The organism is Tolumonas lignilytica (assembly GCF_000527035.1).
Classification (GTDB): Bacteria; Pseudomonadota; Gammaproteobacteria; order Enterobacterales; family Aeromonadaceae; genus Tolumonas; species Tolumonas lignilytica.
The window spans coordinates 2,152,372-2,383,057 of record NZ_AZUK01000001.1; the positions used below are offsets into that span (position 1 = coordinate 2,152,372).

Genomic DNA, 230,686 nt, shown 5'->3' on the forward strand with positions numbered 1-230,686 from the left:
TTACGAAAAGAGATGACTCAGCGAAAAGCCTCCTCTAGCTATGATGTTCAGGTGAAGTCAGACCTTATCGGGGCACTCTTTGATGGTTTGTTAAACCAAAGTATCAATAACCCCGAACTTGATAAGGCTGCCCTGACCCAGCTCATGCGTCAGGTTGTGCAATTTGTCTTAACTTTGTGAGTCCGTTTGCGTTTAAAACTGGCCTGAACTACCGGATGATTTTGTTGTTTCAAGAGTTGCGCAAATTCATCGGGTGGTAGCGGCGGGCTCACCAGATAACCTTGGTAGTAATCACATCCCTGACGTTTCAGGAACTCAAGCTGGGCTTCGGTTTCGACCCCTTCGGCAAGGACGGTCAGCCTCAAGGAATGTCCCATGGCAACAATGGTGGACGCGATTTCCATGTCGTCACGCTCCAAGGGGATATCTTCTACAAAACGCTTATCGATCTTGAGCACATCCAGTGGAAATTGCTTCAAATAGGCTAATGACGAATAGCCGGTGCCAAAATCATCGATGGCAATACGGATCCCCTGTTTGCGTAATCCTTGTAAAATTTTCACTGCCTCTTCCTGCTGTTCCATCAGCGCACTTTCCGTGAGCTCCAGTTCCAGCTGATGTGCCGGGAAGCAGGTATTCTGCAAAATTGTGCCGATTAACTGGTGTACATCGCCATGATGCAGTTGCAGAGGTGATAAATTTACCGCCAGATTGATCGCTGGCAAATTCTGATCCAGCCAGAGCCGCCCTTGGCGGCAGGTTTCATACAAGACCCATTCGCCGATGTTCTGGATCAGGCCTGTCTCTTCTGCGACTGAGATAAATTCCGTGGGTTTAATCAGGCCATATTCTGGATCATCCCAGCGTAATAAGGCTTCGGCACCAATGATCTGGTTGGTCTCGATGGAGATTTGTGGTTGGTAAAATACTTTAAATTCGTTGCTGGTGATGGCCCGGTGCAGGCGTTGTTCTAATTCCAGTCTCGCTTTGGCCTTGAGGAACAGTTCTTCAGAGAAGTAACGGTAGCCATCCCGGCCGTCATGTTTCGCCCGATACATGGCGGTATCGGCTTGCTGCATGAGATCTTCGGCGGAATGCCCATGTTCAGGATAAAGACTGATCCCGATGCTGGTGCCAATGACCACATCGCGGTCATTAGACAGCGAGAACGGTTGATGCAGGGCATGAATGATTTTTTCGGCGAGATGGGACACATCATCCAGCGAGGGGTTGTTCTGGAGCAGGATTGTAAATTCATCTCCACCTAAACGGCAGACGATATCTGTTGTTCTTAACTGGTTTTTCAGTCTGGCGGAAACCTGATGTAATAACTCATCGCCGTAATGATGACCGAAGCTGTCATTTACGTTCTTGAAATGATCCAGATCCAGCATAAGCAGGGCCACCCGAGTGTTGGTGTGGATGGCATTTTGCAAGGCACAACCTAATTGTCTTCCCAGCATGGCACGGTTAGGTAAACCCGTGAGCGGATCGTGCAATGCCATGTGTTCCAAACGTGCTTCTGAGTCTTTTAACTGACTAATATCAGTATAAATACTGATGTAATAAAGAATTTCACCATTGTTGTCGCAGACCGGGTTGATACTGGTCATCATTGGCAACAGCTCACCATTTTGCTTGCGATTCCACAATTCGCCGCGCCAGAACCCGTGGTTATCCAGCGCATGTCGCATCTGATGATAAAAAATATCGTCGTGTTTGCCTGAGCGGAAAATACGCGGTCGCTGGCCTAACAGTTCTGTTTCTTTATAACCGAACAGATCAATCAGCGCGCTATTCACTTTGATTATATTGCGGTTGGCATCGGTGATGACAATGCCTTCTCGCGTACTTTCAAAGACGATTGCCGCTTGTTGCAGTTGTAGTTCGTTGGTTTTTTGTTGGGTAATGTCCGTCATGACACCGGTAAAGCGCTGCGGCTTACCTTTTCGGTCAAAAGCTGTGGTGACATGGTTTTCAACCCAAAGGTATTCTCCATCTGCCGTTCTGACCCGACATTCCAGAATATATTCCCGATGTCGGGATTCAATATGATGAATGACTTCAGCCCATACCCGTTGCAAATCTTCCGGATGTAACAAATCACTCATCGTGAGTTGGCCGTTAATAAAATCATCGGCCTTATATCCCCAGCGTTGTACGTTGCTGGAGACATATTCCAGTTTCCAACTGGAATTGGGTTGCCAGCGGAACAGGATGGTCGGGCTGGCATCGATTACCTCGCTGGCGTATTGCAGCGCGGTCAGGGCAGTAGCTCGTTCTTTCGCTTGCTGTAACATATCTAAGGCATAAGTGACATCCATCATCATGTCATTCAGCGTGGCAAGTACTTCTGACGAAAAGAAATCAGGTTCATCGGCATAAAGATTCAGTGCACCAATGACGCGACCATTTTCCCGGATCACAAAATAACCGGCGGACTGAAAACCAGCGCGCATGGCGGCATCATGAAAAGGCCGTACAGACTCATCACTCTGGAAGTGGTTCAGGATCAGATGGGTGTTGCTGACAATGGCGCGATCGGTTGGCACCAGAAGCCGCGGTGCGCTTCCCGTATCTTGAATGACCTGTTGTCGATACTGTTCAATAAATTGCAAAAAGCCATTATCGTGACCATAACTGGCGATGTTGCTTGTGGGCGTATGTTCCGACAAGCTGACCCAAGCAAAAACAAAACCGCCATGCTGTACCGCAATACGACAGATATTCTGCAGCAATATTTGGCGATCCTGGCTGCGCACAATGGCCTGGTTGGTCTGGGACAGCATGTCATAAAGATTGTTCTGCCTGATGAGTCTCAGCTCACTGTTTTTGCGGGCGGATATATCCTCAATGACGTTGATCACGCAATCGATACTGCCATCCGGACGGCGGATGCAACGAGTGTCAATTAGTGCATGCAAAATAGAACCGTCTGGACGTACAAAGCGTTTTTCTCGGCGATATCCTTGAGAGTCTCCCCGCTGCATGCGATCCCATTCCAGCAAATCATTTTGACGATCATCGGGATGAGTCAATGCCAGCAAGTTGAGCGCAGCCAGTTCTTCATGGGAGACTTTGAATAAGGTGAGCAGATGATCATTGAAACGCAACCAGCAACCGTGAGCATTGCTGGTGATTGCCATGCCAAGCAACGGTAAATCAAAAAAATGATGCAGGAGTTTGTCTCTTTCGGCGACGCACTGCGCCATATCCTGCTGATGCTGTAAATATTGCTGTCGCCAGACCAACAGGAAAAAACTGCTGACCGTGATCCCGGTAATAAAGGTGGTCAGCGTGACCCAGAATGTCAGACTGCTAAAAGGGGATGCATTTTCTGCATGGGTCGGGGCGAAGCTGTGACTGGAGAAATAAAACCATGCCAGTGACAATACTGTGTAAAACAGCATGATCCGCGTTGCTGAACGCAGCGGGATCTTTGCGGCGGCACTATTCATGATAACGACACCATCCTTGCTCTTTGTTCTTTATAATATTTATGTGGTTGTGACAGGCGATATAATACGCGTTTTTCCTCCGGTTAAACGCGAGCTAACCCTATTTTTATGTGTGATAGTTCGAATATTAGAAATTAGTCAGTTGCCCCTGTTGCTTAATATGAAAGGTTCCTTTCGTATCAGGGGTGCCCAGTAACGTCAGCGATGAACGTAATGCTTCGGGTAACGCATTGCCAGCAGTCAGTGTGGCTTGCAACTGATAACGACCTGACAGTGCAAGTTGAAGGGTAGTCTGACTACGGATGGCTGCCGACGATTGTTCTGCATTCAATACAAAAGATCGGTTATGGCATGTCAGGGTAAATTGCGGTGAATCCAATGCGACCGCTCCGAGCGGTGTGGCAATGCTTGCCTGAGACCAGCGGGCCTGACCTTCCAGCGAGAGACATTGGTGCGGGTTGATTTGCAATTGAGATATGTTCAATGACAAGTTTCCAGACAGTTCTGCCGGGAGTGGTGTGGGGGTATAAGTTTGTAACACATTGACGGGGGCCTGCAGCTGCACGTCGTTGACAAACCAGTCACCACGCCAGCCAATACGCAGATGACCCTCTATATTCTCTTTATCGTGCAATACGACTTCAACCGTCGGCATTCCCAGCCATAAACGTCGCCATAGTACATCCCAAGTGATGTGACGAAAGACATGTTGTTGCCACTGTAATTCACCAATTTGACCCTGCCAGAGCGTACCCTGAATGTCATAGAGCTTAAGCCCTGCAGGCAGGGGAAGACGCGGAACAATGTAGACCGCCGGTAAGGTAGCCAGTAAAAACAGCAGATAACTGAAAACGGCCAAAACGCCCGGCAATAGTCGGGGAAGTCTAAGTTTGATACGCATTATGAATTTTTATTCCGTCCAAGTAGCAATCGTTTCACCAAGACATAACCGGGTTTTCCTGCCGGTTGCAGTTCAATCTGCTGCACTACAATGCCATATTGTTGTTCCAGCATATCCAGCCAGTTGAGTAACTGTTCAAATGGCAGTGCATCCGTCTCAATCAGTGCACCATTTTCTCCCTGTGGTTGAATACGGCGGGGGATGATCTGATACGTGTGGCTGGTGGCACTCAGGACACTGGCAATATCATCGGTTCGTTTGCTGGACGGTGTGCTCTGTTTCAGTTGCCGAATCAGCGGAGCTTGCTGACGCATCCACTGTAATTGTTGCTGTAACTGCACCACCTGATGCTGCTGGTGTTGCAGCTGTTGCTGTAAAGGGACCCAACCCTGACGATACAGTAAAAATACCAGCAGAACAGCCGTTCCTGTCAGCACCAGCCAACGCTCGCGCGGCATTAATCGTTGCCACCACTGCTTCATGATTTGCTCCTTAGTATCAGGGTGCCACTGGCCTGTCCGTTTTGTTCCTGCAGATCCGACATTTCGGCTTTGAATGAGGCAGATGCTTGAGTTTTCAGTTGCTGCAACATGCGTAAATCTTTCGCACTCACTTGTACACGGAATTCCTGCTTATCTGCATCAAAACGAAGCTGCTGTAACACGCAATCGGGAGTCTGATGTAATAACGGTGCCAGTATGCTTAGCTGGTTTAAGAAGCTGCTACTGAGCGGTGTTTGCTGCAATGCGGCCAGATGCTGGCGAAATTGAACGGTAGGATTCACCACGCGCTTTTCTTCCGGGAACAGTTGCCGATAGACAGTCGTTATCTGTTGTTGCAGTTGCTGTTGTTGTTGGCGTGTTTGCAGATAAAGCACGCTCTGATTTCCGATAACCAGAACCAACCAGAAGCTGGCTAATAATGCCGGCCACCGCCAACGTGACCACTGTTTCTGCCATGGGGCCACCTGACGGTAGGCTCCCTGCAATAAGTTACATTGTCTGGATGGCAGATGTTCCGCTAGCAGCTGTAACGGTAATTCGCACAACGATACCTGCCATTTTCCACTTTCTGCTGCTGATGGCGCTGGGGTATAACTGTGTAAATTCGGTTGATGCGGTTGAGTTTCCAGCCAGGTAGAGAGCCAACTGCCATCCACCACACTGCCGTCATGGGTGGATTGACGGATAAGCCATTGTTCGCCCAGTTGCAACAGCGGCCATTCATTATCTGTTGGTTGAGGTAAAGCCAGTACGTCTGGCAACAGTTGTTGAGCTGTCAAGCCGGCATCGGCCAGCCAAGACAGCCACTGAGCCATTTGGCTTTGCTCTACGGCCGCAATATGGGCCTGTTGACCTTGCTGTTCTAAAACCACCAGATGCAGTTGTTCGACATCACTGGCAATCTGTTCTTCCAACATAAAGCGCAGCGCCCGCAAGGTCTGGTGATTCAGACGGCCCGGTAGTGTCAGCTCGCGAAAGATCACATCGCAGCCCGGGACCAATACAATCACCTGACGATGCCCGGCGCGTTCGGTCAGTTCCGATAATTGTGCGGCGCTATTGAGTTGGCCACTGGAAATGACGGCTTGCTGGGTAACTGACCACACCAGCCAGTACACGCAATCCTGATGACGAGAACCCAGCCGTACTAATAAAAATTCGTTCACTCAAATCCTCCGAAATGACGACGGATAACAGTCACCTGATTGTTGCTCTGGCGCTGAAATAGACTGATAAGCCGGGTTTTGGTCCCATCGTTATCGGCCTGCAGGGTGGCCAGAAAATAGAAGCTTTTGACCGCCAGTGCCGATGAAACCTGATTACCAGCAGCGGCTGTATTGCTCAAGGCGCCCAATTCCATAAACTGAGCAACACTGTCCCAACCCTCACGGGGTCGTTGTTCCAACAGCGTGCGGGCATCATCTACATTCAGCGTATCAAGAAACAGGGAGGCCAGTAAGGGGGCCTGTACGGGGCGCAGTGTATTGATGTCGATGCTGAGCGTTTTTACCGGAATGACACAAATGAGTGGTAGCAACTGGCGATACAGTTTGGCATCGACCCCTTTCACAGCGCGAAGTTCGCTGACATCCTGCATCAGCCCATTGGCCGGTAAATAGGGCGGTGTGAGTGACTCGTAATCACTGTCTTCGGCGCCAAACTGTCGCACATTCGTATCGCTATCTAACCAGTCTTGCAAGGCGGCCGTGATCTGTTGGGCTCGATAGTCATCCACCTTCAGGTTGAGTAGCAAATGATAAAATACATTAGCCCGATAGGTCGAACTGGCACTAGGTGATTCGGCATCACTTCCACTGAGGGAATTCAGGTTGAAACAGGCTTGGGCATCACGAACAACCCCCTGCAATGTGGCGTTTTCTACCGGAAAAACCTGGCCTTCGGTTGCCCAATATTGTGCCAGCGAGTTTTTATCCGGGTCATCTTTAAAATCCTGATTAAGTGCTTTGCTTATCAGTGTTTCTGTTCCCAGCAAATACCAGTAATTTTGCATTTGTAATTGCTGTTGATCGGTGCGCAGCCATTCCATCCGGTAGCGTTGGGTCATATTACTGGCCAGCGTCACCATGACGGCTAACAGCAACAATACTACCAGCAGTGCCATGCCGCGTTGTTTTTGCATCAGTTGCTCCCACTGGTTGTGGCGAGCAAAAAACGTCGCTGGATGGTGCCATAGTCTTCCAGTGTTAAGGTGATTTCTACCGCGGCTGGCAGTTCGGCTGGCGTCGACCATTGGGTTTGCCAGTCGTTATTTTTGTAGAAACGCAGGCTGAAGGCGGTCACCTTGGTCAACAACGGTGTGATGTCTGGTGCCGTTCCGGTCACGGTATCCGGATACAGCCAGGTTAATCGTTCCAATTTCTGTTTTGAGAGACGATAACCCACTTTTTGCAGCTCTGAGCGGCGTAACAGGCTACCGGGGTTAAACCAACCTGCCCGGACAAACAACACAGAGCCATCTTCACTTTCTAACTGGAAGGGTTCCGCCTGAAAAACCGTTGAACTGGTTTCACCATCAAGTCGGGTGGTGCGAGGAACGGCTTGCGTGAAATCACGTTCCAGGGTGGCCATGGCGCGTTGCAACTCGGCTAGCCGGGCGATTTTCGCCTGAGAAACTTCATCATTGCGTACCACCCCCTGCAGCACCGCGTAGGCGCTGAGACTTAAGATTGCAAAAATCACCAACGCCAACAGGACTTCCAATAAGGTAAATCCGCGGGGATAGGCTTTTCTTGGCATTCGTGTCAGCATCATGTTTCAGTACTTGGACACGTAGCTGCGCAGTGAAGCGCGAGGATCGGCGGCTTTTTCTGTATCGCGCACTTCGACATCAATTGCGCGAAATTGCGGGTCAGCCGTTTCAACACCGTGCCAGCGCCAGTAATAGGTTCTGCCAGCCATCTCTTCTGTGCCGGTACTCCAGCTCAAATTAGGCCATTTATCCGATACACGAATGGTGACCATTTGATTATCGGCAACCCAGTTGGCAAAGGTTTTGTCTTCCAGTGCAGCGAGTGCAACCACCTGACCGGTGACGGTTTGCATTAATGTCAGCCCGGCAATGGCAAAGATGGCCATGGCAACCATGACTTCCAGTAATGTCATCCCGCGACATCTCAAGAGTTGCCTCCGGAAACGGTGTCTGCCGGGTTATTCAGCACTGTAATTTGGCCATTTTCGTGCCCTTTAATCTGCCGAAACTGAGTGCTGTTACTCTTTTGTTCCTCAAGCGTCAACGAGAAAGGGGTGATTTCACCACTAGGTAAGAGCAGGATTTGTGGTGTTGTTTCGTTGAGCTGGTTTTCGGTGTCAAACCATTGTGGTTCCGAACGGACTAAAAGGTTGTCTTCATCCTGTAATTGCAACCCTTCCAGTGTTAGCTTCAATGAGATCTTTTCATCAAACTCACCTGCGGTGCGTAATTTATCACTCTTATAGGGCTGCCATACCTGATGTTCCCAGTCCGGCAGGGTATCTAGGGCCTGGCTTGCTGTTTGCGTGACGGTATTGCTATTGGCCTCAGCCTTAGGTTGCATCACCATAAATTGATAACCGTGTTTGGTGATATGTAACCCAATAGTACGGCCTTGCTGTGTGGCCTGTTCGCTCATGACCTGAACTGTGGCTGCAAACTGCTGACTTTCTTCAGCCAGACCATTTCCGAGCTTCGGATTGGGCCCGCCCGGGATCGACAAAATCACAATCCCGGCAGCACATCCGATAATGATCATGACCAACATAATTTCAATCAGCGTGAAACCACGCATCGAGTTACGCATCACTGTTTCGTATCCCGCTTATCCAAATTCCAGTTACCAACATCATCATCTGTTCCGGCCTGACCATCAGGCCCCATTGAGAACACATCAATGGTTCCATGTTCGCCTGGGCTCAGCAGTTGATAGTCATTTTGCCACGGGTCGGCAGGCAGACGTTTAATATAGCCGCCGTCTTTGTAATTCTTGGGTACAGGGTCACTGTCCGGTTTGGTGAGCAACGCTTGTAACCCCTGATCTGTCGTTGGGTAACGGCCATTATCCAGTTTGTACATATCCAGTGCATTTTCCAGCGCCACAATATCGCTGACGGCTTTTTGATGGTCGGCCTGATCTTTGTTGCCCATCAGATTCGGGACAATCAAACTGGCCAAAATCCCCAGGATCACGATCACCACCATGATTTCCAACAATGTAAAACCGCGCTGTTGTTTATGTTGCATCTGTACCCCCATTAAAATTATCGGCCTACCATATTATTCAGTTGCAGGATCGGTTGCAGGATCGCCAGTACAATGAACAGCACCACGACAGCCATACTGACCACCAGTGCGGGTTCAAAAATACTGAGTGCTATATTGACCTGACTTTCAAATTCGCGATCCTGATTGTCGGCCGCCCGTTCCAACATATTATCCAGTTCACCGCTTCGTTCACCGGACGCAATCATATGCAGCATCATCGGTGGAAACAATTTGGTTTGTTCTAATGCAGCCCGCAGGCTGGAGCCTTCTCTGACCCGTTCGGTGGCTTCAGAGACCTTTATTTTGGCTTCATCATTACTCAATACGTCTCCGCTGATGTGCATCCCCTCCAGTAATGGCACCGCACTGGAGTTCAGAATGCTGAGTGTGCGGGCAAAGCGGGCAGTATTGAGCCCTCTGCTCACCCGACCGATGATCGGTAAACGCAGGATAGCCGCGTGATAGCGACGACGGTTAGCTGGTTTGGCGACCCAAGAGCGCCATATGATCAGCGCCAGAGCCGTGAGCAACAGGAACCATAGACCATAACCGCGGACGACATCGCTGGCCCCCATCAGAAAGCGGGTGCTGAAAGGCAGTTCTTGTTTCATATGCACAAACTGCTCAACGACCTTCGGTACCACTGTGGCCAGCAAAATCGCGATGACGCTGATAGCGACGAGGGTCAGGATGACCGGATAAATCATGGCCTGCAGCAGCTTGTTTTTCATCTGCTGGCGTTGTTCGGTGTAATCAGCCAACCGGTTGAGCACCGTTTCGAGATGACCGGATTTCTCCCCGGCAGCCACCATGGCGCGATAAAGCGGATCAAACACTGAGGGAAAGGTAGACATGCCTTCAGCCAGCGAATGACCCTCCAGCACCTTGGTCCGGACGGCCGCAATGAGGGTGCTCAGCCGGGCTTTTTCCGTTTGTTGGGCAACCGCTTTTAAGGCTTCTTCTATCGGCAAGGCGGCAGCAACCAGCGTTGCTAGTTGACGGGTAAACAGCGCCAGTTCACCGGTGCTGATGCGGGGCTGAAACCAGCGCCGATGCTGTGTCTGCTGTGTGACTCGCTCTACGGCTTCGGTCAGTTCAACCGGTGTTAATCCCTGTTCACGCAGAAATTGTCGGGCCTGACGCGGGGAATCCGCCTCGATCATTCCCTCTTTGCGCCGACCTTTCGCATCCAGCGCTTCATAGGCAAACGCTGGCATGGTTAATCCTCCCGAGTGACGCGCAACACTTCTTCCAGCGTGGTATCACCCTGTAAGACACGTTGTAAACCGTCGGTGCGGATGCTCGGTGTGTGGGACCGAATCAAACGCTCAATTTCCTGTTCACCTGCGCCGGCATGAATGGCTTCACGGATGTGTTCATCGACAATCAGCAATTCATAAATACCGGTTCGACCCTTATAACCGGTGAAGTTGCACGCTTCACAGCCGACAGCTTTAAAGAGATGAGTCACCGTTGCCGGAAACTCATAGAGCTGTCGATCACTTTCACTGAGTGGGTGAGGCTCTTTACAGTGTGGGCATAACGTACGCACCAAGCGTTGCGCCAGTACCCCCAGCAGTGAGGTGGAGAGCAAAAAGGGTTCAATTCCCATATCACGTAAACGGGTGATCGCACCAATGGCGGTATTGGTATGCAAGGTTGACAACACCAGATGGCCGGTGAGCGAGGCTTGTACGGCAATTTGAGCGGTTTCCAAATCGCGAATTTCGCCGACCATTACCACATCCGGGTCTTGACGCAGAATGGCCCGCAAGCCCCGAGCGAAGGTCATGTCTACTTTCGGATTTACTTGCGTCTGACCCACACCTTCTAGGTCGTATTCGATAGGGTCTTCAACCGTCAGGATATTACGATCTTTGGTATTGATTTCCGATAAGGCCGCATACAAGGTGGTGGATTTACCAGAACCGGTTGGTCCGGTCACCAGAATGATGCCATGCGGTTTGCGGATCAGATCCGCAATATGTGCACGGTTGCTATCGGTCATGCCGAGCTGTTTCAGTTCCAGTCGGACATTGTTTTTATCCAGTAAACGCAACACGACACGTTCACCGTAACTGGATGGCATCGTGGACACACGGACATCCACCGCGCGACCGCCAATTCGCAGGCCGATGCGGCCATCTTGCGGCACGCGTTTTTCTGCAATATCCAGTTTGGCCATGACCTTGATACGAGAAACCAGCAAGGAGGCCAGTTTACGTTGCGGACGCAGGATCTCGCGCAGCACCCCATCGATCCGGAAACGGATCACCAGATGTTTTTCAAAGGTTTCGATATGAATATCAGATGCTTCCGCCTTGATGGCCTCACTGAGCATGGCATTTATCAAGCGAATGATCGGCGCGTCATCATCGGCATCCAGCAGATCTTCGTTATTAGGCAATTCTTCGGCCAAGGTGAAGAAATCGGCCTCATTCCCTATATTTTCCATCAATTGACGCGCTTCAGACGAATCGCGCTGATAATCTTCAGTCAACTGCTGTTCAAACGCATCGGCATCTAGCCAGTGTAACTGAAAAGGCTGACGCAACAGGCGACGAACCTCTTGCAACGTCTGGGCGCTGACGCCGGTGCGGCAGTACAACAGGGGTTCGGCATGTTGCCACTGCAGCAATACCCCATGGTCACGGGCATAGGCAAAATTCAGTCGTAACAGCGGTGGCGGAATGGCAGAACCTTCAGGCATAACGGCCGACATTACTGCACTCCTGCCTCATGGCGTTGCTGTTCCAGCATGGCTTTCATTTTCGGCGATAAAGTCGGTTGCTCGCCGTAAGCCGGTAAAATCGGACGCTCTACCGGCAGTGCCAGTCGATCGGTGTCTTCCTCTTGGGAAAGCTGTTCAGCTCGGAACAAATCATACTTACTGCTGGATACACCGGTGTAGGTGATCGGATCGCGTAAAATGGTCGGATGGATAAAGACCATCAGATTCTGTTTGCTCTTGGTGGTGCCGTTATAACGGAACAGGTAACCCAACACCGGGATGTCGCCCAGTAACGGCACCTTATAGACCGACTCGGTCGTGGTATTACTCAGCAAGCCTCCGAGCACGACCGTTTCGCCGCTTTTCACCAACACCGCATTTTTAACGGTACGTGTGTTGAAGGTAGAGCCCAGGCTGCTGCTACTGGAAGAAGAGGAATCAGACGAGGTTGATGAGGCAACACTGGAGACTTCCTGTTCGATTTCCAGTAATACGGAATCCCCTTCGTTGATTTGTGGGGTGACTTTGAGTTTGGTGCCGACCGTTTTCCGTTCCACAGTGTTATACACACTGCCGGTGGTGCTGGATTGGCTGCCGGTCACGACAGGCACTTCCTGCCCGACATTAAAGGCGGCTTCTTTATTATCCAGTGTGACAATACTCGGCGTGGCCAGAATATTACTCTTGGTGTTACTGGATAGCGCAGTGACCAGTCCGGCCCAGTCGCCGGAATAGAAGCCGGCAGCCATTCCGTTAAAGCTGCTCAAAGCGTTTGTTGTGTTGCTGGACAGCGTGCCATTTTTTTTGTAATCGAGCGCGGCTTGCGCAACGGTCGTAGATGGAAGCCCGGTTCCTACGAATTGTGTTCCGCCGCCGTTCCTGTTAGCCCACTGTACGCCAAAATTCAGGGCGTCACCGTCTTGAACTTCGACGATGACGGCTTCGACTAAGACTTGTGCCCGACGGATATCCAGCTTGGCAATAATACGCTCCAGTTCCTGCATGATATCCGGCTGCGCGGTGATGACCAGGGCATTGGTTTGTTCATCGGCGACAATGCTGAGATCTTTGCCATTAAACGCAGCACTGCCAGAACTGCCTCCGGTAGATGAACCGGCTGTACTGGTGTTCATGGCTGAGGAACTGCCATTTTTTTCACTTTGAATGGTTTTACTGGTTCCACTTAATACATCAACCAGATTTTTGGCCTTGGCATATTTTAAATAAAACACGCGTGTATTGCCCTGATTCTGCTGCTCGCGGTCCAGTTGACGGATGATGTTGACGATACGTTGTCGGCTCTGGGTTTCACCGCTGATGATAACCGAATTGGTACGCTCATCGGCGACAACTTTGGGGGTCAGGACATTGGTCAGGTTATTTTTATCGTTCTTATTCAATGCGGTAATTAATCGCACCATTTCACTGGCTGAAGCATATTTCAGTTTGATCACATCGACTTTTTCATCACCGACTTTGTCGACGCGATGCACGATATCTACCAAGCGGTTAACGACAGCGGCGCGACCGGTCAATAACAAGACGTTGGAGGGTTCGTAATGTACGACATTACCACTGCCTGCATTGTCATTGAGCTGACGCAGTAGTGGTGCCAGTTCTCGAACAGACACGTTGTGAACCGGGACGACTCGGGTCACCATTTCATCACCGCTGCCTGGTTTACTGTCGTCAGCGACGGGAATAGCTGCGGTTTTGGCCGTGGCGGATTTTACGACTTTCAGGATGCCATCTGGCATGGGAACGACCGCAAAACCGTAGACATCCAGTACGCTCAGGAAGAACTGATAATACTGCTCATCATTGAGTAAATCATAACTGCGGACGTTGACCGTGCCCCGCACTGCCGGATCGACAATAATAGTTTTATTGAGATTTTTGCCGACGGTATTAATAAATTCCTGAATATCGGTGCCTTTAAAGCTCGCTGTATATTCAGCAGCACTAACTGACGGGAGTGTGAGCTGGGTGCAGAGACAGCTAATCACCAAGCTTCGTTTGATAAATTGCTTCATTTAAATCATTCACTCCACGTGCTTATGGTTGCGCCAGATTAATATAAACATCCTGATCAATGCCGTTGCGTTCGACAGTGATATTCATTTCGCTCATATGTGTTAATTGCTGCATCGCCTGAGCGGCTTCACTGCTATTTCGCAGATCTAATCCGTTGATACTGATGGCTAAATCATTCGGCTGCAAGCCAGATTGGTTAAATATGTCTGAATGATGCCCAGGATTTAAACGATAACCTTTCAATTGATTGTTTTCTCTGACTGGCGTGATACTCAGATAGTCGAGGAGCTGTCCTGGATTTTTTAAAAGTTGCTGGCGGACATCTGATATTGATGCAGGCGCAGATACGGCAGATGAGGAAGCGGTTGTGGCTGAGGCATTTTCATCCAACAGTAACGCTTCTTGCTGTTGCTGACGTGTAATAATCACCCGGTCTGGCAAGATCTGATCAATACGAGCGTCAGTTCCCTGGATCACATCACCAATCTGATAACTTTGTTGCTGGTTGTTGCGGGCGATGATCGCAATGGAACGGCTGGGAATACTGCTGGCCATGATCCCGGTCAGTTGTGCATTTAAACGACTCTTGGGGGCATCGGTCTGAACAGCTTTGTTGCTGGTTAACTGAGCTACACCAAACAATGCTGCATTGCGAATGGCAACCAATCGCTGTTGGTTATCTTGCGGTTCATTGCGCGAGTTGACCGATGACGAGGCAGGCGAAAGTGGTGTGGTGGTTTGCGGGAGCGGCAGTAAATGCCACGTCAGTTGTGCCAATTGGTAACTGCAGCCTAATAAGAAAAACAAGACTGCCATACGCTGGATCGTATTTAGCCCGTTTTCACTTAAAAACCAGTCTCGGATAGTCAGTAACCGCATTGCCATTCTCTTTTTTTATAATAGTTTTCCCTAAGGGAATAACATTCTGCTATGTGATACCGACTGATACAACTATTAGTAAGAATACATCTGCAAATCATTACACAATTCACGGAATCTTGACAAAGACAGTGTTAACCGAGACAGATATACTGTTGTTACTATTTGTTAACATTGTGTGGTTTTCATGTCAGAAAAGCCAATTAATGCCGAACGAGCTTTACCGGAAATCATACAACGGGATGTTGTGGCGCAAAGTCGTCTGTTCCGCGTCGAGGCTTTGCAACTACGCTTCAGTAACGGGGAAGAGCGGGTTTATGAGCGCATTCCGGGTGGTAACCGCCATGCCGTGATGATCGTGCCGATATTGAATAACGACACTCTGCTGCTAATTCGTGAGTATGCTGCCGGTACGCACTCTTATGAAATCGGATTTCCTAAAGGACTGGTGGATGCCGGTGAGACAGATGCGGATGCGGCCAACCGGGAATTGCAGGAAGAGATTGGTATGGCATCCCGGCAATTAACGTTTCTGAAGCAAGTATCATTGGCACCAGGCTTTATGAATGCCCGCATGGCTATCTTTCTTGCCAAGGATTTGTATCCGCAACAACTGGTGGGTGATGAACCGGAGCCGTTGGAGGTGATCCCTTGGCCATTGCAAGAGGCGGACGCGTTATTGGAACACCCGCAATTTCATGAGGCGCGCAGTGTGGCGGCGTTGTTGCTGTTACTTCGTCATCTTAAAGAAGACACGGCTTTGCGGTCTGAGACATCATTGATTAAGTAAAAAAACAACGTAACCGCGAAAATAGCGGGTTTTCGCCAGAGAGTCCGGGGCCTGCCACTCACCGTGCTGCACTAACCCGATCTTAAAGGGGATTTGTAACCGAGCCAGACGTGGCAGATAGTCGGTGTAATTCCTGATGGTATGTCGGCCCTGGTAGGTTTGTATCACGACCTCATCAACCACCTGACGTAGCTGGTTGACCTGTTCGGGAGAGGTGTGATTACTCCAGTCGAGTAACCCGGTAATACTCAGTGCATATTCAGAAGGCAGATGCTGGCGTAATTGCTGAAGAAACGCGGTGTATTCCGCCAAGCGTAAGGTGCGGGCATCGAAGTCAATCTGAATGCCGACTACCGCGTTACCGGCCCGCTTCCAGCGGTGTATCTGCTGTATGACCTGCTGATAGATGGCATCAGGCCAGTTTAATGTTTCTACCCGGTAAGTGAGCCAGACCCGGCCATGACGTAACCGGGGCACCGGAATACCTTGGGGAATAAACTGACTTTCTCTTCGCCCCGAACTGATTTGCCCCTGCAGAATATAAAGCGTATCGGCTTGCGCCAACACGGGCTGTGGCCGCACCGCACTCCATAACCAGAATGCGTGATAGTCTGAGGCATCGACGTTGGCAGAGGCTGGCATCGATGTGATGCCAGCAATGAGGCTAATCCAAAAAAGGATCTGGCGCATTACCAGTAGTATTTCAGTTGCTTAGCCCAGCGGGTATCGCCAAATTGCGATTTCAACGTATGGAACCACTGTTTTCGCTGATCGACGGCGATCTCTTGCGCACCGCAACTGTTATAGCCACTGGGTGCAAAGCAATTGATGGCACGATAAAGGGCATACGCTTTATCTTCGTGTAACGGCTGTTTTTGGGCGATGATTTGCAGATAACCATCCAGTCGTGAAAATGGTTTCCCGGGGAAGAAACTTTCGGTGCCACCGAGTTCATGGCTGTCGGGCTGGGTATTCAGCGGGAAATCATCTAAACCCTGACGGAGAATAAATTCGCCCAAACAGTTCAGGGCCCGAGGATTGGTTTTGTCATCCTGCAGGGTTTGCACCACGGCAGTTAAGGCCGGACATTGATAGTCCGTCGCATTTTTGCCATCCCACTGGAAGAGCGCCAAGGCTTGATCTGTACTATAGGTGACGCCCATGAACAAAGGTTCAGAACTGGCTTTCTCCGGTAGTGATTTGACGTCTTGCAGAAAATCAGCATACAGGCCATGCGTCAGATCTTTATACAGTAACGTGAACAGAGCAATGTCATGTTCCTGTGACGAGAGCGGATGGACGATCTGTTGGCGCAGCAACTTGGGTGCCGCAATATTCCGTAACAAGATCTCACGGATCATCGCCGTTTTGATCGGCGAATTATGAGCAAAAACTTGTTCCAGTTTTTGATTCCGTTCGTAGTTCATGGCTAAAGCCAGTTCCAACTGCTGATGCTGGAGTGGCTCTTTTACCTGCGCTAACAATTTCAGCCATAACTGCTCGGCTTGGGTCCATTGTTCTTTGTTTTCCAGTGCTAAACCGCGCAGGGTCTGCTGGCTGAAGTGCAGATAATCCAGCGGTTGTCCGGCTTTGAGCTCTGGCAGTATGTTGAGGGTTTTGTCGGCATCTTTTTCCACATACAGGGAATAGGCACCGAGCAGATAAGTGTACAGTTCTGGTTGCTTGGCAAATTTGTTTTGCTGCGATTGCAGTTCCGATAACGTAAATGGTGGCCGACTGTCGTTATCGCTGCGACGGCGCATCAGCATGAGATCAATAATGGACAGCAATTGGGGATCGTCGATGTTGCTGGTGTCGCTGTAAGAGAGCAGCAGCTTATTGTCAATTTCCTGAATCAACTGGTTATTGCTGATATTGCTGTCACTCATCGGATGCTCAAACCAATAGGCATAGGCTTGAGCCAGACGTTTTTGATCGTTGGTGAGCCAGTAAATGCGTCGTAACAACCCCTGCGCAGAGGCTTTATATTGTCCGTGAGGATATTCTGTCAGATAGCTGTTGAACGCGGATTCTGCGGCCTGCAAAGTAGCAAGATCGACCTTTTCATTGTTGGGAAAACCCATATCATCAAACGCGTTTTGTTGGGCGTCATTCAGGAACACACGACCCTTCATGTAGAGTGCCGTTTCTTTTAACCAAGGCTGGGAAGCAACGCTGAGAGCATTGAAAGTGGCGATAGCCTGGGTAAAGTCACCGTTATAAAACGCCAGTGCGCCTTGCAGATAATCTGAAAACAGCTGACCAGAGGCAGATTGGATATTGTCAGGCAACAGGGCTGACTGTTGGGTTGCGTCGCCATCGCAGCTTTGCAGGATAGCCAGACGGCTTTGCGCCAGCGTTTGCTTTTCTGCAGCGGGGATATCGCTGGTATGCGCTAACTGTTGCAGATAAGTGAGCGCTGTTTGCGGATTATTGGATGCACAGCGACTGCCATCCCAGGTTGATTCTTGCGCTAATAAACTCTGGGCAGTGGTTTTGTTGACCCCCAACTGGATTGCCTGTGTCAGCAGTGGTGTGTTTTCGGCGGCCGATTCCGTTGCGTTGGTGTCGTCATTCTGGTCAGCATCGTCTTCCAGATCGACGGGAAAGGGGATGAGTGCGTAGCCCTGTTCTTTATAGTAATTGTCGCGGGTGGGAACGGAAATTTGACTATGATGTTGATCTGCAAGCAATAATTGTAAGTTGATCCGGCTGTCATTGGCTGGTGAAAGGAACGGAGTATTGTTGCAGGTGTCCAACTGATCTCGGGTCAGATTCCAGGTGGGATAACAACTGTCATCGCTGCAGGCGAATGCCGGAAGTTGTAATAATGCATAGAAAATGAAGCTGCCGGTTATCGAGAAGCGTAAAGACATATCCCATCCTTCTTTATTGTTGTGTCGGCATGATTGTTTGATTATCAAACAATTGAATCAGGGATGCTACTAAGTTGATACGTAATGCCATGGGAATTTGCCCCTCGTTTTTATTGCTGGGGCAAACTTTGATTGCTCCAGGTTAACAAGCGTTGCGATATCTGGCGATACATTCCTCGCTCTAAAGCCCAGCGTTGCCAATAAAGACCGCGTTCGCGTAACGGTGTTTCCGGCATCAGTTCGATGAGTTCGCCACTTTCCAGTTCCCGGCTGATTTGCAGTTTCGGGATCAGGCAATAAGCCGCACCGGCCTTGGCCAAAGCCACAAAGGCTTCTGAGGAACGCACGGTATGGCAGGGATAACTGCCCGGTGGTAAGCCAAAATGCTGTTCGATAAAACTGATATGCATGTCATCGCGCTGATCAAAGGCCACCCCAGGTGCTTTACGCAGAGCCTGCTCCGTCAGACCATCCGGGAAGTATTGCCGGATAAAACCAGATGATGCCGTTAATACATAATCCATATAGCCCAGCAATTCAGACTGACAACCCGGCAGCGCCTCCGCTTGTGTCGTAATAGCGCCAAAGGCTTCGCCGTGGCGCAGACGTTCGATGGTTCGGTTCTCATCTTCAATCAGTAGATTCAGCTCGATCAGGCCCGGTTGCAGCAGGGGCGTGAGTGCCGGAATCAGCCAGGTGGCCAGACTGTCGGCATTAGTTGCGATAGTCACTGGCAGGGGTTTGGCTGGCATATTGGGGGAGAGGTGCGGCAACAACTCCCGCTCCAGTTGTTGCACTTGCTGATAATGCGTCAGCAACAGTTGTCCCATATCGGTCAGTTGCAGGGGCTGACTGCGGATCAGGACCGGTTGCGCGACCTGCAACTCTAACTGTTTTATTCGTTGCGAGACGGCCGATTGCGTCAAATGAAGTTGATTGGCGGCACGCTCAAAGCTCTGTTCCCGTAGCACCACATCGAGTGCCTGCAATAATTTATAATCGAGATGGTTCATTAATTTTTCTTATCTTATATAAGAATCATGAATTTTACTTAAGTCTAACCTGTTCTTATGCTGCTGCCAGTTTAAAAATAAGGAATGGACGCAGACATGATTAACGGCGCTATTTATCTTCAGGGCATGCTGGTCGGAGCCAGTTTGATTATTCCCATCGGTGCACAGAATGCGTTTGTGTTGGAGCGTGGTATCCGGCGTAATCATGCCATGTTAGTGGCCGGACTCTGTTTTCTGGCCGATGCCGTGCTGATCACGCTGGGCGTCGGAGGGGCAGGCAAGATCATTGCACAATCGCATGGGTTGCAATTGATGCTGTCTCTTGGTGGAGCGGCATTTTTGCTGCGCTATGGCTGGGGCAGTTTATCCCGGGCATGGCGTGGCAGTGCACAAACGCTGGCATGGCAGGGAGGGATGAGCCGCACCAGAGCCGTGGCCATGACGATGGCTGTTACTCTTTTGAATCCACATGTCTATCTGGATACCGTGATGATTCAAGGGGCCGTCTCTGGGCAATATCCCCGCAGTCAGCAGTTCAGTTTTGCTCTGGGCAGTGTGTCTGCCTCCTTGCTCTGGTTTTTTGGTTTGGCACTGTTGGCAAGCTGGCTGGCACCGCAACTGCAGCGAGTCAGAGTGCAACAATGTATTGATGTGGTGGTGGGCAGCATCATGTGGTTGATCGCGGTAGGGTTGCTGCGACACGGGGTCTCGCTGGTATAAAAAACGCGTCATGAGATGCTTGAAATTTACGCAAATAGACCTATATAAATAATAGGCGTGATCGTTGTCTGAGTGATCCACCTGCGCCATAAGGAGGTTTATATGCGTCTCGAAAAATGGAACCCGTTCCGTGACCTTGACGATATTTTCCATAATTATCAGCGCTCTTTCCCTGTTCCTTTCTGGGGCCGGGAATCAATGACTGGCGGCAGTGAATGGGTTCCTGCCGTGGATATTGTGGAAGATGAAAAAGAGTATCAGCTCAAAGTCGAAATTCCTGAAATTCCACGTGAAGCCATTAAGCTGCAGATCAGTCATGGTACGCTGACAATTACCGGCGAACGTAAGATGGAAAAGAGCGATGAAAAACACCATCGTATCGAACGTTACTATGGTAGTTTCAGTCGGAGTTTCACGTTACCGGACGATGTTAAGGCGGAAAATATCACCGCTAATTTCAGTGATGGCATGTTGTATGTGCATATGCTGAAGAGTACACCGGCGGGCGATAAACCACTGGAAATTGAAATCCATTGATTTAACGTGAGGAGAAACGGCATGCCGGTTGATCAGCATGCCGTTTTGTTATCTGTTACTGAGCCTGTGGTTTTTGATATTGCGTGAAGTAGCGCAGTGCCAGTGATTCTGCGTCAGCCTGTTGGGCCGGTGTTAAATGTGCGGCGACCTGTGCTTTATTGACGGCAGCTTGTGGATTGCCGTTGACGGCTGAAACCGCTAACCAGGCATAAGCCTGAACCGCATTGGTCGGTACACCTTCCCCTTTGGCATACATCACACCCAAGTTGCACTGTGCTTCGTAATTTCCTTGCTCTGCCGCTTTCTGCATCCATTTAGCGGCCTGCACCAGATCTTTTTTGACACCAGAACCCGCCTGATACATCAAAGCCAGATTAAATTGTGCGGCCATCAGTCCTTGTGTGGCGGCCTTTTCAAGGTATTCGGCAGATTTTGAAAGATCTTTGCCGACACCGCTGCCTTTCTGATACAGCATGCCTAAGGCAAACTGCGCGTTCATATCATTGACGCTAGCGGCTTTCTGATACCACTTGATAGCTTCCGGGAGATCCTGCGGGCTGCCACGGCCTTGTGCCAGCATTTGGCCTAAGGTGAACTGGGCTGCTGCATGTCCTTGCCGGGCCGCTTTGGTCAGCCAGTCGACCGCCTGCTTGGGATCAGGCGCCACTCCTTGCCCGCTGTCGTACATTAATCCCAGATTATATTGGGCATAAGGATCGCCCTGTCGGGCTGCTTGTGCATACCAATAGGCCGCTTGCTGGAAATTCTGACTGACACCGATGCCATTATCGTAGAGAAAACCGAGATTAAACTGTGCCTTGGCATGGCCTTGTTCTGCGGCTTTGTGGTACCACTCGGCAGCCTGCTGAAAATTTTGCGACACACCCTGTCCATTCTCATACATCAAACCCACATTGTATTGAGAGTTGATATCGCCCTGTTGTGCCGAACGGAAGGTGGCAGCCACGTCTTCCGTTGTCAGCGTGGCAAAGACCATGACAGGACACAGAGACAGCAAGAAAACCAGCCGGCAAAGGGTTTTTTGATAGGCGTTTTTCATGATGTGCTGTCTCGGATTCAGTTTGGGTATCGGTTTATTTTCGCACCAACCAGACACCGGATTCCATGTGATGCGTGAATGGGAATTGATCAAACAAGGCACAGCGTTTGATCGCATGGGTCTGACACAGGGTGTTCAGGTTATCGCACAGGGTTTGTGGATTGCAGGAGATATAGAGAATTTGTTCATATTCCTGAATCATCGCCAGTGTCGCTGGGTCTAATCCGGCGCGTGGTGGATCAACCAGAATCGTATTGCATTGGTAGCTGTGCAGATCGATCCCTTTCAGGCGGTTAAATTCACGCACTCCGTTCATGGCCTGGGTAAATTCCTCGGCGGACATATGCAGAATTTGTACGTTATCAATCTGGTTCACGGCAATGTTATGTTGTGCGGCATTGACCGATGATTTGGCGATCTCGGTGGCCAGCACCCGGTTAAAGTTTTTTGCCAGTGCCAGCGAGAAGTTGCCGTTGCCACAATACAGCTCCAGCAAGTCGCCCTGACAACCAGCGGTGACATCCAAGGCCCAGCCAAGCATATGCTGATTCATTTCGGCATTGGGCTGAGTAAAGCTGTTTTCTACCTGCATGTATTCCAGCGTTTGCTCGCCGACTTGCAGGCGCTCCAGCACATATTCCCGCTCCAGAACGATTTTTTGCTTATGCGCACGCCCCACAATATCGATTTCACCGAATTCGTTGCGTAAGGTCTGGCGTAATTCTCGGGCGGCTGGCTGCCATTCGTCGTTCAGGGTTTTGTGATAAAGCAGGCTAATTAGGGCTTCGCCACTTAACGTCGTCAGAAAATCAACCTGAAACAACTTATGCTTAAGGGTGTGACTGGCTTGCAGCAATGCCTGCAGGCGCGGCATGAGCTGGTTAATCAAAAAGCTACCGGTTGGAAAGCTCTGCACGTAATAGCGTTGCTTGGTCTCGCTGTTGAACATGACATAAAACAGTTCATCCCCTTCATGCCAGATGCGAAATTCCGCACGCATGCGGTAATGGGTAGGGGCAGAGGCAAATACATCGGGCATCGGAGCCTGAAAAGGAGCCAGTAATTGCGTCAGGCGTTGCTGCTTTTCATGCAATTGTTGCTGGTAAAGGGCATCAGAATGCGCCGCATGTGTCATGTTGAACTCCGTCACTACAGGAAGGGCGGAAATTGTATGCAGTTGTGCGTCGATGTCCAGTTTTTCTGCTTAAGTTTTGTTCAGTCAGGCCGATATACAGATAACCGTGCGTGTAATCGGTTTCGGAGATGATCATGAAATTAGATCAGGTAAATAACTCTGCGTTACAAAGTTTGCTGAAGAACATGCAACGTCAGAGCAGTAAAAATAGCGGTTCGTCCACCGCGCCCGGCGATGCCGTTTCGTTAAGCAACCCGGCGCAGCTGGGTAACCGGATCATCCAGTTTTCCCTGTCCCAGTCGCTGACCATCGGTGGCAAGCGCTATAACGTCAGCCAGAAAGACGATAGCAATGCTGCCACGTCCAGCACAGACGGCTCTCTGTTTGATTATAAAAAAGTGGCGGAGAACGTTTTGTCCTTTGTCACCAACACTATCCGTGCGCACCAGCAGGCGGGTGAAAATAATGACAAGCTGAAAAGCATGCTGGATCAGGCCTATAAAGGCATAGACCAAGGCTTCAGCGATGCGCGCAAAGAGCTGGACAAGAATGGATTACTGACCGATCCGCTCAAAGAGGGTATTGATAAAAGCTACAACCTGATCCAGAAAGGGATGACCGATTTCGAGAAGGAATTATTTGGTACGCCTGCCGATGGCAGTAATACGGCGACAACCACTGACGCCACCACGGCGGATGCGGCCACGGCTACCAACACGGCTTCGACCACCACACCAGCGACGACCGATACAACATCTGCTGCGCAGGTGAAAACGCCCAAAGAGATTGGCAATTCGATTCTGGCCGCGTTTATGGGGCAGGAATCTGCGACGCTGGAACTGACCACCAAAGAGGGTGATAAAGTCACCATTCAGTTTGATGATCAGCAGCTATGGCGTCAGCAACAGAGTAGCGGTCTGGCGAAAAAAGCCATTCAGACATATGGTCAACTCTCTGGCAGTAATAGCAGTGCCAAACCAACGGACACGACCAATGCCGGCACTACTTCCGGTTCCGTCTTTTATAGCCACACCGCCCAGTTCAGTTTCAAGGTGGAAGGGGATCTCAACAGCAGTGAGTTGAAATCGATCTCGGATATGGTGAACAAAGTTGGTTCGTTGTCGGACAGCTTCTTTAACGGCAATATCAGTGATGCCTTGCAGCAGGCCAAGCAATTGGATCTCGGCGGTAGTGATCTGTCTAGCTTGTCGCTGAATCTCTATCAGCAACAGGCACTGGGTTGGGCCGGAAATACGGGCACGTCAACCGCGGGCAGCCCGACTGCGGACCAGAGCAGTAGTTCGACCACGCCTGCTGCCAGTAGCTCCACCGACAATAAAACGTCGGCCGATCAGCCGCCGACAGCCACCTCATTGCCGGATGTCTTTGGCAAACTGAACGACTATCTGAAACAGCTGCAGGCCTTGTTTGACCAGATGTCGGGTTCGCTGACACCCGATGCCCAGAGCCAGTTACAGGGTTGGGTGGCCCAAAAGCAACATCCAGAGCAGTCGAATGCACAAATTGGTCAGTTTGTCAGTTTTAACCAATATATGCAGCAGGTCATGACGGGGCTCCAGAGCGGGCAGACGACAACTTCCGAGCCGGATCGTACGGCCACTTGATTTAACAAAGGTTTACTCAGTTTGTGATGGCGGATACGGCAGCGTACCGCCATTTTTTGTTAGGCGTTTGTAAATTCCAACTATACACCCCAAGGCCGGCTCTCTATAATTCGCGCTCTCTGGCGCAATCATCTGCTTAAAAGGGAATCCGGTGTAAATCCGGAGCTGTCGCGCAGCGGTATTGGGGAACGAAAGCGAACGAACATCTGTTCAGGCACTGCCATCCGGTGGGAAGCCTTCGCCGTAGGAATGTTGGCCCCTCAGCCCGAAGACCTGCCAGAGCAAAATCTGGGTCATATCATCCGATATGACAATTAGGGACCACTACGCGAAATTAGGGATTGCCCAAATGTCAAAACAACTGACGGCCTCTGTGCTGTCGGCGCTGGTTATTGCTGCGCCGGCCTATGCCGAAGACTCTACCAGCCTGCCGATCACGGTTACCGCCACCCGCTTTGCTGAACCTACCGCGTCAGTATTAGCGCCGGTCAACATTATTACCCGCAAAGACATTGAACAGTTACATGCCCGTTCACTGGCCGATGTCATTAAAACCTTACCGGGTGCCGAGCTGATCTCCAACGGTGGTCGAGGCCAACAATCTTCGGTCTTGGTGCGAGGCACCACCTCAGCAGAAACGCTGGTGTTGATGGATGGGGTTCGCATTAACAGTGCTACCAATGGCGGTTCGGATTTCAGCACTATTCCGCTGAATCAGGTGGAGCGGATCGAATACGTTCGTGGTGCTCAAGCATCGATTTATGGGGCGGATGCGATTGGTGGCGTCATCAATATTATTACCCGTGGCACCACCGGTCAGAATAAACAGACCATCAATGGCAGTGCCGGTTCCCGCGATTATCAGAATCTGAACGGTAGCAGTTCATTTGATATGACGTCGCAACAGCATCTGAAGCTGGCGGCCGGATATGAAACCGAAGATGGCTATAATTCGCATCCGATCGCGGGTGTGAATGATGGTGACAAGCATGGCTTTCTGGGTAATAACGCCATGCTGGACTATCAGAATCAGGTCACGGATAGCACGAATGTCTATGGTGCGCTGCACTGGGCCCGCAATACTTCTCAGAGTGATGGCTCTTATACCGGCCATCATGAACGGGATGAAACCTGGGATGAAACCACCAACTACCAGCTAGGCAGTAAGTACAAACAAGATCGCTATCAGACGGAGCTCAATACCAGTCTGATCAACGACAATATGTATTACTATCCGGACACCATCTCACGTGAACAGGCGAATTCGGTTTATCAAACCCACCAGTATCAGATCAGCTGGTTAAACAATTATCAGGTGACCGACCCCTGGTCAGTGGGCGGCGGCATTGACTGGCATCGTGATGTGCTGTTGGCGGGTTCTCAGTCATCTGGCAGTGCCTTCTTCGATCAGGATAAAGGCCGGAATAACGTCGGTGTCTATGCCTTATCACAATATCACTGGGCGCAATGGCTGGGGGAACTCAGCGGCCGTACCGATGATAATCAGCAATATGGTCGGCATAACACCTGGCAGGCGGGCTTGGGCTGGAATTTCCTGCCGCAGTATCGTCTGAGTGCACGTCACGGTACTGCGTTCCGGGCACCAACCTTCAACGATCTTTATACGCCGTATTCCGTCTCACCTAATCTGAAACCGGAAACATCAAGAAACAGTGAGATTGCCTTGGATGGCAACACCCATGACGTCTTGTGGCGTGTCACTGCATACCGCAATGACCTTGAGGATATGATCCAGTGGGCCAGTTCTGATCCGTCCGATCCGTATGCGATGTGGTTCCCAGAAAATGTCGGACGTGCCCGCATTAAAGGTGTGGAACTTGAAGCGGAATTTGCAACAGGCTGGCTGACCCATAAACTCAGTGCCGACTTCAAAGATGCCCGTGATTTGAGTACCGATGAACAGTTGATCCGTCGGGCCAGACGCAACTACAAATGGACCGGCTCTGCCAACTGGGACAAATGGGACGCCTCGTTAACCGGCCAGTATCAAAGCGAACGTCTGGATGGATCAACCCGTCTGGCGCCATATGCGCTGTGGGATACTGCGGCTGGTTATCATGTGCTGCCTAAGCTGCGGATCGGTGGCCGGATCGATAACCTGTTTAACAAGGATTATGTGCTGGCCAACGGGTATGCGACCCCAGAACGCAGCTATTACGTCGATTTCAGCTATCAGATGTAATCGTGAGTCTGGTTTCCAGCCAAATAAAAAGGGTTCGCAGTGCGAACCCTTTTGCTTATGAGAGAGACTTATTCATCTTCGAGATAGGCATAGCCCTGCAGACCGGCTTCCAGCTCTTCCAGCAGTTCTTTGCGGGTTTCTTCGCTGAGTGACGGGTGTGCGACCAGCTTCTGGTAATCGCGGCGGATCACTGAAGTATCGATGTTCACATAGCGCAGCAGGTTGTCGACGTTATCCCCTTTGATGATATTGGTGATCACCGGTTCACCATCATCGTTCAGGCACACTTCGGCACTGTGCGTATCGCCAAACAGGTTGTGCAGATCGCCCAGAATTTCCTGATAGGCACCGACCAGGAAGAAGCCCATATAACTGGTTTCATCCGGGCGTACATCTGGCATTGGCAGGGTGTTTTCGATACCCACACCATCGACATACTCTTTGATGGTGCCATCAGAATCACAGGTGATGTCCATGATCACGCCACGGCGGCTTGGCTGTTGATCCAGCCCGCTCAGCGGCATGATTGGGAAGATCTGGTCAATCCCCCAGGCATCCGGCAGTGACTGGAACAGTGAGAAGTTGACGAAGCATTTGTCGGCCAGTTTCTCGTTCAGTTCATCCTGCAGATTGCGGTGCATGCGGTTGACCGGATCGAGCATCGTCTTCAGCTTCAGGCTCAGATTCAGGTGCAAATCTTCCGCCCAGGCCCGCTGTTGCAGCGTCAGCAGGCCCAGCGTGTATTGAGTATGTACATCGGCCAGATCGGAGACCGAGTCATGGAAAATTTCCAACAGGCCCGGATCTTCTTTCTCATGCAGTTCTTTCCAGCTATCCCACATGTTTTGCAGCAACAGGGGGGCATCGCTTTCCGGTGCATCCGGCAGCGAGGTCGGCAACTGGCTTTCCATGCCAACGATATTGGAGATCAGCACGGCGTGATGGGCCGTAATGGCACGACCGGATTCACTGATGATCATCGGATGCGGCAGACCGAACTCTTCACAGACATCACCGATCCCCCAGACCACATTGTTGGCGTATTCACGCAGGTTGTAGTTGGCCGAGCAGTGGCTTTGTGAACGTGAACCTTCGTAATCGACACCCAGACCACCGCCGACGTCAACCACGTCGATGTTGGCACCGAGGCGGCGCAGTTCAGCGTAGAAACGACCACATTCGCGGATCCCGCCCTGAATATCACGGATATTGGCGATCTGCGAACCTAAGTGGAAATGCACCAGTTGCAGGCAGTCGAGTTTACCGGCTTCACGCAGGCGTTCGACCAGACGCAGAATTTGGGCAGCGTTCAGACCAAATTTAGATTTTTCACCACCACTGGATTGCCATTTGCCAGAACCCTGTGAGGCCAGACGCGCGCGCACCCCGATACGAGGGGAAATGTTCAGACGGGCGGCTTCATCCAGGATCAGCTCCAGTTCTGACGGTTTTTCCACCACAATATAGACATGGTGACCGAGCAGGGAACCCAGCAGGGCATGACGCACGTATTCGCGGTCTTTATAGCCGTTACAGACGATCACCGAGCCCTGATCATGATGATGCGACAATACCGCCAGCAATTCCGGCTTGGAACCGGCTTCGAGCCCCAGTGCCGGTTTATCGGCAAAGGCGCGGGTGACGGATTCAATCACCTGATTCTGCTGGTTCACTTTGATTGGGTAGACGCACTGGTAACGGCCTTTATAACCGTAACTCTGAATGGCCTGTTCAAAGGCGCCAAACAGCGCATGGATCCGGGTTTTGATGATATCCGGGAAACGCAGTAACACCGGGGCGGCGTAACCTTGTGCGCGCAACTGTTCGATAATATCGATCAACGCAATTTTGCAGTCCAGACGGGTTTTGTCAGGGGTAACCACCACGCGACCCAGTGCATCGATATTGAAAAAGCCTGCGCCCCAGTATGGGACATTGTACATTTTCAGGGCGTCCTGACAGGACCAGTTTGCCATGGCATTTCCTCAGTAAAAATCAATGATAATCACAGTGCAGTATCAGGCGCGTTCGTGTCAGCAGCATGGCAGTATCCCTGTTGCGCCTGCCTGATCGCGGCGTATTTTATGCGTATTGTTCCCGCGATAAACCTTTTTTTACGGGGTGGAAGATTCTCTATTGAGTACCTTTGACTAGGCAGTAATTCACTGTGAATAAAAACGCGGATCAAGCCGTATAATTCTCATATTCATGCAAAAAAAACTTGATGAGCGGGAGCGGCAACACCAAAAATGCGCTGCCGTGGTACGAGGCTGGAATTTATCGCAATCAGTCTCGTTTAGATGGGAATAAATAATGATTATTCAACAGGTTGCGTAAGGTAATGAATCACCTGATTGCTGCTGCCGCGCCACAATAAAGACGGATCCGCCAGTTCCTGCACAAACTTGCCATCCACCAACACATCAATCAGGGCTACGATCTCTTGCTGGGCTGGGGTGAGTTCGGCCAGCAGATAGCCGGTCCACATCCAGATATCTTTGCCGGGGCATTCCGCTCGAATGCGTTGCACTAAGGCGAGAATGTCGGCCTGATTGGCCGGATGCAACGGATCGCCACCCGAGAGGGTGATGCCGCGACGCTTGATCTTGCTGTCGTTCAAATCGGCGATGATGCGATCGGCCATCTCTTCTGTGAAAAGGTGACCGGAATCTGCACGCCAGGTGGACTGGTTATAGCAGCCCCGGCACTGATGTTCACAACCGGAAACAAACAAGGTACAGCGGGTGCCTGGGCCATTGACGACATCGATGGGATAGTATTGGTGATAGTACATCAGGGCTCCTGATCTGCGGCGAGTGTGCCTACCATACTCGCCGCAACCGGAAAAATCAAAACAGGCTCTTGAGGGAAAACCAGACACCGCCGGAGTCAGCATAGCCTGCTGCGGCAGCATCAGGGGTAGAGTTTCAGCGTTCCTCGCCCGGTTTATATAAAAACTGGGAACCATCCGGGCGGGATTTGAAGCGCCGGTGCATCCACATATATTGCGCTGGGGCTTTGCGCACCGCGGTTTCCAGTACCTGATTGCTGAGTGTGGCATCCTGGATGTCATCACCGGTCGGGTAATTCTGCAGCGGGGCCTCGATGATGAGCTGATAGCCGCCACGGGGCAGACGGATGTTGTAACAAGGCAAGACCACCGTATTTTTTACCCGGGCCAGCGTTGCCGTGCCGGTAATGGTGGCAGCATCACAGACGCCCAGAAACGGCACAAACACGCTGGCATGATGGCCGTAGTCATGATCCGGTGCATACCACAACGCTTCGCCCTGACGCAGGGCCTTGATCATGCCTTTCACATCCAGCCGGTTGACCAGATATTTGTTACTTTTACAGCGGCCATGATACTGCGCGTATTCCAGCACCGGGTTGGTATTCGGACGATAGACACCGACACCGGGCCGCAGCAGCCCGAACATGCGGGCATTGAGTTCCAAGGTCATGAAATGGGCGGATAACAGCAACATGCCCTGTTTCTGAGCGACTGCCTGTTCGACATGCTCGGCACCAACTACCTGCATGATGCTGCGGATCCGGCGATCCGACCAGAACCAGGCCATGCCTGTTTCAAAGATGGCCCGTCCCACATTGGCAAAATTTTCACGGATCTGCTGCTCACGTGTGACCTCATCCCACTCAGGAAACGCCAGTTGCAGGTTTTTGCGCGCAATCGCCACCCGGCGGGGCAGGATCTTCATCGACAGCCAGCCCAGCGCCGCGCCAAGCTGCATCAGCACCGGGTAGGGCAACTGCACGATCAGCCATAACACAGCTTGTCCAAACCATTGCGGCCAGTAACGGGGATGAAACATACCGGTTGTCAGACGAGGTTTTGTATCGGGTAACTGTGTAGCTTGCATGGCAGGAGACCAGAAAATTAGGTTAAAGACAGAAAAAACACCGCCAGTTTAGCAAATGGCTGTCAAGGTGGCGAATCGTCATCCGGGCTGTGATAGACTGCGCGCCATTCCGAGTCAGTATTGAGTGAACATCATGACTATGCGTATTACCTTACCTGATTTTTCGGCGGCCCGCGTACTGGTAGTGGGTGACATTATGCTGGACCGCTACTGGAGTGGCCCGACCCGTCGCATTTCACCGGAAGCGCCGGTCCCGGTCGTCAAGGTCGAAAAGAATGAAGATCGTCCAGGCGGCGCGGCGAACGTGGCGTTAAACGTCGCGGCGCTCGGTGGTAAGACAACCCTGCTGGGCTTTGTCGGACAAGATGAAGCGGCAGATTGTCTGGCGGCGAAACTGGCCAGTCATCGGGTCGGTGCCGATCTGGTGAAAGTGGCCGATCTGCCAACCATCACCAAACTGCGCATTCTCAGTGGTAATCAGCAGTTGATCCGCCTCGATTTTGAAGATTCGTTTGCAACGGCGGATCCGGCGCCTTTGCTGGCCAAGCTGGATGCCGCCTTGCCGGATTATGATGTGCTGATCCTGTCCGATTATGCCAAAGGTGCGCTGACGTGCGTGCGTGACATCATTCAGCTGGCGCGGAAACACAAGGTGCCGGTGCTGATTGATCCCAAAGGCGACAGTTTTGAAAAATACCGCGGGGCGACGCTGATCAAGCCCAACATGCTGGAATTTGAGACGATCGTCGGCAAAGTCAAAAATGAAGACGATCTGATTGAAAAAGCCAAAAGGTTGCTGGATGAACTGGATCTGGAAGCCCTGCTGGTGACCCGTTCCGAAAACGGCATGTTACTGGTACGCCGTGGTGGTGCGGTGTTAGCGCTGCGCACGCAAGCCCGTGAAGTGTTTGACGTCACCGGTGCCGGTGACACCGTGGTTGGGGCACTGGCGACCGCCTTATCGGCTGGTAAATCGCTGGAAGAAGCCTGTGCGATCGCCAACAGTGCGGCCGGCGTGGTGGTGGCGAAACTGGGCACCTCGACGGTGAGCCCGCAGGAGCTGGCGCAGGCCCTGCACGAACACAGCAGTATTGAGCAGGCCTTCGGCGTCATGAGCGAAGCGGAACTGAAAACGGCAGTCATGGCGGCCCGTCGTCGCGGTGAGAAGATCGTCATGACCAACGGCTGTTTCGATATTCTGCATGCCGGCCATGTCTCTTATCTGAAAGCGGCGCACAAGCTGGGCGATCGCCTGATTGTGGCGGTGAACACCGATGATTCGGTGCGTCGTCTGAAAGGCGAGAAGCGTCCGATCGTGCCGGAAGATCAGCGTATGGCCGTACTGGCTGCGCTGGATTCGGTCGACTGGGTGGTACCGTTCAGTGAAGACACACCTCAACGGGTGATCGGCGAGATCCTGCCCGATCTGCTGGTGAAAGGTGGCGATTACCAGCCGGAAGCGATTGCCGGTTATGCGGAAGTGACTGCCAATGGCGGTGAAGTGCGGGTGCTGCACTTTGAAGATGGTTGTTCAACCAGCAATATTGTGAAAACGATCATCGAACGCGAATGTAAGTAATCTCTCCCAACGCCCAGCCGGTTCCACGGTTGGGCGTTGCATTTTGTCACACTTGTGGCACAGCTTTGCCACGTCTTTCCGTTTTACTTAAAGATATCCAAACTAAACGGGATGTCTTTGTATGCGCTATCTTATTTCACTGCTTATTCTTTCCCTTGTCTGCTGGGGGCTGACCTTACCTGCCGATGCACTGCAACAGGGATTTATGTTCTGGCGTAATCAGGGTATTCAGTTGACGGGGATTTTGGCGATAGCCTTGATGGGTGCCTTAATGCTGATGGCCTTGCGTCCGCACTGGCTGGAACAGCGACTAGGCGGATTAGATCATCTCTATCAGCTACATAAATGGAGTGGGATCACGGCAGGCAGCATGGTGTTGTTGCACTGGTTGTTGACCAAATCGCCCCGCTGGCTGGTTGAGGCCGGTCTGCTGGATTTAGGTGCCAGAGCTCCGCATGTACCGGGTGCTGATGCATTAAGAGGGGTTGCGAAAGAGGCGGGAGAATATTGTTTCTATGCCCTGATCCTGTTTTTGATCATCAGTCTGGTCAAGATATTGCCTTACGGGCGTTTTCGTCAGATCCATAAAGTCGGGGCCATTCTGTTCCTGCTGGCCGCCTTTCACAGCATTTATTTGTTACCAGATGTGACACGCTGGGCACCTTTCGGTTTATTGACACTGGCTGCTGGCGGGCTGGGATCACTGGCGGCGTTATGGAGTCTCTTTGGTCAGAGCGGCCGTCTGCAGCGTTATCAGGGCAACATCATGGCGCTCAGACAGCATGCCGGGAATGTGCTGGAGCTGGAAGTGGCATTACCGACTGACTTTCATGATGAGTATCTGCCGGGGCAATTTGCTTTACTCACCTTGCATCAGGAAGAGGGAGCACATCCGTTTACGATTGTGCGAGAAGATATTCAAAATGGCAGCATTATCTTTGCTATCAAGGCGCTGGGTGATTATACCCGCCAGCTGGCTCAACAAGTTCAGGTCGGGGATACGGTCACGGTGGAAGGCCCTTACGGTCGCTTTGTCTTACCGCCTTCCGGTTCGCAGCAGTATTGGATCGCCGGGGGTATTGGGATCACGCCGTTTATGGCCTGGCTGGAAGGGCTGGTAGCGGAAGATGAACGGCGTCCGGGGGCGCATCTGTACTATTGTGTGAACAGCCAGCAGGAAATTTTATTCGCAGAACGGTTACAGCAACTCTCAAAGCTCACCGGGGTTAAAGTGACCATTATTGACCGGCAAATTGATGGTTTTCTGGATGCGTCCCGTCTGGATGTGGATGAAGACACCCAGCTCTGGTTTTGTGGGCCGAAAGGTATGCGGGACATGCTGTTGACCCATGTTCCGTCGTCACAGCTACACTACGAACAGTTCGAGTTTCGCTAACCCTTTTTGCCCCGGCATAACCGGGGCGAATAGTCTATTTTTTCTGGCTAATCAAGCCATTATTGATATCCAGCAGATCCTGCTCAGACAAGACCCCGGCAGTTTGTTTCAGTTGTATGGTATTCAGAATGTAGCTGTATCGTGCATTCGATAACAACTGTTTGGCGGAATAGAGCTTACTGGTCGCATTCAGCACATCCACAATAGTGCGAGTGCCAACCTGATAACCCGCCTGGGTCGCGGTCAGGGCACTGTCTGCCGAAACCACCGATTGCTGATAGGCTTTAATCGTACCTATGCTGGCAAACACATTGTTATAGTTCTTATATAAATCGGCCTGCATGCTGCGGTAGGTTTTTTCCAGATTTTCACTGGCAGCCACATAGTTAAACTGGGCTTGTTTGACCTGTGACTGAGTGGCACCACCGGAATAGAGCGGCAGGTTAAATTGCAGGCCAATGGTGCCTTCATTCACCGTTCCATCTTGTTTGGATACCGAGTTGACCTGGTAATTGGTGTAATTGGAATTGGCACCGAGTTTCAGATCCAGCGTGGGCAGGTGTCCGGTTTTGGCCAGATCGATCTGCTGCCGGGCAATGTCTTTGGCAATCCGTAACTGGTTTAATGCTAGGCTATGATCCTGCGCCTGTTTCAGCCATTGGTCGGCACTCTGTGCCATCGGGCTGGGGCTGAAACGTTCGGTATTCAGCACATCCAGAAACTTGTGCTCGTTACCGGTCAGTTGGCGTAACGCTTCATAACTGTTGGCAAGCGTGTTCTGCGCCGTGATGCTGTCTGCAACGGCCAGATCATGGGCGGCTTTGGCTTCCTGTACATCGGTAATCGCCGTCATGCCAACATTGAAACGCTGCTGGGTTTCGTCCAACTGGCGTTGCAGCGCCTTTTCATTGGCGGTGGTGTATTCCAGCGCATCCTGCGCGGCCAGCACGCTGAAATAGGCTTGTGCGGTACGGAAGATCAGATTTTGCTTTTCTAAACTCAGCGAAACATCACTGGCCATGGCTTGTTTGCTGGTGATGTCGGCGTTCATCCACACCGGTTCGCGAAACAGGGCTTGCGTCAGCGAGATCCCAGCGCCACGCGTGTTCTCGGTATAGGCATCGTTGTCGTTGGATTTCTGATAGCCGGTGGAGGCGTTGAGGTTGATTTGTGGCAGTTTGGCAGCATCAGATTCGTTGATTTTCTCAAAGGCGGCGTTACGCTGCGCCAGGGTTTCCTGTAACTGTGGATCTTTTTCCTGTGCCTGATGATAAATGTCCAGCAGGCTTTCCGCCGAGGCCCAGGGCGAAAGCCCCAGCAGGATCAAAACAGACAATAGCGATTTTTTCATCGGAACATACACTCCAGTTGAGTGACCCGGCATGAGTTGAGTGGACAGGTGATATTGCAGACAAGCCTGAGTCTATTGTTATTATGCCAGCATGTAGAAAAACTAATCGAGTGTTTTACGGAAGCGTAATACCCCCACACACAACATAGTGCATAAAAAGAGCAACAAAGGCCACAGATGCGGCCACATTTCAATCGCGCTATTTCCTTTCAGCATGATCCCGCGGATCAGGCGAATAAAATGCGTCAGCGGTAAAATTTCCCCGATTTTCTGTGCCCAGACCGGCATCCCCCGAAAGGGGAACATGAAACCGGACAACAGCATTGATGGCAGGAAAAAGAAAAAGGTCATCTGCATCGCCTGCGTCTGATTGCGGGCCACGCTGGAGATGGTGATACCGACACTGAGGTTGGCGGCAATAAAGACCAGAATGCCGAGCAATAACCACAGCGCCGAACCGACAAATGGCACGGCAAATAAGAGTTCAGCCGCAATCAGGATCACGGCAACCTGCACAAAACCAATCAAAACATAGGGCAGGATTTTCCCCAGCATCACTTCCAGCGGACGCACCGGTGTGGCCAGCAAATTTTCCATGGTGCCGCGTTCCACTTCACGCGTGACCGCCAGTGCCGTCATCATGATCATCGTCATGGTGAGGATCACGCCCATCAGGCCGGGTACAATATTGTATTGCGTCAATCCTTCCGGGTTGAATCGTCGCTGGATGACCAGATCGTAAGGTTGGGATGTGGCCTGCAGATGGTTTAAGGGGCCGGTTAGTTCATGTTGCAGCCATTGCTGACTCAGTTGTTGCAGGGCACCAATGGCATTGGCGGTCGCCGAGGGATCGGTCGCATCTGCTGCCACCAGTAATTGTGGCCGTTCACCACGTTGCAATTTTTTACTGAATCCTGCCGGAATGATCAGGGCAAATTGGGCATCGCCTTGTTCCAACCAGCGATCCGCCTCGGCATCCCCCAGGTCGGTGGCGACCAGCTCGAAATAGCCGCTGTTTTCCAAACTCTGCACCATTGCCCGCGTAAAGGCCGTCTGTTCATGTGCCACGACCACGGTAGGCAGGTGTTTCGGATCGCCATTGATGGCATAACCGAACAGAATGAGCTGGATCAGCGGGATCCCCAGCATCATGGCAAAGGTGAGGCGGTCACGACGAAGCTGAATAAATTCTTTGGCGATCACAGCCAGCAATCGGTGCCAGCTTAATAACTGATTCATAAGCACCTCTAACGGAAATTATCCTGACTTTGTTGCATCAGGTGGATAAACACATCTTCCAGTTGTGGCGTGATGAGCTGCCAATGCAGATCCGGCTGTTGCTGGAACGGCGCCAAGACGTTCGTCAATGCCCCGGCATCCAAGCCGTTAATATGCAGGCTGTTACCAAAACGGGTGATCAGGGCCACGGCCGGATGATCCTTTAACAGCGGAACGAGCGCATCCACGGCCCCTTCGACTTGCCAGGTGGTAAACTGGCTTTGCTGGATCAACTCTTTGGGTGTCCCACAGGCCAGCAGTTTGCCATAGGCGATATAGCCCAGCCGGTGGCAGCGTTCGGCCTCATCCATGTAATGCGTTGAAACCAGCACGGTCATTCCCTCTTCGGCCAGTTGATGAATTTCATCCCAGAAATCACGGCGCGCTTTGGGATCAACACCCGCCGTGGGTTCATCCAGCAACAGCAACTGCGGGTTATGCAACATGCAGGCAGCCAGAGCCAGACGCTGTTTCCAGCCGCCCGACAAGGTGCCGGCTAACTGATGCTGGCGGGCGACCAATCCCAGCCGTTCCAGCGCCTGTTTCACGCGCGGTTTGCGATCCGGCATACCATAAATCCGGGCGATGAAATCAAGATTTTCCCGCAGGCTCAAATCGTCATACAGCCCGAAGCGTTGCGTCATGTAACCCACATGACGTTTGATCTCTGTTGCCTGCCGGGTGATGTCATAACCGAGGGTATGGCCTGAGCCACTATCCGGTGTCAGCAAACCGCACATCATTCGGATCGATGTGGTTTTGCCACTGCCATTGGGGCCGAGAAAACCATAAATCTCCCCTCGGCGCACCTGCATGGATAAGTTATCGACCACCAACTTAGTGCCGAAGCTTTTATTTAGTCCCTCAACATCGATGATCCAGTTGTCACTGTGCATGTTTCGCTACTCCGTTTATCGCAGCGTGACGGCGACCGGCTGTCCCGGATGCAAAGGGAAGGCGCTGGCATTGAGTGGTTTCGCCTCAATCATAAACACCAGCTTGGCCCGATTTTCCTTGCTGTAAATCACCGGTGGCGTGTATTCCGCACTGCTGGCAATGAAACTGATCCGGGCGGGAAGTGCGCTTTTGCAGCCATCGCAATTGACGGTGATGCTTTGTCCGTATTTCACGGTGGAAAGTAACGCTTCGGGAAGGTAAAAACGGACTTTGACGGCGTCGGGTGGTAACAGCGTGATCACCGGCGAACCGGCTGGGATCCATTCGCCAAGTCGATATAAGGTTTCCTCTACCGTCGCATCGACGGGGCTGACCGGGTGTGTCTGTGCCTGCAGCCAGTCGGCATGTTCGGCCTGCGCGGTGGCGGCAGTGACATCCGCCTGTGCTGCATCCCGTAAGTCATCCCGTGCTGCTTGTGCTGCCAGCGCCAGTTGTGCATTCAGATCATGCACTTTGCCTTCCGCCTGAGATTGGCTGCTGGCCGCCTGATCCAGTGCCGCCTGATTGCTGAAACCCTGCTGCCGTAGGCGTCGTTGCCGGTTCAGCTCCTGTTCACTGAAACGCAGCGCTGCCTGTGCCGAACTCAGTTGTGCTTTCAGGGCCGCAATTTCTTCGCTGCGTTTCCCCTTGCTGAGATCCGCCGCCTGAGCCTGCGTTTTCTTCAAGGTGGCAGCCGCCGCACGCTGATTATTCAGCGTCTCGTCACTTTCCAGCCGGAACAACGGCTGACCTCGACGGATCTGCTGACCCTCAGACACCGCCAATTCGCGCAGATAACCGGCCACGGGGGTGGCAATTCGGACATAGTCGCCTTCGACATAACCGGGTAGCGACTCCGTCGTCGCTTGCTGGCAGGCGCTCAAGCCGATGAGACACAATAGAAATAAAGCGTTACGCATGCGATGTCTCCCGTAAGGCCATCAATCCGGCCCAGCTAAACTGCACAATGTGATTTTCGATCTCTGCCAATCCGTTGGGCTGAGTCAGCAAATGCGGATCGGTGCGGGCAATGACAGGGCGTGCCAGCACATAAATGACACACTGACCCAACAGGCTGAGCGCACAGCGTAATAATGTGCGCGGTTCCGCATTTGGCAGGATCTGCTGCAACAGCGTCAGGATTTGCTGCAGTTGCGGTTGTTGAAACCGCTGATAAATATCATCCAGTGCTGCCGTGGGGTTGGCCATTTCCCGTAAAATCAACTGAGCAATCTGGCTGCTTTGGTGTTCATCCAGCATGCGTAAGAGCATGCTATGGACCATAAACCGGAAACGGTCAGGTAAGGGCAGCGAGGCTTCTATTTGCAGTGGCTGTTGCTGAATGGCCTGTTCACCGTGATGACGTAACACCGCCAGATAGAGCCCTTCCTTACCACCGAAATGATAATTGATGGCCGACAGCCGGACTCCGGCACGCTGCGCGATTTGCTGTACCCGGGCGGCCCGAAAGCCCTGTTCAATAAATTCAGGAGTTGCCGCTTGAATCAGTTTCAGGCGGGTTTCCTCACCATGGCTACTGACCGCCATCGTCTTATCCGCGGCTCTTCTAGTCATCGCGTCTCTCTGATTAGAAAACTTTTTCTAATTGTTGGTGATTAAATGAACATTAGCAAGATAATTAGAAAATCTTTTCTAATCGTTTTGTGAGTGAGAATCACTCTTGCTCCTCTTCGCGCTTCGGAGTAACCTGCATTTTCTTTGGCCTATGGCTTGTAAGGGATTAGTCCGGGAGTCGTTGTGATGACAGATCCAGTGTTAGCTGCCGATCAGTTTTACGATCGGAATGATGTGGAAATCATCAAATGTGAACCTTGCTTTAAAGGCTTTTTCCGCATAAACCGCTACCACCTGCGACATAAACTGTTCGCGGGGGGCTGGGGGCCTGTGCTCCAACGTGAGATGTTTGAACGAGGCCATGCCGCTGCGGTATTACCGTATGATATTGAGCGGGATCAGGTAGTCTTACTGGAGCAGTTCCGTCTGGGTGCTTATGAAACCAAACCGGATCCCTGGTTGCTTGAGTTGGTGGCTGGCATCATCGAACACGGTGAACAACCGGACGACGTGATCCACCGCGAAGCCGAAGAGGAATCAGGGCTGAAGCTGCAACAAGCCGATTTTGCCTTAAGTTTTATGGTCAGCCCTGGCGGTACGACCGAGCGGATCCACCTGTATGTCGGCAAAGTAGACTCGTCCCTGGCAACGGGGTTACACGGTCTGGCACATGAAGGCGAAGATATCCGTGTGCATGTGGTCAGTCGTGAACAAGCCTACCGCTGGGTGGAGGAAGGGCGTATTGATAACGCGACGACGGTGATCGCACTGCAATGGTTACAGTTGCATCATGCTGATCTGCAACGTCGCTGGTTGGGTGGATCGTGACGACGCTCTGTCTTACCCGGCGTCATGTGCCCGATCTGCCGGAGTTGCACCGGGCCTATGAAACCAACTACATGGCGCTGATGAAGTTGTTGCCCTCTACCGCCGAAGGCGGGGCAAGGTTGTATAATGTGGCGCAATCATTACAATTCGCCGTTCGCATTCTGGAAAACACCCGCTACACCACATTGCTGGAAATTTGTCAGCACAATGATGAATTACCTGATTTTCTGAGAAGTCACATGCAAGTCCGGTTGTATCACGATGCGCGTATGGCGGAAGTGTGTGTCAGCCAGCAGATTTCCCGTTTACTCCCCAGCTATGATTATCCCAATCCAGCTATGCATCAGCGGGATGAAAAAGAACAGTGTAATCACTTTCTGGCAGAATGGCTGCGTTTCTGTCTGGCACACGGGTATAGCGCTCAAGCGCTGGCATATTAAAGATAAAGTGATGATGCCATTGCTCCGAATAGCCATGCACACGGTCAGGCAAAGGTATTATCCGCTAATATATAGAGAGAGATTTTGGAAACCTGCACATTAAATCAACCGGATGATGGCATCGTCCGATTATTGCAGATTTCAGATACGCATCTGTTCGCTGATTCAAACCGCGACTTGCTGGGTATTGCTACAGCAGAGAGTTTTCAGGCGGTACTGGATGCCATTACTGAATTGCCACAAGCGTATGATGTGGTGCTCGCAACAGGTGATTTGTCACAAGATCACTCTGCGGGTTCCTATCAGCGTTTCGCCAGTATGGTGACCGCATTACAAAGACCGGTGCATTGGCTACCGGGAAATCATGATCACCGTGTGTTGATGCAAAATGAGCTGCAGGTGGCCGGTATTCACCCGGAAATGCAGTTGGTGGGTGACACGTGGCAGATCATTCTGCTCGATAGTCAGGTGTATGGCACCCCGCATGGCTGGTTGAGCCATCTGCAACTGGAAGAGCTGGAAGCCGCATTACAACAATATCCGGAAAAGCACGCTCTGGTCTGTCTGCATCACCATACCTTTCCGATTGGTTCAATCTGGCTGGATCAGCACGATCTGAAAAATGCGAATGATTTTCTGGCCGTACTGGCGCGTTATCCGCAAGTCAAAGCGGTGCTCTGTGGCCATGTGCACCAGGAATATGATCAGGCGCATCAGGGGATCCGCTTTCTGACTTCGCCGTCAACCTGCATTCAGTTCAAACCCCTGAGCGTGGATTTTTCGCTGGATACTATGTCCCCCGGTTGGCGCTATCTGCAACTGTATCCGGATGGTCGTATCGCGACCCAGGTCTGGCGTCTTGAACCCGGCCAGTTTGCGCCTGATTTACAATCTACAGGTTATTGAAATGTCGCCTACGCTGATTTATTTGCACGGTTTTAATTCCACCCCCGATTCTGTAAAAGCCCGGCAAATGAAAGAGTATCTGACGAAAGAACTGCCGGATATTCAGATCTGCATTCCTGCGTTACCCAACACTCCGGCCGCGACCTGGCAAATGTTACAACAGATTCTGGCTGACCTTGGTGATCGTCCGCTGGGTTTGGTTGGCAGCTCAATGGGTGGTTTCTGGGCGACCAAGATCGCGGAGGTCTATGGCCATAAAGCGGTGGTAGTAAACCCTGCCGTGCAGCCACACCATCTGTTGCAGCAACTGCTCGGACCGCAACAAAATCCGTATACTGGTGAAAAATATCTGCTGGAGCCGCAGCATGTCACGGAACTGCGTGAGCTGGGCGTTCCGGAATTACACCACCCGGAGCGGATATGGTTGTTACAGCAACAGGGCGATGAAGTGTTAGACTATCGCCACGCCTTACAATTTTATCATTTTGCACGAACCACAATCGAGCAAGGTGGCAATCACGCCTTCATAGGGTTTGAACGTTACTGTGCTCAGATTGTAAGATTCCTGCAGTTATAAACCCGTACTCACGGAATACCATGACTCAAGCTTATACCGCTGAATCCATTGAGGTCCTCAATGGTCTGGAGCCGGTGCGTCGTCGCCCCGGCATGTACACCGACACCACCCGTCCGAATCATCTCGGACAGGAAGTCATTGATAACAGCGTCGACGAGGCACTGGCGGGTCATGCCAGTCGCGTGGATGTCATTCTCTATGACGATCAGTCGCTGGAAGTGATCGATGACGGCCGTGGTATGCCGGTCGATATTCACCCGGAAGAGGGGGTGCCGGCGGTTGAGCTGATCCTCTGTAAGCTGCATGCTGGTGGCAAGTTTTCCAGCAAGAACTACCAGTTCTCTGGTGGTCTGCACGGGGTCGGGATTTCGGTGGTGAACGCGCTGTCGCGTCGTGTCGAAGTAACGGTACGCCGTGATGGCAACGTCTATGAAATGGCATTTGAACAGGGTGAGAAAGTCTCGGATCTGACGATCACCGGCACCTGCGGCAAGCGTAATACCGGTACCCGTGTGAAATTCTGGCCGGAAGAAAAGTATTTTGATTCGCCGAAATTTTCGGCGCGCAGTCTGGTGCACATCCTCAAAGCGAAGGCGGTGCTGTGTCCGGGGCTGACCATCCATTTTGAAGATAAGGTCAATCAGCAGACATACGACTGGTGCTATCAGGATGGCCTGCGCGACTATCTGATGGATAATTTAAAAGAGTTTGTCCGTCTGCCGGAACAGCCTTTCACCGGACAGTTCTCGGCCGATAATTCCGCCGTCGATTGGGCGCTGTGCTGGTTGCCGGACGGTGGGGAGCTTATCACCGAATCATACGTCAACCTTATCCCGACGGTGCAGGGCGGTACGCATGTCAACGGTCTGCGTCAGGGCTTGCTGGATGCGATGCGTGAATTCTGTGAGTTTCGCAATCTGCTGCCGCGTGGTGTGAAACTGACCCCGGATGATATCTGGGATCGTTGTGCCTATATCCTCTCGATCAAGATGCAAGATCCGCAATTTGCCGGTCAAACCAAAGAGCGTTTGTCTTCCCGGCAGAGTGCGGCGTTTGTTTCCGGCGTGGTGAAAGATGCCTTCAGCCTGTGGCTGAATGCCAATATCGAACTGGCCGAACAGTTGGCTGAGCTGTGCATCAGCAGCGCGCAGCGTCGTCTGCGTGCCGCAAAAACCGTGGTGCGCAAGAAGATCACGCAGGGTCCGGCGCTGCCGGGCAAGCTGACCGATTGTAACTGCTCTGATCCGCTGCAGGGTGAACTCTTTCTGGTGGAAGGGGACTCCGCGGGTGGTAGTGCCAAGCAGGCGCGCGAGCGGGAGTTTCAGGCGATCATGCCGTTGCGCGGTAAGATCCTCAATACCTGGGAAGTGGATGCCTCGGAAGTGCTGGCTTCACAGGAGGTACACGATATCTCTGTCGCCATCGGGATGGATCCGGATTCTGACGATCTGAGCGGGCTGCGTTATGGTAAGATCTGTATTCTGGCCGATGCCGACTCCGACGGTCTGCATATCGCGACCCTGCTGTGTGCACTGTTTGTGAAACATTTCCGCTCGCTGGTGGCCAACGGCCATGTTTATGTGGCCATGCCGCCGTTGTTCCGCATCGATCTTGGCAAAGAAGTCTATTACGCACTGGATGAAGATGAAAAACAGGGCGTGCTGGAGCGTCTGAAAGCCGAGAAGAAGCGCGGCACGCCACAGGTGACTCGCTTTAAAGGGTTGGGGGAGATGAATCCGAAGCAGTTGCGTGAAACTACCATGGATCCAAACACCCGCCGTTTAGTGCAGCTGACACTGGATGAAACAGAGGAAACTCTGCAACTGATGGACATGCTGCTGGCGAAAAAGCGTTCCGGCGATCGCCGCGAATGGCTGGAAACCAAGGGCAATCTGGCTGATATTGGCTAAAGATCGGAATCATAAATAGACAAGACAGGCTTACGGTTAGTGAGTCTGTCGTTTCTTGCCAGAAAAAATAATCAATAAAGAAAATTTAGCATCTGGATAATTTGCTGTAGTGCAATATTGATTGAGGCAATCCATGGTGAAACAGAAAGCAGATCTCATTTCGGGCTGACATTGAAATCAACCTTTTTCTTTGAAATCAACTCATTGCATGTATTACAGAAAAAATCGACAGAACAACACTTAAACTTTTGTAACTCTGAATGGCAGGTAGGGCAAAATCCAACAATGTTGAATTCTTTTTTACAGTGGATACACGCGGTTGGACTGTAACGCGGATCTAAACCGTCTTGTTGACAGGCTGGGCATTTTATTAAGTAGGTCATTTCATCCTCCTCGCTATCACGATTTGGCTATAACACACGCTACGCTCATATTTTAAGTTTAGTGTTCCGCATTATTTCCATGAGAGTTTATCTTTATGGTCGATAATATTTGGGGCCATCGAGTGGTGCCGCTAAATTCCGATGGGGGTATTGAAAACGGTTGTAGATAGCTTGCGTTAAATTTTGAATGGTTCTGAAAAACAGATCCACAAGCAAAAAAGTGATTGCTCCGATAATTAACAGAGTGATTGATAAAGCAATTTTAATATTCAGTTCCAGTTTCGTCATGAGATAAACCTCAAAGTAGTGTGACCTATTCTTTTGAATATATTGAATGGTCAGATTTGTATCAAAATACCTGTTTTTTAAACTGCGTTAATAAATGCAATATAACGGGTAACACTGAAACAATAACAACACTCAAAGATAAGAGTGAAAAATGGTTTTTTATCCAATTGATATGACAGAGCCAATAACCGGAAAATAATAGAATGCCTGTCCAGGCCGTACCACCTAAAGCATTCAGGAGGGTAAATCGCTGAGGCTGCATTCTCGTTAATCCGGCAACAAATGGAGCAATGGTTCTGACTACCGGAATAAAGCGTCCAATCACAATCGTAATGGCGCCGTATTGGTCGTAAAAATCATGCGTTTTTCTTAAAACGGCGGGTTTGATCCAATCTTTGCGAAGAATATAGTTGCCGATACCGGAAGCCCCCAGTCGGAAATTCAGTTGGTCACCCAATATTGCTGCGAGACAAACCATTGCAAAGGGAACGACAGGTGAGAGGTGAGATAACCCTAAAAACGACCCTGTGGCAAATAACAAGGAATCACCGGGCAAGAAAGGTAACAAAACCAAACCTGTTTCCAGAAAAATAATGACTGAGACGATCAATATGCCAAGCGGCCAATTCTGAGCTATGGCTTGCATTAAACCTTGCTCTGAGGTCAGCCAATGAAGTAATCCAGCAGAAAACATCTATTTATTACCCCCGAGCGTGATAGAAAGAAAACCGGCATCCCGCGGTTTGCGATGTTAAAACCGTTATGTGCTGCTCTCTTCCCTTTGGCGCAGGCATGATTACGTCATTAGAAGATAATTCAGGATACTTAGCTGAAACTGAGGAAAGGATAAAAAACAGCCATATTGAATATGGTTAGTGTTCATCTGGATGAAGTCGAATTGGACGGCAGGCTGGGTGTTGAGGCTACAAATATCTCCAGAGCAATAAAGACACCAACCGAAGCCGGCCCTTTATTACTCTGGAATTTTCATTGTCTAGCCATGCAGACGTGATGCGATGTCAGCAACGCGGACACCATACTGTTTGGCTGTTTCCAGATCGCCTGATGGGATATCGTCGGCAGGACGATCGGACGGTGACTGCACTAAAAGACCCACGGAGCCACCCAGGTTGTTGATATCATTGCGGGTAGCGCTGGCAGTATTCGATGGTGGCAGACCTAAGCTGACCCAGATGCCGCCATGCTGTGATGCCAGCGTTTGCATCCAGATCAAGCTGACTTGCTTGTCACCGTTCAGGCTGGCGCTGTTGGTGAAGCCACCAAATACCTTGTTTTGCCATGCTCGGGTAAACCAGGCTTTTGAGGTGGCGTCGGCAAATTTCTTAAATTGCCAAGGTACGGAGCCCATATAAGTCGGTGCGCCAAAAATGATCGCATCAGCAGCGTTCAGCGTGTTCCAATCGTTCTCAGCCACATCGCCGTTGCTATCAATTTCAATGCATTCTGCTTTTGCACCTTCGGCAACGAGTTCGGCGACACGTTTTGTATGGCCATAACCTGAAAAATAAACCACAGCAATCTTGTTCATTACATTCCTACCTTAATAGCTCATGAGAGATAGCGGTTTTTATGTGCGCTGGTGCGACGTAACACAAATATTAACCAGCTTTTCAGAATAGATAGTATCTTTGGTATACTACTTCGACAAGAAGGCACTTTAACGATACCAGGTTACCTCATGGAAACTATGCGTAATGCGAACTGCACAAAAGCAACAAAGAACTACAGTGTCTATTCGCGACATTGCCCAGCCCGTCAGTTCCTCGATCGTCTGGCGGATAAGTGGACGTTGTTGATCATTGATCGTTTGAAATCAGGTGAGACGCGTTTTAATCAGTTGCGGCGCGACATTGATGGCATTACCCAGAAAGTGCTGTCGCAAACATTGAAAAAATTGGAACGGGACGGTCTCATTGAGCGTCGCGTTTTTGCGACGATGCCGGTGACGGTCGGCTACTCACTGACGCCATTGGCGTTAACTCTGGTCAAAACGATTGAGAGTTTAGCGCATTGGGCGGAAGACAATATGGACGCCATGAGAGAGGCGCAGACGCGTTATGACACGCAATATGGTTTAGTAAAAGAAACAGAACTTTAATCAACAGTTTGGCTGGATGGTTTTGTTTTATCTAAGGCCGTATTGTGTACGGCCAGTAGATTAATGAGGGTGCTGTCATCGGAAACCGTTCCTGTTCATTCAGATACGTTGTATAGCGTTTTTTTCCCCGACGAGATTATCCAGCAACACGAAGAGTGATTTACTCGCATGTTCCACATTCTGAAAGCCACGCAGAATATGATCGTTATTCATCAACTCTCTGTTTTTGAGGGTATCTATGATGCGGTGGATTTCGGTATGTACCGTGGTGTGCGGTTCCAGAATCTTGTTATAGCTTGGGGTGCGATCAAATCGTTCTTTACCAATGCCGGTTTCATACCATTTCCCTAAACGACAATTATGGTGATCACTGAATGTCATCGAGGCTTCGCCTTGTAACATCGAGATGTAACCGTTGGCTTTATAGATTAAGTGATCCAGTTTCACCAAGCTGACAAAATTGCTATCCATAAAAATATCGCTTTTATTGATCAATTCATCAGTATTTGCGGCAAATTGACTGACCGTTTTCTCAAAGTGCTGTATCAGTTGCTTGGAATTGTCTGCAATCTGGCTCATGGAAACAGAAGCCTGTTGAATATCTGTCGATTCGGCTTTCAGAGCGTTGATGGTGTTTTCTACCTCGTTGGTTGCTTTTTGAGTTCGTTCAGCCAGTTTTTTGACTTCATCAGCGACCACCGCAAAACCCCGGCCGTACTCCTGCGCTCTGGCTGCCTCGATTGCGGCATTTAATGCTAATAAATTGGTTTGAGTTGCTATATCGGTAATTAATGCAATGATTCCAGAGACATTTTCGATGCCATTGAGCAGGCGGGTTACCCGTGCATCCGTGATTGCAATCGCGTCAGTCAGTTGTGCCAGATTTTTATCGACGTTTAACAGCGCCGTCATGGTGGCTTCTGAATTGCTATGATTTTCTTGCGATTGGATTTGAATGAAACGATGCAATTCATCAACATTCTTTGCATATTCATTCTGAACCAGGGCTATTTTTTTGATGATATGTTCGGCACATAACTCAATGAGTTCATCTTTTAAGTGCCAGGATCCGGTCTGAATTTTGTTTTGTTCTGCTGCTGTCTGCAGTTGGGTATTTTCATGTTTCAGGCGAACAATTTCCTCTTGCAGCGCGTGGTTTTCTTTTTTTAAGTGCGCGATAAGCTCTTGTTCTTTTTGGTTGAATTTAAACATGTTGTTCTCCCTTTTGCGGACGTATTTTTATAATCACCGGGAATGGGGTTAAGCGTAGCGTAGAAAAATTCATCATGCATGCAGATCACCTATTTTTTATAAGGATACTGTGGCGATTAGGTATGTGAGCGAGCCGCTGGAGCCTTTTGCGGGAGCAGGGTATAATCTATGTTAATTTAATTAACATGCGGAGTGTTCGTGGATGGAAAAAAAGACCGCACGGCTGACTTTACTGATTGATCCGGTGAAGAAAAAAGCCTTTGAAGATCTCTGTACGGCGCAAGATTTGACGCCGTCACAAGTCGTTCGTCAAATGATCCGCGACTATCTGGATGCCCACGGCGTGACCTATGCGACCAAAAGCAAACTGGGAAGCAAAGCAAAGGGTGAGACCGTGTCTTGAGACACGGTCGTTTACGTCGTTATTCGTGCATGATCATCTTGTCACTGTTGGCTGCAAAACGCAGTTCGCAATAGTTCAGCGCCTCGTCAAAGGTGCCGAAACAGTGGCCCTGACCCAACAATTCAATGATGCCAGCCTTTGTTAGTTTCTGATGCACCGTCTTGTTCATTTCACACAGCAAAATAGTCACGTTATGTTTTGCAGAGAGCGTAATGACGTGTTGCAGCGATTGCAGGGCGGTGAAATCCATAAACGGGACATGTGCCAGACGCAGGATCAAGGCTTTGGGTTCGGTATTGGTTTGCGCCAAGGTGCGTTGAAAGGTTTCGGCTGCACCAAAGAACAGTGGTCCATCAATACTGTAAACCAGCACTTGCGGAGGCAGCGTCGTGTGCCCTAGTTGCCGGATCTCATGATTAAGATCATCGCCGGTGTGTTGCTGGATCTCGACTGAACCGGCCATGCGCTGCATGAAACTGAATGAGGCCAGGATCACCCCGATATTGACGGCGACCACGAGATCGGTAAACACAGTCAGCAGGAAGGTGATGAGCAGAATGGCGGTATCTGTTTTCGGTGCCTTTTTGACCATTTCCACAAAATGTGGCAATTCACTCATATTCCATGAAACCACAAACAGGATAGCGGCCAGCGAGCAGAGCGGGATGTTGTTGGCCAGCGGTGCCAGGAACAACAAGATCAGCAATAACACCACCGAGTGAATGATCCCCGCCAGCGGACTGTTGCCGCCGTTACGGATATTGGTGGCGGTACGGGCGATGGCTCCGGTGGCCGCAAACCCGCCGAACAGAGGGGAAATAATGTTGGCCAGCCCTTGTCCAATCAGTTCCTGATTTGAATTATGACGCGTGCCTGCCATGCCGTCGGCAACGACAGCCGATAGCAATGATTCAATAGCGCCCAGCATGGCAATGGTAAAGGCCGGACCAATTAACTGCACCATATGGTTAAATGAGAATTCCGGCAGCGAAAAATCTGGTAATTTCTGTGGAATTCCGCCAAAAGCACTGCCGATGGTGGCAACGCCGGCGGGATGAAAGAGGCTGACGGTCAGTGTGGCAAAAATCATGGCTACCAGCGGCCCCGGGACTTTTCGCAGATAAGGGATCCGTGGCGTCAGGATCACCAAGGCCAGACTGCAAAGGGCCACGGCACTGGTGAAGATACTGGCGTGGGGCAATTGCTGCAGCAGATGCCAGAATTTTTCATGAAAATGTGCACCACTAACTGGAGGAAGACCAAAGAAGTCTTGCCATTGTCCGACCCAGATGATCACGCCAATGCCGCTGGTAAAACCGACGATAACCGGGGCTGGAATGAACTTGATGATGCTGCCCAATTTGCTGAAACCCATGAGCATCAGCATGACCCCGGCCATCAGCGTGGCCAGTTGCAGGCCGCTGATGCCGTATTTGGCGGTGATCCCGGCGAGTATGACAATGAAGGCACCCGTTGGTCCGGCGATTTGTAAACGGCTACCCCCGAAAAGAGAAACGGCCACACCGGCGATCATGGAGGTATAGAGCCCTTGTTCCGGTTTGACACCGGAGGCGATGGCAAACGCCATGGCCAGCGGTAAAGCGACCACACCTACGATGACTCCCGCGATCAGATTGGGAAGCCAGTTTTTGATGCGTAGCAGACCTGCTTGCTGCGCCTCCAGAATTGCAATCATAACCACCTCAAATACTAATAACATTAACATATGGTGATAACCAATGATGCATTCTAGCGCTTTCTGTATCGGTCGCGCATACGGACCAAGAAAAAAAAATGGAGCTCGATATAACGGGCATAAAAAAGCGGGATTTTCTGCAGAATTTGCGGCAAAGCTCCCATATCTTTATCTGCAATGGACTAGAATTAATAGCATATGCTGCTGAAGCGTTCAGCGCATTCCCCTCGCATCACGCTACGAGTCGCGGAGGTATCTATGACTAAGCATTCTCTGGTGCATGCCAAAATACCGCAGTATGCACAACGTCCTGATCGGGACGGTTCAACTCTGTCTCATCTTCAACATATGTTGCTGTTATGGAAGCAAAATTGGTTAACTCGCCGTCAGTTAGCCCAATTGAGTTCAGAAGATTTACGCGATATTGGATTGACGGAAGCACAACGACAAGAAGAGCTGAATAAATCTTTCTGGGAGCCATAAAATTCATTGATAACAACCGATTGCTGTTTTTATGATCCTCCGTGGGAATGCCCCGGAGGATTTTTTTATGTGGTTGGCTTTGAATGCTGTTGTAAGAGTTGCGCAAATTCATCAGCAGGAAGAGGGGGGCTCATTAAGTATCCTTGATAACAGTCGCAGCCCTGTTCTTTCAGAAAGTTGAGCTGTTCCATATTTTCTACCCCTTCAGCCATGACCTTCAGGCGTAATGTATGCGCAATCGCTACGATGGTGGCGGCAATTTCCATATCATCTTTTTTGTGGGGAATATCGTCGACGAAGCTCTTGTCTATTTTCAGGACATCCAGCGGGAAGCATTTCAGATAAGAGAGCGAGGAATAACCGGTTCCAAAATCATCGATCGCCAGTTTGATGCCTTTGGCCTGTAACTGGCTGAGAATGTCGATCGCTTCCTCCTCGCGTGACATCAAGATGCTTTCGGTGAGTTCCAGCTCCAGTTTATTGGCTGGGAAGCCGGTATCAGTGAGAGCACGGCTGACAATGCTGTAGATATCGCTGTAATGAAACTGCACCGGTGAAATGTTGACGGCCAGGGTGAGATCGGGCAGCCCCTCTTCCCGCCAGCGCTGCCCTTGACGGCAGGTTTCTGTCAGTACCCATTCCCCGATCTGCTGGATCAAGCCGGTTTCCTCGGCAATAGGGATAAAGTGCACAGGCGAGATCAGTCCATGTTTCGGATCTTGCCAACGGACCAAGGCTTCGGCCCCGATGATGCGTCCGCTGTTGATTTCAACCTGTGGTTGGAAATAAACCCGCAGTTCATTTCGATCGAGTGCCTGTTTTAAGCGAAATTCCATATCCAGCCGTTGTTCCGCGAGGCCAGTGAGCTCGCTAGAGAAATATTTGAAACAATTCCGGCCGTTTTCTTTGGCGAAATACATGGCCGCATCGGCTTTTTGCAGTAATTCCTGTGGTGCAGTGCCATGGTCGGGATAAAGGCTGATCCCGATGCTGGCGCCGAGCATGACATCGCGGTCATTGGGGAGGCGAAACGCCTTTTTCATCAATAAAATGACGTTGGTCGCAATCGCATTGATGTATTCGGGCGGCGGATTGTCGTCGAGTAAAATGGCGAATTCATCACCGCCTAAACGGCTGATTTTATCGGGCATTTGCAGATGTTGCTGCAGACGGTGGGCTACTTCTTGTAACAGAACATCCCCGATGGGGTGCCCGAAGCTGTCGTTGACGTCTTTGAAGCGATCCAGATCGACAATCAGCAGTGCCACCCGTTTCCGGTTCACACTGCCGGACTGAATCGCATTCTTTAAATTGATATTGAGCAGGATACGGTTTGGCAAGCCGGTCAGTGGATCATAGTGGGCCTGATGTTTTAATCGGGCTTCGGTTTCTTTGATTTTGCGAATATCCGTCAGGGTGCCGATATACCCGATGATCTGATTTTGCTCATTGGTCTCTGAACGGGCATGAATAATCAGCCAGCTGTCTTTATGTTTATGGTTTTTAAGAGGTAGCCGGCATTCCATTTCACTCTCACCGTGGCTGAATAAATGCGGCAACCATTCCTGATATATTTTGCGGTAATCATCGTTGTTGAGGGCATTTAGCCAGAGGGCGGTTTGCGACTGGCTCGGCATTTGTAAAAGCTCAGCCCCGAATTCGTTGATGTAGAGTAAATTGCCGTAAGGGTCGAGGCGGAAAATACCCACATGAACAAAGGTAGCCAGATTATGAAACAGGCGCTCGCTGGCGACTAATTGTTGATCCCGATTAAAATTATCCAGCGCGAAGGAGATATCGCTGGCCACCTCCGTGAGTGTGTTCTGGATAGTCTCGGTAAAAAAGTCTTTTTCTTTGGCGTAGAGCCCCAATACACCAAACAGTTTTCCGCCTTCATAAATCAGATAGTAGCCGGCCGACAGCACTTGAGCGGCTTCAGCAATGGCATGAAAGGGGCTGGTTAGCGTCTCGTGCAGATAATCATTCAGGATGATGTTTTTTTGTTGCGCGATAGCATGCATAGCACCTGTGCGGGAAAGCAGTGTAGGGTCTTTGCGTTTTTGTTCGGTGATCCAGTCGGTGAAGCCACTGTTGTCGCCAAAGGTATGAATAATGTTGACATCGTCTTGTTCTGGCGTGCATTGAGCAATCATGGCTAATGAAAAACCGCCATCTTCAACGGCGATCTGGCAGACGCGTTCGAACAGGATTTCCCTTGAAGGGCAATGTACGATCGCCTGGTTAGTGTGCGACAGCATGTTGTAGAGCAGATTTTTCTTCTTGAGCTCTAACTCGCTGGCTTTGCGGCGGGAGATATCTTCGACGACTCGCACGATAAATGAGATGCGGCGGTTTTCTTCCCGCACACAGTGCGTGTCAATCAGCACATGAAGGAAGGAGCCGTCTTTGTGCTGTATTTGCCGTTCACGCTGAAATCCATCAGAAAGATCCAGTTCCATCTGCCGGATCAGCGGCAGCTCCGATTCTCGATCCTCTGGAGAGAGGAGCGCGGTGAATTCGACCTGGTTCATCTCTTCGCGGCTATAGCCCACCAATTCACATAACTGATTATTGAAACGCAGCCAGCGCCCGGTCTGGGCATGTGTGATGGCCATACCAAACAGTGGGAGTTCAAAGAAATGCCGCAGCAACCGATCTTTTTCTGCGGTTTTTTGTCGCAGCACTAGGGCATTGCGGTATTGCTGCTGCCGCCATTGCATGTAGAGCAACAACATGAGCAGGATGTCGACAAACAGCAAACCCAGCGTGAGCCAAATGAGCTGGTTATAAAGTGGTGCGTAAGCTTCTTTCTGGTCTTTTTGCAGTAACACATGCCAGCCGGTATAGGCGACCGGCTGATAGCTGGCAAATACGTCGTGCTGGCGTTCATCTTTTACTGTCAGGGTCGCCGACTGATCGGAAAGCGCTTTTGCCAGCAGGGAGTTATGTTGCTGCGGATAAGGAATGTCTTTGATGTCAGCGCCCAGAGCGTTATTGGCGGGTACATGAATAGCGAGAACCCGTTCATCGTAGGGTTGCAGTAACAGGGTAAAGCCCGTGGTGCTGCTGGGCCAGGTTTCGATTTTTGGCAATAATGCGGTGGCAACCGCCTGTGTCAGTTGTAAGGCGCCAATCACAAAAAAGGAGTTGGGATCCCGCAGCGGGATACGAATGCCCATATGCAGTGCACCATCGGCATCACGAAACCAGTCGGTCGTAATATTGTGAGCATTGGTCGGTGTGGAGGTCTCATTGAGTTTCTTGACAGGGGCATTGCCTAAAACCAGACGAGGCCGGTTTTTTTGGTCAAACACCGTGAGTGATTCATAAGCCATGCGTCGTTGTAATTGGGCAAAGGTTTCCTCGATTTCGCTGGCCGGGTAATGCGGGTCACGATTCAATTGTACCGCCATGTTGATGAATAACGGGTTATTTTCCAGAACTTGGGCATCACCTACTCGTTCATTCAGCCACGATTCGATCTGGTCGGATTTTTGTTGTGTCAGGATGCGAAGTTGCAACAGCTCATCATGGGCAATTTGCTGTTGTTGGATGTGAAAAAACAGCAGGGGGATCAGCAATACCAGTAATAGCTGTATCAAGAACAACCATTTTAATTTTGAATTTCTGAATGCATTGTCGGTTGAGTGATCCATATCACCTTGATTCCATCATCTTGTTATTTTCTCAGGTAAAACCGATAGTTTTCCGGTGTAACCAGTTGATAGGGAATGAGTTGTTCAGACGGCAGATGGTGTGTTTTTTCAGTCAGCGCCAGTGCGGTTTTCAAGGCCAGCGCCCCCTGTGCATTGGCGTCCTGAAACACGGTGACTGCCAGTTCACCTTTATACATCGAATAAAGGGCATCCGGCGTGGCATCTATACCTGCGACCCGGATCGATTTGGTGGAGACTCCTGCCTTTTTCATCGCAATCAACGCACCCAGCGCCATTTCGTCGTTATTGGCGGCCACAATGTCGAATTGGGTGCCTTGGTGCAGCCAACGGGTCATGACGGCTTCGCCTTCGGTACGGCTGAAATTGGCAATTTGTTCATCAACCAGATGCATTTGCGGGTGTTGCGCGATCACCGCCTTGACGCTTTGTGTCCGCTCCTGTGCGGCACCGGAGTTTTGCTTGCCGACCAAGATGACAACATTGCCTTTGCCGTGCGTCAGTTCGGCAAGGTATTCCATCTGCAGTTTCCCTGCGATCTTGTCATCGGAGCCAACATAATAGACACCTTCATCCAGCGGAACATTTGGTTTCCGGTTAACAAAAACCAGCGGGATGCCGGCTGGTCGGGCGAGTTGGATGAGTTTTTCTACCGGTTCCCGTTCCACGTCCACCGGATTAACGATGATGGCGGCCGCTTTCTGGGCAATAAACTGAGTTAGCTGTGCCTGCTGGCGAGACACGTTTTCTTGTGCATCGACGATACGCAAGGTGACCCCGGGATGTTGCTGGGCTTCGTCGGCAATGGCTTCGCGCAGGATGCTGAGATAATAATCATCAAAATGCGCCATGCTGACACCGATCAGGATCTCAGCGAAGCTGAAAACGGGTATGCAGAGCCACAACATCATCAGCAGTAAAATTTTCAGCATCGGAATGTTCTCCTTTCATCCTCAGTCATGGTTCTGATGATGCGGTTGATGCCAGTTAAGAGTGATTGAGGTACAGGGCGCGGAAGCATAAATTCAGTTTAGCCGCTGACGGGTAAACTGCTTAATGTCATATGAGAAGTAAGGAAAATTCATTCTTACAACGTGATATTTGTCATTTGTAAGAATGAATGGCGGGGAAAGTTTAACGCTCCAGTTGTTGTAGCAGCCAGGTGATGGCCAGTAAATCGGCGCTGCCGCCGGGGCTTAAGTTGCGCTGGATCAGTTGTTGATCCATCGTCTGGAGAGCCTGCAGACGCGCAGTGGAAAGAAAGGCGGTGTCTTGCCGGATCTGACGGGCGTATTGCTGGACATAATCTAAACCGGCCAGACCGCCGCGGGCGACCAGATTGGTATCGTTATTGTGTTCCAACAAGGCCAACATCACTTCCAGCAGGGCGCTGTTGCGATCGGCGCCTTCATCGAGGGCCTGACGATACACCGGCAGGGCATATTTGCGCACAGTCTGAAAGCCCGATTCCACTTCACCCCGGACACCGCTTAATCCGTATTGATGGAAGAAGCGTTCACCCGCCGTGCGGGGATGCCGGTTGGCGGCCAGCTCGCGGGCGACGAGGCCCTCTGTGGCCTGAGCGACCACTTCACACAGAGTCTGTTGATTCAGAATTTTCCCCTGTTGCCACAGGCGTCCTGCTGCGGCACACAATAAAGAGAGCGAAAACAGCATTCCCTTATGGGTATTGATGCCGGCAGTGGCCAGAAACATCGCTTGTTCGCACTGTCGACCCAGCGGGCGCAATGCCGCGAGCAGGCGATCGACCGGTTGATGGGCACTCTGGATGCCGATGTCGGTAAAACGGGCCAGCCAGGGCGCAATGGCATCCGTGCTGCGCTCGAAGGTCTCGACCGTCATATCCTGATGGGCCCCGTTATTGGCGCGATCCACCAGACCGGGTTTGGGGGTGGTATAAACCTCAACCAGCATGGCATTGCGTGCCAGCGCGGCCATGTCCCGCACGATTGCGGGTTTGATGGCGATGGAGGTGCTGCTGTCAGCATCAAAGAGTGCATACATGGTGTTGTTCCTGTGTGGAATAAGTGCGCAGCGTTTGGCGGATGTGGGCGAGCAATGCCTCGCTGCTGTGGCGACGACTGCGTCCGCAAACGGCGGCCAATTCATCGCAGATCAGGCAGCGACGGGGGGCTAAGTCAAATTCGCGGCGTGACAGACTGCGCCCGTTGCTATCCAGCACATCCAGATCGAACAAGCGACCGAGCGGGTGCTGTTGTTCCAGCTGGATCATGGCGCTTTTCAGGCGCTGTGCGGCGATCGGGACACTCCAGAAGGCTTCGAGGCCGGTAATGGCGCGCCAGACCGCATGTGCGGTGACTGGCCAGCCTTGGGCTTTCAATACCTGTTGCACCGCCAGTATCCCTGCAGTCTGTAACTGATGAGCCTCCGCATTGTCTTTGATTTCCCCCGGCATATTGATGCAAAACGAAATCAGACTGCCGCCGTAACGCTGCAACCAGATCCGCTGGCGGGTCACTCGGTCTTCCCGAGCGGCCAACATCTGGGTCAGTCCGATACGAAGGTTGGTCGGGCGTTGGCTCATCAGTTCCATGCTTATTTCCCCTGCTTCGCTATTTCACTTGTTTCACGACATCAATGATGCTGCCATCGCGGTAGCGGATGATCCCGACGATCCGGTCGGTATATTCGATGTCCGCTGGAATGCCCGTCAGCGCATAGGCACGCTCATTCAGCGCTTCAATCGACATCACCGGCAGTTTGGCGGCCAGCAGGCGTTCTTTTACCTCCGGCCGGGCCGGGTTGACCGCGATCCCATGATCGGTGACTAGCACATCAATGCTGCTGCCGGGAGTGATGCAGGTGGTGACCTGCTTGACCACGGTGGGAATGCGGCCTCGCACCAGCGGCGCCACCACGATGGTCAGATTGGCAGCAGCGGCGGTGTCACAATGTCCGCCGGAGGCACCGCGAAATACGCCGTCGGAGCCGGTGATCACGTTGACGTTAAAGCGGGTGTCGATTTCCAGTGCACTCAAGATCACCACATCCAGTTTTTCCACACAGGCCCCTTTCGAGGTCGGGTTGGCATACTGATTGGCGGAGATCTCCTGATGATGTGGGTTTTTGCCCAGCGATTCGGCTGCCACGCTGTCGAAGCACTGCACGTCCAGCAGAGTCTGGATCAGGCCGCGTTCGTGCAGTTCGACCATGCTGGCGGTGATGCCACCGAGACCAAAGCGGGCCTTGATCTTATTGCGTACCATCTTGTCGGCCATAAAACGGGTCACCGCCAGAGAAGCACCCCCGGTGCCGGTTTGCAGCGAAAAGCCATTATTGAAATAACCGGAATGTTCGATGACATCGGCGGCTCGTCGGGCGATCAGCAGTTCACGCGGGTTGCTGGTCATGCGGGTGGCATCGCCACCGATCTTGGTCGGATCACCGACATGTTCCACCTGCACGATGCCGTCGACACAATCCTGTGCAATGCTGGCCGGATAGTTGGGGTAACCGACCAGTTCTTCGGTCAGCAGGATCACATGGCGGGCATATTCGGCATCGACACGGGCGTAACCGAGCGAACCACAACGCGATTTGCCGGAGAAACCATTAGCATTGCCGAATTCATCACTGCAGGGCACGCCAAGGAAAGCCACGTCGATCTGCAATTCGCCGGACTGGATCAGATGCACCCGGCCGCCGTGCGAGTGGATATGCACCGGTTCGTTCATTAAGCCATGTGAGATCGCGTCGGCGAGTTTGCCGCGCAGGCCCGAGGTGTAAATCTTACGGACGACCCCCTGACGAATATGTTCCAGCAGCGGGGCATGGCAGTTGGTCAGCGAACTAGCGGCTAACACCAGATCTTTGAAACCCATCTCTGCCAGCTTATCCATCACCATGTTGACGGTCTTATCGCCATCGCGAAATGCATGGTGGAAGGAGATGGTCATGCCGTTTTGTAGGCCACTGGCGCGGATGGCTTCTTCCAGCGACGCGTGCAATTTGTTCTGGGTGTTGCGCTGAAGGGCGGTTTTATTTTCCACGGCAGCAAACAGCGGGATCTGGGGTGCCACCGAGGTGATCGCGTCGGGAATAGATCGTTCTAATATATTGATAGTCATGGCAAACCTCACTGTCTGATGCCGGATGCTTCTGCGCGTTGGAGCACCCAGCGCGCGCGTTCAATGATCGGGGCATCGATCATCTTGCCGTTCAGCGACACTACGCCTAAGCCCTGACTGGCCGCATTTTCAGCCGCTTCAAGAATCAACCGGGCGTGGCCGACTTCTTTACGGGTCGGGGCAAAGACGTTATGCAGCAGTTCAATCTGACGCGGATTGATCAGTGATTTGCCATCGAAACCCAGTTGTTTGATGTGCTCGGCTTCGTGGATGAACCCTTCTTCATTGTTGGCATTGGAATAGACAGTATCGAATGCCGCGATCCCGGCGGCGCGTGCGGCCTGCAGAATGGAGCAACGGGCAAACAGCAGCTCGATCCCATCCGGCGAGCGTTCGGTGCGGATGTTGCGGACATAATCTTCCGCCCCCAAGGCGATCCCGATCAGACGGGGCGAGGCTTTGGCAATTTCCGGTGCATTGATGACGCCCTGTGCACTTTCAATGGCCGCCATCATGCGGGTACTGCCCTCAGGACGACCGCATTTCCGTTCGACGGCGAGAATGTGACGCTCCATCTCCAGAATATCTTCGGCCGAATCGGTTTTGGGCAAACGCACGACATCGACACCGGCGCGCACCACCGCTTCCACATCCAGCTTGCCGTAGGGTGAATCAATCGGGTTGACCCGCACGACTTTCTCGATGTCTTTATAGAGCGGCATTTGCAGGGCATGGAAGACCAGCAGACGCGCGGTGTCTTTTTCGGTGATGGCGACGGAATCTTCCAGATCGAACATCAGTGCATCTGGCTGATAGATAAAGCTGTTACTGAGCATGGCGGCGTTGGCTCCGGGCACGAACAGCATGCTGCGGCGTAATTTGCTCATAACTCGCTCCAGTTTTGTTCCAGTAGCTGAGTGCCGGTGGCACGGATCAGCGCTGCCTGTACCCGGGCTTTGATGACGCAATCCAGCGCGCCTTTGTCTTCGACGATGACCCGCACCCCGGTGATGTTTAATTTATTCAGGGTGTCGTGGATCAGGCGCTGGATGGCGGTGCCGAACTGCTTTTCGACCACACTTTCCAGTTCGATCTCAATCTCCTGTGTATCGACCGGTTGGATGCGGATCAGCACATCGCCGGATTCGAGCGTCCCGGCATGGGACTGTTGTGTTATTTTCATTTGTCAGACCTTGGTTATGAACGGTATTGCTGCGCTGCGAAGCAACGCAACGGACAATGCTTACACGGCAAGCGAATGCGCCACGGGCGGTGATCCATAGTGTTGCCACAGATAGCGATAGGTGGTTTCCGGCACGAGCGACCTCACCGCATCAGGCCCTTTTCTGGCGAGCAGTTCCCGCACCCGACAGGCGGAAATCGGCTGAGCGGCCTGCTGCCGGCGTTCGATTTCATGTAATTCAATGACGGGAGCGGATAAGGTTTCGGTGGTCAGCCAGTAGGCCATTTCACGGTTATATTGTGCGGTCACGGGACACAGCGGTTCGGTGCCGACATAGCGGCGATTAATGCCCAGTGCCGGCGCAATCTGTTGACGGAAAAGCTGCAGATCGAGCGCCATATGGCAGTGATTGATGATCTTCTGGCTTTTCAGGAAATAACTGGGAAATGTCGCCCGGGAAATCAGATAGTCAGAGCCCGGATGCACCGTCAGATTTTTAAAATCCGCAACCCCGGCCTTGATCAGGGCCAGACGATCTTCGTATGGGAATTCCGACGCATTCTCCTGCACCACAAACAGATGGACCCAGTCACATTCGCGGCAGGCCTGCTGCACCAGATAACGATGCCCCAGCGTAAACGGGTTGGCATTCATCACGATGCCCCCGATGCGCTGGCCGGGTTGGCGTTGCTGTGCCAGTTGACGGCAATAACGATGTATCCGCGTGGCACTGTTTTCCATCAGGATGACCTGATCATCCACACTGGCCAACAGATGAAATCCGCATTCAGCGAACAGGGCTTCATTTTCCGGCTTGGTAAAGAGAAACAACTCATAACGTTGCAGACTGAAGGCCTGATTGATCAGGGTGGTCATCAGGCGCAAGGCCAGACCATGACCGCGCAAGGCCGGTTCAATGGCGATGCATTTCAGCACCCGTCCGGCAATGCCACCACAAGCGACCAACTGCTGCTGTTCATCCAGTGCAACAATAAATTGTTCAATGTCCAGATCGATATTTAAGTTATTGCGTTGCAGAAAATCAGCAATTTGTTGCCAGCGGGATATTTCTGCTTTCAGCACACAACAGAAAATGACTTCATCGTTCATGGTTATACAGCCTTAAGGGGCTAATCAAAATTGCTGTATATATGAAAGGTGATTTCCGGTTATTTTTTTTTGATCACTCTCAAGTGAAAAAGCGGTTTAAATAACGGATATAAATTATATGAATTAAATTATTTGGCTGGAGTTTGTTTGTTGAATTTAAGTGGTTTTGATGAATTTGTATATAAAAATTATAAGATAATTAAACGCATAAAAACGCCGGATTATTTAACCACCGATCAAAAACCATAGCAATTTTTACCGCTAAATTCCCATCATCGTAAAACTAAAAAACATGCCCGCGAGTGCTGACTTCTGGTGTTTACCGGCTGTAGGCCATGTATCCGAGGGAATACTGCGTTATTGTAAATAGGAGACATTACAATGGGAAAAGAGCAGGCCAATGTTGCTGATACGAGTGATCTGTCACTGAGTAACGGCACGGCAGAAAAATTCTGGCCACATGGCTGGTGGAAAATATTCGATATCAAGATTGGAATTATTCCTGTCCCTTTATTTTTAATGGCGGCTGCATTAATAACGGCATTATGTCTGACGGGGGATTTACCCAGTCAAATGACGACCATGGTCGTGGTGCTTGGCTTTTTTGGATTTATTTGCGGTGAAATCGGTAAACGCTTACCGGTATTAGGAAAAATAGGGGCGGCAGCCATTTGTGCCACCTTTATTCCTTCGGCATTGGTTTATTATCATTTATTACCGGCCTCTATTATTGCGCCGACCAAAGTATTTTATAAATCAACCGGGATACTTTATTTATATATCAGCTGCATTATTGTCGGCAGTATTTTCAGCATGGATCGGAAAACGATCATGCAAGGCTTTCTGCGTATTTTTATCCCCATGGTCTGCGGCGAAATCGTTGGTGCGCTGGTGGGTGTCACGGTCGGTAGTCTGCTGGGGCTAGGGGCTTTCCACTCCTTATTCTTCATCGTGTTACCCATTATGGCAGGGGGCGTCGGCGAAGGGGCGATTCCGTTGTCGATCGGTTTCCACGACATCATGCATATCGAACAGGGTGTTGCGTTTGCCCAGATCATCCCGATGGTGATGCTGGGGAGTCTAACCGCGATTTTGACGGCCGGTATTCTGAATCATATTGGTAAACGCAAGCCTCATCTGACAGGGGAAGGCCGTTTGATGCCGGGTTCAGGCGAAGAGCTGGGCAGCGCCACCATCACTGGCGGTTTAAAAGATGCGGTAGATGTCACCGGTTTAGCGGCGGCGGCACTGATGGCGCTGTTGCTCTACATGGCAGGTATTCTGGGGCAACGTCTGGTGGGCTTACCGGCTCCGGTAGGCATGCTGTTCGCCGCCGTGTTGGTCAAGGTCACCCAAACGGTTTCGCCACAAATGGCCAGTAATGCCAACGTGGTTTATCGGTTCTTCCAGACTTCGGTGACCTACCCGATCCTGTTCATGGTCGGTGTCGCGATCACGCCTTGGGAATCGCTGATGGCCGCCTTCACGTTTTCCAATCTGATCGTGATCATTTCCACCGTATTGAGTCTGGTGACCACCGGTTTCTTTGTCGGTAAAAAAATGGGCATGCATCCGATCGATGTTGCCATCGTTTCCTGCTGTCAGAGTGGTCAGGGTGGTACCGGTGATGTGGCGATTCTGTCTGCCGGTAACCGGATGTCACTGATGCCATTTGCCCAAATTGCGACCCGTATCGGGGGTGCCATCAACGTGACGCTGGCATTGGTGGTACTGGCCCATTTCTTCAACTTCTGATCTCAACTTTCAAGGTATCTTCAGCCCGGCATGACTTTCCGGGCTGTCGCTTATGAATAACTACAACGCTGAATAAGTAATATTGGTGAGGTATTTCCATGAAATTACTAAGTTTTGTCCGCGCCGATGGGTCTAAGAGTTATGGCATTTACAATGATGACGGCATCGTCGACCTGGGGTTGCGTCTGGGTGATAAATTCAATGATATCAAAGCGCTGCTGGCGGCTGATGCCTTAGATCTCATTCATCAGTATGTCGGGGCTGCGACTGACTATACCGCCAGCGAAGTGACCTTTCTGCCGATCATCGAATCACCCGGCAAAATCTTGTGCGTGGGGATGAATTACATGGCCAAGCGTCAGGAGTTTGCCGAGACCAATAATGCGCCCACCCTGTTTGTCCGCTTTCCCGAATCACAGACCGGACACGCCTGCCGGGTGGTGAAACCCCAGATCAGTAATGAATTCGATTATGAAGGGGAGCTGGCGGTCATTATCGGTAAAACCGGCAAACACATTAAACGCGAAGAGGCATTGCAGCATGTGGCCGGTTACAGCTGCTACATGGATGGCTCGGTGCGCGATTGGCAGCACAGCTGGTTTACGGCTGGGAAAAACTGGCAGGAAACGGGGGCGTTTGGTCCGTGGATGGTGACGAGTGATGAAATCACCAACCCGCATGAACTCGACATTCGCACCTATCTGAATGGCCAGATGGTCCAGAATGACAATACCGGCAACATGGTGCACACCATTCCTGAACTGATTGAATATATCAGCACCTTCGCGACCTTGTCGGCGGGGGATGTGATCATTACCGGTTCACCCGGCGGGGTGGGTAAAAAACGCACGCCACCGTTGTTCTTGCAAGATGGCTACGTGATCGAGGTGGAAATCCAGAAGATCGGTAAACTGCGTAACCCCATCGTCAGTGAACAGCGATGTAATTAGTTTTCCAACATGAGGGAATCACGCCCGGACTGCATGTTTTTACGCATTCCGTCCGGGCATTTTTTTACATGCAGCGGCGATAAATCCGCTCCGGGCGTCCGACCTTGCCATGCATCACTTCGGCCTGCAGATAAGTCAGCGCCGCGCAGTGTTCCAGATAGCGACGTGCCGTGGTCTTACTGATGCCAATCAGCTCACCCAAGGATTCTGCAGTGTGATAAACCTCGGCCGAGGTGAAGGCTTCTTTCACCTTATCCAGCGTCAATTCATCGATCCCTTTGGGCAAATTACGGTAGGTCATCTCCCGGGCTTGCAGATTAAACATTTCATCGACATGACGTTGATTGACGCTATCACCGGCACTGATCGAGCCCCGGTAGCGCAGATAACGTTGCAACGTATCCTGCAAACGGTCATAGCCGATCGGTTTCAGCAGGTAATCAAACGCGCCGCAACGCACGGCTTCCCGTACCGTTTCAATATCGCTGGCCGCGGTAATGAAAATCACATCAGGCGCATTTTTATCTAACAACATCTGCCGCATCAGGTTAATGCCTAAACCATCCGGCAGGAAATTATCCAAGAGGATCAAATCGGGCTTCAGCACGCGGATCATCCGTTGGGCTTCTGCCTGATTGGCGGCAATCCCAATCGGGTTAAAGCGGGCATGCTGACGGATAAATTGCGCATGTAGCTCAGCAATCCGCAGCTCGTCGTCCACGATAAGCACGTCGAATTTATTCATAAGCGTTACCTTTTAGAGGAATAAACAGGGAGATGATCGTCCCCATTGGCTCGGCGTCATCCAGCGTGATATAGCCACCGGCATGGCTGACATAACGTTGAATCAGATACATCCCGTAGCCGTGACCGGATTCGGTTTTTGTGGTGACTCCGCGTTCAAAGATCCGGTCGACCATCTCGGGGGCGATACCGGTGCCGTTGTCGGCGACCTCAATCACCAGCTCGTTGCTGCGATCGCTAATCAGCAGAGAAATCTGTTTGCTGCTGTCGGGGTTTTTCAGTGTGGCTTCAAAGGCATTATCCAGCAGATTGCCCAGAATACTGGTGAGTTCATCGGCGCCGAGGGCATCGGGTAATGTCTTTTTCAACTGGCAGGCCGGATCAAAGACCAGAGACAACCCCAGCTCCTGAGCCCGGATATACTTACTCAGCAGGTGCCCGGCCACCAGATTGTTGTTGAATGTACTGATAAAGAAATCAACCAGTTGCTGCTTTTGGTTCGACTCCTGACGAATGGTGCGCAGGGCATCTTCATAGGCACCCAGCTGGATCAGGCCGCCAATGGTCGACAGCTTATTGGCATATTCATGGCGCATGACGCGCAGGCTTTCGGCATGTTGCTGCACCTGCGACAACTGGTGGGAGAGGGTGTGGATATCATCCTTGCGGCGGAAACTGACCACCCAACCCAATGCTTTGCCATCCAACTGACAGGGCACCCGGTTCGCGATGACATAATCCCCGTTGAGCGACAGGATCTCATCTTTGACCGCCTCCTGTTGCTGGGCATTGGGCAGAAAGAAATCGCACGGCGAAATAATTTCGCAAATGGGCAACCCATCCAATTGCCGGTTTTCCGGGATGATGCCCAGGATCTGCCGGGCATTCTGGTTGATCGAATAAATCAGGCCATCCTGATTGACGGCAATCACGCCCTCATAGACCGACTGCAAAATTGCCGATGCCATCCGTAACGACAGGGCAATCTCTTTCGGTTCCATATCCAGCATCTGGCGTTTGATATGACGGGCAAAGAAATAAGCTGCGAGGATCGAACTCAGCAGCATCATGCCCATCATGGCAATGATCGGGTTCAGATACAGGCTGCGCCATGACGCAATGCTGTTGAGCAGATAACCGACCGACACGATCCCAATGACCTTACCCTGGTGATCGATGATGGGGGCCTTGCCGCGCATACCGAATCCCATCGTGCCTTCACGCAGCGAGAGATAGGTTTTTTTATGGATCAGTGCCGGCGAATTGTCATCACCCACCATGGGAAACCCGATCTTATCCGGATCGGGGTGGGTAATTCGGATCCCCTTTTCATCACCGACCACGATGTAGTTGGCGTCGGAATAGTACTTCTGGATGCTCTCCACATCACGGCGGACTTCATCGTAGTCACGGTGTTCCATGGCGGCAATGATGGTCGGGCGGGAGGCAATCTGTTCGGCTTGCAAAATGGCGCGATGTCCCACCTCTTTGTCGAGAATATCGGCCAGCCGATGGTGCACGAAAATGCCAATAACCAGCAGTTGCAGGCTAATCACCAGCAAAAGCAGCAAAAACAGACGATTTTTGAATGTCATGCCGGTGGTATAAGGTATCAGCAAAGGGTGCAGCCGCATTTTTTCGACAATATTTTGGGGGATCGGGCGGTCATTATAGGAGGTGATTGCCTGCATTCCGTGATTCTCTTCGCAGGCAATCGTGAAAACAGATTAGCTAATTAAATAAAATAAAAACCATAAAAATCACGAGTGGCTATCCAGCTCCACGGTATCAGCCTGATCCTTGCCGATATTTAGTAACAATGTTCTCAATAAATCAGCCAGTTGCTGTTGTTGAGCATGATCCAAAGACATAAGCAGGTGTTGCTCGTTGGCGACATGCGCGGTCATGGTCTCATTGATGAGCGCCAGTCCGGTCTTGGTCAGCGCAACCAGCATGCTGCGGCGATCTTCCGGTGACGGTTCCCGGTAAATGAAACCACGCGCTTCCAGTTTATCCAACCGGTTGGTCATGGCCCCTGAAGACAGCATCAAGGAGGTATAGAGTGCCGTCGGGCTGAGTTGGTATGGTTCGCCACTGCGGCGTAACGTGGCTAGTACATCAAATTCCGGCTGTGTCAGCCCATATTCCAGATGCACCCGTTCGACGGCCTTACTGGCAATCGCGTTCAGTCGCCACAAACGGCCAAAAATACTCATCGCCAGCGGATCCAGTTCTGGCCGTTCGTGTTGCCATTGGCTGAGAATTCTATCTACATGATCCGTTTGCATAATTCCGTCTCCTTTTTATCTTTGCATAAAGATAGTTGACGAAAAGGGGAAAAACAAATCAAAATATCTTTGTGTTAAGATTCTTTTTGTGAAGACAGTATGCCTCCTTTTCTTGTGGCTTTAACCCCGATACTCTGGGGCACGACCTATTTGATCACCGGAAAATATCTCGCTGACTGGCCCGCGTTATGGTTAGCCGTTATGCGCGCGATCCCACCGGGGTTACTCTTGCTGGCGATTCGTCCGGCCAAAGTGGCCTGGCGGCAGGTGCCTTTTCTGTTGCTGATCAGTTTTCTGTATATCGGGGCTTTTTTCCCGCTCTTGTTTCTCTCAGCCTTGCACTTGCCGGGTTCCGTTGCCGGCACCTTATCGGCGACGCTGCCGTTGATGTTGCTGGGCTTGCAGTGGCTGTTTCTGCATAAAGTGCCGTCGCGACAGGCGTTGCTGTGTGCCTTGCTGGGGTTGGCGGGCATTATTTTACTGCTGGGGCCCGGTGTGGCTCTGGACTGGATTGGGGTCACGGCAGCGCTGACGTCGGTGCTGCTGATCGGCATTTGCAGTTTATTGCTGCAGCAACACCCGTGGCAGGGCGGATTGATCAGCTTCACCGGCTGGCAACTCTTGCTGGGAGGATTGATGATCCTGCCACTGGCTTACTGGCAGGATGGTGCCATGCCCATGCCGGTTGGCGATAACTGGTTCGGACTCTTATGGCTGATCTTGCTTAATTCGGCGTTGGCGTATGTGCTCTGGCTGTGGGGCATGGTGAATTTGCCGCTGAACCGGTTGGGGTTATTGACCTTGTTAAACCCGATCACGGCGGTGCTGGCGGGAAGTGTGCTGATGCATGAAACCCTGAGTGTGTGGCAGTGGTGCGGGGTAGTGACCGTACTGACCTCATTAGTGCTGGAGCTGTTATTTCGCCCCAAACGTCCATCGGCAGTGGCTAAATCGGCGTAAAAAAATCAGGTTGTCATAGCGACAACCTGATTGAGATGACGACATTGGTCAGTAACGGAATTGCTTGATCAGATCTTGTAAAGACCGGCCCGCAGAGGCCATTTCTGCCGTTGTTTGTTCTGATTTTACGGCTGCACTGGAGAGATCCTGCACGATGTGCTGGATGTTCTCCAGATTCCGGCTGATCTCTTCAGTCACCGCATGTTGCTCTTCGGCTGCGGTCGCAATCTGCAGGTTCATATCGTTGATCATGTTGACGGCCTGATTCACGGTGCTTAATGATTCTTCAATCCGTGCCGTTTCACTCACCGTTTCCTGACTGTGCTGCTGGCTACCGTCCATGGCATCAACCGCTTGCCGGACACCCTGTTGCAGCGTCTGCAGCATGGTATTGATCTCTTGCGTGCTTTGCTGAGTACGGGCAGCCAGTGCTCGCACTTCATCGGCCACGACCGCAAATCCACGACCTTGCTCACCGGCTCTGGCCGCTTCAATCGCAGCGTTCAAGGCAAGCAGATTGGTTTGTTCTGCAATGCCACGGATCACATCGACCACCGAACCGATTTTGGCCGTTTCCTGTGCCAGCATACTGATCACGGAAGAGGCAGAATCGACCTCTTGTACCAAGCTATTGATACTGCTGATGGCGGTGCTAACTACTTCACTGGCTTGTTCCGAGTTCTGTGTCGCTTCGCTGGTTGCATTCGCGGCATTAGAGGCGGCACTGGAAACCGACTGTGCCGTTGCACTCATTTCATTTACGGCGCTGGCAACCTGTTCGGTTTCTTTGCGGTGTTCCTGCATCTGGTGTGAATATTGATGAGATATTTGAGCCAGTGATTCCGTTTCGCTGAAAATACGCTGGCTGACATTGGCGACTTGCGCAACCAGCTCCTGAATGCGTTCCACAAAATGATTAAAGGCTTTACTTACGTCACCAATTTCATCCTGACTGCTTATTTTTAAGCGTTGTGTCAGGTCACCCTCACCATTGGCAATATCATGTAAAGCGGCGACGACATCACGCAGTGGTTGTGAAATTTTATTTCCGATCAAAGAGGTAATCAGCAGTGTAATGGCCATGACGCCCAGTGAAATCAGCGAAACATGCCACAGACTAGTACGGGTGTCGGCCTCCAGTTGCTGACGTTGGTTATTCAGCGTTGTTTCAATGTCATCAATATAAAAACCTGTACCTAACACCCACTGATATTTATCAAGTTTTACCGTGTAAGAGAGTTTTGATACGTCACGTCCCAACGAGGGTTTATTCCACAGATATTCGGCGTAACCGTCGCCGCTCAGTGCCGCATTGATGAGAGCCTGAATAAAATACTTACCAGCCGCATCTTTGGCATTAAACATGTTTTTGCCTTCGATTTCCGGCTTGGGGCCTAATACCTGATTTACGCCGTTATAGTCGTAAACAAAGAAGTAACCATCTTTGTTATAGCGTAATTGTCTCAGGATTTTCTTCACCTGTTCCCGGTTTTCAGGTGAATCAGGTAACGCATAAAGATCGGCAATGGATGTTTGGGCAATTTGAATATACGTGTTCAGTTCCGCTTTCTTGTTCTTCATCAGTTCGGCACGTAAAGCGACCTGTTGACTTTCGATCCGGCTGGTATTTAAAAAATAAACAGAGGTATTAACGGCGATGATGGCCAGAACGAGGGGCAGAATGCCTAATAAGAGTATCTTGCTTCTAATCTTCATAGAGAGTCCCTTTCGACGAGGATAACCATATAAAAAGGTTACTAGAAGATTATATGCTGCTGGATCAAATTACTGTGAAATGCGGCCTGAAATTCAGGCCGGATCGGATATTCCGTTAGAAAACATCTGATTAATCTTGATGATCACAACGTCAGCGGCGATTATTGAAACATGTGGTCGCCAGTCTGGTCGATAAATAATTCGGCTTTGCGCACCATCCACTGCGACGCATCTTCTTTGGATGGAAACAGATCCGAGCGAATGAACAGATGCGTTTTTAACTCGCCGTTAATTTCTTTGCAGATCCGTCCGGCCAAGCGGTACTGACTGCCTTCATCCTTTGGCTCGGCATAAATCAGATACCCTTTGTATTCGACGGGTTCGACCTTCATTGCCGGTTTCTCTGCACCGCCAAACAACGACTTCACTAATTTACTGAACATAAGCTCGCTCCTTTTTTCTCATTTTGACGACAACCCCTGTTGACTGCAAGCTGTCGCTATCGGTGCATTGTGGTGGCTTTGTCTGTTTCATTACGCATTGTTAATTAGTAAGTTATTGTTATAAAACTAAAAAATATCGGCATCTTTCTTGATGGTTAGTTTAAAAACAGCCTACAGGAAGATGTATGCGAACCGAATTAGACTGGTCGGAATATCAGGATCGCGGCATGGGTGATGCGTATGCCGACATCCCCAAACAGGGCGGCGATTTCGCCAAAGCCGTTGCGGTGTGTATCCGCAGTGGCGTGTGTGAACAGCATGGACGCGGCGTCATGTGTCCGAGTTATCGAATTACCGGGAAGCCGCTGCTGTCACCGGGTGGTCGGGTGCAGTTGCTGAAACGGGCACTGAACAGTGATGCCAAGGCGATAACCTATGATCGTGAACTGGCAGAAGCGATGGATCTCTGTGTTGCCTGTAAAGGCTGCAAGCGGGAATGCGAAAATAATGTCGATATGGCGCAGATAAAAATTGAATATCTGGCTCAGCAACTGAAAACTCAGCCGTTGTTATGGCGTAGCCGCCTGTTTGCGTATTCGCCGCTTTGGATCAACCGTTTTCCATGGCTGGGTAGGTTGATCCGGCTGCGAAATCGTTCCGCATTGCTCGCTCACTGGGGCGATAAGTGGCTCGGTATTGCCAAACAAGTGGCATTACCGGAAGTCGCGGTTACTCCCTTTGCACCCCTTGATCGGAGCTTTCCGCCACTGTCGGCACATCCTTCCGGAGAGATCCGAGAGGTTGTTTTGTGGCTCGATAGCTTCTCCACCCTGTTTGCTCCGCAGCAGGCCGAAGATGCACTGTATCTGTTACGGCTGGCCGGATTCACCGTGCATGTGGTGCATCCGCGATCTGTCGACGGAGCGATCCTCGATAGTGGACGCTCCTTGCTGACGTTTGGTCTGGTGGAAGAGACCCGCAAGCTGTCCCGGCAATTACTGAAGGTGTTATCGCCTTATGTTGAGCAAGGTCTGGCCATTGTCGGGCTGGAGCCTTCCAGCCTGCTGATGTTGCGTGACGAATACAAAACCCTCGGTTTAGGGCAACCGGCATTGGCTCTGGCAAAACAGGCGATGCTGTTTGAGGAGTTTATCGCCGCCGAACTGACCCGCGGCGGGTTCCAACTGCCATTTCAGGCTGGAAAAATCACCCAACCGGTATTGATTCACGGGCATTGCCATCAGAAAGCAATTGGTGCCATGAAGTCGGTGCGAAGGGTGTTAAAGGCCATCCCGGAACTGGAGTTCAGCTTCATCGAATCCTCCTGCTGTGGCATGGCGGGCACCTTTGGCCTGGAGTCGGAACACGTCGACTATTCACACCAGATGGCACAACAGTCATTGGTTCCGTCGTTACAGGCAGCACCGGAGGCGTTGGTGGTGTGTAACGGTTTCGGCTGTGCTCATCAAATCAAAGTGACCGCACACCGACCCACAAGCCATCTGGCTTCGTTGTTGCGTCATGCGTTAGCAGAACAATGAGAACAGGCCGGACGGAACGCCGTCCGGCACAGAAGATTAAGATTGGCCCAGATACTGATACAGCCGTTCGGTATCTTCCTTGCTGCACAGTTTAGTGCCCTGATTCATGGTGGCGGCGGTGCCTGCGGCTACGCCAAACCGAACCATGTCTGACAGGGAGGCTCCCTCAGCCAGTTTCATGACCATGGCTCCCACCATGCAGTCTCCGGCACCGACCGTGCTGCGTTTGACTACAGGCGGCGGGACAACCTGAATGCATTGTTCGGCATCGACACCCAGTGCCCCTTGTGGACCCAGCGAAACCACAATTCGTTTGGCGGCGCCCTGCGTGATCAGCGAACGTGCTGCCGTCACCACCTGATCCGGCAGATCCAGCGTTTGTCCGGTCAGTTCTGCCAGTTCAGACTGGTTGGGTTTCAGTAACTCCAGCCCGCCAAATTTCACTGCGGCTTTTAAGGCGTCACCGGAGCTGTCGACCACGGTGCGTAACCCATGTTGTTTGGTGAATTGCAGCAATTCGGTCACGGCCTCGGTGGTCATGTTGGGGGGCAAGCTGCCGCTCAACACCAAGACACTGTCTGCCGGTAAGGCTGCAATTTTTTGCAGTAACTGTTGCCATTCGGTGTCATGCAAGGCAGCACCTGGCATGACAAAGCGGAATTGTTCGCCTGTGGCTTCAGACACAACATGCAGGTTTTGCCGGGTCCAGTCATGGGTTTGTAACGCATCGACCGACACGCCCTCTTGCTGTAATAACTCCACCAGATGCGCCCCGGTCGGTCCGCCTGCCGGTAGCAGCGCAGTTGCCTGCCCGCCCAGATGCGTAATGGCGCGAGCCACATTAATGCCACCACCACCGGGTTCAAACACCGGAGTGTGACAACGTAATTTTCCTTCAGGATAGATTTTCGGGGTACTAGTTGCTGTATCCAGCGAGGGGGTGAGAGTCAGCGTCACAATCAGTGGCATAGAGTCGTCCTGCATAGTTGAAGGGTTGAATCAAAAAGCAAACCGCCAGCAAACCGTCATAGAGAGCGGGTGATGCCGTCGCCATGGTGTCTGCGTTATTTATGGTGTGCCTGTGGGTGAGACACAAGTGCTTCCCGCTCTTTTTTTGTCAACTTTGCGACCACCAGTCGATAAGAGTCATCGATCAACCCCTGTAACTGCGCATCGGTGAGTTCGCCATCGAGTGTGACGGTGTTCCAGTGGCGTTTGTTCATGTGATAGCCGGGGCGGATCGAGGCAAACATCGCTCGCTGCAGATCCACCTGTGCCGGATCTGCCTTCAGATTGATCCGTAACGGTGTCTCCTGCCACGCAATCAGCGCAAACATTTTATTGCACACCTTATAGACCAGATATTCCGGGCCAAAGGGGAGTTCCTCTGTCGCTGCCAGCTTGCCGTATAAATAGCTTTTCAGTTCGGTAAGTTGCATAGTTCCTCGCAACCCTAATCGGTGTCTGTTCTTTGTATTAGACATAATATATCTAAAGGATACATTAGATGTTGTCGTTTACTGGTGGCGACGACACGCTTTCAGTGAGTTCACTTGCATACGGAGAGATATGAATTATTTTCAGAAGCGCACCGCGTTCAAAATTGCCGTTGTCAGTGTGGTATTGGCTTCTTTAGCCAGTCCGCTATCTTGGTATGTTGCGCGTGAAAACGCAGAAGAAAGCATTGTTTCATTAGCTATCGAAGAGTCGGGGCGATTAGCCCAGCATTTTGATGCGACTAACTTGACCTCTCCCGATGCGGTGGCACATGCCACGATGGCAGCGCAAACTATTTCGGGGGGGCTGTTTGATATTGCCGAGATCTATAACCGGCAAGGGAATAAACTGGCCGAATCCAGTAATGCGGAAGGCGACAAAATAGAACGGCTGCTACCCAAACATATTTCTCCTAACTACCGGCAGGCCTTTTATGAAAATCTGAGAAATCGAGGCGATCACTGGATCTTACGGGTCTTTGTGCCGCTACGTGCGTCGATCCATGATAGCAACAGCCCGATCACCGGGTATTTTGAGGGGGTGCGCGTCATTCCTGCCTGGCAACAACAACAAGTCCTGAATACCGCCTTAACCGTTGCGCTGATGGTTTGTTTTGCGTCATTGCTCTGCGGTGCCGTGCTGTATCCTGTTGTTGTTCGTTTATCCGCCGATAACGAACGAAAAACACTCGAAGTGCTGGATTCACATATTTCCATGATGGAGTCGCTGGGCCGAGCCATCGCGAAACGGGATTCGGATACCGGCGCACATAATTACCGGGTGGCTTGGATCGCGGCACGTATCGCTGAGCGTATGGGGCTAAGTGGCAGTGAGATGCAAGCGCTGATCGCGGGTAGTTTTTTACATGATGTCGGCAAGATCGGCATTCCCGATGCCATTTTGCTGAAGCCGGGGAAACTCGATGAAGCCGAATTAACCATCATGCGAACCCATGTGGTTCAGGGGGAGGAGATTGTCAAAGGGATGGGCTGGCTGGATGGTGCCCATGCCATCGTGGCCGCGCACCATGAGAAATGGGACGGTTCAGGTTACCCCCGAAAGTTATCCGGTACGGCGATTCCGCTGGCCGCCCGGATATTTGCGGTCGCGGATGTCTTCGATGCGCTGTGCTCTAAGCGCCCTTATAAAGAGCCGATGAGCTTTGAGGCCTCAATGGCCATTCTCGATAAAGACACCGGTTCCCATTTTGATCCGGCCGTGATGAATGAATTTAAAGCAATTGCGACAGAGATATTTAAACAGTTGGAACACAGTACAGAGAATAAGGCCCGTCAATTACTGGAGGAACGGGTTCGTCTGCATTTTGAAACGTAATTTTTTTCACCCATCCAATCGGCAAATGCGGTGAGTGAGATCTGCCTGTGGCTTAGGCACTTTGATCTTCCCGCAAGTTGACCAGTAACTCTTTATAGCCATCGCCCCACTGTTTCAATCCCATCAGGATCGGTTCCAGTGTGCGACCGAATTCGGTCAGGCTGTATTCCACCCGAGGCGGCACTTCGGCATACACTTCCCGGTGCACCACATTATCGGCTTCCAGTTCCCGCAGTTGCAGAGTCAGCATGCGTTGCGTTACGCCCGGCACCATCCGGTGCAATTCATTAAAGCGTTTGGTCCCGTCCAATAACCGAAATAGGATCACGCCTTTCCATTTGCCACCAATCACCGAGAGGGCTGCTTCTACCGAGCAACCAAAGAAACAGGGCTGGCGAGTCGTCATTGATAACCTCCATTAGTATACAAAATGATACTACATCACATTTTTGTGCGTACTTACTTAATTGTAGGTTAAATGATACAACAGTCTCGTATTTAATAAACGGAGCACAACATGACTAAACAAGATATTCTGGCTGCTTATGCCTTTCGTCATGCCTGCAAGGCATTCAACCCGGAAAAGAAAATCAGTGCAGATGATTTCGACACCATTCTGGAGACTGGTCGCTTGTCCCCCAGTTCGTTTGGTTTTGAACCATGGCAGTTTCTGGTGATTCAGGATGAAGTCCTGCGCGATAAAATCCTGCCGATTGCCTGTGGGCAAAAACAGATCCCCACGGCCAGCCATCTGGTGATCACGCTGTCTCGTCGTGGCGAAACCTTGGTTGCCGGCAGCGATTATCTGCTGCGCTTTATGCGCGAAACGCAGCAGTTGCCAGAAGAGGTTGTCAAAATGAGAAGCGACTTCTATGCCTTTTTCCAGAAAGAGTTGTTTAAGCTGGAAGGTGACGAAGCCAGAATTGCGGCATGGGCGGCCAGACAAACCTATCTGCCGATGGCAAATATGATGACGACCGCCGCGTTGCTGGGGATTGATTCCTGCCCGATTGAAGGTTTCAACAAGGCCGAGCTGGAAGCATTACTGGCCAAAGAAGCAGGCGTGGATCTGAACACGTTTGGAGTGGAACACATGACCGCCTATGGCTACCGGGCCGGCGAACCTGCACGTGTGAAAACCCGTCGTACCACGGAAGAAGTTGTCCGCTGGTTGTAAAAGAAAACCGCCGGTGGTTTCCCTGCCGGCGGTGTCATTCATGTGATGCAAAAACGCAGTTATTTGCCAAAACTCGGCAGATGTTTCACGCGGCGTTTCACTTCTTCCTGTTTACCTGCATTGAACGGGCGGGCATCGGGGCTACCGAGATAACCACACACCCGACGGGTTACGGAAACCTTGGTGGAGTCATGATTGCCGCATTTCGGGCAGGTAAAGCCCTTGCTGGTACATTCAAACTCTCCGGTAAAACCGCATTCATAACACTCGTCGATCGGCGTATTGGTGCCGTAATAAGGCACGCGGTCATAGCTGTAATCCCAGACGTTTTCCAGCGCTTCCAGATTATGCTGAATGTTCGGATATTCACCGTAGCAGATGAACCCGCCATTCGCGATTGGAGGATAAGCCATCTCGAAATCGATTTTCGCGTATGGATCGACTTTCTTCTCCACATCCAGGTGGAAGCTGTTGGTGTAATAGCCTTTATCAGTCACACCATCCCGCACACCAAAGGTTTTGGTATCCAGATGGCAGAAGCGATTGCACAGGTTCTCGCTCGGGGTGCTATACAGGCTGAAGCCGTAGCCGGTTTCATGTTTCCATTCATCTACCGCATCACGCAGTTTCTGGACGATAAGAACGGCCTTCTGACGCAGGGTTTCATCATCAAACACATGCTTCTGGTTACCATACAGTGCATTGATGGTCTCATGGACACCGATATAACCCAGCGAAATCGAGGCGCGGCCATTTTTGAAAATCTGAGCAATATCATCATCGGCTTTCAGACGTACACCACAAGCACCTTCCATATACAGGATCGGTGCCACACGCGCTTTCACGCCGTTCAGACGTTCAATGCGTGCCATCAGGGCTTTCTTGCATAAACGCAGACGGCCGTCGAGCAGATCAAAGAAATGTGCTTCGTCGCGGGCTTCCAGCGCAATACGCGGCAGGTTCAGGCTGACCACGCCCAGATTATTCCGCCCTTCGTGGATCAGCTTGCCGTCTTCTTCATACACCCCCAGGAAGCTGCGGCAACCCATCGGGGTCTTGAACGAGCCGGTCACTTTCACGACCTGATCATAGTTCAGAATGTCTGGATACATGCGCTTGCTGGCACATTCCAGCGCCAGACGCTTGATATCGTAATTCGGATCGCTCTGCTTATGGTTGATGCCATCGCGGATCGCAAACACCAGTTTCGGGAACACGGCGGTCTTGTGGTTTTTACCCAGACCGGCGATCCGATTTTGCAGAATCGATTTCTGGATCAGGCGTGACTCCCAGCTTTCACCCAAGCCAAAGCCAAAGGTCACGAAGGGGGTCTGACCATTGGCAGTATGCAGAGTGTTGACCTCATATTCCAGCGACTGGAAGGCGTCATAACACTCTTTTTCGGTACGGGCATGGGCATAACCGTCAGCATCCGGGATCTGCCATTCTTCTGCTACCTGACGATGTTTTTCATAGCTCTTGGTCACATAGGGGGCCAATATTTCATCAATCCGGTTGATGGTCGTGCCGCCATAAATATGGCTAGCTACTTGAGCAATGATTTGAGCGGTTACGGCCGTGGCCGTTGAAATTGATTTTGGCGTATCAATTTCGGCATTTCCCATTTTGAAGCCGTGTGTCAGCATGCCTTCAATATCGATCAGCATACAGTTGAACATCGGGAAGAACGGCGAGTAATCGAGATCGTGAAAGTGGATCTCGCCGCTTTCATGCGCCTGTACCACATCGCGAGGCAGCATATGCTGTTTGGCGTAATGCTTGGCAACGATACCCGCCAGCAGATCGCGTTGCGTCGGGATCACTTTGCTGTCTTTGTTGGCATTCTCATTCAGCAGTTCGGCGTTGGTCTGCTGGATCAAGCCTTGGATCTCTTTATTGAGGCGGCCTTGTTTTTCACGGGCCAAATCACGATCATGACGGTATTCGATGTAGGCACGAGCGAGCGTCTTGTGCGGGCCTTCCATCAACAGGTTTTCGACCAGCGTCTGTACTTCACTGATATCGACTTCATCACGCCCAGCTAACTGAGCGGCGATCTGACCAGCGACTGAGGCGCAATACGCGTCGTCTCTTACATTTACAGCTTCAGCCGCTTTTGCGACTGCGTGCCATATGCGTGAGCCATCAAACGATACGCGGCAGCCGTCGCGTTTGATTACCAGCGGTTTTGCTTGCATTTCTCATAGCCCTCGTGCTAATCCGACATTGTATGTCGTTGTGGTGGTAATACTATATATAGTTCATATTGAGGCGAATTTAACTATATATTGCGATTTTATTCAGGAGGATAGTTATTGTTTTTTTGATCTAAAACAGGGAATTGCCAGATTTGAGCAGCACTTCATCAGTGAAAAAAAGTGCATTTTGTGATGTCAAAAGGCTTGAAAAATCTGTAGCCCTTGCAGAATGCGGGCTGACGTAAAATGTAATTTTTCTGTTAAAAAAAGAGCCACAGACGTGGCTCGTTGATCAAGATTTTGGGGGTATTTCCCTGCCATCCATTACTTAAGGTAATTGCGGCCCGGCGGCCACCAGACGTTTACCCTGTTCATTGTCGGTGTATTGTGCAAAGTTCTTGATGAAGCGTTGCGCCAAATCTTCCGCTTTACGCTGCCATTCAGCCGGATCGGCATACGTATCACGCGGATCCAGGATCTGTGGGTTCACGCCGGGCAGATCAATCGGCATGGCCAGATTGAATATCGGCAAGGTTTTCATCGGTGCCTTGTCAATGGAACCATCCAGAATGGCATCAATGATGGCGCGGGTGTCATGGATCGAGATCCGCTTGCCGGTACCATTCCAGCCAGTGTTGACCAGATAGCAGCTGGCACCCGAGGCTTCCATCCGCTTGACCAAGACTTCACTGTATTGGGTCGGATGCAGTGTCAGGAAGGCCTTACCAAAGCAGGCCGAGAAGGTGGGGGTGGGTTCGGTCACCCCGCGTTCGGTGCCTGCCAGTTTGGCAGTAAAACCAGCCAGGAAATGGTATTGGGTCTGATCATGTGTCAGTTTAGAGACCGGTGGCAACACGCCAAAAGCGTCCGCTGTCAGGAAGATCACTTTCTGAGCCGGCCCGGCTTTGGATACCGGCTTCACAATGTTTTCTATGTGATAGATAGGGTAGGAAACCCGGGTGTTTTCAGTGATGGAGTTATCATCAAAATCGACGTGACCTTCGGCATCGACCGTGACGTTTTCCAGCAGGGCATCACGACGGATCGCATTGTAAATATCCGGCTCTGCCTCTTTGCTCAGCTTAATGGTTTTGGCATAACAGCCGCCTTCAAAGTTGAACACGCCATCATCATCCCAGCCATGCTCGTCATCGCCGATCAACAGACGTTTAGGATCGGCCGACAGGGTGGTTTTCCCTGTTCCCGACAGGCCGAAAAAGATCGCTACATCTCCGTCTTTGCCGACGTTGGCAGAGCAGTGCATAGAAGCAATGCCGCGTAATGGCAGCAGGTAGTTCATGACAGAGAACAACCCTTTTTTCATTTCACCGCCATACCAGGTGCCACCAATGACCTGCATATTTTCGGTCAGATTGAAGGCAACAAAGTTTTCAGAATTCAGTCCCTGTTCTTTCCAGTTGGGGTTGGTCGTTTCAGAACCATTCAGTACCACAAAATCAGGTTCAAAGTTGACCAGTTCTGAATCACTGGGGCGAATGAACATATTTTTGGCAAAATGAGCCTGCCAAGCCACCTCAGTAATGATGCGTACCGCCAGACGACTATCAGGGTTGGCACCACAGAAACCATCAATGACAAACAAACGCTTGCCGGACAGCTCTTCCACGACCAGTTTTTTCAATTCAGACCAAATGGCTGGCGTGATGGGTTTGTTATCGTTCTTTCCCCCTTCTGACCACCAGACGGTATCACGGGTCGTATCATCCAATACCAGATATTTATCTTTGGGTGAACGGCCGGTAAAGACCCCGGTTTTGACATTAATCGCACCGAGCTGGGTCACGACACCACGTTCATAACCCACCAGATTAGGATTGAGCTCCTCTTCATATAACTGATCATAAGAAGGGTTGCGGACAACTTCTTTTACGTTAGAAATACCATAGCGTTCGAGGTCTAAACGGGCAGTAGTCATAAGTTTGCTCCTGTGTGTGACCAAAGGGGGAGTAGGTACAACTGGATTCAGTTTAGGAGCTTCTGGCGTTATTAATGCTGATGACTTCAAATAATGCGGATGAGCTTACAGTTTTTAGGGATTAAATTTATTTTGCGAGCAAGCCAACAGAATGTAGTCATTTGAGGTGTAAGAATACAGCGTTAAGATGGAGAGCGGAAAAGCCGGGTAATGGCAAAAAACCATTACCCGGTGATTCCTTTACGGCCTAGGCCAGATTTGAAATCAGTGTAAAACACCGTGTTCCTCAGCGGGAGGCGTCTGCTGATCGTTAAACAGGTGGGCGACATCATTCGCGGTAAAATGGTATTCCGTGCCGCAATAATCGCAATCCATGCGGATCTCGTCACGTTCTTCCAGAATCGAATCTACCTCATCTTTACCTAACTGTTGCAGTGCCGATTCACAGCGGGCCCGGGAGCAGGTACAGACAAAATTGACCGCTTGCGGTTCAAACAGACGAACCTGTTCCTGATGGTACAAGCGATAGAGGATCTCTTCTGCGGGCAGATTCAGCAGCTCTTCGCTTTTGATCGTATCCGTCAGCGTGATCACGTGTTCATAATCCAACGCCTGCTGCTCGTTGTTACTGTTTGGCATAGACTGAATTAACATGCCTGCAGCAGCCGGGTGTTCTTCGTTCTGTTCGTTTTTCAACCAGATGCGTGTTGGCAACTGTTCAGATTGGGCAAAGTAACTTTCCAGACAAGCGGCTAAGGTATCGCCATCTAGGGCCACAATTCCCTGATAACGTTCGCCTTCATCGGGAGTGATGGTGATCATCATATGACCTTTACCAATCAACTCATGCAACCCTGCGTTTTCGGCAATCACGCCTTCGTAGCGGGCAACACCACGCAGTTGCTGCTGATGATCACCATTAATTACCGCGAAACGAACAGGACCATCGCCTTGAAGTTGCACGGTAATCGAGCCTTCAAATTTCAGGGTCGCCGTCAGCAGACTGGTTGCCACCAGCAGCTCACTGAGCAGACGCTGGATGGCCAGAGGGTAGTGGTGACCACTCAACATATCTCTCGTGGTCTGGTTTAACTGTACCAGCTCACCGCGTATCTCATAATTTTCAAAGATAAAACGATGTAATTGATCCGGAGTTTGATTCATATCAGAGGTTCTCAATGTTGAAGGTAGAATAACGCTGGAGCATCATTCACCTTGTTTAAAACGTACCAGGTCACGTCGCTGTTTTTTATCCGGTTTGCTGTCAGGATGCGGTGCAAATAACGTATTGAGGCGATAGGCTTCCGCATTCCGCTCCCGTTTGGCAATACTTTCTTCACTTTCCACATACAGCGATTGCGCTTGCGGGGCAGAGAGGCGTTGCACACTTAATCCAAGCACCCGGATCTCTTTATCGTCATATCCCTGACGGATCCGAATCACTGCTCCCACCTCAACTTGCTTGCCGGGTTTGGTTCGCTGACCGTTATAGTGAACCTTGCCGCCTTCAATCATGCTACGGGCTAACGCACGGGTTTTATAAAAGCGAGCAGCCCAGAGCCATTTATCAAGACGGACTTCATTGTTCTCAGTTGCTTCCGGCATGAATGCTCCTGAAGGGTTGGGTTAATAAATAGTTTATCAGAAGCAAAGATCAAGGCGAACAACTCACATAGTTCTATCCTCAAACTGCTGAAAATTTGATATACTACCCGGCCTGCTTGTGTTACCCACGTAATACACCCCGGATTGATGATGGCTGTTGCCATCCTATTTTTCTTGTTCTGAATGGAGGGAACAATGGCTTTCGCTGCCAACAAGCGCTCCGTCATGACCCTGTTCTCCGGCAATGACATGTTTAGTCACCAGGTGCGTATTGTCCTGGCCGAGAAAGGCGTGACCTTTGATATCTGCATGGTGGATGTAAACAATCTGCCGGAAGAATTGCTGGAGTTGAATCCGTACAACTCTGTGCCCACTCTGGTTGATCGTGATCTGGTACTCTACACATCACGTATCATCATGGAATATCTGGACGAGCGTTTCCCACATCCGCCTCTCATGCCGGTCTATCCGGTGGCGCGTGGTAACTGTCGCCTGATGATGCACCGTGTGGAACTGGACTGGTACACATTAGCAGACAAGATCCTGAACAATGCTCCGGATGCCGATGCTGCCCGCAAACAATTGCGTGAAAGCCTGCAATCGATGGCGCCACTGTTCCAGGAATATCCTTTCTTCATGAACGAAGAGTTCAGTCAGGTGGATTGCTACATGGCCCCCCTGATGTGGCGCTTGCCAATCATGGGTATTGAATTCACCGGCAAAGGTGCGAAGGAGCTGAAGGCTTATATGACGCGTTTATTTGAACGTGATTCATTCCAGGCTTCCTTGACTGATGTCGAACGTGAAATGCGCAACGGAATAATCTAATGGTACCGAACATGACGCCTACGCGCCCCTATCTGCTACGGGCATTCTATGAATGGCTGTTGGATAACGACATGACACCGCATTTGCTGGTGGATGCCAATGCCAGGATGGTGCAAGTTCCCCAGCAATATGCGCGGGATGGGCAGATTGTTCTGAATATTGCTCCACAGGCGGTCGTGGCGTTTACCATGGATAACGAGGCGGTCAGCTTTAACGCCCGTTTTGGTGGTGTGCCACAACAGGTTTATATTCCGATGGCTGCTGTATTGGCAATTCATTCCCGTGAGAATGGTGCGGGTACCTTTTTCCCGCCAGAGCCAGCTTATGCGGCTTGGCAGGAAGAGAAAGTTGCTGCTTCATCAGAAGACAAATCTGCTGTGGATGATGACGATCCACAGCCACCGCGTCCTGAGGGCAGACCTACATTGCGCGTTATCAAATAACATGAAAAAGGGAATCTGATGATTCCCTTTTTTGTTTCTTATTTTTGTACGTATTCAAAGACACGGATCACTTTCGACACACCGGATACATTCCGTGCGATTTCTACCGCCAGTTCCCCTTCATCATGCGTAACCATACCCATCAGATAAACCTGACTGTCTTCGGTAATAACCTTGATATGGCTGCTATCAAAGTTTTTCTCCGCGATCAGCATGGTACGGACTTTAGACGTGATCCAGCTGTCATTGGTGCGCAAATCATACCCGATAGGGTCTGCTATTTTTATTTCATTATAAACCTTGCGAACACCATCTTGTTTTTCTGCCATGGCTTTTACTTCTTCGCTGTATTTCTGATGCGGGGTTTGCCCTACCAGCAATACGATACCGTTGTTGCTGCTAACAGAAATATGGCTGATACGGGATATGTCAGGGCGGTTCGTCAGATCATGCCGAATATTTAATTCGATTTTTTCATCATCGACCTGTGCCGTAAGTGTGCGGCGATCCTTTGCAGCGACAACACCGGTTGTTGCGCCTCCAGCTAGTAAAACACCAACGCAACCTTGTAGTAGTAATAAACTGGCCAGCGAGATCGGAAGCAGTTTACGCAACATAATAATTCCTCAATGGTTATTGGGGGAACAGAGTTTGATCTATCAGGTCGCTCAGGCAGTTCAGCACGAGCAAATGGATTTCCAGAATGCGCGAGAATCGCGCAGAAGGACAACGAATTTCGACATCACTTGGCCCAAGTAAGCCCGCAAGTTCGCCTCCATGACCGGTATTTAAAATCACCATAGTCATGTCGCGTGACAAGGCGGCTTCTGCTGCATGGATCAGTTCGCGGTTATCTTCTTCGGTTGTGATCAGCAACAGGATGTCACCTTGCAGTCCGAGCGCTCGGATCTGGTGGGCATAGACATCTTCAAATTTGCCATAATGGCTTAGGGAGCTCATCAGATTGCCGTCACAGGTGAGTGCGATCGCAGGCAGAGAAGGTCGTGCTGTTTCAAAACGACTCATCAAATGAGACACAAATAACTGGGCAAGTGCGCCAGAGGCGCCATTACCACAGGTGAGGATCTTATTACCGTTGAGTAGACAGATAGCCAGCATCTGGGCTGCTGTTTGAATACTTTCTGAAAGTATTTCAGCCGCAGCAATTTTTGTCTGAATACTTTCGGTAAAATTTTCTCTGATCCGATCCAAACCTTTCTCCTAAAATGCGTTTTTTAACCAGCTACACTGGTCATTATCGTACGATACTATGTCAAAACGGCAAGCCTGATGTGCTTCATTGATTTTTTGGCTGAGCAAATAATAACGCGCAGTATGCCGTATTTTTCGTTGTTTCGCCGGGGTAACGGAAGATAATGCGCCGCCGTAATCAGATGACGCCCGATAGCGAACTTCGACAAACACCAGCGTTTGTTGTTCCCGCATGATGAGGTCTAATTCACCCTGACGACAGTGATAGTTGGCACAGACAAACAACAGGCCCTGTTGTTCTAGAAAACTGCGGGCCTGTTGTTCGTAATATTGACCTTTATTGCGCCGGTTGAGCGGCTGGGGGCGTTGTGGCTGGTTCTGGTTCATTCGTGGTCAGCTGTCCGCTGGCATAGCGAGTCCACAGAAGGTCGTGCATGATTACGCCATCAGTTGTGATATGCAGGATGCCGGTCAGTCCATTGATGGTCTTTTCCGGATTCTGGCGCAATTCACTTAACTGCGGTATCAAGGTGCCTGCATCGTACCCCATGGCATAAAGACGCAATTGATCGCCGGAAGCCTGAGGTAATACCGTATTGGCTTTGGCTAATTCATCCGGCATTTTGTTCAGCATCCAAGGCATATCGCCCAATTGCATACCATTGAGTGCTAGTGCAACATCGGCTCGCAGACCGCTACTGTTACTTTTTGAACCTAAGTAATAGGCGGGGCGCACAGGTGAAGCACCCAACATGATATCAATGCTGGATTTGATGCTTGAGGCTTCAAAAGGGGATGCGAGCATAAAAATAGCATCGATTCGGTTAGGATCATTGGCGGGATCGGTGGCCAATGATTGCACTTCACCAGCGTGCGCTGATGCAGCAGTGCCGCCCAGTTTCTGCCGTAAAACCGTTTGCAGTTCATCTCGACTACGGAATTTGGCAACCGTGGCATCGCCGATATCCAGCGATTTCCAGTAATTGTTAAAACCCGTCGCGGTCCGTTCGCCTAATGAGTTGGATGGCAGCAACAGCAGCGGGTGTTTCATGCCATCAGCATGAATTTTCTGCGCTATCTGGGCGGCTTCATCCTCCGGCGAGAGGGAGAAATAATAGAGATTATCGGCGGCAGGTTGGGAATCCAGCTGATTTAATGCCAGCACCGGGATGCTGATGTGGCTGGCAAACAGCTGTTCCACTTTATTCTTTTGCAATGGACCAATCACCAACTGAGCCCCGTTTTGCTGAATTTTATTCAACAACTCCGGCATGGGCATGCTGTTTTCATCGTAATAGGTGAAGGTCAGTTTATTTCCTGATGCCAGGTTAGACTGGTCTAACCCCGTTTTCAGCGCATTGGCGGGGAGTGCCAACTTGCCTGACAATGGCAGCAAGACCGCAACTTTCTGGATATCGGATGTTGTCGTGATCCCTTGATTGTTCTGAGCGATAGCGGGTTGTGCTGGTTCTGCCGCAGGCGTAAATAGCGCGGTCGCAGGGTGATTCGGATGACGTTTTTGCCAATCAGCGAAGAGTGGTTGCTGACCCTTGGCTTCTTTGCTGATAGCAGCCAACTCAAACCAGCCCGCAGCTTTTTCGCGTTTCATACGTTCCGCGGCATTGACATAGTTTTTCAGCGTATTGCTATCGCTTTCTTTTAATAGCGACCAGATTTGTTGCTGATTTTTACTGGCCTGTTCGCCATTCAGATAAGGATCCAGAGAAATCAGACTGTTTGCGGCGGCTGTTTTCTGGCCGGTTCTTAGTAACAGTTCTGACTGCAAACGATAGTAAAATTGCACTGTATTATTATCTAACGGCCGCAGGTCGATGCCAGCAATGCGATTTAAGGCTTTACTGGATTGCCCCTGTTTGCCCAATTGCAACGCGTTCAACAAGCGTACAGCAACTTTCTGCCGTGGCGTGGTAGCCTCTCTGGCTAGTTGTTGCTGTATGGCATTGGCCTGCGTACGATCGCCATCCAGAATCAGACGGCGAGCAGCCAGCACTTGCAAAGCAAAGCGATCTTCCGGGCTGGTGGCACTGTCGATCTGTGACAGATACCACTGGCTATTTTTTGTTAACGGACCGAATGCGGATATGGGGGCATTTTCGGCACTACTTTCACTGTGATTTCCAGCGGCACAGCCTGATAACAACAGGACAATGGCAAACAGCCACCAGAAATGTGGTACAGTGCGCAACTTGCTAATCCGGCTCAAGATTTATCTCCAACCTACCAACGTTTGGTGTCTAGTGTAATCGTCACACCGGAACGACACAAATTTTCGACAGGAGTTTTCATGACTATATCACCTTGTCTGTATATTGTACCGACACCCATTGGTAACCTGTCTGATATCACATTAAGAGCCATTGAGGTATTAAAATCAGTCGATTGCATCGCCGCGGAGGATACCCGGCATAGTGGTGTTCTGTTACAGCACCTCGATGTCAAAGTGCCGATGCTGGCACTGCATGATCATAATGAACAGCAACGGGCCGGGCTGCTGATCCAGCGTATTCAGCAAGGCCAAAGCATTGCGTTGATCTCCGATGCCGGAACGCCACTGATTAGTGACCCAGGATATCATCTAGTAAAAGCCTGTCGTGATGCGGGAGTTAAGGTGGTGCCACTGCCTGGTCCGTGTGCGGCGATCACGGCATTGAGTGCCGCTGGCTTGCCCACCGATCGCTTTGTGTTCGAAGGCTTCCTGCCTGCAAAAGAAAAGGGCAAGGAAGATCGCCTACAGGCGCTGGCAGATGAAACGCGTACCATGGTGTTTTATGAATCGCCCCGTCGTGTCATCGATACGCTGACGGCCATGCTTCAGGTATTTGGCGAGCGTCAGATTGTCATTGCCCGTGAATTGACCAAGACATTTGAAACGCTGCACAGCTTGCCGCTTTCGGAAATGCTGGTTTGGTTGCAGGAAGACGATAACCGTACCCGTGGTGAGTTTGTACTGATGCTGGCTGGGAAAGCAGATAACAGTGAAGAGTTGCCAGCCGAGGTTTTGCGTACTTTGACACTGCTGATGGCCGACTTGCCGCTGAAAAAAGCGGCAGCATTAACGGCTGAAATTTATGGTGTGAAAAAGAATGCGCTGTATGCCTGGGGTTTGGAAAAACAGAATTCTGAGAGATAGTTTGCCGCGAAGGGCTAACCCCCCTATAATGCGCGCGGGGTTGGCCGGGCAATCGCCGTTTTGTTGTTGTACCTTCGGGTAGACAAGCAGGAGGGAGGAAAGTCCGGGCTCCACAGGGCAGGGTGCCAGGTAACGCCTGGGAGGCGCAAGCCTACGACCAGTGCAACAGAGAGCAGACCGCCGATGGCCCGTAAAGGGATCAGGTAAGGGTGAAAGGGTGCGGTAAGAGCGCACCGCGCGACTGGTAACAGTTCGTGGCACGGTAAACTCCACCCGGAGCAAGACCAAATAGGCTCCCTTGGCGCGGCCCGCGTCGGGAGCGGGTAGGTTGCTTGAGCCTGCGAGCGATTTCAGGCCTAGAGGAATGATTGCCACCGCGCAAGCGGAACAGAACCCGGCTTACAGGCCAACCCCACTCAATAATCCCGTCCATCAGTGACGGGATTTTTTGTTTTTACTCAGTCTACAGTGGCTATTGGAGTGGAGGTGTGACTTCCAGATAGAGGCCGCTGATGTCTCTGCGATAGTATCGACCGTCTTTAAAATAATAACGGATCCCGTTGATATCAATGATCGTCACGTTCCCGGGTATTTCCGGCGGGTTCTCAATGATGGTCACATTGCTGGGAGCCGGTACTTGTTCATACAGGTCATCGTGCATGACATACCATAAATTATCGAGCACAAAATAGGTAATGCCGGCGGCAATAATGGTTTTGTATCCGAAAGGCATTTCCCGGTAATAACGCGGATGCTCATGATATCTATCAACATAATTCCGATCTCGATCATAAGAACCGCGATGGTCAAATAGGGCGCGGTGGTCTCGGTCATCAAGGGTTTCGAAATGCGTATTTTCGGTCGGCATGACATTGTGAGGGCGGGTATTGCCGGAGGGCTCAATAATTCCTTGCGTATGGTTTTCTGTCGGAAAAGAACGATGAGGCGCCGCCATATTTTCTGAGGGCTGGGCAGTGTTGGGAATGTGTTTGTCGGTCTGAGAGGTATTATTCGGTGCGACATGAGCGCTCGGTGCTATGGTGTTGGGCGTCGGATTACCGACTTGGATAATAGTCGTCGATGCCGGATTGTGAGAAGGCATGTTATTGACGGGAGTTGAGGTCTGGGCCGGTTTTTCGATGCGAACGTTGTTATTGGGTGTCGGATGATTTGATGGCGTTGCCTGATGGGGTTGTGTGTTGACCGGATGAGCTTCATTATCGGCTCGTCTGTCAGGGCCGCCATGAGTGGCCTGGTTGTCATTATTTACCCGATGCTCGTGTTGTTTACGGAGCAAGTCGGTGTCGTTAGTATCAGCATAACTATTTGATATAAAAATAGGAAAGGCGATTACACCACATGCCAGAGTCATTATTTTGATAATACGCACATCAACCTCTGCGGTTTAAGTATCAGCCTGCTGATATAAGCATAATTTACTTTTGTTTGATAGCGATGGATTCCTGTGCAAGCCGTTTAAATTCCGAACGTTGAATCTTGAGTTGCCCGGCCGGTAATTCGGGCCATGCCAGCCATTGTTTAGGCAGCATATAGGCGGGTAAGAACTGACGTAACCAGTGACTTAATTCAGCTACCGGGATCGCCGCATGATGCCAATCGACAAAACAGATGCAACGCATACCCCATTCTTCATCGGCAACAGGAACCACGATGGCCTGCGCCACCGCAGGATGTTGCAATAATTGCTGCTCGATCTGTTCCGGCTGAATATTTTCTCCACCACTGATGAACTGGTTGTCGATCCGGCCATTAATGAGGAGATCATCGCCCTGCCAGGTTCCGGCATCCCCCGTATGAAACCAGCCTTCACTGTCCAGCGGCAGTAGGAGTGAATGATCTGGCTGATAATAACCGGCGAATAAGGTCTGTCCGCGGACACAGATCTCGTCATTTTTTAGGATGACTTCCCGACCGGGTAAGGCTTTCCCGACTACGCCGGTCTGACCGGCCTGACAGGTGCAAACCTGTGATGCCATCTCCGACAGACCATAGCTGACCCACGGTGTTAATTGCTGCTCCCGGCACTGTGCGATCAGGCTGTCTGGCAATGGGGCGCCGCCCAATAACAGATGTTTTACCCGGGTTTTTGCAAAGTGAAATTCAGGCTGTTGCAGTAATCGGTAAAGTTGCGTCGGAACCAAAGAGAGATGAGTAATCGGCGCTGTTTGCAGCAGCTCGGCCAAAGGAGTATCTGCCTCAGGCATCACGACACAGGCCCCGGCGAGGAAGCAACGGAACAGAATGGCTAAACCACCTACGTGAAACAGCGGCAGAGACAATAACCAGCCATCATGGGCGGTGATCGGTACGATGCTGCCTTGTGCGTTGGCGAAATGATGGCACAGACGGTGGGCCACTATCTTGGGCGCCCCGCTGCTGCCGGAAGTGTAAATCAGATTGCTGACTGAGTGATTATCTAACAATGCCGGTGAGAACGGCGCAGATTCTTTGGAAAAATCAAAATCTAATGACGGTGAAGGCCATCGATGCAGCGCATTGGCCCGTTGTTGTAACAGGCGTTGCTGTGCCTCGGCTAAACGTGGATTGACCGGACAACAGACGATCTGATTGCGCCAGCAAGCCCAGAGCAACAGCACCAACTCGATACTGTTCGGCGTGCAGAGAAACAGGTGCTCGCCGGATTTGATGCTGGCGGCTGTGAGTTGTTGTTGCAGCGCATTGAGCCTGGCATCGAGCTGGTGATAGGTGATCAGGGTTCCGGCATACCATAATGCCGGTTGTGTCGGTTGTTGTTGTGCGTGTTGCCGGATCGGGCAAGTTAACTCTGCCATACTACCTGTAGTTTTTTGATGTCGATTTGCTGTTTTTCATCCAGCACGGTGTCGTTGAAATAACGTAACGTATCCAGCCCCGGCGCTTGTTCCGGTGACCATTCGGCGGCCAGCAGCGCCAGCAGGCGGTTCCCCAGTTGTGATTCATGGCTGGATGAAATGACCACCCTGACGCCATTGGCTTTCGCTTTGACGACCAGAACATGACATTTGGCCAGTGAGCCAATCAGGGTGGGTTTTAATATCAATCCCTTGAGTTGTGGAAAGAAATCCCAGTTAGTTTCCAGACTGAGAATTTCGTCCAGAGCTACCCCGATCCCGGTATGCGACGCGACTGCCCGGATATCGGCATAAGAGGGGCAGGGATCTTCAATATATTCGATATGAGCAGGATCAAGATGGTTCATAAAGGCCCAGGCTTCTTCCCGCGTCCACTGCTGGTTGGCATCCAGGATCAGCTTGGTTTTGGGTGCGAGGCGGATCAGTTCACGGATCATTGCTAATTCGTCGCGCATCGGATAACGCGCCACTTTCAGCTTCACCCGGTTCGGGTAGTCATACAACCACTCTTTCCAGCTCCAGATAATATCGTCGGGAGAGCCTTGTAACAGCAGATAGGGCGGGAGTGGGGTGTGCTTTAATACCGGCCAACTACGGCGGGCGCAATCTAAACCAAATTGTACGGAAGGACAGTTGACCGGGATCGTTTTGCCTTGTTTGAACGCAGTCAGAAAATCAATGATCTCCTGTTCTGCTTCAGCCAATGTTTCGCGAGAAAAACCGGGTAAAGGCGCTATTTCGCTCCAACTGCTGCCCCAATGCAGTAGTAACCCTTCGCGCTGTTCGATGGTCTGGTTATGAAACGTGAGGGGTTGCGTCAATGGCAGTTGATAACGGTACAGAGTGATATCCATGATGGGCTGTCCTTATCCGTGGGAAAATCAAGCTCGCTCTATCATCTTATATCAGATCCCGATGCAGTGTGCTGCACTGCATCGGTCTGGTTAATATATGTTATGGATTTCGCGGGAATTTGTTGAAGTCAGGCGCACGTTTTTCGTTAAAAGCATTACGGCCTTCCTGACCTTCCTCGGTCATATAGAACAGCATGGTGGCATTTCCAGCCAACTCCTGCAGTCCGGCCTGGCCATCACAATCGGCATTCAGTGCCGCCTTCAGACAGCGCAGTGCCATCGGGCTGTGTTGCAGGATTTCCCGGCACCAGCGCACTGTTTCTTTTTCCAGTTCAGCCAGAGGAACCACCGTGTTGACTAGGCCCATCTCCAACGCTTGTTGCGCATCATATTGACGGCAGAGGAACCAGATTTCACGGGCTTTTTTCTGGCCGACCAGACGCGCCATGTAAGAGGCGCCCCAGCCACCGTCGAAGGAGCCGACTTTCGGGCCTGTCTGGCCGAAACGGGCATTGTCTGCGGCAATGGTCAGATCACACAGCATATGCAAGACATGACCGCCACCAATGGCATAACCGGCGACCATGGCGACGACCGGTTTCGGGCAGGTACGGATCTGGCGCTGGAAATCGAGCACATTCAGGTGGTGTGTCCCTTCATCATCTTTATATCCGCCGTAATCACCACGCACTTTCTGATCGCCACCGGAGCAGAATGCCAGTTCACCTTCACCGGTCAGAATGATCACGCCGATGTTGGCATCAAAGCGGGCATCCTGCAGGGCTTTCATCATTTCCATGACCGTCAATGGGCGGAATGCATTCCGGACTTGCGGACGATTAATGGTGATTTTAGCTATGCCGTCGGCTGACTTGTGGTAACGAATGTCCTGATAGTCGGCGCTGCAATCCTGCCACGCAATCGGCGCATACCAGCGGACGTCGTCATCATGATGTTGCATATTATTCTCTCATCAAAAGGGAAAGGCGTTCAGCCACTGACGGATGACAGCAGCCATTGAATTCGGGGTAACACGATGCAGGTTGTGACCACCAGCAAGACAGGTTAACTGTACTTGCGGGCAGGCGGCGGCCAGTTGTGTTCCAATCTGCCGGAATTTCCGATCCTGTTCGCCGCAAAGATACAGTATTGGCAGCGTGCTTGTTTTGATCCAGCCCTGATAGTCGGCTTGCCTTGCCAGTGAACAACAGCACAGCATTTTAGCTAAGGCGCGATTGGAGTTCTGACTGCGGGCGGTGATGAGCTGTTCCCGTTCGGTCGGGGACAGATCCTGAAACACCGGTTGTTGATACCAGTCAGCTAAAACCTGAGTCAAGGCTTCCCGGTGAAAGCGACGGGCCCAGCGGGCATCGCTCTGTATTCTGAGTTGACGATCTGCGACCGTACTGAGACCAGGATGGGCATTTTCCAGAATCAGGCTTTGTAATCCCACCGGATGGCTGGCGGCAAACTGCAAGGCCAGGCGGCCACCGAGCGAATAGCCTAACAGGTGATATTGCCGGGTCTGCCGCCGGGCTAATTGCTGGGTTAACCAGCCGGGGAAATCGGCCATCTGGCGCAGGCATTGTGCTGTCGCCTGACCGTGACCGGGTAGATCCAGCGCAATACACTGCACTTTTGGCAATTGTTCCCGCAGGGTTGACCAGTCATCGGCGGCCCCGAGAAAGCCATGCAGTAACACCAGCGTCGGGCGAGTCACGCCGGCAGGCTCCGCACCTGTCCGGCAAACGACTTAAGCCATTCCGCCGCGGCCCCGGTTGCTACATGGCATTCCAGCAGGGTGGCACCAGACCGCGTGAGGGCAGCGGCATAAGCCCGACGGAAGCTCTCTGCATTGTAGGCTGCGGCATAAGCCAGCTTAAATTGTTCGGCACTGGCGCGAAAGTCCAGTCCGTGGGGTAGCTGATAGAAGTGCTCACGGATCTGGTTGTGTTCCGGCACCGGCAGCATGTGAAAAATATTACCGCCGTCATTATTAATGATGATCGCGACAAAGGGCGATGTCAGCTCCCGCAATAAGGCCAGACTGTTCAGATCAAATAACGCCGAGGTATCGCCCAGCAACAGAGTGGTCGGTTGCTCGGGCGTGGCTTTGGCGACACCGGCGGCTGTGGCGATCAGACCATCAATGCCGGAGGCGCCCCGGTTGGTGTAGATCTGTGAGGGGCGAACGCCGCAGCTACCGAGCATATCCAGCAGACGGACTGGCATACTGTTACCAATAAATAATTGGCCGAGCAGTTGTGTATTCAGTTGATGGCACAGGGTTATCTCGCCCCAGGCGGGTAACGCCTGCGTGATCAGCTTGCCGAGCATCTGATCCCACTCCTGCAATGCATGCCAGGCGGGTTGTGGCTCGCCATCGTGTGCCTGACACCATAATGCAGGCGATACCACGAAGCGTTGGTGTACCGCCAAGCCATTGTCCAGCCGTTCAGCATCCGGGGCGATCTGCCAGCAGTGTTGCCAGTCATGTGCATTGATAAACTGTTGCAGGCGTTTGGAAATCAGGCGTCCACCAAACAGCAGCAAGGTATCGGCCTGTGCCAACAGGTGCTGATAAGCCGGATGATGCAGCGCCAGATCGGCGTAGGCGATGGTCTGCGGATGAAAACGCAGTTGCGATTGAATATCGGCTAACAATGGCCAGCCAGTTTGTGCTGCCAGTGCCAGGATGGCATCGGCATCCTGCTGCCGTTGTATCCGCCCTGCAATGATAAGCCCGCGGCCCTGACGGATCGCAGGCCAGTCAGGATGAGGCTGACACTGTGTCTGTGCCGCCTGATAGTGAGTCCAGGGCTCCTTGCGGGCCAGCCACGCGGTTAAGCCGCGAAAGGCGGAGTCGGGCAGTTGTTGCCCGGCGACCGGGTATAGCGGCTCACGAAACGGACAGTTCAGATGCACCGGGCCCGGTGTCTGTTGCTGCTGAAAGGCTGCCTGATCAAGGGTAGCCAGCAACCAGGCGGGGTCAATGTCATGGTCGGGCGCGGGCAGTGCGCGTTGATACACCGGATAATGGGCAAAAATCTGGGTCTGTTCTATGGCCTGATTGGCACCACAATCGATCAGCTCTGCCGGGCGGTCTGCCGTTAAGATCCAAAGCGGGATTGCGGATTGCCGGGCTTCCACGATCGCAGGTAACAGATTGGCGACGGCGCTGCCGGAGGTAACGATCACCGCCACCGCACGCTGACTGCCTTGCGCCAGCCCTAAAGCCAGAAAGCCGAGCCCGCGTTCATCAAAATGCAGATGCGTTTTGACAGCCGGATGGGCTGCTGCGGCCAGTGTCAGCGGGGTCGAGCGGGAACCGGGTGCGATGCAGATATCCCGGACGCCCAGTCGGACCAGCTCTTCAATCAGCAGGCTGCTCCATAAGGCATTCAGGCTACCCAGCGATGACCATGGCTCATTCATGCCAGACACCCAACATACTGTTGAGTTTGGTATCGAGTTCCTGCCATTCGGCATCGGCGTCGGAACCGGTCAGGATGCCGACACCGGTATACAGGTGCAGTTGCTGGTCATGCCACAGGCCACTACGGATGGCGACCGTAAATTCAGATACGTCTTCACTGATAAAACCACAGGCACCGGCGTACCAGCCGCGTTGATGTTGTTCCAGTTCGCGGATCTTGGCCTGCGCTTTGCGGCGTGGCGAACCACCGACCGCCGGGGTCGGATGAATGTTTTTCAGCAATTGCCAGTCAGAGGTCTGCGGGCGCAATGTGGCTTCAATTTCCCGTTTGATATGCTGAATATGCTTCAATGGCAGGATCCGCGCATCAGACACCACGGCTGTTTCAGCCAGACCGTCCAGCCGGGTCAGGATATCGGTATGGACAAAGCGGTTTTCCAGCCGGTTTTTGCCGTCTTGCAACAACAGTGCGGCCAGTTCGGCATCCTGCTCGGCATCACCGGTACGTGGGGTACTTCCCGCCAGCGCTTCACTCCATAAGTGACGCCCTTGCCGACGATAGAGCCGCTCCGGGGAGCTGGCAATAAAACAGCTCTCTTCGGAAAACTGGAAACCGATATGGAAACAGGCCGGAGCCGCACTCTGCCAGTTGGCGAGCAGTGACCAGGGTTCCAAGGGTTCATCAAAGCTGAGTGAAGAGCGACGGGATAACACGATTTTAGGGATCGCATTGAGTGATTCAGGTTGCAACACCTGGGATAGCCACTGCATCCAGCGCGATTTGTCCGGCGTGTCCTGACGTGTGATTTGGGTCGGCAGATATTTTTGCAGTGTCTTTTCCGGTTGTAACTGCATCAAGGCGGCGCGGGCGGCGGCAATCTCCGCGTTCTGATTATTGTTTTCAAACCAGAAATTACAGACAAGCTCGGTCTGATTTCCCTGACGAATCAACTCAATACGTGGCAGCACAAAACGACAGGGGCCAAACGCCTGCCATTCCCCAGAAACCGGCTGTTGATAGTCGAACGCCAACCCGCCGTAATAGCGCGGATAACTGCCCGCGGAAGGACGTGGTTGTCCGGTCAGGGTATCAAGCTGGGCCGGATCGGTCAGTTCTCTGACGGTACCCAATGCGGCAAATTCACGGTCGCGTTCACGAGCATGCCAGTAGATACGCGGATACACCGGCTGTGCTTTTAACCAGCCAATCAGGGAGGTGACGTCCATTGCCGTTCGCAGGCGAACAAAACCCTGTGGTTCGGTTGCTGCCAGTGCGTTCAGTTGTTCCAGTAAATGAGTTTGAGCCAGCATGGGATAATCGCATTCGTCAGGATGCCATCTATCGCGATGGGGGCGGGAAACTGCCAAAAGGCGTTGGCATCCGGTATAGTACGCCCTTTACAGGAGTGGTGTCCGCCCGAAGAATCGCATCAGTATAGGGCTGAGCGCACTAAGGGTAAACCCATCGATGTCAGTTGTGATATTTAGTCGCCGTAGAACGGAAGGAAATGAGTGGTCTGATGAATAAACCACGTTGGAAAATCTGGTTGCAGGCCGCGCGTCTGCGAACCTTGCCGCTGGCTTGTGCGGCGGTATTGCTGGGAAGTGGATTGGCGGCGGGTGTGCACAGTTTCCGCGGGAGTGTCTTTGTACTCTGTCTGCTCACGGCTATCGGATTGCAGATTTTATCGAATCTGGCCAATGATTATGGCGATGCCGTTTCCGGGGCCGACAATGACGATCGGGTCGGACCGCAACGCACGGTGGTGAGCGGCCTGATCACGCGCCAACAGATGCAGCGAGCCATGTCGCTGGTGGCCGGAGTGACGATCATGCTGGGGCTGAGTCTGCTCTGGACGGCATTTTCTGGCAACTGGCCGGCGATTCTGACGTTTATCGGATTTGGTGGTCTGGCGCTGGTGGCTGCGGTTACTTATACCGTCGGGCGGCGACCTTATGGCTACCGGGGGCTCGGCGATCTGTCGGTGTTTCTGTTTTTTGGCCTGCTGGGAGTGTTGGGAACTTACTATCTGTTTACCCAGCAGTTTGACCCCTGGCTGGTGTTACCGGCTGCCGGCTGCGGATTTCTGGCAACCGCCGTGCTGAATGTTAACAATATCCGTGACATCAACACCGATCTGGCCACTGGCAAGCGAACCTTTGTCGTGCGTATCGGGCACCGCTGGGCACGCCGTTATCACTATTTTCTGGTGATTGGCGGTGGGTTAATGGCGATGATTTATATTGTTTTTCGTGCGCACACGCTCTGGCCATGGCTCTGTCTGCCAGCCTGGATCCCGCTGCTGCGCTCGGCGTGGGTGGTAAAACACAGTGACGATCCGTCGCTGCTGGATAAACAGTTAAAGCGCACCGCCATGGGCAGTCTGTTGTTTAACTTATTACTGGCAATCGGTTTTGCACTCCACTAATCTGTTTATCTGGATTTAAGACCAACCAACGCCTGCGGAGGTGAGAATGGATCTTCACGTTTGGCTGACCTATCTGGCAACGACGCTGGTGTTCAGTATTTATCCCGGTTCGGGGGCAGTGAACACGATCAGTAATGCGATCCGGTATGGTGTGCGTGGTTCGGTCCCGGCCATCGCTGGGTTGCAGCTCGGATTGTCAATCCATCTGGTGTTAGTCGGCGTCGGTCTCGGTACTCTGTTGGCCAAATCCGCCACCGCATTTGCGATACTGAAATGGTTTGGGGTCGCCTATCTGGTTTGGCTGGGTTGGACTAAATGGCGCGAAGTGCCCCAACTGATGCGGGAAGGCGTGACGGCCGAAGCGGGTCATCGTCCGGCGCTGTTTTGGCCTGCGGTCTTTGTCAACCTGACCAACCCCAAAAGCATTGTCTTTCTGGTGGCTTTGTTTCCACAATTTCTGCACGCCGACTATCCGCTGTGGTCGCAGGCATTGATTCTGTCGGTGACGTGTGTGGTGGTGGATGTGATCGTCATGCTCGGCTATGCGTCACTGGCGGCACCGCTGACTCATCTGGTACAGAATGAAAAAGGGATGCGGACACAAAATCGCATCTTTGGCTCGTTGTTTATTGCTGCCGGTGCCTTGCTTTCTGCGGCATCGCGCTAATCTTTTCTGACAGCCGGAGATCTTTCCGGCTGTGCTTTCAAATGTGTTATCGAGTTTAATCCTTCTGTAATTTTCCATGTTCCCGTGTTTGCGGCCATTCTGATGACTATCGATTAATTGCCTCGATAGAGTCTTATTTTTGAAAATTAAATTGGATGATAAATAAACCTTTATCTAGACTCGCTAAAAGGCATCTTTAGTCTCTGAAGGTATGATATGCGCAGTTGGATCTTGAATTGCTCCATTCGTCGTTTCATTTTATTTTTCTCCTTCCTACTGATTATTGCTTTGAGTGGTTATCTACTCTGGCGTGAACATGCCCAATCCACCATCGAACAATGGCATCAACAAGAGCAGCAGAATGCAGACAATGCTTTGCTGATGCAGGAATTACGTTATGCGTCCGTGCAGATCCAGCAATATCTGACCGATGCATCTCTCACTGGTGATAAAGATTCAATTGATCAGGCTCATCATTACGCGACCTTAATTCTCGAACAGCAAAAGGCATTGACCCAAACCGGCAGTGCCAACTATCTGCAACAACTCCCGGAATACATTTCTCAGCAGATTCAAATCGGTGAACAGATGACGCAGGCTTATCTGGCGGGAGATAAATCGCAGGGCGACCAGTTGATGAAAAAAGCCCCAGGTGGTTTTGACTGGCTGTCTGATCACATTGGTACCGCGATCGATAACCAAATTAAACAATTGGCACAAGATACCAATCAGGTCAAAACAGAAATTACCCGGCAAGAAGCACAATTACGGTATTTGAATATTGTATTTTCTCTGACGCTAATGGGGCTGGTTTTGGTGGCACTGGCCGCTTTACGCTGGAAAATAAATCATTCTATCAATGAATTACGCCATCATCTGAAAATCATGACAGACAGTGGCAAAAACCTCGCTTATCGGTTGCCAACCACGAACAAGAATGAATTTTCCCAGGTGGCTTCGATGTTGAATGGTCTGACTGAAAGTCTGGATCATGTGATATCGACCATTCAGGAAACCTCTAATGTGGCTGCGCGGCAGGTCGATGAATTGCGAATGTCGTCCAATTCGACGGAAAAAAACATGACGCAGATGTTTGAGCAGGCCGAAATGCTGAATGACTCGGTTGCAGAGATGATGTCTACGTTAACCAACATTACGCAAAGCACCCAGGAAGCCAGAGAGCATACGCTGGGTTCCCGCAATCATGCCGAAGAAGGGTTGTCTAAAGTTGAGCAAACGGTTCAGCTCATTCAACAGGTCGCGTCAAACATTTCCCGGTCAACGCAGGCGATCCAACAATTGCAGCAGGACAGTGCGGCCATTGGCGATATTGTTAACCTGATCCGGAATATCTCTGAGCAGACGAATTTACTGGCGCTTAATGCGGCCATTGAAGCGGCCCGGGCTGGTGAGGCCGGACGCGGATTTGCCGTGGTGGCCGATGAAGTGCGTTCACTGGCCAACCGGACGCAGGCGTCTACACAGGAAATTCAGCACAAGATCGAGCAGGTGCAGCGTCAGACGTCGCTGACAGTCGGATTGATGGAGGAAACACAGCAAGTTGGCGATCAAGCGGTACAACAGGCCGAGCAGGCCGGTCAGACGCTGACCGAAATCGTTCAGATCGTTAACCAGATTGCCGATATGAACACGCAGATTGCCGCAGCAGCGGAACAACAGGCTCAGGTGAACGGCAATACGGCGGCGATGGTTGAAAAGGTCAATGACGTCGTCAGCGGTGTCATGGATGACACCTTGCTTAATGTGCAAGTGACCCGCGAAGTTGCGTTTATCATTGATGAATTGGAACAGCTCAGTGGTAACTTCCAGATTACCTTTGATACCAAAAACTCGCGTCAGAATGACGAACTGGTTCATTGGTCAGATGCCTTTAAAATCAATATTCCCTCTATGGATACGCAGCATGAAGGGATGTTCCATGCGGTCAATGCGGCTTACAGTGCCGTCAAATTCAAAACCGGCAGCCAGAACATTAATGCCAAGATTGAAGATCTGCTGGCGCGGGTGACACAGCATTTCCATACCGAAGAAGCATTAATGAAAAAAGTGAACTATCCGGATCTGGTGCCGCATGCCAAAGTTCATGCCGCCGTACTGGATGAATTGAAGAGCCGGCTGGCAAAGGCAAGAGCCAAAGACGACGATGCGATGATGGATATCGTCTTATTTGTGAAAATCTGGCTGATCGATCATATTTTCCGCGTGGATCGTCGTTATAGTCAGACGGTTATTGCGGCAAAAGTAGAATAGTCACTACGCGCCGCCCCTGCGGTTATGTAGAATAGCCCATCAGATCATCGAGCGAGTTTTGGAGTAACACATGGCGACCAAGCCAGCGAAATCAGTTGGGAATAGCAAACGCCCTGACAGCAAGAAGAAAAAACCGGCATTTACTGAATTAGATGGCCGTGAGCAGAAAAAACAGGCGAAACGCAAGGGCCTGAAACCCGGCGCACGTAACAGCGTCGAAAGCAAAGAACATCAGGCACGGGAAGCCAAGAACAAGGACGCCCGCGTCGGTTCTCGCAAGCCGGTAGCCCTGGTGGTGGAAACGCCGGTAAAAACCGTAAAACCGGCCAAACCGGTTGAGCCGAAATCAGAAAAGAAAGAAGTACCACAAGAGCAACAACTGGCGAAGTGGGAACGTGAACTGGACAAACTGGAAAACGATGATCGTCTGAATGCGCTGCTGGATAAATTGGAATTAGAACAGCCGATAGCCGCAGAAGATCAGGAATGGCTGGATAAAAAACTGGCGCGTCATCAGGAACTCTTAAAGTTATTGGGTTTGAATGACGAAGAGAACGAAGCAAAGGACCCGGATGAATTGCTGCAGCGCTTCATTGACAGCGATTTTGATCCCAGCCAATTCGACAGCCGCTACAAAGAAGATTGATTCCGCCGGGTGCCACACGGTTTTCCCGTGTGGCACTTGACCTCGGTTCAGAAACAGCCTGTGACACCCTGCCACCACGCTGACCAAGTATCTTACTGCCCGATTTTCTGGCTGACTTTATTTTCCTGCTGGTTCAGTTTGATTTGTTCCTGCTTGGTCAGATGGCCGTTGTGTTGTGCTGCCATACGACGTTCTTCGCGGCGGATATGGCGATCGGCTGAATGCAGTTTGGCTGCCTGTGGGTTGGTGAGATCACCTTCTTTGCGTTCTGTGTTGATCCGATGCGCTTGATTGGTCAGACGAGCATTGACCTCAGCTCTGCGCGGATGTGTTTTTAACCATTCCGCTTTCTGCTGTGGTGTCATCTGTGCAGCCGCCGTATTGATAAAAGCAAATGCTGAGAGAGAAACAATAAGCCCTGTGGTGATAAGTTTTTTGATCGACATGATCGCTATTCCTTTCCGGTGAGAGTGGCCTTAGTTAAGCAAAGAGTCGGCAGTAAGGAAATGGTCAATATGTTCGATTATGTGGTGATGTGTTACGAAATGTTCGTCGTCTCTTCGGAGCTAATTTCACGTTACGGGTGATCTTTGCTTTTGGAAGCGGCGTACACCTGCTATAACGCTCAATGAAGTATCGTGACTTTTTTAATTTAGGTTGCCAAACCCATGTCTACACAGCATGTCATCTGGGATGACGCCCTGATCCAGAAATATAATTACAGCGGCCCGCGTTACACCTCTTATCCAACTGCACTGGAATTCTCCGAATCGTTTGGCTACCCGCAGTTTCTGCATGCGACACAACAATATCCGCAGCGGCCGTTATCGCTGTATGTCCATATCCCGTTCTGCCATAAGCTTTGTTATTACTGCGCCTGTAATAAAATCGTGACCCGGCAGCGGCATAAAGCAGAAGAATATCTCGGCTATCTGGAAAAAGAGATCCAGCAGCAGGCCAAACTGTTTGCCGGTCGCACCGTCAGCCAGTTGCACTGGGGCGGCGGTACACCGACTTACCTGTCGCATGAACAGATCGCCCGTCTGATGACCATGCTGAAAACGCATTTTCATTTTGCAGAGGAAGGCGAGTTCAGCATTGAAATTGATCCGCGAGAAATTACGCTGGATACATTGGATGTGCTGAAACAGGTAGGATTTAACCGCATCAGCCTGGGCGTGCAGGATTTTGACAAACGCGTACAGGAAGTGGTGAATCGTGAGCAGGATAATGATTTTATTCGCGCCATGATCCAGCGGGCGAAACAACTGGGCTTCCGCTCGACCAATCTGGATTTGATTTACGGTTTACCGCTGCAAACCCGCGAAAGTTTCCGTCACACACTGGAACAGATCGTGGCATTGCAGCCGGATCGGCTCTCCGTGTTTAACTATGCACACCTGCCGAGCCGCTTTGCCGGTCAGCATAAGATCAAAGAAGAGTTATTACCGTCCCCGGCGGAAAAACTGGCCATGCTGCAGGAAACCATTGAATACCTGACGGCACAGGGTTATCTGTATATCGGCATGGATCACTTTGCCAAACCCGATGACGAACTGGCCCAGGCGCAACGCGACGGTGTGCTGCATCGTAATTTCCAGGGCTACACCACGCAGGGGGATTGTGATCTGCTGGGGTTGGGCGTTTCGGCCATCAGCATGCTGGGCGATGCCTACTCACAGAACCAGAAAGAGCTGCAGGTGTATTACGAACAAGTGACGCAACTTGGTCATGCGCAATGGAAAGGCTGTGCACTGGAACGGGATGATTTGATCCGCCGCGATCTCATTAAGGCGTTGATCTGCAATTTCACACTGGACCCGCAGCAGCTTGAAGCCCAATACGGGATTTCGTTTGCCGACTATTTCGCAGAAGATTTAAAACTGCTGCAACCCTTTGTGAACGATGGTTTGGTGGTTATCGATAATCAGATCCTGCGGGTGACTGCGACCGGGCGCTTGCTAATCCGCAATATCTGTATGTGTTTTGATGTCTATTTGCGGCAAAAAGCACGGCAGCAGCAATTCTCCCGGGTGATTTAATATGAGCGCAGAAAAAGGGCAGACTGCCCTTTTTTTGTGCCTGTTGCTTCCCCATGATCAGGCGTTATAGCCTATCTTTAGAACAATTCTTTATTATCTCAGTGATTTGTAACGCATTATCCTGATTGTTTTGGTTGGCATATTATTTGTTTCTTTCAGGTGCGCTATCTTTAGTGTGTTTATCTGAAGTTAAAATAAAGACAGGATTTGTAATGACGCTTAGCTTGTTTGATCTCTTCAAAATCGGGATCGGCCCTTCCAGTTCGCATACCGTCGGCCCGATGAAGGCCGGTTATCTGTTCAGTCAGTTATTAGCACAACAAGCGTTGTTGTCATCTGTCACCCGGGTTCAGGTTATTTTTTATGGTTCGCTAGCCGCGACCGGAAAAGGTCATGGTACACCACCTGCCCTGTTACTGGGTCTGGAAGGGGCCTTGCCGGATGTTGTCGATCCTGACTGGATCGCCCCCCGCTATGCGGCATTACAGTCGGGAGCAGACTTGTGTCTGGCAGGATCGCATGCCATAGCGTTTGATGAACAGCGCGATGTGATTTTGCGCTGGGAGTGTTTGCCCCGGCATACCAATGGTCTGCAGTTGTTTGCCTTTGATGGCGCAGGGCAAACCGTACTGATGAAAACCTATTATTCGGTGGGCGGCGGTTTTGTGCTGGATGATGATGAGGTGGATCAACCTGCCTCATTGAATGAAGTTCAGGTTCCGTATCCGTTTGCTTCAGCAGCGGAGCTGTTAGCCTTGTGTCATCAACACCAGCTATCCGTTGCTGAACTGATGCTGGCGAATGAGCTGGTCTGGCGCAGTGATGCCGACATCGCGACAGGTATTGAGCAGATCTGGCAGACCATGCAACGCTGTGTTCAGCGCGGCATTCAGCAGCAGGGGGAATTACCCGGCGGTTTGCATGTTCGTCGTCGGGCTGCTCGTTTGCATGACAGTCTGGTGCGGCAGATGGGCTCACCGGGCTGGAATGCGATGGAATGGGTCAACCTGTATGCGTTGGCCGTGAATGAAGAAAATGCGGCCGGCGGTCGGGTAGTGACCGCTCCGACCAATGGTGCTGCCGGGATCATTCCGGCCGTCTTGCATTATTACATGCAGTTTTGTCCACAATTCAGCGCGTCGGCGTCAGCCGCCAAGGTGCAGGAGTTCCTGCTGACGGCTACAGCCATTGGTATTTTGTGCAAGTTGAATGCGTCGATTTCCGGTGCGGAAGTCGGTTGTCAGGGTGAGGTCGGGTCAGCCTGTGCGATGGCGGCGGCAGGGTTGGCGGCGGTCATGGGGGGCACCCCGGATCAGGTCGAGAATGCGGCGGAAATCGGCATGGAGCATAATCTGGGTCTGACCTGCGATCCTGTTGCCGGATTGGTACAAATTCCCTGCATTGAACGCAATGCGATGGCGTCGGTGAAAGCGATTAATGCGGCCAGTATGGCGTTGCGCGGTGATGGTCAGCATTTTATTTCCCTGGATAAGGTCATTGCCACGATGCGGGATACCGGCAAGGATATGCTCGACAAATATAAGGAAACCTCGCGCGGCGGATTGGCGATCAATATTACCGAGTGTTAAACGTGTCCTCAGCGGATCGGTTACGCCAACCGATCCGGTTTTGCTTTTTTATCCTATCTTTAAAGCGATAACGGCGGCTCCTGAAAATGGAAAGCCGATCCCAGTCACAAAGCCTTATTAATGTTACAAAAATCCAGTTGATGAGTGTTTTTTCCAATACCGTCAGCCCTTCAGGCTGGAATAATAAACGGTTTACAAGAATAACAATAATGACGAATGCAAATGGAGCCTTGTATGCGAGAACAGTTACAGCGCTATAAGCAGTATCTGCTGACTGGCGTATCTCACGTGATCCCGTTTATTGCCAGTGGCGGCATACTGATCGCGTTAGCTGTTGCTTTTGCTCCGATGACATCACTCGGCCCCTCATTTACGGGGTCACCCATACTCAAGCTGATTGTCGATATTGGCAATCAGGTCTTTGCACTGCTTCTGCCGGTGCTGGCGGGCTATATTGCCTACGCTCGGGCCGGCAAACCGGCTCTGGTGGCCGGGATGCTGGGCGGGCAAATTTCATCCACCATTCATGCCGGCTTCATTGGTGCGCTGGTGGCCGGTTTACTGGCAGGCTGGGTTGTCGAATTACTGAAAAAAATGCCGATCCCGAAAGCCTTTCGGCCATTAACGCCGATCCTGATTATTCCCATCTGTTCGGCGCTGATCATCGGTACGCTGATGTTTGAAGTGGTCGGTGTTCCGCTGGCCAATTCGATGGTTTTTCTGGCCGGCTGGCTAAAAGGCATGGGCACCGCCAATGCCGTGGTTTTAGGGGCTGTGCTGGGGGCGATGGTGGCGTTTGATATGGGTGGACCAATCAATAAGACGGCGTTTTTCTTTGGCTCCGCAATGATTGCCGAAGGCAATCCAACCATTATGGGGGCGGTGGCAACTGCGATTTGCATTCCGCCGCTGGGGTTGGGACTAGCCACCAAACTGAATAAAAAACTCTGGTCTGAGCAGGAGCAAGAGGCAGGGGCCGCTGCACTGGCCATGGGCTGTATTGGTATTACCGAAGGGGCAATTCCCTTTGCGGCTGCCGACCCATTACGGGTGATCCCGACTATCTGTTTCGGCTCTGCTATCGGCAGTGTGATGGCCATGCTGTCTGGAGTTGCCGACCATGCACCGCATGGCGGTCCGATTGTGTTGCCGGTCATTGATCACCGCCTGATGTATCTGGTTTCAATAGCATCAGGTGTGTTGGTCACTGCGATATTGATGAATTTTCTGAAAGCCCGTTCCGGTTCTCCGGTTGTGGCAAACCATGAATAGTGCAAGAGGAAAGACAGAATGAGAATTGTGGCGGTCACCGCTTGTCCCACCGGCATTGCCCATACCTACATGGCGGCAGAGAAGTTAATCGCAACAGCCAAAGAACTGGGCCATGACATTAAAGTGGAAACCCAGGGCGCCATGGGAATTGAAAATGAATTGTCCGTCCATGACATTCGGGCTGCCGATGCGATCCTGATGGCGATTGATATCGTCATTGAGGGGGAAGAGCGATTTGAGAATATGCGCGTCCTGAAAGTGCCGATTCAGGATGTCTTGAAAGATCCCAAGGCGGTATTTAAACGGTTACAAGCCTGATGATCCTGTTTTGGTTACCTGTGGGTGCACATTATGCCGTGTCATAAACTTGAATATCGCTGTAGTTTGCAACGCGGGTTACATGCCCGTCCGGCCACCCAGCTAGAGGCCGTGACTAAAGGCTTCAAGGCCACTATTGATTGGTGTAACCGCCGGAATGGCCGCTGCGCCAATGCCAAGAGCGTGCTGGCACTGTTAGGCACCGACACGCTGTTTGATGATCTCTGTGACATTACCCTGACGGGGAGTGATGCCCTCGAAGCCGCGCGCGTATTGCAGCATTTTTTGCACTATGAGCTTCAGGAAGATGTCGGCGCCGAAACCGAACTCCCGCCGCAGTTTATGCCACGCAGTTTACTGGCAACGAAAAGCGAATGGATCCACGGTCTGCCGGTCAGCCCGGGGATTGCGCAGGGGCAACTGGTACTCTTTGAATCGTCTTTATCATTGCCGAGCATTGCACTACCGCCGGAGACATGGGACCTGCGTCAGCGGTTGATCACAACGGCATTGATACAACTGCAACAGCAATTGGAGCTGCAACTCACCCAGGCGCAAGACCAGACCGCACAGGTACTGCAAGCCCATCTGGCGTTGGTGACCGACAGTCAGTTCCGCCAGATCTTGCAGGGTGCTTTACCTGATGCAGCTTCGGCAGCGCAAGCCATTTTACAAACGCAGCACTATTTTCAATCCCAGTTTCAACGCGCCGACAGCCACTATTTACGGGAACGGGAACTGGATCTGCGGGATGTCTGCCAGCAATTACTCGCCTTACTGTATCCCACCTGGGTTCAGGAGAGCTGCACTTTAGCGCAAGCCAGTGTTGTGCTGGCGACAGAGCTGACACCGAGCCAGTTTCTGCGCCTGGATAAATCTTATCTGCGGGCTCTGTTGCTGACACACGGTGGGGCGACCTCGCATACCGTCATTTTGGCCCGGGCGGCGGGTATTCCGGTCTTGACCCGTCTGCCTGAAACGCGATTACGTCAGACGGTCGGGTTACCGGTGATCGTAGATGCGGAGCTGGGGATCTGTCTGGTACAGCCCGATCAGATTGCGGAGCGTTATTATCAGTTGCATCAGCAGATACGGCAGCAGCGTCAGCGTGTGCTGGCACAACAAAGTCTGAGTCTGGCATGGAGTGCTGATCGGCAGCGTCTGGAAATTGCGGCCAATATCAATTCACCAAGCGAAATGTCTCAAGCGCTGGCCGCCGGAGCGGAAGGGGTGGGTTTGTTCCGGACAGAAACGCTGTTTCTTGAGCGAGACACGCCACCCGATGAAGAAGAGCAATATCAGGCCTATTGCGCGCTATTAACGGCAGCCAATGGCAAACCGGTGATCATTCGTACCTTTGATTTGGGTGGCGATAAACCATTGAGCTATCTGCCGTTAAGTCAGGAAGCCAATCCATTTCTGGGTATGCGGGGGGTACGCTTATATCCACATTGTGAAGCGCTGTTTCGTACGCAGTTGCGGGCATTATTGCGCGCGGCCCCTCTGGGGGGGCTTAAAGTCATGCTGCCGATGGTGTCCCAATTAGACGAATTGATTTGGGTGCGGCGTTTGGTTGCAGAAGAGCAGTTAGCACTGCACGCGGCGCAAATTCCTCATGCAGCTTTTCCATTGGGCATCATGCTTGAGATCCCGGCTACCGCTTTACAGGTTCCGGTGTTTTGTGCACAGGCCGACTTTTTCAGTATCGGCAGTAACGACCTGACACAATATCTGTTGGCGGTCGATCGAACTAACCCGCAGGTTGCTCATTATTATCACTATGCGCATCCGGCCTTATGGTTGCTGTTACGGCAAATTGCAGAGCAGGCCCGATTACATGGCTGCTGGATTGGACTCTGTGGCGAGCTGGCGCGGGAGCGTCGTTTCCTGCCTTTGCTGCTGGCATTGGGGCTCAATGAGATCAGTCTGGTCACGACACAAATTGTCGAGTGTAAAACGCAGCTGGCACAACTGCATGCCGGACGATGCCGGCAATTGCTGGATCAGGTTTGTGAATGTGACAGCAGTGAACAGGTGCTGGCATTGCTGGTTGACAGCGATGTGTATGAACCACGCCCGATGCTGAGTAGCGACAATATGATCTTGCAGGCAGCGTGGATCAGCAAGGCGGAGGTACTGAAAGGCATGGTGGATCACCTCTGGCTGACGGGAAGAACCGCACAACCGTACTCGTTAGAAGAGGCACTCTGGACAAGAGAAGAGACTTATTCAACCGGTTTAGGTCATGGCATTGCACTGCCGCATGCGATGAGCGATGCGATTGAACACCCTGCCATTTCGATTTGTCGATTGACGCAGGCAGTCGATTGGGGCTCGCTGGATGGACAACCCGTTGATCTGGTGATCATGCTGACCTTGAGTACCCGGCAAGGCAAAGAACAGCATTTGCGGATATTTTCCCGGCTGGCCCGGAAGATCATGTATGAGTCATTCCGCCAGCAATTACGGCAGGCACCAGATGGTTCAGCGTTGTGTGCGCTACTGCAGGCAGAGTTGAAACTGTAAACCGCATGCGGGTTTCGTAGCCGCAGTAATCGGTGATTCGGCTATTTTTCCAGACGGTACTCGGTCGGTGTGCGGCCGGTTTTTTTCTTAAAGACTCGGCAAAAATAGTTGGTATCGCGAAAACCGCAGCGATGGGCGATTTCTTCCAGATGCATCGGATAACGGCGCAGCATGAATTTGGCGCGGTCAATACGCACATACACCATGTAATCGGCAAAATTCATGTGCCCTTGCTGACGAAACAAGCGGGACAAATGATTCGGGCTGATATTAAAGCGTTGTGCGACCGTTTCCCGGCTGATGTTCTTGTGGAAATTTTCCTGCACATAAATGCAGATCCGCTGAAATACGCTTTGCGCGCGCTGGTATTTTTCCGGCAGCGGCTGATGCAGCAATTCCTGTGTGAAGGTCAATACCGTTAACAGTTGCAGTTGCAGGCTGCGCGGGGTTTGCAGTCCGGATGACTGAAGATCGCTCAATGCCTGCAACATGCTGTGTACCGGGCTTTTAGCCGAGAGCGGGTAACTGTATTTCTGCACATCAATAAAATTTTGCTGCTGCTGACTCCAGTTCACCAGGCTCAGGCCCAGTTGTCGCCGACCGAACAGCAGACTGAGTACGCAGACATCTTCCTGCCAGACCGGTTTGTTCCAGCAATTGGCGGGGACATACAGAAACTGGCCGGTTGTCAGTCGCTGTTCAATTTTATCGCCATGATTATTGCAAAGGATGTTCTGATAATTGCCCGATAAAACCCATTCCAGCCGTGGAAAAGTCACCTGAAAAGCATACAGCGGCGGTGGGCAAGTGTCGTAGGCATACAGCAACTGATGCGTATGTTCTGACAGCTCTTCCTCGGTAATGGCACTAAAAATATCCTGAAATACCTGCTGCATGATCTATTCTCACGTAAGGTCGTACATATTGTAACGCAACAGATTTTACGCGGATTGCGTCTTGTTCGAGAAAGTTATATTGTTGCCGCGGATATTAACTGGGTCATGCAAATAACCGCTCAGTTAATTATCGGGGTTTCCGTAATAGCGCACCGTATTTTTATTTTATGAAGTGCGATGACCAAATTGTGTAAGGGAAGGGCTCGTATGAAATTCAAAGCATGTGTGGTTTTGAGCGTTGTTTCTGCAATGTTCGTCGCTTCGGGATGTGCTGACAACTATTCTGGCAATACCTATCAGGCGAATCGCGCAGGCATCGTACAGAACGTGAGTTACGGTACTGTCACTAATATTCGTCAGGTTACTATTCAGGATGACAGCAGCAATATGCCTATTGGCGCTGTTGCCGGTGCTGTTGTCGGTGGTCTGCTGGGTCATACCGTAGGTGGTGGCGCAGGTAAGAAACTGGCTACGGTCGGTGGTGTGGTGGCTGGTGGTCTGGCGGGTAACGCCATTCAGAATCAGACCGGCAAAACAACCGGTATGGAAGTCGAAGTTCGTTTGGATAATGGTCAAACCATCGCGGTCGTTCAGAAAATGGATCCGAACTTCCAGGTTGGTTCCCGTGTTCGCTTAGTGGATGCCGGTGGTCGTACTACCGCTTCTCTGGTCAGCAACGTCAACTCTGGCGCTGCACCGGTTGTGGTTCAACCAGCCTATACGCCAGTACAGTAAGTACAACCGCGTTTACACTAAAACCCGCCCAATGGCGGGTTTTGTTTTATGCGCTCATTCCCGGCAACCAGGCTGCACCACGAACGCCGCTGCTATCGCCGTGTTTTGCCTTCACAAGCTTGGTGTTGCATCGATCGGAAAAAACATAGGGCAGCAGGGCCGCAGGCAGATCATCATACAGCGAATCAATATTGGACAATCCGCCGCCGAGCACAATCACATGCGGATCAATCAGGTTAATCACGCTGCCTAGACTGCGGGCCAGCGCATCAATGAAGTGCTGATAGTGGGTGCTGGCATGATGGTCGCCCTGACCTTTGGCTGCCATAATGTCCGCCGCGCTGAACGCCGTGTCATAACGCTGATTAAAGCGCGTTGCAAAACCAGTCCCTGAGACAAACCGTTCGAGACAATTACTGCGGCCACAGTAACAAGGCTGTGAGGTGCCGTCCTGCTCTGGCGTATAGCCGGGCAGCAGGTTATGGCCCCATTCACCAGCAATAGCATTAGGCCCACTCAGGAGTTGTTTGTTGACCACGACACCGCCACCGCAGCCTGTACCCAAAATGGCACCAAACACGGTTTTTCCGTCTTTGCCGGCACCATCCACGGCTTCTGACAGGGCAAAGCAATCAGCATCATTGGCAAGCGACACTGGCTGTTCCAGCCGTGCTGCCAGATCGGCCTGTAGATCCTGCCCGTTGAGGATCAGAATATTGGAGTTTTTGATCCGGCCATTATCCGGGCTGATAGCACCTGGCAGCCCGATACCGACAGAAAAAGGAGATGGAAATTCAGTTCGGTAGTGATGAATTAAGGTCGTGACAGCATCCAGAAACGTGTCGTACTGCTGATTGGGCGTAGGGATGCGCTGGCGCAGCAGACAAGCCCCCTTATCATCTAACAACTGCGCCTCAATTTTGGTGCCGCCGATATCGAGACCTAATCGCAACATAATGTTCTCCGACGTAAAAATAAAAAAAACGGCATTCCGGCGGAAATAAACCGGAATACCGAAAGACGCATTTAATTAAACTCGGGCTGCGTTTTGTTTATACAGATCTACCAATTCGGTGATCAGTTCTTTGGCCAGAATTGACGTCATCAGGTGATCTTGGGCATGCACCATCACCAAGGTCATCTTGGTTTTGCCTTCGCCTTCATCCGCTTCTATCAGCTGGGTCTGTACCGCATGGGCTTCGCGGGCGTAGGTGTTGGCTTCCTGGAGCAGAGAATCGGCTTCGACGAACTGCCCCTGTTTGGCATGACGCAATGCTTCAAAGCACAAGCTGCGTGACTGACCGGCATTCACAATGATGCCCATGACTGCTTCTTCTAAATCCATCATTTTCTTTCCTCAGAAACCATGATTGCGGGAGACATTGGCGAACCATTCGCCACTCTTTTTAATCGTGCGCTGTTGGGTCGCCAGATCGAGTTGCACAAAACCGTAACGGTTTTTGTAGGCGTTACTCCATGACCAGTTATCGATGAAGGTCCACAGGTGATAACCCTTGCAGGCACAGTTTTCGCTGATCCCTTTGTGCAGCCATTGCAAATGATCGCGGACAAACTGGATGCGGTAGTCATCCTGGATCTGACCATCGACGAGGAATTTTTCCTCTCCCTCAACCCCCATGCCATTTTCAGAAATGTACGAAGGAATGTTGCCGTAGTTATCGCGCAGGTTGATCAGAATGTCGTAAATGCCTTTTTCGTAGATCTCCCAACCGCGGTGCGGGTTCATCTTGCGGCCCGGCATTTCGTAGTAGTCGAAAAACCACTCCGGCATGAATGGGCTGGCCGGATTGATGGCGTTAGCGCGGGCTTTGACCCGACGCGGCTGGTAATAATTCACACCCAGTAAATCGACTTTGCCTTGCACCAGTAATTCCGCATCACCGACCTCACAATGCGGCAATTGATCGTATTGTTTGAGCAGTTCAACCAATTCCGCCGGATATTCGCCTTTCACTGCCGGGTCGAGAAAGCTGCGGTTAAAGAACAGATCGGCAATCTGGGATGTTTTAAATCAGCGGGATGTTGTGAACGCGGATAAGATGGTGTCAGGTTCAGTACTATCCCGATCTGACCTTCCTGCTGCAGTGCGCGGTAGCGTTGTACGGCTTTCGCGTGCGCCAGCATGGTGTGATAAGCCACGGTTGCTGCACGGCGGAAATCGACCACATTCGGATAATGGAAGTCATACAGATAACCGCCTTCCACAGGCACGATCGGTTCATTGAAGGTAAACCAGAATTTCACTTTTCCACCGAACAGGCGGAAACAGGTTTCGGCATAATTTGCATAGGCTTCGACAACCTCGCGGCTTTCCCAGCCACCTTTTTCCTGCATGCATAACGGCATATCGAAATGGAACAGGTTGATGAAGGGCTCAATGCCATTGGCCAGCAGTTCATCAATGACATCGTTATAGAATTTGACCGCCAGCGGATTAACATCACCAGTACCGTCAGGGATCAGCCGGGCCCAGGCAATCGATGTGCGGAACGTATTGTGGTTCAATTGTTTCATCAGCTGAATGTCGCTGCGGAAATTGTCATAAAAGGTGGAGGTATCTTGCGGGCCGACCTGATTGAAAAAGCGGTTGGGTGATTCGTTAAACCACTGATCCCAGATGGTGGCTGATTTACCATCACGCAGGGTTGCTCCTTCAGATTGTGGACCGGACGAGGCGCTGCCCCACCAGAAATTTTCCGGAAAACGATACTGCATCATTATTATCTCGTTCAGAATTTCAGACGGTGTGCAGATGACAGGGGGGCAGCCATCCGCACGTTTTTACTTGGAATTAGGCTGCGACAGGTTCACCGGCCTGTGCTTCAGCGGCGCTTTCTTCTTCCTGTTTCAGTAAGGTCCGTTCGTAAGCTTTCAGGAACGGGTAGTACATCATTGCGGACATGACCATACATACCAGACACATGATCACCGGACTGAATGCCCAGTTGGCAGCCCAGGAGGCACCCAATGGGGCTGGGCTTGTCCACGGTGTCATGGAAACTACCCGAGCGACCAGACCCATGCTGGTTGCAATGTAAGCCAGCGTGGCATTGATCATCGGCACCAGAATGAACGGCAGGAAAAACACCGGATTCATGACGATGGGGGCACCGAACAGGATCGGTTCGTTGATATTAAACAGACCTGGAATGACGCCCATTTTGCCAATAGTACGCAGGTGGATGGCTTTACTGCGCAGTAACAAGAAGGCCAACGGCAGGGTAGAACCCACACCACCAATCAACAGATAGTGATCCCAGAAACCCTGCAGATAGATGTGTGGCAAGGCTTGACCAGCCGCTAATGCCGCCTGGTTGTCAGCCAGATTTGCCATCCAGAATGGGTTCATGATCCCAGTCACGATCAGGGCTCCGTGGATACCGGCAAACCACAGGATCTGGCAGATAAACAGCGAAATCAGAATGGCTGGCAGGCTATCAGATGCGGAAACCAGCGGTTTCACCACAGACATGATTGCTTGTGGCAGGATCATGCCGGTTTCACTTTCAATAAACAGATTCAACGGATGCAGTGTCAGAATGATCGCCAATACGGGGATCAGCACTTCAAATGAACGGGCAACCCCGGTAGGAACCTGTTCCGGCAAGCGGATCGTAATATTCTTCCGCTTCAGGAAGGCGTATAGCTCGGTGGAGTAAATAGCGCAAAGCAACGCAGTAAAGATCCCCTGGCCGGAGAAATACTGGGTAGAGATGGCACCATCTTTGATTGGGGCGGCCACCAACAGGAATGACATCAATGACAGCAGACCGGTCGTGATCGGGTCTAATTTATAGTGCCGTGCCAGACTGGCTGCAACACCGACAGAGATAAAAAATGTCATCACCCCCATACTGAGCTGGAAAGGCAGTAACAATTTATCCTGATAGGCCTTAGAAAAATCCAGCCAGGCGCGAGCAAAGCCCCATTTTGTTTCTGGATCAAACGGTGGGAAAATAAACACCAGCATGAAACTACCGACAATCATAAACGGCAGTGCGGAGATAAATCCGTCACGGATCGACGTGACGTATTTCTGTTGTCCTAATTTTGCAGCCAGTGGTGTGATTGTGTCTTCAATCATCGCCACCATTTTGTTGTATGCACTCATTGCATCATCCTTTGGCGTAGTATTTTACTTGATCAGAGACAGTGCAAAATCCAGCACTTTGTCTCCGCGTTGCATGCCGTAATCCGTCATTGCGATAGCCTCTACCGGAATGCCGTACGGTTTTGCCCGCGCCTGCAAATCTGCGAGCATGTATTTCACCTGAGGGCCAAGCAATACCGCCTGATACTTGGACACCTGCTCATCAAACTCCGCCGCACCGAATGCCTTGATCTCCACCGGTAACTGACGTTTTTCTGCTTCAGCCAGCATCTTTTTCACCAGCAAACTGGTCGACATCCCGGCGGAACAACACAACATGATTTTTTTCACAGCGAACTCCTCAACAACTCCAGTGAGGTCACTATAGCTTTCAGGAAAAAAATGGGAAACCGGTTACCCATTTGATCATTCTGTCTCTGTGAGTCGGATCACTGATCTTGAGAAAGATCCCCTCAAAATTGTGATCAATCTGGAAACTTGGGCTATGTAAGCGGTTGCCAGAGAGCACAATGATTGCATTTGAGAAGGAAGTGGTTAGTCTGCCTGCGGAATAAGCGAAGAAGCGAGGCGGAGATGGGTTCATACTGGATGCAACTGATGGTGTCAGCGATTGAGCAATGGATGACACCCGTCGCGCGTTATCTGACAAGAAGCCGTTATTTAATTGCGCTGCGTGATGGTTTTCAGTTAGCGATGCCGTTTGTCATTGTAGGAAGCCTGTGTGTCCCACTGCTGTATCCTCCGTTTCTGCCGGATAGTAAAAACTGGCTGGCGATCATCTGGAATCACCTGTCGATCGATTTGCGCCCGGTTTGGCTAGCGCCATATCAGATCACGTTGGGGCTCGTTTCGTTGCTGGTTGCATTTGGCATGGCGGCAAGTCTGGCGAAAAGTTATGGCTTACCGGAACGGTTGTCTGGTTTGACGGGCTCCGTCAGTTTTATGTTGCTGGCGGGTTTTTATCAAAATGGTGGCGTTGATGCCCGCTATATGGGTGGCATGGGGCTGTTCACCGCCATCATCGCATCAATTTATTCAATTGAAATAATTCGATTTTTTTATAACAAAAACTGGACCATTCGTGTTCCGGAAGAAGTTCCGCAAATTACGTCCAGCGGCTTTAAACTGATTATTCCACTGTTTTTTATTTTGATGAGTCTGACGCTACTCAATTTGTTTTTGCAGCAACATTTCGGTGCAGTGTTTCCCGTGTTGGTCGAAAAACTATTCCGCCCAATGATCATCGCTTCTGACAGTCTGCCGGCTGTCTGGCTGTCATTATTGGTCTGTAACCTGCTATGGTTTATGGGCATTCATGGCGCATTGCTGATCACCGGTATTATGTATCCGTTTTGGATGTCTAATATTCTGGACAATCAGGCTGCTCTGGCTGCCGGGCGGGTATTGCCACATATCTATCTGCAGGGTTTCTGGGATTTTTATCTGCTGATCGGCGGTGTTGGCTCGACATTACCCTTGGCTTTCATGGCCTTGCGTAGTCGTTCAGAGCAGCTGCGCAGCGCCGGCAAGCTCGGTGTGTTGCCGTCACTGTTTAACATCAACGAACCGATCCTGTTTGGTTTTCCTATCATCATGAACCCCTTATTTCTATTACCCTTTTTGCTGGCGCCATTGGTTAATGCTACATTGGCGTGGTATCTGACGGAATGGGGCTGGCTCGACCGGTTTGTCGCGATTTTGCCTTGGTCTATGCCATCTCCGATTGGTGCGGCCTGGTCTGCCAATGGTAGTTGGCGGACGGCCTTAATGAGCGTGCTGGCATTGGCTAACGCCTGGATCATTTATTATCCCTTCTTCAAAGTCCACGAACGCATGTTACTGGAGAATCGGCGAGCCATGATGCAGAAAAAAGGCTATTAGCTACATTTGTGACTATAATAATGGATATTTAGGAAATCGGTTTCCAGCTTGTGCTTTCATCGAAGTGCCGACTTTGGCATACTGAGTGCAGCACTGTTAGAGGCAAAAACACATGACCACAATTCTCGATGTATGCAGATTGGCCAATGTATCAAAAGCAACCGTATCCCGGGTGCTGAGTGGCAACCGGAAGGTCAAAGAAGATACCCGGGACGTGGTGATGCGTGCTGTGGAACAACTGAATTATCGCCCTAATCAACTCGCCCAGACTCTCGCCACCAAGATCAGCAACACAGTTGGCGTCATCACCAACGGCTTAACCGACAGTCAACTCGGGCAGATATTACGCCAGCTAGATGCGGCATTATGGGGGCAGGGGCGTAGTTTTATACTGGCCAATGGCGTGGATAGCTGCGCCTCTCTGACCGACAAATTGAACTTTCTGGCTTCCCGACATTGTGATGCTATTTTGCTGGTCGGCAAAAATTACGATTCCCGCTGGTTTGATGAGCTGGATGTCAGTGAATTTCCCCCGTTACTTACCATGAACCAGACATTAGATGAAATTGATGGGGTGCAATTTGATCAGGCGTTGACCGCTGAATTGGCCTGCAATTATCTCTATTCTCATGGCCATACCCAGATTGCGGTATTACTGGAGTCTGGACATGGCGGTGAACGGATGCTGCAGGGATATCGTCATGCATTGGAAAATCGCAGTCTGCCATTCAACAAGCAAATGGTGGTACAACGTGCCGATGGTACAGATGCGATCAGTATGCTGATCAATCGCTACATTCCCTTTACGGCCGTACTGGTGCCTGATGATCATCAGGCGATAGAAGTGATCCGGACCTTATCGCAATATAACATCCAAGTTCCGCAGGAAGTCTCGGTGATCAGTTTAATGACCGGAATTGAAGGGGAGCGTTATACCCCGGCAATAACGGGTTTCGAGGTTCCTGAAGAAAAAATGCTGCAATCATTATTACGCCTGCTGGATGATGTCATCAAAGGCGGTGGTGAAGGGGGAACTGATGTTACCCGTGAATTCATGGGAAAATTAGTGATCCGGCAGTCGGTCAGAACGCTTGCATAGCCATCACAGCATTTATTTTTGATCGCATATCATTTATTTAGAAGGCGTGCATGTAATAATAGCGCCTCACCTTTTTACTATGGCGTCAGGGCGTAATGAGACAGTTCTGTCGTATTGGATTCTTGATCCTTGGGCTCACAGCGAGTTCATTTGCATTTGCCAAACCCATTTCTGTACGCGATTTTGTTAGTCAGTTTATGGAATTACAGCTGGAAAAAAACCGTGCTAAGGCCAGTCAGGCTGAAGTTTTCAGTTTTATTTCTCAGCAATTTATTCGCGAAAATAAAATCAATGTGAATACGGTTTATTTAAATTCATATCGGCCTGACCGATATGAAATTCTGGCCAGTACTGAAAATCGGGTTGATGTAAAAATATATAACGATGTCTGCATTCGTCATGGGGGCTGTCCTGGCGATCACATCTTGCGGATAGCCCTTGTTCATGAGGGGGATCATCTTGCTATTCTTCCGTATGGTTATGCCAAGGGAAGCAAGTATCTCGATTTCTGGTGGCAAGACATTCAAGGGAAATATGAATTGCCAGAAAGCCATATCTGCCCAACTGCTCCAGCGCAGCAAAAAAACTAAGACACCGTAGCTTCAAGTTTGAAGTGCGACATAGCTTAACGATACTCACGGATAAATTCCTCCGGGGTTTTAAATCCAAGCACTTTCCTTGGTCTCGTGTTTAATCTTCTGGCTATGTCGCTGCAATGCCGTTGACCTAACAACGCCATGCTTTGCTTTTTGGGGATGTATTGTCTGATCAGACCATTGGTGTTTTCGTTGGTTCCTCGCTCCCACGAATGATACGGCGTCGCAAAGTAAAAGTCACAACCGTGGCTACGTTCTAACTGCTGATATTGGTTAAATTCAGTGCCGTTGTCGGCTGTGATGGTTTTAAATGGTAGGCCCGTTTCTTTGATCAGCCAACCGACTCGTCTGTTCAGGCTTTCTGTTGTCCGATCATCCAGTTGGCCTATGAGGGTATAGCGGCTTTGTCTTTCTACCATCGTGACTAGGCAATGTTTACTGCCGTGTCCAATGACTGTATCGATTTCCCAGTGTCCGAACTCTTCTCGTTCGTTCACTAGTGTAGGGCGTTCGCTGATATGCCGTTTGGCTGCTACTCGCCCTCGGCTGTCTTTGCTTCGATAGCGTTTACGTCTAATTTTCGGCGACTGTCTCAGGTATTGCCAAAGATTGCCGCCTTCATTTTTATCAGCCCAGACATGCTGGTAAATCGTTTCATGGCTCATCACCGGATAGCCTTTGTAACGAAAATAGCCAACGATCTGTTCTGGACTCCAATGCAATTTCAGTAAGGCATCAACCAGCAGAAAGTCCATGTGATCATACCGTTTGTTCCTTCGGGCTTTCTTTGTTCTTACCCTGACTTTTTGCTGGGCTCGCGCTGGTTGGTAACTATAAAGCTGGTCATAATTGCACCATCGGGAGTTTCGTTCCACTTCCCGGTAGACCGTACTTCGGTGACGACCTAAGGCTTTGGCGATGGATGCGACAGTCAGTCCTTGCTTTCTCAAGGCTGACAACATATATCTTTCATTCTCAGTGAGATGTGTGTATTTCATTGGCTTTTCACTTCTTGGCGGGAGTAAAAATCCTGAGTATCACATCTCGCTGTTTTTATGTTTAAAGTTGTCGCACTTCGTAATTGAATCCGCCCACAAACCGAGTGCAATAATCGAGACGTAAACAAAAGGCACTACTCTTGTTCAGACTTTGCGTTTTGAACAGCGTAGTGCCTTGGTCGTGCAACTGAGTGGATAACGATTAATTCATGTCCAGCTCTTTCAGTTTGCGCGTCAGGGTGTTGCGACCCCAGCCCAATAACCGTGCAGCTTCCTGCTTATGACCGTGAGTATGTTGTAATGCGGTATTCAACATGATGCGCTCAAATTCAGGCAATGCTTCAGAAAGAATATCGACCTCACCCCGGGCCAGTTTCTGCGCTATCCATTGCTGTAATTGATCCTGCCAGCGCAGGGAGACCGGTTCTTTACCCGCCGTTGGCCGCTCTTCAACCGGGTTCAATAATTCAGGCGGTAAATCAGAAACCAATACTTCCTGACCCGAAGCCATGACCGTGAGCCAACGACACACGTTTTCCAGTTGCCGCACATTTCCAGGCCAAGGCAGACGGCTGATATAGGATTCGGTATCCGGATGCAGCATCTTGGCTTCAACATTCAGCTCTTTGGCAGCCCGCAACAGGAAGTGCTGCGCCAGTTTCGGAATGTCTTCGCGACGTTCGCGCAGTGATGGAATATGAATGCGGATCACGTTCAGGCGGTGGAATAAGTCTTCACGGAAGTCGCCATCCGCAACGCGCTTTTCCAGATCCTGATGGGTTGCGGCAATGATACGAACGTCTACCTGTATCGACTGATGACCACCAACCCGGTAGAACTGACCATCGGCTAAGACACGCAGCAGGCGAGTCTGTACTTCCAGTGGCATATCCCCAATTTCATCAAGGAACAGTGTTCCCCCGTTGGCCTGTTCAAAGCGGCCCTGTCGAACGTTGTTGGCACCGGTGAACGCCCCTTTCTCATGCCCGAACAGCTCTGATTCGATCAGATCTTTGGGGATCGCGGCCATATTCAGCGCAATAAACGGTTTGGCTGCGCGCGGGCTGTGACGATGTAAGGCATGTGCAACCAGTTCTTTCCCCGTACCGGATTGACCATTGATCAATACAGAAATCGATGAGCGCGCTAAACGGCCAATGGCCCGGAAAACCTCCTGCATTGCAGGAGCCTCGCCGATAATTTCGGGTGCCGTTGTTGCCACCTGCTGACGAGCCCGGCGTTTATTCCGTTGCTCCCGCAGATGACTTTCAGCACGCTGCACCAGCGCGACAGCCTCGTCAATATCAAACGGTTTTGGTAAGTATTCAAATGCACCGCTCTGATAGGCATTAACCGCACTGTCTAGATCAGAATGCGCCGTCATGATAATAACCGGGATATCCGGCTGTTTTTCCTGGATGAGCTGCAATAAGGAAAGCCCATCAATACCAGGCATACGAATATCCGACACAATTACATCTGGAATACTCTGGTTATTATCCAATGCCGCCAGCAGACTTTCGCCATCTTCAAATGACAGACATTCGAAGTGTTCTGCACTCAGGGCTCGCTCCAGAACCCAGCGGATAGAGCTGTCATCATCGACAATCCATACTTTGGCTGCCATGGTGTTTATCCTTATTACTTACGAAGCGGTAGATAGATACAAAATTCAGTATGTCCGGGCCAGCTGACACATTCGATACGGCCTTTGTGTTGGTCAATCAGATTTTGCGCGATGGACAGACCAAGACCTGTTCCACCTTCTTTGCCTGTTACCATAGGGTAAAACAGGGTGTCACGAATATTTTCCGGAATGCCTGGGCCATCATCAATGATGCGAATTTCGGCGGCCAATCGATAACGCTTACCATGGATCGTGATCTGGAATACGGTGCGGGTCTTTAGTTTGATCGTGCCATGACCGTGCATTGCCTCAACCGCATTTCTGACAATATTCAGAAATGCCTGCTGCAACTGCTCTTGTTCCATTTCAAAATCAGGGATACTGGGGTCGTAATCCCGTTCAATGGTGATCCCCGGTGGTAGCTCCATCTCCACCAAGCGGCGAACCTGTTCCAGAACAGAATGCACATTGTGTACCTGGTGTCGTCCTGGCCGTTGCGGTCCTAACAGCCGGTCGACCAGATTACGCAATCGATCTGCTTGGGCAATAATGATGCCGGTATATTCTTTTAATTGCTCATCGGGGAGCGCTTTTTCCAGCAACTGTGCCGCGCCGCGTAAACCACCCAACGGATTTTTTATTTCGTGGGCGAGACCCCGAACCAAATCTCGGGCTGCCAGTTGTTGTGCATGCTGCTGTTGTTCCTGACTGATACGCTTTTGCTGATCAATCTTTCGCATTTCCATTAAAGCAAACTGTTCCTGATGGTCATAAACCGCGAGCACGCTGACTTCCACACTGCGCGGTTCATTTTCAACGACCAGCGTCACTTCATTATCAGTGAAGCCTTGTCCTTGTTGCAGGCAATGCCGTAAACGCTCCAGATCCAGTGAGATATAGTCAACCACCTGTTCCAGCGCGTGATCGAGCAATCGGCGTGCACTGACTCCCATCAGTTGTTCTGCCGCCGGATTGACATATCGGACAATCAGATGTCTATCCAATAAAATGACTGCAGTCAGCAAATTATCCAGCAGTAATTTTGATAAGTCAGGGCGGTTATTCACAGTGTACTCTCCCAGATACAAATTGCACCAATATGGCGCTCTCTGTTGTTTTTACTGGTGCATCCAAACCAGAACAGTGCTTCCATTCTGGGTCCAATTACCTTTTGGCTGTGACCCGGAACAGATAAACAGTAATTGATTCGGATGATGCAAGTATCTTGCCGTCTTTTGAGAGCAATTCGGTTCGCAACTGATGTGCACCACGATCAATGTTGGTGGCCTGACAATGGAGTGTCTTTGCATCACAAGGATAGGATTGCGCATCAATGTAAAGCATCAGTTTGGCTGACTCGACGGCAAGTTCTGGCGTGATCTGGGTTTGCACAGAAATTTTCCCTTCATTGTCTCTAATGGTTTCCCCTGGCAACGGAGAGGAGATACTCAGGCTGTAATTGGGGGCAGTCTCTTTTGGTTCAGGGGTATTTTTATCAACGATGGGATTGGGATTATTGACGGGAGGATTGGCAATTTCCACTTGTTTGCTTTGTGTCTGTTTGCCTGCGACCGGAGTGTCACTGAAATGCGTGACGCCATTGGCATCGGTCCAGTAATAGACGGTTGTGTTCTCATCGGCAGCGTGTACGCCCCAGGATAACCCCAACATCAACCAGATAACGGATATGATTTTCATAGTGCTGCTCCCTGCTTCCTTGTTATTGATAATACAAATGAAACATCAGATTAAATCATAACCAAAAAAAAACCCGCCGGAGCGGGTTTTTTCAGAAACGTGGTGACTTACACAGAGTAGTACAGTTCGTACTCAACTGGGTGTGGAGTCATACGCACGCGATCCACGTCGATAGTCTTCAGCTCGATGTAGGCATCGATGAAATCGTCAGAGAATACGCCGCCACGAGTCAGGAACTCACGGTCTGCATCCAGAGATTTCAGAGCTTCGTCTAAAGAACCACAAACTTGTGGGATCTTAGCCGCTTCTTCTGCTGGCAGGTGGTACAGATCTTTGTCTGCCGCATCGCCTGGGTGGATCTTGTTGATGATACCGTCCAGACCAGCCATCAACTGTGCAGTGAATGCCAGGTATGGGTTAGCTGCTGGATCCGGGAAGCGAACTTCGATACGAGCAGCTTTCGGGCTTGGTACCACTGGGATACGGATAGAAGCTGAACGGTTACGAGCAGAGTAAGCCAGCATAACTGGTGCTTCATAACCAGGAACCAGACGCTTGTAAGAGTTGGTTGATGGGTTAGTGAATGCATTGATGGCTTTAGCGTGCTTGATGATACCGCCGATGTAGAACAGAGCAGTTTCTGACAGACCACCGTACAGGTCGCCAGAGAACAGGTTCTTGCCATCTTTACCCAGAGACTGGTGGCAGTGCATACCTGAACCGTTGTCACCAAACATTGGTTTTGGCATGAAGGTTACAGTTTTGCCGTAAGCATGAGCTACGTTATGGATAACGTATTTCTGAACCTGAACTTCGTCCGCTTTCTTAGTCAGCGTGTTGAAGCGGGTAGCGATTTCGTTCTGACCAGCAGTTGCTACTTCGTGGTGGTGAGCTTCAACTACCTGACCCATTTCTTCCAGGATCAGACACATTGCAGAGCGCAGATCTTGTGATGAGTCAACTGGTGCTACTGGGAAGTAACCACCTTTAACGCCTGGACGGTGACCTTTGTTACCACCTTCGAAAGACTTGCCTGAGTTCCATGCAGCTTCAGGATCGTCGATCTTGAAGAAAGAACCACTCATGGTGTTTTCGAAACGAACGTCTTCAAAAATGAAGAATTCTGGTTCTGGTCCGAACAGCACGGTGTCAGCGATACCGCTTGCTTTCAGGAACTCTTCAGCACGTTTGGCAATAGAACGTGGGTCACGATCGTAGCCTTTCATGGTTGCAGGTTCCAGGATGTCACAACGAATGATCAGAGTAGACTCTTCGGTGAATGGATCCATCAGGGCAGTAGTTGCGTCAGGCATCAGAACCATGTCTGATTCGTTGATACCTTTCCAGCCAGCGATTGAAGAACCATCGAACATTTTACCGTCTTCGAAGAAATCTTCGCTAACCTGGTGGGCAGGAATAGAAACGTGTTGTTCTTTACCTTTAGTATCAGTGAAACGCAGATCAACGAATTTAACTTCGTTTTCTTTGATCATGTTCAGAACATTTGCAGCGGACATGCTAGCTAACCTCCGGTGTCATTAAAATCAGATAGCGATATTAAAAAAATTCTTTTCGCTAAGCAGCAAGAAATGCGCCAACTTAAAAACTCTATAGTTAATAAGGATTAACTGCGAATTACCCTAAAATACAGACATGGAATGTTTGTATTTGGTGCAATATCGCACTAATTTTGTGCATCGCTATGGTGCGAGTGCACATACATATTCTGCCAAGGAATGATTATACAGATATCCTACAAAAATATGCGTTTCCAGCGATGAAAAATATGTACCTCGTTTTTCCTGTAAATTTGCTAGGCAGATCACGCTGGTCTAGGTAAAATGAGCGCCCGATTTTTAGTCATTTTTTATATCTCGAGGCGAGGATGTTAGAGAATCTCCGCAATATTGCCATTATTGCGCACGTTGACCATGGCAAAACCACTCTGGTTGACAAACTGTTACAGCAGTCTGGAACCCTGGACCGTTCTTCGGAAGGTCAGGAGCGCATTATGGACTCCAACGATCTGGAAAGAGAACGCGGGATTACCATTCTTGCCAAAAACACAGCCATTCGCTGGAAAGATTACCGCATCAATATCGTAGATACTCCAGGCCATGCTGATTTTGGCGGTGAAGTAGAACGTGTTATGTCGATGGTTGACTGCGTATTGTTGTTGGTTGATGCCGTTGATGGTCCAATGCCACAAACCCGTTTCGTGACCCAGAAAGCGTTTGCTCGTGGCCTGCGTCCGATCGTGGTCGTCAACAAGATTGACCGTCCTGGTGCGCGTCCTGACTGGGTTATTGATCAGGTATTTGACCTGTTCGACAACCTGGGTGCTACCGACGAACAATTGGATTTCCCAATCGTTTATGCTTCTGCGTTAAACGGTTTTGCAACTATGGATCCATCAATTCCTTCAGACAACATGGATCCGCTGTTCCAGGCGATTGTTGATTTCGTTGAGCCGCCAAAAGCCGATCCTGCTGGCGAGTTCCAGATGCAAATTTCTCAGCTGGATTACTCTTCTTACGTAGGTGTGATCGGTATCGGCCGTATTACCCGTGGTAGCGTGAAGCCAAACATGCAGGTGACTGTGGTTGGTGCTGATGGCAAAACCCGTACCGGTAAAGTGGGTCAGGTAATGGGCTATCTGGGCCTGCAACGTACTGAAGTGACCGAAGCGCAGGCGGGTGACATTATTGCGATCACCGGTCTGGGCGAGCTGAAAATCTCTGACACCATCTGTTCAAACTCTGCTGTGGAAGCTCTGCCGCCACTGTCTGTGGATGAACCAACTGTGACCATGACTTTCCAGGTAAACACCTCTCCGTTTGCCGGTAAAGAAGGTAAGTACGTGACTTCACGTAACATTCTGGAACGTCTGCAGAATGAGCTGCGTCACAACGTTGCTCTGCGTGTTGAAGAAACCGAAGATCCGGATAAATTCCGCGTATCAGGCCGTGGTGAACTGCACTTAGGCATTCTGATCGAAAACATGCGTCGTGAAGGCTTCGAACTGGCGGTGTCTCGTCCTGAAGTTATCATGCGTGTCATTGATGGCGTGAAGATGGAACCAATGGAAACACTGACTGTTGATATCGAAGAACAGAATCAGGGTTCCGTCATGGAAAAACTGGGTGAGCGTAAAGCTGACCTGCGTAACATGGTGCCGGATGGTAAGGGTCGTGTACGTCTGGATTATATGATCCCGGCTCGTGGTCTGATCGGCTTCCAGACTGAATTTATGACTCTGACTTCAGGTACTGGTCTGCTGTACCATACTTTCGAAGAATACGGTGAGTTCAAGGGTGGCGCTATCGGCCAGCGTCAGAACGGTGTGCTGATTTCTAATGCCACCGGTAAAGCGCTGGGCTTTGCGCTGTTCAACCTACAAGACCGTGGCCGTCTGTTCATTGAACATGCGACCGAGGTTTATGAAGGTCAGATCATCGGGATCCACAGCCGTTCTAACGACCTGACTGTAAACTGTCTGAAAGGTAAACAGCTGACCAACATGCGTGCATCTGGTACGGATGAAGCGATTGTGCTGACAACACCGATTAAGATGACACTGGAACAGGCGATGGAATTCATCGACGATGATGAATTGGTTGAAGTCACGCCGCAAAACATTCGTGTTCGTAAGAAATTACTGACCGAAATGGATCGTAAACGTGCTAACCGTGGCAGTGGCAAAGAGGAATAATTCCTGCCTGCCCTGGTTATCAGAAGCCTCGCATTTGCGAGGCTTTTTTTTAGCAGTATGCTAGGCGAATTGTGGGCTGTTTGAGGATAACCATGAAACAAGATCCAAGCCGATTATTGACGTTACGAAATCAACGTGGGGTTTGGTGCCGTCTGTTTTGTTTACGGCTTCGTCGCTTTCTGGCCTTTTTTTGGAAGCGTGTCTGGCATGATCGGTTGCCGGTGCTGGCGGGCCATCTGGCCTACGTCTCCCTGTTATCCATTGTGCCCTTACTGGCAGTGATCTTTTCGTTATTATCTTGGTTACCGCGCTTTTCTCATTTCCGTCGTCAGTTTGAATTGTTTGTTTTCAGTCATTTTGTACCGGAAACAGAAATTGCCTTTCGCTATCATTTTTCCCTGTTTGTGAAAAATGCCTCACGCACTACCTCAATCGGTTTGTGTATGTTGGTATTGCTGGCGTTGTTGTTGATTGCCGCGATTGATGAAAATCTGAACCATATCTGGCGTTGCCGTGGGCAGCGGAAATGGCTTAAAACGGTCACGATGTACAGTACAGTACTGGGTATTGCGCCGTTACTGGTTGGTGGCAGTCTTTTGCTGTCAGCCCAGATCCAGGACTGGGCTGTCTGGGATTATGAACTGGTGTCATTGCTGGGCGGCGGGCTAATGACATTATTCCCGTATTTGCTTTCGCTGGGCGGATTTCTGTTGCTGTATAAAATAGTGCCCAATGTGTATGTGTATTGGCAGCACGCCTTTTTGGGGGCCATGCTGGCGGCACTGCTGTTTGAAGTGGCAAAACATGGCTTTGGTTATTACGTGGCGCATTTTGGTACCTATAAATCGATTTATGGCGCGTTAGCCGGTATTCCCATCATGATGATCTGGCTTTATATGAGCTGGTTAGTGGTGTTGCTGGGGGGCGAGTTGACGGCCACTTTGGGTGAGTGGCAGTCGAGGCGTGCATTGCGTGGTGTCATCGCATTAGGGGTTTGAATGGGGCCAGCGGCAGATAAAGCTGGCGCCTCCTAACGAGCTGGTCTCAACGTGGGCATGACCATGATGTGCCTGCATGATCCCCTGTACAATCGCTAACCCTAAGCCGAATCCGCCGGTGGCCCGGTCCCGGCTGGGATCCAGCCGATAGAAGGCATCAAAGATATGTTCACGTTGATCTGCGGGTATCCCGGGACCATCATCTTCAACCTGAATGATGTTCCAGTCATTATCTTGCGCCAGTGTAATCCGGATATGCTGCTGACTGTAGCGTAAGGCATTGCCGACGAGATTATCGAGTAAGCGATTGAGCAATCGGGTATCCCCATGCCATAACCATTCAGCTGGGATCGGCAATATTTCAATCTTTTTATCGGCATCCGAACGCTGTTCCCAATCGTCCTGACGATGTGCCAACCAATCCGCAGGCGAGAAAGCTTGCGTGTTTAAGGCGACTTTAGGGCGATCCAGTCTGGCGTAGGTGAGCATTTCATCCACCAACGTTTCCAGATGAGTGATATCCCGTTCAATTCCTTGTCGTTCAGCATCTGGAAGCGGTTCTTCCAGCATTTCCAGTCGGTAGCGCAGACGAACCAAGGGGGTACGCAGTTCGTGGGCGACATTATCGGTTAGACGTTTTTTACTGGCGATAAGGTCTTGAATATTGTCGGCCATTTGATCAAACGCTCTGCCCAAACGCTGCAGGCTGGAGTTTTCCGGCAGATTGATCCGGGCAGACAGATCTCCCCGTCCTAAACGCCGGGCAGTTCGCTCCAGTTGGAGTAAATCTCGCCAGTGAGGTCGCATCCATATGAAAACGGGTAGACCGAGCGAGATGCCGAGCAGCCCTAAGAAAAGATAATCTAACTGCTTGATTTGATGTAAAAATGAGAGATAGGGAATAGGCCCGGCGATTAAGACATAGTTCGTTGCGTCTGGGATCAGTTCCATGCAGATCGAACTGTCTTCCAGCATCACGATTTCTCCCCGGTTCAATGCACTAACGGCATCTTCATCCAGGGGCTGATCCTGTACATTACCGATATTGACCGGAAAGGAGAGGTTAAAGTCGAGTTTGGCCAGCTGTTCAGGCCAGGCACTTTGCGGTATATCGGCAAGTTCACCTTCCAGCAGTGTCATGACACTGTCCATCAGGTCGGTGAGTGATTTTTCACTGGTGCGTTCAGCCGTGAATTTGTAAAACCCGCCGACCAGCAGTGTGACCAGCAAAAATGAGGCAATCAATAACAGATAAAATTGAATAAACAGCTTACGCATGGCTAGTTCCAGGCTGCAGGGGCAAGCAGGTATCCTTTGTTGCGTACTGTTTTGATTCGGGTTGGTTCCTGCGCGTTGTCACCCAGTTTGCGACGCAGACGGGAAATGGCGACATCGACGCTGCGGTCTAAACCGTCATATTCTACGCCCCGAAGCACTTTTAACAGTGAATCTCGGCTCATGATATGACCGGCATGACTGGCCAGCTCCCATAGCAAATCAAAATCGCTGGTAGACAGTTGTATGACTTCATCGGCCAGCACCACATCACGACTGACGGGATCAATGGTGAGTTGACCGAAATGCAGCGGATGCCCGGTGGCAGCAGGAGTCGCTTGCGTTGTCTGAACCGGTTGAACGGGTTGCTGTCGGAGTTGCACTCGTAGTCTGGCCAGCAGAACAGCCGGCGGGGTTGTTTTCAGTATGTAGTCACTGGCACCCAGTTCGAGCCCGAGGATCTGGTTCATGTCACTGTCTAATGACGTCAGCATGACGATCGGGCCGCTGTAATGCGGTCGTAAATTCCGGCATAACGTCAGACCGTCAATGCCGGGCAGCATAATGTCGAGCAGCACCAGATCGGGCTTTTCCTGCAGGATAATATCCATCGCGATATCCCCGCGGGGCACCAGCGTCACCTCGAGGTCATGTTTTCCCAGAAAGCCTTTGATTAAGGCGCCAAGCTCGGCATCATCTTCAACAAATACAATACGCTGCATGATTTCCATTTACTCGCGTTATTCCGGTTGCCATAGAATATGGCATTCCTGACTTTCCGGATCTCGGTTGATCAGCATCCGAGCAAACAGATAGTCAAATTCATCGTCGGCATTGAGCAGCCCGACACGCACTTCCAGCCATTCTTCGGGGCGTACTTCCGCCTGAATTTCATCTTCCCAATCTGCTTCCGGCTCGCAATCACCCAACCCGCCGTGATCCGGAAATTCACGATTGAATCGGGCGATCGTGGCTTCATCTAAATTATCGGCGGCCAGTTCCAGAAAAAGTTCATAAGCCTGATCGATCAAGGTATCAAGTTCGGTTTGTTGCTGATCCATGTTATATCCTCTGTTAACAAGGCTATTACAGCATGTTCATTCTGCGCTGGCGAGAGGTTCTGCAGCCGGAGGAATGATCATGTCTTGTCGCAGCAACGGTGTGATCAGACTTTCAGGTAACGGCTTGGAAAACAGGTAGCCTTGCCCTTCATCACAGCCTAATTTTTGTAATAGAGCCATTTGTTCCGGTGTTTCGATGCCTTCCGCAATGATGGATTTATGCAATGAGTGGCCCATATCAATAATGGCACGCACAATGCGGGTGTCTTTGTCATCGTAAGTTGCTTTTTTGACGAAGGATTTATCTATTTTTAATATTTTTACCGGTAAATCACGCAGACTGGCCAGACTGGAATAACCGGTACCAAAATCATCAATCGCGATGCTAAAACCATGGTGTTGTAATTGTTCCAGTTGTTCATTAATGCGTAACAAATTTAACTAATGTTGTTTTCGGTGATTTCCAACTGAATATAACGCGGATCAATTGCCAATTGCCGGGTGAGGGCGGTGAGCCGGTCATAGATGTTACGCCGCAATAATTGTTTCACCGAGATATTGATGGCCACATCGATCAATATATTTTGTCGATGCCATTCCGCAGCCTGTTTTAAGGCATTGACGAGCACCCAATCGCCCAGTTCCACGATCAAACCGCTTTCTTCGGCAATGGGGATAAATTCATCGGGAGATAACATGCCATCTTGAGGATGTTGCCAGCGGATCAGGGCTTCTACCCCGATGATCCGTTGACTGCGTAGATCGATTTGAGGCTGGTAGAAGAGTGATAACTGATTATTGTTGATCGCCAAACGAAGTTCATGTTCCACTTTCATCCGGCGCGACATGCGGGTAGTCATGGCGGCCTGGAAGAAGCGAAAACAGTTTCCACCTTCATTTTTAGCACTGCGCATGGCCTGATTAGCATGCAGCAACAGTTCGCCCGGTTCTGAACCATCTTCGGGGTAGAGCGCAATCCCAAGCGAAGCACTGAGTTGGATGCTGCAATCATAGAGTTCGTAGGGTTGATTGATGCTGCTGTTTAACAGTCGCAACACCCGCATTAATTCGAGTTTAGTGGTAATGTTGTCCAACAGTAATATGAACTCATCGCCACCTATACGGGCCACCGTACAGTTGTATTCTTTCAGTAAGGTGCCAAGCCGCTGGGCTATCTTGATCAGTAAATCATCGCCCTGGTCATGACCGAAAGAGTTATTAATATCTTTGAAACGATCTAAACCAACGGAAATAAGAGCGAGATGCTTTTTTTCCGCCTCTGACTGATGCAGGGCTGCGGTAATACGAGACAGCAGCGATATACGATTGGGTAATTCTGTTAATGGATCGTAAAAGGCCAGAAAATGAATGCGCTCGCTGATTTCCTCTTCCATGTCATGCACGAGTTTTTGATATTGCTGTTCCCGGCGATACAGGTTGAGCAGCAGAGGACGAAAGACAAACAGGGCTTCCAGCAACAGGGTTATAAACATCCCGATCAAAGAGAGCCGGTTGTAATTTTGCAGGCTTTGGATCGCCTGTTCACTTTCGATCTGGTATTGGTGTACCAATGTATCAAGACCGCTCAGAATGTTTTTGTTCGCTGCCGCCCGCAACTGAACCAATGCCTGCTGCTGTTCAGCGGGGCTGATGTTATGGGCTGAAATTAATTCGGCGGTCTTGATAAAACGGGTGACCTGCTCATCCAGTGATATCGGCGGTTGATGAAAAATCTGATCAATGGTGGCTGATTTGGATTGCGGAATTTTCAGCCGTGCAGAACCATTGAGTAAGGCGCGATGAACTTCTGCCATACTCAGAACGGCGTTGGTGTATTCCCGCAGCAAATTGGGCGTCGATTGTCGCTCCGCCGGTAGCAGCAATTCTCCGGCAAAGCGGGTAATGCGCTGAGATAGCATGCGCTGACGTCCGGCCAGATTCACGATGCGAGCGGTGGCGCCTTGTTCATCGATAATGTTCTGGGTCAGATAATGTGAACTCACATACAACAGCGCAATGACCGAAAGTGCCATCAGGTAGGTGAGGGTGCCGCTTCGCCAATGCTGTTTCAGTTTTTCGGGATCTGCATACCATTTCATTTTTATTGTCATACGTGCTCTCTATCAGTGCCGAATCAACGTTTTTAGCGACAAAATAGACACCTGTTTTTGTGCGCATATTTGTACGCATAGAAACGTGTTATCTGATTCGGCTCAGGTGTTTGTTTAAAATATAGACGACATCAGCTCTGAATGGATAAGTTGTATTTAAAATATTCTGCGCGCCGGATGGTCTCTCCACTGCTAAATTCGCGCTGTAAAGCAGTGATTATGGTAGGCTAGCACCCAGTAATCAGAGAGATACCAAGAGAATAACAAACATGAGTGATGCTGAACTGAGTCTGGAAGGCGTCGAGCGTCAACCACTGCGTACCTTCACTGAACAGGCTTATCTCAACTACTCGATGTACGTGATCATGGATCGTGCGTTACCGCATATTGCGGACGGTCTGAAACCTGTACAGCGGCGCATTGTGTATGCCATGAGCGAGCTGGGTTTATCCGCACTGGCAAAACATAAAAAATCAGCCCGTACTGTCGGGGATGTACTCGGTAAATATCATCCGCATGGCGACTCGGCGTGCTATGAGGCAATGGTCTTAATGGCACAACCCTTCTCCTATCGTTATCCGCTGGTGGATGGTCAGGGGAACTGGGGGGCGCCGGATGATCCGAAATCATTTGCAGCGATGCGTTATACGGAAGCGCGTTTATCCCGTTTTTCCGAGCTGCTGCTGAGTGAACTGGAACAAGGCACGGTCGAGTGGCAGCCTAACTTTGACGGCACCATGAAGGAGCCGCAGATCTTGCCTGCCCGGTTGCCCCATATCCTGCTGAACGGTGTGACCGGTATTGCCGTAGGCATGGCAACCGATATTCCACCGCATAATGTGCGAGAAGTCGCGAATGCCTGTGTCGCGCTGTTGGAGCGTCCGGAATGTACGACCGCCGATTTGCTGGAATATGTGCAGGGGCCGGATTATCCAACTAAAGCCGAGATCATCACGCCGCGTTCCGAAATTCGTAAGATCTATGAGCAGGGACGGGGTTCTATTCGTGCCCGCGCTGTCTATCATATTGAAGAAGGCGATATCGTGATCACGGCGTTGCCGCATCAGGCTTCTGGTGCCCGGATCATGGAGCAGGTCGCGGCCCAGATGCAGGCGAAGAAACTGCCGATGGTCAGTGACTTGCGTGATGAATCGGATCATGAAAACCCAACCCGTCTGGTGATTGTGCCGCGTTCTAACCGCATTGATGTGGAACAACTGATGCAGCATCTGTTCGCGAGTACGGATCTGGAAAAAAGTTATCGCGTCAACCTGAACATGCTGGGGATGGATCACCGTCCACAGGTCAAAGATCTGCGAACCATTCTGAGTGAATGGCTATCATTTCGTCGTGAAACCGTTCGCCGCCGTTTGCAATTCCGCTTGGATAAAGTGCTGAATCGCCTGCATATTTTGGATGGTTTACTGATTGCATATCTCAATATCGACGAAGTGATTGCCATCATCCGCTATGAAGATGAACCGAAAGCTGAGTTGATGCGCCGGTTCGGTTTGTCAGATATTCAGGCCGAAGCGATTCTGGATCTGAAACTGCGCCATTTAGCCAAGCTGGAAGAGATCAAGATCCGTGGCGAGCAGGATGAACTGAACAAAGAACGTGAACAGCTGGAAGCATTACTGGGTTCAGAACGTAAACTGAGCAATCTGCTGAAAAAAGAAATCCAGGCCGATGCCGAAAAATATGGCGATGACCGTCGTTCACCGCTCATCGAGCGTCAGGAAGCAAAACAACTGACAGAAAAAGAGCTGACTCCCAGTGAGCCGGTTACGGTAGTGGTCTCGGAAATGGGCTGGGTGCGTGCCGCCAAAGGACATGAGGTCGATGTTCAGGGGCTGAGTTATAAGGCGGGAGATGGTTATCTTGCCAGTGCGCAGGGCCGCAGCAATCAGCAAACCGTGTTCATGACCAACTTGGGTCGAACTTATTCGTTAGAAGCACATACATTGCCGTCGGCGCGCGGGCAGGGTGAACCGCTGACCGGTAAATTAAGTTTCACGGCGGGTGAGCAAACACGTTATGTCTTGTTGGGTAATGACGATGAGCGCTATCTGATCTGTTCTGATGCCGGATACGGTTTCCTGTGTGAATATGCGGATCTCGTGAGTAAAAACAAAAACGGTAAAGCCTTGCTGACATTGCCGGAGGGGGCTCAGGTATTGCCGCCGCAACTGGCCGCCAAGCAGGATGATGCGCTATGTCTGGTGATCAGCAACGAAGGCCGGATGTTACTGTTCCCATTAGATACATTGCCGCAACTGGGTAAAGGTAAGGGCAATAAGTTAATTGGCATTCCTGCCGATAAAGTTGCCAGCCGCGAGGAGTTTGTGGTGCATGTTGCGGTGGTGCGGGCAGATCAGGCCGTCACCTTGTATGCCGGTAAACGTAAACTCACGTTAAAACCGGCTGATATGAGTCTCTATCATGGTGAGCGCGGTCGTCGAGGTGCCAAGTTGCCACGCGGCTTGCAACGGGTTGATCGGGTTGAGATTGAACAGACAACCGTTAATAGCGAAGTATAAAGGTAATTTTGATGTTAAAAATTCTGAGAATCATTGTACTGATATGTCTATTGCTCGTCTGGTTTGTAGTCGGGTTGGTCATTTGTCTGGCTCGGCCACGGCATAAAAACAATGTGTTTATGCTGGGGCGGATGTTGAACATGATGTGTCCGGTGTTTGGGGTGAAAGTAAAATCAATCATCCCGGATTGCAGCCGTAATCTTGGCTCTGTTGTGTATGCCGTAAACCATCAGTCCAATTACGATATTTTCGTCACCACTGGCTGCAACTTGCCGGGTGTAGTGTCGATGGGGAAAAAGAGTCTGGTCTGGGTGCCATTTTTCGGCATTCTCTATTACCTGAGTGGCAATATTCTGGTCGATCGGGCAAACCGGGGGCGTGCGGTTGATTCGATGAAACAGGTGGTTGCCAAGATTAAGCAGAAAGGCATTTCTATCTGGATGTTTCCGGAAGGAACTCGCTCTAAAGGCCGTGGTTTATTACCGTTCAAAACCGGCGCATTTCATACTGCATTGATGGCTAAGGTACCGGTCGTGCCTATCGTATGCTCAAGCTATGTAGGGCAGATTGATTTGAATCGCTGGGATAACGGCGAGATTCTGATCGAGATGCTGCCGCCGATAGATACCAGCCACTGGGGACGGGGAACTGTGAAAGAGCTGACTGAAACCGTACGTAATCAGATGGTGCAGAAACTGGCAGAATTGGATGCACAAGTGAAAAGACCTGTCTGAGACTTTTGTAAAATGACGTAAAAATCTCCTTGTGGGGCGATTGCCGCCCCGCATCGGATCGCTTAGACTCTGCACAACTTTTTGAGTGAGATCTCATTTATGGACTGGTTACACCTGATCGTCGATTTTGTGTTGCATATCGATGTACATCTGCAAGAACTTTTCACGACCTATGGTCTTTGGGTGTATGGCATCCTCTTTCTGATTATTTTCAGTGAGACCGGCTTTGTAGTAACGCCATTCTTACCCGGCGATTCATTATTATTTGCTGCGGGTGCCTTGGTGGCGACCACGCAAGGCTCTCCTGAGTCGATGAATATCAATATGCTGGTGTTGTTACTGATTGCGGCCGCCGTAAGCGGAAATATTCTGAACTATACCATCGGTCATCTCTTTGGCGAGAAGCTCTTTCAGAATCCTAATTCAAAAGTCTTCAGAAAGGACTATCTGGATAAGACACATGCCTTTTTTGAGCGACATGGTGGTAAGACAATCATCATTACCCGTTTCCTTCCGATCATCCGGACGTTTGCTCCCTTTGTGGCCGGCATGGGCGCCATGACCTATAAGCGATTTATGGCATTTAATCTGGTCGGCGGCAGCCTGTGGGTAATGTCTTTTGCCTATGCCGGTTTTGAGTTCGGTCAGCAGGAATTTGTGCGCAAAAACTTTACGATGCTGATGATGGGGATCATCGTGGTTTCATTACTACCGATGATTATTCAGGCCATTCGCGTTAAGTGTACCGCACAACCTAAAGCCTGATAATTTTATTCCTGCACCGAAGACAGCCCGGCTGAATTGTCCGGGCTTTTTTATGTTTCCGCCGCATAAACAGACTGCCGACGAATAATTAAAAATGAGATCGAAACCGGTTTCTTTCGCTATATGTTTCCGGTAACTCTGTGAGCTAAGGCGCAAATATTCTGGCGATGTTTCCTGCCAAAAGTGTGTGCAATTTGTTACTCTCTTCACAATTTCTCTTTCCTTCCGAAGTTTCATGTTACCGTATCCTTGGTTAGCGCTGAATTTATCAGCAATCTATTTAGTCCTGGGTGTTTTTTCACCATTTTGGGGTGTTTGGCTCGAATCCGTTGGATTGCAATCAGAGCAAATCGGTTTGTTGTTAGGGATCGGGTTTGCAATGCGTCTGCTGGGCAGTTTGACCATACTGCGACAGGCCAAACGGGCTGAACGATTGATACCAATTGCTCGTTTTCTGGTATTTGGTGGGATCATCAGTTTTGTCGGTTTCTATCTCTCCTCTCAATTTTGGGTGGTTTTACTCTTCACCCTGTTAGCCAATTTTATTTATCCCACCTTGTTGCCATTGACTGATGCCATTGCGGCCCGCATGGTCATTCAGGTCAATCTCGATTACGGCAATGTCCGGTTATGGGGCTCTGCTGCATTCATTGTCGGTGCCACCTTGATTGGTTTCGTGATCGAGCATCTGGGTAAATCATGGATCCTGCACTGCATCGTGTTGGGATTATTGTTAGCTGGTTTTTGTATTCATATGCCGATGCGACCAGCCCCGCGAACTATTGGGCAGGAAAAAGAAAGTCATGGCTACAGCGTTTTGTTACGCAATAAGGCTTTTTTGAATCTGTTACTCATCGAGGCGCTGATCTTTGGTAGTCATGCCGCATATAACAGTTTCAGTGCCATTTATTGGAATGCACAGGGCTTTTCCGCATCGACTATCAGTATGCTGTGGACGACCGGGGTGATCTTTGAAATCCTGATGTTTGCGGTTAGCCGACGGTTGCTGTCAGACTGGTCGCCGGAACGGCTGTTGTGTTGGGCCTGTATCGGTGCGGTGATCCGCTGGGTAACCCTCGGAACCAGCTTGAACTTATGGTTATTGTTCCCCGCACAGGCTTTGCATTCGTTTTCCTTTGCGCTGGCCCATTTAGGTGCGATGCGCTATCTGTCACAGCGATTACCTCGAGAGGCCATGATCCCTGGGCAGACACTCTATTCTGCAGTCGGGCAGTCGCTGTCTTTGGCTCTGTTTACCGTATTAAGCGGCATCATGTATCACCACATGCATCAATTTGTGTTCCTGGCCATGGCGGTGATTATTTTACCTGCATTTTATTTGATCTGGCGGGGGAAACAGACGATGGTTTCTCCGTCGGCATATTGAGGTCAACATGCAGTCTGCCGACGTTAACCAGCAATTCATGCTCTCCATTTGCATTATTCTGCTGGGGTATCTTGCGAAACGAACCAAATATCTGACAGAAAAAGAAGGCGAGTCGATAGCGCAGATCATCTTTAATATCACCTTACCGGCGTTGGTGATTAATGTTTTTTCTGTCTTACCGCTGCAACCGCAACTGATATTGTTGCCGGTATTGGGTTTCGTTGTGAACGGCCTGCTTTGCCTTTGCATCTTGTTCATCTTCCGTAAACATGAACGGCCGGTCCGCGGCATGATGGGCATGGCATTGCCAGGTGCAAACATCGGCTTATTCGCCTACCCATTGGTGGAAGCCATCTGGGGCAAACACGGACTGACCTATATCGCGATGTATGATTTAGGTAATTCCTATGTGGTGTTTTTAGTCTGTTATACGGTCGGCGCCTATTTTTCAGGCGAAAAACCACTAAGCTGGCAACAATTACTGCATTCGGTAGTGCGGTCTGTGCCGGTGATGACCAGTTTGATTGCACTATCGATAAATCTTATGGGAATTAAATTGCCGGACTTGGTTCTGCAAACCACCCAGGTCATAGCAAAAGCGAATATGCCACTCAGCCTGCTATTGCTGGGCATGTATCTCAATTTTTCTTTCCCGGCAGATCAACGCAAACTGCTGTTGCAGGCACTAGGCAGTAAATATCTGATTGGTGGAGCACTCGGAGCGTTACTTTGTTGGTTATTGCCCTACGATACCTTATTCCGACACTCCTTATTACTGGCCGGGGTCTTGCCATTGCCGACCATGGTGCTGACGTATGCTGTTATTTTTGGCTATGATCGCCGGATGACAGGGGCAATGCTGAATGCCTCGGTGATTTTAAGTATTTTGTTGAGCTGGGTGGTCTTTCATTTTTCGACCATTGGGTAGCTTCAGAGTACAATCAGCAAAACGGATAGCCGGGCTATCTTGACCACCAGATGAATGAGGCAACATGGCGTTACGAATCAGTTACTGTTACAAAGGTCAGCCGCGTGAAATTAATTATGCGAATGACAAATTTCACGATATCTACGAAGCAATCGCTGCGGAAGAAGGGGTCGATTTACGGGCCTATCTGGCAATGGAACGACAACTGGCGTCATTGTCTAAAAAGGTGGGTGCGGTGAAAGATTTTCGCGACAACCAATTCAGGGAATTTGGTTTCAGTGATATCAAGGTGATAAAAGAGTAACTTAATGAACAACGCCGCAATCAGCGGCGTTGTTGTTTTCAGCGATTACAGGATAAACCGGCTCAGATCTTCATCTTCCACCAGTTCACCGAGGTAGCGCTCAACATAGGCGGCATCAATGCTGATCACTTGTCCCGGATTATCGGCGGCATCGTAAGAAATATCTTCCATCAGTTTTTCCAACACGGTATGCAGACGACGTGCACCGATATTTTCCGTACGTTCATTCACCTTCCAAGCGGCTTCCGCGATGCTGCGGATCCCTTCTGCAGTGAACTCGACCGTCACCTGTTCGGTGGCCATCAGTGCACGGTACTGTTCGGTCAGTGAGGCATTCGGTTCAGTCAGAATACGCTCGAAATCATCAACCGTCAGGCTCTTCAGCTCAACGCGAATGGGCAGACGGCCTTGCAGTTCCGGGATCAGGTCGGAAGGCTTGGCGATCTGGAAGGCCCCGGAGGCAATAAACAGAATATGGTCGGTTTTGACCATGCCGTGTTTGGTGTTAACGGTACAACCCTCCACCAAGGGTAACAGGTCACGCTGTACGCCTTCACGGGAAACATCCGGGCCACTGCTTTCACCGCGTTTACAGATTTTGTCGATCTCATCGATGAACACGATGCCATTGTTTTCTACGGCATGAATGGTTTTTTCTTTCAGCTCTTCCGGATTCAACAGGCGTGCGGCTTCTTCTTCCACCAGCTGTTTCAGCGCTTCTTTCACTTTCAGCTTGCGCTTACGCGTATTGCCGGACGACATATTCTGGAACAGGCCCTGCAACTGATTGGTCATTTCTTCCATACCAGGTGGCGCCATGATTTCCACGCCCATTTGCGGGCCGGCCATTTCGACTTCAATTTCTTTGTCATCGAGTTCGCCTTCGCGCAATTTTTTACGGAAGATTTGACGAGTATGGGCACCTGTCTCTGATTTTTCGGCTTCGCCCCAATTGGTGCGGGCAGGCGGCAGTAAGACGTCAAGAACACGCTCTTCAGCGGCTTCCTGAGCACGGAAACGAACCTTTTCCATCTCCTGATTGCGCATCATTTTCAGCGCCATATCCGTCAAATCGCGGATGATGGTATCGACTTCTTTCCCGACATAACCGACTTCGGTGAATTTGGTCGCTTCTACTTTGATGAACGGGGCATTGGCCAGTTTAGCCAAGCGGCGTGCTATCTCGGTTTTACCCACACCAGTGGGGCCAATCATCAGGATGTTTTTAGGTGCCACTTCCTGACGCAGGTCGTCAGACAGTTGCATACGACGCCAGCGGTTACGCAGGGCAATGGCCACGGCACGTTTCGCTTCAGCCTGACCAATGATATGACGATCAAGCTCGTGAACAATTTCTCTCGGAGTCATTTCAGACATCTGGGTATCCTTGGTCTGCAATTAATTAGATAGGGGTGACAGTGGGGTAGTCCAGCACTTCGATCGTCTGGAAACTGTTGGTAAAGACGCAGATGTCACCCGCGATAGTCAGTGCTTTTTTGACGATATCTTCCGCAGAAAGCTCGGTATTTTCCAGCAAAGCGCGTGCGGCTGATTGGGCAAAGGCACCGCCGGAGCCGATGGCGATCAAATCGTGTTCCGGCTGCACCACATCGCCGTTACCGGTAATGATAAACGAGCGTTGTGCATCGGCGACCGCCAGCAAGGCTTCGAGTCGACGCAAGGCACGATCGGTACGCCATTCTTTGGCCAGCGCGACAGCGGCGCGTTCGAGATTACCCTGATGTGCCTGTAATTTGGCTTCAAACCGTTCAAGCAGTGTAAAGGCGTCAGCGGTGCCACCGGCAAATCCGGCCAATACTTTACCGTTGTAGAGACGGTGCACTTTACGGGCGTTGCCTTTCATGACGGTGTTGCCAAGAGAAACCTGACCATCGCCACCAATCACTACTTGGCCATTGCGTCGAACAGAAACGATTGTAGTCACATAAACCTCGATTACGGGTAGTCGGCGATGCCGACGAAGATTCATGAGACAGGAGATAGGGGCAGTCAGCCCCTATTTCAAGGTGTATCCGGGTGGAATTGTGAGGAATACAGCGATTGTGCGCAGAATTTCCTTACTGAGCGTAAACGGTACAGTTCTGGATGGTACCTGCACTTTTCAGACGTGAAAGCGCTTGTTCTGCCACCGCACGGCTGTTATAGGGGCCAAGTACGACACGATGCCAGGCGCCACCATCACGGACTTGAGCATTTTGTCCCTGAACGGCCAGCCGTGAACGTAAGGAGTTCGCCTGATCGGCCGTGTGGAACGCACCGCATTGCATCCAGTAATGTTTATTATCGGTTGTAGCGGATGCAGTGACGGTGGCTGTTTTGCTGGCGTGGTTTTCCTTGTTGCTGTGGTCTGACGAATAGGGTTGCGGCTTGCCAAACATGGCCAGCGCTTCATCCCGTTCCTGCGTTGCACTTTTCGTCAGCGGTTTTGCCGGTTTATTGGTGGTCTTAGTTGATTCATTGGCTATCACCTCTGCAAAGGAGCGAGGTTTGCGTGGATTGGTTGCCTGCGTCTGATTTTCAGCCTCGTGTGCCGTTGATTCGCTGGATTTAGTATTTTTACTGACCTGCGTATTGATCAAGGGCGTTGGTTTGGCAGCCATGCTGGTTTGATCAGGCGCGGGCTGTCCATTTTGTTGTTCCGCCAGTAATTTTGCTCGCTCTTGCTGTGCACGCAATGTTTCCTGCATTTTTTGCTGATGTGCCAACAATTGTGGATCCTGACTTGGATCGGCAATGGTTTCACCATCAGGTAACGTCACCGGGACTTCCTTGTTCTGCAGGATTTGCATGTAATCAAATTGTTCTTTGGCCGGACGCTGCTGTTCAATCGGGATTGGTGCCGGTGCCTTTGCCTGCTCCGGGGTTGCGGTTTCGGTTTTACCGGAAGAACCACTGATGTGATAGAGGAAAATACCGAAGCCGATGACCAGCGCCAGCGCCAGCAGAGCGCGCACCAACGGAAAGGGCGCGGCACTGGTTGTGCTATTCCGGCTAACTCTGGCACCTGAATTTGCCGGTTTGCGTTTGACAGGTCGAGCGCTGCGTACGTAATCCCGGGTCATGGTCTACATGCGCTCCAGTGTCTCGATACCCAGCAGTGACAGGCCCAGCGTCAATGTCTTGGCCGTTGCTTGGCATAAGGTCAGGCGGCTGGCTTTTTCTGCTGCGCTCACCCCTTCTTTGTTGATTGGGCAGGCTTCGTAGAAACTCATGAAGCAGCCGGACAACTCATACAGGTAAGTGCATAACAGATGCGGCATCCCTTTCTGGGCAACGCTGTGTACCACATCGTTGAACTGCAGCAATTTCTGCGCGAGTGTTTCTTCGGCCGGGGCCGTGATTTGTACACTTCCAGCCTGAGCTTCGTCACCGACACGACGGAAAATAGACTGAATACGGGTGTAGGCGTATTGCAGATACGGTGCTGTGTTACCCTCAAAGGTCAGCATGTTGTCCCAGTCGAAGATGTAGTCGGTGGTGCGGTTTTTCGACAGGTCGGCATATTTGACGGCCCCCATCGCGACGGCATGGACGACTTTTGCTTTTTCATCGGCAGGAAGGTCTGCGGATTTCTGGGCAATCAGTTCACTGGCACGGGATTCCGCTTCGTCCAGCAGTTCAGACAGTTTGACTGTGCCACCAGAGCGGGTTTTGAATGGTTTGCCATCTTTACCCAACATCATACCGAACGCATGGTGTTCCAGCGAGACATCTGCCGGGACATAGCCGGCTTTGCGGGCGATGGTCCAGGCTTGTTGCAGGTGCTGATGCTGGCGGGAATCGATGAAATACAGTACGCGATCGGCTTGCAGTGTTTCCACGCGATATTTGGCACAGGCGATGTCGGTTGTCGTATACAGGAAGCCGCCATCTTTCTTCTCCACGATAACGCCCATAGCATCACCGTCTTTACCTTTGAATTCATCAAGGTAAACGACCATGGCACCATCATCTTCCACGGCCAGCCCTTGCGCTTTCAAATCGTCGACAATGGCTTTCAGCATCGGGTTGTAGAGGCTTTCACCCATCACGTCTTTTTCTGACAGACTGACGTTCAGACGGTCGTAGATGCGCTGGTTTTGTGCCATGGTGATGTCGACCAGTTTCTTCCACATGGTACGACAATATTCATCGCCACCTTGCAGTTTTACTACGTAACCACGGGCGCGTTCGGCGAAGACTTCATCTTCGTCATAATGTTTTTTCGCTTCACGATAGAAGGCTTCCAGATCAGACAGCTCCAGTTCGCTGGCCTGTTCGTTCTGCACTTTTTCCAGATAGGCGATCAGCATACCGAACTGGGTGCCCCAGTCGCCGATGTGGTTAGCGCGGATCACGTTGTGGCCCAGAAATTCCAGAGTGCGAGTGACTGCATCGCCGATCACGGTAGAGCGGATGTGGTGTACGGCCATCTCTTTGGCAACGTTCGGTGCTGAGTAATCGAGCACGATGGTTTGTGCCGGCGAGGCTGGTTTCACTTCCGCTTTCGGGCTGGCGGCAATGGCTTCAATCTGTTTGGCCAGCCAGGCGCTATCTAAGAAGAAATTGATAAAACCGGGGCCGGCGATTTCGGTCTTGGCCACCAGTGTGGACGCTGGCAGGTGGTCAATAATCAGTTGTGCCAGTTCGCGTGGATTTTTCCCTGCTGGTTTTGCCAGCAGCATTGCCAGATTGGTGGCCAGATCACCGTGTGCCTTGTCTTTGGTGTTATCAACCTGAATTCGGGGCTCCAGTTCAGCGGGAATAAGGGCAGCGGTTTTCAGGCTGGATACGGTTTGTTCAAGGAGTTGCTGGATCTGTGCTTTCATTGTTTCTGACGGTTCCTGACGCGAATACGATGTAGCCTGTTGGCTGGATTTGAAATTTTACTCGGATTGCCGGGCACTGACTACCTTTTCAATACGCATTCAGGAAAGTTAACGGTATGCAGCTACAATTAAAACAGAGAGGAAAACAACAACAGCATCGGCAAAACTGGCAGCAGTGATTTCTGAATAACGAGACAAGTCAGAAATCGACAATAAGTCTCTGTGCTTACTCCTGTTTATCTGAATAAGGGGGCTGCTATGCAACTGGCCATATTTCCATTACGTTTAAACCTGTTACCGGATGGTGTCTTGCCGTTGCGGGTGTTTGAACCACGTTATCTGCGCATGATTGCTGAATCATCTCAAAGAGGAATGGGGCTTTGTTTATTGGGCAAAGCTCAGGATGGCGGTTTTTCGCCACTGCTGGCGATTGGTACTCGGGTTGAAATCATTGATTTTGATCGGCTGGAAGATGGTACGCTCGGTGTTACCGTCAAAGGTGTTGAACGATTTAAAATTCAGACACTGGAAGTTGAAGACGATGGATTACTGAGCGCGGAAGTCCAACTCTTACCAGGGTGGCTGCATGAGCCATTACCGCCTGAACAACATATCCTTGCCGAAAAACTGGGTCAGGTTTTTCAGGAACATCCCAATTATGCTGCTTATTATCCAACGCCGCAGTGGAATGATGCCTGCTGGGTGGTGCAACGCTGGCTGGAGGTCTTACCGCTGGAAGCCGAAGAAAAATTCGGGTTGATGGCCAGCAACGATTACCATGAGGCATTGCATTTCTTATTGCAGGCAGTGCAGGAAGAAGATGCGGCCATGCATCAACACTGATGGAATTATCCCTATGAATGATCCGCCTTTTGACTGATTGCGTAATAAGCAATTACGCGATTAAGTCGAGGCGTTTCAGTATGGAATGGGGAAACATGGGATATACTGCGGTTAGTCAGTCGTATCGACTGCCTCCGCAGAGGATATTGATGGAAAACACAGACCTCGATCTCACCGCACTCCTGTTACAGGTGTCGACGCAACGCAGCAAAGCAGCGTACGCACAGCTATTTCACTATTTTGCGCCCCGCATACGGCATTATGGGTTGCGTCATTTGCGTTCTGAAACCAGAGCTATGGAGCTGGTGCAGGAGACGCTGCTGGCTGTATGGCAAAAAGCGGCACTCTATCACCCGGAAAAAGGTGCGCCGACGACCTGGATTTATACGGTCATGCGCAATCAGTGTTTCGATATGTTGCGTCGCCAGCAGGTTTCCAAAGAAGATCTGGTCGCAGAAGATATCTGGCCGGTGCTGGAATTTCAGGCAGTGGAAGAGGAAGCCAATGATCCAGGAGAAAATGACATCCTGACGCGGCAACTCAGTCACTATCTGCATCTGTTACCGCCAGCACAACAGGAAGTCGTTCGCAGCGTCTATCTGCAGGATCAAACGCTGCAGGAAATTGCCGATCGGTTACAGGTTCCTCTCGGCACCGTAAAATCAAGACTCCGGTTAGGATTAGCCAAGTTGCGTGAACAAATTGAGCAGGAGCAGGCGCATGATTAATTTTCATCCTGATAATGCGTTGCTGGCCGCTTATGCCGCCGATACATTGCCACTCTCCATGACACTGGCGGTTTCTATTCATGTCGAATTTTGTCCGGCCTGTGCCAGACGGGTGGCTGAGTTTGAGCGGCAGTTAGCAGAAACCCTGTTGATCGGAGAACCGCAGAACGAGGCAGATGAACCGGTTTTTGACGAGATGCTGTCATTTATTCTGCAACAACCGGAAACGCCCATCGTCCAGGAAATCCGGGAACCGACCATCGAGATCCAGGGGCAAACTTTCTGGCTGCCACGCTCGCTGCGCCATATCGCCCGGCAAAACTGGCTGCAGATGGGCAGTATCGGGCGCAGTCGTTTGTTGCTGGAAGATCAATCAGGCGGTCGTGCTAGTCTGATGTATCTGTCGGCTGGGGCGGCTGTACCGAAACATACCCATCGCGGGCTGGAACTGACATTGCCGATCACGGGCGCATTCCGCGACGAACAGGGGGAATACATTCCGGGTGATTTTGTGCTGCGGGATGGCAAGACGGATCATCAACCGCAATCTGCCGAGGGCTGTCTCTGCTTTGCGCTGCTGGATGCCCCGGTACACTTTACGCAAGGCTTGCCCCGGTTACTGAACAATTTTGGTGAATTACTTTACTAACAGTTGTTGCATCAGTTGCCGCAGCCAAATCACGGAGGGGTGTTCACCCTGAGCCGGATGCCAGACACAGTTTAAATGATAACAGGGCATGTCATCCGGTAACGCCACCATGCGTAAGGGCCAGTATCCGGCCAGCATGCTGGCCACCTTTTGGGGCAATACCAGCAGGTGATCAGTCTGGCTGACAATGGCGGCAGCAGACAGATAGCTCTGGCTGTTGGCTGAAATGCGCCGTTGCAGACCATGTTGAGTCAGGTAGCGATCGACCATCGATTCCCGCGTGCCCAGCGGGGAGTGAAACACATGGGGCAGAGCGATCAGCTGAGTCAGATCCAGCTGTTCGCCGACCTGATCATTTTGCTGCTGCACCAGTCCGGCGAGTGGTTCCTGTAGCCAGGTTTCGCGGCACAGATAGCGCGGCACATCCATATACTCATCAAAACCCAGCACCAGATCGATCTCGCCGTTGGCTAGCTCCGCCTCCGGCAACTGATCGCGCAAGATCGCGATTTCAATCTGGATTTGCGGCGCAATCTCTTTGAGTCGGCTGATCAGCGGCGGGATCAGCACGCATTCCACATAGTCGGTGGTACTGATCACAAAGCGCCGGTCGGAACGTTGTGGTTCAAACTCTTCCATTTCACCTAATTGTTGTTCCAGCAGATGCAACGCCTGCTGTACACCGGCATGCAGTTTCAGTGCGCGGGCCGTGGGCTGCATACCCTGTGGTGTTTTGACCAGTAACGGATCGGCAAACTGTTCACGCAGCCGGTTCAGCGCATGGCTCATGGCGGGCTGACTGATATAGAGCTGTTCTGCAGCCCGCGTAACATGACGGCAGGTCATCAAAGCGTCAAACGCCAGTAATAGATTGAGATCGAGCTGGTGGAGTTTCATCGGTTATTCATCTTGTTTATTGCTGAATAAATATAATTCATTTGATGGATGATGGTGTGTTTTTCTACACTGCAGCTCATTAAATTTAAGCTATACCTAATACCGGACTGCCGGAGTAATCCACCGGATATATTTTCGTTCAGATACGCTTTCACACAGAAGGAGCTTGTTATGGCATTAGTGACTGTGGCTGCCACCCAGATGGCATGTAGCTGGGATATCGACGGCAACGTGGCCCGCGCTGAGAAACTGGTTCGTGAAGCTGCTGCCAAAGGGGCGCAGATCATTCTGATCCAGGAACTGTTCCTGACGCCGTATTTCTGTATTGACCAGAGCCCGGAACATTTTGAACTGGCACAGACGCTGGAAGACAGCCCGCTGATCAAGCATTTTTCAGCGCTGGCGAAAGAGCTGGATGTCGTGCTGCCGCTCTCTTTCTTTGAGCGTGCCGGTAATGCGCATTACAACTCACTGGTGATGATCGATGCCGATGGTGAAGTGCTGGATGTCTATCGCAAGACCCACATTCCGAACGGCCCGGCGTATCAGGAAAAACAATTCTTCACACCGGGCGACACCGGCTTCATCGTCTGGGAAACCAAATACGCCAATGTCGGTGTCGGTATCTGCTGGGATCAGTGGTTCCCGGAAACCGCGCGCAGTCTGGCGCTGCTCGGTGCCGATGTGATTTTCTTCCCGACCGCGATTGGTTCAGAACCGGCTTATCCGGAAATCGATTCGCAACCACACTGGACCCGCGTTCAGCAAGGTCACGCGGCAGCCAACATCATTCCGGTGATTGCCTCTAACCGTATCGGTACGGAGCAGAGCAAATATGTTGCAGGGCTGGAAATGACATTCTATGGTTCTTCGTTCATTGCCGATCAGACCGGTGCGCTGGTGGAACAGGCGGATAAGACCAGCGAATGTGTGCTGGTGCATACCTTCGATCTGGATGCGATCCGCAAACAACGTATCAGCTGGGGTCTGTTCCGTGATCGTCGCCCAGCGATGTACGGCACCATCATGACCTCCGACGGTGAAACTTCCTGGTAATAGCGCAATCAAGGACATCAGGATATGACAATTAAGACCATGACCGGCCTGCCGAAGCAGGACGGTTTTTTTATGCCAGCTGAGTGGGCGGCACAACAAGCCGTGTGGATGATCTGGCCGTTTCGCCCGGATAACTGGCGTGAAGCCGGAAAATTTGCTCAGCGCACCTTTGCCAAAGTCGCCGAAGCCATTGGTGGGGCAACTCCAGTGTATATGGCAGTACCGGAACAATTTATGGCTCAGGCAAAAGCCATCATGCCTGCTGCCGTGAATCTGGTTACGATGAATTCTGACGATTGCTGGGCGCGGGATACCGGCCCGACCGTGGTGATCAATGGTCAGGGCGAATGCCGTGGCATCGATTGGGGGTTTAATGCCTGGGGTGGTCATCATGGCGGCCTCTATTTCCCGTGGGATCAGGATGAGCTGGTGGCGCGGCAGATGCTGGCGGTTCATGGTTTTGATCGCTATGAAGCCCCGCTGATTCTGGAAGGTGGCTCGATCCATGTCGATGGTGAAGGCACCTGCATGACCACGGCAGAATGTCTGCTGAACAAGAACCGTAACCCGCATCTTTCCAAAGAACAGATTGAAGCGTATCTGCGCGACTATCTGAACGTCAGCACCTTTATCTGGCTGGAAGAGGGCGTGTATATGGATGAGACTGATGGTCACATCGATAACATGTGCTGCTTTGCCCGTCCGGGTGAAGTGATCCTGCACTGGACCGATGACGAGACCGATCCGCAATATGCGCGCTCACAGGCGGCGTACAAGGTGTTGTCAGAAGTAGTCGATGCCAAAGGTCGCAAACTGAAGATCTGGAAACTGCCACAACCGGGCCCGCTGTATTGCACAGAAGAAGAATCTGCCGGTGTGGTGGATGGTACCGGTGTGCCGCGTGATGCCGGTGGTCGTCTGGCGGGTTCTTATGTGAACTTCCTCATCACCAATGACCGGATCGTTTATCCATTGCTTGACCCGAAAACCGATGGTGAAGCACAGACGATCCTGCAGCAGATTTTTCCTGCGCATACCGTGGTCGGTGTGCCAGCCCGCGAAATTCTGCTTGGTGGCGGCAATATTCACTGCATTACCCAGCAAATCCCAAAAGGTTAAGATACTGACACAGGCGCGAATTTTCGCGCCTTTTTTATTTCATGGTTGTTCGATTTTTACTTCATCTGTTTCTATGGCATCGCCTGTGTGCGCAACAGTTTTTCAAATTGTTCGGCAGGCACGGGCGGGCTCATTAAATAGCCCTGATAACAGTCACAACCCTGTTCCTTTAAAAAGGCCAGTTGTTCTTGCGTTTCCACCCCTTCAGCAAGCACATTCAACTGAAGTGTATGGGCCATGGCCACGATGGCGGCGGCAATTTCCATATCGCTTTTCTTGTGCGGAATGTCATCGACAAAACTTTTATCGATCTTCAAGACATCCAAAGGAAAGAGCTTGAGATAAGAGAGTGATGAATAACCGGTCCCGAAATCATCAATGGCGAGTCGAACGCCATATTCACGCAAGGCATTCAAGATCTCTACCGCTTCTGTTTCATGTGCCATCAGGGCACTCTCGGTCAGCTCCAGTTCTAAGAGTGATGGTGGAAAACCGGTGTTGTTGAGGGCATTGATGACCGAATCTTTGATATTGCTGTAATGAAATTGCACTGGAGAAATGTTAACGGCCAGATGAATGGCTGGTAACCCCTGTTGCAGCCAGGCGTAACCTTGACGGCAGGTTTCCATAAGCACCCATTCGCCGAGTTGTTTAATCAGCCCGGTTTCTTCTGCGACAGGAATAAACAAGGCCGGGGATATCAGACCATGTTGTGGATCTTGCCAGCGCACCAGTGCTTCCGCGCCGATAATCCGATCATTTTTGATGTCAATTTGTGGTTGGAAATAGACCCGCAACTCGTTCTGCTCAATGGCTTTGCGTAATCGGAGTTCCATATCGAGTCGTTTTTCTGCGGCCAGCGTCAGGTCATCCGAGAAATATCTGAAACAATTACGGCCTTGCGCTTTGGCGCGATACATGGCGGCATCGGCTTGTTTTAACAGGTCTTTCTGGGTCAGCCCGTGTTCTGGATATAAACTGATCCCGATGCTGACACCAATGACAATGTCTCGGCCATTGGGTAAATGGAAAGGATCTTTGAGCAGTTGCAAAATATCTTCGGCAATATGTTCTATGTCTTTGATTTCGGCATTACCCTCAATCAATATCGTAAATTCATCACCACCCAGGCGACAAATAGTGTCAGAAGTACGCATCCGGTGCAGTAATCGCTGCGCGACTTCTTGCAGTAACACATCACCGATCTGATGGCCGAAACTGTCATTAACATTCTTGAACCGATCCAAATCCAGCATCATTAACGCTACCCGCGTTTTATTTCGGGCTGCCAGTTCTATCGCATGATTTAAATTGATGCCCAATAAGGTGCGGTTGGGTAACTGAGTTAAGGGGTCGTGGTGCGCTAAGTGGGCTAATTGGGCTTCGGCGGCTTTCCGCTCAGTAATATCATTTGCCATCGACATCAGTAAAACCTGACCATCGGTATCTTTTCCTAATGGCGTGGATTGCATATCCCAATAACGCAGCGAGCCATTTTTACAGTGGATTTCGAATTCCCCATTGTGCACAAGCTCGGTGATCGGTGGTGCATCATCAGAAATAAAGTGTTCTGTGTGCGGTGCCAGCGGTATTGCCACCTTTTCCCACGCACTGCGATAGGGAATATCTTCCAGAGTATAACCACTCAGTTCCGCCCAGCGACGATTCAACGTCAGACCTTTGCCAGACTGGGTATATATCACCATCGGGCTGGGGGAGTTCATGATCGCGGTACGGAAACGGTGTTCACTCTCTTTTAATTGAGCATCACGTTGTAAATTATCGAGCGCAAAAGAGACGTCTATCGCGATTTCAGCCAGCGTTGTCTGAATTTCCGGAGTGAAAAAATCAGGAGCAGAGGCATAGAGATTGATTGAGCCAATAACTTCACCAGCTAAACGGATCATGAAATAGCTCGACGCCGAGATATTGGCTTTGGCGGCAGCGTCGTGAAGTGTCGGCATGATATCGGAGTGTTGACAATCATTGATGATCAGATTTTTACCACTGACTAATGCCTGCACAACGGGGGTACTTTTGAAAAAATCCGGTTCAAGCTGAGCTTGTTCCATCATCCAGCGGGTAAAGCCACCATCATCACCATAAGCATGCGTCATTGCTATCTGTTGTGTCTGTGGGTCAAACTGGCTAATCCATGCATAGATGAATTGGCCATGTTCGACGGCAATTTCGCAGATTTGAGTAAAGAGTTCATCCTGATTCTTACAACGGACAATGCTCTGGTTGGTCTGTGACAACATGTCGTAGAGATCTTTTTGATGCCGCAATTCCAGCTCGCTGGCCTTGCGTTGCGAGATATCTTCAACAACCGAGATAATAAAAGAAATATTGCGGTCGGCGGTTCTGACGCAGCGCGTGTCTATATTGACATCAATCAGCCGGCCGTCCTTATGACGCAATTGTTTTTCACATTGATAACCATCTGACAGATCGAGTTCCATTTGCCGTATGGCTTCAATATCGGCTGCTCTGTAGGCAGGCGCGGTTAAATCGGCGAGTGAAACTTCAGCCATTTCAGTTCGACTGTAACCGAGCAGTTCCGCGAGTTGATCATTGAAGCGGATCCAACGGCCGGTTTGCGAATGGGTAATCGCCATGCCAAACAGTGGTAGGTCAAAAAAGTGCCGCAATAAGCGATCTTTTTCGCTGGTTTGCCGCTGCAGTTCCAGCCGGTTCGTGTGCTGCTGTTGTTTCCATAACAGGCTGACCACAAAAATCACCATGAGACTGGCAAAAAACACCACCAACGTGACCCAATAGACCAGGGTGTAAAGTGGTGCAAAAAGCTCTGATTTATTTTGTGTCACGAGCAAATACCAACCGGAATGTTGGACGCTGGTATAGCTGGCTATCACGTCATGATCATCAAAAAATTTCCCCTCGAAACTCCCATTTTTAGTTGTCATGACGTGGTCGAGTTCTGTCTGTGTATGTTTATTGAAACTCAGGGTCATTGTTTTGGTGTGCAGTACGTCATTTGCCGGAAGCGCAATAAATGACAGTTGGTCATCATGTGGCTGCAGTAAATATGTGTTTCCAGTATGTGTGGTACTTGGCCAGTTTTTAATGAGCGGTAATAAGTTGGTTTGCAGATCCTGACTCATGATCAATGTACCGACGGGTTCTTTTGTCCTTGCATCGATGATGGGAACCTGGATGTCGAGATAGACACGATTGTTTTCATCCCAATACCAGCGGGTCTTGAGCGTAGTGGGTTTTGTCTGATTATCGCCATTCCCGAGGGTGTTATGTTCCTGAAAATCAATGACCATCTTATGTACAGGAACATGACCATAAATCACGCGGGGAGTGTTTTGCTGGTCAAGGATCAATAGGGAATTGTAATGCTTATTTTGCAATAACAGTGTTAATGGTTTTTCCAGTGCTTCTGTTGTGGTGCTACCGCCAAAATTCAGCAAGGCAACAGCCTGTGAAAAAGCTTGATCGCTTTGCATGATTAAGCCGTCACTAAGACGCTCGTGTAGCCAGTTTTCAATTTGCTCCGTTTTCGTTTTAGCCAGCGCATTGAGATCGATCAGGCTGTTTTCTTTGATCTGTTCACCTTGAATGTTATAGATCAATGCCGGAATCAGTGGAATCAGCAGGATCTGAAAGGCAAACAGCCCAATCAAACGACGAGAGGAAGAAGATTGTTTGGGAGTATCTTTAATGGTTGCGTGAGATTTCAGATTAAGTAACAAGTAGAGCAGAAAGCTGGTAATGGCAACGAACAGAAAGCCTTTACCAATGGATAGCGATGTCAGCCATTCTCGATCCGTGATCAACCAGTTCAATAGCTTGTCAGAAACAGCGATCCAAAGTGCAGCAAACAAGGCGTAATACAACACGATGTTGACGGATGAGAGTTTGCGATGTTTCTGGTTTTGTTGATTTTTCATAGGTCAGGTATGACATCCGGAAGGTCGACTTCGCTCTCTGAGCTAACCTCTTGAGTATTAATGTTGTTGACCTGCTTAGCAAATAACCAGCTTATATTTCATGATCTAGCCAGCTATTTCCTGCGGATCGATATCCAGATGCCAACGTAGCGAGTGTGTCATGGGCAGCGCATCAATAGCCGGCACTAAATGATGCAGATAGTGTTGCAAGTGCATGCGCTGAGAACACTGGAGCATCAATAACATACGGTAACGGCCAGCCCGCCGTTCCATGACTGGGCTGATCGGGCCAACGAGTTGCAAGTCAGGTGCCCCATAATGATGACAAATCTGGGTGGCTTGCTGCATAAACTGCTCAAGCAGTTCTCTGGATGGCGCATCCGCACGCAGCACAGCCTGAAAACTGAACGGCGGCAGCGATAGTACCTGTCTCTCTTGTAAACAGGTTCGGGCAAAATGTGCGTAACCATTGTTCAGTAAATCTTGCAGCAAGGCGTGCTCCGGGTGATGACTTTGCAGCACGACCATGCCGGGCTTATTGGCCCGTCCGGCACGTCCGGCAACCTGAACGTAAAGTTGTGCCAGCCGTTCGGTTGCCCGGTAATCAGAGGCAAACAAGGCTCCATCAACATCCAGAATGCCGACTAAGGTCACATCAGGGAAATGATGACCTTTGGCCAGCATCTGGGTGCCTAACAAGATTTGATATTCCCGGTGACGGATTGCGGTGAGATGCGCTTCTAATTCACCTTTACGACGGGTGTTATCGCGATCAATGCGTATCGTTTTATACGCCGGGAAGCGTTGCTCCAGAAATTGGGCTAACTGTTCGGTGCCAACGCCAGAGCTGACCAGATTGCGGCCATGACACTCAGGACATTGCGAAGGCACTGGGCGCATATGATCACAATGATGACAATGCAGGCGTCTATCCTGCTGATGCCAGGTATAAAACGCATCACAATGCGGGCAGGCGGCCACCCAACCGCAATCATGGCAAAGCAGCGCCGGGGCATATCCTCTGCGATTTAAAAACAGCATCACCTGATTGCCGACCGCCAGTTGCTCATCCATCAACTGCAACAATTGGGGGGCAATACCGGCCTGCAAGGGCACATGTTTTACATCCAGTAAATGCTGTTGTGCCGCCTGTGCTCCACCGGCGCGTTGTTTCATCTGCAGATGGTGATAACGCCCTTGCAAGGCATTGTGCAGGCTTTCCAGCGACGGTGTGGCAGAGCCAAGTACAATGGGGATCTGTTCCCGCTGGGCCCGCACGATTGCCAAGTCTCGGCCATGGTAACGGAACCCTTCCTGTTGCTTGAACGACATATCGTGCTCTTCATCGACGACAATCAACCCCAGTGAGTTAAATGGGGTAAAAATCGCAGAGCGGGTGCCGATCAATATGGCCGCTTCGCCTGCCTTACAAGCCAGCCAGGTATCCAGTCGCTCCCGATCATTCATACCGGAGTGCAGTGTCAGTATCGGGGCATGAAAGCGACGACGAAAACGGCGCAACAATTGGGGTGTCAGTCCGATTTCCGGCACCAGCACGAGTACCTGTCGCCCTTGGGACAATTTTTCTTGTATTAACTGCAGATAAATTTCAGTTTTGCCAGAACCGGTTACCCCTTCCAGCAGAAATGGACGTCGATCTTCAGCCTGACTGATGGCAGCCAATACCGCCGCCTGTTCGAGATTGAGGTAGGGCACATTCTCTTCATGTAACAGCAGATGATCGAGCCATTCTCTGGCCTGCAAATGCAGATCAAACGGGCGGATCAACTCTTTGGCGGCGAGCTGTTTTAAGACGGGAGTATCAATCCCTTGTTCACGTAATTCTGCTGCCGGTAAAGGCCCGTCTTGTAATAACTGCAATGCTTGCTGTTGGCGAGGTGCACGTTTCAAGTTGGCCTGCATATCAGGCTTTGACGAACTCAGCTGCCAGCATGGGATCGGTTTTCGTTCTGCCGGTTCCCCTTGGCGTAGCAGAACGGGGAGCGCGTGATGCAGCACCTCACCCAGCGGGTGGTGATAATAATTGGCAGCCCACAATAACAGACTCCACAATGCTGGTGGAAAGAGCGATTCAGTATCCAGGATCCGGGAGATGGGTTTCAGTTTATCCAATGGCAATTCAGTCTGGGTGGGATGCGCAACCACCAGACCGACTAACTGTTGCTTGCCAAAAGGAACGCCAACCCGGCTTCCGATGGGGGGGCGGGCATCTTTGGTTTGGTAATCAAAGCGGCGATATAGCGGTACCGGCAATGCCACCTGAATAAGAGAAGAAGTTTCGGGCACGGGAAGTCTGTTTTTTCTGCGTCTTTACTTGCGGGTGTGATGCCTATCCTATATCATTCTGACCCTTGAAAATATCCGTTTAATGTTTCGTGTGGTGTCTGGCTTCGGGTCAGATGGCGACACGGCCTGAATCAGAGGTTTCCCATGAAAGAAGGTATTCACCCAGACTACCACGAAATCACTGCAAAGTGCTCTTGTGGTCACGTGTTCGTAACCCGTTCTACCGGTAAAGATCTGAACCTGGACGTATGTTCAGAGTGTCATCCTTTCTACACCGGCAAACAGAAAGTGCTGGACACTGGTGGTCGTATCGATCGCTTCAAAAAACGTTTCAACGTACTGGGCGGCAAGAACTAATCTTCCCTCTGTTGATGTGTTTTCAAACAATGCCAGCCTCGTGCTGGCATTGTGCTTTTTAGCGACATAAAATTTTTCCATGATGGATTCAATCAGCCCTTGTGATTGGTATTTGCTGGTCTATCATCAGAAGAAAATTAACCAGTGTCGGTTATTTTATTCTGCACAGGGAGTCTCTATGTCCGCCGATCTTCGTCAAGCTGCTCTTGATTATCATGCTCATCCGGTTCCTGGCAAAATTGCCGTTGCACTGACCAAACCGGCAGAAACTGCCCATGATTTGTCGCTGGCTTATAGCCCGGGCGTGGCTGAACCGGTACGTGAAATTGCGGCCAATCCGGATGATGCGTATCGCTATACCTCAAAAGCGAATTTGGTTGCGGTGATCACGAATGGTACCGCGATCCTCGGGTTGGGTAATTTGGGGCCGCTGGCATCAAAACCAGTGATGGAAGGTAAAGCACTGCTGTTTAAACGTTTTGCCGGGATTGATGCGATCGATATCGAAGTAAAACACACGGACAATGCCGATTTTATCCGCACAGTGGCCAATATCGCCGATACCTTCGGTGGTATCAATCTGGAAGATATTAAAGCACCGGAGTGCTTTGAAATCGAACAAGCCCTGATCGAGTTATGTGATATTCCTGTCTTCCATGATGATCAGCACGGCACGGCCATCGTTACGGCGGCGGGTATGCTAAATGCGCTGGAGATCCAGGGGAAAAACCTCGCCGATGTACGCATTGTCTGTATGGGGGCCGGGGCTGCAGCCGTGGCTTGTATGGATCTGTTGATCGTCTGTGGCGCCAAACAGGAAAATATCTACATGCTGGATCGTAAAGGTGTGATCCATTCCGGCCGCACCGATATCAATGAACACAAACGTCGTTTCGTCAATGATTCTGGCCTGACCACACTGGCACAGGTCATGGATGGTGCAGATGTGTTCGTGGGTGTTTCTGGGCCGAATGTATTGGCTGCCGAACTGGTAAAAACGATGGCACCCAATCCGGTCATTTTTGCCTGTTCCAACCCGGATCCTGAAATTCAGCCGGAACTTGCTAAAGCTGCGCGTAGTGATTTGATCATGGGAACTGGTCGTTCCGACTATCCGAATCAGGTGAATAATGTTATTTGCTTCCCGTTCCTGTTCCGTGGGGCGCTGGATGTTCGGGCTCGGCGTATCAACAGTGCCATGAAGCGTGCGGCCGTGGAAGCTATTCGCTCCATCGCGAAGGAACCTGTACCTGCTGAGGTATTGCATGCGGCAGGTGTCTCTGCGTTGACCTTTGGTGTTGATTACGTGTTACCGAAACCGATGGATCCGCGTTTATTACCGCGTGTGGCCCGTGCCGTTGCATTGGCAGCGGTGGAGTCGGGTGTGGCGCGTATTGCGTTAGCTGATAATTACATGCTGTAACGAGAATATCGTTAGAAATAAAAAAGAAAAGCCGCCAAAAGGCGGCTTTGAATTTTATCCCGGAGTCTGGAAAGATTAGAAATCGTAACGCACAGCCAGTTGGTAGTCGTTTTTGTAATCAACACCATTAGCGGTTGTTGCAGAATAACCTGTTGCAGATGCATTCACACCGTTGTCTTTATTGTTGATACGGTATTCAGCCATAACACGCAGATTTTTGTTGAATTTGTACTGAGCGCCCAGAGTGTAGTAGTCAACAGCATTAACATCTGCACTACCACTCACTTTCTGCTTCATTTTGTTATAAGTGCTCATCAGGCCGAAACCGTTGGCAAAGTTATAACCTAATGCTGCTTCAGTCCCAGTGATATCAACTGCATTGGTACCAGAATAGAAGAAGTTAGAACCTTTGTCGTAGTTCAGCGCGGCATACCAAGATTTGTCATCAAATTTCGCGCCGATGATCCACAGTTTGGCATCGCCTTCACCAGTCACTTTGTGTTGTGCCGCATTATAACCAGTACCTACAGAGAATCCTGATGGGTGGTTGTAGCTAACCGCAGCGCCATAAGCAGCGACATTGGCAGTAGTTTCGCTAGTAGATGCACCAGAGACAGTGCTGTTTACATCGGTGCCGTTGCTGTCAAATTTATAGTCAGCATCAAACTGTACATTGTTGAATGTACCGGTATATTTCAGCATTTCGCCTGCACGGTAAGTACCGTATTGGTCTGCTTTGATACCCAGACCATCGTTACCGTAACCATCAGTCAGGGCAACGTCAGTCCATGCGGCCATAGTGCCGACTGCACCGTATTGACGGCCAAAAGTAACAGTACCGAAGGTGTCATCTTTCACACCACCGTAAGCCAGACGAGTGGTTACGTTGCTGCTGTTTTCTTTAACGTCAGTTTCAGTAGATTGTGATTTGAACTGAGCTTCATAAACACCAATGGCTTTCTGAGTGCTGCTGATTGCAGTTTCGCCTTTAGCACCCAAACGGATGTAGTTGTTAGAGCCGTATTTTTCGCTCTTTTCGGTGCCATTGTTTTTGGTGCCCAGGAATTGACCTGCATAAGCACGACCGGTCAAATCAATTTTAGTGCTGTCTTTGTTATAAACTTCAGTTGCATTCGCTTGAGTTGCAGTTGCTACCAGAACAGCCACGGCCACAGCAGTTAATTGTTTCATCATCGATCCTTCATTTTTTTGTGAGGGTTGAGTTGCCCCTGAGTAATTCCGCAATGAATACTAAGGGGGTAAAATGACAGTTTTGTTACCGCTTGATTAAGCTTTTGTTGTGGTAGTGTCTTATTTATTCGTTTTAGCTAAAGCTAAATAAGTCACAATAGATTGTGATTTTTTATTTACTTTATTAGGGATAATGTTTTTATTTTTATTAATTATTTTAAATTTAATTTTTTAAATTAATTAAATTTGACTTTTAATTATTTAATTAATCGATAGGTTTGATTTTTTAGTAAAAATATATTCATGTTTATTAAAAACCAGGAATAACTATTTCCTGTTTGAAATAAAATGAAGCACATGAGATGCCAGAGATAACCGGGCGACAACATAAAGATATCATTTTCAGGTTGCTCGGCAGCTACCCGCAAATGTGGTAAACTCCCGCCCATTCTGCTGCTGGGCAGCAATTTTCAAAGCATCTGCAGGTATCCCTAATGAGACGTGAACTGGCAATTGAATTTTCCCGAGTAACTGAAGCGGCTGCCCTTGCTGGCTATAAATGGTTGGGGCGTGGTGATAAAAACCTGGCTGATGGCGCTGCGGTGGAAGCCATGCGCTATGTGCTGAACCAGATTGAAATCGATGGTGAAATCGTCATTGGCGAAGGCGAAATTGACGAAGCGCCTATGCTGTATATCGGTGAAAAGGTTGGTTGTGGCGGTGATGGAGTTGATATTGCTGTTGATCCGATCGATGGTACCCGCATGACAGCAATGGGGCAGAACAACGCGGTGGCTGTGTTGGCCGCAGGTGATAAAGGGTCATTCCTGAAAGCGCCTGATATGTACATGGAAAAATTAATTGTTGGTCCACGTGCGAAAGGTGTGATTGACCTGAATCGGCCATTGGCTGAAAACATTGTGGCTGTTGCCCGCGCACTGGATAAACCGCTGCACCGTCTGAGCGTCATTACCTTGGCAAAACCGCGTCATGACGCAGCCATTAAAGAAATGCAGGATATGGGTGTGCGTGTGTTTGCGATCCCTGATGGTGATGTGGCGGCTTCGATGCTGACGTGCCTGCCAGATAATGAAATCGATATGCTGTATTGTATCGGTGGTGCGCCAGAGGGGGTCATTTCCGCGGCCACGGTGCGTGCGTTAGATGGCGATATGCAAGGCCGTCTATTGCCGCGGCATAAAGTGAAAGGCGATACACCAGAAAACCGTGTATTGGGCGAACAGGAAATTTCACGTTGTCAGCAAATGGGCATTGATGTTGAATCGGTGCTGACACTGAAAGACATGGCGAAAACCGATAACGTGATCATTTCTGTCACAGGGATCACTAAAGGTGATTTACTGGAAGGGATCACCAGTGATGGCATGCTGGCGACGACAGAAACGCTGCTGATCCGTGGTAAATCACGTACTATCCGCCGGATCCATTCAACACATTACCTGCAACGTAAAGATGCGCAGATCCAGAAAATCATTTTCTGATCGGCAAAAAGTCTGTTAACAAACTGAACATCAGCCATTGTGCTGGTGTTCAGTCAGTCAAATTACAAATCAAGATACCACTGGCTGCCATCGGCATAAAAGCCAGCCTGTCGTAAAAAAGCCTGCAAACCGGCCGATTCATGTTCAGCAACCTGACTGAGATCGATGCTGATCCGCGGCTGACCTTGTTCAATTAACTTGCGTAAGGTATCGGCTAACAAATAACGGCCAATTCCACGACGACGTGTTAAATCCCGCACTGCAAAAAAACACAACTGATCATTCTGACTAATGGCTAGCCCAACAACACGATCATTGAACGTTGCCAAATGCCAATCACCTAAAGCATGTGCAGTGTCGATGGTGAGTTGGTGAGCTAGTAACAATTTACTGAGACTGTCTTGCCATAATGGCAACACCTCATGGGAGTGATGAACGGTCAAACGCATGTTAATGATCCAGTTACAAATAAAATGCAGTGTAACACTAAATAAAAAGCCCCATCAGCAGGACGGGGCTTTTTTACGCTTCAGCTTGAGCTTAACGCGGTAACAGGCTGGAACCCATCAGGAACGCATCCACTTCACGGGCACATTGACGGCCTTCGCGAATAGCCCAGACCACCAGTGACTGACCGCGGCGGATATCGCCAGCAGCGAACACTTTTGGTACTGAGGTTGCGTAGCAGCCTTCACCATCGGTAGTGGCATTGACATTACCGCGGGCATCTTTGGCTACACCAAATGCATCCAGCACTTTCGCCAGTGGGTTAGTAAAGCCCATGGCCAGGAATACTGCATCGGCTTTCAGTTCAAATTCAGAACCTGGAACTTCGACCAGTTTACCGTCTTTGAATTCAACCTTGACCAGTTTCAGCGCTGTCAGCTTACCGTTTTCACCGATAAACTCTTTGGTAGAAACCGCAAACTCACGCACACAACCTTCTTCATGAGAAGAAGAGGTGCGCAGTTTCAGTGGCCAGTATGGCCAGGTCAGCGCTTTGTTTTCCTGCACAGGCGGTTGCGGCATTACTTCCAGTTGCGTCACAGACGCAGCACCGTGACGGTTGGAGGTACCTACGCAGTCAGAACCTGTGTCACCGCCACCGATCACCACAACGTGTTTACCTTTCACGTTGATTGGATTGGCACCATCACCTGCAACTTCTTTGTTTTGCGGGATCAGGAATTCCAGTGCGAAATGGATACCGCTCAGCGCACGGCCAGGAACCGGCAGATCGCGTGGCGTTTCTGAACCACCCGCCAGAACAACGGCATCGAATTCAGCATCCAGTTGCGCCGGAGTGACCACAGCCTTGGCATCGTTGGCAACACCGGCAGGCAAGTCGTTATTCAGTGCAACCAGTGTGTTGGTTTTGAATACCACACCTTCCGCTTCCAGCTGTGCAGTACGACGGTCAATGACGCTCTTGTCCAGTTTGAAATCAGGAATACCGTAGCGCAGCAGACCACCGACACGGCTGTTTTTCTCAAACACAGTCACGTCATGACCGGCACGAGCCAGTTGCTGTGCAGTGGCCAGACCCGCAGGGCCTGAACCAACAACAGCCACTTTTTTGCCGCTCTTAACTGCAGCCGGTTGTGGTTTTACCCAGCCATTTTCCCATGCGGTATCAATGATGAAACGCTCGATTGACTTGATGCCAACAGGATCAGCATTGATGCCCAGCGTACAGGCTGCTTCACAAGGGGCCGGACAAATCCGGCCTGTGAATTCTGGGAAGTTGTTCGTAGAGTGCAGCACTCGGATTGCCATCTCGGCTTTGCCACGGTAAACCAGATCATTCCAGTCAGGAATGATGTTGTTCACCGGACAGCCATTGTTGCAAAACGGAATACCGCAATCCATGCAACGGGCGCCCTGGGTAGAAGCTTCCTGCACCGTCAGAGTAGGTACAAACTCGCTGTAATGTTTCACACGCTCCTCAACGGGAGCGTAGTGTTCCTTCACGCGATCAAACTCGAGAAAACCGGTTGGCTTACCCATTACGCAATCTCCTTTTCCTGCGGTGCAGCAGTCATTTCCTTCAGAGCACGACGGTACTCATTTGGATAAACTTTTACAAACTTACCACGGTAAGTATCCCAGTCAGCCAGAATCGCTTGTGCGCGAGGGCTACCAGTGTATTTCGCATGTTGCGCGATCAGTGCTTTCAGATGGTCTTCATCACTCTGATCGGTGTGCCATGGATCATCTACGGACTGCTCTGCGGTCGGTAAGACTTTTTCCAGGGTAACCATCGACAGGTTGCAACGGTTCGCGAAAGAGTTGTCTTCGTCCAGCACATAGGCAAGACCACCAGACATACCGGCTGCAAAGTTACGACCGGTCTGGCCCAGAACCACAACGGTACCACCTGTCATGTATTCACAACCGTGGTCACCAACACCTTCCACAACGGCGGTAGCACCGGAGTTACGGACAGCGAAACGCTCGCCACCGACACCACTCAGGTAGGCGTGACCAGAGGTCGCACCGTACATGACAGTATTGCCGATGATGGTGTTTTCGTGAGTCTTACCAGTGAAGTTGGCATTTGGACGTACGATGATACGACCGCCAGACAGACCTTTACCAACGTAGTCGTTACCTTCACCAACCAGTTCCAGTGTGACACCTTTAGCCAGGAACGCGGCAAAACTCTGACCAGCAGTACCATTCAGAGTGACATGAATGGTGTCATCCGGCAGACCGGCACCACCGAAGCGTTTGGCAACTTCACCAGACAGCATGGTACCGACCGTACGGTTGATATTTTTCACTGGTAATTCAATGCGCACTGGCTGACGGTTTTCCAGTGCTGGCATAGCTTGTTTCACCAACTCTTGATCCAGTGCTTTTTCCAGCGCGTGATCTTGAGTGCCGGCATGCAGGCGAGGTTCATCAGCACCTACTGCTGGTTGATAGAATACATTGCTGAAATCCAGGCCTTGTGCTTTCCAGTGTTCAACACCGGCACGTTTGTCCAGCAGATCAGAACGACCAATCAGATCTTCAAATTTACGGATACCCATTTCAGCCATCAGTTCACGCACTTCTTCCGCAACGAAGAAGAAGTAGTTCACGACGTGTTCTGGTTGACCGGTGAAGCGTTTACGCAGTTCAGGATCCTGAGTGGCAACACCAACTGGGCAGGTATTCAGATGACACTTACGCATCATGATACAGCCTTCAACCACCAGCGGTGCGGTTGCAAAACCGAATTCATCCGCACCCAGCAGAGCACCGATGATCACGTCACGGCCGGTCTTGATCTGACCGTCAACCTGCACGCGGATACGACCACGCAGACGGTTCAACACCAGCGTTTGTTGTGTTTCGGCCAGACCCAGTTCCCATGGCGAACCCGCATATTTGATGGAAGACAGCGGCGATGCGCCGGTACCACCATCATGGCCCGCGATAACCACGTGATCCGCTTTCGCTTTGGATACACCCGCAGCGACGGTACCAACACCCACTTCAGACACCAGTTTCACAGACACAGAAGCTGATGGGTTGGCGTTTTTCAGATCGTGGATCAGCTGAGCCAAATCTTCGATCGAGTAAATATCGTGGTGTGGTGGTGGAGAAATCAGACCTACACCCGGTACAGAGTGACGCAGTTTACCGATATATTCGGAAACTTTATCACCAGGTAACTGACCACCTTCACCTGGTTTAGCACCCTGCGCCATCTTGATCTGGATCTGGTCGGCATTCACCAGATATTCAACGGTGACACCGAAACGACCAGATGCAACCTGTTTGATAGCTGAACGTAAGCTGTCACCCGCCTGCAGTTCCAGATCACGCTCAATACGTGATTTACCGATAATGTCAGACAGCAGGGTAGGCTGACTCACAGGGATGAAACGGTTCGCATCTTCGCCACCTTCACCGGTGTTAGATTTACCGCCGATGCGGTTCATCGCTACAGCCAGCGTGGTGTGAGCTTCGGTAGAAATCGAACCCAGCGACATCGCACCAGTCGCGAAACGTTTAACGATCTCTTTCGCTGATTCCACTTCTTCCAGCGGAACTGGTTCAGCCGCTTTCTTGATCTCAAACAGACCACGTAACGTCAGATGACGTTTAGTCTGGTCGTTGATGATCTTGGCATACTCTTTGTAGCTCTCGTATTTGCCGCTACGGGTAGAGTGCTGCAGTTTAGCAATGGCATCCGGTGTCCACATATGGTCTTCGCCACGGATACGGAACGCATATTCGCCGCCAGTTTCCAGCATGTTTTCCAGTACCGGATCGGCAGAGAATGCCGCTTCGTGCATGCGGATCGCTTCTTCAGCCACATCAAACAGACCGATACCTTCGACCTTAGATGGTGTACCAGAGAAGTATTTATCAACAAATGCCTTCTTCAGACCCACAGCTTCGAAGATTTGCGCGCCAGTGTAAGACATGTAAGTGGAGATACCCATCTTCGACATGACTTTGCACAGACCTTTACCGACTGCCTTCACGAAGTTAGCAACGTATTTCTCTTCTTTCGCTGCGTCGCCGCCTGCCATTTCACGCAGGGTTTCCATGGCCAGCCATGGGTGAACGGCTTCGGCACCATAGCCACCGAGCAGGGCGAAATGATGCGTTTCGCGGGCAGAGCCGGTTTCAACCACCAGACCGGTGTTGGTACGCAGACCTTTTTTCACCAGATGTAGGTGAACGGTTGACGTCGCCAGCAATGCAGGAATGGCAATGTGGTCACGATCAATGTTGCGGTCAGAGATCAGCAGGATGTTGGCACCACCACGTACTGCATCTTCGGCTTCTGCGGCCAGAGACGCCAGACGGGCTTCAACACCTTCTTTACCCCAAGCAACCGGGTAGCAGATATTCAGCTCATGCGAGCGGAATTTGCCATTGGTGTATTGCTGAATATTGCGGATCTTCTCGATCTTGGCGGCATTCAGGATTGGCTGAGCCACTTCCAGACGGATCGGTGGATTGATGTCGGCATTGTTCAGCAGGTTTGGACGTGGGCCAATGAAAGACACCAGCGACATTACCATCTCTTCACGGATCGGGTCGATCGGCGGATTGGTTACCTGCGCAAACAACTGACGGAAGTAATTGAACAGCACTTTATTCTGACTGGACAGTACCGGCAAGGCGGCATCGTTACCCATGGAACCGATCGCTTCTTCACCTTTTTCTGCCATTGGGGTCAGCAGAACTTTGGTGTCTTCCATGGTGTAACCGAACGCTTGTTGATAATCCAGCAGAGACGCTTTTTTATCGAAAGGCTGTGCTTCGCCAGGAATTTCATCAATGTTGATACGAACTTTGCTCAGCCATTCGCGATATGGTTTAGAGCTGGCCAATGAATCTTTCAGTTCTTTATCGTCAATGATGCGGCCTTGTTCCATGTCGATCAGGAACATCTTGCCTGGCTGCAAACGCCATTTTTGCGCGATACGCGAATCTTCGATTGGCAGTACGCCAGACTCAGAAGCCATGACTACCAAGTCATCTTTAGTCACTAGATAACGGGCTGGGCGCAGACCGTTACGGTCCAGCGTAGCACCAATCTGACGGCCGTCGGTGAAGGCAACCGCAGCTGGGCCATCCCATGGTTCCATCATGGCGGCATGATATTCGTAGAACGCGCGACGGTTTTCATCCATCAGGGAATGTTTTTCCCACGCTTCCGGAATCATCATCATCACGGCATGTGCCATGGAGTAGCCACCCATGATCAGCAGTTCCAATGCGTTGTCGAAAGACGCAGAGTCTGACTGACCTGGATAAATCAGCGGCCATACTTTATCTAAGTCAGCACCCAGCACCGGAGAGGTGACTGAACGCTCACGGGCACGCATCCAGTTCACGTTACCACGCACGGTATTGATTTCACCGTTGTGCGCGATCATGCGGAATGGATGTGCCAGATCCCATGTTGGGAAGGTGTTAGTGGAGAAACGTTGGTGAACCAGCGCCAGCGCAGACACACAGCGTGGGTCAGCCAGGTCGTTATAGTAAACGCCTACCTGATCGGCCAGCAGCAGACCTTTGTAGTTCACAGTACGTGCAGAAAATGATGGCACGTAGAATTCGTAGCAGTGTTTGAGTTTCAGAGCACGAATGGCATGAGATGCACGCTTACGGATGATGTAGAGTTTACGTTCCAGCGCATCGGTCACCAGTACATCTGGGCCACGGGCAACGAAAATCTGACGAATAACCGGTTCTTTGGCTTTTACTGCCGGAGACATAGGCATGTCACGGTTCACCGGTACATCACGCCAGCCCAGCACGACCTGGCCTTCACCGCGTACCGCACGTTCGATCTCTTCCTGGCAAGCCAGACGAGACGCCGCTTCCTGCGGCAGGAACACCATACCAACGCCGTATTCACCTGCCAGTGGCAGCGTAATACCTTGTTTGGCCAGTTCTTCGCGATACAGTTGATCAGGGATTTGAATCAGAATACCTGCGCCATCGCCTTGCAGCGGATCAGCACCCACTGCACCACGGTGGTCGAGGTTCTTCAGGATCAACAAACCCTGTTCGACAATGCTATGACTTTTTTGACCCTTCATATGGGCCACAAATCCGACACCGCACGCATCATGTTCGTTTACGGGGTCATACATCCCTTGTCGTTGGGGTACCGCCGGTTCCATCACGTTATTAATCCTCTCTGTAGATACGCGTCCATCCGCAGTCGTTAAAAAAAGCTGGCTTAGGGGGCCAGCTTTATCGTTTTAACTCTGAGGGCTCGTAACCAAAAAATATACTGTGATTTTCGCCCCAATTCAAGGCAATAGAATAGGGGTTCAAACAAGGCTCTTGTGTGCAAAAATAATTAAAAATCATATAGATATTAATTATCACCAAAATAGTGCAAAAGATTTTTATATTGCACGAACTGATTGCATTTCATGGTGAGTATAGATGACTTTATGCCTTCTTATGGATAAATATCCTTAACATTTTCCATATTGTGGACGTAACATCTGTTAAGCAAGGAAATGCATAAATATTCACCTGTTTTGGGGGTTTGTAATGATGTAATTAACTTGTAACAAAAATAGGCATCGAGCATGGCTATGCGATTCATTGATCTTGCGTAATATCCATTCATTCTGTATCGGTATTTGCTTCTGTATTAAGAAAGCCGCTTTATATAATGGATATCAATTCTGCAAGAAAAGATGTGATTTCCTATGTTGCGAAGGCTCCCGCCACTGAATGCGCTAAAAGCTTTTGAAGCTGCAGCCCGTCATCTTAGTTTTACCAAAGCGGCGGAAGAGCTGTTTGTCACGCAAGCCGCAATCAGTCATCAAATTAAGACACTGGAAGAGTTTCTCGGTTTAAAGCTGTTCAGGCGGCGGAATCGGAGTCTATTGTTGACGGAAGAGGGGCAGGGTTACTATCAGGACATCCGTTCTATCTTCAGCTCTATCGGTGAGGCAACCGAACGTCTGATGGCCCGCAGTGCCAAAGGTACACTGACCGTTACGATGCAGCCCAGTTTTGCTATCCAGTGGTTAGTGCCACGTCTGATGTTATTCAGCCAGCTGCATCCGGAAATTGATGTGCGTATTAAGGCGGTCGATCAGGACGATGGGACCCTGGTCGATGATGTGGATATAGCAATTTATTATGGCGACGGTCATTGGCCGGATTTGCAGCTATACAAACTGCATTCCGAATATCGTATTCCTGTTTGTGCGCCCTCTTTATTACAAAGCAAGCAACTAGCGGTGGCGAATGATCTGGTCAACTTTACGTTGCTGCATGATGGTTCCCGCCGTGACTGGGCGCGCTGGTTGCAGGATGCGGGCGTGTCTATACCAAATGCTGGACAAGGGCCGATCTTTAGCCATTCAACCATGGTGTTACAAGCAGCAGTCTTGGGGCAAGGAGTGGCGTTGGGGCACAGTTTACTGGCTCGCCCTGAAATCAAGGCGGGACGATTGATTTGTCCGTTACCCCAAACGCTGAACAGTCATAAAGCCTATTATCTGGTGATGGCGCCCGGTCATGATTCGTTGGGTAAGGTTGCCGCTTTTCGAGACTGGATCATGGCGATGGTACAGCAGGAAGAAGATGAGTTTGGTTCGATGCTATGATTACATACTAAAAAAGCAGCATCTTTGCCTGCTTCAGTGTATGGTGTCGCCTTTTTCAAGGTGAGTGAGGGGAGAAGCGTAAATGAACCACCTGATGTTCTATTGTCGTCCGGGATTTGAAAAAGATATGGCCGCGGAGATCCAGGATAAGGCAGTGGCACTGGAGTGTTTCGGCTTTTCCCGTGTCATCGATAACAGTGGCTTTGTCTTGTATGAATGTTATGGCGAGCAGGATGCTGAAAAGCTGGCACGCCGTTTACCATTTCGGGAGCTGATTTTTGCCCGCCAGATGCTGGTCGTGTTCAAGCAATTAAGCGGGATGGATCTGCAGGATCGTATTTCGCCAATTATTGAAGCCCTGGAAGGGATGCCGGAATTCGGTGAACTGCGGGTAGAAACAGCGGATACCAATGAAGCCAAGGAATTATCGACCTTCTGCCGTAAATTCAGCGTGCCATTACGTCAGGCGTTACGTGCTGCCGGTAAATTGACGCAGGAAGAAAACGAGCGGCGTCCGGTGCTGCACCTCTTTTTCCTGAAAAATGATGCCGTATGGCTTGGATATTCTTATCCGAACAATAATTCGCCTTTCCATATGGGGATCCCGCGGTTGCGTTTCCCATCGGATGCTCCCAGCCGTTCGACCCTGAAACTGGAAGAGGCATTCTATATGTTCATTCCGGTGGAAGATGACGAAATCCGCTTATGCTCGGGTCTGACCGCTGTAGATCTGGGGGCCTGCCCGGGTGGTTGGACTTACCAGCTGGTTAAACGCGGCATGATGGTCACGGCGGTGGATAACGGCCCAATGGCCGAATCGTTGATGGAAACCGGCCAGGTTAAACACGTGCTCGACGATGGTTTTAAATATCGTCCGACCAAGAAAAATCCTTACTGGCTGGTGTGTGACATGGTGGAAAAGCCGGCCCGTATTACCCATCTGATTGCCCAGTGGTTTCGCGAAGGATACTGTCAGGAAGCGATTTTCAATCTGAAGTTGCCGATGAAAAAACGCTATGCCGAGGTAGAACATAACCTGGCTGTCTTGAAAGAGTGGTTATCTGAGCTGGAAGGTGACTATGTCATTCAGGCGAAACAGTTGTATCACGATCGTGAAGAGATCACCGTGCACGTCTATGATGAGCGGAAACTAGCACGGCGCCGTTCCGGTGCATTCAATTGAGATGACATTAAAAACGGCGCTATTTCAGCGCCGTTTTCTCTAATGTGACTTTTTTCATTGGTGATACAGTTGCGTGGATTAACGGGTGTGCGCAGAGTTATTCACGAGATGCCCGACCGTTTCTGATACATGAACGGCACCTTTTAGTATTTCCTGAATGATCCCCGCTGCTTCCGTGATCAGCCGCGAATTGTCTGAAGCCTGAGCGGTAACTTGCGTCATGGCAACTTTCGCACTCGTAACCAGTTGGTTGTTCTTCAATACCATTTGATCAATTTCACCGGTTGATTGGGTTGTTTTTGCTGCCAGATTGCGGACTTCATCGGCAACGACCGCAAATCCTCGTCCTTGTTCACCCGCGCGGGCGGCTTCGATAGCGGCATTTAATGCCAACAGGTTGGTCTGTGCAGCAATGGAGCCGATAGTGGTGACAATTTTGGAGATCTCGGCCGACTGGGTGTTCAGTTCCTCAACCAAATTAAAGGAATTCTCGATTTCGTTGGCAATTTGATCGGCGGTATTGACGGCCTGTTCGAGAATGATTGCTCCTGATTCTGATACCTGCGCCGTTTCTACAGAGGTGCTGTGTGCTATTTCAGCCGCTTTTTGGATTTCGAGTTGTTCATTGATCCGTTTGGTGACGTCGGCGGCAATTTTAACGACTTTGACTACTTTACCTTTGGTATCAAAAATCGGGTTGTAAGTGGCCTCCAGCCAGACGGTATCGCCGGATTTTGTCAGGCGCTGAAACAGATCGCTTTTAAATTGGCCTGAACCCAGCTCACGCCAGAAACCGGGATTTTTCTGTATAAAATCATCAGTACAGAAAATACGGTGATGTTTGCCCACAATTTCAGCCAGTTTATAACCCATGATATCCAGAAAATTCTGATTGGCGGTGACAATTTCGCCAGATGGAGTGAATTCAATCAGGGCATTGGAGCGATCAACCGCATTGAGCAGTGCGCCCTGTTGGATGAGTTGTTGATATTTATCGGTAATATCCGCAGCAAATTTAAATACGCGGGTCACATGTCCTTGTTCAGTGACTGGAACATAGGTTGCCTCAATCCAGATATCAGACCCATCTTTTTTCTTTCTGAGGAACTGGCCTGATTGTGGTCTTCCAGCGGCTAGTTCACTCCAGAACTTCTTATAGTCCGGACTATGCACAAAATCATCGTGACAGAAAATCCGATGATGTTTTCCGATAACATCTGAGCGAGCATAGCCGCCGAGAGCGGATAAAAAAGCATCACTGGCATTGATGATCGTGCCGTCGCTGGTGAATTCAATTGTTGGGCAATGTGCTGTCATTGCATTGAGAATGGCCTCGACTTTTTTGAGCGTGGCTAACTGAAGCTCAGATTGGCTGTCATTTTTTTTATTTCTGAAAAACATCAAAACCGCCGAACAAAAAATAACCAGGCAGTTATCACTATAGATGACGATTAATTTCTTTCCATAGGGATGAATACGGGTATTGTTTGTAATTTGATCTTTGGTAGAAAAATCTATGTTAAATCGATTCCGCAGTGGCAGTTGTTTTTCTAAAGAGTGCCGAATGAGGGTAATATGTTGTGCGGATGGCTATTCTAGCAAATAGCCTTATCGAGAGGAGGGTAGCGCAAATCCCGCAGATTGAACCCCAGTGGAATATCGTCTTTCAGGCGAACCAGCTGTTGAGCCAGCAGGCAGACATCGCGGTTTTGCTGCACCAGTTGTACTTTCTTATTCTGGCTGCTGTCTGCATTTAATAACTGCATCAGGGTGCCGTATTCGGTAAGCAGTTGTTGAGCTGTTTTTTCTCCGATACCGGCGACGCCTTTGATGTTCATGCCGCTGATACCGGTCAACGCCCAAAAATCCACTAATTGAGCAGGTTGCAATCCATATTGCTGTTGTACAAAGGCATGATCCAGCCAGCGTTTATTGAAGTAATCGCGGATCTGCAAACCCTGATCCAGCAACTGGCAGAAGCCTTTATCGGTGGAGATCAAGGTGACCTGATGCTGATGGCTCATCAGCGGTTTGGTCAAAGTCGCGATTAAATCGTCAGCTTCGTCAGTTTCCGAGACCAGTGAATCGATCCCTAATTTAAACAGTGAATCTTGCAGCTGATTTAAACCTTGCCGCAATCCTTCCGGCATTGCGGTACGGCCTTCTTTATAGGCTGGATATAGCTCCTTTCGCCAACCGGGGCTTTCACTGTCAAAAACAGCAATGACGTGGCTGGGATTGGCTTCCTGTAAGATGGTTCTGACTGCGCGCTGCATGGTGATATCGGTGGCAGCCAATTGTGCTGCCACATCATCAGGTTGCTGTTTACTCTGGACGGAGTGAATGCGCCGGATCAAATTCAGCGCATCCAGTATTAGCAGGTGGGCCATAAATCAGAGTTGAATTTCATAACAAGGTTCATAGGTGGAACCGGGTAGCTTCATGCGATGCTGTGCTACAAAATCCTGCAACAATTTGTCTATCAGTTGCATGAGTTTCTGTTCACCCGATAACTTGAAGGGACCATGCTGTTCAATGGCTTTGATACCTTTGTCTTTAACATTACCGGCCACAATACCGGAAAAGGCTTTACGTAAATTACAGGCAAGATCTTCAGGCGGTTGTTCCAGATGCAGATCGAGCTTGGCCATATTTTCGTGTGTCGGTTCAAAGGGTTGTTGAAAATCTGGCGGAATATGAAGTGACCAGTTAAAGGAGTAAGCATCACCAATGGCTTTACGGAACTCGCGAATATGACCCATGGATGTTTTCATGGACTGACCCACGGCTTCGGCATCACCAATAATGATTTCATAGTGGCGTGCGGCGGCATCACCAAGCGTCGCTCTGACAAAGGCATCCAAAGATCGGAAATAGGGTTCACTGCTTTTCGGACCGGTCAGGATCAGTGGTAACGGCTGATGTTGGTTGGCCGGATTCATCAGTATGCCTAGAATATAGAGTAATTCTTCTGCGGTGCCGACACCGCCGGGGAAAATCACAATCCCGTGTCCCAGTCGTACGAAGGCTTCCAGACGTTTTTCAATATCCGGCAAAATGACCAGTTCCGTGACAATCGGATTAGGCGGTTCCGCCGCGATGATGGAGGGTTCGGATAACCCGATATAGCGGCGATGAGGGAATCGCTGGTTGGCATGACCTACTGCCGCCCCCTTCATCGGGCCTTCCATGGCTCCTGGACCACAGCCGGTGCAAATATTCAGATCTCTGAGCCCCAGATGATAACCAACCTCACGGCAATAATGATATTCCTCGTCATTGATGGAGTGACCACCCCAGCAAACAACGACATTCGGAATTTCGCCGGTCCGGACAGTATGCGCATTGCGCAAAATAGAAAAAACCAGATTGGTGATATGGCTGGAATTGCTGAGATTCAGACCAATTTCTGCTTCCAGTTTGCTGACATAGAGGATGTCGCGCAGGACAGAGAACAGATGTTCCTGTAAGCCGCGGATAATTTCTCCGTCAACAAAGGCCGAAGTCGGGGCATTAAACAGTTCCAGTTTTACCCCTCGTTCGCGGCTGATGATGTTGACCGAAAAATTCTGATATTTTTCGAGTATTTCCTTTGACGAGTCGGTTTTACTGCCACTATTGAGCACAGCCAGCGTGCAATTGCGATAGAGCTGGTAAATTTCGCCAGCCGCCGCTTGCTGGAGATCGTCGACCTCCAGCTGGGACAACAGTGCCATGCTGCCAACAGGGTTTACATAGGTGATCATGGTTTTATCCGGGTATTAAAGAGTAATAACGATGCGATCACGACCAGAATTTTTTGCTTCATACAGCGCCTTATCTGCACGTTCAAAGGCATCTGTAATTCGGTCGCCACTACGGAACAAGGTTGCACCAATAGAAATACTGATGGAGATCCGTTCATCTTTAAAACGAAACGGGATCCCCTTGATGACATTGCGTAATTTATCCAACGGTAATTGGATGGCGTTTTCATTGATGCCAGGTAGCAGCACCACAAATTCCTCACCACCAAAACGGGCAACAAAATCAGTATCACGCAATGCGGTACCGAGTGCTCTGGCTATCACTTTTAAGGCTTTATCACCTGCCAAGTGGCCAAATTGATCATTGATCAGCTTGAAATGATCAACATCGACAATCGCCAGACATAACGGTGATTGATAACGCATCCAGCGTTTATATTCTAATGCAAGGCGTTCATCCAATGCCGACCGATTGTGCAACTGGGTGAGCGTATCCACTTGCAGCCGTTGTTGCTGGCGGTTGAGTCTGTTTTTGTAATTGATCGCATCTTCTTCGGTGTTTTTGAGCTGTTCAGTCAGTAAGGTAATTTGATCCATCAACTCCTGTTCCCGGCGTTGACGCAGGGATCGCTCTTGTAACACGGCATCCATGATGAGCAGATGAGCCGGAATGATGCGCTTTAATTCATCCAGCGAATTGTTTTCTGCAACTGACTGACGCATCTGACGTATCTGATCGGTCAGTTTCTGATCCTGCCCTTGCTCTTCCCGGGCCAGTTCCTTGGCGGTATCCAGATAACTGGTGATATCGGCGTTGCTGAGCTGGAGTTTTTCGCTGATGGTATGCACAAACGCATAGGACTGCGCTCGTTCATAACGCGCACCTTCGATGATGAGCGCGACCAGTTCTAAACAGAGTGCAGGCAAATCCTGGCAGTTAATGCCGTTTAATAGTTGACGGCGGATGCCGGCCAGTTTTTCTCCGGTTGGCCCTTGAAAATCCAGTTCTGTGATTAAGCGCTGTAATTCATCATGGATTTTAGTCAACAGACCCGGGTCGATGCTGGAGAGTGATAAGGCGATATCATCGACACCGGCCAAATAGGTGGTAGGGATAGCCGATTTTGCGGTGGTGCTGCTCTGTTCTGTGTCAGTGTGCGTAACCTCATTCGGGCGCAGCATCAAAGCGCGAAGCGCCATTTGATAAATTTCCAGCAGCCGGAAGATCCGTTGTTGGTGTTCACCAAAGGTGTAAGGTGTTTCCTGAGCTGCGAATTCGCGGGCTTCGCGACGTACTTTTTCTGGAAGAATGGCGTTACGGATGAGTTCATTGGCATTACTTTTTACCTGTTCACCCGCGCGCTGCAATAATTGCTCCTGAATAACGCCAAAACGGGTCAGGAGTAATTCAATGGCATTAATATCATCATTAATTTGCTCAATGGCAGTGTGTTTTTCCAGATGTGGCTTAAGTCGTGCCATCCGGTTGTCTAATTCCCGATCCAGCCCGCGGCAAGCGAGCATCAGACGGGAAATTAATGTGTCCAGCGTTTGCCTATCTTGATCAGACGATTCTGCCAATGCCTGAAGCTCGAGCTCTTTTTGTTCCAAGCGAGTTTTCAGTTGGGTCAACCGGAAGTTAGCAGTGGCAATATCGTCCATCTATTTAGTCCAAAAGTTCTCATTCATTCCAGGGCAAACATGCTCAAACTGGCGGTTCATCAGGGTTCAGCTCTATCCTGTGAGGGTAAGAGCAACGCAGTCCAGTCAATGTTATTGGCATGCTTCTCGGAGCAGCTGACTTTTACCAATCCTTTGGTTATTGCGTCTATCGTTCGGGTTCTCAATTCGCCGTTAAAAAAAGCGGCCTGCTGATAATCAATAGCAAATAATTCAACCCAAACATTCTTGCATAATTTAGTTGATAATTGCATGGCTCCCGCGAGGGCTATGCCACAAATTTCTAATGTTTGCAGCGGTTTCAGGGCATTTACTGATTTACTCAGGAAAGGATACTGTACTTTGCCGCAAATAACGCGTTCATCCAGTCCATATTTGCGCATAATCACACCGATACGATTTTCTATCCGCACGATGATTTCGTGGTATTGGTTGGTAGCGTCTTCAGGGATAGTACAGAGAATCAGGCGATCAGGGAGCAGATAAAAGTTGCATTGTTCCGGCATGCGCTGACGGATAGCATGTGAGACCTGACGCAGGATAGATTGTGCTTTTTTCAACCCCACCTGACATTCTAAATCTGTCAGTCCATTAACTCTGAACAATAACATGACGGTAGCGGGGAACGGCACAGTGGTACCAGGCTGTAATGCAACTTGGTGTTTACCGAACTCCTTTTGTAGCAAATAGGCTGAACCCAGGTTGGTAACCGGATCGTAATCAATCGCTTGCTGCAGTTGTTGCTGTTCCTGACGAAGGAAGCGAAGCTTGCGGATATGCCACAGCAAACCCACTCCCATAATTGTCATGATCAGGGCGGCACTGATGCCGACCTTAAAGTACCAGTTTAATTCACCATCAAGACGCCGTTTTTCGTTATCCAATTCTTGCAGACGTTGCGACTGATCCAGCCGGGTATAATTGGCAAAAAAATCAGTTTGTGGGCTGGGGTTGCTGGCGTCAGCATCGTGCTGGCTGTTGCTGTATAACTTGTAATTGAGTAAGGCTTTGTCGAATTGGCCATTGTTTTCATAGGCAAGCGATAACAAGCGGTACAATTCTGTTTCCAGACTTTTTTGTTCCGGAATCGGGGTATTCAGCATCTGCTCCAGCAACACAATGGCCCGGACCGGATTATCTTGTTGGTCATATAATTCAGCCAGTGCTAACAGAGACAAGCGTTCGTAATAAGGCAGATGTTGACGTTGAAACAGCTCATAGGCGGCGGTCAGATAGGTTTGTGCTTCATTGTAGTGATGCAACTGCTCATAAGTCTTACCGATTTCCAGATGTAGCCTTGCCAGATCCTGTGGGCGGGCAGTGTGTTTATATACCCCTGAGGCATTCAGCAATAAGGCGAGCGCCAGATTGGTGTCATGGGCCTCTCGCTTCAACTGTGCCAGATGAATGATGGCATCAGCCTGCCAACTGTCATTACCAATTTGTTGTGTAATATCCAGTGCTTGCTCGGCGTAGTCGATGGCGTTGGGCAGGTCTTGTTCCTGAGCAAATAATGCGCTGATCCGGGTTGTTAACTGAAGCTGTAACTGTAATTGATGGATTTTTTCCGCTTGTTGCAACGATTCATGATAGGCCAGCAGACTGTGCTCATCCTGATTCGTCAGGTGCAACAGATCGCCTTCCAGCATATCAGCCCAGACTGTAAGTACTGCATTGGGATGCGTCAGCAGCAATGTTCGCACTTGTGACAGCATCTCGCGGGCCAGTTCCGGCAGTTGCCGGTGAATGGCCAGTGCGGTGTTGAGTAAACCCACATAAATGGGCAGTTCACTGTGAGGGTTATCGCTGTTTTGTAACAGGACATTGAGTCGTTGCCATGCATGATGGGCGGGGATCGGTTTATTGATATCCAGCCCCAGAATGGCGACCTGGCTATACAGGCTGATACTGGCCAGATCATCAAAATGCTGACGGGTAGCTATCTCTTCGGCATACACCAGCGAGTCTAATGCTTCGCTGTATTGTTCCTGCCGTGCATAGCAGTTGCCATTGATGATCAGCGCCTGGACCTGTTGCCGGCTGGTGCGTAACATTAAATTATCACGCAACCGTGCAGGTAGATTTCCTCGGGCTGTTCTGCCTGGCAATAACGGGTTGTTTTGCAGTTGTTGCATTGACTCGGTGAGCTGAATGCAACGATCCGGATTGGAAAGACCGATTTGCTGAGCCTGCTGCAGAATGTCAGGCAAGTCGGTGTTGTCCATATCCGGCAACGGTACGCTGAGTCCATTCAACAGAAAAACCAGAGGCAGTAACGTCATAGATTTATCTTTTCGTCAGATTTCTGTTGGTTAGTGAGTTTTGATTATGCGATATCTCACACTGATTATCTGTCGTTTATTGCCGGATTAAACGCATATTTGCCGGCGCGGGTTCCCAATTACTGCGGAATGGGTTGATGTCCAGACCGCCGCGACGTGTGTAACGGGCATATACCGTAAGTTTTTCCGGCTGACAATGGTGTTGCAAATCAACGAAGATGCGTTCAACACACTGCTCATGAAACTCGTTATGCTGACGGAACGAAATCAGATAACGCAGCATTTTCTCGCGGTTGATTTGCGGGCCGCGATAGTGAATGACCACACTGCCCCAGTCGGGTTGCCCGGTCACCAGACAGTTGGATTTCAGCAGATGACTGTGCAGGGTTTCTTCAACCAGCGTGTTGCTATCACCGGCCTGTTCCAGCCAATCACTCGAAAAATGGTAATCATCGATCACGATATCCAGATCATCGATACATTCGCCAGGGAAGGTGTGGATATGGTGCGCCGCTTCTGACAAAGGATAGAGGGTGACTTTAACCGTTCCCTGCGCACATTGGCTCAGATCTTGTTCCAGCGTATGACGCACCGTGGTCAGATCGGCAAAGCGAGTCTGATTGAAGCTATTCAGATACAGTTTGAACGATTTGGATTCGATGAGATTGACGCTTCCGGCATCAATTCTGACTTCACCGATGGCGACGACCGGTTTGCCTTTGTTGTTGAGCCAGGAGAGTTCATACAAGGTCCATAAATCTTCGCCGTGAAAAGGCAGGATATTGGCCAGATTTAATGCATCCCGGTTTAATTGTCGGGGAACAGGTTGTAACAGTTCCGGGCAATATTCTGCGACATAGTCTGTTTTTTGACCGAGTGTCAGGTTAGCCAGAAGCGGGTTATTTTCATAAGGGGATGCATGAGACATGGGCGGTTCGCTCAGTTAAAATCCAAGTATCTTTAATTGTCGGGAAAAACCGTGACTGATCAAGTTATTTGCGCACTATCTGATGTATTTGCACGCTGGTTCGCCTACCAACAGCAACGCGGGATCCAAGTTTGCTGTGCCAGTGATGAAAAACGACCTTCCCCGTGTCGGTATGATGCGGCAAATAAAGCGTTGTGGAAGCCATGGCAACGGCCGGAACCGGCTAATCTGCAGAACATCGCTACTGCATTGGACTGCCCATTTCATCCTACCATTCATAGTTACTACGGATGGGGATTTGCAGGGACTATTACGGTGTCCTTTAAGGGATTGGCTGTGAGCTTAGTGCAACCCTGGAATGAAAAGGATTTTGAGCAGTTGCAGAAAAATCTGGTGGCGCATGTCTTGATGCTGCGTCGTTTAAAGCTACCCGTCACCTTGTTTCTGGCTACCGTGCCGAACGAATTGCAAGTGATCAGTCTGAATAATGAAACGGGCGAAGTGTTGCTGGAACAACTGGGCCAGTCCACCCGTTGGGTGCTGGCCAGATCATTACCGGAGTTTTTGCAAAAACTGTCGCCACTGGCGTTGAAACCGGAAGCGGGTGCGTTATCCGCCTAACTGTTCCAGCAGGCTGACACGTTTGGCTAACATGATCACTTGTTGCTGTAGTTGTTCGACCTGTTGCTGCAGACGCTCCAATGAGGGTTCGGTGTTCTCTGCGGCTGTGTTTTCAGCGGAAGCGTTTTCTGTCTGCCCTGGCATCCCTAATGATTGATAGGCTTGCGGATCTTGTTTCCAGCGTTGAATGGCGCTGATCAGTGTCGCCATTGGAACAGGCTGACGCAGACGTGCTTTCACTAACGCGGTGGTGGGTGTTTGACCATTGGCGGCCAGTTGGTTGGCGATACGAAATATTTCGTCCATCAGAATGAAGCTCCCAAAATAAATCTGTTTTCAGTGTCGTTGCCGGGGGAAGGGAATGACATTGTTCGTACCTGTCGTCGCAGGTGGTGGCGTATCGTGATGTTCATGCGGGGTTGGCATATTGATGACGATGCCCTGTGTACCATTATGCTCTGGTGTTTCTGTAGCAATCGGGTTCACACGAAAAATGGGTTGCTGTAGCCCGGTCAGATAGAGTTCCCCTTCCGCTTTGTTCACGCCATCGGCACTGTATTCAAATACGAAGGCATTGGCTTTTTGTATGAGGCGAGACAGGAGCAATGGAATGCCAAAGGATAAACGCGCAATACTCAGTAATTGCAGGTCGGCATTCAGGCAATAGCGGCGGATCAAGTGTTCTGCTAATTCAGATTGCTGACGACGTTGCCAGGCTTCTGCACCGATCAGGCAGATTAAAAATAACAGCAACAGGTCAGTCATAGTTTCTTTAACTCAGTAAAAAACTGCGGTAGTGATATATTAGCCGGAATTTAAGCGTAACAGGAAATCGGTGTGTTATGTCACGACAAGTGATGTTTTTGTTGAAAGAGCTGGAGCTGACTTTGCAGCGTTTAGAGTTATGGCAGGATGAAATGCCATCGGAAGACGCATTGGCCAGCACCCAGCCGTTTGCAGTTGATACACTGGAATTTCATCAATGGTTACAGTTCATTCTGCTGGTTCGTTTTCGCAATATGCTGGCCACCGGGCAAGCCTTACCAACTGCGGTGGCTATCTACCCGATGGCGACCGAAGTTTATAAGAATAAACTCAAAGAACATGCCTTGTTGTTGGATGTTTTGGCTCGGTTGGATGAAACACTCAGCGGGAAACCGGTCGAACGTCTGCAATGAAATTAGAGATTCTGTATCAAGATCAACATCTGGTCGCGATCAATAAACCGGCCGGGTTGCTGGTGCATCGCAGCTGGCTGGATAAAGGCGAAACGCAGTTTGCCATGCAGATGACCCGTGATCAGATCGGTCAACATGTCTATACGGTGCATCGTCTGGATCGACCGACCTCAGGGATTCTGCTGTTTGCTCTGGATCCGGAAACGGCCCGCTTGCTGACCGATGCCTTTGCCGGACACCGGATGCAGAAAGCTTATCTGGCATTGGTCAGAGGCTGGGCTCCGCTGCAAACATTTCTCGATTACCCATTAAAGGAAGAATTGGATCGGATAGCGGATAAATTTGCAGATCAGGACAAACCGGCACAACCTGCGAAAACTCATCTGCGTTGTCTGGCGCGGGTAGAACTACCGTTTGCGGTCTCGGCACGGCATCCTAGCAGTCGCTACAGTCTGGTGAAATTGTTGCCCCTGACCGGACGCAAACACCAGCTCAGGCGTCATCTGGCGCATCTGCGTTATCCTATCGTGGGGGATACCTCGCACGGGGATGGCAAGCATAATCGTTTTTTCCGCGAACAATTCGGCTGTGATCGGCTGATGCTGCACCATCATCAACTGCATTTCCGACATCCGCATTCGGGTGAGCTGATTGCCATTCAGGCTCCGTTGGACGAGCGCTGGCAGCAACGGCTGACGGAGTTTGGCTGGAGTCTGTCGCTTTAATTGCTTGGTTAAGCCTAAAGATAGCATTTCAACAGACACCTCGGTTGATATACCAAGGTGTCGTCAGCAATAACGTCACTATTTGGCCGCGAGAAAACCAATATCCTTTTCACGGTAGGGTTCTTCATCGTGATTGAATTCGCGACCAGGGAAAGCTGCCAGCGATTCGACCTGGTGCCAGGGAATAAAGATGGCGGCATGATAGACATCGGGTGGGGTGGAGAAGAAATCCTGTGTTTGCCACTGTTTGTTTTCAACCCAGATCCCAGCAGTTTCTACTCCAGCCAGCCGGACATAATATTGCGAGCAATCGGGATCATTCGGTTGAATCAATGATTCGGCGCTTTCTACATAACCGGGCATGAATTTAACTAAAACAATTTTTCCGACGTATTCAATCATGAGATGACTCATAATCAACTCCTTGTTCTGTGAAGAATTTATTGTTCGCAACACGCTGCTTCTTCTTCATCACAGACGACCGATGAGCCGGCAAGAACAGACAGTGGATCCTTCTTAAAGCATAGATTCAGTTAAGGCAGGCAGGTAAAACATTTTTCTGAAACAGAAAGAAGGGTCACATTGTTGCTGCCATCCGCAGGCATGGCAGCAACAGGGAATGGATTAAACGCGTTGTGTACCGCGAACGGAAGCCGTGCTCGTTACCCGTTGCGCGTGTGGTGTGGCATACCAGTAGCCTAAGCCCATGAACAAGACGCCAGAGACTGTATTGCCCAGTGTCACCCACAACAGATTGTGGCCGATGCCAGCAAGAGTGTAATCCGGGGTATGTGCACCAAACCAGGAAAGAGCAAACAGTGTCATATTGGCAATCGAGTGCTCGTAGCCGGAAGCGATAAAGGCCAGCAGACACCACCAGATCGCGATGAATTTCGCTGAACCTTCCACCCGCTGGCACATCCAGATAGCCAGACAAACCAGCCAGTTACACAGCATCCCTTTGGCAAACAGCACCAGTGCTGGCGCGGTGGTTTTCGCCAGTGCGACTTTATGCAGCAGACTACCGTCAACTGGCAAGATCTGTCCGCCACCGCCCAGATAGAACAGATAGGCTACGCCAATCGATCCGAGCAGATTGCCGGTCCAGGATTGCGCCAGAATACCGGTGGCTTGCAACGTATTCAGTTTGCCGGTTTTGACTCCAAAGGTTAGGAACATGGTATGGCCGGTGTAAAGTTCGGCGCCTGCAATGATCACCAGGGTCAGTGCAATCCCGAAGGTAGCGCCCATTACCAATGGCCGGATGGTCGGCTCGACCAGATTTCCCAGCGTGAAAATCAAGATGATCCCGAGGCCGACATACGCGCCAGCCATCAAGCTGCCGATCCAGAAACTCATCGGGTTGTTTCCCGCTGTATTCTTGATCCTTGCTGCCACGGCAGCGCATTTTTCGATGGTTTCCTGATACATGATTATCTCTCCTCCTTGAGTTCAATACGGCCGTTGGTGACTCGTGCGGCATAGGCTGCGACAGAAAACTCTGTGTTTTCCAGACAGGTGCCATCTTTCAGGTTGAAGTGCTGTTTTTTCAACGGGCTGGCGACATACCATTCATTGTGCAAGTCGGCCAGAATACCGCGTGACAGGACGCTCGCCTGATAGAACGGGTCGATGTTATCAATGGCATACACCTGATCATTGTCCAGTGGGCGGAAAATAGCGACTTGCTGGCTGCCCAGCAACGCGCAGACGCCGGTGCCGGGAATGATGTCGCTCAGTGCACAGATATCGGTCCAGCTCATACCGGTTCCTCCAGAGAAATGTTGTAAGTCGGAATACGTTCTTCCGGTCTCGCCGGACGGTGCTGGTGGCGTTCAGATACAAATTGCACCAGTGGATCGGGCTGTGCGCTGTTGATGAAATGACGGAAGCGCAGCTGTTGTTGTTCGCTATCCAGCGTGTTTTTCCACTCGCAGCTATAAGTTTCACGGATCGCCGCCATATCCTGTTCCAGCTCGGCACAAATATTGAGCTTGTCGTCAATGATGACGGATTTCAGATAGTCCAGACCGCCTTCAAGGTTGTCCAGCCAACTGGCGGTACGCTGCAGCTTGTCAGCCGTACGCACATAGAACATCAGGAAGCGGTCGATGTAGCGGATCAGCGTTTTTTTATCCAGATCGGCGGCCAGCAAGTCGGCATGGCGTGGTTTCATCCCACCGTTACCGCAAACATACAGGTTCCAGCCCTTGTCGGTAGCAATCACTCCCACGTCTTTACCCTGTGCCTCGGCACATTCACGGGTACAGCCGGAAACACCAAATTTCATTTTGTGTGGCGAACGGATGCCTTTGTAGCGGTGTTCCAGTTCTACACCTAAACCTACACTGTCCTGCACACCGTAACGGCACCAGGTGCTGCCGACGCAGGTTTTCACCATCCGTAGTGACTTGGCATAGGCATGACCGGTTTCAAAGCCGGCATCGATCAGGCGTTCCCAGATGGTCGGCAGATCTTCTTTGCGGGCACCGAACAGACCGATACGTTGTGCACCGGTGATTTTGGTGTAGAGGTCATAATCACGGGCCACTTCGGCGACAGCCATCAGACCCTGCGGGGTGACTTCTCCGCCCGGCATCCGCGGGATCACGGAGTAAGTCCCGTCTTTTTGCATGTTACCCAGGAAGGTGTCGTTGGTGTCCTGCAGCGGGGTATGCGCCGCTTTCAGCACATATTCGCCCCAACAGGTAGCCAGAATAGAACCGATAGCCGGTTTACAGACATCGCAACCATGCCCATGACCGTGTTTACTGATCACGTCATCAAAGGTTTTCAACTGGCCAATTTTGATCAGATGGAACAGTTCCTGACGGGAGAAGGCGAAATGTTCACACAGGTGATTTTTCACCTCAATGCCCTGACGGGACAACTCAGCATTCAGTACCTGAGTGATTAACGGTACGCAGCCACCGCAACCGGTACCAGCTTTGGTTTCGGCTTTGATCGCCGCGACGGTGTGACAACCGGCTGCCACCGCTTCTGCTATGCGGCCTTTGGTGACGTCAAAACAGGAGCAGATCTGGGCACTGTCTGGCAGGGCATCGACACCCAGTGTCGGTTTCGCACCGGCATGCGCAGGCAGAATCAACGTATCAGGATGTGCTGGCAGCGGCATATCGTTCAGTTTCATCTGCAGCAGATTGCCGTAATCGGTGGTATCACCGACCAGCACCGCACCCAGCAGTTTGGCGCCATCGCTGCTTACCACAATTTTCTTATAAACCCCGGCGGCATCATCCTGATAGACATAGCTCAGGCTGTCCGGCGTGCGACCGTGCGCATCACCAATACTACCCACTTCGACGCCCAGTAGTTTCAGTTTGGCACTCATGTCGGCACCGGTGAACGCATTGGCATTGCCGAGCAGATGATCAACCGCGACCTGTGCCATTTTGTAGCCGGGCGCGACCAGACCGAAGAAGCGGCCATGCCATGCAGCACATTCGCCAATGGCATAAATGTGTTCGTCGGCGGTGACGCAGTGATCATTAATTTCGACACCGCCACGTTCTGCAATCGGCAGATCACAGTAACGGGCGAGGGTATCCTGCGGACGGATACCGGTTGAGAACACCACCAGATCCACATCCAGCACACTACCATCGGCAAAACGCATCTGGTGATGACCTTCTTTGCCCTGATAATGCGCGATTTCACGGGTATTTTTGCTGGTATGTACGGTAACGCCCATGCCTTCGATCTTACGGCGCAGCATTTCGCCGCCCTGACGATCCAGTTGTTCCGCCATCAGCACCGGGGCGAACTCGATAACATGCGTTTCCAGACCCAGCGCTTTCAGGGCGCCGGCAGCTTCCAGACCCAGCAGACCACCACCAACAACAACACCGTTTTTAGCCTGTTTGGCGGCTTCACGGATCGCTTTCAGATCTTCGATGGTGCGGTAAACAAAGCATTCATGGTGGGCGCTGCCAGCGATATTCGGTACCCAAGGGTAAGAGCCGGTAGCCAGCACCAAGGTGTCATAAGGCAATGTCTGACCTTTGTTGGTTTCGATAACCTGTTTGCTGCGATCAATCAGTTTGACGGCTTCATTCAGGAATAGCTTGATACCGTGTTTTTCATAAAAACCCGGTTTAACCAGACTCAATTCGGCGGCGGTGTGATGCGAGAAATAAGAAGAAAGATGCACGCGGTCATAGGCTTCGCGTGGTTCTGCACCAAAAACGGTGACTTCGTACTGACTGAGGTCGGCTTTATCCACCAGTTCTTCCAGATAGCGGTGACCAACCATGCCGTTACCAACAACGATAATCCGATGTTTCTGCATAAATTAAAGCTCCAGTTCCAAATCTGAGTTGGCGCGGCTGCTGCACGCCAGAATATAACCTTGCAGCTTATCTTCTTCGGTGAGTGGGCCTGGCTGGGTACTGATATCTTCCACGCTGCCACTGATCACTTTGCACTTGCAGGAACCGCAGATCCCGGAACGGCAGGCACCGATAATGGGTAATTGCAGTGACTCCAATGCTTCCAGCACGGTTTGTTGATTGCTGATGTCGCTGCTGGCACCAAAGCCCGGAACATCCAGGCGGAATTGCTGGTTGCTATCTGATGTCTCTGCAGTCAGCGGTGTGGCAGGTGCGAACGATTCCTTATGGCTGTTTGCCATCGGGAAGCCACGGTTTTGCAGCATTTGTTCTACAGCATCCATATACACTGACGGGCCACACATAAAGTTATGGCAATCAGTCAAGTCTGGAACCAAGGCTTGGAACAGTGCCGGATTCAAAAAGCCCTGATAGCAAGGGAAGGCATTCGTGACGGTATCGAGGATCAGGAACAATTTGAACTGTGGATGTGTCGCAGCCATGGTCATCAGTTCATCACGGAAGATGATGTCATCGGCATGACGCGCACTGTAGAGAAAGAAAATTTCGGTCGGATGTTTGTTATCCAGCAGCCAGCGTGCCATCGACATCATCGGCGTAATGCCACTACCGGCACTGCACAACAGAATTTTGGCTGAACTATAATCGGCTGGCAGGAAGAATGCGCCAGTTGGATGCTGGGCCGTTAATGTGTCACCGGCATGGAAATGATCCAGCAGCCAGTTGGAAACCAGACCATTAGCAACCCGTTTAACCGTCACCGCTAAATCGGCTGAACGGCTGGGCGAGGAACAGAGTGAATAGGCACGGCTGTGCGGTTGCCCGTCAATATCCACTGTCAGTAGCAGAAATTGTCCCGGCTGATAAGAAACGGCCAGCGGTTGCAATGGACGAAAAACAAAGGTGGCGGCATCTGCTGTTTCCTGGCGACGCTCAATGCAACATAGCGGCTGGGCGCCTTGCCATACGGCAGGTTGAGAAGAAAAAGTCATACTGAATTCCTGTCGTGATATCAATCGGCCGGGCAGGGCTGCGGCGCAGCCCCGCACACGGTTTATTCTCAGGCGGCGAGAATATCTTTCAGATCCTGTTCCACTGTGGTGATGGTTTTCAGATCGAAGTTTTCACTCAGGAAGTTCAGCAGGTTTGGTGTCAGGAAGCCCGGTACAGACGGGCCGACACGAATGCCTTTAATGCCCAGCGACAGCAGCGTCAGCAGGATCACAATGGCTTTCTGTTCAAACCAAGACAGCACCAGCGACAGCGGCAGATCGTTCACACCACAACCAAACGCGTCGGCCAGCGCCAGCGCCAGCTGAATAGCAGAATAGGCATCGTTACACTGGCCGACGTCGAGCAAGCGTGGAATACCGTTGATGTCACCGAATTCCAGATCGTTGAATTTGAATTTGCCACATGCCAGCGTCAGGATCAGGCTGTCTTGCGGTACGGCTTTCGCCATTTCGGTGTAGTAGCCACGCTCCTGCTTATCACCATCACAACCCCCGATCAGGAAGAAGTGTTTGATGTTGCCGGCTTTCACCTGATCGATCACCGCCGGAGCTGCAGCCATCAGCGCATTGCGGGCAAAACCGGTCATGGTGTAGTGCGGAATTTCATCGTAAGGGAAACCTTCCAGTGACTCAGCCTTCGCAATGACGGCACTGAAATCATCACCTTCCAGATGCGTCACACCCGGCCAGCCGACGATGCTGCGAGTAAAGATACGGTCAGCATATTTACCGACATTCGGGTTGATGATGCAGTTGGAGGTCATCACGACAGCGCCTGGGAATGCGGCAAACTCTTTCTGCTGGTTCTGCCAGGCGGAACCGTAGTTACCGACCAGATGCGGGTATTTCTTCAGCAGTGGGTAAGCATGTGCTGGCAGCATTTCACCGTGCGTATACACGTTGATGTTTTTGCCTTCGGTCTGTTGCAGAATTTTTTCAAGATCGTGCAGGTCATGGCCGGAAACCAGAATGGCTTTACCTGCAATCGGCTTCATGTTCACTTTGGTTGGCTCAGGGTGACCGAAGGTTTCGGTTTCGCCTTTATCCAGCATCGCCATGACTTTGAAGTTCATCTGACCGATCTGCATTGCACAATCCAGCAGCGGTTGCATTTCGGTAGGCTCTGTACCGAGGAAGGCCATGATTTGGTGATATTCAGCACCGATCTCATCTTCTTGTTGACCCAATACGCGGGCATGTTCCATGTAAGCCGCAGCCCCTTTCAGTCCATACAGACACAGCAGACGCAGACCCAGAATATCTTCGCCAATCGCCGCTTTATCACGGTTTACTGCCGCATTCGGTGCCCATGCCAGCAGCTCGGCTTTATCAGCCGTCATGATCAGGGCTGCAGGGCCGGTTGCCACTTCCGGTGCTTTACCTGCCAACAGACAGGCCGCTTCATAGCGGGATTTCAGTGAATCACGATTCTGTTGGGCTTCATTGATGAAGGCAATGATGCGGGCCGCATCGAAGTTCACGTTGGTCAGCGTAGAAAACAGTGCCTGACAGACATAGGCATCAATGTCACGATCAACGATGCCAACAGAGCGGGCCTTCAGGGCATAGTCAGAAACACCCTGCAGCAGATAAATCAGCACATCCTGTAAGTCAGAGACTTCTGCAGTCTTACCACACATGCCCATGGTGTAGCTGCAACCTTTAGCAGCCGGAGTAGAGATAGTCTGTTCACACTGAATACAAAACATTGGTTGTTCCTTGCGTTGATTAGCCAGTATGAGAATAGCTATATCAAGGGGTGTGCCAATATTTTATATTATTGATTAATAATGGATTTGTTGGTTTGTGCTTATACTTGAAGTCAAAAAGACACAGTGTTTTTTCTGTGTCTTTTTGACCTTATGTGTCTTTTTAACTCGGCTATTTGCCCAGCAATAAAAGTGGATTGACGGGCTTGCCAGCCTTGCGAATTTCAAAATACACACCGGTTGCACCAGCACTACCACTGTTGCCGGCACTGGCAATCACTTCGCCACTGTTGACGTGCTGGCCGACGTGTTTGTTCAAATTCTGGTTATTACCATACAGACTTAAGTATCCGCGACCATGATCGATCACCAATACATTGCCAAAACCATCCAGCCAGTCAGCAAACACCACATCCCCGCTGCCAGCCGCTTTAACCGGTGTACCGCTTCCGGTCTTGATCAGAATACCTTTCCAGGCTACCTCACCGGTACGGGTCTCTCCGAATTTACGGATCACCGGTCCATGCACCGGCCAGCTCATGCGACCGGATTTACCCAGTCCTTGCAGATCGTTTTTCGCCAAACGGGCAGCTTCCTTACGGGCAGCCGCTTCTTGCGACTTGCCTTCCTGCCGGGCTTTTTCCCGCGCTTTGGCTAAGGCTTCCTCTTTCTGACGGCGTCGCTCTTCTTCCATGCGTTTACGCTGTTCTTCAATTTTCTGCAGCATGGCTTTTTCTGCCTGTTGCAGCTTGGTCAGTTGCTGCTGATCCGATTGCAGCGATTCGTGCATTTCCTGGGCTGTTTTTTCCCGTTGCTGCTGTTTTTGCTGCAAAGACTGTTGATCCAGCTTCTGATCATCAATCAGCGCCCGCAGTTCCTGACTGCTTTCACTGGTGTCTTGCTTGTTCTGGAGTAATTCCGCTTTCGTTGCATCCAGCTGTTTCAGAACGTGTAAACGTGCCTGATTCATATAACCGTAATAGTCCATGGTGCGACCCACGGCAGCCGGATCTTGCTGATTGAGTAAGAGTTTCAGATAGTCATGCTGGCCCATTCGATAGGCTTCATCGAATTGTTCGGCAAGCAAATGCTTTTGCTGGCGCGACTGCGCTTCCAGTTTGGCCCGCTGCGCATCCAGTTGTTGTAGCTTGTTTCTGACTTTATTGAGTCTGCTTTGGGAGTATTGTAATTTTTGATTAGCCGCAGCAATGGCTTCTTCATCCGCTTTAAGTTGCTGTTGCAATGAAGCCAGGTCTTTTTTCTGAACCTGTATAGCTTGCTGTTTTTGCTGGATTTGTTCTCGTACGCTAGATAGCGAGGAGTTTACATTTTTTGTATCTTCCGCCTGTATGGCGGCGCTAAAAAACAACGCGCCGACCAACAGGCCGACGCGATTGTATTTCATAGGAAACAACTGCTCTGCCCTCATGGGCGAGAATTATTTCAGAACCATCAGTGGCTTACCAGTCATTTCGGCTGGGATTTCCATGCCCATCAGTGTCAGCATGGTTGGCGCCAGATCAGACAGTTTACCGCCTTCAACCGCAGTTGCTGCACGGCCCATGTAGATCAATGGCACTGGCAGGTTGGTATGTGCAGTGTGTGCCTGACCGGTTTCTTCGTTGGTCATCTGTTCAGCGTTACCGTGGTCAGCCGTGATCAGACATTCACCACCGACTTCCTGCAGTGCAGCAACAACACGGCCGATAGAAGTATCAACAGCTTCACACGCTTTAACCGCAGCATCGAAATCACCGGTGTGACCGACCATGTCGCCATTCGGGTAGTTACAGACGATCACGTCATATTTACCACTCTTGATGGCTGCAACCAGTTTGTCGGTCAGCTCGCCTGAGCTCATTTCTGGCTGCAGGTCGTAAGTGGCCACTTTCGGGCTGGCAATCAGTTCACGATCTTCACCAGGGAAGCACTGTTCTTCACCACCGTTGAAGAAGAAAGTCACGTGGGCATATTTCTCAGTTTCAGAAATGCGCAGCTGGGTCTTGTCGTGTTTGGCCAGCCATTCACCCAGGGTGTTGGTCAGTGCTGTTGGCGGATAAGCACAAGAAGTTTTGATGTCAGCCGCATATTCAGTCAGCATCACGAAATCAACCAGTTTTGGCTGTTTGTTGCGAACAAAACCTGTGAAGTCAGCATCAGTGAAGGTACGAGTGATTTCACGCGCACGGTCAGCACGGAAGTTCATGAAAATCAGCGCATCGCCGTCTTCCAGCACAGCAGCATCAGTACCGATCACGCTGGCTTTCACGAATTCATCGTTTTCACCGCGCTCGTAAGCCGCAGCCAGTGCTGCAGTTGCATCGGCGTAGTTAGCGAACGCAGATTTACCTTCACACAGCAGGTCATACGCTTCCTGAACACGTTCCCAACGGTTGTCACGGTCCATGGCATAGTAACGACCCACCATAGAAGCGATACGGCCTTTGCCCAGTTTCTTGAACAGGGCATCGAATTTCTCGATAGATTCTTGCGCAGAACGAGGCGCTACATCACGGCCGTCCAGGAACGCGTGGAAGTACAGCTTGTCAGCACCGCGCTGCGCAGCCAGTTCCAGCATACCCATGATGTGGTCTTCATGGCTGTGAACGCCACCTGGTGACATCAGACCCATCACGTGAACCGCTTTACCTGCAGAAACAGCCGCATCAACGGCTTTGCACAGGGCTTCGTTTTTGAAGAAATCGCCATCGCGGATTTCTTTGGTAACACGGGTCAGTTCTTGATAAACAACTCGGCCAGCACCGATGTTTACATGACCCACTTCAGAGTTACCCATCTGGCCGTCAGGCAGACCGACGTCCATACCAGAACCGGAGATCTGAGTGTTGGCATATTTAGCGCACAGCGCATCCAAATTAGGTGTGTTGGCTGCGGCAACGGCATTGCCTTCTTTTTTATCGCTGTAACCCCAACCATCCATGATGATCAGCGCCAGTGGCTTTTTAGCTGTAGACATTGTGTGTGGCCTCTTTTTGGGAATTTCCGAAAACAAGTTCGACTGCGTTTAATTCTACAATATCTGTGGGATTAGTCACCTTTTCACCACATTTCATCCCGCATTTCACGGAAGGAATTTTCATTGCCGGGGGAATACTGTAAATCTACCGGTTCACATGTAATACTGTTGCGATTATTTTCAGTTGTTGTTGGGAAAAAAGAATGCAGGAATATATTGATTTTGCTATGCGTCACGAGATGTTGGTGCTGGCGTGGATTGGTTTGGCAACGGCGGTGGTTGCCTCCGCAGTGAAAGGGGCATTATCACCGGTAAAACAGATCGATCATCAGGCAGCGGTTGCCTTGATCAATAAACAGGATGCGCTCATTGTCGATGTGCGTGCCCAAGATGAATTTGCCCGTGGTCACATTGCCAACTCTCATCATATTCCACTGGCTCAGATCGAGCAGGGAAATACCACCGAGATTGATAAACATAAAGAGAAGCCGGTTATTATCGTTTGCGAAACGGGCTCTCGTGCTGAAACAGCGGCAACGAAATTGTCAAAATCAGGTTTTACCCAGGTTTATTTATTGCGTGGTGGTTTGACTCAGTGGCGTTCCAGTAACTTACCAGTCACGAAAAAACGTTAATCTTAATTATCAAATAACAGCCGACAGGCAATTCTTATATCAAGGGCATTAAAATGACAGAAGCAGTAAATAACACCGAAGCGCAGCCAGAATTTCAAATTCAACGTATCTATATCAAAGATGTCTCTTTTGAAGCACCGAATACCCCGGTTGTGTTCCAAAAAGATTGGCAGCCTGAAGTTAAACTGGATATGGATACTCAGACTCAGGTATTGGGTCAGGATGTTTATGAAGTTGCATTAACATTGACCGTGACCTGCAAGCTGGGTGAAGAAACTGCGTTCCTGTGTGAAGTTAAACAAGCCGGTATCTTCACTGCGGCTAATCTTGACGCACAAAGCCTGGCACATTGCCTGGGTGCTTTCTGCCCGAACATTCTGTTCCCTTATGCTCGTGAAACCATCGCCAGTCTGGTCAGCCGTGGTTCTTTCCCACAACTGAATCTGGCACCGGTCAACTTTGATGCGCTGTTTGCTTCCCACATTGCGCAACTGGAAGCGGAACAGGCGCAAGCAGGCGTGCAGTAATGAGTTCTTCTGTTGCACTGAGCGTGATTGGGGCGGGGTCTTATGGCACCGCCCTTGCCATTTCATTGGCACGCAAAGGTCAGCCGGTATTGTTGTGGGGTCATGACCCGCATGAAGTGGAACGTCTGCAGCAAGAACGCTGTAATCAGGTTTTTCTGCCTGGAGTCGCTTTTCCTGATTCATTAGAAGTGACGAATGATCTGGCGTATGCCGTTTCAGCCAGTCGAGATTTACTGATCGTTGTGCCCAGTCATGTATTTGGCGAAGTATTACAGCGGATCAAGCCATTTTTGCGTTCGGATACGCGGGTTGCCTGGGCAACCAAAGGGTTAGAACCCGAACACGGGCGCTTGCTCGGTGATGTGGCGAAAGACATATTGGGCGATCAGACGCCACTGGCGGTGTTATCAGGCCCTACGTTTGCCAAGGAGCTGGCGGCTGGAATGCCAACGGCTATCGCTGTTGCCGGAACCGATGAGCAGTTTACGGCTGATATGTCGGCCTTGATGCATTGCGGTAAATCATTTCGTGTCTACACCAACCCTGATTTTATCGGTTTGCAGATCGGGGGGGCAGTGAAGAATGTCATTGCCATCGGTGCCGGGCTGTCTGACGGTCTTGGTTTTGGTGCCAATGCCCGAACCGCATTAATTACCCGTGGATTAGTTGAACTGCAACGGCTGGGTTTATCTCTCGGTGCTGATGCCAAAACCTTCATGGGCATGGCCGGGCTCGGTGATCTGGTGCTGACGTGCACCGATAATCAATCCCGTAACCGCCGTTTTGGTCTTGCATTAGGGCAGGGGAAAACGGTGGAACAGGCCATGACCGAGATTGGTCAGGTGGTTGAAGGTTACCGTAATACCAAAGAGGTGCATGCACTGGCTGCACGTCAGGGCGTGGAAATGCCTATTTGTGAACAGATTTATCAGATCCTGTATCAGGGAAAATCAGCTCAGGAAGCGGCGTTGACGCTGCTGGGGCGTGATCAGAAAGGTGAGTAATTTCTCTGCCCGCTACCAAAACGCCAGCATTTGCTGGCGTTTTTTATGAAAACAATTTCTACTGAAAAATTAATAGAACGAATGTTCACCCCGAGCATGTTCGGTGGCATCTTTCACACCTTTCAGCTCGTTTGGAAACAGTTCAAGTAATTGCTTTTCGATGCCCTCTTTCAGCGTAACATCGACCATGGAACATCCGTTGCAACCGCCACCAAACTGCAGAATGGCAATCCCGTCGTCAGTCAGTTCCGTCAGGGTAACTCGGCCACCATGTGCCGCCAGAGACGGGTTGACTTGTGATTGCAGCACATATTCCACGCGTTCGGCCAGCGGAGCGTCATCATCCACCTTGCGCATTTTGGCGTTCGGTGCTTTCAGTGTCAGTTGTGAACCCATCTGATCGCTGATGAAGTCAATGGCGGCGTCTTCCAGAAAAGGGGCGCTGTTCGGATCGATGATGGCATCAAAACCATCGAATGGCTGATGGGTATCTTCCGGTTCGACCGCATCAGGTGGACAATAAGACACACCGCACTCCGCATTCGGGGTGCCCGGATTCATAACGAATACGCGGATATGGGTATTTTCCGCCTGTTTTTCCAGCAGCTTGCGGAAGTGGGCTTGAGCGCTTTCGGAGATTGTGATCATCGCCATCCTCTAATCCTGACTAAATAGCTAAGGTATTATCATACGCTGCAATGCGTATATCTCACAACACTTATTCACCGTGCAGTTGCGTTCTGCAGATTGCCCAGACATCTATGCGTTGGCAACCACTTTCTTTCAAAAGTCGTACCAGCGCGGTGACCGTTGCTCCCGTGGTGACAACATCATCTAAGAGGGCAACATGCTGATAGTGATGCGGTCTGATCTGAAATGCATCCTTGAGATTGCTTTGTCGCAGAACCCTGGATAAACCGGCCTGAACTTTGGTGGCCCGTTTACGTTGTAACAGCTGCATATCAACCGGAATATTCAGATATTTGTTTATCGGGCGGGCGAGTTCTTGTGCCTGGTTATAGCCCCGCTGCCATTGTCTTCGCCAATGAAGGGGAACGGGCAGGATAACTTCGGGTTTCGGTTCTTCTTCTGGATAGAGCTCAGCCAGCATCTTACCGAACAAGACAGCAGGCAATGGCCTATGCTGATACTTGAGCTGGTGGATTAGCCCAATCAGTGGAAATTGATAATCTGCCAGGATATGCAGGAAATCCCATACCGGTGGTTGCAGTTGGCAATGGCCACATATGTTTTCTTTGCCGGCCATGGGCGTGCCACATAATCGGCAGTGATGATCCAGCAGGGGCAGTTCTTCGGCGCAATAATGACAAAGCAGAGCCTGATCGGTTGCTTGGCGACAAAATAAACAAATTCCCTGCAGCGACTGAGGTGCCAGCGGGGAAAACAGGCGTAGAAATCGGTTGAACATGGCAGTCATGACAGAAGAGATCGATGTGCTTACTGTAATGAAATAACTCCCCGGAGGGTGCCTGTCGTTACTTTCGGGCTAGGGATATATGACCTGAAAAACTTTGTCACAAATTCACATAAACTGGTGATAAATGCGGTCTACGCTAAATTAACTACACGTGTAATGTAATGGAGAAAAACATGAAAACACGTCAAATCGGGTTGGTATTACTCGGCGCAGTGTTACTCCCTGTTTTAACATCACCAGCGTATGCAGACCGCTATCGCGAACACCCCCGTTACTATCGGGTGATGCCTCCCGGCTATAAAACCGTGATTGCGGCTGGGGTCACCTATTTTGTTCTGGATAACCTGTGGTACATGATGCACGGTGATCGTTATGAGCAAGTTCAAGCACCAACTAATGTGACGGTCATTAATAATCCTCCAGTAGTGGCCTCACCTCCGGTTATCATCAATCCACCTGTTGTGACCAACCCCAACCTTTCTCCGATGACGGTCATCGATGTCAGAGGTATTCGTTATTACCTCAAAGAAGGCCGCTATTATCGCAGAGATATCAACGGTCAATATCTGGAAGTTACTCCTCCTATTTAATGGTGAGATTCAACGCACACGTTGATGTCTCCACAGCTTAGTTATTTCTGAAGGCTTTTAATCAGGCAATAAAAAAGGCACCCGAGGGTGCCTTTTAAATGGATGGTGAAATCTTAGTTGTTGTAAGCACGTTCGCCGTGAGAAGTCAGGTCCAGACCTTCGCGTTCTGCTTCCACAGGAACACGCAGACCTACCAGCTTGTCAACGATGAAGTAACCAACAATAGACACCAGACCAGACCAGATAATAGAGGTTGCTACTGCAATGGCCTGAATTTTCACTTGGTCAGGGATGGAGTAAGTAGGCGCAACAGCATTGGCCACGTAATCCCATACACCTGTACCGCCCAGATCTGGTGAAGCAAATACACCGGTCAGGATCGCACCCAGCATACCGCCAATACCGTGCACACCAAATACGTCCAGAGAATCGTCAACGTTCAGCATGCGTTTCAGACCGTGTACGCCCCACAGGCAAACAACACCAGCCAGACCACCGATCACGATACCGCCCATGACACCGACGAAACCGGCAGCAGGAGTAATGGCAACCAGACCAGCAACAGCACCAGACGCAGCACCCAGCATAGAAGGTTTGCCTTTCAGCGCCCATTCTGCAAAAGTCCAGGTCAGAGTTGCAGCAGCAGTTGCAGCCCAAGTGTTCACGAATGCCAGCGCAGCCGTACCGTTAGCTTCCAGTGCAGAACCGGCGTTGAAACCGAACCAGCCGAACCACAGCAAGCTTGCGCCAATCATAACCATAGTCAGGCTGTGTGGCGCCATGGACTCGCGGCCAAAACCGACACGTTTACCCAGGAAGTAGGCACCGACCAGACCAGAAACCGCAGCGTTGATATGAACGACTGTACCACCGGCGAAGTCCAGAGCACCGTGCTGGAATAACCAACCACCAGTTGCATTGGCAGCATCGGCTGCAGCTGCACTTGTGTAGGCATCAGGACCAGCCCAGTACCACACCATGTGTGCCATTGGCACATAAGACAGCGTGAACCAGAACACGATGAACAGCAGTACGGCAGAGAAGCGGATGCGTTCAGCGAAAGCACCCAGAATCAGACAGCAGGTAATGGCTGCAAACGCACCCTGGAATGCGACATAGATAAATTCGGAAACACCGATACCCTTGTTGAAGGTCGCTGCAATAGAATCCGGAGTCACCCCTTTAAGGAACGCTTTGCTCAAGGTGCCGAAGAAAGCATTTCCTTCTGTAAAGGCCAGGCTATAGCCATAGATAACCCACAGCACAGTAACCAGACTGAATACCATCAATACCTGGATCAGCATGGAAAGCATATTTTTGCTGCGCAGCAAGCCGCCGTAGAACAGCGCAATGCCAGGAATAGACATCAGAATAACAAACGCAGAACATACCATCAGCCATGCGTTATCGCCTTTATTAACGGTGTCAACAGGCGCAGCTGCTGGTGTTGCAGCCGCTGCAGCGGGTGCCGCAGTGGCCGTAGCAGCAGGTGCTGCTGTAGTTGCAGCCGGAGCTGCGGTTGCGACTGAGGTGGATGCTGCTGGTGCGGCATCTTCACTCCATGCTGGTGTTGCCAGCCCGAAAGCCCCCACCAGCGCCAAGATTGCAAACAATCGTTTCATTGTAGATATCTCCCTGATAATACCGTGTCCTGATCTCGACAATCGGAGGTCTGAGAACTCGTTGGTCGGACGAGGATGTCACTAACCTGATATTTCCTTCGCAGGAATTATGCCAACCTGGATCACATTAAAAATGGCTCAAAAATAACATTCCTGCCTGTGCTATGAGCAAAATGGTGCAGACGACGCACATCAATGAGGCGTTGATAGATTATTGTGAACTTATTTGGTGCGCAAAAAGTAAACAAGATCCACGATGCGCCAACTTAACGAAAGCAATCATATTCGCTTCGGTGGAACAGGCTGGGTATCATGTTGTTATCTGAGGCAAGTGCTGATGGATGAATAATGAGTGTTTATATTGAACAGCTAGGTCGCGGGCCTGATTTGGTGTTACTGCATGGATGGGGATTAAATGGTGCAGTGTGGCAGGAAGTGATTCCGTATCTTCAGCAGCACTACCGGTTGCATTTGGTCGATCTGCCGGGATTTGGCCATAGTCGTGACATGGTCATGAGCAAGTATGACTTAAGCGCGTTGAGTGAAACCGTATTGGCTGAGTTACCGCCACAATTTCATGTGCTGGGCTGGTCCATGGGCGGATTACTGGCATTACGTATGGCGCTCGATCATCCTGCCCGCATTCAGCGCTTAATTCTGACTGCCAGTTCGCCCTGTTTTTTACAACAAACTGATTGGCCAGGTATCCGGGCTGAGGTATTAGCCGGATTCAATGCTTTATTACAGCAGGACACCCGAAAGACGATAGAGCGTTTTCTGGCTATTCAGTCGATGGGCAGCGCCACGGCAAAAGAAGATATCCGACGGTTAAAACAGGGGTTGCAGCTACGCCCTGACGCGATGCCTATCGCGCTCAGTGCAGGCTTGGATTTGTTACAGTCGGTGGATCTTCGTGCGCAGTTATCCCAACTGCAGTGTCCGGTTCTGGGCTTATATGGGCGACTCGATAGTTTGGTTCCTGTTGCGGCAGTCACTCAGATTGAATCTTTAATTCCCGATTGTTGTTCAGTTGTTTTTGCGCAGGCAGCGCATACGCCGTTTATTTCGCATGCCCAGCAGTTTGCTCTGGAACTACAGACTTTTTTAGGCTAAAAAATGTGCGACAAACGTTGTTATTATCCGCGTTTGTCATCGATAATTAATACAGGCTGATTAACGAGTGTCGGAAGCATTTGCATGAATATTAATAGCGCGTTTTCCTCTGGCGTGTTCGGATTACAGAAAGCAACAGCACAGATGGACAGTGCAGCCAGCAAAATTGCTCAACAAACGCTACCTTCAGCTGGCAGTGCTCAGGCTTCTGGCAGTGCTCAGGGGGTATCTGTGCAGCAGAATGACTCGTTGCCTGATTCTCTGGTGCAGTTGAAAACAGCCGAGATACAAGGCAAGAGCTCTGTGGCGGTGATCAAACGCGCTGATCAGATGCTGGGTTCGTTACTGGATATTCACGTGTAATTATTATGAACGTCGCCCCTTCCTATCCCAATTTTGTGCCTTTGGCACTGCAGCCGACCACTGAGGCGGCAAAGCGGGATAATGTCCGGCGGGAACGCATTCCAGAGCCGGAGGAAAGCAAGGCAGGGCAGACAGATAATCGACAGGATAATTCAACCAGCCCATCTCCGGCTTACATCAATCCGCCTACTAAAAAACAGTCTGCAGATACCTATTCGCTGGCATCGATAAAAAGCAATGCCAGTCAGTCGCAATCAGATTCGTCCTCGACCTCCTCTGATGCGGTGACGGCAGCGGCTGATCAATCAAAAGACAAGCAGCAGACTTCGTCTGGTGACAATTCATCTTCTGATTCAGGGCAAGATAAAGAGAAAAATCCAAAAGAACAGCAGGCCGTTCAGGATCTCAAAAAACGAGATGCCGAAGTTCGGACGCACGAGCAGGCGCATCAATCCGTTGGTGGACAATATGCCAGCGCCCCCTCCTATGACATGACGCAAGGGCCGGATGGCAAAAGCTATGCGACCGGAGGGCATGTCAACATTGATGTGTCGCCTGTGCCCAATAATCCTCAGGCCACCATCAATAAAATGACGCAAGTGGAAAATGCGGCATTAGCACCGGCCGATCCTTCGTCTCAGGACAGGAAAGTAGCGGCACAAGCGGCGAGCATGGCCATGAAAGCCCGCAGTGAATTGTCGAAACGGAAATCAGGCAGCGGAAGCACCAACCAAGACAGCGCATCTGGCAACAATACCGCTTCGTCAATGCAACAGCGCAACGACACGATCTCAAATCGTTATCTCTCCTCAGGCCGTCCGCAACCACAGACGGCCATGAGTATTTACGCCTGATCCAACATCATTCTGCGATGCAGTTTATTTCCGTTTCGCCTTGGCAAACGCGGCTGCAAATGCACTATTGCTGGAATGCTGCTCGGGCTTGGCATGAGCCTTGTGGTGGTGATGTTCTCTGTGTTTGGCCGATGCCGGCTCGTGTTGCGTTTTGCCATGATGTGATTTGGTGGTTTCATCATCCAGACGCATGGTCAGGGCAATGCGCTTGCGGGGAATATCCACTTCCACGACTTTGACTTTGACAATATCACCAGCTTTCACCACTTCTCTCGGATCGGCGATGTAGCGGTTGGTCAGGGCAGAAATATGCACCAAACCGTCCTGATGAACCCCGATGTCAACAAAAGCACCAAAGTTGGTCACATTGGTCACGACTCCTTCCAGAATCATCTCCGGTTTCAGATCTTTTAATTCCTCAACCCCTTCGCGGAAGGTCGCGGTTTTAAATTCAGGTCGCGGATCTCGGCCCGGTTTATCCAATTCCTGCAAGATGTCGGTGACGGTTGGGATCCCGAAATGTTCATCAACATAGTCAGCCGGTTTCAACGATTTCAGCAGTCGGCTATTGCCAATCAGTTCCGAAACGGGTTTGTCTAATTGGCGGATTATTTTTTCTACGACCGGGTAGGCTTCCGGGTGCACTGACGACGCATCCAATGGATTCTTTCCATCCCGAATTCGCAGGAAGCCGGCACACTGTTCGTAGGCTTTCGGGCCTAAACGAGCCACCTTGAGCAACTCTCGGCGCTCCTGAAAAGCGCCATTTTCATCGCGATAGCTAACAATGTTCTGTGCCAGCGTTTTACTTAAGCCGGAAACGCGGGTCAGTAAGGGCACGGAGGCTGTATTCACATCAACGCCGACCGCATTCACGCAATCTTCCACGACGGTATCCAGATTGTGTGCCAGTTGGTTTTGGCTGACATCATGTTGATATTGACCAACCCCGATGGCTTTCGGTTCAATTTTTACCAACTCTGCCAAAGGATCCTGCAGGCGTCGCGCAATCGAGACTGCACCGCGCAGTGAAACATCGAGTTGTGGGAATTCCTGCGCGGCCAATTCCGACGCGGAATAAACAGACGCGCCCGCTTCACTGACGACGACTTTCTGTGCTTTGCATTGCGGATGACGGTGGAACATATCGGCAACCAAACGGTCGGTTTCGCGCGATGCGGTGCCATTACCGATACTGATCAATCTGACATTAAATTGTTCACACAAGGCATAGAGGATCTCAATCGCCTGATCATATTGGCGTTTGGGTTCAAACGGATAAACTGTATGCACAGCCACGACTTTACCGGTTTCATCGACGACCGCGACTTTTACACCGGTACGAATACCGGGGTCCAAACCCATGGTGGCCTTCATGCCGGCAGGGGCAGCCATCAGCAAATCTTTCAGATTGCTGGCAAATACCCGGATGGCTTCTGTTTCGGCTGCATCCCGCAGGCGGCCGATCAGTTCTGTTTCCATCTGCAGGGAAAGCTTAATTTTCCAGGTCCAGTTTACGACACTTTGCAGCCATTTATCCGCCGGGCGACCCTGGAACGATAAGTCAAAATAGTGCGCGATCATCTGTTCACAAGGATGAATGTCACCCGTTTGCTCAACATGCAGGCTCAGTGCTAAAAAACCTTCATTCCGACCACGCAGCATGGCCAGTGTCCGGTGGGATGGGACTTTTGCAATGGCTTCCTGATGATCAAAATAATCGCTGAATTTAGCACCTTCTGCCTGTTTACCTTCAATGACTTGCGAACGCAGCATGGCCGATTGCCAGAGATAACTGCGTAGTTTTTCCAGCAGCCCGGCTTCTTCGGCAAACCGTTCCATCAGAATATAACGGGCCCCATCCAGTGCAGCTTTGCTGTCGGTAATTTGGTATTCCGCATTCAGGTATTTTTGTGATTCCTGTTCTGGATCCAGTTCTGGATCAGCCAGCAAACTTTCCGCCAATGGTTCCAGACCGGCTTCAATGGCGATCTGACCTTTTGTCCGTCGTTTGGGTTTATAGGGCAGGTATAAATCTTCCAGACGTGTTTTGGTATCTGCAGCCAGAATATCGGCTTTGAGTTCGTCAGAAAGTTTTCCCTGTTCACTGATCGAGGCGAGAATGGTTTGCCGACGATCTTCCATTTCACGCAGATAACTTAAACGCTGTTCCAGATGACGCAGTTGAGTGTCATCCAATCCACCTGTGGCTTCTTTACGGTAACGAGCGATAAAGGGAACAGTGGCTCCGTCATCCAGTAATTGTACGGCTGCAGCCACCTGCTCATTGCTGGCATTAAGTTCATCCGCAATGATTTGATTAATCGAAGGCATATTTATCCTCATGTTTCACGCCGTTATTTTCAGACGAACGGCTGGTATTGTATTTTATTGATGTACCACTCTTTCTCACCGGAAGGCGTATTAACCCGCACTTCGTCATCAACCTGTTTACCAATGAGTGCGCGGGCCATCGGGGAATCAATCGTGATATAATTATTTTTGGTATCTATTTCATCTGTACCGACAATCCGGTAATGAACGATATCACCCTGGTCGTTTTCAAGTTCCACCCAGGCCCCAAAATAGACCTTTCCTTCTTGTTGCGGGGAGTATTCAACAATTTTGAGGGCATCCAATCGTTTGGTCAGAAAGCGCAACCGACGATCAATGGCGCGAAGCTCACGTTTCCCTTCCTTGTATTCGGCATTTTCGCTGCGATCGCCTAATGCGGCGGCTTCTGACACCGCTTGTGTGACTTGGGGGCGCTTCACTTTCCAGAGATACTTGAGTTCATCTTCGAGCTTTTGCCATCCGGCTCGGGTAATGAGATTAGTTTTCATTGCCGTCACTCTGATAGAGATTATTCATGTGTGCGCAGCATAAGGGGTTTGTCAGAAATCGCCAAATATCCTGCAAAAACGAGTAATAAAAGTGACTCACTTCGCAAACTGATCATTTTTCATAAAAAGGCATTTTGTTGAAAAATCAGCCGCTTTACTGAGGAATGAAAAAAAACGTTAGCAGTTCTTGCTGATACCCTGCGGCAGACGCTTGCAAAGGGTCATAGGCCTCCTTACACTTCTTAGGTGGAAAAAAGTGGGATATTGTGGAGTTCTGTAGAATGAACCTGCAATATTCTTCGGCTGGCAGGATATAACCATACAGCAAGGTGCGGCATGCTACGTGGGGCACACGCAATCACCCTGGATACGAAAGGGCGGTTAGCAGTTCCGACTAAGTACAGAGACTGGCTTCGCGAAGAGTGCGAGGGCCAGCTTGTCTGCACCATTGATATTGCAAATCCCTGCCTGCTCTTATACCCACTGAATGAATGGGAAGAAGTAGAGAAAAAGCTGAAATCCCTTTCCAGCATGAATCCAATTGAACGTCGTTTGCAGCGGTTGTTGTTGGGCTACGCCTGCGAGTGTGAATTGGATGGCAATGGCCGGCTGCTATTGTCTGCGCCGTTGCGTCAGCATGCCGGGCTGGATAAACAGATCATGTTGGTTGGTCAATTAAATAAATTTGAAATCTGGAGTGAGGCTCGCTGGCTGCAGCAAGTGGATGAGGACATTCAGGCATTGCCGGATATGAACTGGGCTACTTCAGACAAGCTGCGTGATTTTTCACTTTAGCACTGGGGATAAATATTAATGGAACATATCACTGTGCTGTTGCAGGAAGCGGTGGACGGGCTGGCTATTCGCCCTGACGGCGTTTACGTGGACGGCACATTCGGCCGCGGTGGTCATTCCCGGCTGATTTTGCAGCAGTTGGGCCCTGCTGGTCGTCTGTACGCTATCGATCGTGATCCTCAGGCGGTCGCTGTTGCCAAGACATGGCAAGATCCCCGATTTGAAATTATTTCCGGCCCCTTTTCTTCATTGCACGACTATATGGCAGAGCGAGGCCTGTTAGGCAAAGTTGACGGTTTGCTGCTGGATCTCGGCGTTTCATCACCACAACTGGATGAAGCCGAACGTGGTTTTAGCTTTATGAATGATGGTCCGCTGGATATGCGCATGGACCCATTGCATGGAGAGAGTGCGGCAGATTGGTTGGCTTATGCGGAAGCAGATGATATTGCATGGGTGCTGCGGACCTATGGCGAAGAACGTTTTGCCAACCGCATTGCGCGGGCTATTGTTGCGGACAGAGCGACAACACCTTATACCCGAACCAAACAATTGGCCGACATGATTGCCCGTGTCGTCCCGATCAAAGAAAAGCATAAGCACCCGGCCACACGTAGCTTTCAGGCATTACGTATTCATGTAAATCAGGAATTGAAAGAGATTGAACAGACATTGCAGGCATCTTTGTCTGTTCTGGCTCCGGGGGGACGTTTGGCTGTGATCAGCTTCCATTCACTGGAAGATCGTCTGGTTAAGCAGTTTATTCGTCAGCAGGAAAAAGGTGTGCAACCACCGAAAGGATTGCCAATCACGGAAGATCAGATCCGGAAAACACAAACACTGCGTTCGGTTGGTAAAGCCATCAAACCCGGGGACAGTGAAGTCTCTGAAAATGTGCGCTCACGTAGTTCCGTGTTACGTGTTGCTGAGCGTTTGGGAGGTTGAGGATGGAACGTCGGCTGAATCTTGCCTTCTTGATTTTAATGGATCTGAAACGGCATCTGTTTCAGGTCATTTTAGGTTTGGCGATTTTGGGCTCTGCCATGACCACCATTGTGGTAACTGACGACACTCGCACAGTAACTGCCGAACTAAACAAACTACAAAGTGTTAGCGATGACTTGGAAGTCGAATGGCGGCATCTGGTCTTGGAACAAAATGCGTTAGCTGAACATTCACGCGTTTCTGATATCGCCAAGGTAAAACTGGAGATGAAACGGCCTAAACCTCTCGAAGAAAAGATGATTAGCCTACCATGAAAGCAAATACTAAAAGAAATAATAAAAAGTACGATACTGGTGTCGCTCCGTGGCGCTTCGTCCTGCTGCTTGGCTTCATCTTGATTGGCTTTTGCGGATTGGTGGCGCGTACTGCCTGGATACAAGTTATTCAGCCTGACCGTCTGCGTCAGGAAGGTGATATGCGTTCGTTACGTACAACTGCAGATCCATCCAATCGCGGTATGGTGACTGATCGCAATGGGGAAGAACTGGCCGTTTCGGTTCCAGTGGAGGCGGTCTGGGCTGACCCGAAAGAAATTCATGATGCCGATGGCTTAAAAAATACCGCAGCGTGGATGGCGTTAGCCGATGTGCTGGGTCTTGATATGCGCAAATTGACCGCCAGTGTGGCTGATCCTAAACGGCGGTTTGTCTATTTGCAGCGTCAAATTACCCCTTCTGTTGCAGACTATATCTCTAAATTAAAATTGCCGGGTTTGCATCTGCGTCAGGAAACCCGTCGTTATTATCCAAGCGGTGAAATCAGTGCCCATCTGGTCGGTAATACCAACATTGATGGTGCAGGGATCGAGGGCATCGAGCGTTCATTTAATGATTGGCTGAGTTCGACTCCTTCTGAGTATAAAATTCGGAAAGATCGGCAGGGACATGTCATCGAGAACATTGGTGTCGTTAAAGAAGGCAAGAAAGCGAACGACTTGGTGCTGAGTATTGATGAGCGTCTGCAGGCCATTGCCTACCGTTCGTTGAAATACGCAACCGAAGTGAACAAAGCGACTTCGGGCTCGTTAGTCTTGCTGGATGTGGCAACCGGCGAAGTATTAGCAATGGTGAATACACCGTCATATAACCCGAATAACCGCGAACAGTATGAAAGCTTCCGTGCCCGTAACCGTGCGGTAACAGATACATATGAACCAGGCTCTACGGTAAAACCGATTGTGGCGATGAGTGCGCTGGAGCATGGTGTTATCAACTGGAAGGAAATTTTGGACACCCGGCCTTTTGCGGTCGGCGGACATATTGTGACTGACAGCCATCATATGGCCTCTGGCGGGTTATACGATATTCTGCGGTATTCCTCCAATATCGGGATGGCGCATATTGCCATGCGCATGCAACCACAATGGATCACTGGCAAAATGGAAGAGTTCGGCTTAGGTCAGGAATCTGGAACTGGGCTGATGGGGGAAAGTTCAGGCATGATCCCGATGCGCAGTCGCTGGTCAAATATAGAGCTGGCGACATTAGGTTTCGGATATGGTCTGCGTGTCACGCCATTACAACTAGCGGGCGCATATGCGGCGCTAGCCAACAAAGGGATTCGTAAACCGGTTTCTATTCTGAAAGTAGCCCATGCACCGCAGGGACAACGTATTGTCTCGCCTGAAATTGCTGAGCAAGTCATTCATGCACTGGAAGGGGTGGTGGAAGAAGGCGGTACTGGCGGTAAAGCGGCTGTACCAGGTTACCGGGTTGCGGGTAAAACAGGGACGGCAAAGGTAGCTACCGCAGGCGGATATGGTAAAGACTACGTGGGTACTTTTGCTGGGTTTGCTCCGGTTAGTAATCCACGATTTGCTATGGTCGTCATCATTAATGAACCTCATGGTGCGTCCTATTATGGTGGTTCTGTCGCAGGTCCTACTTTTGCTGAAGTTATGAGCAGTGCTTTGCAGTTATATAATGTGCCGCCTGATGCGTTACCTGATTTAAAAGATGAATCCAACACAGCGCAACGCAGTGAGGGAAAGAAAAATGCCACTCGCTCTTGATCAGTTGTTATCCGCACTGAACATACAGGCGCCAGCCATTGAGTTGACTGATATTCAACTGGATACCAGATTATTGCAGCCTGGCTCCTTATTTTTGGCGTTGAAAGGGCATGCAATAGATGGCCGTCAGTTTATGCAACAAGCTGAACAACGTGGGGCAGCGGCTATTTTATTTGATAATTTCGATGCATTTACGCCACCACAACTGAATATTCCATGCATTCCTGTTCCGGCGCTTGCTGAAAAAATCAGTGAACTCGCTGGCCGGTTTTACAATCATCCGGCAGAAAAATTGGCCTTGGTGGGCGTAACGGGCACCAATGGTAAAAGTACCAGCACACAATTGATTGCCAACTGGGCTGAACTATTGGGCGAGCGCGCAGGGATTTTAGGTACGTTAGGGAATGGTTTGTTTGGTCAGTTACAGGCGACAGAGAATACAACCGGTAGTGCCATCTCGATTCAACAAGAATTGGCTCGTTTTGTCGCCGAAAAAGTGTCTATCGCAGCCATGGAAGTTTCCTCTCATGGTCTGGTGCAGCATCGAGTGTCTGCTTTACAATTTGCAGTTGCCGTTTTCACCAATCTGAGCCGTGATCACTTAGACTATCACCATACAATGCAGGCTTATGCCGACGCCAAGCGACTGATTTTCAAACAGGCAGCACCAGAGCATTGTATTTTGAATGCGGATGATGCAACGGCGCGAAACTGGATAGAACACATGCCGCAATCCGTCGTGTATGCCATTGATCAGCGTTTGCCGGATCATTCAGGTCCATTCGTTTATGCGTCAGACGTAAAATATCATCCGCACGGTATAACTATCAGCATTCACTCTTCATGGGGAGATGGTGTATTATCTGCGCCCCTGCTCGGGAAGTTTAATGCATCGAATTTATTGGCAGCGTTGGCGGTGATGTTGGTTTTGCAGTACGACTTTGAGACGCTTTGTCAGACGGCCTCCCGCCTGCAACCAGTAACGGGTCGCATGGAGTGTTTTGGTGCTCAGCATCAACCATTAGTCGTGGTTGATTACGCTCATACCCCTGATGGTCTGGAAAAGGCATTACAAGCAGCCAGACAGCATTGCCATGGACGCTTATTTTGTTTATTTGGCTGTGGTGGTGATCGCGACAAAGGTAAGCGGCCTCAAATGGCAGCTATTGCAGAGCAATGGGCTGATACAGTCATCCTGACCGATGATAATCCTCGCACAGAAGATCCTGCGGCCATTATCGCGGATATGCGTGTTGGTTTGCAAAAACCAGAATCCGTTTATGTCGAACATTCCCGCACTAAAGCAATTCAATTGGCACTATCTCAGGCTGAGGCTGGCGATATTATTTTGGTCGCGGGTAAAGGCCATGAGGATTATCAGATCATCGGTAAAGAAAAACATCATTACAGTGATCGGGAAACCGTGATGCAGTTACTAGGAGCAAGATCGTGATACCAATTTCATTGGCACAAATCGCTGAAGTAACTGATGGACAGTTACTGAATTGTCAGGATGCTAACCAGATCATTCAGTTAGTTAGCACGGATACACGCACGGTGACTGCGGGTGCTTTGTTTCTGGCGTTGCAAGGCGAGCGGTTTGATGCTCATCAGTTTGTTGAGCAGGCTGTTGCTCAGGGTGCGGTTGCTTTAGTTGTCTCCCGGTTGATCCCCGCTCTTGATGTTCCGCAAATATTGGTTGCCGACACCCGCATTGCGCTTGGGCAGATTGGTGCCTGGGTGCGTGAACAGCTTGATCTACAGATTGTGGCCATTACCGGTAGCTGCGGTAAGACGACGTTAAAAGAGATGTGCGCAGCTATTTTGCAACAGGTCGCGCCTGTCTTGGCGACACAAGGCAATTTGAATAATGAAATTGGCGTCCCTCAAACCTTGCTGCGCTTAACGCCTAACGAACGTTATGCCGTAGTAGAGCTTGGCGCTAACCATCCTGGCGAAATAGCCTGGACGACTTCCCTGGTCAGACCCGATGTCGCTGTCATTAATAACGTGGCAGCAGCACATTTGGCGGGCTTTGGCTCATTACAAGGGGTGGCTGTTGCTAAAACAGAAATCTTTTCTGGCCTATCTGCGCAGGGTACTGCGGTTATCAATGCTGACAGCGAATTCTTTAATTGGTGGCGTGAAATCCTGACTGTAAAAACACTCAGTTTTGGTGTTGGAAATTCAAAAGCGGATTTTCATGCAGAAAATATTAAACAGAATGAACAAGGTGTTGCCAGTTTCACTATGGTAACGCCGCAAGGTCGGATCGACCTTCAACTGCCACTCCCTGGGCTACATAATGTCAGTAATGCGCTGGCTGCAGCGGCTGTGTCCACCGCTTTTGGCTTGTCGTTGACTCAGATTAAATCTGGTTTAGACAATATGCGCCCAGTTAAAGGGCGGTTTTGTGTTCAGAAGTTATCCGATGATTTGACACTGATTGACGATACCTACAATGCCAGCGTGCAGTCGGTTATGGCTGCCATTGATACATTGGCGGTGATGCCCGGTTATAGGGTGCTTGCCTTTGGCGATATGGGCGAGTTAGGGTCTGATGCGGCAGAGTTGCACCGCCAAATTGGTGAACACGCGCGTTTGAAACAGCTGGATGCCGTTTTAACTGTCGGTGAATTGTCGCGTCATACTGCAGAGGCTGCCGCGGGGCAACATTTTGTTGATAAACCAAGTTTGTATCAGGCGTTGCATCAACTAATGCAACACCAACGACCGATGACTATTCTCGCCAAGGGTGCACGTAGTGCTCGTATGGAAGAGGTAGTCGCTTTTGTAAAATCCTGTGAGGAACAAACATGTTAGTATGGTTGGCGGAGTTGTTATCGCCCCATTTTTCCCTTTTCCATGTGGTCTCTTATCTGACCTTCCGGGCGATTATGTCCATTTTAACTGGATTAGGCTTTGCACTCTGGATGGGGCCACGCCTGATCCGTCGTCTGCAACTGTTGCAGATTGGACAAGTTGTCCGTAACGATGGTCCTGAATCACATTTTAGTAAGGCAGGAACCCCAACAATGGGGGGGATCATGATCCTGCTGTCGATATTCTCGTCTGTCATTCTTTGGGCTCGCCTGAGTAATCCTTATGTCTGGGTTGTTCTCTTTGTCTTAGTGAGTTTTGGCACGATCGGTTTTATCGATGATTACAGAAAAGTCATTCGTAAAAATCCGGACGGTTTGATTGCCCGCTGGAAATATTTCTGGCAATCCGCCTCCGCATTGCTGGTGGCTTTTTTCCTGTATGCAACCGCGACGACAGATTCACAAACAACCCTGGTGGTGCCTTTTTTCAAAGAAGTGATGCCACAGCTTGGGATCATGTTTATTTTAATGACTTATTTTGTCATCGTCGGTGCATCTAATGCGGTCAATTTGACCGATGGTCTGGATGGATTGGCGATCATGCCTACCGTCATGGTCGCGGCTGGTTTTGCATTAATTGCCTGGGCAACCGGGAACTACAATTTTGCCACTTATCTGCATATTCCCTATGTGGCTAATGCCTCTGAGCTCATGGTGATCTGTACCGCCATTATTGGCGCTGGTTTAGGTTTTCTATGGTTTAACACGTATCCGGCTCAAGTGTTCATGGGGGATGTTGGTTCTCTGGCACTGGGTGCCATTCTGGGTGTGATTTCCGTTCTGGTGCGACAAGAATTTCTGTTGTTCATCATGGGTGGTGTGTTTGTCATGGAGACAATGTCGGTCATTCTGCAGGTTGGCTCGTATAAATTACGCGGGCAGCGAATTTTCCGCATGGCACCTATTCATCATCACTATGAATTAAAAGGCTGGCCTGAACCACGTGTGATTGTGCGTTTTTGGATCATTACATTGGTGCTGGTGTTACTGGGTCTGGTCACCCTGAAACTGAGGTAATTACGGAATGAAGCAGGTTGTCATTATCGGATTGGGCAAAACAGGGCTTTCGTGTGTCAATTATTTTCGCCAACGCGGTATTACCCCGCTGGTGATGGATACACGGAATAATCCGCCAGGAAAAGAGTCGCTGCCCACTGATTGTCGCCTGCTTACCGGGCCGTTAGATACAGAAGTTTTATTATCAGCATCACTGATTGTGGCTAGCCCAGGTATTGCGCTGTCAACACCAGCATTACAGGCTGCCCAAGCGGCTGGAATTGAAATCGTCGGCGATATTGAGTTGTTTGCTCGTGAAGCGAAAGCGCCGATTGTTGCCATCACGGGTTCTAACGGTAAAAGTACGGTCACATCATTAGTTGGTCTGATGGCAAAAGAGGCCGGTTATAACGTGGGGGTTGGTGGCAATATTGGGACTCCGGCGCTCGATTTATTACTGGAGCCTGCTGATTTATATGTCTTGGAACTATCCAGCTTTCAATTGGAAACAACCTCATCATTGCAACCTGCAGCCGCAGTGATTCTTAATCTGAGCGAAGATCATTTGGATCGTTACGATGGTATGGCAGGTTATCTGGCAGCCAAACAACGTATCTTTAATCATGCCAAACACATTGTTGTGAATCGTGATGATACGGCGACATTACCGCCTCTGATGTCTTACTGGCAAAGTTTTGGTCTCAACAGTACTGCTTATGGTCGAATTCAATGTGATGATGAGTGGTGGTTAAGCATTCATTCCAAACCTGTACTTCCGGTATCTGCACTGCATATTGTTGGTGTACATAACCAGATGAATGCGCTGGCCGCTATGGCATTAGCGGATGCGGTAGGTATTCCGCAGTCAGCACAACTGGCTGTATTGCGATCATTTACCGGATTGGCCCATCGTTGTCAGTTTGTACGTGACGTCAATGGCGTTCGTTGGATCGATGATTCAAAGGCAACGAATGTGGGTTCTACATTAGCGGCAGTCGCTGGAGTTGGCGAAAGTGTACAAGGTCGTCTGTGGCTATTGGCAGGAGGACAAGGGAAAGGGCAGGATTTTTCCCCGTTACAACCTTTATTGGCCAGCCAAATTTATCGCATGGTCTGTTTTGGCCAGGATGCAGATATCCTGATGTCTCTCGCGGAGAATACCCAACGTGCTGCTAATTTAGAGGATGCAGTTCATGCTGTGGCGGCAGAAGCACAAGAGGGTGACTGGGTATTGCTGGCTCCTGCATGTGCCAGTCTGGATCAGTTTCGGAGTTTTGAGCATCGTGGTCAATACTTTGCTAACTTGGTGAATGCGTTATGACGGGGGTCTTCAACACAGTTATCAAAGCTGTATGGCGTTGGTTTGTGCCTGAACGTCCGTCTTTTTATGATCGCAGCCTCTTGGCATTGATGTTTTCACTGATGGCGATTGGTTTGATGATGGTTGCCTCGGCTTCAATTAAAGAAGGGCCCGGTGGTGACATGTTTTATTTTACCAAGCGTCATTTGATTTTCTTGGTTATCTGTATTGTGCTAGGCGTTGCTACTCTTTATGTGCCCATTGAACGTTGGAAGGAATGGAGCGGTCGTTTACTGATTGGAGCATTAAGTCTTTTATTTGCAGTATTGGCAGTCGGCCGTACAGTCAACGGTGCTAAACGCTGGATTGGGTTTGGTTTTTTTAACATTCAACCAGCTGAACTGGCCAAGCTGGCTCTCATTGCCTTTATTGCCAGTTATCTGGTTCGTCGCAGTGATGAAGTACGCGGAAATCTTATCGGATTTATCAAGCCGTTGGCGGTGGTTTTTCTGTTAGCCATCATGTTGTTGGCGCAACCTGATCTGGGATCGGTGATCGTATTATTCGTTTGTACTTTTGGTTTGTTGTTTATTGGTGGTGCCAAGGTTGTCCAGTTCATCGCTATCATTGCAGCCGGGATTGTTGCATTAGTCGGGCTGGTGGTCTTTGAACCCTACCGTATGCGACGCGTGACATCATTTCTTGACCCTTGGGCTGATCCATTCGGCAGTGGTTATCAGCTCACGCAATCTTTGATGGCATTTGGTCGCGGCGGTTTTTGGGGGCAGGGGCTTGGTAATTCAGTTCAGAAACTGTCCTATTTGCCAGAAGCGCATACAGACTTTGTGTTTGCCATCCTGGGTGAAGAATTGGGTTATTTTGGTGTGTTGGTGGTGTTGCTTCTTCAATTATTACTGGCAATGAAGGCACTGCAGATTGGGCGAATGGCATTGTTACGTAATAAGTTTTTTGAGGGTTATTTTGCCTGTGGCATTGGTATCTGGTTCAGTTTTCAGACAGTTGTTAACGTGGGTGCAGCCGCAGGTATGCTGCCGACAAAAGGGCTAACATTACCTTTAGTCAGTTATGGTGGTTCCAGTTTGATTGCAATCACGATGGCTGTGGCCATTTTATTGCGTATTGATTTTGAACGTCGACTCGATACCAGTCATGTCATTCAGCGGGAGGCCGCATGAGTCGCAGCATTGTGATCATGGCGGGGGGCACTGGAGGCCATGTTTTTCCCGGTTTGGCAGTCGCACATCGCCTGCAAAATGAGGGGTGGAATATTCATTGGTTGGGAACACCGGATCGCATGGAAGCAACGTTAGTTCCAGCAAATGGTTTCCCGATAGAATTCATCAATATCCGGGGATTACGTAATCACGGTATTGTTCGTAAATTATTGGCTCCTTTTCAAATTGCTAAAGCAGTGTTGCAAGCACTCCTGATCTTACGTCGTCTCCGGCCAGATATCGTATTGGGTATGGGTGGATATGCAGCTGGCCCAGGTGGTGTAGCAGCAAAATTGTTAGGTATTCCTCTTGTCTTGCATGAACAGAATGCGGCAGCCGGTTTGACAAACCGTCTCTTGGCCAAAATTGCAACACGTATTCTGATGGGGTTCGCTGGCGCATTCCCAACCACCAAACGTTCACGTGTCGTGGGTAATCCCGTGCGCGATGAGTTTCTGTCGTTGGCTCAAAAGCCACTAAAACATTACGACAGCAGTAACCCGTTAAAAATACTGATCGTGGGGGGGAGTTTGGGCGCTCGACCGCTCAATCAAATCGTTCCCCATGCACTGGCTAAATTAAACAATATTGATATCCGGCATCAATCAGGTAAAGGTAATGCCGAACTTGTTGGTGATTTATATCAATCGCTGGGTATCTCAACTGTTGCCGTGACTGAATTTATTTCAGATATGGCTGCTGCGTATGACTGGGCCGATTTATTGATTTGTCGTGCGGGCGCTTTAACGGTGGCCGAAGTGGCGGCTGTTGGGGTTCCCGCGATTTTTGTGCCGCTTCCACATGCAGTCGATGATCATCAAACCAAAAATGCAGAAAGCTTAACGACACGAGGCGCTGCGGTACTGATGCCGCAAAAAGAAATGTCAGTCGATACATTGTCAGAATTGATCGCCCGTTGGCAGACTGATCCTAAACAGCTACAAAAGATGGCTCAGCTTTCCCGATCTGCAGCAATTCTTGATGCGACTGATCGTGTTGTAAGTGAATGCAAGGCACTAATTTAATTAAGAGAACCGAACGTAAATGACAAAGGTTGAGTTAGCCAAATTAAGAACCATGATCCCGGAAATGCGTCGTGTACGCCGAATTCATTTTATTGGTATCGGTGGCGCGGGAATGGGCGGCATTGCGGAAGTTCTGGCTAATGAAGGCTATCAAATCAGTGGTTCAGATATTGCCAGTAACCGGGTGACTGAGCATCTGGAATCACTGGGTGCTGATATTCAGATTGGGCATAAATCGGAAAATGTACATGGTGCGAGCGTAGTGGTTGTATCTACCGCGATCCATGGGGACAATCCTGAAATTATTGCTGCGCGCGAAATGCGGATCCCTGTGGTGCGTCGTGCTGAAATGCTGGCTGAATTGATGCGCTACCGTCACGGTATTGCCATCGCCGGTACTCATGGCAAAACAACGACAACCAGCCTTATCGCCAGTATTTATGCGCAAGCCGGTGCTGACCCTACCTTCGTCATTGGTGGTTTGCTGAATAGTGCAGGCACTAACGCCCGTCTAGGAACCAGTCGTTACCTGATTGCAGAAGCAGATGAAAGTGATGCTTCTTTCCTGCATTTACAACCGATGGTGGCCATTGTGACCAACATCGAAGCCGACCACATGGATACGTATGGTGGCGACTTCGCTAAATTACGTGCCACATTCCTTGAGTTTCTGCATAACTTACCCTTTTACGGGCTGGCAGTGGTTTGTATCGATGACCCGGTCATTCGTGGTTTACTGGCCGAGATCGGACGCTCCACTATTACCTACGGATATAGTGATGATGCTGATGTCCAAGTGCAGGAATTTGTTCAGGAGGGGAGCCAGAGCCGTTTTCAACTCCGGTTACAAGATGGATCAATATTACCATTGAGTCTTAATTTGCCTGGACGCCACAATGCATTGAATGCTGCAGCGGCTGTTGCGGTAGCACTGGAAGACTGTATTTCAACAGCGGCAATTACTGATGCGTTAGCGCAGTTTGCTGGTGTGGGGCGTCGTTTCCAACAATACGGTGAATTTGAGACCGGAGCTGGTAAAGCGTTGCTGTTAGATGATTACGGTCATCATCCGACAGAGGTACGAGCCACGCTTGCCTCTGCTCGTGCTGCTTGGCCAGATCGTCGTTTAGTAATGATTTTTCAACCTCACCGCTATACCCGTACACGTGATCTTTATGACGATTTTGCTGAAGTACTGGCAAAAGTAGATGTCCTGATCATGCTGGATGTCTATTCGGCAGGAGAGGAGGCCATTCCTGGTGCTGATGGTCGTAGTTTATGTCGTTCTATCCGTCAGCGTGGTGTGGTTGACCCTATCTTTGTGGCGACGCCAGGCGAAGTTCCGGCGGTATTGGCTGAGGTATTAAAAGATGGCGATGTTGTTCTGACACAGGGTGCTGGTAACATTGGTCAGCTTTCCCGTAAGCTAGCTGAGTTGAAACTGAACATTAATATGATGAAACAGTAAATTAATCAAATTTACTGATAAAAATGGGGTTGAATAAGTCCCAAACAGTTTTGACCGATCTTGGCGTACCGCTATAATGCGGCGTCAACCTGAATGTGAATATTGGCTAAGGTGAAGATGTGCGACAGGCGCGATTAACCTCCGATGGGCAGGATTCAGCGCCAGTTGGAGGTCGCAGGCAAAATACGGAAACAACAACACGTACCCGGGGTGAGTTTTTATTTGGGATCGTGTTTTTTGTTTCGGTGGTGATTGGTTTGTGGTCAACCGCGACAGATATACGTCGTTGGTTATTTGATGAAGATAAAATTCCGGTAAGCGGTTTAGTGGTACAGGGCGATCTTGAGTATGTCAATACTGAGGAAATTCGCAAAGTCTTGGCAACTAACCCACAGACCAACAACTTTTTTAAGTTGGATGTGAATCAACTACAAAAAGAAGTTGAATCATTACCGTGGGTTTATCAGTCATCGATACGCAAACGTTGGCCTGCACTGTTATATGTGTACATTGTAGAACAAACTCCCTGTGCACTTTGGGGAGATGACAGATTGCTCAGTATTCGTGGTGCGATTTTTAAGGCGCCGCGAGATAGGCTGAAAAAGACGCTGGTTCAGCTTTATGGACCAGATGACATGGCCGGAAAAATTTGGGATCAATACCAGCAATTCGAAAGATTGCTGGCATTAAATGGATACCACGTGACGGCAGTGCGAATGACTAACCGTCATTCGTGGGAGATTAAGCTGGCATCAGGACTGAAATTGATCCTCGGTCGAAATGATATGCTGGTGAAATTACAACAATTTATTGATGTCTACCCAAAATTGGACAATAGAGAAGCGATCGATTACATCGATCTTCGCTATGACACTGGTGTAGCTGTCGGCTGGAAACAACAAGAAGGGAGTGGTGATGACCAAAACCCCAGACAGAAATCTGATAGTCGGACTTGATATAGGAACAACCAAAATTGCCGTTTTGGTTGGTGAAGTGCTGCCCGATGGAGAGGTCAATATTGTTGGTCTGGGAACCCATGCTGCAAAGGGAATGGATAAAGGTGGTGTTAACGACTTAGAGTCAGTCGTTAAATCATTACAACGCGCAGTAGAAGAAGCTGAAATGATGGCACAGTGCCATATTTCATCAGTATTCCTTGGTATTTCCGGAAAACATATTGAATGTCGGAATGAAAAAGGGATTGTGCCTATTTCCGACGAAGAAGTAACACAGGATGATGTAGATAATGTCATCCATACGGCGAAGTCTGTTCGGTTACCGGAAGAACATCGCGTCCTGCATGTCATCCCGCAAGAATATTCGATTGATTATCAGGAAGGGATCAAAAATCCAATAGGTCTCTCGGGTGTTCGAATGGGTGCAAAAGTGCACCTGATTACTTGCCATAATGATATGGCGCGGAATATTGAAAAGTGCGTAGAACGTGTTGGATTAAAAGTTGACCAAATCATTTTCTCTGCATTGGCGTCCAGCTATGCCGTATTAACGGATGACGAAAAGGAATTGGGTGTCTGCGTTGTCGATATCGGCGGCGGCACCATGGATATTGCCTTCTTTACTGGCGGTGCCTTACGTTACAGCAAAGTGATCCCTTATGCTGGACAAGCTGTCACCAGTGATATTGCTTATGCCTTTGGGACACCACCGGTTGATGCTGAAGCAATAAAGATGCGTTATGGCTGTGCATTAGGACGTCTGGTCAGCAAAGAAGACACCATTGAGGTGCCTAGTGTTGGTGGACGCCCGGCTCGCAGTTTACAACGACAAACTCTTGCTGAAGTGATTGAACCTCGGTATACCGAATTGCTGGGGATGGTTCATGATGAGATCATGCGTGTTCAGTCTGAACTGAGAGCGCAGGGTATTAAGCATCAGTTAGCCGCCGGTGTGGTATTAACTGGTGGTGCGGCAGAAATTGAAGGTATCGTTGAGTGTGCTGAACAGGTATTCCAGTGCCAGGTTCGTATCGGTCACCCAACCAATATTCGAGGCCTTACTGATTATGTGGAAGCTCCGGCTTATGCAACTGCAGTAGGGTTATTGCAATACGGTAAGTTGCATCAAGGACAAATTGTAGTAGATGTCCGTGAGAAGACCAGTGTTACAAGCTGGTTTAAACGGATCACTAATTGGCTAAAAGGCGAATTCTAGTTTTTGCGGAAGCGAAACAAAGGCGGAGAGATAATCATGTTTACATTTGAACCGGTTGGCAGTCAGGGTGATGATGCGCTGATTAAAGTTATCGGCATCGGTGGTGGTGGCGGTAATGCTGTTGAACACATGTTGCGCGAAAACATTGAAGGTGTTCATTTCGTTGCAGTAAATACGGATGCTCAAGCACTGCGTAACTCAGGCGCGGAAACCACTATCCAGATTGGTGCCAATATCACCAAAGGCCTGGGTGCTGGTGCCAATCCAGATGTAGGGCGTGAAGCTGCACTGGAAAACCGCGACGAAATTCGTCAAATGCTGAATGGCTCAGACATGGTATTCATTGCTGCCGGTATGGGCGGTGGTACCGGAACTGGTGCTGCGCCAATTGTTGCTGAAGTCGCTAAAGAATTAGGTATTCTGACGGTTGCTGTTGTTACTAAACCTTTTAATTTTGAAGGTAAAAAGCGCATGAGCTATGCGCTGCAAGGTATTGATGAACTGTCAAAACACGTTGACTCCTTAATTACCATTCCTAATGACAAGTTACTGAAGGTACTGGGTCGTGGGGTCAGTCTGTTAGATGCATTCAAAGCAGCAAATAATGTGTTGCTGGGTGCGGTTCAGGGTATTGCTGAGCTGATTACTCGCCCAGGTCTGATCAACGTCGACTTTGCTGACGTTCGTACCGTTATGCGTGAAATGGGTACTGCCATGATGGGCACTGGTTCTGCGCGCGGTGATGATCGTGCAGAAGAAGCAGCTGAAAAAGCAATTTCTAGCCCTCTGTTGGAAGATATTGATCTGGCTGGTGCGAAAGGTATTCTGGTTAACATTACGGCTGGGCTGGATGTGACCATGGAAGAATTTGAAACGGTTGGTAATGCAGTGAAAGCCTTTGCTTCAGAGAATGCTACCGTTGTTGTTGGTGCCGTGATTGATCCTGCATTGGAAGACGAACTGCGTGTTACGGTTGTTGCTACTGGTATTGGTAACGAACGTAAACCAGACATCACATTGGTTAAAAATGCACAGAAATCAGTTGAGCAGCGCCCAATGCGTTCAATGATGCACGAAACTCATGCGCCTCGCTTTGAAGATCGCATGGTGCAGCAGCAAACGGTAAACGCTGAACCGCAGCCACGTAGCGAGCCTGATTATCTGGATATTCCAGCATTTTTGCGCAAACAGGCTGATTAATATCGAGTAAGCTAATATTAAGGTGTAGCTGACCGGCTGCACAAAAATTAGCGTCACTATGGCAGCTGTGTTACAGTAGCCCCGATGAGCCATAGCTCAAAAAAGATCGGTGTTGAGGGATTTTTTATGATTAGACAACGTACGCTCAAGCAACTAGTTCATGCTACCGGAGTGGGTTTACATTCTGGTCGCAAAGTGTCGCTGACGTTTCGTCCTGCGCCGGTGAATACGGGTATTGTCTACGTCAGAACTGATCTGCAACCTGAGGTTGAACTGCGGGCAGACGCTCAATTTGTGCGTGATACAGTCCTGTGTACTGCTTTGGTCAATGAACAAGGCGTTCGCATTTCTACTGTTGAACATTTGTCTGCGGCTCTGGCCTCTTTGGGTATTGATAACCTGTATGTCGAAGTCGATGCACCAGAGGTGCCAGTAATGGATGGCAGTGCGCATCCATTTATCTATCTGTTGCAATCGGGTGGAATTGAAGAACAATCCTTACCTAAACAATTCATCCGTATTAAGAAGAAAATACGTGTTGAAGATGGTGATAAATGGGCCGAATTTGCGCCTTATCATCGTGGTTTCCGTATGGATTTAAAAATAGATTTCCGTCATCCGGTTTTCGACAAACAGAACCAGCATTTGGTATTTGATTTCTCTGGCAGCAAATTTGCTAAAGAAATCAGCCGAGCCAGAACATTTGGTTTCATGAAGGATATTGAATATCTGCACTCTCAAAATTTGGCATTAGGTGGCAGTCTGGACAATGCGGTTGTCTTAGATGATTACCGCGTGCTAAATGAAGAAGGGTTGCGTTATGAAGATGAGTTTGTGAAGCATAAATTACTGGATGCCATCGGTGATCTGTATATGTGTAATCACACTATTCTGGGCCAGTTTACAGCTTATAAAACCGGTCACGCCGTAAATAACAAATTATTACGTGCCTTGTTGGCTGATGCTGAAGCTTGGGAAATGGTGACATTTGAAGAAGAAACGGCTAAATCACCCGTTGCTTATTTCGGTAGCAAACTCGTTTTAGCATAAGCGCGACATCAATATATCTCTAAAGCAAAGCACCGGTTCTCCGCCCGGTGCTTTGTTCTTTTTGTCTGTAACAACAATAGCAGACTCATCAGTTTGGTTGTGGTAATCTGCCTATACCGCGTGTTGGGACATTCCAGACATTCTTCCTTGAATACCCGTTTTTTGTCCCCATATATTGCGTAATGACATTTTAGATTCAGAATCGCTGCCCACTTGGGCAGACAACAATCAATAGCCTGAGAGTTAGGTAATAATGATCACCAAACTATTTACCAAGATCATTGGTAGTCGAAATGACCGTACCGTCAAAGCATTAAAAAAAATAGTCAAACAAATCAACGAGCTTGAACCTAAATTTTCCTCTCTGGCTGATGTGGACCTGCAAGCCAAGACTGCAGAATTTCGTCAGCGCCTTGAAACTGGTGAAGAGCTGGATTCACTTCTCCCTGAAGCTTTTGCAACGGTACGTGAAGCATCAAAACGTGTTTTTGGTATGCGCCATTTTGATGTTCAGATGTTGGGCGGTATGGTACTGAATAATAATCAGATCGCGGAAATGAAAACCGGTGAAGGTAAAACCTTGACTGCAACACTGCCTGCTTATCTGAACGCGCTTACCGGGCGTGGTGTTCATATTGTTACGGTGAACGACTATCTGGCTCGTCGTGATGCGGAATGGAGTCGTCCATTGTTTGCATTTCTTGGCATGACAGTTGGTTGTAATTTGCCAGGTATGAGCCATGAAGAGAAGCAAGCTGCTTATGCTTGTGATATTACCTACGGAACGAATAACGAATTCGGTTTTGACTATCTGCGCGATAACATGGCATTTGCAGCAGAACAACGGGTACAGCGTCCACTTTATTATGCATTAGTCGATGAAGTTGACTCTGTGTTGATTGATGAAGCGCGTACGCCATTGATTATTTCCGGCGCCGCAGAAGACAGTTCAGAGTTATACATCAAAATTAACACTCTGATCCCGTTTTTAACAAAGCAGGATAAAGAAGATTCTGAAGAATATCAGGGTGATGGTCACTATACCGTTGATGAAAAAGCCCGTCAGGCCTACCTAACAGAAAATGGACAGATTTTCGCGGAAGAGTGGTTAAAGCAACAAGGTCTAATGGATCAAAACGATTCTCTGTTTTCTGTCGCTAATATTACGCTGTTGCATCACGTCAATGCGGCGTTACGTGCCAACACCTTATTTGAACGCAACGTGGATTATATCGTTAAAGACGATGAAGTTGTTATTGTTGATGAACATACCGGACGTACCATGGCGGGTCGTCGCTGGTCTGAGGGATTACATCAGGCTATCGAAGCCAAAGAAGGCGTCAAGATCCGCAATGAAAACCAAACACTGGCATCCATCACCTTCCAAAATTATTTCCGTTTGTATGAAAAACTGGCTGGTATGACCGGCACCGCCGATACCGAAGCTTATGAATTCCAACAAATTTATGGTTTGGAAACGGTAGTGTTACCAACCAATCGCCCAATGATTCGTGATGATATGGGGGATTTGGTCTATCTGACGGAGCAAGAAAAATACGCGGCGATTATTGACGACATCAAAAATCGAGTCGCAGAACAACGCCCTGTATTGGTGGGAACTATTTCTATTGAAAATTCGGAATTACTGTCTGATATTCTGACGAAAGAAGGTATTGAGCATAAGGTTTTGAATGCGAAGTTCCACGCGCAAGAAGCTCAGATCATTGCGCAAGCGGGTCGTCCAGGCTCAGTCACTATTGCTACTAACATGGCAGGTCGTGGTACAGATATTGTGTTGGGTGGTAGCTGGCAGGCAGAGATAGACGCGCTAGAAAGCCCGACAGAACAACAAATTCTTGAAATAAAGAATGCTTGGCAAGTTCGTCATGATGCGGTGATTGCGGCTGGTGGCTTACATATCATTGGTACTGAACGTCATGAGTCCCGCCGTATTGATAACCAATTACGTGGCCGTTCAGGTCGTCAGGGGGATCCTGGTTCATCTCGTTTCTACTTGTCGATGGAAGACAGCCTGATGCGTATTTTTGCCTCTGATCGTGTCAGTGGCATGATGAAAAAATTGGGTATGGAGCATGGTGAAGCGATTGAACATCCATGGGTTAGCAAGGCTATAGAAAATGCGCAACGGAAAGTAGAAGGTCGTAACTTCGATATCCGTAAAAACCTGCTGGAATTTGATGATGTAGCTAATGACCAACGCAAAGTCGTTTACGAACAACGTAATGAGTTGCTTGAACATTCAGATATTTCAGAAACCATTCACTTGATTCGCGCTGATGTGCTGAACCGGGTTATTGATCAATATATCGCTCCGCAATCTTTAGATGAAAGTTGGGATATTGCGGGACTGGAATTACGGTTACGCACCGATTTTGCGATCGAATTACCGATCGCGCAGTGGATCAAAGATGATGATAAGTTGTACGAAGAGAAAATTCGGGAACGGATCATCGCTGAAATTGAAGCTAATTATGCTCGTAAAGAAGAGTTAGCCGGTCCTGAAGTATTGCGACAGTTTGAAAAATCAGTAATGTTGCAAACACTGGATAATCTTTGGAAAGAACATCTGGCAGCAATGGATCATCTGCGTCAAGGTATTCATTTGCGTGGTTATGCTCAGAAAAATCCTAAGCAGGAATATAAACGCGAGGCATTTGAGCTCTTTACTCAGATGTTAGAATCACTGAAACAACAAGTTGTGAGCATCTTGTGTCGCGTTCAGGTTCAGGAGCCTGATGTCGATGCCATTGAAGAACAACGTCGTCAATCAGAAGCTGCACAAACACGTACATACAGTCATGAAGAAAGTAATGCTCTGGCTGAAGAGGATGATGAGCAGGCAATTGAGCAGAATGTTCTGCCTTTTGTTCGCGATGGCGCCAAGGTCGGTCGCAATGATCCATGCCCGTGTGGTTCAGGTAAAAAATATAAGCATTGTCATGGACAATTAGACTAAATATTTTTTATTGCAAGAAGTTATTGATTAAAGGCAGCTCCGGCTGCCTTTTTGTTAATAGGAAAAAGTATGAAACAAATCTGGGTGGCAGTTGGTGTGATATATGATCCTACGATGGGTTATTTTATTTGTCGTCGTGCCGAGCATCAACATCAGGGGGGAAAATGGGAGTTTCCTGGTGGTAAAGTCGAGCAGTACGAAACTGCTCAGCAGGCTTTAAAAAGAGAATTACAGGAAGAAATTGGTATTGATGTCATTACGGTAGAGCCGCTGTTAGTTATTGAGCACAACTACAGCGATAAAGCTGTCAAATTAGATGTCTGGCTGGTCACTGCATTTTCAGGAAAAGCTCAAAGCTTGGAAGGGCTTGAAAATCAGTGGGTACCATTAGACCGGTTAGCACAGTATGATTTTCCAACTGCAAATTTGGCTATCATTAACGCATTAAAGGCAAAGGCTGGTATTTAATCTTGCGCTAACAATTCAAGGTCTTCTGTTGAAAGTTGGAATCTTGTAGCTTCTGGTGTTGCATCATCACCGGCAATACTGCGTTCTTCACTAAACCATTCGCCAAGATCAATCAAACGACAGCGTTCACTACAAAATGGTCTGAATCGATTGTTCGGATCCCATTCCACAGAGGTTTTACAGGTTGGGCAATCGACTTTCAGACTCATTTCCAGATACCAAATCAATATTAACAGCTGAATGATTATACCATATTGGAAGGGGAATGAACCTGTGCCGCGAGTTGTAGGTATTTTTGGTGTAACCGATTTATTTGTTGTTCTCTCTGCTCAATTGTAATGCCGTCACTGTTGTTGATGATGTCATCCGCCAAATCAAGACGGTGTTGACGAGAACATTGTGCGTTTAAAATCGCTTTTACCTGAGCTTCCGTCGTCTGGTCGCGTTGCATTGTTCGACGAATTTGAGTGTCTTCATCCACATCGACAACCAGAGTCCGGTGCACTAATGATTGCAGGTTGTTTTCAAATAAGAGTGGTACCATCAAAATACAGTAAGGGCCATTAGATGCATGGCATTGTTGCAACATCTTCTGACGAATCAGGGGGTGCAGCAGATTATTTACCCATGTCCGAGCTGCCGGATCTGCAAAGATTTTTTCACGTAATACTCGACGATTAAGTGAACCATCAGCGTTGATGATGATGTTACCAAAATGCTGAACGAGTGAGGCTAATGCTGGCTCACCAAGCTGGACAACATCTCGGGCAATTTGATCGGCATCAATGCACGTGACCCCCATGGCCACAAAATGCGCAGCGACCGTGGATTTACCGCTGCCAATTCCCCCTGTTAAGCCAACAATCAACATTAACTAATTAACCCTAAATACCAATCTGTAATTTGGTGACCCCATAGCAATGCGATCCAACCGGCAATGGCCAGATAAGGTCCAAAGGGTATGGGTTTATCTTGTTGATGCCGTTTAAACACAATTAACAGGATACCTAAAACAGCACCAACACAAGAAGAGAGAATAAGGATCAGGGGTAAAGATTGCCAGCCTAACCAAGCACCTAACGCGGCGAGTAATTTGAAGTCACCATAGCCCATTCCTTCTTTACCGGTGAGTAGTTTGAATGACCAGTAAAGTGACCATAAGACCATATATCCGGCCATGGCGCCGATGACTGCATCATTTAGAGAAACAAACTGGTGGGATAGATTCAGTAACAACCCCAACCATAGCAACGGTAGTGTTAATTGATCCGGTAAGAGCAATTTATCAAAGTCGATAAAAGTTAATGCTAACAATACCCAAGTTAATATCAATGCACCGACAATGGCCCAGCCTGGTGGATAATACAGCGCCACCGTGAGTGACATTAATGTGCACAGCAATTCGACAAGTGGATATCGGATACTAATGGGGTGTTTACAGGCGCGGCAACGACCTTTCAGAAACAACCAGCTTATCAAGGGAATATTTTCTAATGCGGAGATCTGATGACCACAGTGCGGGCATGCAGAGCGAGGTAAAAAAAGATCATAACGCTCAGTTTGCTGCGAATGCTGTTCGTTGGCAAAGAAATAGTCCTGATATTCCTGTTTCCAACTACGCTCCAGCATGATGGGTAGACGGTGGATCAGGACATTTAAAAAACTGCCAACGAGTAATGAGAACAGGCCCAGTATTAAAAAATATAGCCAGTGATACTGGCTATAAAGCATAAAAATAAGATCCATGAATAACCACTGAATTAATGAATAACGCTACCAAGTTTAAAGATTGGCAGATACATGGCGATAACTAAACCACCGACCAGAATACCCAAGACCACCATGATCAATGGTTCAATCAAACTGGACAGCGCATCGACTGCATCGTCAACCTGCTGTTCATAAATACCGGCAACCTTTGCCAGCATATCATCTAATGAACCAGATTCTTCGCCTATCATGATCATCTGAATCACCATTTCCGGGAAGACTTCTGTTGTTCGCATGGCTACGTGCATTTGCATCCCCGCCATGACTTCATTACGCACACTGAGAACGGCTTTACGGTATACTGCATTCCCTGATGCGCCAGATGCAGCAATGAGACCATCAATTAACGGTAAGCCTGCTGCAAAAGTGGTGGATAAGGTTCGCGCATAACGGGCAAGAGCCGCTTTTTGTAAAATCATGCCGACAATCGGAAGTTTCAGTATAAACTTATCAGTTCCATCGCGTACTGATTCCATCCGACGGTAAGCCCGAACATAGACAAAGATTAAAACAATCAAGCCGCCAAACACAAAGTACCAATAGGTTTGAACTATATGGGACAGGTTAATTACCATTCTGGTGAATGCAGGCAGTTCAGCCCCGAAGCTCTTAAAGATTTTATCGAATTCAGGTACGACATAGAGCAAAAGAATCGCTGTCACTACTAATGCGACAATAATGACGGTTGCTGGATAAAAGAGTGCTTTTTTGATCTTGGATTTCAGCGCTTCAGCTTTTTCTTTATAAGTGGCAATACGATTAAAAACCGCATCTAGCGCCCCAGATTGTTCACCGGACGCTACTAAATCACAATATAGATCATCAAAGTAGCGAGGATACTGTCGCAGTGCCTTGGACGGTGGAATACCGGCCTCGATTTCAGCACAAATGCTGGCCAGCATTTCACGCATAGGCTTTTTTTCATGACTGCCAGCCAGTAATTGCAACGTTTGAACTAAAGGGACACCTGCGGTTAGCATGGTTGTGATCTGGCGTGTTAATACGGCAATATCCATTGGTTTGATGGATTGTGTATATTTTGCCAGCAATGATTCGTTCTGTTTACGAAGCTTTTGGATGACGATGCCTTGGCGAATCAGATCGGCTTTAACCTGAGACAAGGTTTCGCCTTTCATTTCTCCTGAGACTTTTTGACCGCGACGGTTAACGCCTTTCCAGTGAAAAACATGCGTTACTTTGGGTTTAGGTTTATTTGCCGTCGCAGCGGCAGTACGTTGTTGAGCCACGGCCATAATTATTCTTCCTTAAATTTAGATGCAGGTCACGCGGTTAACTTCTGCAAGGCTGGTTACACCTAAACGTGCTTTTTCAAGACCTGACCGATATAGTGTCATCATGCCTTCGCTGATCGCCATTTCAGCAATTTGTAATGAATTGCCGCCTTCCATGATCAGATTGGCTATGCTTTCTGACATCGGCAACATTTCATAAATACCGACGCGGCCTTTATACCCGTTTGAACATTCACCGCAACCCACTGGTTTATAAAGTGTAATGCCTGTCTCTACTTCGTCATAAGTATAGCCCATCTCCAATAATTCATTATTGGGAATATGATGTGGCTGTTTGCAGTGTGGACACAGTCGCCGAGCCAGACGTTGTGCCATAATTAAGGTGACCGATGAGGCCACGTTAAAGGCGGGAACGCCCATGTTTAACAAACGGGTTAATGTCTCGGCTGCTGAGTTGGTATGTAAGGTTGATAGCACCAAGTGACCGGTTTGAGCGGCTTTAATGGCTATTTCCGCTGTTTCCAGATCTCGAATTTCCCCAACCATTACTACATCCGGATCCTGACGCAAGAAGGAACGTAGTGCATTGGCAAATGTCAGCCCGGACTTTGGATTGATTTGTACCTGATTAATGCCGGGTAAGTTAATTTCTACCGGATCTTCGGCGGTGGAAATGTTGAGCTCACTGGTATTGAGAATGTTCAGGCCGGTATAAAGCGAGACGGTTTTACCCGAACCAGTAGGGCCAGTGACCAGAATCATACCTTGTGGTTTAGCTAAGGTATCAAGATAGAGCTGCTTTTGTCTGTCATCAAAACCAAGCATATCGATGTTCAGGCTGGCGGCGGATGAATCAAGAATACGCAATACGACCTTTTCCCCCCACATGGTAGGTAAGGTGCTCACACGCAGATCGACAGAACGGTTTTTGGCTAAACGTAATTTAATGCGACCATCTTGCGGTAAACGACGTTCGGCAATATCCAAACGTGCCATAACTTTCAAACGAGCAGAGAAACGGTTCGCCAGATTGACCGGTGGTGTTGCTACTTCATACAGAATCCCGTCGATACGAAAGCGGATACGGTATTTTTTTTCATAAGGCTCGAAGTGTAAGTCGGAAGCGCCTTTGCGCACGGCATCCAGCAAGACTTTATTGATATATTTGACGATCGGTGCATCGTCTTCGCTGTTGGTTTCTACAGTTTCCTGTAGACGCGCTTCATCGACATCACCGACTTCGATGTCGCCGATGCCATCATCGGCCATCGATTTGGAGAATTCATCTTCTGTAGGCTCTAGAATTCGACTAATGGCAAATTGCAGCTTGCGTTCATCAACCAGCAAGGCTTCGGTGTGCAAACTGAAAGTAAAACCAAAATCTTCCAGAGCGGTAACGTTAGTCGGGTCTGAAACGGCAATATAGAGGGTGTTGCCTTGCGTATAAATCGGTAACGCGTGATGTTTTTCGATGAGTTTCTGGTTCAGGTATTTTTGTGGGATCTCGGTTAATTCAAAGGCATCGAGATCCAACAAGGGGATGCCATATTCCTGTTCACACAGCTCGGCTAACTGAGCACTACTGATAATGTCATTGTCAATCAGGTAGGTGACTAAGGTTTTCTTTTCGTTGCGGGCGCGTTCTTGTAACACACTTGACTGCCCATCTTGAATGATACCGGCACGGATAAGACTGACTAACAAACCATTGGCGGGAGCATTCACACAGTAATCCTATTACGAATTTGAAACCTGATAACCCTCCCCAAAATATATTGGGGAGAGTGAATTTATTAATCGATTAGCAAAGACCAGAAGTTAGGCATGTAGAGCCTGACGCAACGGCCCATGTTATTTTGCCTGAAGAATCCAAAGTTGGATCGATCTCATAATAAGCTGAACCCAAGGTACTTTTAGCTACTGCTTTTATACCGCCATTGGTACCTTGTACGACTGAATCAACATTACCAACTCCAGTTCCAGCTGATATAGCAGCTGGAACGCCGTTATGACCAAATACAGTACAAGCATTTGTACCATCTTGTCCTACGGTAGAAGTTAAGCCAGATGTAATGCCGTTTGATTGGACACATACCTCAATTGCTGTTTTGTATGGGCCAACGGCCGAAATAACCTCAGTAAATTTTGCTTTATTTGTGTAGGTTTGGTAAGCCGGTAAAGCAATAGCTGCCAGAATCGCCACGATCGCGACCACGATCATTAATTCAATAAGGGTAAAACCGGATTGTTTTTTCATGATTTGCTTCCTTACAGTTAAACTGTATTCCTGTTTTGGATGAGAGAGCGATGCTCAATTCAATAATGAGCACAAACTAAAGTGTAGCCGCTGATTAAGATAGCGTCCACGTCGCTTTGAGTCTAGCGAATAGCAGATTACAAATTTGTGACGGTAAAAGGAATTTTTATCTTTTGATTTCGGTGCAGAAGGTTGATTTTTATTACTATTTTGTAACTTTTTACAGGTTGAACAAGCGCAATGCTAATTGCATTGCGCTTGGGGAAAACAGCAAAAGTAATGATTACGCTTGTTCGCGGGCAATGGCACGCCAGGCAATGTCTTTGCGGTAGTAAATGCCATTCCAATTGATGGTTGCCGCTAAGGTGTAAGCGTTTTTCTGTGCTTCAGCAACGGAAGCACCTAGTGCTGTTGCACAAAGTACGCGGCCACCGGCGGTAATGACCTGACCCTCTTTTTCGGCAGTGCCAGCATGAAATACTTTGGCAGTATTCAATTCGGTCGTTGGCAGACCGGAGATGATATCACCTTTTTGCACTTCAGCCGGGTAACCCGCGGCAGCCAGCACCACACCGACCGCCGGACGCGGATCATACTGAGCGGTTTTCTCATTCAGTTTTTCGTCGCAAGCAGCTAGGCAGAGCTCTACCAGATCGGACTGCATACGCAGCATGATTGGTTGGGTTTCCGGATCACCAAAGCGGCAGTTGAACTCGATGACTTTCGGATTGCCTTGGTTGTCGATCATCAAACCGGCATAGAGGAACCCGGTATAGGGGTTACCTTCGGCGGCCATGCCTTGCACCGTTGGCCAGATCACCTGTTGCATGACTTTGTCATGAACTGCTGGTGTGACCACAGGGGCAGGTGAGTAAGCTCCCATACCACCGGTATTCGGGCCGGTGTCACCGTCGCCGATCCGTTTGTGATCCTGACTGGTGGCCATAGGGAGTACATTTTTGCCGTCGACCATGACGATGAAAGAGGCTTCTTCACCATCAAGAAACTCTTCGATGACGACACGGCTGCCCGCTTCACCGAAGGCGTTACCGGATAACATATCACGCACGGCTTCTTCGGCTTCAGCCAGGGTCATGGCGACAATCACACCTTTACCTGCCGCCAGACCGTCGGCTTTGATAACGATAGGAGCGCCTTGCTGACGCAGATACGCCAGTGCAGGTTCAACTTCGGTGAAGTTCTGGTAAGCCGCTGTTGGGATCTGCTGACGAGCCAGGAAATCCTTGGTGAAGGCTTTGGAGCCTTCCAACTGCGCTGCCGCTTGGGTTGGGCCAAAAATTTTCAGACCTTCTGCGCGGAACGCATCTACTACACCAATGACGAGCGGGGCTTCTGGGCCGACAATAGTCAGCCCGATATTTTTTTCTTTGGCAAAGGCCAGAAGTGCGGGGACATCCGTTGCGCTGATGGCGACATTTTCCACTTTGGCTTCGCGTGCGGTGCCTGGGTTGCCCGGTGCGACGTAGACTTTATCTGCTAATGGTGATTGTGCTGCTTTCCATGCCAGTGCATGTTCACGACCGCCATTACCGATGATCAATATGTTCATTTCTGTTCTCCAACACTGAGAAATTGTATTTCAGTGTATCTGATTCTTGGATTCTGCAAGTGTCAGTCAATTGATCCACTCTGCCGACTCGTCGTGAACCGATCCCTGGGGACTCCGCTGCGCCATCCATGGCGCAGAGGGTCGGCAAAATGGATCAATCGCCTTCATTTCCGAAATAATGAATTAATGGCGGAAATGACGCATATTGGTAAACACCATCGCCATGCCATGTTCGTCAGCGGCATCAATGACCTCTTGATCACGCATTGAGCCACCCGGCTGGATCACACAGGTGATCCCTGCTTCGGCGGCGGCATCAATACCATCACGGAACGGGAAGAAAGCGTCTGAGGCCATAACGGAGCCTTTGACTTCCAAGCCTTCATCCGCGGCTTTGATGCCAGCGATTTTTGCAGAATAAACACGGCTCATTTGACCTGCGCCGACACCGATGGTCATGCCACCTTTCGCGTAGACAATGGCGTTTGATTTGACATATTTACCGACTTTCCAGCAGAACAGCAGATCTTGTAATTCCTGTTCGGTTGGCTGGCGTTTGGTGACAACTTTCAGGTCGGCCAGTGTCACCATACCTTGGTCGCGATCTTGTACCAGCAGACCACCGTTAACACGTTTGACGTCATAGCCGCTGGTTTTACCCTGCCATTGACCACATTCCAACAAACGGACGTTGGCTTTTTTCGCAACGACGGCTTTGGCTTCTTCACTAACGACCGGAGCGATAATCACTTCAACGAACTGGCGGCTGACAATGGCTTCGGCAGTGGCTGCATCCAGCTCACGATTGAAAGCGATGATGCCACCGAAAGCGGAGGTTGGGTCTGTCTGGTAAGCACGGTTATAGGCTTCCAGAATATCGTTGCCCAGTGCCACACCACATGGATTGGCATGTTTGACGATGACACAAGCAGGTTCCGCAAACTCTTTAACACACTCCAGTGCGGCATCGGTATCTGCGATGTTGTTGTAGGAGAGTGCTTTGCCTTGCAACTGCGTTGCGGTAGACACGGAGGCTTCCTGCACATCGGCTTCAACGTAGAAAGCCGCTGCCTGATGGCTGTTTTCGCCATAGCGCATGTCTTGCTTTTTGATGAACTGGAAGTTGATAGTGCGTGGGAATTTAGAGTCGGCGCTGGCTTCGTCCTGTACACCGTAAGAGGGTACTTTGGTGCCGAAATAGTTGGCAATCATGCCATCGTAAGCAGCGGTGTGTTCAAAAGCCGCAATTGCCAGATCAAAACGGGTTGCATAGGTCAGCGAATTGGCATTGGCATCCATTTCTGCGAGAACCCGATTGTAATCACCGGCGTTCACGACGATGGTGACGTCTTTATGGTTTTTCGCAGCAGAACGCACCATGGTTGGACCACCGATATCGATATTTTCGATGGCATCTTCCAGTGAGCAATTTGGTTTGGCAACGGTTGCGGCAAACGGATAGAGGTTGACGGCGACCAGATCAATCGGCTTGATGCCATGCTGGGTCATGATTGCATCATCGGTGTTACGACGACCTAAAATGCCACCGTGAACTTTCGGGTGCAGGGTTTTTACGCGACCGTCCATCATTTCCGGGAAACCGGTGTAATCGGAAACCTCGGTTACAGGTAAGCCAGCGTCAGCAAGCAGGCGCGCAGTTCCGCCGGTGGAGAGTAGTTCTACCCCACGTTGTTGCAGGGCACGGGCGAACTCCACGATACCGGTCTTGTCAGAAACGCTGAGCAGGGCGCGGCGGATTGGGCGAGCGTTTTCCATCTCTACTTTGTCCTCAAAATTTGTTCACGGTCAGAATCAGTTCAGAAGAGAGTGTCGATGCAGCATAGTGCGCTGCATCTCACTTTCGGCGGCGTATTTTACACCAAAAGCGTTAGGGGTAGGATCTTTATTGTGCCTATTCCAGATGATCCAGCGGCAGGGCGGTAAACTGTTTGACCTGTTGTAATACGAAGCTGGAGCGTACACCAGTGACGCCGTCGATACGTGTCAGTTTTTCCAGCAGAAAATGCTGATAATATTCCATATCCGGTACGACCACTTTTAACTGGTAGTCGGCGTCATTGCCGGTGATCAGCGCACATTCCATGACTTCTGGCATTTCAGAAACAGACTGATTGAAGTTGTTCAACCGTTCAGGCGTGTGTTTATCCATGGTGATATGGATATAGGCGGTCAGTTTTAGATTCAGTTTTTCCGGATTCAACAACGTGACATGTTTTAGGATCAGGCCTGATTCTTCTAATGCTTTAATCCGGCGAGAACAAGGCGAAGGGGAGAGCCCCACTTGTTCGGCCAGATCCAGATTGCTGATACGGGCATCTTTCTGCATCAGGTTCAGAATTTTTTTATCTAAGCGGTCTAATTTCATAAATTCCAATTATTCAGCAATAACTGATTATAGATACGGTTATTATTGGTGAATTCTTGCGCAAAAACCAGCTTTTAATGCAATTTTAGCAATCACATTCTAAAGCGGATGGCGTATTATTTATCTCGTTCGGGTGGAACGAACACTACGACTATTTCGCAAGGTACTCTTACCGGAGGAAGCTTGCCGCAACATCTGACGGCTTACCGGACGTTCAGATGACTTGGATCCAGTTACCGCTGCCAAACAAGGTAATCATCGTTACCCAGGAGAGAGGTCTGCAACCGAAGTTGCAGACCTCTTTTTTATTTGGCGATTTTCTTGTATTTGATGCGATGCGGTTGTACAGCTTCAGCACCCAAGGTTTTTTTCTTCCATTCTTCATAATCAGTGAAGTTGCCTTCAAAGAAACGTACGTTCCCTTCATCACTGTAATCCAGAATGTGTGTCGCAATACGGTCAAGGAACCAGCGATCATGCGAAATAACCATGGCACAGCCTGGGAATTCCAGCAGCGCGTTTTCCAGTGCGCGTAAGGTTTCGATGTCCAGATCGTTAGTTGGTTCGTCGAGTAATAAGACGTTACCACCCGTCTGCAGCAGTTTGGCCAGATGCAGACGACCGCGTTCCCCGCCGGAAAGTTCGCCAACCCGTTTCTGCTGGTCGGTGCCTTTGAAGTTAAAACGGCCGACGTAAGCGCGACTTGGAATTTCAAAGGTGCCGATCCGCAGCACATCTTGTCCATTCGCAACTTCATCAAAAACTGTTTTCTTGTCATCCATCTTGTCGCGGAACTGATCCACCGAGGCCAACACCACGGTATCCCCTAAGGTGATAGAGCCGGAATCCGGTTGTTCCTGACCACTCAGCATGCGGAACAGCGTCGATTTACCGGCACCGTTAGGGCCGATGATACCGACAATAGCTCCTTTCGGAATGCTGAACGACAGATTGTCGATCAACTGGCGATCACCGTAAGATTTGCTCAGACCTTCTACTTCGATGACTTTGTCACCCAAACGAGGTCCTGGCGGAATGAACAGTTCATTGGTTTCGTTACGCTTCTGGTAATCCTGTCCATTCAGTTCTTCAAAGCGGGCCAGACGTGCCTTACTTTTCGCCTGACGGCCTTTAGGATTCTGGCGAACCCACTCCAGCTCTTTCTCAATCGATTTACGACGAGCAGCTTCAGTAGACGCTTCCTGAGCCAGACGGGCATCTTTTTGTTCCAGCCAGGAAGAGTAGTTGCCTTCCCAAGGGATACCTTCGCCGCGGTCCAGCTCCAGGATCCAGCCAGCGACGTTATCGAGGAAGTAACGGTCGTGGGTGATGGCCACCACAGTGCCTTCGTAGTCGTGCAGGAAGCGCTCCAGCCAGGCCACGGATTCGGCATCCAAGTGGTTGGTCGGTTCGTCTAAGAGCAGCATATCCGGTTTTTCGAGTAGCAGGCGGCACAAGGCGACACGGCGGCGTTCACCACCAGAGAGTACCTTGATTTGCGCATCCCAAGCAGGCAGACGCAGTGCATCGGCAGCTCGTTCCAACTGGTTTTCCATATTGTGGCCATCGTGAGCCTGGATGATGGCTTCCAGCTCGCCTTGCTCTTTGGCCAGTTTGTCAAAATCGGCATCTGGATCTGCATAAGCTGCATAGACTTCGTCGAGACGAGTCATGGCGCGTTTCAGTTCGCCCATGGCTTCTTCAACGGCTTCACGGACGGTCTGCTCTGGATCGAGTTTCGGTTCCTGTGGCAGATAGCCGATCTTGATCCCCGGTTGTGGGCGGGCTTCACCTTCGATCTCGGTGTCGATGCCGGCCATGATGCGCAGCAGGGTGGATTTACCTGCACCGTTAAGACCGAGTACACCAATTTTGGCACCCGGAAAAAAGGAGAGCGAGATGTTCTTCAGGATATGACGCTTGGGCGGAACCACTTTGCCCACGCGATTCATGGTGTAAATAAATTGCGCCATGGTGTTCTCTTGGTCATTTCAGATGGAGCGTAGTGTAGAGCATGGATTTGACAGGGAAAAGATCAATGCATCGCATTTGCGTTTTGCGGAAACAAAAAAACCCGCAATGCGGGTTTGATTTGGTGCCCAGGGACGGACTCGAACCGTCACGATTATTCATCGGCGGATTTTGAATCCGCTGCGTCTACCGATTTCGCCACCTGGGCACACAATGCAAGACTTTAACTTTCTGATCAATCAGTTGGTCTGTCTTACGGGGTCGCATTATACAAAGCTAATGCGTTAGCGCAAATTGTTTTTCACGTGATCTGTATCAGATGCTGAATAAATGCTCGGATTGATGATTCGCGTCTCTGCCG

At 50.1% G+C, this 230,686-nt stretch carries 204 protein-coding genes, 1 tRNA gene, 1 other RNA gene, 2 pseudogenes and 1 riboswitch (1 of these 209 cut by a window edge); of the genes and pseudogenes, 84 read left to right on the forward strand and 124 right to left on the reverse strand.

Annotated features, from left to right (window positions below):
- Positions 1–180: the end of a TetR/AcrR family transcriptional regulator gene (locus tag H027_RS0110090; RefSeq protein ID WP_024872333.1), read on the forward strand. The gene continues 429 nt to the left of window position 1, outside the view; 180 of the gene's 609 nt are visible here — the last part of the coding sequence; its start codon lies off the left edge, out of view; its stop codon occupies positions 178–180.
- Here the strand turns inward: H027_RS0110090 and H027_RS18370 are convergent.
- From H027_RS18370 to gspC, 13 genes are all read right to left on the reverse strand, one after another.
- Positions 150–3,458 carry a bifunctional diguanylate cyclase/phosphodiesterase gene (locus tag H027_RS18370; RefSeq protein WP_024872334.1) on the reverse strand — a complete coding sequence of 1,103 codons (3,309 nt, stop codon included), beginning with the start codon at positions 3,456–3,458 and terminating at the stop codon, positions 150–152. The two genes, H027_RS0110090 and H027_RS18370, sit on opposite strands and share 31 nt — an antisense overlap.
- Before the next feature lie 127 nt (positions 3,459–3,585).
- Complete coding sequence (locus tag H027_RS0110100) at positions 3,586–4,359, reverse strand: type II secretion system protein N (protein WP_024872335.1); 774 nt, start codon at positions 4,357–4,359, stop codon at positions 3,586–3,588.
- Positions 4,359–4,841, reverse strand: coding sequence for a type II secretion system protein GspM (gene gspM / locus H027_RS0110105; RefSeq protein WP_024872336.1), 483 nt, complete (start codon positions 4,839–4,841; stop codon positions 4,359–4,361). The genes H027_RS0110100 and gspM overlap by 1 nt, the downstream gene beginning before the upstream one ends.
- A complete protein-coding gene (gene gspL, locus H027_RS0110110; protein ID WP_024872337.1) occupies positions 4,838–6,028 on the reverse strand; it encodes a type II secretion system protein GspL in 1,191 nt (396 codons plus the stop codon). The genes gspM and gspL overlap by 4 nt, the downstream gene beginning before the upstream one ends.
- On the reverse strand, positions 6,025–7,002 hold the full coding sequence (gene gspK / locus H027_RS0110115) for a type II secretion system minor pseudopilin GspK (RefSeq protein ID WP_051448978.1): 978 nt from the start codon (positions 7,000–7,002) through the stop codon (positions 6,025–6,027). Before gspK ends, gspL begins: the two co-directional genes overlap by 4 nt.
- On the reverse strand, positions 7,002–7,631 hold the full coding sequence (gspJ, locus tag H027_RS0110120) for a type II secretion system minor pseudopilin GspJ (protein WP_024872339.1): 630 nt from the start codon (positions 7,629–7,631) through the stop codon (positions 7,002–7,004). The genes gspK and gspJ overlap by 1 nt, the downstream gene beginning before the upstream one ends.
- A gap of 6 nt (positions 7,632–7,637) precedes the next feature.
- Entirely contained in the window at positions 7,638–8,000 is a 363-nt protein-coding gene (gspI, locus tag H027_RS0110125; RefSeq protein WP_024872340.1) for a type II secretion system minor pseudopilin GspI, read from the reverse strand.
- Positions 7,997–8,659, reverse strand: a complete 663-nt coding sequence (gspH, locus tag H027_RS0110130) for a type II secretion system minor pseudopilin GspH (protein ID WP_024872341.1) — start codon at positions 8,657–8,659, stop codon at positions 7,997–7,999. Before gspH ends, gspI begins: the two co-directional genes overlap by 4 nt.
- Positions 8,659–9,099 carry a type II secretion system major pseudopilin GspG gene (gspG, locus tag H027_RS0110135; protein WP_024872342.1) on the reverse strand — a complete coding sequence of 147 codons (441 nt, stop codon included), beginning with the start codon at positions 9,097–9,099 and terminating at the stop codon, positions 8,659–8,661. Before gspG ends, gspH begins: the two co-directional genes overlap by 1 nt.
- A gap of 17 nt (positions 9,100–9,116) precedes the next feature.
- A complete protein-coding gene (gspF, locus tag H027_RS0110140; RefSeq protein ID WP_024872343.1) occupies positions 9,117–10,337 on the reverse strand; it encodes a type II secretion system inner membrane protein GspF in 1,221 nt (406 codons plus the stop codon).
- 2 nt (positions 10,338–10,339) lie between these two features.
- Positions 10,340–11,842: a type II secretion system ATPase GspE gene (gene gspE, locus H027_RS0110145; RefSeq protein WP_024872344.1), complete on the reverse strand. Its 1,503-nt coding sequence runs from the start codon at positions 11,840–11,842 to the stop codon at positions 10,340–10,342.
- On the reverse strand, positions 11,842–13,884 hold the full coding sequence (gspD, locus tag H027_RS0110150) for a type II secretion system secretin GspD (RefSeq protein ID WP_024872345.1): 2,043 nt from the start codon (positions 13,882–13,884) through the stop codon (positions 11,842–11,844). Before gspD ends, gspE begins: the two co-directional genes overlap by 1 nt.
- A 22-nt stretch (positions 13,885–13,906) precedes the next feature.
- Positions 13,907–14,764 carry a type II secretion system protein GspC gene (gene gspC, locus H027_RS0110155; protein ID WP_024872346.1) on the reverse strand — a complete coding sequence of 286 codons (858 nt, stop codon included), beginning with the start codon at positions 14,762–14,764 and terminating at the stop codon, positions 13,907–13,909.
- A gap of 187 nt (positions 14,765–14,951) precedes the next feature.
- On the opposite strand from gspC, the gene nudE reads away from it, so the two are divergent.
- On the forward strand, positions 14,952–15,554 hold the full coding sequence (nudE, locus tag H027_RS0110160; RefSeq protein WP_024872347.1) for an ADP compounds hydrolase NudE: 603 nt from the start codon (positions 14,952–14,954) through the stop codon (positions 15,552–15,554).
- On the opposite strand, the gene H027_RS0110165 is transcribed toward nudE, so the two are convergent.
- From H027_RS0110165 to H027_RS0110175, 3 genes are all read right to left on the reverse strand, one after another.
- Positions 15,540–16,196, reverse strand: a complete 657-nt coding sequence (locus tag H027_RS0110165; RefSeq protein ID WP_237657941.1) for a DUF3142 domain-containing protein — start codon at positions 16,194–16,196, stop codon at positions 15,540–15,542. The two genes, nudE and H027_RS0110165, sit on opposite strands and share 15 nt — an antisense overlap.
- A gap of 47 nt (positions 16,197–16,243) precedes the next feature.
- Positions 16,244–18,430, reverse strand: a complete 2,187-nt coding sequence (locus H027_RS0110170) for a PA5441 family protein (protein WP_024872349.1) — start codon at positions 18,428–18,430, stop codon at positions 16,244–16,246.
- Between the two features lie 110 nt (positions 18,431–18,540).
- A complete protein-coding gene (locus tag H027_RS0110175; protein WP_024872350.1) occupies positions 18,541–19,443 on the reverse strand; it encodes a LysR family transcriptional regulator ArgP in 903 nt (300 codons plus the stop codon).
- A 96-nt stretch (positions 19,444–19,539) separates the two neighbouring features.
- Between H027_RS0110175 and H027_RS0110180 the strand changes: the two genes are divergently transcribed.
- A complete protein-coding gene (locus H027_RS0110180; RefSeq protein ID WP_024872351.1) occupies positions 19,540–20,163 on the forward strand; it encodes a LysE/ArgO family amino acid transporter in 624 nt (207 codons plus the stop codon).
- A 102-nt stretch (positions 20,164–20,265) separates the two neighbouring features.
- Positions 20,266–20,700 carry an Hsp20/alpha crystallin family protein gene (locus H027_RS0110185; protein ID WP_024872352.1) on the forward strand — a complete coding sequence of 145 codons (435 nt, stop codon included), beginning with the start codon at positions 20,266–20,268 and terminating at the stop codon, positions 20,698–20,700.
- Between the two features lie 55 nt (positions 20,701–20,755).
- Here H027_RS0110185 and H027_RS0110190 read toward each other — a convergent pair whose 3' ends face one another.
- Together H027_RS0110190 and trmA are read right to left on the reverse strand one after the other, a co-directional pair.
- Positions 20,756–21,760: a tetratricopeptide repeat protein gene (locus H027_RS0110190; protein ID WP_161632454.1), complete on the reverse strand. Its 1,005-nt coding sequence runs from the start codon at positions 21,758–21,760 to the stop codon at positions 20,756–20,758.
- A gap of 34 nt (positions 21,761–21,794) precedes the next feature.
- Positions 21,795–22,895: a tRNA (uridine(54)-C5)-methyltransferase TrmA gene (gene trmA, locus H027_RS0110195; RefSeq protein WP_024872354.1), complete on the reverse strand. Its 1,101-nt coding sequence runs from the start codon at positions 22,893–22,895 to the stop codon at positions 21,795–21,797.
- Between the two features lie 134 nt (positions 22,896–23,029).
- On the opposite strand from trmA, the gene H027_RS0110200 reads away from it, so the two are divergent.
- Both H027_RS0110200 and H027_RS0110205 read left to right on the forward strand, forming a co-directional pair.
- Complete coding sequence (locus H027_RS0110200) at positions 23,030–24,520, forward strand: DUF5610 domain-containing protein (RefSeq protein ID WP_024872355.1); 1,491 nt, start codon at positions 23,030–23,032, stop codon at positions 24,518–24,520.
- 103 nt (positions 24,521–24,623) lie between these two features.
- Positions 24,624–24,815: riboswitch (cobalamin riboswitch) on the forward strand.
- 54 nt (positions 24,816–24,869) lie between these two features.
- The gene (locus H027_RS0110205; protein ID WP_024872356.1) at positions 24,870–26,723 is read left to right on the forward strand and encodes a TonB-dependent receptor domain-containing protein; all 1,854 of its coding nucleotides are present in this window, start codon (positions 24,870–24,872) and stop codon (positions 26,721–26,723) included.
- A 68-nt stretch (positions 26,724–26,791) separates the two neighbouring features.
- On the opposite strand, the gene speA is transcribed toward H027_RS0110205, so the two are convergent.
- From speA to lpxL, 3 genes are all read right to left on the reverse strand, one after another.
- Positions 26,792–28,699 carry a biosynthetic arginine decarboxylase gene (gene speA / locus H027_RS0110210; protein WP_024872357.1) on the reverse strand — a complete coding sequence of 636 codons (1,908 nt, stop codon included), beginning with the start codon at positions 28,697–28,699 and terminating at the stop codon, positions 26,792–26,794.
- 341 nt (positions 28,700–29,040) lie between these two features.
- A complete protein-coding gene (gene nrdG, locus H027_RS0110215) occupies positions 29,041–29,517 on the reverse strand; it encodes an anaerobic ribonucleoside-triphosphate reductase-activating protein (RefSeq protein WP_024872358.1) in 477 nt (158 codons plus the stop codon).
- A 133-nt stretch (positions 29,518–29,650) separates the two neighbouring features.
- On the reverse strand, positions 29,651–30,604 hold the full coding sequence (gene lpxL / locus H027_RS0110220) for an LpxL/LpxP family Kdo(2)-lipid IV(A) lauroyl/palmitoleoyl acyltransferase (RefSeq protein WP_024872359.1): 954 nt from the start codon (positions 30,602–30,604) through the stop codon (positions 29,651–29,653).
- A gap of 139 nt (positions 30,605–30,743) precedes the next feature.
- On the opposite strand from lpxL, the gene hldE reads away from it, so the two are divergent.
- Together hldE and H027_RS0110230 are read left to right on the forward strand one after the other, a co-directional pair.
- The gene (gene hldE / locus H027_RS0110225) at positions 30,744–32,183 is read left to right on the forward strand and encodes a bifunctional D-glycero-beta-D-manno-heptose-7-phosphate kinase/D-glycero-beta-D-manno-heptose 1-phosphate adenylyltransferase HldE (RefSeq protein ID WP_024872360.1); all 1,440 of its coding nucleotides are present in this window, start codon (positions 30,744–30,746) and stop codon (positions 32,181–32,183) included.
- Positions 32,184–32,304: 121 nt separating this feature from the next.
- Complete coding sequence (locus tag H027_RS0110230; protein WP_024872361.1) at positions 32,305–33,579, forward strand: ferredoxin reductase family protein; 1,275 nt, start codon at positions 32,305–32,307, stop codon at positions 33,577–33,579.
- Positions 33,580–33,613: 34 nt separating this feature from the next.
- Here H027_RS0110230 and tolC read toward each other — a convergent pair whose 3' ends face one another.
- The 5 genes from tolC to H027_RS0110255 form a co-directional block, all read right to left on the reverse strand.
- On the reverse strand, positions 33,614–34,930 hold the full coding sequence (gene tolC / locus H027_RS0110235) for an outer membrane channel protein TolC (RefSeq protein ID WP_024872362.1): 1,317 nt from the start codon (positions 34,928–34,930) through the stop codon (positions 33,614–33,616).
- A 102-nt stretch (positions 34,931–35,032) separates the two neighbouring features.
- A complete protein-coding gene (locus tag H027_RS0110240; protein ID WP_024872363.1) occupies positions 35,033–36,169 on the reverse strand; it encodes an ABC transporter permease in 1,137 nt (378 codons plus the stop codon).
- An 8-nt stretch (positions 36,170–36,177) separates the two neighbouring features.
- Positions 36,178–37,104, reverse strand: coding sequence for an ABC transporter ATP-binding protein (locus tag H027_RS0110245; protein WP_024872364.1), 927 nt, complete (start codon positions 37,102–37,104; stop codon positions 36,178–36,180).
- Positions 37,105–37,119: 15 nt separating this feature from the next.
- Positions 37,120–38,064: an HlyD family secretion protein gene (locus tag H027_RS0110250; RefSeq protein WP_024872365.1), complete on the reverse strand. Its 945-nt coding sequence runs from the start codon at positions 38,062–38,064 to the stop codon at positions 37,120–37,122.
- Positions 38,057–38,719, reverse strand: coding sequence for a CerR family C-terminal domain-containing protein (locus tag H027_RS0110255; RefSeq protein ID WP_081741460.1), 663 nt, complete (start codon positions 38,717–38,719; stop codon positions 38,057–38,059). The genes H027_RS0110250 and H027_RS0110255 overlap by 8 nt, the downstream gene beginning before the upstream one ends.
- Before the next feature lie 186 nt (positions 38,720–38,905).
- Between H027_RS0110255 and nudF the strand changes: the two genes are divergently transcribed.
- From nudF to parE, 5 genes are all read left to right on the forward strand, one after another.
- A complete protein-coding gene (nudF, locus tag H027_RS0110260) occupies positions 38,906–39,547 on the forward strand; it encodes an ADP-ribose diphosphatase (protein ID WP_024872367.1) in 642 nt (213 codons plus the stop codon).
- A gap of 71 nt (positions 39,548–39,618) precedes the next feature.
- Positions 39,619–39,987, forward strand: a complete 369-nt coding sequence (locus tag H027_RS0110265) for a DUF1249 domain-containing protein (protein ID WP_237657975.1) — start codon at positions 39,619–39,621, stop codon at positions 39,985–39,987.
- An 84-nt stretch (positions 39,988–40,071) separates the two neighbouring features.
- Complete coding sequence (cpdA, locus tag H027_RS0110270) at positions 40,072–40,893, forward strand: 3',5'-cyclic-AMP phosphodiesterase (protein ID WP_024872369.1); 822 nt, start codon at positions 40,072–40,074, stop codon at positions 40,891–40,893.
- Position 40,894: 1 nt separating this feature from the next.
- Positions 40,895–41,470 (forward strand): esterase YqiA, encoded by a 576-nt coding sequence (gene yqiA / locus H027_RS0110275; RefSeq protein WP_024872370.1) that lies wholly within the window; start codon positions 40,895–40,897, stop codon positions 41,468–41,470.
- Between the two features lie 20 nt (positions 41,471–41,490).
- Positions 41,491–43,380, forward strand: a complete 1,890-nt coding sequence (gene parE, locus H027_RS0110280) for a DNA topoisomerase IV subunit B (protein ID WP_024872371.1) — start codon at positions 41,491–41,493, stop codon at positions 43,378–43,380.
- Positions 43,381–43,535: 155 nt separating this feature from the next.
- On the opposite strand, the gene H027_RS18675 is transcribed toward parE, so the two are convergent.
- From H027_RS18675 to H027_RS0110295, 4 genes are all read right to left on the reverse strand, one after another.
- Positions 43,536–43,763 (reverse strand): zinc ribbon domain-containing protein, encoded by a 228-nt coding sequence (locus H027_RS18675; protein WP_081741461.1) that lies wholly within the window; start codon positions 43,761–43,763, stop codon positions 43,536–43,538.
- A 93-nt stretch (positions 43,764–43,856) separates the two neighbouring features.
- A complete protein-coding gene (locus tag H027_RS0110285; protein ID WP_024872372.1) occupies positions 43,857–44,051 on the reverse strand; it encodes a hypothetical protein in 195 nt (64 codons plus the stop codon).
- Positions 44,052–44,112: 61 nt separating this feature from the next.
- Positions 44,113–44,697, reverse strand: coding sequence for a DedA family protein (locus H027_RS0110290; protein ID WP_202593439.1), 585 nt, complete (start codon positions 44,695–44,697; stop codon positions 44,113–44,115).
- A 348-nt stretch (positions 44,698–45,045) separates the two neighbouring features.
- Complete coding sequence (locus H027_RS0110295) at positions 45,046–45,600, reverse strand: flavodoxin family protein (RefSeq protein ID WP_024872374.1); 555 nt, start codon at positions 45,598–45,600, stop codon at positions 45,046–45,048.
- 150 nt (positions 45,601–45,750) lie between these two features.
- Here H027_RS0110295 and H027_RS0110300 point away from each other — a divergent pair, with 150 nt between their 5' ends.
- Entirely contained in the window at positions 45,751–46,170 is a 420-nt protein-coding gene (locus H027_RS0110300; RefSeq protein ID WP_024872375.1) for a winged helix-turn-helix transcriptional regulator, read from the forward strand.
- A gap of 99 nt (positions 46,171–46,269) precedes the next feature.
- Here H027_RS0110300 and H027_RS19245 read toward each other — a convergent pair whose 3' ends face one another.
- The gene (locus tag H027_RS19245; RefSeq protein WP_024872376.1) at positions 46,270–47,382 is read right to left on the reverse strand and encodes a methyl-accepting chemotaxis protein; all 1,113 of its coding nucleotides are present in this window, start codon (positions 47,380–47,382) and stop codon (positions 46,270–46,272) included.
- Between the two features lie 202 nt (positions 47,383–47,584).
- On the opposite strand from H027_RS19245, the gene H027_RS0110310 reads away from it, so the two are divergent.
- Entirely contained in the window at positions 47,585–47,785 is a 201-nt protein-coding gene (locus H027_RS0110310; RefSeq protein ID WP_024872377.1) for a hypothetical protein, read from the forward strand.
- A 19-nt stretch (positions 47,786–47,804) separates the two neighbouring features.
- On the opposite strand, the gene H027_RS0110315 is transcribed toward H027_RS0110310, so the two are convergent.
- Positions 47,805–49,481, reverse strand: coding sequence for a SulP family inorganic anion transporter (locus tag H027_RS0110315; protein WP_024872378.1), 1,677 nt, complete (start codon positions 49,479–49,481; stop codon positions 47,805–47,807).
- A gap of 258 nt (positions 49,482–49,739) precedes the next feature.
- Between H027_RS0110315 and H027_RS0110325 the strand changes: the two genes are divergently transcribed.
- Positions 49,740–49,964: a DUF1127 domain-containing protein gene (locus tag H027_RS0110325; RefSeq protein ID WP_024872379.1), complete on the forward strand. Its 225-nt coding sequence runs from the start codon at positions 49,740–49,742 to the stop codon at positions 49,962–49,964.
- A 65-nt stretch (positions 49,965–50,029) separates the two neighbouring features.
- On the opposite strand, the gene H027_RS18375 is transcribed toward H027_RS0110325, so the two are convergent.
- The 8 genes from H027_RS18375 to citC all read right to left on the reverse strand — a co-directional run bounded on the left by H027_RS18375 (position 50,030) and on the right by citC (position 60,040).
- Positions 50,030–53,620, reverse strand: a complete 3,591-nt coding sequence (locus H027_RS18375) for a sensor domain-containing protein (protein WP_024872380.1) — start codon at positions 53,618–53,620, stop codon at positions 50,030–50,032.
- A gap of 23 nt (positions 53,621–53,643) precedes the next feature.
- Positions 53,644–54,570 (reverse strand): substrate-binding domain-containing protein, encoded by a 927-nt coding sequence (locus H027_RS0110335; RefSeq protein WP_024872381.1) that lies wholly within the window; start codon positions 54,568–54,570, stop codon positions 53,644–53,646.
- A gap of 202 nt (positions 54,571–54,772) precedes the next feature.
- On the reverse strand, positions 54,773–55,663 hold the full coding sequence (citG, locus tag H027_RS0110340) for a triphosphoribosyl-dephospho-CoA synthase CitG (protein ID WP_024872382.1): 891 nt from the start codon (positions 55,661–55,663) through the stop codon (positions 54,773–54,775).
- The gene (citX, locus tag H027_RS0110345; protein ID WP_051448980.1) at positions 55,647–56,213 is read right to left on the reverse strand and encodes a citrate lyase holo-[acyl-carrier protein] synthase; all 567 of its coding nucleotides are present in this window, start codon (positions 56,211–56,213) and stop codon (positions 55,647–55,649) included. Before citX ends, citG begins: the two co-directional genes overlap by 17 nt.
- 19 nt (positions 56,214–56,232) lie before the next feature.
- Positions 56,233–57,747: a citrate lyase subunit alpha gene (gene citF / locus H027_RS0110350; RefSeq protein WP_024872384.1), complete on the reverse strand. Its 1,515-nt coding sequence runs from the start codon at positions 57,745–57,747 to the stop codon at positions 56,233–56,235.
- An 8-nt stretch (positions 57,748–57,755) separates the two neighbouring features.
- Positions 57,756–58,634: a citrate (pro-3S)-lyase subunit beta gene (citE, locus tag H027_RS0110355; RefSeq protein WP_024872385.1), complete on the reverse strand. Its 879-nt coding sequence runs from the start codon at positions 58,632–58,634 to the stop codon at positions 57,756–57,758.
- Positions 58,631–58,930 carry a citrate lyase acyl carrier protein gene (gene citD, locus H027_RS0110360; RefSeq protein WP_024872386.1) on the reverse strand — a complete coding sequence of 100 codons (300 nt, stop codon included), beginning with the start codon at positions 58,928–58,930 and terminating at the stop codon, positions 58,631–58,633. Before citD ends, citE begins: the two co-directional genes overlap by 4 nt.
- A gap of 60 nt (positions 58,931–58,990) precedes the next feature.
- Positions 58,991–60,040, reverse strand: a complete 1,050-nt coding sequence (gene citC / locus H027_RS0110365) for a [citrate (pro-3S)-lyase] ligase (RefSeq protein WP_024872387.1) — start codon at positions 60,038–60,040, stop codon at positions 58,991–58,993.
- Between the two features lie 381 nt (positions 60,041–60,421).
- Here citC and H027_RS0110370 point away from each other — a divergent pair, with 381 nt between their 5' ends.
- Positions 60,422–61,795, forward strand: a complete 1,374-nt coding sequence (locus H027_RS0110370; RefSeq protein ID WP_024872388.1) for a 2-hydroxycarboxylate transporter family protein — start codon at positions 60,422–60,424, stop codon at positions 61,793–61,795.
- 98 nt (positions 61,796–61,893) lie between these two features.
- Complete coding sequence (locus H027_RS0110375) at positions 61,894–62,745, forward strand: fumarylacetoacetate hydrolase family protein (protein ID WP_024872389.1); 852 nt, start codon at positions 61,894–61,896, stop codon at positions 62,743–62,745.
- 64 nt (positions 62,746–62,809) lie between these two features.
- Here the strand turns inward: H027_RS0110375 and H027_RS0110380 are convergent, their stop codons facing one another.
- The 3 genes from H027_RS0110380 to H027_RS0110390 all read right to left on the reverse strand — a co-directional run bounded on the left by H027_RS0110380 (position 62,810) and on the right by H027_RS0110390 (position 65,777).
- Complete coding sequence (locus H027_RS0110380; RefSeq protein ID WP_024872390.1) at positions 62,810–63,490, reverse strand: response regulator; 681 nt, start codon at positions 63,488–63,490, stop codon at positions 62,810–62,812.
- A complete protein-coding gene (locus H027_RS0110385) occupies positions 63,483–65,180 on the reverse strand; it encodes an ATP-binding protein (protein WP_202593440.1) in 1,698 nt (565 codons plus the stop codon). Before H027_RS0110385 ends, H027_RS0110380 begins: the two co-directional genes overlap by 8 nt.
- 69 nt (positions 65,181–65,249) lie before the next feature.
- A complete protein-coding gene (locus H027_RS0110390) occupies positions 65,250–65,777 on the reverse strand; it encodes a MarR family winged helix-turn-helix transcriptional regulator (protein WP_024872392.1) in 528 nt (175 codons plus the stop codon).
- A gap of 99 nt (positions 65,778–65,876) precedes the next feature.
- Between H027_RS0110390 and H027_RS0110395 the strand changes: the two genes are divergently transcribed.
- Positions 65,877–66,737: a DMT family transporter gene (locus H027_RS0110395; protein WP_024872393.1), complete on the forward strand. Its 861-nt coding sequence runs from the start codon at positions 65,877–65,879 to the stop codon at positions 66,735–66,737.
- 48 nt (positions 66,738–66,785) lie between these two features.
- On the opposite strand, the gene H027_RS0110400 is transcribed toward H027_RS0110395, so the two are convergent.
- Positions 66,786–68,453, reverse strand: a complete 1,668-nt coding sequence (locus H027_RS0110400; protein ID WP_024872394.1) for a methyl-accepting chemotaxis protein — start codon at positions 68,451–68,453, stop codon at positions 66,786–66,788.
- Between the two features lie 161 nt (positions 68,454–68,614).
- A complete protein-coding gene (locus tag H027_RS0110405; RefSeq protein WP_024872395.1) occupies positions 68,615–68,896 on the reverse strand; it encodes an HlyU family transcriptional regulator in 282 nt (93 codons plus the stop codon).
- Positions 68,897–69,081: 185 nt separating this feature from the next.
- Between H027_RS0110405 and H027_RS0110410 the strand changes: the two genes are divergently transcribed.
- Complete coding sequence (locus H027_RS0110410) at positions 69,082–70,437, forward strand: (Fe-S)-binding protein (RefSeq protein WP_024872396.1); 1,356 nt, start codon at positions 69,082–69,084, stop codon at positions 70,435–70,437.
- Between the two features lie 36 nt (positions 70,438–70,473).
- Here the strand turns inward: H027_RS0110410 and pfkB are convergent, their stop codons facing one another.
- Both pfkB and H027_RS0110420 read right to left on the reverse strand, forming a co-directional pair.
- Positions 70,474–71,406, reverse strand: coding sequence for a 6-phosphofructokinase II (gene pfkB / locus H027_RS0110415; RefSeq protein ID WP_024872397.1), 933 nt, complete (start codon positions 71,404–71,406; stop codon positions 70,474–70,476).
- A 95-nt stretch (positions 71,407–71,501) separates the two neighbouring features.
- Complete coding sequence (locus tag H027_RS0110420; protein WP_024872398.1) at positions 71,502–71,876, reverse strand: MmcQ/YjbR family DNA-binding protein; 375 nt, start codon at positions 71,874–71,876, stop codon at positions 71,502–71,504.
- A gap of 130 nt (positions 71,877–72,006) precedes the next feature.
- On the opposite strand from H027_RS0110420, the gene H027_RS0110425 reads away from it, so the two are divergent.
- Positions 72,007–73,269 carry an HD-GYP domain-containing protein gene (locus tag H027_RS0110425; protein ID WP_024872399.1) on the forward strand — a complete coding sequence of 421 codons (1,263 nt, stop codon included), beginning with the start codon at positions 72,007–72,009 and terminating at the stop codon, positions 73,267–73,269.
- A 52-nt stretch (positions 73,270–73,321) separates the two neighbouring features.
- Here H027_RS0110425 and H027_RS0110430 read toward each other — a convergent pair whose 3' ends face one another.
- Positions 73,322–73,675: a winged helix-turn-helix transcriptional regulator gene (locus tag H027_RS0110430; protein WP_024872400.1), complete on the reverse strand. Its 354-nt coding sequence runs from the start codon at positions 73,673–73,675 to the stop codon at positions 73,322–73,324.
- Between the two features lie 111 nt (positions 73,676–73,786).
- On the opposite strand from H027_RS0110430, the gene H027_RS0110435 reads away from it, so the two are divergent.
- The gene (locus tag H027_RS0110435) at positions 73,787–74,446 is read left to right on the forward strand and encodes an NAD(P)H-dependent oxidoreductase (protein WP_024872401.1); all 660 of its coding nucleotides are present in this window, start codon (positions 73,787–73,789) and stop codon (positions 74,444–74,446) included.
- Positions 74,447–74,505: 59 nt separating this feature from the next.
- On the opposite strand, the gene nrdD is transcribed toward H027_RS0110435, so the two are convergent.
- The 4 genes from nrdD to hslR all read right to left on the reverse strand — a co-directional run bounded on the left by nrdD (position 74,506) and on the right by hslR (position 80,185).
- Entirely contained in the window at positions 74,506–76,644 is a 2,139-nt protein-coding gene (gene nrdD / locus H027_RS0110440) for an anaerobic ribonucleoside-triphosphate reductase (protein WP_024872402.1), read from the reverse strand.
- Between the two features lie 328 nt (positions 76,645–76,972).
- Complete coding sequence (gene pckA, locus H027_RS0110445) at positions 76,973–78,580, reverse strand: phosphoenolpyruvate carboxykinase (ATP) (protein ID WP_024872403.1); 1,608 nt, start codon at positions 78,578–78,580, stop codon at positions 76,973–76,975.
- Between the two features lie 264 nt (positions 78,581–78,844).
- On the reverse strand, positions 78,845–79,744 hold the full coding sequence (hslO, locus tag H027_RS0110450) for an Hsp33 family molecular chaperone HslO (RefSeq protein WP_024872404.1): 900 nt from the start codon (positions 79,742–79,744) through the stop codon (positions 78,845–78,847).
- A 42-nt stretch (positions 79,745–79,786) separates the two neighbouring features.
- Positions 79,787–80,185, reverse strand: a complete 399-nt coding sequence (gene hslR, locus H027_RS0110455; RefSeq protein WP_024872405.1) for a ribosome-associated heat shock protein Hsp15 — start codon at positions 80,183–80,185, stop codon at positions 79,787–79,789.
- Positions 80,186–80,380: 195 nt separating this feature from the next.
- Between hslR and sspA the strand changes: the two genes are divergently transcribed.
- Entirely contained in the window at positions 80,381–81,013 is a 633-nt protein-coding gene (gene sspA, locus H027_RS0110460; RefSeq protein ID WP_024872406.1) for a stringent starvation protein SspA, read from the forward strand.
- 11 nt (positions 81,014–81,024) lie between these two features.
- Complete coding sequence (locus H027_RS0110465; RefSeq protein WP_024872407.1) at positions 81,025–81,456, forward strand: ClpXP protease specificity-enhancing factor; 432 nt, start codon at positions 81,025–81,027, stop codon at positions 81,454–81,456.
- A 38-nt stretch (positions 81,457–81,494) separates the two neighbouring features.
- Here the strand turns inward: H027_RS0110465 and dolP are convergent, their stop codons facing one another.
- Genes dolP through H027_RS0110485 form a run of 4 tightly spaced genes read right to left on the reverse strand, consistent with a single transcriptional unit; the run spans position 81,495 to position 84,892 of the window.
- Complete coding sequence (gene dolP, locus H027_RS0110470; RefSeq protein WP_024872408.1) at positions 81,495–82,073, reverse strand: division/outer membrane stress-associated lipid-binding lipoprotein; 579 nt, start codon at positions 82,071–82,073, stop codon at positions 81,495–81,497.
- Positions 82,074–82,089: 16 nt separating this feature from the next.
- Positions 82,090–82,668: an SIS domain-containing protein gene (locus H027_RS0110475; RefSeq protein ID WP_024872409.1), complete on the reverse strand. Its 579-nt coding sequence runs from the start codon at positions 82,666–82,668 to the stop codon at positions 82,090–82,092.
- Between the two features lie 9 nt (positions 82,669–82,677).
- The gene (locus tag H027_RS0110480) at positions 82,678–83,055 is read right to left on the reverse strand and encodes a YraN family protein (protein WP_024872410.1); all 378 of its coding nucleotides are present in this window, start codon (positions 83,053–83,055) and stop codon (positions 82,678–82,680) included.
- Positions 83,006–84,892, reverse strand: a complete 1,887-nt coding sequence (locus tag H027_RS0110485; RefSeq protein ID WP_161632455.1) for a penicillin-binding protein activator — start codon at positions 84,890–84,892, stop codon at positions 83,006–83,008. The genes H027_RS0110480 and H027_RS0110485 overlap by 50 nt, the downstream gene beginning before the upstream one ends.
- Before the next feature lie 81 nt (positions 84,893–84,973).
- Between H027_RS0110485 and rsmI the strand changes: the two genes are divergently transcribed.
- Both rsmI and rnpB read left to right on the forward strand, forming a co-directional pair.
- Positions 84,974–85,819 (forward strand): 16S rRNA (cytidine(1402)-2'-O)-methyltransferase, encoded by an 846-nt coding sequence (gene rsmI / locus H027_RS0110490; protein ID WP_024872412.1) that lies wholly within the window; start codon positions 84,974–84,976, stop codon positions 85,817–85,819.
- Positions 85,820–85,855: 36 nt separating this feature from the next.
- Positions 85,856–86,237: RNase P RNA component class A (gene rnpB, locus H027_RS18530), an RNA gene on the forward strand.
- Between the two features lie 54 nt (positions 86,238–86,291).
- Here rnpB and H027_RS0110495 read toward each other — a convergent pair.
- From H027_RS0110495 to H027_RS0110530, 7 genes are all read right to left on the reverse strand, one after another.
- Positions 86,292–87,209, reverse strand: a complete 918-nt coding sequence (locus H027_RS0110495) for a DUF6515 family protein (protein WP_152536715.1) — start codon at positions 87,207–87,209, stop codon at positions 86,292–86,294.
- 46 nt (positions 87,210–87,255) lie between these two features.
- The gene (gene menE / locus H027_RS0110500) at positions 87,256–88,632 is read right to left on the reverse strand and encodes an o-succinylbenzoate--CoA ligase (protein ID WP_024872414.1); all 1,377 of its coding nucleotides are present in this window, start codon (positions 88,630–88,632) and stop codon (positions 87,256–87,258) included.
- Positions 88,620–89,546, reverse strand: coding sequence for an o-succinylbenzoate synthase (menC, locus tag H027_RS0110505; protein WP_024872415.1), 927 nt, complete (start codon positions 89,544–89,546; stop codon positions 88,620–88,622). Before menC ends, menE begins: the two co-directional genes overlap by 13 nt.
- 100 nt (positions 89,547–89,646) lie before the next feature.
- A complete protein-coding gene (gene menB, locus H027_RS0110515; protein WP_024872416.1) occupies positions 89,647–90,507 on the reverse strand; it encodes a 1,4-dihydroxy-2-naphthoyl-CoA synthase in 861 nt (286 codons plus the stop codon).
- Positions 90,508–90,519: 12 nt separating this feature from the next.
- Positions 90,520–91,266 (reverse strand): 2-succinyl-6-hydroxy-2,4-cyclohexadiene-1-carboxylate synthase, encoded by a 747-nt coding sequence (menH, locus tag H027_RS0110520; RefSeq protein ID WP_024872417.1) that lies wholly within the window; start codon positions 91,264–91,266, stop codon positions 90,520–90,522.
- Positions 91,263–92,981, reverse strand: a complete 1,719-nt coding sequence (menD, locus tag H027_RS0110525; RefSeq protein WP_024872418.1) for a 2-succinyl-5-enolpyruvyl-6-hydroxy-3-cyclohexene-1-carboxylic-acid synthase — start codon at positions 92,979–92,981, stop codon at positions 91,263–91,265. Before menD ends, menH begins: the two co-directional genes overlap by 4 nt.
- On the reverse strand, positions 92,974–94,293 hold the full coding sequence (locus tag H027_RS0110530) for an isochorismate synthase (RefSeq protein ID WP_024872419.1): 1,320 nt from the start codon (positions 94,291–94,293) through the stop codon (positions 92,974–92,976). The genes menD and H027_RS0110530 overlap by 8 nt, the downstream gene beginning before the upstream one ends.
- A 209-nt stretch (positions 94,294–94,502) precedes the next feature.
- Between H027_RS0110530 and H027_RS0110535 the strand changes: the two genes are divergently transcribed.
- The 4 genes from H027_RS0110535 to yihI all read left to right on the forward strand — a co-directional run bounded on the left by H027_RS0110535 (position 94,503) and on the right by yihI (position 98,995).
- Positions 94,503–95,411, forward strand: coding sequence for a 1,4-dihydroxy-2-naphthoate polyprenyltransferase (locus tag H027_RS0110535; RefSeq protein WP_237657942.1), 909 nt, complete (start codon positions 94,503–94,505; stop codon positions 95,409–95,411).
- Positions 95,412–95,457: 46 nt separating this feature from the next.
- On the forward strand, positions 95,458–96,078 hold the full coding sequence (rhtB, locus tag H027_RS0110540; protein WP_024872421.1) for a homoserine/homoserine lactone efflux protein: 621 nt from the start codon (positions 95,458–95,460) through the stop codon (positions 96,076–96,078).
- 216 nt (positions 96,079–96,294) lie between these two features.
- Entirely contained in the window at positions 96,295–98,349 is a 2,055-nt protein-coding gene (locus H027_RS0110545; RefSeq protein ID WP_024872422.1) for a bacteriohemerythrin, read from the forward strand.
- Positions 98,350–98,419: 70 nt separating this feature from the next.
- Positions 98,420–98,995: a Der GTPase-activating protein YihI gene (yihI, locus tag H027_RS0110550; RefSeq protein WP_024872423.1), complete on the forward strand. Its 576-nt coding sequence runs from the start codon at positions 98,420–98,422 to the stop codon at positions 98,993–98,995.
- Between the two features lie 92 nt (positions 98,996–99,087).
- On the opposite strand, the gene H027_RS0110555 is transcribed toward yihI, so the two are convergent.
- Positions 99,088–99,441: a hypothetical protein gene (locus tag H027_RS0110555; protein WP_024872424.1), complete on the reverse strand. Its 354-nt coding sequence runs from the start codon at positions 99,439–99,441 to the stop codon at positions 99,088–99,090.
- Positions 99,442–99,663: 222 nt separating this feature from the next.
- Here H027_RS0110555 and hemN point away from each other — a divergent pair, with 222 nt between their 5' ends.
- The 5 genes from hemN to ptsP all read left to right on the forward strand — a co-directional run bounded on the left by hemN (position 99,664) and on the right by ptsP (position 106,742).
- Complete coding sequence (gene hemN / locus H027_RS0110560; protein WP_024872425.1) at positions 99,664–101,037, forward strand: oxygen-independent coproporphyrinogen III oxidase; 1,374 nt, start codon at positions 99,664–99,666, stop codon at positions 101,035–101,037.
- A gap of 212 nt (positions 101,038–101,249) precedes the next feature.
- Positions 101,250–102,626: an L-serine ammonia-lyase gene (locus H027_RS0110565; protein ID WP_024872426.1), complete on the forward strand. Its 1,377-nt coding sequence runs from the start codon at positions 101,250–101,252 to the stop codon at positions 102,624–102,626.
- Between the two features lie 234 nt (positions 102,627–102,860).
- On the forward strand, positions 102,861–103,898 hold the full coding sequence (locus H027_RS0110570; RefSeq protein WP_024872427.1) for a PTS fructose transporter subunit IIC: 1,038 nt from the start codon (positions 102,861–102,863) through the stop codon (positions 103,896–103,898).
- An 18-nt stretch (positions 103,899–103,916) separates the two neighbouring features.
- A complete protein-coding gene (locus tag H027_RS0110575) occupies positions 103,917–104,216 on the forward strand; it encodes a PTS fructose transporter subunit IIB (RefSeq protein ID WP_024872428.1) in 300 nt (99 codons plus the stop codon).
- Positions 104,217–104,249: 33 nt separating this feature from the next.
- Complete coding sequence (gene ptsP, locus H027_RS0110580) at positions 104,250–106,742, forward strand: phosphoenolpyruvate--protein phosphotransferase (protein ID WP_024872429.1); 2,493 nt, start codon at positions 104,250–104,252, stop codon at positions 106,740–106,742.
- A gap of 41 nt (positions 106,743–106,783) precedes the next feature.
- Here ptsP and H027_RS0110585 read toward each other — a convergent pair whose 3' ends face one another.
- Entirely contained in the window at positions 106,784–107,638 is an 855-nt protein-coding gene (locus H027_RS0110585; protein WP_024872430.1) for a helix-turn-helix transcriptional regulator, read from the reverse strand.
- A gap of 207 nt (positions 107,639–107,845) precedes the next feature.
- On the opposite strand from H027_RS0110585, the gene H027_RS0110590 reads away from it, so the two are divergent.
- Positions 107,846–108,373 (forward strand): outer membrane lipoprotein, encoded by a 528-nt coding sequence (locus H027_RS0110590; RefSeq protein ID WP_024872431.1) that lies wholly within the window; start codon positions 107,846–107,848, stop codon positions 108,371–108,373.
- 46 nt (positions 108,374–108,419) lie between these two features.
- Here the strand turns inward: H027_RS0110590 and H027_RS0110595 are convergent, their stop codons facing one another.
- From H027_RS0110595 to H027_RS0110615, 5 genes and pseudogenes are all read right to left on the reverse strand, one after another.
- Positions 108,420–109,328, reverse strand: a complete 909-nt coding sequence (locus tag H027_RS0110595) for an ROK family protein (RefSeq protein ID WP_024872432.1) — start codon at positions 109,326–109,328, stop codon at positions 108,420–108,422.
- Positions 109,329–109,403: 75 nt separating this feature from the next.
- Positions 109,404–109,721, reverse strand: coding sequence for a PTS lactose/cellobiose transporter subunit IIA (locus H027_RS0110600; RefSeq protein ID WP_202593441.1), 318 nt, complete (start codon positions 109,719–109,721; stop codon positions 109,404–109,406).
- A 9-nt stretch (positions 109,722–109,730) separates the two neighbouring features.
- Positions 109,731–111,109 (reverse strand): annotated as a pseudogene (locus tag H027_RS17740) (glycoside hydrolase family 1 protein).
- A 76-nt stretch (positions 111,110–111,185) separates the two neighbouring features.
- Positions 111,186–112,505 carry a PTS sugar transporter subunit IIC gene (locus H027_RS0110610; protein WP_024872434.1) on the reverse strand — a complete coding sequence of 440 codons (1,320 nt, stop codon included), beginning with the start codon at positions 112,503–112,505 and terminating at the stop codon, positions 111,186–111,188.
- 24 nt (positions 112,506–112,529) lie between these two features.
- Positions 112,530–112,835: a PTS sugar transporter subunit IIB gene (locus H027_RS0110615; RefSeq protein WP_024872435.1), complete on the reverse strand. Its 306-nt coding sequence runs from the start codon at positions 112,833–112,835 to the stop codon at positions 112,530–112,532.
- Positions 112,836–113,078: 243 nt separating this feature from the next.
- Between H027_RS0110615 and H027_RS0110620 the strand changes: the two genes are divergently transcribed.
- From H027_RS0110620 to H027_RS0110630, 3 genes are all read left to right on the forward strand, one after another.
- Positions 113,079–114,386 carry a PTS sugar transporter subunit IIC gene (locus H027_RS0110620; protein WP_024872436.1) on the forward strand — a complete coding sequence of 436 codons (1,308 nt, stop codon included), beginning with the start codon at positions 113,079–113,081 and terminating at the stop codon, positions 114,384–114,386.
- 112 nt (positions 114,387–114,498) lie between these two features.
- A complete protein-coding gene (locus tag H027_RS0110625) occupies positions 114,499–115,485 on the forward strand; it encodes a LacI family DNA-binding transcriptional regulator (protein WP_024872437.1) in 987 nt (328 codons plus the stop codon).
- 95 nt (positions 115,486–115,580) lie between these two features.
- A complete protein-coding gene (locus H027_RS0110630) occupies positions 115,581–116,075 on the forward strand; it encodes a hypothetical protein (RefSeq protein ID WP_024872438.1) in 495 nt (164 codons plus the stop codon).
- Positions 116,076–116,110: 35 nt separating this feature from the next.
- Here the strand turns inward: H027_RS0110630 and H027_RS0110635 are convergent, their stop codons facing one another.
- The 5 genes from H027_RS0110635 to glnA all read right to left on the reverse strand — a co-directional run bounded on the left by H027_RS0110635 (position 116,111) and on the right by glnA (position 121,921).
- On the reverse strand, positions 116,111–117,079 hold the full coding sequence (locus H027_RS0110635) for an IS30 family transposase (RefSeq protein WP_024870569.1): 969 nt from the start codon (positions 117,077–117,079) through the stop codon (positions 116,111–116,113).
- Positions 117,080–117,281: 202 nt separating this feature from the next.
- Positions 117,282–118,706 (reverse strand): nitrogen regulation protein NR(I), encoded by a 1,425-nt coding sequence (glnG, locus tag H027_RS0110640; protein WP_024872439.1) that lies wholly within the window; start codon positions 118,704–118,706, stop codon positions 117,282–117,284.
- Positions 118,707–118,720: 14 nt separating this feature from the next.
- Complete coding sequence (glnL, locus tag H027_RS0110645) at positions 118,721–119,773, reverse strand: nitrogen regulation protein NR(II) (RefSeq protein WP_024872440.1); 1,053 nt, start codon at positions 119,771–119,773, stop codon at positions 118,721–118,723.
- Between the two features lie 97 nt (positions 119,774–119,870).
- Positions 119,871–120,404: a DUF4124 domain-containing protein gene (locus H027_RS0110650; protein WP_024872441.1), complete on the reverse strand. Its 534-nt coding sequence runs from the start codon at positions 120,402–120,404 to the stop codon at positions 119,871–119,873.
- Positions 120,405–120,511: 107 nt separating this feature from the next.
- A complete protein-coding gene (glnA, locus tag H027_RS0110655; RefSeq protein WP_024872442.1) occupies positions 120,512–121,921 on the reverse strand; it encodes a glutamate--ammonia ligase in 1,410 nt (469 codons plus the stop codon).
- A gap of 368 nt (positions 121,922–122,289) precedes the next feature.
- Between glnA and typA the strand changes: the two genes are divergently transcribed.
- Both typA and H027_RS0110665 read left to right on the forward strand, forming a co-directional pair.
- Positions 122,290–124,116 carry a translational GTPase TypA gene (gene typA, locus H027_RS0110660; protein ID WP_024872443.1) on the forward strand — a complete coding sequence of 609 codons (1,827 nt, stop codon included), beginning with the start codon at positions 122,290–122,292 and terminating at the stop codon, positions 124,114–124,116.
- A 92-nt stretch (positions 124,117–124,208) separates the two neighbouring features.
- Positions 124,209–125,114, forward strand: coding sequence for a YihY family inner membrane protein (locus tag H027_RS0110665; RefSeq protein ID WP_024872444.1), 906 nt, complete (start codon positions 124,209–124,211; stop codon positions 125,112–125,114).
- Here H027_RS0110665 and rstB read toward each other — a convergent pair.
- From rstB to H027_RS18385, 5 genes are read right to left on the reverse strand one after another with little or no spacing between them, the layout of a single operon-like run.
- Complete coding sequence (gene rstB, locus H027_RS0110670) at positions 125,103–126,392, reverse strand: two-component system sensor histidine kinase RstB (RefSeq protein WP_024872445.1); 1,290 nt, start codon at positions 126,390–126,392, stop codon at positions 125,103–125,105. The genes H027_RS0110665 and rstB overlap by 12 nt on opposite strands.
- A gap of 2 nt (positions 126,393–126,394) precedes the next feature.
- Positions 126,395–127,111: a two-component system response regulator RstA gene (gene rstA, locus H027_RS0110675; protein ID WP_024872446.1), complete on the reverse strand. Its 717-nt coding sequence runs from the start codon at positions 127,109–127,111 to the stop codon at positions 126,395–126,397.
- An 18-nt stretch (positions 127,112–127,129) separates the two neighbouring features.
- Complete coding sequence (locus tag H027_RS0110680) at positions 127,130–127,450, reverse strand: HI1450 family dsDNA-mimic protein (protein WP_024872447.1); 321 nt, start codon at positions 127,448–127,450, stop codon at positions 127,130–127,132.
- A 36-nt stretch (positions 127,451–127,486) separates the two neighbouring features.
- Positions 127,487–127,885: an EAL domain-containing protein gene (locus H027_RS19250; protein WP_051448981.1), complete on the reverse strand. Its 399-nt coding sequence runs from the start codon at positions 127,883–127,885 to the stop codon at positions 127,487–127,489.
- 2 nt (positions 127,886–127,887) lie between these two features.
- A complete protein-coding gene (locus H027_RS18385) occupies positions 127,888–129,561 on the reverse strand; it encodes a putative bifunctional diguanylate cyclase/phosphodiesterase (RefSeq protein ID WP_051448982.1) in 1,674 nt (557 codons plus the stop codon).
- Between the two features lie 269 nt (positions 129,562–129,830).
- On the opposite strand from H027_RS18385, the gene parC reads away from it, so the two are divergent.
- From parC to H027_RS0110715, 6 genes are all read left to right on the forward strand, one after another.
- Positions 129,831–132,101, forward strand: coding sequence for a DNA topoisomerase IV subunit A (gene parC / locus H027_RS0110690; protein WP_024872448.1), 2,271 nt, complete (start codon positions 129,831–129,833; stop codon positions 132,099–132,101).
- An 11-nt stretch (positions 132,102–132,112) separates the two neighbouring features.
- Entirely contained in the window at positions 132,113–132,835 is a 723-nt protein-coding gene (locus tag H027_RS0110695) for a 1-acylglycerol-3-phosphate O-acyltransferase (protein ID WP_024872449.1), read from the forward strand.
- Positions 132,836–132,934: 99 nt separating this feature from the next.
- Entirely contained in the window at positions 132,935–133,600 is a 666-nt protein-coding gene (locus tag H027_RS0110700; RefSeq protein ID WP_024872450.1) for a DedA family protein, read from the forward strand.
- 235 nt (positions 133,601–133,835) lie between these two features.
- Positions 133,836–134,987 (forward strand): 3-phenylpropionate MFS transporter, encoded by a 1,152-nt coding sequence (locus H027_RS0110705; protein ID WP_024872451.1) that lies wholly within the window; start codon positions 133,836–133,838, stop codon positions 134,985–134,987.
- A 7-nt stretch (positions 134,988–134,994) separates the two neighbouring features.
- On the forward strand, positions 134,995–135,915 hold the full coding sequence (locus H027_RS0110710) for an AEC family transporter (RefSeq protein ID WP_024872452.1): 921 nt from the start codon (positions 134,995–134,997) through the stop codon (positions 135,913–135,915).
- A gap of 64 nt (positions 135,916–135,979) precedes the next feature.
- Positions 135,980–136,219 (forward strand): DUF2960 domain-containing protein, encoded by a 240-nt coding sequence (locus H027_RS0110715; RefSeq protein ID WP_024872453.1) that lies wholly within the window; start codon positions 135,980–135,982, stop codon positions 136,217–136,219.
- Between the two features lie 45 nt (positions 136,220–136,264).
- Here H027_RS0110715 and hslU read toward each other — a convergent pair whose 3' ends face one another.
- The 4 genes from hslU to argS all read right to left on the reverse strand — a co-directional run bounded on the left by hslU (position 136,265) and on the right by argS (position 141,048).
- Positions 136,265–137,596, reverse strand: coding sequence for an HslU--HslV peptidase ATPase subunit (hslU, locus tag H027_RS0110720; protein ID WP_024872454.1), 1,332 nt, complete (start codon positions 137,594–137,596; stop codon positions 136,265–136,267).
- A gap of 25 nt (positions 137,597–137,621) precedes the next feature.
- Positions 137,622–138,164, reverse strand: a complete 543-nt coding sequence (hslV, locus tag H027_RS0110725; protein WP_024872455.1) for an ATP-dependent protease subunit HslV — start codon at positions 138,162–138,164, stop codon at positions 137,622–137,624.
- Between the two features lie 133 nt (positions 138,165–138,297).
- Entirely contained in the window at positions 138,298–139,302 is a 1,005-nt protein-coding gene (locus H027_RS0110730; RefSeq protein ID WP_024872456.1) for an SPOR domain-containing protein, read from the reverse strand.
- 3 nt (positions 139,303–139,305) lie between these two features.
- Positions 139,306–141,048: an arginine--tRNA ligase gene (argS, locus tag H027_RS0110735; protein WP_024872457.1), complete on the reverse strand. Its 1,743-nt coding sequence runs from the start codon at positions 141,046–141,048 to the stop codon at positions 139,306–139,308.
- Between the two features lie 258 nt (positions 141,049–141,306).
- On the opposite strand from argS, the gene H027_RS0110740 reads away from it, so the two are divergent.
- From H027_RS0110740 to H027_RS0110750, 3 genes are all read left to right on the forward strand, one after another.
- Positions 141,307–141,891 carry an LON peptidase substrate-binding domain-containing protein gene (locus H027_RS0110740; protein WP_024872458.1) on the forward strand — a complete coding sequence of 195 codons (585 nt, stop codon included), beginning with the start codon at positions 141,307–141,309 and terminating at the stop codon, positions 141,889–141,891.
- Positions 141,892–142,040: 149 nt separating this feature from the next.
- Positions 142,041–142,619, forward strand: coding sequence for a sigma-70 family RNA polymerase sigma factor (locus H027_RS0110745; RefSeq protein ID WP_024872459.1), 579 nt, complete (start codon positions 142,041–142,043; stop codon positions 142,617–142,619).
- Complete coding sequence (locus H027_RS0110750) at positions 142,612–143,268, forward strand: ChrR family anti-sigma-E factor (protein WP_024872460.1); 657 nt, start codon at positions 142,612–142,614, stop codon at positions 143,266–143,268. The genes H027_RS0110745 and H027_RS0110750 overlap by 8 nt, the downstream gene beginning before the upstream one ends.
- On the opposite strand, the gene H027_RS0110755 is transcribed toward H027_RS0110750, so the two are convergent.
- Entirely contained in the window at positions 143,257–144,165 is a 909-nt protein-coding gene (locus tag H027_RS0110755; protein WP_024872461.1) for a LysR family transcriptional regulator, read from the reverse strand. The two genes, H027_RS0110750 and H027_RS0110755, sit on opposite strands and share 12 nt — an antisense overlap.
- Before the next feature lie 171 nt (positions 144,166–144,336).
- Between H027_RS0110755 and aguB the strand changes: the two genes are divergently transcribed.
- Together aguB and aguA are read left to right on the forward strand one after the other, a co-directional pair.
- The gene (aguB, locus tag H027_RS0110760; protein ID WP_024872462.1) at positions 144,337–145,221 is read left to right on the forward strand and encodes an N-carbamoylputrescine amidase; all 885 of its coding nucleotides are present in this window, start codon (positions 144,337–144,339) and stop codon (positions 145,219–145,221) included.
- 24 nt (positions 145,222–145,245) lie between these two features.
- Complete coding sequence (gene aguA, locus H027_RS0110765) at positions 145,246–146,340, forward strand: agmatine deiminase (protein WP_024872463.1); 1,095 nt, start codon at positions 145,246–145,248, stop codon at positions 146,338–146,340.
- A gap of 71 nt (positions 146,341–146,411) precedes the next feature.
- On the opposite strand, the gene H027_RS18390 is transcribed toward aguA, so the two are convergent.
- Both H027_RS18390 and priA read right to left on the reverse strand, forming a co-directional pair.
- A complete protein-coding gene (locus H027_RS18390) occupies positions 146,412–150,260 on the reverse strand; it encodes a bifunctional diguanylate cyclase/phosphodiesterase (protein WP_024872464.1) in 3,849 nt (1,282 codons plus the stop codon).
- 105 nt (positions 150,261–150,365) lie between these two features.
- Positions 150,366–152,567, reverse strand: a complete 2,202-nt coding sequence (gene priA, locus H027_RS0110775; RefSeq protein ID WP_024872465.1) for a primosomal protein N' — start codon at positions 152,565–152,567, stop codon at positions 150,366–150,368.
- 144 nt (positions 152,568–152,711) lie between these two features.
- On the opposite strand from priA, the gene rpmE reads away from it, so the two are divergent.
- Positions 152,712–152,924, forward strand: a complete 213-nt coding sequence (gene rpmE / locus H027_RS18680) for a 50S ribosomal protein L31 (RefSeq protein WP_081741466.1) — start codon at positions 152,712–152,714, stop codon at positions 152,922–152,924.
- A gap of 178 nt (positions 152,925–153,102) precedes the next feature.
- On the forward strand, positions 153,103–154,347 hold the full coding sequence (locus tag H027_RS0110785; protein WP_024872467.1) for a malic enzyme-like NAD(P)-binding protein: 1,245 nt from the start codon (positions 153,103–153,105) through the stop codon (positions 154,345–154,347).
- 75 nt (positions 154,348–154,422) lie between these two features.
- Here H027_RS0110785 and H027_RS0110790 read toward each other — a convergent pair whose 3' ends face one another.
- Positions 154,423–155,538, reverse strand: a complete 1,116-nt coding sequence (locus tag H027_RS0110790; RefSeq protein WP_024872468.1) for a porin — start codon at positions 155,536–155,538, stop codon at positions 154,423–154,425.
- Between the two features lie 494 nt (positions 155,539–156,032).
- Here H027_RS0110790 and glpX point away from each other — a divergent pair, with 494 nt between their 5' ends.
- Positions 156,033–157,040 (forward strand): class II fructose-bisphosphatase, encoded by a 1,008-nt coding sequence (gene glpX, locus H027_RS0110795; protein WP_024872469.1) that lies wholly within the window; start codon positions 156,033–156,035, stop codon positions 157,038–157,040.
- Positions 157,041–157,102: 62 nt separating this feature from the next.
- Here glpX and H027_RS17755 read toward each other — a convergent pair whose 3' ends face one another.
- The 3 genes from H027_RS17755 to H027_RS0110810 form a co-directional block, all read right to left on the reverse strand.
- A complete protein-coding gene (locus H027_RS17755) occupies positions 157,103–157,489 on the reverse strand; it encodes an acetyl-CoA sensor PanZ family protein (protein ID WP_024872470.1) in 387 nt (128 codons plus the stop codon).
- Positions 157,490–157,580: 91 nt separating this feature from the next.
- The gene (locus H027_RS0110805) at positions 157,581–159,047 is read right to left on the reverse strand and encodes a glutamate synthase subunit beta (RefSeq protein ID WP_024872471.1); all 1,467 of its coding nucleotides are present in this window, start codon (positions 159,045–159,047) and stop codon (positions 157,581–157,583) included.
- The gene (locus H027_RS0110810; RefSeq protein WP_024872472.1) at positions 159,047–163,681 is read right to left on the reverse strand and encodes a glutamate synthase-related protein; all 4,635 of its coding nucleotides are present in this window, start codon (positions 163,679–163,681) and stop codon (positions 159,047–159,049) included. The genes H027_RS0110805 and H027_RS0110810 overlap by 1 nt, the downstream gene beginning before the upstream one ends.
- A gap of 543 nt (positions 163,682–164,224) precedes the next feature.
- Between H027_RS0110810 and H027_RS0110815 the strand changes: the two genes are divergently transcribed.
- The gene (locus H027_RS0110815) at positions 164,225–165,133 is read left to right on the forward strand and encodes a transcriptional regulator GcvA (RefSeq protein WP_024872473.1); all 909 of its coding nucleotides are present in this window, start codon (positions 164,225–164,227) and stop codon (positions 165,131–165,133) included.
- Positions 165,134–165,215: 82 nt separating this feature from the next.
- Positions 165,216–166,316, forward strand: coding sequence for a 23S rRNA (cytidine(2498)-2'-O)-methyltransferase RlmM (gene rlmM / locus H027_RS0110820; RefSeq protein WP_024872474.1), 1,101 nt, complete (start codon positions 165,216–165,218; stop codon positions 166,314–166,316).
- Between the two features lie 78 nt (positions 166,317–166,394).
- Here the strand turns inward: rlmM and H027_RS19370 are convergent, their stop codons facing one another.
- The 7 genes and pseudogenes from H027_RS19370 to queF form a co-directional block, all read right to left on the reverse strand.
- Complete coding sequence (locus H027_RS19370; protein WP_420804658.1) at positions 166,395–166,793, reverse strand: methyl-accepting chemotaxis protein; 399 nt, start codon at positions 166,791–166,793, stop codon at positions 166,395–166,397.
- A gap of 150 nt (positions 166,794–166,943) precedes the next feature.
- Positions 166,944–167,717 (reverse strand): annotated as a pseudogene (locus H027_RS19375) (PAS domain-containing protein); the annotation flags it as partial.
- Between the two features lie 194 nt (positions 167,718–167,911).
- Positions 167,912–168,706, reverse strand: coding sequence for a flap endonuclease Xni (gene xni / locus H027_RS0110830; RefSeq protein WP_024872476.1), 795 nt, complete (start codon positions 168,704–168,706; stop codon positions 167,912–167,914).
- Between the two features lie 3 nt (positions 168,707–168,709).
- Entirely contained in the window at positions 168,710–170,062 is a 1,353-nt protein-coding gene (gene ppnN, locus H027_RS0110835; RefSeq protein ID WP_024872477.1) for a nucleotide 5'-monophosphate nucleosidase PpnN, read from the reverse strand.
- A 15-nt stretch (positions 170,063–170,077) separates the two neighbouring features.
- The gene (locus H027_RS0110840) at positions 170,078–171,724 is read right to left on the reverse strand and encodes a GGDEF domain-containing protein (protein ID WP_024872478.1); all 1,647 of its coding nucleotides are present in this window, start codon (positions 171,722–171,724) and stop codon (positions 170,078–170,080) included.
- Positions 171,725–171,783: 59 nt separating this feature from the next.
- Positions 171,784–174,024, reverse strand: a complete 2,241-nt coding sequence (locus H027_RS0110845) for a tetratricopeptide repeat protein (protein ID WP_024872479.1) — start codon at positions 174,022–174,024, stop codon at positions 171,784–171,786.
- Positions 174,025–174,100: 76 nt separating this feature from the next.
- Positions 174,101–174,952: an NADPH-dependent 7-cyano-7-deazaguanine reductase QueF gene (gene queF, locus H027_RS0110850; RefSeq protein WP_024872480.1), complete on the reverse strand. Its 852-nt coding sequence runs from the start codon at positions 174,950–174,952 to the stop codon at positions 174,101–174,103.
- A gap of 51 nt (positions 174,953–175,003) precedes the next feature.
- Here queF and syd point away from each other — a divergent pair, with 51 nt between their 5' ends.
- Positions 175,004–175,573: a SecY-interacting protein gene (gene syd / locus H027_RS0110855; protein WP_024872481.1), complete on the forward strand. Its 570-nt coding sequence runs from the start codon at positions 175,004–175,006 to the stop codon at positions 175,571–175,573.
- On the opposite strand, the gene H027_RS0110860 is transcribed toward syd, so the two are convergent.
- The gene (locus H027_RS0110860) at positions 175,562–175,879 is read right to left on the reverse strand and encodes a hypothetical protein (protein WP_024872482.1); all 318 of its coding nucleotides are present in this window, start codon (positions 175,877–175,879) and stop codon (positions 175,562–175,564) included. The two genes, syd and H027_RS0110860, sit on opposite strands and share 12 nt — an antisense overlap.
- A gap of 30 nt (positions 175,880–175,909) precedes the next feature.
- Positions 175,910–176,338 carry a DUF3301 domain-containing protein gene (locus H027_RS18395; RefSeq protein WP_024872483.1) on the reverse strand — a complete coding sequence of 143 codons (429 nt, stop codon included), beginning with the start codon at positions 176,336–176,338 and terminating at the stop codon, positions 175,910–175,912.
- A gap of 77 nt (positions 176,339–176,415) precedes the next feature.
- Here H027_RS18395 and H027_RS0110870 point away from each other — a divergent pair, with 77 nt between their 5' ends.
- Positions 176,416–176,751, forward strand: a complete 336-nt coding sequence (locus H027_RS0110870; RefSeq protein WP_024872484.1) for a YqcC family protein — start codon at positions 176,416–176,418, stop codon at positions 176,749–176,751.
- Positions 176,748–177,476: a tRNA pseudouridine(65) synthase TruC gene (gene truC / locus H027_RS0110875; protein WP_024872485.1), complete on the forward strand. Its 729-nt coding sequence runs from the start codon at positions 176,748–176,750 to the stop codon at positions 177,474–177,476. The genes H027_RS0110870 and truC overlap by 4 nt, the downstream gene beginning before the upstream one ends.
- A gap of 78 nt (positions 177,477–177,554) precedes the next feature.
- On the opposite strand, the gene H027_RS0110880 is transcribed toward truC, so the two are convergent.
- From H027_RS0110880 to gpmM, 8 genes are all read right to left on the reverse strand, one after another.
- Positions 177,555–177,890, reverse strand: a complete 336-nt coding sequence (locus H027_RS0110880; protein ID WP_024872486.1) for a hypothetical protein — start codon at positions 177,888–177,890, stop codon at positions 177,555–177,557.
- Positions 177,891–178,100: 210 nt separating this feature from the next.
- Positions 178,101–178,907: a nitrite transporter NirC gene (nirC, locus tag H027_RS0110885; RefSeq protein ID WP_024872487.1), complete on the reverse strand. Its 807-nt coding sequence runs from the start codon at positions 178,905–178,907 to the stop codon at positions 178,101–178,103.
- 2 nt (positions 178,908–178,909) lie between these two features.
- Positions 178,910–179,239: a nitrite reductase small subunit NirD gene (nirD, locus tag H027_RS0110890; protein WP_024872488.1), complete on the reverse strand. Its 330-nt coding sequence runs from the start codon at positions 179,237–179,239 to the stop codon at positions 178,910–178,912.
- On the reverse strand, positions 179,236–181,785 hold the full coding sequence (gene nirB, locus H027_RS0110895; protein ID WP_024872489.1) for a nitrite reductase large subunit NirB: 2,550 nt from the start codon (positions 181,783–181,785) through the stop codon (positions 179,236–179,238). Before nirB ends, nirD begins: the two co-directional genes overlap by 4 nt.
- Before the next feature lie 3 nt (positions 181,786–181,788).
- Positions 181,789–182,838 carry an FAD-binding oxidoreductase gene (locus H027_RS0110900; protein WP_024872490.1) on the reverse strand — a complete coding sequence of 350 codons (1,050 nt, stop codon included), beginning with the start codon at positions 182,836–182,838 and terminating at the stop codon, positions 181,789–181,791.
- Positions 182,839–182,906: 68 nt separating this feature from the next.
- Complete coding sequence (gene hcp, locus H027_RS0110905; protein ID WP_024872491.1) at positions 182,907–184,568, reverse strand: hydroxylamine reductase; 1,662 nt, start codon at positions 184,566–184,568, stop codon at positions 182,907–182,909.
- 172 nt (positions 184,569–184,740) lie between these two features.
- On the reverse strand, positions 184,741–185,973 hold the full coding sequence (gene envC / locus H027_RS0110910) for a murein hydrolase activator EnvC (protein ID WP_051448983.1): 1,233 nt from the start codon (positions 185,971–185,973) through the stop codon (positions 184,741–184,743).
- 33 nt (positions 185,974–186,006) lie between these two features.
- Positions 186,007–187,545, reverse strand: a complete 1,539-nt coding sequence (gpmM, locus tag H027_RS0110915; protein ID WP_024872493.1) for a 2,3-bisphosphoglycerate-independent phosphoglycerate mutase — start codon at positions 187,543–187,545, stop codon at positions 186,007–186,009.
- Positions 187,546–187,748: 203 nt separating this feature from the next.
- Between gpmM and H027_RS0110920 the strand changes: the two genes are divergently transcribed.
- From H027_RS0110920 to gpsA, 3 genes are read left to right on the forward strand one after another with little or no spacing between them, the layout of a single operon-like run.
- Entirely contained in the window at positions 187,749–188,180 is a 432-nt protein-coding gene (locus H027_RS0110920) for a rhodanese-like domain-containing protein (protein WP_024872494.1), read from the forward strand.
- 53 nt (positions 188,181–188,233) lie between these two features.
- Entirely contained in the window at positions 188,234–188,707 is a 474-nt protein-coding gene (gene secB, locus H027_RS0110925; RefSeq protein WP_024872495.1) for a protein-export chaperone SecB, read from the forward strand.
- A complete protein-coding gene (gene gpsA / locus H027_RS0110930; RefSeq protein WP_024872496.1) occupies positions 188,707–189,711 on the forward strand; it encodes an NAD(P)H-dependent glycerol-3-phosphate dehydrogenase in 1,005 nt (334 codons plus the stop codon). The genes secB and gpsA overlap by 1 nt, the downstream gene beginning before the upstream one ends.
- A 69-nt stretch (positions 189,712–189,780) precedes the next feature.
- Here the strand turns inward: gpsA and nfuA are convergent, their stop codons facing one another.
- Both nfuA and H027_RS0110940 read right to left on the reverse strand, forming a co-directional pair.
- A complete protein-coding gene (gene nfuA, locus H027_RS0110935) occupies positions 189,781–190,359 on the reverse strand; it encodes a Fe-S biogenesis protein NfuA (protein WP_024872497.1) in 579 nt (192 codons plus the stop codon).
- Between the two features lie 70 nt (positions 190,360–190,429).
- A complete protein-coding gene (locus H027_RS0110940; protein WP_024872498.1) occupies positions 190,430–191,140 on the reverse strand; it encodes a ComF family protein in 711 nt (236 codons plus the stop codon).
- A 182-nt stretch (positions 191,141–191,322) separates the two neighbouring features.
- Here H027_RS0110940 and H027_RS0110945 point away from each other — a divergent pair, with 182 nt between their 5' ends.
- Complete coding sequence (locus tag H027_RS0110945) at positions 191,323–191,739, forward strand: hypothetical protein (RefSeq protein WP_024872499.1); 417 nt, start codon at positions 191,323–191,325, stop codon at positions 191,737–191,739.
- Between the two features lie 113 nt (positions 191,740–191,852).
- Here the strand turns inward: H027_RS0110945 and amt are convergent, their stop codons facing one another.
- Positions 191,853–193,361 (reverse strand): ammonium transporter, encoded by a 1,509-nt coding sequence (gene amt / locus H027_RS0110950; RefSeq protein WP_024872500.1) that lies wholly within the window; start codon positions 193,359–193,361, stop codon positions 191,853–191,855.
- Between the two features lie 348 nt (positions 193,362–193,709).
- On the opposite strand from amt, the gene bioH reads away from it, so the two are divergent.
- The 3 genes from bioH to H027_RS0110965 all read left to right on the forward strand — a co-directional run bounded on the left by bioH (position 193,710) and on the right by H027_RS0110965 (position 195,691).
- Positions 193,710–194,474 (forward strand): pimeloyl-ACP methyl ester esterase BioH, encoded by a 765-nt coding sequence (gene bioH / locus H027_RS0110955; protein ID WP_024872501.1) that lies wholly within the window; start codon positions 193,710–193,712, stop codon positions 194,472–194,474.
- Between the two features lie 84 nt (positions 194,475–194,558).
- Positions 194,559–194,837, forward strand: a complete 279-nt coding sequence (locus tag H027_RS0110960) for a hypothetical protein (protein ID WP_024872502.1) — start codon at positions 194,559–194,561, stop codon at positions 194,835–194,837.
- Positions 194,838–194,842: 5 nt separating this feature from the next.
- Entirely contained in the window at positions 194,843–195,691 is an 849-nt protein-coding gene (locus tag H027_RS0110965; RefSeq protein WP_024872503.1) for a putative metalloprotease CJM1_0395 family protein, read from the forward strand.
- Between the two features lie 24 nt (positions 195,692–195,715).
- Here H027_RS0110965 and H027_RS0110970 read toward each other — a convergent pair whose 3' ends face one another.
- Together H027_RS0110970 and greB are read right to left on the reverse strand one after the other, a co-directional pair.
- Positions 195,716–198,025, reverse strand: coding sequence for a Tex family protein (locus H027_RS0110970; protein WP_038149256.1), 2,310 nt, complete (start codon positions 198,023–198,025; stop codon positions 195,716–195,718).
- A 29-nt stretch (positions 198,026–198,054) separates the two neighbouring features.
- Complete coding sequence (gene greB, locus H027_RS0110975) at positions 198,055–198,534, reverse strand: transcription elongation factor GreB (protein ID WP_024872505.1); 480 nt, start codon at positions 198,532–198,534, stop codon at positions 198,055–198,057.
- A gap of 336 nt (positions 198,535–198,870) precedes the next feature.
- On the opposite strand from greB, the gene mraZ reads away from it, so the two are divergent.
- From mraZ to mutT, 17 genes are all read left to right on the forward strand, one after another.
- Entirely contained in the window at positions 198,871–199,329 is a 459-nt protein-coding gene (mraZ, locus tag H027_RS0110980) for a division/cell wall cluster transcriptional repressor MraZ (RefSeq protein ID WP_024872506.1), read from the forward strand.
- An 18-nt stretch (positions 199,330–199,347) separates the two neighbouring features.
- Complete coding sequence (gene rsmH / locus H027_RS0110985) at positions 199,348–200,274, forward strand: 16S rRNA (cytosine(1402)-N(4))-methyltransferase RsmH (protein WP_024872507.1); 927 nt, start codon at positions 199,348–199,350, stop codon at positions 200,272–200,274.
- A 2-nt stretch (positions 200,275–200,276) separates the two neighbouring features.
- A complete protein-coding gene (gene ftsL / locus H027_RS0110990; protein WP_024872508.1) occupies positions 200,277–200,588 on the forward strand; it encodes a cell division protein FtsL in 312 nt (103 codons plus the stop codon).
- A complete protein-coding gene (locus H027_RS0110995) occupies positions 200,585–202,345 on the forward strand; it encodes a penicillin-binding transpeptidase domain-containing protein (RefSeq protein WP_024872509.1) in 1,761 nt (586 codons plus the stop codon). Before ftsL ends, H027_RS0110995 begins: the two co-directional genes overlap by 4 nt.
- Entirely contained in the window at positions 202,329–203,798 is a 1,470-nt protein-coding gene (murE, locus tag H027_RS0111000) for a UDP-N-acetylmuramoyl-L-alanyl-D-glutamate--2,6-diaminopimelate ligase (RefSeq protein ID WP_024872510.1), read from the forward strand. The genes H027_RS0110995 and murE overlap by 17 nt, the downstream gene beginning before the upstream one ends.
- A complete protein-coding gene (gene murF, locus H027_RS0111005; RefSeq protein WP_024872511.1) occupies positions 203,795–205,168 on the forward strand; it encodes a UDP-N-acetylmuramoyl-tripeptide--D-alanyl-D-alanine ligase in 1,374 nt (457 codons plus the stop codon). The genes murE and murF overlap by 4 nt, the downstream gene beginning before the upstream one ends.
- A complete protein-coding gene (gene mraY / locus H027_RS0111010; protein WP_024872512.1) occupies positions 205,162–206,244 on the forward strand; it encodes a phospho-N-acetylmuramoyl-pentapeptide-transferase in 1,083 nt (360 codons plus the stop codon). The genes murF and mraY overlap by 7 nt, the downstream gene beginning before the upstream one ends.
- A gap of 7 nt (positions 206,245–206,251) precedes the next feature.
- A complete protein-coding gene (gene murD, locus H027_RS0111015; protein ID WP_024872513.1) occupies positions 206,252–207,544 on the forward strand; it encodes a UDP-N-acetylmuramoyl-L-alanine--D-glutamate ligase in 1,293 nt (430 codons plus the stop codon).
- Entirely contained in the window at positions 207,541–208,719 is a 1,179-nt protein-coding gene (gene ftsW / locus H027_RS0111020) for a cell division protein FtsW (protein ID WP_024872514.1), read from the forward strand. Before murD ends, ftsW begins: the two co-directional genes overlap by 4 nt.
- On the forward strand, positions 208,716–209,783 hold the full coding sequence (murG, locus tag H027_RS0111025; protein ID WP_024872515.1) for an undecaprenyldiphospho-muramoylpentapeptide beta-N-acetylglucosaminyltransferase: 1,068 nt from the start codon (positions 208,716–208,718) through the stop codon (positions 209,781–209,783). Before ftsW ends, murG begins: the two co-directional genes overlap by 4 nt.
- Before the next feature lie 19 nt (positions 209,784–209,802).
- Complete coding sequence (murC, locus tag H027_RS0111030; RefSeq protein WP_024872516.1) at positions 209,803–211,251, forward strand: UDP-N-acetylmuramate--L-alanine ligase; 1,449 nt, start codon at positions 209,803–209,805, stop codon at positions 211,249–211,251.
- 119 nt (positions 211,252–211,370) lie between these two features.
- Positions 211,371–212,207: a cell division protein FtsQ/DivIB gene (locus H027_RS0111035; RefSeq protein ID WP_024872517.1), complete on the forward strand. Its 837-nt coding sequence runs from the start codon at positions 211,371–211,373 to the stop codon at positions 212,205–212,207.
- Positions 212,167–213,423, forward strand: a complete 1,257-nt coding sequence (gene ftsA, locus H027_RS0111040; protein ID WP_024872518.1) for a cell division protein FtsA — start codon at positions 212,167–212,169, stop codon at positions 213,421–213,423. Before H027_RS0111035 ends, ftsA begins: the two co-directional genes overlap by 41 nt.
- Before the next feature lie 36 nt (positions 213,424–213,459).
- Positions 213,460–214,623 (forward strand): cell division protein FtsZ, encoded by a 1,164-nt coding sequence (ftsZ, locus tag H027_RS0111045; protein WP_024872519.1) that lies wholly within the window; start codon positions 213,460–213,462, stop codon positions 214,621–214,623.
- 126 nt (positions 214,624–214,749) lie between these two features.
- The gene (lpxC, locus tag H027_RS0111050) at positions 214,750–215,673 is read left to right on the forward strand and encodes a UDP-3-O-acyl-N-acetylglucosamine deacetylase (RefSeq protein WP_024872520.1); all 924 of its coding nucleotides are present in this window, start codon (positions 214,750–214,752) and stop codon (positions 215,671–215,673) included.
- Between the two features lie 253 nt (positions 215,674–215,926).
- Complete coding sequence (gene secA, locus H027_RS0111055; RefSeq protein ID WP_024872521.1) at positions 215,927–218,650, forward strand: preprotein translocase subunit SecA; 2,724 nt, start codon at positions 215,927–215,929, stop codon at positions 218,648–218,650.
- 69 nt (positions 218,651–218,719) lie between these two features.
- Positions 218,720–219,118 (forward strand): 8-oxo-dGTP diphosphatase MutT, encoded by a 399-nt coding sequence (gene mutT / locus H027_RS0111060; RefSeq protein ID WP_024872522.1) that lies wholly within the window; start codon positions 218,720–218,722, stop codon positions 219,116–219,118.
- Here the strand turns inward: mutT and yacG are convergent.
- From yacG to H027_RS0111115, 11 genes are all read right to left on the reverse strand, one after another.
- Entirely contained in the window at positions 219,115–219,327 is a 213-nt protein-coding gene (yacG, locus tag H027_RS0111065) for a DNA gyrase inhibitor YacG (protein WP_024872523.1), read from the reverse strand. The genes mutT and yacG overlap by 4 nt on opposite strands.
- A gap of 35 nt (positions 219,328–219,362) precedes the next feature.
- Entirely contained in the window at positions 219,363–219,989 is a 627-nt protein-coding gene (coaE, locus tag H027_RS0111070) for a dephospho-CoA kinase (protein ID WP_024872524.1), read from the reverse strand.
- Entirely contained in the window at positions 219,989–220,864 is an 876-nt protein-coding gene (locus tag H027_RS0111075; protein ID WP_024872525.1) for a prepilin peptidase, read from the reverse strand. The genes coaE and H027_RS0111075 overlap by 1 nt, the downstream gene beginning before the upstream one ends.
- 14 nt (positions 220,865–220,878) lie before the next feature.
- On the reverse strand, positions 220,879–222,141 hold the full coding sequence (locus tag H027_RS0111080; RefSeq protein WP_024872526.1) for a type II secretion system F family protein: 1,263 nt from the start codon (positions 222,139–222,141) through the stop codon (positions 220,879–220,881).
- An 18-nt stretch (positions 222,142–222,159) separates the two neighbouring features.
- Positions 222,160–223,818: a type IV-A pilus assembly ATPase PilB gene (gene pilB, locus H027_RS0111085; protein WP_420804659.1), complete on the reverse strand. Its 1,659-nt coding sequence runs from the start codon at positions 223,816–223,818 to the stop codon at positions 222,160–222,162.
- Positions 223,819–223,942: 124 nt separating this feature from the next.
- Positions 223,943–224,398: a pilin gene (locus tag H027_RS0111090; RefSeq protein WP_024872528.1), complete on the reverse strand. Its 456-nt coding sequence runs from the start codon at positions 224,396–224,398 to the stop codon at positions 223,943–223,945.
- A 283-nt stretch (positions 224,399–224,681) separates the two neighbouring features.
- Positions 224,682–225,968 (reverse strand): phosphoribosylamine--glycine ligase, encoded by a 1,287-nt coding sequence (gene purD / locus H027_RS0111095; protein ID WP_024872529.1) that lies wholly within the window; start codon positions 225,966–225,968, stop codon positions 224,682–224,684.
- A 183-nt stretch (positions 225,969–226,151) separates the two neighbouring features.
- Positions 226,152–227,744 (reverse strand): bifunctional phosphoribosylaminoimidazolecarboxamide formyltransferase/IMP cyclohydrolase, encoded by a 1,593-nt coding sequence (gene purH, locus H027_RS0111100; protein WP_024872530.1) that lies wholly within the window; start codon positions 227,742–227,744, stop codon positions 226,152–226,154.
- A 136-nt stretch (positions 227,745–227,880) separates the two neighbouring features.
- Positions 227,881–228,354: an Lrp/AsnC family transcriptional regulator gene (locus H027_RS0111105; RefSeq protein ID WP_024872531.1), complete on the reverse strand. Its 474-nt coding sequence runs from the start codon at positions 228,352–228,354 to the stop codon at positions 227,881–227,883.
- Positions 228,355–228,659: 305 nt separating this feature from the next.
- Positions 228,660–230,327 carry an energy-dependent translational throttle protein EttA gene (gene ettA / locus H027_RS0111110; protein WP_024872532.1) on the reverse strand — a complete coding sequence of 556 codons (1,668 nt, stop codon included), beginning with the start codon at positions 230,325–230,327 and terminating at the stop codon, positions 228,660–228,662.
- 120 nt (positions 230,328–230,447) lie between these two features.
- A tRNA-Leu gene (locus H027_RS0111115) sits at positions 230,448–230,533 on the reverse strand.
- Between the last annotated feature and the right edge of the window lie 153 nt (positions 230,534–230,686).

Coding starts and splice junctions, on each gene's coding strand:
- trmA (WP_024872354.1), bottom strand. CDS start 22,895: ATGACACATGCGGCGCATTCTGATGCCCTTTACCAGCAACAATTGCAT.
- gpmM (WP_024872493.1), bottom strand. CDS start 187,545: ATGTCTACAGCTAAAAAGCCACTGGCGCTGATCATCATGGATGGTTGG.
- rpmE (WP_081741466.1), top strand. CDS start 152,712: ATGAAAGAAGGTATTCACCCAGACTACCACGAAATCACTGCAAAGTGC.
- H027_RS0110730 (WP_024872456.1), bottom strand. CDS start 139,302: ATGACCCGGGATTACGTACGCAGCGCTCGACCTGTCAAACGCAAACCG.
- H027_RS0110315 (WP_024872378.1), bottom strand. CDS start 49,481: ATGATTGCAATTCTGGAGGCGCAGCAAGCAGGTCTGCTACGCATCAAA.
- ftsW (WP_024872514.1), top strand. CDS start 207,541: ATGACGGGGGTCTTCAACACAGTTATCAAAGCTGTATGGCGTTGGTTT.
- H027_RS0110545 (WP_024872422.1), top strand. CDS start 96,295: ATGCGCAGTTGGATCTTGAATTGCTCCATTCGTCGTTTCATTTTATTT.
- H027_RS0110625 (WP_024872437.1), top strand. CDS start 114,499: ATGACCACAATTCTCGATGTATGCAGATTGGCCAATGTATCAAAAGCA.
- H027_RS0110810 (WP_024872472.1), bottom strand. CDS start 163,681: ATGGAACCGGCGGTACCCCAACGACAAGGGATGTATGACCCCGTAAAC.
- secB (WP_024872495.1), top strand. CDS start 188,234: ATGACAGAAGCAGTAAATAACACCGAAGCGCAGCCAGAATTTCAAATT.
- murE (WP_024872510.1), top strand. CDS start 202,329: ATGCCACTCGCTCTTGATCAGTTGTTATCCGCACTGAACATACAGGCG.
- H027_RS0110665 (WP_024872444.1), top strand. CDS start 124,209: ATGAAACAAGATCCAAGCCGATTATTGACGTTACGAAATCAACGTGGG.
- H027_RS0110435 (WP_024872401.1), top strand. CDS start 73,787: ATGACTAAACAAGATATTCTGGCTGCTTATGCCTTTCGTCATGCCTGC.
- H027_RS0110295 (WP_024872374.1), bottom strand. CDS start 45,600: ATGAACAAGATTGCTGTGGTTTATTTTTCAGGTTATGGCCATACAAAA.
- mutT (WP_024872522.1), top strand. CDS start 218,720: ATGAAACAAATCTGGGTGGCAGTTGGTGTGATATATGATCCTACGATG.
- H027_RS0110695 (WP_024872449.1), top strand. CDS start 132,113: ATGTTAAAAATTCTGAGAATCATTGTACTGATATGTCTATTGCTCGTC.
- H027_RS0110880 (WP_024872486.1), bottom strand. CDS start 177,890: ATGAGTCATCTCATGATTGAATACGTCGGAAAAATTGTTTTAGTTAAA.
- gspG (WP_024872342.1), bottom strand. CDS start 9,099: ATGCAACATAAACAACAGCGCGGTTTTACATTGTTGGAAATCATGGTG.
- citC (WP_024872387.1), bottom strand. CDS start 60,040: ATGAACGATGAAGTCATTTTCTGTTGTGTGCTGAAAGCAGAAATATCC.
- H027_RS0110535 (WP_237657942.1), top strand. CDS start 94,503: ATGAATAAACCACGTTGGAAAATCTGGTTGCAGGCCGCGCGTCTGCGA.
- parE (WP_024872371.1), top strand. CDS start 41,491: ATGACTCAAGCTTATACCGCTGAATCCATTGAGGTCCTCAATGGTCTG.
- hslO (WP_024872404.1), bottom strand. CDS start 79,744: ATGAATCAAACTCCGGATCAATTACATCGTTTTATCTTTGAAAATTAT.
- H027_RS0110410 (WP_024872396.1), top strand. CDS start 69,082: ATGCGAACCGAATTAGACTGGTCGGAATATCAGGATCGCGGCATGGGT.
- citE (WP_024872385.1), bottom strand. CDS start 58,634: ATGAGCAAATTACGCCGCAGCATGCTGTTCGTGCCCGGAGCCAACGCC.
- H027_RS0110400 (WP_024872394.1), bottom strand. CDS start 68,453: ATGAAGATTAGAAGCAAGATACTCTTATTAGGCATTCTGCCCCTCGTT.
- pckA (WP_024872403.1), bottom strand. CDS start 78,580: ATGACTACTGCCCGTTTAGACCTCGAACGCTATGGTATTTCTAACGTA.
- H027_RS0110860 (WP_024872482.1), bottom strand. CDS start 175,879: ATGGACGAAATATTTCGTATCGCCAACCAACTGGCCGCCAATGGTCAA.
- H027_RS0110785 (WP_024872467.1), top strand. CDS start 153,103: ATGTCCGCCGATCTTCGTCAAGCTGCTCTTGATTATCATGCTCATCCG.
- lpxC (WP_024872520.1), top strand. CDS start 214,750: ATGATTAGACAACGTACGCTCAAGCAACTAGTTCATGCTACCGGAGTG.
- yihI (WP_024872423.1), top strand. CDS start 98,420: ATGGCGACCAAGCCAGCGAAATCAGTTGGGAATAGCAAACGCCCTGAC.
- lpxL (WP_024872359.1), bottom strand. CDS start 30,604: ATGCAAGCTACACAGTTACCCGATACAAAACCTCGTCTGACAACCGGT.
- H027_RS0110240 (WP_024872363.1), bottom strand. CDS start 36,169: ATGAATCAGTTATTAAGCTGGCACCGATTGCTGGCTGTGATCGCCAAA.
- H027_RS0110750 (WP_024872460.1), top strand. CDS start 142,612: ATGATTAATTTTCATCCTGATAATGCGTTGCTGGCCGCTTATGCCGCC.
- H027_RS0110255 (WP_081741460.1), bottom strand. CDS start 38,719: ATGACTAGAAGAGCCGCGGATAAGACGATGGCGGTCAGTAGCCATGGT.
- H027_RS0110380 (WP_024872390.1), bottom strand. CDS start 63,490: ATGAATAAATTCGACGTGCTTATCGTGGACGACGAGCTGCGGATTGCT.
- H027_RS0110390 (WP_024872392.1), bottom strand. CDS start 65,777: ATGCAAACGGATCATGTAGATAGAATTCTCAGCCAATGGCAACACGAA.
- ftsL (WP_024872508.1), top strand. CDS start 200,277: ATGGAACGTCGGCTGAATCTTGCCTTCTTGATTTTAATGGATCTGAAA.
- H027_RS18375 (WP_024872380.1), bottom strand. CDS start 53,620: ATGGATCACTCAACCGACAATGCATTCAGAAATTCAAAATTAAAATGG.
- amt (WP_024872500.1), bottom strand. CDS start 193,361: ATGAAACGATTGTTTGCAATCTTGGCGCTGGTGGGGGCTTTCGGGCTG.
- aguB (WP_024872462.1), top strand. CDS start 144,337: ATGGCATTAGTGACTGTGGCTGCCACCCAGATGGCATGTAGCTGGGAT.
- H027_RS0110425 (WP_024872399.1), top strand. CDS start 72,007: ATGAATTATTTTCAGAAGCGCACCGCGTTCAAAATTGCCGTTGTCAGT.
- H027_RS18370 (WP_024872334.1), bottom strand. CDS start 3,458: ATGAATAGTGCCGCCGCAAAGATCCCGCTGCGTTCAGCAACGCGGATC.
- nirB (WP_024872489.1), bottom strand. CDS start 181,785: ATGCAGAAACATCGGATTATCGTTGTTGGTAACGGCATGGTTGGTCAC.
- H027_RS0110900 (WP_024872490.1), bottom strand. CDS start 182,838: ATGACTTTTTCTTCTCAACCTGCCGTATGGCAAGGCGCCCAGCCGCTA.
- gspK (WP_051448978.1), bottom strand. CDS start 7,002: ATGCAAAAACAACGCGGCATGGCACTGCTGGTAGTATTGTTGCTGTTA.
- secA (WP_024872521.1), top strand. CDS start 215,927: ATGATCACCAAACTATTTACCAAGATCATTGGTAGTCGAAATGACCGT.
- mraY (WP_024872512.1), top strand. CDS start 205,162: ATGTTAGTATGGTTGGCGGAGTTGTTATCGCCCCATTTTTCCCTTTTC.
- H027_RS0110420 (WP_024872398.1), bottom strand. CDS start 71,876: ATGCAACTTACCGAACTGAAAAGCTATTTATACGGCAAGCTGGCAGCG.
- nirC (WP_024872487.1), bottom strand. CDS start 178,907: ATGTATCAGGAAACCATCGAAAAATGCGCTGCCGTGGCAGCAAGGATC.
- purH (WP_024872530.1), bottom strand. CDS start 227,744: ATGGAAAACGCTCGCCCAATCCGCCGCGCCCTGCTCAGCGTTTCTGAC.
- nrdD (WP_024872402.1), bottom strand. CDS start 76,644: ATGCAAGCAAAACCGCTGGTAATCAAACGCGACGGCTGCCGCGTATCG.
- ftsA (WP_024872518.1), top strand. CDS start 212,167: ATGACCAAAACCCCAGACAGAAATCTGATAGTCGGACTTGATATAGGA.
- H027_RS0110170 (WP_024872349.1), bottom strand. CDS start 18,430: ATGTCTTTACGCTTCTCGATAACCGGCAGCTTCATTTTCTATGCATTA.
- gspM (WP_024872336.1), bottom strand. CDS start 4,841: ATGAAGCAGTGGTGGCAACGATTAATGCCGCGCGAGCGTTGGCTGGTG.
- H027_RS0110650 (WP_024872441.1), bottom strand. CDS start 120,404: ATGAAAATCATATCCGTTATCTGGTTGATGTTGGGGTTATCCTGGGGC.
- citG (WP_024872382.1), bottom strand. CDS start 55,663: ATGTATGCACTCTTTGATGCTGACAGCAGCACCTCCATCGCCATCAAA.
- H027_RS0110715 (WP_024872453.1), top strand. CDS start 135,980: ATGGCGTTACGAATCAGTTACTGTTACAAAGGTCAGCCGCGTGAAATT.
- citX (WP_051448980.1), bottom strand. CDS start 56,213: ATGGAACTGATGAGCCAACGCCCGACCAACCTTCGTATCGGACTGACC.
- H027_RS0110325 (WP_024872379.1), top strand. CDS start 49,740: ATGACTAAGCATTCTCTGGTGCATGCCAAAATACCGCAGTATGCACAA.
- H027_RS0110370 (WP_024872388.1), top strand. CDS start 60,422: ATGGGAAAAGAGCAGGCCAATGTTGCTGATACGAGTGATCTGTCACTG.
- ettA (WP_024872532.1), bottom strand. CDS start 230,327: ATGGCGCAATTTATTTACACCATGAATCGCGTGGGCAAAGTGGTTCCG.
- greB (WP_024872505.1), bottom strand. CDS start 198,534: ATGAAAACTAATCTCATTACCCGAGCCGGATGGCAAAAGCTCGAAGAT.
- typA (WP_024872443.1), top strand. CDS start 122,290: ATGTTAGAGAATCTCCGCAATATTGCCATTATTGCGCACGTTGACCAT.
- H027_RS0110600 (WP_202593441.1), bottom strand. CDS start 109,721: ATGATGGATTTAGAAGAAGCAGTCATGGGCATCATTGTGAATGCCGGT.
- H027_RS0110970 (WP_038149256.1), bottom strand. CDS start 198,025: ATGCCTTCGATTAATCAAATCATTGCGGATGAACTTAATGCCAGCAAT.
- H027_RS18390 (WP_024872464.1), bottom strand. CDS start 150,260: ATGAAAAATCAACAAAACCAGAAACATCGCAAACTCTCATCCGTCAAC.
- hemN (WP_024872425.1), top strand. CDS start 99,664: ATGTCTACACAGCATGTCATCTGGGATGACGCCCTGATCCAGAAATAT.
- H027_RS0110250 (WP_024872365.1), bottom strand. CDS start 38,064: ATGCGTAACGCTTTATTTCTATTGTGTCTCATCGGCTTGAGCGCCTGC.
- H027_RS0110185 (WP_024872352.1), top strand. CDS start 20,266: ATGCGTCTCGAAAAATGGAACCCGTTCCGTGACCTTGACGATATTTTC.
- H027_RS0110680 (WP_024872447.1), bottom strand. CDS start 127,450: ATGGATCAGCAACAAACCGAACTTGATACCTTGATCGATCAGGCTTAT.
- rsmH (WP_024872507.1), top strand. CDS start 199,348: ATGGAACATATCACTGTGCTGTTGCAGGAAGCGGTGGACGGGCTGGCT.
- H027_RS0110300 (WP_024872375.1), top strand. CDS start 45,751: ATGGAAACTATGCGTAATGCGAACTGCACAAAAGCAACAAAGAACTAC.
- pfkB (WP_024872397.1), bottom strand. CDS start 71,406: ATGCCACTGATTGTGACGCTGACTCTCACCCCCTCGCTGGATACAGCA.
- glnG (WP_024872439.1), bottom strand. CDS start 118,706: ATGGCAGCCAAAGTATGGATTGTCGATGATGACAGCTCTATCCGCTGG.
- H027_RS0110205 (WP_024872356.1), top strand. CDS start 24,870: ATGTCAAAACAACTGACGGCCTCTGTGCTGTCGGCGCTGGTTATTGCT.
- bioH (WP_024872501.1), top strand. CDS start 193,710: ATGAGTGTTTATATTGAACAGCTAGGTCGCGGGCCTGATTTGGTGTTA.
- aguA (WP_024872463.1), top strand. CDS start 145,246: ATGACAATTAAGACCATGACCGGCCTGCCGAAGCAGGACGGTTTTTTT.
- H027_RS0110375 (WP_024872389.1), top strand. CDS start 61,894: ATGAAATTACTAAGTTTTGTCCGCGCCGATGGGTCTAAGAGTTATGGC.
- H027_RS0110480 (WP_024872410.1), bottom strand. CDS start 83,055: ATGAACCAGAACCAGCCACAACGCCCCCAGCCGCTCAACCGGCGCAAT.
- H027_RS0110465 (WP_024872407.1), top strand. CDS start 81,025: ATGACGCCTACGCGCCCCTATCTGCTACGGGCATTCTATGAATGGCTG.
- yacG (WP_024872523.1), bottom strand. CDS start 219,327: ATGAGTCTGAAAGTCGATTGCCCAACCTGTAAAACCTCTGTGGAATGG.
- nrdG (WP_024872358.1), bottom strand. CDS start 29,517: ATGTACTATCACCAATACTATCCCATCGATGTCGTCAATGGCCCAGGC.
- citD (WP_024872386.1), bottom strand. CDS start 58,930: ATGAAAATAACACAACAGTCCCATGCCGGGACGCTCGAATCCGGCGAT.
- yqiA (WP_024872370.1), top strand. CDS start 40,895: ATGTCGCCTACGCTGATTTATTTGCACGGTTTTAATTCCACCCCCGAT.
- hcp (WP_024872491.1), bottom strand. CDS start 184,568: ATGTTTTGTATTCAGTGTGAACAGACTATCTCTACTCCGGCTGCTAAA.
- H027_RS0110335 (WP_024872381.1), bottom strand. CDS start 54,570: ATGCTGAAAATTTTACTGCTGATGATGTTGTGGCTCTGCATACCCGTT.
- H027_RS0110790 (WP_024872468.1), bottom strand. CDS start 155,538: ATGAAACAATTAACTGCTGTGGCCGTGGCTGTTCTGGTAGCAACTGCA.
- coaE (WP_024872524.1), bottom strand. CDS start 219,989: ATGTTGATTGTTGGCTTAACAGGGGGAATTGGCAGCGGTAAATCCACG.
- xni (WP_024872476.1), bottom strand. CDS start 168,706: ATGGCCCACCTGCTAATACTGGATGCGCTGAATTTGATCCGGCGCATT.
- gspD (WP_024872345.1), bottom strand. CDS start 13,884: ATGAAGCAATTTATCAAACGAAGCTTGGTGATTAGCTGTCTCTGCACC.
- H027_RS0110740 (WP_024872458.1), top strand. CDS start 141,307: ATGCAACTGGCCATATTTCCATTACGTTTAAACCTGTTACCGGATGGT.
- nudE (WP_024872347.1), top strand. CDS start 14,952: ATGTCAGAAAAGCCAATTAATGCCGAACGAGCTTTACCGGAAATCATA.
- H027_RS0110805 (WP_024872471.1), bottom strand. CDS start 159,047: ATGGGTAAGCCAACCGGTTTTCTCGAGTTTGATCGCGTGAAGGAACAC.
- H027_RS0110285 (WP_024872372.1), bottom strand. CDS start 44,051: ATGACGAAACTGGAACTGAATATTAAAATTGCTTTATCAATCACTCTG.
- H027_RS0110570 (WP_024872427.1), top strand. CDS start 102,861: ATGCGAGAACAGTTACAGCGCTATAAGCAGTATCTGCTGACTGGCGTA.
- parC (WP_024872448.1), top strand. CDS start 129,831: ATGAGTGATGCTGAACTGAGTCTGGAAGGCGTCGAGCGTCAACCACTG.
- H027_RS0110920 (WP_024872494.1), top strand. CDS start 187,749: ATGCAGGAATATATTGATTTTGCTATGCGTCACGAGATGTTGGTGCTG.
- rlmM (WP_024872474.1), top strand. CDS start 165,216: ATGAACCACCTGATGTTCTATTGTCGTCCGGGATTTGAAAAAGATATG.
- H027_RS0110960 (WP_024872502.1), top strand. CDS start 194,559: ATGAATATTAATAGCGCGTTTTCCTCTGGCGTGTTCGGATTACAGAAA.
- murG (WP_024872515.1), top strand. CDS start 208,716: ATGAGTCGCAGCATTGTGATCATGGCGGGGGGCACTGGAGGCCATGTT.
- rstA (WP_024872446.1), bottom strand. CDS start 127,111: ATGCAGCGTATTGTATTTGTTGAAGATGATGCCGAGCTTGGCGCCTTA.
- H027_RS0110595 (WP_024872432.1), bottom strand. CDS start 109,328: ATGTTGCGATTAGGTCTCGATATCGGCGGCACCAAAATTGAGGCGCAG.
- H027_RS0110200 (WP_024872355.1), top strand. CDS start 23,030: ATGAAATTAGATCAGGTAAATAACTCTGCGTTACAAAGTTTGCTGAAG.
- H027_RS0111080 (WP_024872526.1), bottom strand. CDS start 222,141: ATGGCCGTGGCTCAACAACGTACTGCCGCTGCGACGGCAAATAAACCT.
- H027_RS0110870 (WP_024872484.1), top strand. CDS start 176,416: ATGTCACGACAAGTGATGTTTTTGTTGAAAGAGCTGGAGCTGACTTTG.
- gspE (WP_024872344.1), bottom strand. CDS start 11,842: ATGTCGGCCGTTATGCCTGAAGGTTCTGCCATTCCGCCACCGCTGTTA.
- glnA (WP_024872442.1), bottom strand. CDS start 121,921: ATGTCCGCTGCAAATGTTCTGAACATGATCAAAGAAAACGAAGTTAAA.
- gspH (WP_024872341.1), bottom strand. CDS start 8,659: ATGCGTAACTCGATGCGTGGTTTCACGCTGATTGAAATTATGTTGGTC.
- hslR (WP_024872405.1), bottom strand. CDS start 80,185: ATGCCGGAAGCAACTGAGAACAATGAAGTCCGTCTTGATAAATGGCTC.
- truC (WP_024872485.1), top strand. CDS start 176,748: ATGAAATTAGAGATTCTGTATCAAGATCAACATCTGGTCGCGATCAAT.
- H027_RS0110555 (WP_024872424.1), bottom strand. CDS start 99,441: ATGTCGATCAAAAAACTTATCACCACAGGGCTTATTGTTTCTCTCTCA.
- H027_RS0110190 (WP_161632454.1), bottom strand. CDS start 21,760: ATGAAAAACGCCTATCAAAAAACCCTTTGCCGGCTGGTTTTCTTGCTG.
- H027_RS0110405 (WP_024872395.1), bottom strand. CDS start 68,896: ATGTTCAGTAAATTAGTGAAGTCGTTGTTTGGCGGTGCAGAGAAACCG.
- H027_RS0110310 (WP_024872377.1), top strand. CDS start 47,585: ATGGAAAAAAAGACCGCACGGCTGACTTTACTGATTGATCCGGTGAAG.
- sspA (WP_024872406.1), top strand. CDS start 80,381: ATGGCTTTCGCTGCCAACAAGCGCTCCGTCATGACCCTGTTCTCCGGC.
- H027_RS0110165 (WP_237657941.1), bottom strand. CDS start 16,196: ATGCCAGCCTCTGCCAACGTCGATGCCTCAGACTATCACGCATTCTGG.
- H027_RS0111105 (WP_024872531.1), bottom strand. CDS start 228,354: ATGAAATTAGACCGCTTAGATAAAAAAATTCTGAACCTGATGCAGAAA.
- menB (WP_024872416.1), bottom strand. CDS start 90,507: ATGCAACATCATGATGACGACGTCCGCTGGTATGCGCCGATTGCGTGG.
- H027_RS0110265 (WP_237657975.1), top strand. CDS start 39,619: ATGGCGCTGATGAAGTTGTTGCCCTCTACCGCCGAAGGCGGGGCAAGG.
- nirD (WP_024872488.1), bottom strand. CDS start 179,239: ATGAGCTGGACCGATATCTGTGCACTGAGCGACATCATTCCCGGCACC.
- H027_RS0111075 (WP_024872525.1), bottom strand. CDS start 220,864: ATGGATCTTATTTTTATGCTTTATAGCCAGTATCACTGGCTATATTTT.
- mraZ (WP_024872506.1), top strand. CDS start 198,871: ATGCTACGTGGGGCACACGCAATCACCCTGGATACGAAAGGGCGGTTA.
- rstB (WP_024872445.1), bottom strand. CDS start 126,392: ATGCGTAAGCTGTTTATTCAATTTTATCTGTTATTGATTGCCTCATTT.
- H027_RS18675 (WP_081741461.1), bottom strand. CDS start 43,763: ATGACCTACTTAATAAAATGCCCAGCCTGTCAACAAGACGGTTTAGAT.
- H027_RS0110585 (WP_024872430.1), bottom strand. CDS start 107,638: ATGCAGCAGGTATTTCAGGATATTTTTAGTGCCATTACCGAGGAAGAG.
- glpX (WP_024872469.1), top strand. CDS start 156,033: ATGAGACGTGAACTGGCAATTGAATTTTCCCGAGTAACTGAAGCGGCT.
- H027_RS0110620 (WP_024872436.1), top strand. CDS start 113,079: ATGGGTTCATACTGGATGCAACTGATGGTGTCAGCGATTGAGCAATGG.
- speA (WP_024872357.1), bottom strand. CDS start 28,699: ATGGCAAACTGGTCCTGTCAGGACGCCCTGAAAATGTACAATGTCCCA.
- nudF (WP_024872367.1), top strand. CDS start 38,906: ATGACAGATCCAGTGTTAGCTGCCGATCAGTTTTACGATCGGAATGAT.
- H027_RS0110745 (WP_024872459.1), top strand. CDS start 142,041: ATGGAAAACACAGACCTCGATCTCACCGCACTCCTGTTACAGGTGTCG.
- menC (WP_024872415.1), bottom strand. CDS start 89,546: ATGGATATCACTCTGTACCGTTATCAACTGCCATTGACGCAACCCCTC.
- gpsA (WP_024872496.1), top strand. CDS start 188,707: ATGAGTTCTTCTGTTGCACTGAGCGTGATTGGGGCGGGGTCTTATGGC.
- H027_RS0110845 (WP_024872479.1), bottom strand. CDS start 174,024: ATGACGTTACTGCCTCTGGTTTTTCTGTTGAATGGACTCAGCGTACCG.
- H027_RS0110430 (WP_024872400.1), bottom strand. CDS start 73,675: ATGACGACTCGCCAGCCCTGTTTCTTTGGTTGCTCGGTAGAAGCAGCC.
- H027_RS0111090 (WP_024872528.1), bottom strand. CDS start 224,398: ATGAAAAAACAATCCGGTTTTACCCTTATTGAATTAATGATCGTGGTC.
- menD (WP_024872418.1), bottom strand. CDS start 92,981: ATGAATGAGCCATGGTCATCGCTGGGTAGCCTGAATGCCTTATGGAGC.
- envC (WP_051448983.1), bottom strand. CDS start 185,973: ATGAAATACAATCGCGTCGGCCTGTTGGTCGGCGCGTTGTTTTTTAGC.
- rsmI (WP_024872412.1), top strand. CDS start 84,974: ATGACTATATCACCTTGTCTGTATATTGTACCGACACCCATTGGTAAC.
- queF (WP_024872480.1), bottom strand. CDS start 174,952: ATGTCTCATGCATCCCCTTATGAAAATAACCCGCTTCTGGCTAACCTG.
- tolC (WP_024872362.1), bottom strand. CDS start 34,930: ATGAAAAAATCGCTATTGTCTGTTTTGATCCTGCTGGGGCTTTCGCCC.
- H027_RS0110590 (WP_024872431.1), top strand. CDS start 107,846: ATGAAATTCAAAGCATGTGTGGTTTTGAGCGTTGTTTCTGCAATGTTC.
- H027_RS0110245 (WP_024872364.1), bottom strand. CDS start 37,104: ATGCACAGTGACAACTGGATCATCGATGTTGAGGGACTAAATAAAAGC.
- H027_RS0110385 (WP_202593440.1), bottom strand. CDS start 65,180: ATGCAGGCAATCACCTCCTATAATGACCGCCCGATCCCCCAAAATATT.
- hldE (WP_024872360.1), top strand. CDS start 30,744: ATGCGTATTACCTTACCTGATTTTTCGGCGGCCCGCGTACTGGTAGTG.
- H027_RS0110965 (WP_024872503.1), top strand. CDS start 194,843: ATGAACGTCGCCCCTTCCTATCCCAATTTTGTGCCTTTGGCACTGCAG.
- ppnN (WP_024872477.1), bottom strand. CDS start 170,062: ATGATCACCTATGTAAACCCTGTTGGCAGCATGGCACTGTTGTCCCAG.
- H027_RS18395 (WP_024872483.1), bottom strand. CDS start 176,338: ATGACTGACCTGTTGCTGTTATTTTTAATCTGCCTGATCGGTGCAGAA.
- nfuA (WP_024872497.1), bottom strand. CDS start 190,359: ATGATCACAATCTCCGAAAGCGCTCAAGCCCACTTCCGCAAGCTGCTG.
- rhtB (WP_024872421.1), top strand. CDS start 95,458: ATGGATCTTCACGTTTGGCTGACCTATCTGGCAACGACGCTGGTGTTC.
- citF (WP_024872384.1), bottom strand. CDS start 57,747: ATGACTATCAATATATTAGAACGATCTATTCCCGACGCGATCACCTCG.
- H027_RS0110635 (WP_024870569.1), bottom strand. CDS start 117,079: ATGAAATACACACATCTCACTGAGAATGAAAGATATATGTTGTCAGCC.
- gspC (WP_024872346.1), bottom strand. CDS start 14,764: ATGCGGTTACTGACTATCCGAGACTGGTTTTTAAGTGAAAACGGGCTA.
- gspF (WP_024872343.1), bottom strand. CDS start 10,337: ATGCCAGCGTTTGCCTATGAAGCGCTGGATGCGAAAGGTCGGCGCAAA.
- H027_RS18385 (WP_051448982.1), bottom strand. CDS start 129,561: ATGACAATAAAAATGAAATGGTATGCAGATCCCGAAAAACTGAAACAG.
- H027_RS0110575 (WP_024872428.1), top strand. CDS start 103,917: ATGAGAATTGTGGCGGTCACCGCTTGTCCCACCGGCATTGCCCATACC.
- dolP (WP_024872408.1), bottom strand. CDS start 82,073: ATGTTGCGTAAACTGCTTCCGATCTCGCTGGCCAGTTTATTACTACTA.
- murD (WP_024872513.1), top strand. CDS start 206,252: ATGAAGCAGGTTGTCATTATCGGATTGGGCAAAACAGGGCTTTCGTGT.
- H027_RS0110230 (WP_024872361.1), top strand. CDS start 32,305: ATGCGCTATCTTATTTCACTGCTTATTCTTTCCCTTGTCTGCTGGGGG.
- ptsP (WP_024872429.1), top strand. CDS start 104,250: ATGCCGTGTCATAAACTTGAATATCGCTGTAGTTTGCAACGCGGGTTA.
- H027_RS0110705 (WP_024872451.1), top strand. CDS start 133,836: ATGTTACCGTATCCTTGGTTAGCGCTGAATTTATCAGCAATCTATTTA.
- menE (WP_024872414.1), bottom strand. CDS start 88,632: ATGGCAGAGTTAACTTGCCCGATCCGGCAACACGCACAACAACAACCG.
- H027_RS0110710 (WP_024872452.1), top strand. CDS start 134,995: ATGCAGTCTGCCGACGTTAACCAGCAATTCATGCTCTCCATTTGCATT.
- argS (WP_024872457.1), bottom strand. CDS start 141,048: ATGAAAGCACAGATCCAGCAACTCCTTGAACAAACCGTATCCAGCCTG.
- H027_RS0110945 (WP_024872499.1), top strand. CDS start 191,323: ATGAAAACACGTCAAATCGGGTTGGTATTACTCGGCGCAGTGTTACTC.
- H027_RS0110630 (WP_024872438.1), top strand. CDS start 115,581: ATGAGACAGTTCTGTCGTATTGGATTCTTGATCCTTGGGCTCACAGCG.
- murC (WP_024872516.1), top strand. CDS start 209,803: ATGACAAAGGTTGAGTTAGCCAAATTAAGAACCATGATCCCGGAAATG.
- H027_RS0110700 (WP_024872450.1), top strand. CDS start 132,935: ATGGACTGGTTACACCTGATCGTCGATTTTGTGTTGCATATCGATGTA.
- H027_RS0110610 (WP_024872434.1), bottom strand. CDS start 112,505: ATGAGTGCATACAACAAAATGGTGGCGATGATTGAAGACACAATCACA.
- H027_RS17755 (WP_024872470.1), bottom strand. CDS start 157,489: ATGCGTTTGACCGTTCATCACTCCCATGAGGTGTTGCCATTATGGCAA.
- H027_RS0110840 (WP_024872478.1), bottom strand. CDS start 171,724: ATGGACGATATTGCCACTGCTAACTTCCGGTTGACCCAACTGAAAACT.
- purD (WP_024872529.1), bottom strand. CDS start 225,968: ATGAACATATTGATCATCGGTAATGGCGGTCGTGAACATGCACTGGCA.
- gspJ (WP_024872339.1), bottom strand. CDS start 7,631: ATGCTGACACGAATGCCAAGAAAAGCCTATCCCCGCGGATTTACCTTA.
- H027_RS0110565 (WP_024872426.1), top strand. CDS start 101,250: ATGACGCTTAGCTTGTTTGATCTCTTCAAAATCGGGATCGGCCCTTCC.
- H027_RS0110530 (WP_024872419.1), bottom strand. CDS start 94,293: ATGCTGGCTCAAACTCATTTACTGGAACAACTGAACGCACTGGCAGCA.
- H027_RS0110180 (WP_024872351.1), top strand. CDS start 19,540: ATGATTAACGGCGCTATTTATCTTCAGGGCATGCTGGTCGGAGCCAGT.
- hslU (WP_024872454.1), bottom strand. CDS start 137,596: ATGTCTGAAATGACTCCGAGAGAAATTGTTCACGAGCTTGATCGTCAT.
- H027_RS0110395 (WP_024872393.1), top strand. CDS start 65,877: ATGCCTCCTTTTCTTGTGGCTTTAACCCCGATACTCTGGGGCACGACC.
- H027_RS0110100 (WP_024872335.1), bottom strand. CDS start 4,359: ATGCGTATCAAACTTAGACTTCCCCGACTATTGCCGGGCGTTTTGGCC.
- H027_RS0110175 (WP_024872350.1), bottom strand. CDS start 19,443: ATGAACCATCTCGATTATAAATTATTGCAGGCACTCGATGTGGTGCTA.
- H027_RS19245 (WP_024872376.1), bottom strand. CDS start 47,382: ATGTTTAAATTCAACCAAAAAGAACAAGAGCTTATCGCGCACTTAAAA.
- H027_RS0110290 (WP_202593439.1), bottom strand. CDS start 44,697: ATGCAAGCCATAGCTCAGAATTGGCCGCTTGGCATATTGATCGTCTCA.
- H027_RS0110995 (WP_024872509.1), top strand. CDS start 200,585: ATGAAAGCAAATACTAAAAGAAATAATAAAAAGTACGATACTGGTGTC.
- H027_RS0110940 (WP_024872498.1), bottom strand. CDS start 191,140: ATGTTCAACCGATTTCTACGCCTGTTTTCCCCGCTGGCACCTCAGTCG.
- H027_RS0110815 (WP_024872473.1), top strand. CDS start 164,225: ATGTTGCGAAGGCTCCCGCCACTGAATGCGCTAAAAGCTTTTGAAGCT.
- H027_RS0110755 (WP_024872461.1), bottom strand. CDS start 144,165: ATGAAACTCCACCAGCTCGATCTCAATCTATTACTGGCGTTTGACGCT.
- ftsZ (WP_024872519.1), top strand. CDS start 213,460: ATGTTTACATTTGAACCGGTTGGCAGTCAGGGTGATGATGCGCTGATT.